Annotated in this window: 206 protein-coding genes, 2 tRNA genes, 1 other RNA gene, 17 pseudogenes and 1 other annotated feature (2 of these 227 running past the window's edge); of the genes and pseudogenes, 94 read left to right on the plus strand and 132 right to left on the minus strand. The window is 65.9% G+C overall.

The features are described 5' to 3' along the window. The 7 genes from ccoP to aceA all read right to left on the minus strand — a co-directional run. Positions 1 to 549 carry the 5' portion of a cytochrome-c oxidase, cbb3-type subunit III gene (gene ccoP, locus ACTPOE_RS06065; protein ID WP_458871303.1) on the minus strand. It extends 354 nt beyond the left edge of the window, so the window shows 549 of its 903 coding nt (coding positions 1-549); its start codon is at positions 547 to 549; its stop codon lies off the left edge, out of view. Further along, positions 542 to 718, minus strand: a complete 177-nt coding sequence (locus ACTPOE_RS06070; RefSeq protein WP_458871304.1) for a cbb3-type cytochrome oxidase subunit 3 — start codon at positions 716 to 718, stop codon at positions 542 to 544. The genes ccoP and ACTPOE_RS06070 overlap by 8 nt, the downstream gene beginning before the upstream one ends. Before the next feature lies 1 nt (position 719). Continuing rightward, positions 720 to 1376 (minus strand): cytochrome-c oxidase, cbb3-type subunit II, encoded by a 657-nt coding sequence (gene ccoO, locus ACTPOE_RS06075; protein ID WP_458871305.1) that lies wholly within the window; start codon positions 1374 to 1376, stop codon positions 720 to 722. A 10-nt stretch (positions 1377 to 1386) separates the two neighbouring features. After that, positions 1387 to 2868 carry a cytochrome-c oxidase, cbb3-type subunit I gene (ccoN, locus tag ACTPOE_RS06080; protein WP_458871306.1) on the minus strand — a complete coding sequence of 494 codons (1482 nt, stop codon included), beginning with the start codon at positions 2866 to 2868 and terminating at the stop codon, positions 1387 to 1389. 86 nt (positions 2869 to 2954) lie between these two features. After that, positions 2955 to 3116: a cbb3-type cytochrome oxidase assembly protein CcoS gene (ccoS, locus tag ACTPOE_RS06085; RefSeq protein WP_458871307.1), complete on the minus strand. Its 162-nt coding sequence runs from the start codon at positions 3114 to 3116 to the stop codon at positions 2955 to 2957. A 5-nt stretch (positions 3117 to 3121) separates the two neighbouring features. Then, positions 3122 to 4087, minus strand: coding sequence for a P-type ATPase (locus ACTPOE_RS06090; protein ID WP_458871308.1), 966 nt, complete (start codon positions 4085 to 4087; stop codon positions 3122 to 3124). A gap of 265 nt (positions 4088 to 4352) precedes the next feature. Next, the gene (aceA, locus tag ACTPOE_RS06095; RefSeq protein ID WP_458871309.1) at positions 4353 to 5672 is read right to left on the minus strand and encodes an isocitrate lyase; all 1320 of its coding nucleotides are present in this window, start codon (positions 5670 to 5672) and stop codon (positions 4353 to 4355) included. A gap of 349 nt (positions 5673 to 6021) precedes the next feature. Between aceA and queF the strand changes: the two genes are divergently transcribed. Continuing rightward, positions 6022 to 6852 (plus strand): NADPH-dependent 7-cyano-7-deazaguanine reductase QueF, encoded by an 831-nt coding sequence (gene queF, locus ACTPOE_RS06100; RefSeq protein ID WP_458871310.1) that lies wholly within the window; start codon positions 6022 to 6024, stop codon positions 6850 to 6852. A 16-nt stretch (positions 6853 to 6868) separates the two neighbouring features. Here queF and pgsA read toward each other — a convergent pair whose 3' ends face one another. The 5 genes from pgsA to orn form a co-directional block, all read right to left on the minus strand. Next, positions 6869 to 7438, minus strand: coding sequence for a CDP-diacylglycerol--glycerol-3-phosphate 3-phosphatidyltransferase (gene pgsA / locus ACTPOE_RS06105; protein ID WP_458871311.1), 570 nt, complete (start codon positions 7436 to 7438; stop codon positions 6869 to 6871). A gap of 105 nt (positions 7439 to 7543) precedes the next feature. Continuing rightward, positions 7544 to 9367 (minus strand): excinuclease ABC subunit UvrC, encoded by a 1824-nt coding sequence (gene uvrC, locus ACTPOE_RS06110; RefSeq protein WP_458871312.1) that lies wholly within the window; start codon positions 9365 to 9367, stop codon positions 7544 to 7546. Then, positions 9330 to 10406 carry a beta-N-acetylhexosaminidase gene (gene nagZ / locus ACTPOE_RS06115; protein WP_458871313.1) on the minus strand — a complete coding sequence of 359 codons (1077 nt, stop codon included), beginning with the start codon at positions 10404 to 10406 and terminating at the stop codon, positions 9330 to 9332. Before nagZ ends, uvrC begins: the two co-directional genes overlap by 38 nt. Continuing rightward, positions 10403 to 10840: a holo-ACP synthase gene (gene acpS / locus ACTPOE_RS06120; protein WP_458871314.1), complete on the minus strand. Its 438-nt coding sequence runs from the start codon at positions 10838 to 10840 to the stop codon at positions 10403 to 10405. Before acpS ends, nagZ begins: the two co-directional genes overlap by 4 nt. A gap of 64 nt (positions 10841 to 10904) precedes the next feature. Next, positions 10905 to 11450 (minus strand): oligoribonuclease, encoded by a 546-nt coding sequence (gene orn, locus ACTPOE_RS06125; RefSeq protein WP_458871315.1) that lies wholly within the window; start codon positions 11448 to 11450, stop codon positions 10905 to 10907. Positions 11451 to 11505: 55 nt separating this feature from the next. Between orn and ACTPOE_RS06130 the strand changes: the two genes are divergently transcribed. Next, on the plus strand, positions 11506 to 12750 hold the full coding sequence (locus ACTPOE_RS06130; protein WP_458871316.1) for a M48 family metallopeptidase: 1245 nt from the start codon (positions 11506 to 11508) through the stop codon (positions 12748 to 12750). After that, positions 12743 to 13642 carry a ribosome small subunit-dependent GTPase A gene (gene rsgA / locus ACTPOE_RS06135; protein ID WP_458871317.1) on the plus strand — a complete coding sequence of 300 codons (900 nt, stop codon included), beginning with the start codon at positions 12743 to 12745 and terminating at the stop codon, positions 13640 to 13642. The genes ACTPOE_RS06130 and rsgA overlap by 8 nt, the downstream gene beginning before the upstream one ends. An 88-nt stretch (positions 13643 to 13730) precedes the next feature. On the opposite strand, the gene ACTPOE_RS06140 is transcribed toward rsgA, so the two are convergent. From ACTPOE_RS06140 to ACTPOE_RS06180, 9 genes are all read right to left on the minus strand, one after another. Beyond that, positions 13731 to 14954: an IS110 family RNA-guided transposase gene (locus ACTPOE_RS06140; RefSeq protein ID WP_458870713.1), complete on the minus strand. Its 1224-nt coding sequence runs from the start codon at positions 14952 to 14954 to the stop codon at positions 13731 to 13733. A 314-nt stretch (positions 14955 to 15268) separates the two neighbouring features. Continuing rightward, complete coding sequence (locus ACTPOE_RS06145; RefSeq protein WP_458871319.1) at positions 15269 to 16078, minus strand: CoA pyrophosphatase; 810 nt, start codon at positions 16076 to 16078, stop codon at positions 15269 to 15271. Positions 16079 to 16173: 95 nt separating this feature from the next. Continuing rightward, positions 16174 to 16545: a 50S ribosomal protein L19 gene (rplS, locus tag ACTPOE_RS06150; RefSeq protein ID WP_458871320.1), complete on the minus strand. Its 372-nt coding sequence runs from the start codon at positions 16543 to 16545 to the stop codon at positions 16174 to 16176. A 93-nt stretch (positions 16546 to 16638) separates the two neighbouring features. Continuing rightward, a complete protein-coding gene (locus ACTPOE_RS06155) occupies positions 16639 to 16971 on the minus strand; it encodes a hypothetical protein (RefSeq protein ID WP_458871321.1) in 333 nt (110 codons plus the stop codon). Between the two features lie 306 nt (positions 16972 to 17277). Further along, the gene (locus tag ACTPOE_RS06160; RefSeq protein ID WP_458871322.1) at positions 17278 to 17919 is read right to left on the minus strand and encodes a peroxiredoxin; all 642 of its coding nucleotides are present in this window, start codon (positions 17917 to 17919) and stop codon (positions 17278 to 17280) included. Between the two features lie 130 nt (positions 17920 to 18049). Beyond that, complete coding sequence (locus ACTPOE_RS06165; protein WP_458871323.1) at positions 18050 to 19864, minus strand: acyl-CoA dehydrogenase; 1815 nt, start codon at positions 19862 to 19864, stop codon at positions 18050 to 18052. Positions 19865 to 20183: 319 nt separating this feature from the next. After that, positions 20184 to 21113, minus strand: coding sequence for an electron transfer flavoprotein subunit alpha/FixB family protein (locus tag ACTPOE_RS06170; RefSeq protein WP_458871324.1), 930 nt, complete (start codon positions 21111 to 21113; stop codon positions 20184 to 20186). Further along, positions 21114 to 21863 carry an electron transfer flavoprotein subunit beta/FixA family protein gene (locus tag ACTPOE_RS06175; RefSeq protein ID WP_458871325.1) on the minus strand — a complete coding sequence of 250 codons (750 nt, stop codon included), beginning with the start codon at positions 21861 to 21863 and terminating at the stop codon, positions 21114 to 21116. A gap of 72 nt (positions 21864 to 21935) precedes the next feature. After that, complete coding sequence (locus ACTPOE_RS06180) at positions 21936 to 22859, minus strand: histone deacetylase family protein (protein ID WP_458871326.1); 924 nt, start codon at positions 22857 to 22859, stop codon at positions 21936 to 21938. A gap of 10 nt (positions 22860 to 22869) precedes the next feature. Here ACTPOE_RS06180 and mltB point away from each other — a divergent pair, with 10 nt between their 5' ends. Then, a complete protein-coding gene (gene mltB / locus ACTPOE_RS06185) occupies positions 22870 to 24054 on the plus strand; it encodes a lytic murein transglycosylase B (protein ID WP_458871327.1) in 1185 nt (394 codons plus the stop codon). A 111-nt stretch (positions 24055 to 24165) separates the two neighbouring features. On the opposite strand, the gene cysM is transcribed toward mltB, so the two are convergent. The 15 genes from cysM to gyrA form a co-directional block, all read right to left on the minus strand. Then, the gene (cysM, locus tag ACTPOE_RS06190; RefSeq protein WP_458871328.1) at positions 24166 to 25071 is read right to left on the minus strand and encodes a cysteine synthase CysM; all 906 of its coding nucleotides are present in this window, start codon (positions 25069 to 25071) and stop codon (positions 24166 to 24168) included. A gap of 113 nt (positions 25072 to 25184) precedes the next feature. Continuing rightward, entirely contained in the window at positions 25185 to 25724 is a 540-nt protein-coding gene (locus tag ACTPOE_RS06195) for a ComEA family DNA-binding protein (protein WP_458871329.1), read from the minus strand. A gap of 160 nt (positions 25725 to 25884) precedes the next feature. After that, positions 25885 to 26886 (minus strand): ADP-glyceromanno-heptose 6-epimerase, encoded by a 1002-nt coding sequence (rfaD, locus tag ACTPOE_RS06200; RefSeq protein ID WP_458871330.1) that lies wholly within the window; start codon positions 26884 to 26886, stop codon positions 25885 to 25887. Beyond that, a complete protein-coding gene (rfaE1, locus tag ACTPOE_RS06205) occupies positions 26883 to 27941 on the minus strand; it encodes a D-glycero-beta-D-manno-heptose-7-phosphate kinase (protein ID WP_458871332.1) in 1059 nt (352 codons plus the stop codon). Before rfaE1 ends, rfaD begins: the two co-directional genes overlap by 4 nt. Continuing rightward, positions 27938 to 29176, minus strand: a complete 1239-nt coding sequence (gene lapB, locus ACTPOE_RS06210) for a lipopolysaccharide assembly protein LapB (RefSeq protein ID WP_458871333.1) — start codon at positions 29174 to 29176, stop codon at positions 27938 to 27940. Before lapB ends, rfaE1 begins: the two co-directional genes overlap by 4 nt. Positions 29177 to 29193: 17 nt before the next feature. After that, positions 29194 to 29517, minus strand: a complete 324-nt coding sequence (locus ACTPOE_RS06215) for a LapA family protein (RefSeq protein WP_458871334.1) — start codon at positions 29515 to 29517, stop codon at positions 29194 to 29196. Between the two features lie 267 nt (positions 29518 to 29784). After that, a complete protein-coding gene (locus ACTPOE_RS06220) occupies positions 29785 to 30129 on the minus strand; it encodes an integration host factor subunit beta (protein WP_458872769.1) in 345 nt (114 codons plus the stop codon). An 8-nt stretch (positions 30130 to 30137) separates the two neighbouring features. Further along, the gene (gene rpsA, locus ACTPOE_RS06225) at positions 30138 to 31850 is read right to left on the minus strand and encodes a 30S ribosomal protein S1 (protein ID WP_458871335.1); all 1713 of its coding nucleotides are present in this window, start codon (positions 31848 to 31850) and stop codon (positions 30138 to 30140) included. A 115-nt stretch (positions 31851 to 31965) separates the two neighbouring features. Further along, the gene (cmk, locus tag ACTPOE_RS06230; RefSeq protein ID WP_458871336.1) at positions 31966 to 32664 is read right to left on the minus strand and encodes a (d)CMP kinase; all 699 of its coding nucleotides are present in this window, start codon (positions 32662 to 32664) and stop codon (positions 31966 to 31968) included. A gap of 77 nt (positions 32665 to 32741) precedes the next feature. Continuing rightward, positions 32742 to 34085, minus strand: a complete 1344-nt coding sequence (gene aroA, locus ACTPOE_RS06235) for a 3-phosphoshikimate 1-carboxyvinyltransferase (protein ID WP_458871337.1) — start codon at positions 34083 to 34085, stop codon at positions 32742 to 32744. After that, positions 34085 to 35059 carry a prephenate dehydrogenase gene (locus ACTPOE_RS06240; protein ID WP_458871338.1) on the minus strand — a complete coding sequence of 325 codons (975 nt, stop codon included), beginning with the start codon at positions 35057 to 35059 and terminating at the stop codon, positions 34085 to 34087. Before ACTPOE_RS06240 ends, aroA begins: the two co-directional genes overlap by 1 nt. Continuing rightward, the gene (gene hisC, locus ACTPOE_RS06245; protein ID WP_458871339.1) at positions 35056 to 36168 is read right to left on the minus strand and encodes a histidinol-phosphate transaminase; all 1113 of its coding nucleotides are present in this window, start codon (positions 36166 to 36168) and stop codon (positions 35056 to 35058) included. The genes ACTPOE_RS06240 and hisC overlap by 4 nt, the downstream gene beginning before the upstream one ends. 10 nt (positions 36169 to 36178) lie before the next feature. Then, positions 36179 to 37267, minus strand: coding sequence for a prephenate dehydratase (gene pheA / locus ACTPOE_RS06250; protein WP_458871340.1), 1089 nt, complete (start codon positions 37265 to 37267; stop codon positions 36179 to 36181). After that, positions 37257 to 38390 carry a 3-phosphoserine/phosphohydroxythreonine transaminase gene (gene serC, locus ACTPOE_RS06255; RefSeq protein ID WP_458871341.1) on the minus strand — a complete coding sequence of 378 codons (1134 nt, stop codon included), beginning with the start codon at positions 38388 to 38390 and terminating at the stop codon, positions 37257 to 37259. Before serC ends, pheA begins: the two co-directional genes overlap by 11 nt. Then, positions 38387 to 41077 (minus strand): DNA gyrase subunit A, encoded by a 2691-nt coding sequence (gene gyrA, locus ACTPOE_RS06260; RefSeq protein WP_458871342.1) that lies wholly within the window; start codon positions 41075 to 41077, stop codon positions 38387 to 38389. The genes serC and gyrA overlap by 4 nt, the downstream gene beginning before the upstream one ends. 481 nt (positions 41078 to 41558) lie before the next feature. Here gyrA and ompA point away from each other — a divergent pair, with 481 nt between their 5' ends. The 3 genes from ompA (at position 41559) to ACTPOE_RS06275 (ending at position 43644) form a co-directional block, all read left to right on the plus strand. Further along, complete coding sequence (gene ompA / locus ACTPOE_RS06265) at positions 41559 to 42128, plus strand: outer membrane protein OmpA (protein WP_458871343.1); 570 nt, start codon at positions 41559 to 41561, stop codon at positions 42126 to 42128. Between the two features lie 104 nt (positions 42129 to 42232). Then, on the plus strand, positions 42233 to 42940 hold the full coding sequence (gene ubiG / locus ACTPOE_RS06270) for a bifunctional 2-polyprenyl-6-hydroxyphenol methylase/3-demethylubiquinol 3-O-methyltransferase UbiG (protein ID WP_458871344.1): 708 nt from the start codon (positions 42233 to 42235) through the stop codon (positions 42938 to 42940). A 2-nt stretch (positions 42941 to 42942) separates the two neighbouring features. Next, complete coding sequence (locus tag ACTPOE_RS06275; RefSeq protein ID WP_458871345.1) at positions 42943 to 43644, plus strand: HAD-IA family hydrolase; 702 nt, start codon at positions 42943 to 42945, stop codon at positions 43642 to 43644. 14 nt (positions 43645 to 43658) lie between these two features. Here the strand turns inward: ACTPOE_RS06275 and sstT are convergent. Continuing rightward, positions 43659 to 44858 (minus strand): annotated as a pseudogene (gene sstT / locus ACTPOE_RS06280) (serine/threonine transporter SstT); the annotation flags it as partial. A 260-nt stretch (positions 44859 to 45118) separates the two neighbouring features. On the opposite strand from sstT, the gene ACTPOE_RS06285 reads away from it, so the two are divergent. The 4 genes from ACTPOE_RS06285 (at position 45119) to ACTPOE_RS06300 (ending at position 50084) form a co-directional block, all read left to right on the plus strand. Beyond that, positions 45119 to 46108 (plus strand): diaminopimelate dehydrogenase, encoded by a 990-nt coding sequence (locus ACTPOE_RS06285; RefSeq protein WP_458871346.1) that lies wholly within the window; start codon positions 45119 to 45121, stop codon positions 46106 to 46108. Between the two features lie 154 nt (positions 46109 to 46262). Beyond that, positions 46263 to 47279 carry an ABC transporter substrate-binding protein gene (locus ACTPOE_RS06290; protein ID WP_458871347.1) on the plus strand — a complete coding sequence of 339 codons (1017 nt, stop codon included), beginning with the start codon at positions 46263 to 46265 and terminating at the stop codon, positions 47277 to 47279. 14 nt (positions 47280 to 47293) lie between these two features. Next, a complete protein-coding gene (locus tag ACTPOE_RS06295; protein WP_458871348.1) occupies positions 47294 to 48379 on the plus strand; it encodes an ABC transporter ATP-binding protein in 1086 nt (361 codons plus the stop codon). Positions 48380 to 48395: 16 nt separating this feature from the next. Further along, the gene (locus ACTPOE_RS06300; protein WP_458871349.1) at positions 48396 to 50084 is read left to right on the plus strand and encodes an ABC transporter permease; all 1689 of its coding nucleotides are present in this window, start codon (positions 48396 to 48398) and stop codon (positions 50082 to 50084) included. Between the two features lie 19 nt (positions 50085 to 50103). On the opposite strand, the gene ypfH is transcribed toward ACTPOE_RS06300, so the two are convergent. Together ypfH and ACTPOE_RS06310 are read right to left on the minus strand one after the other, a co-directional pair. After that, positions 50104 to 50850, minus strand: a complete 747-nt coding sequence (ypfH, locus tag ACTPOE_RS06305) for an esterase (protein ID WP_458871350.1) — start codon at positions 50848 to 50850, stop codon at positions 50104 to 50106. Between the two features lie 45 nt (positions 50851 to 50895). Next, positions 50896 to 51462: a DUF924 family protein gene (locus ACTPOE_RS06310; RefSeq protein WP_458871351.1), complete on the minus strand. Its 567-nt coding sequence runs from the start codon at positions 51460 to 51462 to the stop codon at positions 50896 to 50898. An 82-nt stretch (positions 51463 to 51544) separates the two neighbouring features. On the opposite strand from ACTPOE_RS06310, the gene ACTPOE_RS06315 reads away from it, so the two are divergent. Further along, complete coding sequence (locus ACTPOE_RS06315) at positions 51545 to 52261, plus strand: ABC transporter substrate-binding protein (protein ID WP_458871352.1); 717 nt, start codon at positions 51545 to 51547, stop codon at positions 52259 to 52261. Between the two features lie 11 nt (positions 52262 to 52272). Here the strand turns inward: ACTPOE_RS06315 and ACTPOE_RS06320 are convergent, their stop codons facing one another. Then, positions 52273 to 53196, minus strand: a complete 924-nt coding sequence (locus ACTPOE_RS06320; protein WP_458871353.1) for a DMT family transporter — start codon at positions 53194 to 53196, stop codon at positions 52273 to 52275. A gap of 201 nt (positions 53197 to 53397) precedes the next feature. Here ACTPOE_RS06320 and ACTPOE_RS06325 point away from each other — a divergent pair, with 201 nt between their 5' ends. Further along, entirely contained in the window at positions 53398 to 53745 is a 348-nt protein-coding gene (locus ACTPOE_RS06325) for a carboxymuconolactone decarboxylase family protein (protein ID WP_458871354.1), read from the plus strand. 113 nt (positions 53746 to 53858) lie between these two features. Then, a complete protein-coding gene (locus ACTPOE_RS06330; RefSeq protein WP_458871355.1) occupies positions 53859 to 54557 on the plus strand; it encodes an RNA polymerase sigma factor in 699 nt (232 codons plus the stop codon). A gap of 78 nt (positions 54558 to 54635) precedes the next feature. Here the strand turns inward: ACTPOE_RS06330 and ACTPOE_RS06335 are convergent, their stop codons facing one another. Both ACTPOE_RS06335 and ACTPOE_RS06340 read right to left on the minus strand, forming a co-directional pair. Continuing rightward, positions 54636 to 55157 carry a plastocyanin/azurin family copper-binding protein gene (locus ACTPOE_RS06335; protein WP_458871356.1) on the minus strand — a complete coding sequence of 174 codons (522 nt, stop codon included), beginning with the start codon at positions 55155 to 55157 and terminating at the stop codon, positions 54636 to 54638. Then, positions 55154 to 55588 carry a DUF5602 domain-containing protein gene (locus ACTPOE_RS06340; protein WP_458871357.1) on the minus strand — a complete coding sequence of 145 codons (435 nt, stop codon included), beginning with the start codon at positions 55586 to 55588 and terminating at the stop codon, positions 55154 to 55156. Before ACTPOE_RS06340 ends, ACTPOE_RS06335 begins: the two co-directional genes overlap by 4 nt. 231 nt (positions 55589 to 55819) lie before the next feature. Here ACTPOE_RS06340 and ACTPOE_RS06345 point away from each other — a divergent pair, with 231 nt between their 5' ends. Then, positions 55820 to 56890, plus strand: a complete 1071-nt coding sequence (locus ACTPOE_RS06345; RefSeq protein ID WP_458871358.1) for an alkene reductase — start codon at positions 55820 to 55822, stop codon at positions 56888 to 56890. Positions 56891 to 56909: 19 nt separating this feature from the next. Here the strand turns inward: ACTPOE_RS06345 and ACTPOE_RS06350 are convergent, their stop codons facing one another. After that, positions 56910 to 57533: a TetR/AcrR family transcriptional regulator gene (locus ACTPOE_RS06350; protein WP_458871359.1), complete on the minus strand. Its 624-nt coding sequence runs from the start codon at positions 57531 to 57533 to the stop codon at positions 56910 to 56912. A gap of 72 nt (positions 57534 to 57605) precedes the next feature. On the opposite strand from ACTPOE_RS06350, the gene ACTPOE_RS06355 reads away from it, so the two are divergent. Beyond that, the gene (locus ACTPOE_RS06355) at positions 57606 to 58904 is read left to right on the plus strand and encodes an MFS transporter (RefSeq protein WP_458871360.1); all 1299 of its coding nucleotides are present in this window, start codon (positions 57606 to 57608) and stop codon (positions 58902 to 58904) included. 19 nt (positions 58905 to 58923) lie between these two features. On the opposite strand, the gene aqpZ is transcribed toward ACTPOE_RS06355, so the two are convergent. Continuing rightward, entirely contained in the window at positions 58924 to 59526 is a 603-nt protein-coding gene (gene aqpZ, locus ACTPOE_RS06360; protein WP_458872770.1) for an aquaporin Z, read from the minus strand. Between the two features lie 32 nt (positions 59527 to 59558). Here aqpZ and ACTPOE_RS06365 point away from each other — a divergent pair. Continuing rightward, positions 59559 to 61117: pseudogene (locus ACTPOE_RS06365) on the plus strand (IS3 family transposase). Positions 61118 to 61155: 38 nt separating this feature from the next. Here the strand turns inward: ACTPOE_RS06365 and ACTPOE_RS06370 are convergent. From ACTPOE_RS06370 to ACTPOE_RS06380, 3 genes and pseudogenes are all read right to left on the minus strand, one after another. Then, a pseudogene (locus ACTPOE_RS06370) lies at positions 61156 to 61269 on the minus strand (aquaporin); the annotation flags it as partial. Between the two features lie 496 nt (positions 61270 to 61765). Next, positions 61766 to 62004 (minus strand): annotated as a pseudogene (locus ACTPOE_RS06375) (IS110 family transposase); the annotation flags it as partial. 348 nt (positions 62005 to 62352) lie between these two features. Further along, positions 62353 to 62443 (minus strand) — tRNA-Ser (locus tag ACTPOE_RS06380). Positions 62444 to 62644: 201 nt separating this feature from the next. On the opposite strand from ACTPOE_RS06380, the gene ACTPOE_RS06385 reads away from it, so the two are divergent. Next, entirely contained in the window at positions 62645 to 63007 is a 363-nt protein-coding gene (locus ACTPOE_RS06385; RefSeq protein WP_458871361.1) for a hypothetical protein, read from the plus strand. 261 nt (positions 63008 to 63268) lie between these two features. On the opposite strand, the gene ACTPOE_RS06390 is transcribed toward ACTPOE_RS06385, so the two are convergent. Beyond that, positions 63269 to 64306: an IS630 family transposase gene (locus tag ACTPOE_RS06390; RefSeq protein WP_458870376.1), complete on the minus strand. Its 1038-nt coding sequence runs from the start codon at positions 64304 to 64306 to the stop codon at positions 63269 to 63271. Positions 64307 to 64420: 114 nt separating this feature from the next. Continuing rightward, the gene (serS, locus tag ACTPOE_RS06395; RefSeq protein WP_458871362.1) at positions 64421 to 65758 is read right to left on the minus strand and encodes a serine--tRNA ligase; all 1338 of its coding nucleotides are present in this window, start codon (positions 65756 to 65758) and stop codon (positions 64421 to 64423) included. Between the two features lie 118 nt (positions 65759 to 65876). Between serS and wrbA the strand changes: the two genes are divergently transcribed. Further along, positions 65877 to 66476, plus strand: coding sequence for an NAD(P)H:quinone oxidoreductase (gene wrbA / locus ACTPOE_RS06400; protein ID WP_458871363.1), 600 nt, complete (start codon positions 65877 to 65879; stop codon positions 66474 to 66476). Between the two features lie 4 nt (positions 66477 to 66480). Here the strand turns inward: wrbA and ACTPOE_RS06405 are convergent, their stop codons facing one another. The 6 genes and pseudogenes from ACTPOE_RS06405 to ACTPOE_RS06430 all read right to left on the minus strand — a co-directional run bounded on the left by ACTPOE_RS06405 (position 66481) and on the right by ACTPOE_RS06430 (position 74746). Further along, positions 66481 to 67761 carry an aromatic amino acid transporter gene (locus ACTPOE_RS06405; RefSeq protein ID WP_458871365.1) on the minus strand — a complete coding sequence of 427 codons (1281 nt, stop codon included), beginning with the start codon at positions 67759 to 67761 and terminating at the stop codon, positions 66481 to 66483. Between the two features lie 68 nt (positions 67762 to 67829). Continuing rightward, positions 67830 to 69209, minus strand: coding sequence for a tyrosine phenol-lyase (locus tag ACTPOE_RS06410; RefSeq protein ID WP_458871366.1), 1380 nt, complete (start codon positions 69207 to 69209; stop codon positions 67830 to 67832). Between the two features lie 41 nt (positions 69210 to 69250). After that, entirely contained in the window at positions 69251 to 69895 is a 645-nt protein-coding gene (locus tag ACTPOE_RS06415) for a Crp/Fnr family transcriptional regulator (protein ID WP_458871368.1), read from the minus strand. A 387-nt stretch (positions 69896 to 70282) separates the two neighbouring features. Next, positions 70283 to 71620 carry a replication-associated recombination protein A gene (locus ACTPOE_RS06420; RefSeq protein WP_458871370.1) on the minus strand — a complete coding sequence of 446 codons (1338 nt, stop codon included), beginning with the start codon at positions 71618 to 71620 and terminating at the stop codon, positions 70283 to 70285. After that, positions 71620 to 72231 (minus strand): annotated as a pseudogene (gene lolA, locus ACTPOE_RS06425) (outer membrane lipoprotein chaperone LolA); the annotation flags it as partial. The gene ACTPOE_RS06420 and the pseudogene lolA, both read right to left, overlap by 1 nt. 157 nt (positions 72232 to 72388) lie before the next feature. Beyond that, positions 72389 to 74746, minus strand: a complete 2358-nt coding sequence (locus ACTPOE_RS06430; RefSeq protein ID WP_458871371.1) for a DNA translocase FtsK — start codon at positions 74744 to 74746, stop codon at positions 72389 to 72391. A gap of 45 nt (positions 74747 to 74791) precedes the next feature. On the opposite strand from ACTPOE_RS06430, the gene trxB reads away from it, so the two are divergent. The 3 genes from trxB to ACTPOE_RS06445 all read left to right on the plus strand — a co-directional run bounded on the left by trxB (position 74792) and on the right by ACTPOE_RS06445 (position 76964). After that, positions 74792 to 75751, plus strand: a complete 960-nt coding sequence (gene trxB / locus ACTPOE_RS06435; protein ID WP_458871372.1) for a thioredoxin-disulfide reductase — start codon at positions 74792 to 74794, stop codon at positions 75749 to 75751. Continuing rightward, the gene (locus ACTPOE_RS06440) at positions 75738 to 76511 is read left to right on the plus strand and encodes a Smr/MutS family protein (RefSeq protein WP_458871373.1); all 774 of its coding nucleotides are present in this window, start codon (positions 75738 to 75740) and stop codon (positions 76509 to 76511) included. The genes trxB and ACTPOE_RS06440 overlap by 14 nt, the downstream gene beginning before the upstream one ends. A 117-nt stretch (positions 76512 to 76628) precedes the next feature. Continuing rightward, entirely contained in the window at positions 76629 to 76964 is a 336-nt protein-coding gene (locus ACTPOE_RS06445; protein WP_458871375.1) for a DMT family transporter, read from the plus strand. Here the strand turns inward: ACTPOE_RS06445 and speE are convergent. Together speE and ACTPOE_RS06455 are read right to left on the minus strand one after the other, a co-directional pair. Beyond that, complete coding sequence (gene speE / locus ACTPOE_RS06450) at positions 76950 to 78206, minus strand: polyamine aminopropyltransferase (RefSeq protein ID WP_458871376.1); 1257 nt, start codon at positions 78204 to 78206, stop codon at positions 76950 to 76952. The two genes, ACTPOE_RS06445 and speE, sit on opposite strands and share 15 nt — an antisense overlap. Positions 78207 to 78896: 690 nt before the next feature. Continuing rightward, complete coding sequence (locus ACTPOE_RS06455; protein ID WP_458871378.1) at positions 78897 to 79175, minus strand: hypothetical protein; 279 nt, start codon at positions 79173 to 79175, stop codon at positions 78897 to 78899. Between the two features lie 656 nt (positions 79176 to 79831). Between ACTPOE_RS06455 and ACTPOE_RS06460 the strand changes: the two genes are divergently transcribed. After that, positions 79832 to 80251, plus strand: a complete 420-nt coding sequence (locus tag ACTPOE_RS06460) for a type II toxin-antitoxin system death-on-curing family toxin (RefSeq protein WP_458871379.1) — start codon at positions 79832 to 79834, stop codon at positions 80249 to 80251. On the opposite strand, the gene ACTPOE_RS06465 is transcribed toward ACTPOE_RS06460, so the two are convergent. Beyond that, entirely contained in the window at positions 80248 to 81525 is a 1278-nt protein-coding gene (locus ACTPOE_RS06465; protein ID WP_458871381.1) for an IS256 family transposase, read from the minus strand. The genes ACTPOE_RS06460 and ACTPOE_RS06465 overlap by 4 nt on opposite strands. A 294-nt stretch (positions 81526 to 81819) precedes the next feature. Here ACTPOE_RS06465 and ACTPOE_RS06470 point away from each other — a divergent pair. Beyond that, a protein-coding gene (locus ACTPOE_RS06470; RefSeq protein ID WP_458871239.1) for an IS3 family transposase occupies positions 81820 to 82961 on the plus strand; the annotation gives its coding sequence in 2 pieces (ribosomal slippage) (positions 81820 to 82087 and positions 82087 to 82961; 1143 coding nt in all). 263 nt (positions 82962 to 83224) lie between these two features. Here the strand turns inward: ACTPOE_RS06470 and icd are convergent. Beyond that, positions 83225 to 84481 carry an NADP-dependent isocitrate dehydrogenase gene (icd, locus tag ACTPOE_RS06475; protein ID WP_458871382.1) on the minus strand — a complete coding sequence of 419 codons (1257 nt, stop codon included), beginning with the start codon at positions 84479 to 84481 and terminating at the stop codon, positions 83225 to 83227. Positions 84482 to 84665: 184 nt separating this feature from the next. Between icd and ACTPOE_RS06480 the strand changes: the two genes are divergently transcribed. After that, positions 84666 to 85097, plus strand: a complete 432-nt coding sequence (locus tag ACTPOE_RS06480) for a DUF1841 family protein (protein ID WP_458871383.1) — start codon at positions 84666 to 84668, stop codon at positions 85095 to 85097. A gap of 127 nt (positions 85098 to 85224) precedes the next feature. Here ACTPOE_RS06480 and ACTPOE_RS06485 read toward each other — a convergent pair whose 3' ends face one another. Continuing rightward, positions 85225 to 85581: a c-type cytochrome gene (locus ACTPOE_RS06485; protein ID WP_458871384.1), complete on the minus strand. Its 357-nt coding sequence runs from the start codon at positions 85579 to 85581 to the stop codon at positions 85225 to 85227. A 17-nt stretch (positions 85582 to 85598) separates the two neighbouring features. After that, positions 85599 to 85955 (minus strand): c-type cytochrome, encoded by a 357-nt coding sequence (locus ACTPOE_RS06490; RefSeq protein WP_458871385.1) that lies wholly within the window; start codon positions 85953 to 85955, stop codon positions 85599 to 85601. Between the two features lie 169 nt (positions 85956 to 86124). Here ACTPOE_RS06490 and ACTPOE_RS06495 point away from each other — a divergent pair, with 169 nt between their 5' ends. The 3 genes from ACTPOE_RS06495 (at position 86125) to ACTPOE_RS06505 (ending at position 88866) form a co-directional block, all read left to right on the plus strand. Then, a complete protein-coding gene (locus ACTPOE_RS06495; RefSeq protein WP_458871386.1) occupies positions 86125 to 86988 on the plus strand; it encodes an AAA family ATPase in 864 nt (287 codons plus the stop codon). Between the two features lie 69 nt (positions 86989 to 87057). Continuing rightward, on the plus strand, positions 87058 to 87672 hold the full coding sequence (locus ACTPOE_RS06500) for a GNAT family N-acetyltransferase (RefSeq protein WP_458871387.1): 615 nt from the start codon (positions 87058 to 87060) through the stop codon (positions 87670 to 87672). Between the two features lie 24 nt (positions 87673 to 87696). After that, a complete protein-coding gene (locus tag ACTPOE_RS06505; RefSeq protein ID WP_458871388.1) occupies positions 87697 to 88866 on the plus strand; it encodes a vWA domain-containing protein in 1170 nt (389 codons plus the stop codon). A gap of 17 nt (positions 88867 to 88883) precedes the next feature. Here ACTPOE_RS06505 and ACTPOE_RS06510 read toward each other — a convergent pair whose 3' ends face one another. Beyond that, positions 88884 to 89744 (minus strand): MurR/RpiR family transcriptional regulator, encoded by an 861-nt coding sequence (locus ACTPOE_RS06510; RefSeq protein WP_458871389.1) that lies wholly within the window; start codon positions 89742 to 89744, stop codon positions 88884 to 88886. Positions 89745 to 89984: 240 nt separating this feature from the next. Between ACTPOE_RS06510 and ACTPOE_RS06515 the strand changes: the two genes are divergently transcribed. Genes ACTPOE_RS06515 through iolB form a run of 6 tightly spaced genes read left to right on the plus strand, consistent with a single transcriptional unit; the run spans position 89985 to position 95662 of the window. Then, positions 89985 to 90665 carry an amino acid ABC transporter permease gene (locus ACTPOE_RS06515; protein ID WP_458871390.1) on the plus strand — a complete coding sequence of 227 codons (681 nt, stop codon included), beginning with the start codon at positions 89985 to 89987 and terminating at the stop codon, positions 90663 to 90665. A gap of 9 nt (positions 90666 to 90674) precedes the next feature. After that, entirely contained in the window at positions 90675 to 91325 is a 651-nt protein-coding gene (locus ACTPOE_RS06520) for an amino acid ABC transporter permease (RefSeq protein WP_458871391.1), read from the plus strand. Next, the gene (locus ACTPOE_RS06525) at positions 91309 to 92037 is read left to right on the plus strand and encodes an amino acid ABC transporter ATP-binding protein (RefSeq protein WP_458871392.1); all 729 of its coding nucleotides are present in this window, start codon (positions 91309 to 91311) and stop codon (positions 92035 to 92037) included. Before ACTPOE_RS06520 ends, ACTPOE_RS06525 begins: the two co-directional genes overlap by 17 nt. Before the next feature lie 17 nt (positions 92038 to 92054). Further along, a complete protein-coding gene (locus tag ACTPOE_RS06530; RefSeq protein WP_458871393.1) occupies positions 92055 to 92858 on the plus strand; it encodes a transporter substrate-binding domain-containing protein in 804 nt (267 codons plus the stop codon). Between the two features lie 49 nt (positions 92859 to 92907). Next, a complete protein-coding gene (locus ACTPOE_RS06535; protein ID WP_458871394.1) occupies positions 92908 to 94848 on the plus strand; it encodes a bifunctional 5-dehydro-2-deoxygluconokinase/5-dehydro-2-deoxyphosphogluconate aldolase in 1941 nt (646 codons plus the stop codon). Next, positions 94844 to 95662 carry a 5-deoxy-glucuronate isomerase gene (gene iolB / locus ACTPOE_RS06540; RefSeq protein WP_458872771.1) on the plus strand — a complete coding sequence of 273 codons (819 nt, stop codon included), beginning with the start codon at positions 94844 to 94846 and terminating at the stop codon, positions 95660 to 95662. The genes ACTPOE_RS06535 and iolB overlap by 5 nt, the downstream gene beginning before the upstream one ends. A 23-nt stretch (positions 95663 to 95685) precedes the next feature. Here the strand turns inward: iolB and ACTPOE_RS06545 are convergent, their stop codons facing one another. Continuing rightward, a complete protein-coding gene (locus ACTPOE_RS06545; RefSeq protein WP_458871395.1) occupies positions 95686 to 95973 on the minus strand; it encodes an MlrC C-terminal domain-containing protein in 288 nt (95 codons plus the stop codon). Beyond that, a complete protein-coding gene (gene aptA, locus ACTPOE_RS06550; RefSeq protein WP_458871396.1) occupies positions 95885 to 97216 on the minus strand; it encodes an omega-aminotransferase AptA in 1332 nt (443 codons plus the stop codon). Before aptA ends, ACTPOE_RS06545 begins: the two co-directional genes overlap by 89 nt. Positions 97217 to 97368: 152 nt before the next feature. Between aptA and ACTPOE_RS06555 the strand changes: the two genes are divergently transcribed. Continuing rightward, complete coding sequence (locus tag ACTPOE_RS06555; protein WP_458871397.1) at positions 97369 to 98835, plus strand: aminotransferase-like domain-containing protein; 1467 nt, start codon at positions 97369 to 97371, stop codon at positions 98833 to 98835. Here ACTPOE_RS06555 and ACTPOE_RS06560 read toward each other — a convergent pair. Next, entirely contained in the window at positions 98766 to 99749 is a 984-nt protein-coding gene (locus tag ACTPOE_RS06560) for a LysR family transcriptional regulator (protein WP_458871398.1), read from the minus strand. The genes ACTPOE_RS06555 and ACTPOE_RS06560 overlap by 70 nt on opposite strands. Positions 99750 to 99857: 108 nt before the next feature. On the opposite strand from ACTPOE_RS06560, the gene ACTPOE_RS06565 reads away from it, so the two are divergent. From ACTPOE_RS06565 to modB, 4 genes are all read left to right on the plus strand, one after another. Beyond that, positions 99858 to 101369, plus strand: coding sequence for a CoA-acylating methylmalonate-semialdehyde dehydrogenase (locus ACTPOE_RS06565; protein WP_458871399.1), 1512 nt, complete (start codon positions 99858 to 99860; stop codon positions 101367 to 101369). A gap of 147 nt (positions 101370 to 101516) precedes the next feature. Then, on the plus strand, positions 101517 to 104279 hold the full coding sequence (locus tag ACTPOE_RS06570; protein ID WP_458871400.1) for a M16 family metallopeptidase: 2763 nt from the start codon (positions 101517 to 101519) through the stop codon (positions 104277 to 104279). Positions 104280 to 104427: 148 nt separating this feature from the next. Further along, positions 104428 to 105159: a molybdate ABC transporter substrate-binding protein gene (gene modA, locus ACTPOE_RS06575; protein ID WP_458871401.1), complete on the plus strand. Its 732-nt coding sequence runs from the start codon at positions 104428 to 104430 to the stop codon at positions 105157 to 105159. 25 nt (positions 105160 to 105184) lie between these two features. Then, the gene (gene modB, locus ACTPOE_RS06580; protein ID WP_458871402.1) at positions 105185 to 105847 is read left to right on the plus strand and encodes a molybdate ABC transporter permease subunit; all 663 of its coding nucleotides are present in this window, start codon (positions 105185 to 105187) and stop codon (positions 105845 to 105847) included. Positions 105848 to 106089: 242 nt separating this feature from the next. Here modB and dnaJ read toward each other — a convergent pair whose 3' ends face one another. The 5 genes from dnaJ to hrcA all read right to left on the minus strand — a co-directional run bounded on the left by dnaJ (position 106090) and on the right by hrcA (position 112182). Next, the gene (gene dnaJ / locus ACTPOE_RS06585; protein WP_458871403.1) at positions 106090 to 107223 is read right to left on the minus strand and encodes a molecular chaperone DnaJ; all 1134 of its coding nucleotides are present in this window, start codon (positions 107221 to 107223) and stop codon (positions 106090 to 106092) included. Between the two features lie 156 nt (positions 107224 to 107379). Beyond that, positions 107380 to 109302 carry a molecular chaperone DnaK gene (dnaK, locus tag ACTPOE_RS06590; RefSeq protein ID WP_458871404.1) on the minus strand — a complete coding sequence of 641 codons (1923 nt, stop codon included), beginning with the start codon at positions 109300 to 109302 and terminating at the stop codon, positions 107380 to 107382. Positions 109303 to 109402: 100 nt separating this feature from the next. After that, complete coding sequence (gene grpE / locus ACTPOE_RS06595) at positions 109403 to 109978, minus strand: nucleotide exchange factor GrpE (RefSeq protein WP_458871405.1); 576 nt, start codon at positions 109976 to 109978, stop codon at positions 109403 to 109405. A 118-nt stretch (positions 109979 to 110096) separates the two neighbouring features. Then, positions 110097 to 111143, minus strand: coding sequence for a ferrochelatase (hemH, locus tag ACTPOE_RS06600; protein WP_458871406.1), 1047 nt, complete (start codon positions 111141 to 111143; stop codon positions 110097 to 110099). A gap of 25 nt (positions 111144 to 111168) precedes the next feature. Beyond that, positions 111169 to 112182 (minus strand): heat-inducible transcriptional repressor HrcA, encoded by a 1014-nt coding sequence (hrcA, locus tag ACTPOE_RS06605; protein ID WP_458871408.1) that lies wholly within the window; start codon positions 112180 to 112182, stop codon positions 111169 to 111171. Positions 112183 to 112378: 196 nt separating this feature from the next. Between hrcA and ACTPOE_RS06610 the strand changes: the two genes are divergently transcribed. Continuing rightward, the gene (locus ACTPOE_RS06610; protein ID WP_458871409.1) at positions 112379 to 113281 is read left to right on the plus strand and encodes an NAD kinase; all 903 of its coding nucleotides are present in this window, start codon (positions 112379 to 112381) and stop codon (positions 113279 to 113281) included. A 14-nt stretch (positions 113282 to 113295) separates the two neighbouring features. Then, entirely contained in the window at positions 113296 to 114948 is a 1653-nt protein-coding gene (gene recN / locus ACTPOE_RS06615) for a DNA repair protein RecN (RefSeq protein WP_458871410.1), read from the plus strand. Positions 114949 to 115011: 63 nt separating this feature from the next. Here recN and fur read toward each other — a convergent pair whose 3' ends face one another. Then, complete coding sequence (gene fur, locus ACTPOE_RS06620) at positions 115012 to 115437, minus strand: ferric iron uptake transcriptional regulator (protein ID WP_458871411.1); 426 nt, start codon at positions 115435 to 115437, stop codon at positions 115012 to 115014. A 150-nt stretch (positions 115438 to 115587) separates the two neighbouring features. On the opposite strand from fur, the gene ACTPOE_RS06625 reads away from it, so the two are divergent. Then, on the plus strand, positions 115588 to 116139 hold the full coding sequence (locus ACTPOE_RS06625; protein WP_458871412.1) for an outer membrane protein assembly factor BamE: 552 nt from the start codon (positions 115588 to 115590) through the stop codon (positions 116137 to 116139). Next, positions 116139 to 116930 carry a 4-hydroxy-tetrahydrodipicolinate reductase gene (gene dapB / locus ACTPOE_RS06630; RefSeq protein ID WP_458871413.1) on the plus strand — a complete coding sequence of 264 codons (792 nt, stop codon included), beginning with the start codon at positions 116139 to 116141 and terminating at the stop codon, positions 116928 to 116930. The genes ACTPOE_RS06625 and dapB overlap by 1 nt, the downstream gene beginning before the upstream one ends. Before the next feature lie 111 nt (positions 116931 to 117041). On the opposite strand, the gene murB is transcribed toward dapB, so the two are convergent. Next, a complete protein-coding gene (murB, locus tag ACTPOE_RS06635; protein WP_458871414.1) occupies positions 117042 to 118139 on the minus strand; it encodes a UDP-N-acetylmuramate dehydrogenase in 1098 nt (365 codons plus the stop codon). A 315-nt stretch (positions 118140 to 118454) separates the two neighbouring features. Here murB and ACTPOE_RS06640 point away from each other — a divergent pair. Next, positions 118455 to 118530 (plus strand) — tRNA-Gly (locus ACTPOE_RS06640). Positions 118531 to 118767: 237 nt separating this feature from the next. After that, positions 118768 to 119661 (plus strand): tyrosine-type recombinase/integrase, encoded by an 894-nt coding sequence (locus ACTPOE_RS06645; RefSeq protein WP_458871415.1) that lies wholly within the window; start codon positions 118768 to 118770, stop codon positions 119659 to 119661. Here the strand turns inward: ACTPOE_RS06645 and ACTPOE_RS06650 are convergent. After that, positions 119601 to 120218 (minus strand): annotated as a pseudogene (locus tag ACTPOE_RS06650) (nucleotidyl transferase AbiEii/AbiGii toxin family protein); the annotation flags it as partial. The gene ACTPOE_RS06645 and the pseudogene ACTPOE_RS06650 overlap by 61 nt on opposite strands. Continuing rightward, positions 120211 to 120969 carry a type IV toxin-antitoxin system AbiEi family antitoxin domain-containing protein gene (locus ACTPOE_RS06655; protein WP_458871416.1) on the minus strand — a complete coding sequence of 253 codons (759 nt, stop codon included), beginning with the start codon at positions 120967 to 120969 and terminating at the stop codon, positions 120211 to 120213. The pseudogene ACTPOE_RS06650 and the gene ACTPOE_RS06655, both read right to left, overlap by 8 nt. 176 nt (positions 120970 to 121145) lie before the next feature. Between ACTPOE_RS06655 and ACTPOE_RS06660 the strand changes: the two are divergent. From ACTPOE_RS06660 to ACTPOE_RS06690, 7 genes and pseudogenes are all read left to right on the plus strand, one after another. Next, positions 121146 to 121253: pseudogene (locus ACTPOE_RS06660) on the plus strand (hypothetical protein); the annotation flags it as partial. Between the two features lie 412 nt (positions 121254 to 121665). Then, on the plus strand, positions 121666 to 122394 hold the full coding sequence (locus tag ACTPOE_RS06665) for a tyrosine-type recombinase/integrase (protein WP_458871417.1): 729 nt from the start codon (positions 121666 to 121668) through the stop codon (positions 122392 to 122394). A gap of 51 nt (positions 122395 to 122445) precedes the next feature. Further along, positions 122446 to 123057 carry a DUF6088 family protein gene (locus ACTPOE_RS06670; RefSeq protein WP_458871418.1) on the plus strand — a complete coding sequence of 204 codons (612 nt, stop codon included), beginning with the start codon at positions 122446 to 122448 and terminating at the stop codon, positions 123055 to 123057. Continuing rightward, on the plus strand, positions 123050 to 123490 hold the full coding sequence (locus tag ACTPOE_RS06675) for a nucleotidyl transferase AbiEii/AbiGii toxin family protein (RefSeq protein WP_458871419.1): 441 nt from the start codon (positions 123050 to 123052) through the stop codon (positions 123488 to 123490). The genes ACTPOE_RS06670 and ACTPOE_RS06675 overlap by 8 nt, the downstream gene beginning before the upstream one ends. A 71-nt stretch (positions 123491 to 123561) precedes the next feature. Then, positions 123562 to 125019, plus strand: coding sequence for a phospholipase D-like domain-containing protein (locus ACTPOE_RS06680; protein ID WP_458871420.1), 1458 nt, complete (start codon positions 123562 to 123564; stop codon positions 125017 to 125019). Between the two features lie 142 nt (positions 125020 to 125161). Then, entirely contained in the window at positions 125162 to 127567 is a 2406-nt protein-coding gene (locus tag ACTPOE_RS06685) for a glucose/quinate/shikimate family membrane-bound PQQ-dependent dehydrogenase (protein WP_458871421.1), read from the plus strand. 63 nt (positions 127568 to 127630) lie between these two features. Then, entirely contained in the window at positions 127631 to 128242 is a 612-nt protein-coding gene (locus ACTPOE_RS06690; protein ID WP_458871422.1) for a hypothetical protein, read from the plus strand. Here ACTPOE_RS06690 and ACTPOE_RS06695 read toward each other — a convergent pair. Beyond that, positions 128212 to 128853: an ABC transporter ATP-binding protein gene (locus tag ACTPOE_RS06695; protein ID WP_458872772.1), complete on the minus strand. Its 642-nt coding sequence runs from the start codon at positions 128851 to 128853 to the stop codon at positions 128212 to 128214. The genes ACTPOE_RS06690 and ACTPOE_RS06695 overlap by 31 nt on opposite strands. A 382-nt stretch (positions 128854 to 129235) precedes the next feature. Between ACTPOE_RS06695 and ACTPOE_RS06700 the strand changes: the two genes are divergently transcribed. The 3 genes from ACTPOE_RS06700 (at position 129236) to ACTPOE_RS06710 (ending at position 130996) form a co-directional block, all read left to right on the plus strand. Next, positions 129236 to 130447 carry an IS4 family transposase gene (locus tag ACTPOE_RS06700; protein ID WP_458870980.1) on the plus strand — a complete coding sequence of 404 codons (1212 nt, stop codon included), beginning with the start codon at positions 129236 to 129238 and terminating at the stop codon, positions 130445 to 130447. After that, entirely contained in the window at positions 130440 to 130610 is a 171-nt protein-coding gene (locus ACTPOE_RS06705; protein WP_458871423.1) for a hypothetical protein, read from the plus strand. Before ACTPOE_RS06700 ends, ACTPOE_RS06705 begins: the two co-directional genes overlap by 8 nt. A 164-nt stretch (positions 130611 to 130774) precedes the next feature. Beyond that, positions 130775 to 130996, plus strand: coding sequence for a YgdI/YgdR family lipoprotein (locus ACTPOE_RS06710; RefSeq protein WP_458871424.1), 222 nt, complete (start codon positions 130775 to 130777; stop codon positions 130994 to 130996). A gap of 123 nt (positions 130997 to 131119) precedes the next feature. Here the strand turns inward: ACTPOE_RS06710 and ACTPOE_RS06715 are convergent, their stop codons facing one another. The 4 genes from ACTPOE_RS06715 to ACTPOE_RS06730 all read right to left on the minus strand — a co-directional run bounded on the left by ACTPOE_RS06715 (position 131120) and on the right by ACTPOE_RS06730 (position 134237). Continuing rightward, complete coding sequence (locus tag ACTPOE_RS06715; protein ID WP_458871425.1) at positions 131120 to 131395, minus strand: chaperone modulator CbpM; 276 nt, start codon at positions 131393 to 131395, stop codon at positions 131120 to 131122. After that, complete coding sequence (locus ACTPOE_RS06720; protein ID WP_458871427.1) at positions 131392 to 132297, minus strand: DnaJ C-terminal domain-containing protein; 906 nt, start codon at positions 132295 to 132297, stop codon at positions 131392 to 131394. Before ACTPOE_RS06720 ends, ACTPOE_RS06715 begins: the two co-directional genes overlap by 4 nt. 121 nt (positions 132298 to 132418) lie before the next feature. Next, complete coding sequence (locus tag ACTPOE_RS06725; RefSeq protein ID WP_458871428.1) at positions 132419 to 133225, minus strand: family 1 encapsulin nanocompartment shell protein; 807 nt, start codon at positions 133223 to 133225, stop codon at positions 132419 to 132421. Beyond that, positions 133218 to 134237: a Dyp-type peroxidase gene (locus ACTPOE_RS06730; RefSeq protein WP_458871430.1), complete on the minus strand. Its 1020-nt coding sequence runs from the start codon at positions 134235 to 134237 to the stop codon at positions 133218 to 133220. Before ACTPOE_RS06730 ends, ACTPOE_RS06725 begins: the two co-directional genes overlap by 8 nt. A 188-nt stretch (positions 134238 to 134425) precedes the next feature. Here ACTPOE_RS06730 and ACTPOE_RS06735 point away from each other — a divergent pair, with 188 nt between their 5' ends. Together ACTPOE_RS06735 and queC are read left to right on the plus strand one after the other, a co-directional pair. Continuing rightward, positions 134426 to 135094 (plus strand): 7-cyano-7-deazaguanine/7-aminomethyl-7-deazaguanine transporter, encoded by a 669-nt coding sequence (locus tag ACTPOE_RS06735; protein WP_458871431.1) that lies wholly within the window; start codon positions 134426 to 134428, stop codon positions 135092 to 135094. Between the two features lie 145 nt (positions 135095 to 135239). Beyond that, positions 135240 to 135965 (plus strand): 7-cyano-7-deazaguanine synthase QueC, encoded by a 726-nt coding sequence (gene queC, locus ACTPOE_RS06740; protein ID WP_458871433.1) that lies wholly within the window; start codon positions 135240 to 135242, stop codon positions 135963 to 135965. 151 nt (positions 135966 to 136116) lie between these two features. Here the strand turns inward: queC and ACTPOE_RS06745 are convergent, their stop codons facing one another. Then, complete coding sequence (locus tag ACTPOE_RS06745; protein WP_458871435.1) at positions 136117 to 136959, minus strand: PhzF family phenazine biosynthesis protein; 843 nt, start codon at positions 136957 to 136959, stop codon at positions 136117 to 136119. A gap of 77 nt (positions 136960 to 137036) precedes the next feature. Between ACTPOE_RS06745 and ACTPOE_RS06750 the strand changes: the two genes are divergently transcribed. Next, positions 137037 to 137507 (plus strand): Y-family DNA polymerase, encoded by a 471-nt coding sequence (locus tag ACTPOE_RS06750; RefSeq protein WP_458872773.1) that lies wholly within the window; start codon positions 137037 to 137039, stop codon positions 137505 to 137507. On the opposite strand, the gene ACTPOE_RS06755 is transcribed toward ACTPOE_RS06750, so the two are convergent. Further along, a complete protein-coding gene (locus ACTPOE_RS06755) occupies positions 137504 to 137653 on the minus strand; it encodes a hypothetical protein (RefSeq protein WP_458872840.1) in 150 nt (49 codons plus the stop codon). The genes ACTPOE_RS06750 and ACTPOE_RS06755 overlap by 4 nt on opposite strands. Between ACTPOE_RS06755 and ACTPOE_RS06760 the strand changes: the two genes are divergently transcribed. After that, on the plus strand, positions 137594 to 137731 hold the full coding sequence (locus tag ACTPOE_RS06760) for a DUF4113 domain-containing protein (RefSeq protein WP_458871437.1): 138 nt from the start codon (positions 137594 to 137596) through the stop codon (positions 137729 to 137731). The genes ACTPOE_RS06755 and ACTPOE_RS06760 overlap by 60 nt on opposite strands. Before the next feature lie 18 nt (positions 137732 to 137749). Here ACTPOE_RS06760 and ACTPOE_RS06765 read toward each other — a convergent pair whose 3' ends face one another. After that, the gene (locus ACTPOE_RS06765; protein ID WP_458871439.1) at positions 137750 to 138229 is read right to left on the minus strand and encodes a VOC family protein; all 480 of its coding nucleotides are present in this window, start codon (positions 138227 to 138229) and stop codon (positions 137750 to 137752) included. 200 nt (positions 138230 to 138429) lie between these two features. Between ACTPOE_RS06765 and ACTPOE_RS06770 the strand changes: the two genes are divergently transcribed. Then, on the plus strand, positions 138430 to 138726 hold the full coding sequence (locus ACTPOE_RS06770) for a YciI family protein (RefSeq protein WP_458871441.1): 297 nt from the start codon (positions 138430 to 138432) through the stop codon (positions 138724 to 138726). 71 nt (positions 138727 to 138797) lie between these two features. On the opposite strand, the gene ACTPOE_RS06775 is transcribed toward ACTPOE_RS06770, so the two are convergent. Further along, a complete protein-coding gene (locus tag ACTPOE_RS06775) occupies positions 138798 to 140453 on the minus strand; it encodes a S10 family peptidase (RefSeq protein WP_458872774.1) in 1656 nt (551 codons plus the stop codon). A gap of 82 nt (positions 140454 to 140535) precedes the next feature. On the opposite strand from ACTPOE_RS06775, the gene ACTPOE_RS06780 reads away from it, so the two are divergent. Continuing rightward, positions 140536 to 140823, plus strand: coding sequence for a hypothetical protein (locus tag ACTPOE_RS06780; protein WP_458871443.1), 288 nt, complete (start codon positions 140536 to 140538; stop codon positions 140821 to 140823). A 16-nt stretch (positions 140824 to 140839) separates the two neighbouring features. After that, positions 140840 to 141034: pseudogene (locus ACTPOE_RS06785) on the plus strand (arsenic resistance protein); the annotation flags it as partial. 348 nt (positions 141035 to 141382) lie between these two features. Here ACTPOE_RS06785 and ACTPOE_RS06790 read toward each other — a convergent pair. Continuing rightward, positions 141383 to 142552: a helix-turn-helix domain-containing protein gene (locus tag ACTPOE_RS06790; RefSeq protein WP_458871444.1), complete on the minus strand. Its 1170-nt coding sequence runs from the start codon at positions 142550 to 142552 to the stop codon at positions 141383 to 141385. Between the two features lie 10 nt (positions 142553 to 142562). Further along, positions 142563 to 143204, minus strand: coding sequence for a hypothetical protein (locus ACTPOE_RS06795; RefSeq protein ID WP_458871445.1), 642 nt, complete (start codon positions 143202 to 143204; stop codon positions 142563 to 142565). Positions 143205 to 143453: 249 nt separating this feature from the next. On the opposite strand from ACTPOE_RS06795, the gene ACTPOE_RS06800 reads away from it, so the two are divergent. From ACTPOE_RS06800 to ACTPOE_RS06820, 5 genes and pseudogenes are all read left to right on the plus strand, one after another. Continuing rightward, positions 143454 to 144640 (plus strand): IS3 family transposase gene (locus ACTPOE_RS06800; protein WP_458869997.1). Its coding sequence is split into 2 segments (ribosomal slippage): positions 143454 to 143718 and positions 143718 to 144640, totalling 1188 coding nucleotides; the frame shifts between segments, so codons are not numbered across the junction. A gap of 33 nt (positions 144641 to 144673) precedes the next feature. Then, positions 144674 to 145194, plus strand: a pseudogene (locus tag ACTPOE_RS06805) (transposase); the annotation flags it as partial. Further along, positions 144955 to 145071 (plus strand) — a sequence feature (AL1L pseudoknot). (Overlaps the previous pseudogene by 117 nt.) A 44-nt stretch (positions 145195 to 145238) precedes the next feature. Continuing rightward, positions 145239 to 146797 (plus strand): annotated as a pseudogene (locus tag ACTPOE_RS06810) (IS3 family transposase). A gap of 38 nt (positions 146798 to 146835) precedes the next feature. After that, a pseudogene (locus ACTPOE_RS06815) lies at positions 146836 to 147267 on the plus strand (DDE-type integrase/transposase/recombinase); the annotation flags it as partial. 59 nt (positions 147268 to 147326) lie between these two features. Continuing rightward, positions 147327 to 148430, plus strand: coding sequence for a TniQ family protein (locus ACTPOE_RS06820; protein ID WP_458871447.1), 1104 nt, complete (start codon positions 147327 to 147329; stop codon positions 148428 to 148430). A gap of 225 nt (positions 148431 to 148655) precedes the next feature. Here ACTPOE_RS06820 and ssrA read toward each other — a convergent pair. Further along, positions 148656 to 149020: a transfer-messenger RNA gene (gene ssrA, locus ACTPOE_RS06825) on the minus strand. Between the two features lie 113 nt (positions 149021 to 149133). Between ssrA and ACTPOE_RS06830 the strand changes: the two genes are divergently transcribed. The 3 genes from ACTPOE_RS06830 (at position 149134) to ACTPOE_RS06840 (ending at position 151265) form a co-directional block, all read left to right on the plus strand. Next, positions 149134 to 150000, plus strand: a complete 867-nt coding sequence (locus ACTPOE_RS06830; protein ID WP_458871449.1) for a M90 family metallopeptidase — start codon at positions 149134 to 149136, stop codon at positions 149998 to 150000. A 69-nt stretch (positions 150001 to 150069) separates the two neighbouring features. Next, positions 150070 to 150741 carry a dienelactone hydrolase family protein gene (locus tag ACTPOE_RS06835; RefSeq protein ID WP_458871451.1) on the plus strand — a complete coding sequence of 224 codons (672 nt, stop codon included), beginning with the start codon at positions 150070 to 150072 and terminating at the stop codon, positions 150739 to 150741. Between the two features lie 200 nt (positions 150742 to 150941). Further along, positions 150942 to 151265: a hypothetical protein gene (locus ACTPOE_RS06840; protein WP_458871453.1), complete on the plus strand. Its 324-nt coding sequence runs from the start codon at positions 150942 to 150944 to the stop codon at positions 151263 to 151265. 29 nt (positions 151266 to 151294) lie between these two features. On the opposite strand, the gene ACTPOE_RS06845 is transcribed toward ACTPOE_RS06840, so the two are convergent. Together ACTPOE_RS06845 and lipA are read right to left on the minus strand one after the other, a co-directional pair. Then, entirely contained in the window at positions 151295 to 152158 is an 864-nt protein-coding gene (locus tag ACTPOE_RS06845) for a pirin family protein (protein ID WP_458871455.1), read from the minus strand. Between the two features lie 64 nt (positions 152159 to 152222). Then, a complete protein-coding gene (gene lipA / locus ACTPOE_RS06850; RefSeq protein ID WP_458871457.1) occupies positions 152223 to 153209 on the minus strand; it encodes a lipoyl synthase in 987 nt (328 codons plus the stop codon). A 183-nt stretch (positions 153210 to 153392) separates the two neighbouring features. Between lipA and ACTPOE_RS06855 the strand changes: the two genes are divergently transcribed. Beyond that, on the plus strand, positions 153393 to 154973 hold the full coding sequence (locus ACTPOE_RS06855) for a glycosyltransferase family 39 protein (RefSeq protein WP_458871459.1): 1581 nt from the start codon (positions 153393 to 153395) through the stop codon (positions 154971 to 154973). A gap of 12 nt (positions 154974 to 154985) precedes the next feature. On the opposite strand, the gene ACTPOE_RS06860 is transcribed toward ACTPOE_RS06855, so the two are convergent. The 3 genes from ACTPOE_RS06860 to ACTPOE_RS06870 all read right to left on the minus strand — a co-directional run bounded on the left by ACTPOE_RS06860 (position 154986) and on the right by ACTPOE_RS06870 (position 158276). Then, the gene (locus ACTPOE_RS06860; protein ID WP_458871460.1) at positions 154986 to 157136 is read right to left on the minus strand and encodes a putative bifunctional diguanylate cyclase/phosphodiesterase; all 2151 of its coding nucleotides are present in this window, start codon (positions 157134 to 157136) and stop codon (positions 154986 to 154988) included. A gap of 206 nt (positions 157137 to 157342) precedes the next feature. Beyond that, positions 157343 to 157990, minus strand: a complete 648-nt coding sequence (ribA, locus tag ACTPOE_RS06865; protein WP_458871461.1) for a GTP cyclohydrolase II — start codon at positions 157988 to 157990, stop codon at positions 157343 to 157345. 31 nt (positions 157991 to 158021) lie between these two features. Further along, on the minus strand, positions 158022 to 158276 hold the full coding sequence (locus ACTPOE_RS06870) for a helix-turn-helix domain-containing protein (RefSeq protein ID WP_458871463.1): 255 nt from the start codon (positions 158274 to 158276) through the stop codon (positions 158022 to 158024). 72 nt (positions 158277 to 158348) lie between these two features. On the opposite strand from ACTPOE_RS06870, the pseudogene ACTPOE_RS06875 reads away from it, so the two are divergent. Continuing rightward, a pseudogene (locus ACTPOE_RS06875) lies at positions 158349 to 159143 on the plus strand (IS630 family transposase); the annotation flags it as partial. A gap of 40 nt (positions 159144 to 159183) precedes the next feature. Here ACTPOE_RS06875 and ACTPOE_RS06880 read toward each other — a convergent pair. Then, positions 159184 to 160742: pseudogene (locus ACTPOE_RS06880) on the minus strand (IS3 family transposase). A 45-nt stretch (positions 160743 to 160787) separates the two neighbouring features. On the opposite strand from ACTPOE_RS06880, the pseudogene ACTPOE_RS06885 reads away from it, so the two are divergent. Continuing rightward, positions 160788 to 161033: pseudogene (locus ACTPOE_RS06885) on the plus strand (transposase); the annotation flags it as partial. 348 nt (positions 161034 to 161381) lie between these two features. Here ACTPOE_RS06885 and ACTPOE_RS06890 read toward each other — a convergent pair. The 11 genes from ACTPOE_RS06890 to ACTPOE_RS06940 all read right to left on the minus strand — a co-directional run bounded on the left by ACTPOE_RS06890 (position 161382) and on the right by ACTPOE_RS06940 (position 176132). Further along, a complete protein-coding gene (locus ACTPOE_RS06890; RefSeq protein WP_458871464.1) occupies positions 161382 to 162086 on the minus strand; it encodes an ABC transporter ATP-binding protein in 705 nt (234 codons plus the stop codon). Further along, positions 162073 to 163956: a branched-chain amino acid ABC transporter ATP-binding protein/permease gene (locus ACTPOE_RS06895; protein ID WP_458871466.1), complete on the minus strand. Its 1884-nt coding sequence runs from the start codon at positions 163954 to 163956 to the stop codon at positions 162073 to 162075. Before ACTPOE_RS06895 ends, ACTPOE_RS06890 begins: the two co-directional genes overlap by 14 nt. Continuing rightward, positions 163953 to 164819: a branched-chain amino acid ABC transporter permease gene (locus ACTPOE_RS06900; RefSeq protein WP_458871467.1), complete on the minus strand. Its 867-nt coding sequence runs from the start codon at positions 164817 to 164819 to the stop codon at positions 163953 to 163955. The genes ACTPOE_RS06895 and ACTPOE_RS06900 overlap by 4 nt, the downstream gene beginning before the upstream one ends. Before the next feature lie 73 nt (positions 164820 to 164892). Further along, the gene (locus ACTPOE_RS06905) at positions 164893 to 166254 is read right to left on the minus strand and encodes a substrate-binding protein (RefSeq protein WP_458871469.1); all 1362 of its coding nucleotides are present in this window, start codon (positions 166252 to 166254) and stop codon (positions 164893 to 164895) included. Between the two features lie 459 nt (positions 166255 to 166713). Further along, entirely contained in the window at positions 166714 to 167118 is a 405-nt protein-coding gene (locus ACTPOE_RS06910) for an HIT family protein (protein WP_458871471.1), read from the minus strand. A gap of 74 nt (positions 167119 to 167192) precedes the next feature. Continuing rightward, positions 167193 to 168209 (minus strand): peptide ABC transporter ATP-binding protein, encoded by a 1017-nt coding sequence (locus ACTPOE_RS06915; RefSeq protein WP_458871472.1) that lies wholly within the window; start codon positions 168207 to 168209, stop codon positions 167193 to 167195. After that, on the minus strand, positions 168184 to 169281 hold the full coding sequence (gene dppD / locus ACTPOE_RS06920; protein WP_458871473.1) for a dipeptide ABC transporter ATP-binding protein: 1098 nt from the start codon (positions 169279 to 169281) through the stop codon (positions 168184 to 168186). Before dppD ends, ACTPOE_RS06915 begins: the two co-directional genes overlap by 26 nt. Before the next feature lie 3 nt (positions 169282 to 169284). Beyond that, the gene (gene dppC, locus ACTPOE_RS06925; RefSeq protein ID WP_458871474.1) at positions 169285 to 170184 is read right to left on the minus strand and encodes a dipeptide ABC transporter permease DppC; all 900 of its coding nucleotides are present in this window, start codon (positions 170182 to 170184) and stop codon (positions 169285 to 169287) included. Position 170185: 1 nt separating this feature from the next. Beyond that, positions 170186 to 171214 (minus strand): dipeptide ABC transporter permease DppB, encoded by a 1029-nt coding sequence (dppB, locus tag ACTPOE_RS06930; RefSeq protein ID WP_458871475.1) that lies wholly within the window; start codon positions 171212 to 171214, stop codon positions 170186 to 170188. A gap of 107 nt (positions 171215 to 171321) precedes the next feature. Further along, positions 171322 to 172911: an ABC transporter substrate-binding protein gene (locus tag ACTPOE_RS06935; RefSeq protein WP_458871476.1), complete on the minus strand. Its 1590-nt coding sequence runs from the start codon at positions 172909 to 172911 to the stop codon at positions 171322 to 171324. Positions 172912 to 173354: 443 nt separating this feature from the next. Further along, on the minus strand, positions 173355 to 176132 hold the full coding sequence (locus ACTPOE_RS06940; protein ID WP_458871477.1) for an AarF/UbiB family protein: 2778 nt from the start codon (positions 176130 to 176132) through the stop codon (positions 173355 to 173357). A gap of 426 nt (positions 176133 to 176558) precedes the next feature. Here ACTPOE_RS06940 and ACTPOE_RS06945 point away from each other — a divergent pair. The 3 pseudogenes from ACTPOE_RS06945 (at position 176559) to istB (ending at position 179262) form a co-directional block, all read left to right on the plus strand. Continuing rightward, positions 176559 to 178117: pseudogene (locus tag ACTPOE_RS06945) on the plus strand (IS3 family transposase). Positions 178118 to 178237: 120 nt separating this feature from the next. Further along, positions 178238 to 178525, plus strand: a pseudogene (locus ACTPOE_RS06950) (IS21 family transposase); the annotation flags it as partial. Next, positions 178522 to 179262 (plus strand): annotated as a pseudogene (istB, locus tag ACTPOE_RS06955) (IS21-like element helper ATPase IstB). The pseudogenes ACTPOE_RS06950 and istB, both read left to right, overlap by 4 nt. Positions 179263 to 179362: 100 nt before the next feature. Here the strand turns inward: istB and ACTPOE_RS06960 are convergent. Genes ACTPOE_RS06960 through ACTPOE_RS06975 form a run of 4 tightly spaced genes read right to left on the minus strand, consistent with a single transcriptional unit; the run spans position 179363 to position 183148 of the window. Further along, positions 179363 to 180796 (minus strand): YdgA family protein, encoded by a 1434-nt coding sequence (locus ACTPOE_RS06960; protein WP_458871478.1) that lies wholly within the window; start codon positions 180794 to 180796, stop codon positions 179363 to 179365. Next, positions 180793 to 181686 (minus strand): NAD(P)-dependent oxidoreductase, encoded by an 894-nt coding sequence (locus ACTPOE_RS06965; RefSeq protein WP_458872775.1) that lies wholly within the window; start codon positions 181684 to 181686, stop codon positions 180793 to 180795. Before ACTPOE_RS06965 ends, ACTPOE_RS06960 begins: the two co-directional genes overlap by 4 nt. A gap of 23 nt (positions 181687 to 181709) precedes the next feature. Further along, positions 181710 to 182681: a 4-hydroxy-3-methylbut-2-enyl diphosphate reductase gene (gene ispH, locus ACTPOE_RS06970; RefSeq protein WP_458871479.1), complete on the minus strand. Its 972-nt coding sequence runs from the start codon at positions 182679 to 182681 to the stop codon at positions 181710 to 181712. After that, the gene (locus ACTPOE_RS06975; RefSeq protein WP_458871480.1) at positions 182678 to 183148 is read right to left on the minus strand and encodes an FKBP-type peptidyl-prolyl cis-trans isomerase; all 471 of its coding nucleotides are present in this window, start codon (positions 183146 to 183148) and stop codon (positions 182678 to 182680) included. Before ACTPOE_RS06975 ends, ispH begins: the two co-directional genes overlap by 4 nt. A gap of 50 nt (positions 183149 to 183198) precedes the next feature. Here ACTPOE_RS06975 and radC point away from each other — a divergent pair, with 50 nt between their 5' ends. Further along, positions 183199 to 183876 carry a RadC family protein gene (radC, locus tag ACTPOE_RS06980; RefSeq protein WP_458871481.1) on the plus strand — a complete coding sequence of 226 codons (678 nt, stop codon included), beginning with the start codon at positions 183199 to 183201 and terminating at the stop codon, positions 183874 to 183876. 298 nt (positions 183877 to 184174) lie between these two features. On the opposite strand, the gene ACTPOE_RS06985 is transcribed toward radC, so the two are convergent. Beyond that, positions 184175 to 184297: a hypothetical protein gene (locus tag ACTPOE_RS06985; RefSeq protein ID WP_458871483.1), complete on the minus strand. Its 123-nt coding sequence runs from the start codon at positions 184295 to 184297 to the stop codon at positions 184175 to 184177. A 251-nt stretch (positions 184298 to 184548) separates the two neighbouring features. On the opposite strand from ACTPOE_RS06985, the gene ACTPOE_RS06990 reads away from it, so the two are divergent. From ACTPOE_RS06990 to ACTPOE_RS07000, 3 genes are all read left to right on the plus strand, one after another. Further along, on the plus strand, positions 184549 to 184809 hold the full coding sequence (locus ACTPOE_RS06990; RefSeq protein WP_458871484.1) for a type B 50S ribosomal protein L31: 261 nt from the start codon (positions 184549 to 184551) through the stop codon (positions 184807 to 184809). Between the two features lie 202 nt (positions 184810 to 185011). Then, positions 185012 to 186757: an ArnT family glycosyltransferase gene (locus ACTPOE_RS06995; RefSeq protein ID WP_458872776.1), complete on the plus strand. Its 1746-nt coding sequence runs from the start codon at positions 185012 to 185014 to the stop codon at positions 186755 to 186757. Between the two features lie 269 nt (positions 186758 to 187026). Further along, positions 187027 to 188430, plus strand: coding sequence for an MATE family efflux transporter (locus ACTPOE_RS07000; protein ID WP_458871485.1), 1404 nt, complete (start codon positions 187027 to 187029; stop codon positions 188428 to 188430). Positions 188431 to 188433: 3 nt separating this feature from the next. On the opposite strand, the gene ACTPOE_RS07005 is transcribed toward ACTPOE_RS07000, so the two are convergent. The 4 genes from ACTPOE_RS07005 to ACTPOE_RS07020 all read right to left on the minus strand — a co-directional run bounded on the left by ACTPOE_RS07005 (position 188434) and on the right by ACTPOE_RS07020 (position 193112). Then, the gene (locus ACTPOE_RS07005; protein WP_458871486.1) at positions 188434 to 189669 is read right to left on the minus strand and encodes a quaternary amine ABC transporter ATP-binding protein; all 1236 of its coding nucleotides are present in this window, start codon (positions 189667 to 189669) and stop codon (positions 188434 to 188436) included. Between the two features lies 1 nt (position 189670). Beyond that, the gene (locus tag ACTPOE_RS07010) at positions 189671 to 190525 is read right to left on the minus strand and encodes an ABC transporter permease (protein WP_458871487.1); all 855 of its coding nucleotides are present in this window, start codon (positions 190523 to 190525) and stop codon (positions 189671 to 189673) included. Positions 190526 to 190534: 9 nt separating this feature from the next. Continuing rightward, the gene (locus ACTPOE_RS07015) at positions 190535 to 191596 is read right to left on the minus strand and encodes an ABC transporter substrate-binding protein (RefSeq protein WP_458871488.1); all 1062 of its coding nucleotides are present in this window, start codon (positions 191594 to 191596) and stop codon (positions 190535 to 190537) included. A 304-nt stretch (positions 191597 to 191900) separates the two neighbouring features. Further along, complete coding sequence (locus ACTPOE_RS07020) at positions 191901 to 193112, minus strand: class I SAM-dependent methyltransferase (RefSeq protein WP_458871489.1); 1212 nt, start codon at positions 193110 to 193112, stop codon at positions 191901 to 191903. A 152-nt stretch (positions 193113 to 193264) separates the two neighbouring features. Between ACTPOE_RS07020 and ACTPOE_RS07025 the strand changes: the two genes are divergently transcribed. The 13 genes from ACTPOE_RS07025 to ACTPOE_RS07085 all read left to right on the plus strand — a co-directional run bounded on the left by ACTPOE_RS07025 (position 193265) and on the right by ACTPOE_RS07085 (position 206101). Next, a complete protein-coding gene (locus ACTPOE_RS07025) occupies positions 193265 to 194470 on the plus strand; it encodes a Bcr/CflA family multidrug efflux MFS transporter (protein WP_458871490.1) in 1206 nt (401 codons plus the stop codon). A gap of 65 nt (positions 194471 to 194535) precedes the next feature. Further along, positions 194536 to 194772, plus strand: coding sequence for a 50S ribosomal protein L28 (gene rpmB / locus ACTPOE_RS07030; protein ID WP_043681023.1), 237 nt, complete (start codon positions 194536 to 194538; stop codon positions 194770 to 194772). A 23-nt stretch (positions 194773 to 194795) separates the two neighbouring features. After that, the gene (gene rpmG, locus ACTPOE_RS07035; protein ID WP_003810296.1) at positions 194796 to 194963 is read left to right on the plus strand and encodes a 50S ribosomal protein L33; all 168 of its coding nucleotides are present in this window, start codon (positions 194796 to 194798) and stop codon (positions 194961 to 194963) included. Between the two features lie 171 nt (positions 194964 to 195134). Next, complete coding sequence (gene leuS / locus ACTPOE_RS07040) at positions 195135 to 197786, plus strand: leucine--tRNA ligase (protein ID WP_458871491.1); 2652 nt, start codon at positions 195135 to 195137, stop codon at positions 197784 to 197786. Positions 197787 to 197792: 6 nt separating this feature from the next. Further along, a complete protein-coding gene (locus ACTPOE_RS07045; protein ID WP_458871492.1) occupies positions 197793 to 198416 on the plus strand; it encodes an LPS-assembly lipoprotein LptE in 624 nt (207 codons plus the stop codon). A gap of 19 nt (positions 198417 to 198435) precedes the next feature. Beyond that, positions 198436 to 199485, plus strand: coding sequence for a DNA polymerase III subunit delta (gene holA / locus ACTPOE_RS07050; protein WP_458871493.1), 1050 nt, complete (start codon positions 198436 to 198438; stop codon positions 199483 to 199485). A gap of 64 nt (positions 199486 to 199549) precedes the next feature. Next, entirely contained in the window at positions 199550 to 200815 is a 1266-nt protein-coding gene (locus ACTPOE_RS07055) for a glutamate-5-semialdehyde dehydrogenase (RefSeq protein WP_458871495.1), read from the plus strand. Between the two features lie 154 nt (positions 200816 to 200969). Then, a complete protein-coding gene (locus tag ACTPOE_RS07060; protein ID WP_458871496.1) occupies positions 200970 to 201386 on the plus strand; it encodes a CopD family protein in 417 nt (138 codons plus the stop codon). Positions 201387 to 201391: 5 nt separating this feature from the next. Continuing rightward, entirely contained in the window at positions 201392 to 202996 is a 1605-nt protein-coding gene (locus ACTPOE_RS07065) for a THUMP domain-containing class I SAM-dependent RNA methyltransferase (RefSeq protein ID WP_458871497.1), read from the plus strand. Positions 202997 to 203120: 124 nt separating this feature from the next. Further along, on the plus strand, positions 203121 to 203309 hold the full coding sequence (locus ACTPOE_RS07070; protein ID WP_458871498.1) for a hypothetical protein: 189 nt from the start codon (positions 203121 to 203123) through the stop codon (positions 203307 to 203309). 126 nt (positions 203310 to 203435) lie between these two features. Further along, positions 203436 to 203954, plus strand: a complete 519-nt coding sequence (locus ACTPOE_RS07075; RefSeq protein ID WP_458871499.1) for an RDD family protein — start codon at positions 203436 to 203438, stop codon at positions 203952 to 203954. A 34-nt stretch (positions 203955 to 203988) separates the two neighbouring features. Beyond that, positions 203989 to 204921 (plus strand): Hsp33 family molecular chaperone HslO, encoded by a 933-nt coding sequence (gene hslO, locus ACTPOE_RS07080; RefSeq protein ID WP_458871500.1) that lies wholly within the window; start codon positions 203989 to 203991, stop codon positions 204919 to 204921. Positions 204922 to 205177: 256 nt separating this feature from the next. Next, positions 205178 to 206101, plus strand: coding sequence for a TadE/TadG family type IV pilus assembly protein (locus tag ACTPOE_RS07085; RefSeq protein ID WP_458871501.1), 924 nt, complete (start codon positions 205178 to 205180; stop codon positions 206099 to 206101). Between the two features lie 76 nt (positions 206102 to 206177). On the opposite strand, the gene ftsB is transcribed toward ACTPOE_RS07085, so the two are convergent. The 4 genes from ftsB to ACTPOE_RS07105 all read right to left on the minus strand — a co-directional run bounded on the left by ftsB (position 206178) and on the right by ACTPOE_RS07105 (position 210453). After that, positions 206178 to 206453 (minus strand): cell division protein FtsB, encoded by a 276-nt coding sequence (gene ftsB / locus ACTPOE_RS07090; protein WP_458871502.1) that lies wholly within the window; start codon positions 206451 to 206453, stop codon positions 206178 to 206180. A 9-nt stretch (positions 206454 to 206462) separates the two neighbouring features. Beyond that, positions 206463 to 207749 carry a phosphopyruvate hydratase gene (gene eno / locus ACTPOE_RS07095; protein ID WP_458871503.1) on the minus strand — a complete coding sequence of 429 codons (1287 nt, stop codon included), beginning with the start codon at positions 207747 to 207749 and terminating at the stop codon, positions 206463 to 206465. Positions 207750 to 207887: 138 nt separating this feature from the next. After that, positions 207888 to 208742 (minus strand): 3-deoxy-8-phosphooctulonate synthase, encoded by an 855-nt coding sequence (kdsA, locus tag ACTPOE_RS07100; protein WP_458871504.1) that lies wholly within the window; start codon positions 208740 to 208742, stop codon positions 207888 to 207890. Positions 208743 to 208770: 28 nt separating this feature from the next. Further along, complete coding sequence (locus tag ACTPOE_RS07105) at positions 208771 to 210453, minus strand: CTP synthase (protein WP_458871505.1); 1683 nt, start codon at positions 210451 to 210453, stop codon at positions 208771 to 208773. A 144-nt stretch (positions 210454 to 210597) separates the two neighbouring features. On the opposite strand from ACTPOE_RS07105, the gene ACTPOE_RS07110 reads away from it, so the two are divergent. Next, a complete protein-coding gene (locus ACTPOE_RS07110) occupies positions 210598 to 210975 on the plus strand; it encodes a dienelactone hydrolase family protein (protein ID WP_458871506.1) in 378 nt (125 codons plus the stop codon). A gap of 57 nt (positions 210976 to 211032) precedes the next feature. On the opposite strand, the gene ACTPOE_RS07115 is transcribed toward ACTPOE_RS07110, so the two are convergent. From ACTPOE_RS07115 to ACTPOE_RS07190, 16 genes are all read right to left on the minus strand, one after another. Continuing rightward, positions 211033 to 212841 (minus strand): aminopeptidase P family protein, encoded by a 1809-nt coding sequence (locus tag ACTPOE_RS07115; RefSeq protein WP_458871507.1) that lies wholly within the window; start codon positions 212839 to 212841, stop codon positions 211033 to 211035. 10 nt (positions 212842 to 212851) lie between these two features. Continuing rightward, a complete protein-coding gene (locus tag ACTPOE_RS07120) occupies positions 212852 to 213505 on the minus strand; it encodes a CoA transferase subunit B (RefSeq protein ID WP_458871509.1) in 654 nt (217 codons plus the stop codon). An 11-nt stretch (positions 213506 to 213516) separates the two neighbouring features. After that, positions 213517 to 214212 (minus strand): CoA transferase subunit A, encoded by a 696-nt coding sequence (locus ACTPOE_RS07125; RefSeq protein WP_458871510.1) that lies wholly within the window; start codon positions 214210 to 214212, stop codon positions 213517 to 213519. 40 nt (positions 214213 to 214252) lie between these two features. Further along, entirely contained in the window at positions 214253 to 214690 is a 438-nt protein-coding gene (locus ACTPOE_RS07130) for an acyl-CoA thioesterase (RefSeq protein ID WP_458871511.1), read from the minus strand. Between the two features lie 89 nt (positions 214691 to 214779). Further along, positions 214780 to 215859 (minus strand): ABC transporter ATP-binding protein, encoded by a 1080-nt coding sequence (locus ACTPOE_RS07135; protein WP_458871512.1) that lies wholly within the window; start codon positions 215857 to 215859, stop codon positions 214780 to 214782. Further along, complete coding sequence (locus ACTPOE_RS07140; protein ID WP_458871513.1) at positions 215852 to 216655, minus strand: ABC transporter permease; 804 nt, start codon at positions 216653 to 216655, stop codon at positions 215852 to 215854. Before ACTPOE_RS07140 ends, ACTPOE_RS07135 begins: the two co-directional genes overlap by 8 nt. Before the next feature lie 2 nt (positions 216656 to 216657). Next, positions 216658 to 217398, minus strand: a complete 741-nt coding sequence (locus ACTPOE_RS07145; RefSeq protein WP_458872777.1) for an ABC transporter permease — start codon at positions 217396 to 217398, stop codon at positions 216658 to 216660. Positions 217399 to 217597: 199 nt separating this feature from the next. After that, on the minus strand, positions 217598 to 218626 hold the full coding sequence (locus tag ACTPOE_RS07150) for an ABC transporter substrate-binding protein (protein ID WP_458872778.1): 1029 nt from the start codon (positions 218624 to 218626) through the stop codon (positions 217598 to 217600). 67 nt (positions 218627 to 218693) lie between these two features. Further along, positions 218694 to 219701 (minus strand): zinc-binding dehydrogenase, encoded by a 1008-nt coding sequence (locus ACTPOE_RS07155; RefSeq protein ID WP_458871515.1) that lies wholly within the window; start codon positions 219699 to 219701, stop codon positions 218694 to 218696. Positions 219702 to 219775: 74 nt separating this feature from the next. Next, positions 219776 to 220540: an enoyl-CoA hydratase/isomerase family protein gene (locus ACTPOE_RS07160; RefSeq protein ID WP_458871516.1), complete on the minus strand. Its 765-nt coding sequence runs from the start codon at positions 220538 to 220540 to the stop codon at positions 219776 to 219778. A 17-nt stretch (positions 220541 to 220557) separates the two neighbouring features. After that, positions 220558 to 221925, minus strand: coding sequence for an amidase (locus tag ACTPOE_RS07165; protein WP_458871517.1), 1368 nt, complete (start codon positions 221923 to 221925; stop codon positions 220558 to 220560). Then, positions 221918 to 222676, minus strand: coding sequence for an SDR family NAD(P)-dependent oxidoreductase (locus tag ACTPOE_RS07170; protein ID WP_458871518.1), 759 nt, complete (start codon positions 222674 to 222676; stop codon positions 221918 to 221920). The genes ACTPOE_RS07165 and ACTPOE_RS07170 overlap by 8 nt, the downstream gene beginning before the upstream one ends. A gap of 103 nt (positions 222677 to 222779) precedes the next feature. After that, positions 222780 to 223574, minus strand: a complete 795-nt coding sequence (locus ACTPOE_RS07175) for an alpha/beta fold hydrolase (RefSeq protein WP_458871519.1) — start codon at positions 223572 to 223574, stop codon at positions 222780 to 222782. A 9-nt stretch (positions 223575 to 223583) separates the two neighbouring features. Continuing rightward, on the minus strand, positions 223584 to 224384 hold the full coding sequence (locus ACTPOE_RS07180) for a MaoC/PaaZ C-terminal domain-containing protein (protein WP_458871520.1): 801 nt from the start codon (positions 224382 to 224384) through the stop codon (positions 223584 to 223586). A gap of 44 nt (positions 224385 to 224428) precedes the next feature. Continuing rightward, complete coding sequence (locus ACTPOE_RS07185) at positions 224429 to 224875, minus strand: VOC family protein (RefSeq protein WP_458871521.1); 447 nt, start codon at positions 224873 to 224875, stop codon at positions 224429 to 224431. 44 nt (positions 224876 to 224919) lie between these two features. After that, positions 224920 to 226214: the 3' portion of a class I adenylate-forming enzyme family protein gene (locus ACTPOE_RS07190; protein WP_458871522.1), read on the minus strand. It continues 379 nt past the right edge of the window; only the last 1295 of its 1674 coding nucleotides appear in the window; its start codon lies beyond the right edge, outside the window; the stop codon is at positions 224920 to 224922.

Below are 226214 nucleotides of genomic sequence, written 5' to 3' on the forward strand. Positions count from 1 at the left end.
GCGGCCTTCCGTGATGGTCTGCAGGATCTGCTCCGGCGCCCCGCCGTACAGCCAGTCGCCATCGGTCAGATTGGGGAAGCCGCGGCCGCCCTTGGCGTCCGACCCGTGGCACTGGGCACAGTTGTTCAGGAACAGGCGCTGGCCGATGTCCCGGGCCTGGTCGTCGCGGGCGATATCCTCGACCGGCATGTCGCGGAAACGCTCGTACACGGGCTGGATGCGCGCGTTGAACGCCTCCTGCTCCTGCAGGACTTGCTGGCCCGCCGTGAAGCCGAGCGTGCCCTTCCAGCTGCCCAACCCCGGATACAGCACCAAGTAGCCCAGCGCGAAGATGCACAGCCCCAGGTACATCACCGTCCACCAGCGCGGCACCGGGTTGTTCAGCTCGGTCAGGTCGCCGTCCCAGACATGGCCGGTGTTCTCGACCTGCTCGACATTGCGCTTGAGCCAGGCGCGCTGGGAAAACAGCAGGTACACGCACCAGGCGATCCCGCCCAGGGCGATGGCCGCGATGTAATAGCTCCAGAAACTGCTGACGAAATCACTCATTTGATTCCCCGGTGTTCTTGTCGTTCTGATATTCCTCGGGCAAGGCGAAGGGCAGCATCGCCGCCTGCCGGTTGGCTTCGGCCCGATGCGCCGACCAGGCCCACCACACGATGCCGGCGAACGTCGCGATCGCCAGCGCCGTCACGATCCCGTTGATGACGCCGAGCATGTCAATGCCCCCCCTTGGCCATGGATTCCTGGGCTGCGGCGCGCCCGCCCACGCCCAGGCCCTGCAGAAAGGCCACGACCGCGTCTTCCTCGGTCTTGCCCTTGAGCTGCTCGGGCGCGGCGGCGATTTCCTCGTCCGTGTAGGGCACGCCCAGGGTGCGCAGGACCCGCATGCGTTCCTGGACGTCGGCGCCCTCGACTGTGTTCTTCTGCAGCCAGGGGTAGGCCGGCATGTTGGATTCCTTCACCACGTCGCGCGGATTGCGCAGGTGGATGCGATGCCATTCGTCGGAATAACGCTGGCCGACGCGGGCCAGGTCCGGCCCCGTGCGCTTGGAGCCCCACAGGAAGGGGTGGTCGTAGACGGATTCCGCGGCGATCGAATAGGGGCCGTAGCGCTGGACCTCCGACTGCAGCTTGCGGACCTGCTGGGAATGGCAGCCCACACAGCCCTCGCGGATGTAGACGTCGCGGCCCACCAGCCGCAGGGCCTCGTAGGGCTTGACGCCCTCGACCGCCGTGGTGGTGGAATGCTGGAAGAACAGCGGGATGATCTGCACCAGGCCGGAGAACGACACCACCAGGATGCTGAAGACGATCAGCAGGCCGACGTTGCGCTCCAGCATTTCATGGGAGAAGCGTTTCTTGGTACCAGACATGGTCAACTCCTTAGGCCGACGCCGGCACGGCGGATTGAGGGGCGGCATGGGCATCCGGACTTTCCAGGGGCACCACCGGATTGACCCGGGGCTGGCCGCGCACCGTCAGCCAGGTGTTCCAGGCCATCAGGCCCATGCCCGACAGGAAGAACAGGCCGCCGATCAAGCGGATGGTGTAGAACGGATAGGTGGACTTCACGACCTCGACGAAACTGTAGGTGAGCATGCCGTCCTCGCCGGTGGCGCGCCACATCAGGCCCTGCATCACGCCCGCGATCCACATCGAGGCGATGTACAGCACCACGCCCAGCGTCGCCAGCCAGAAGTGCAGGTTGATGAAGTCCGGACGGGCCATGCTTTCGCGGCCATACAGGCGCGGGATCAGGTAGTACAGCGAGCCGAAAGTGATCATCGCCACCCAACCCAAGGCGCCCGAGTGCACGTGGCCGATCGTCCAGTCGGTGTAGTGCGACAGCGCGTTGACCGTGCGGATCGACATCATCGAGCCTTCGAAGGTGGACATGCCGTAGAAGGACAGCGCCACCACCAGGAATTTCAGGATCGGATCGGTGCGCAGTTTGTGCCAGGCGCCCGAGACCGTCATGATGCCGTTGATCATCCCGCCCCAGGACGGCGCCAGCAGGATCAGGGAGAACGCCATGCCCAGCGACTGGGTCCAGTCGGGCAGCGAGGTGTACAGCAGGTGGTGCGGACCGGCCCACATGTAAGTGAAGGCCAGCGCCCAGAAGTGCACGATCGACAGGCGGTAGGAATAGATCGGACGGCCGGCCTGCTTGGGCACGAAGTAGTACATCATGCCCAGGAAGCTGGTGGTCAGGAAGAAGCCCACGGCGTTATGGCCGTACCACCACTGCACCATGGCGTCCTGCACCCCGGCGTAGGCGGAATAGGACTTCCACATCGACACCGGCAGTTCCAGGTTGTTGAAGATGTGCAGGATGGCGATCGTCAGGATGTAGGACCCGAAAAACCAGTTCGCCACATAGATGTGCCGGACACGGCGCTTGGCGATGGTGCCGAAGAACACGATGGCGTAGGCCACCCAGACCAGAGTGATCAGAATGTCCAGCGGCCATTCGAGTTCGGCGTATTCCTTGGTCGAGGTGAAACCCATGGGCAGGGTGATCACCGCGCCGACCAGCACGGCCTGCCAGCCCCAGAAGGTGAAGGCGGCGAGCTTGTCGGAGAACAGGCGGACCTGACAGGTGCGCTGCACGACATAGTAGGACGTGGCGAACAGGGCGCTGCCGCCGAAGGCGAAGATCACCCCGTTGGTGTGCAGCGGCCGCAGGCGCCCGTAGCTGAGCCAGGGCGTGTTGAAGTTCAGTTCCGGCCAGATCAGTTGCGACGCGATCAATACTCCGACAGCCATCCCCACCACGCCCCAGAAGATCGTGGCGATGGTGAACTGCCTGACGACGCCGTAATTGAAGGTTTCGGCCGGTGTCCCGGCTGTACCGGTCGTGCCCATAAACGTTCCCCTCAGAACAAGTTAAGACGTGAATTTTTGAAAAGCTGAATAATCCCTTACCCGCCCCGAAACATCCTTGACCTAGATCAAGGAGCCCCGGGGTGGACACGATCGTCATCGTCCAGGATGGCGGTGGCCGCGTCCCGTGTGTCGTCGAACTGGCCGGCGAAGATCGCCCACCAGAACGCCGCGCCGATACCCAGGACAAACAGCAGGGAGATCGGCAAAAGCAGGAATAACGCGTCCATGACCGTCAGCCCGGCATGGCGCCGGCGCGGCGGACGGCCGTCCGCCGCCCGGCCGCGTCGTCGTTCGCCGGGCGCGCCAGGCGCCAGGCGTTGGCCGCGACGGCCAGGGACGACAGCAGCATGGTGATGGCGGCCACCCAGGGCTGCACCCAGCCGCAGGCCGCCAAGGGCGCCATCAGCAGGTGCCAGGCCAGGGAGCCATGGAGATTCTGGCGCGCGACGCGCCGCATGGCGCGATCCAGCGCGGCGGGATCGCGCACCCCGTCCGCGCCCGCGCGCAGCCGCGCGGCATGGCGGGCCGCCAGGGCGGCCGGCACCGACATGGACAGGGCGCAGGGGCAGCTCATGACCAGCAGAGCGACCGTCACGGCGACCGCATGGTCGGGCCGGACGTTCCACCAGTACAGGCCGACCAGGACGGCCAGCAGGATCTGGGCGCAGACGAACCGGAAGGCCAGGCGATCGGCCGCGCGCAGCAGCTCGGCGTCGCTCCCGTCGCGGGCCTGGCCGCTGACGGCCTGGCGGGCGCAGGTCTCCAGGAAGCGTGCCGTCAGCAGGAAGGCCACGAACATGGAGACCGAATCGAAATAGACTTCCCCCGCGTCGCGCCAGGTGGCGACAACGCTGGGCACGAAGGCGGCGAGGATGCCCAGCGCCACCGGCACGTCCATGCCGACGCGCCGTCGCGCCAGGGCGCGCCAGGCGCCGCGCCACACGGGCCAGGCGCAATACAGGACCAGGGGAACGCACAGAACCAGGCTGAGCCAGTTCATCAGCACGATGGCCTGCTCCAGGGACTGCTGGGCGTCGGGCGCGCGCGCGCCGTGCCGCAGATAACCCGGGAAAGCCAGCATCATGACCTGCATCATCACCAGCCAGGCCAGCCCGGTGCGGGCCAGCATGTGCCGCCGCGCGCTGCGCATGGCATCGGTCATGTGGGGTGGAGGCGTAAAGAGAGAAGGCGCGCGCATGCAAGAACTATAGCCAGCACCCCATGACGAAACCTTGACACAGATCAATACCAGCCACAAGATCCTGTTGTTGTCGGAGAAAGGCGCGCAAAAAAAAACGGGAAGGCGCGAGCCTTCCCGAAAGCACACCGCAGGGAAGCCCCTCGCTCCACCTCGCCGCTTGCAAGCCGCTCGGATTCGCCAGGCGCGGATCAGTCCGCAGGGGACTCATCCGCGTCCGGGCTCATCCCTGCCCTCTCTCAAACCCTCTCTCAAATCATCGCGGTCAGGCCACCTGCGTTTCGTGCGCCTGGTCGAACTGCGCTTCTTCGGTCGAGCCGGTCAGCGCCGTGGTGGACGACTGGCCACCTTCGATGGCCTGGGTCACGGCGTCGAAATAGCCCACCCCGACCTCGCGCTGATGCTTGACGGCGGTGAAGCCCTTGTCCGCCGCGGCGAATTCCTTCTGCTGCAATTCCACGAAGGCGCTCATCTGCGTGCGGGCGTAGCCGTGCGCCAGCTCGAACATGCCGTAATTCAGGGCGTGGAAGCCGGCCAGCGTGATGAACTGGAACTTGTAGCCCATGGCGCCCAGTTCGCGCTGGAACTTGGCGACCGTGGCGTCGTCCAGGTTTTTCTTCCAGTTGAACGAGGGCGAGCAGTTGTAGGCCAGCATCTTGCCCGGAAACTGGCGGTGGATGGCCTCGGCGAACTTGCGCGCGTATTCCAGGTTGGGGGTGGAGGTCTCGCACCAGATCAAGTCGGCGTAGGGCGCATAGGCCAGGCCGCGGGAGATCGCCTGGTCCAGGCCGGCGCGGGTGCGGTAGAAACCTTCCACGGTGCGCTCGCCAGTGACGAAGGGCGCGTCGTTCTCGTCGATGTTGCTGGTCAGCAGGTCGGCGGCCTCGGCGTCGGTGCGCGCCACCAGCAGGGTCGGCACGTTCAGCACGTCGGCCGCCAGGCGGGCCGACACCAGCTTGGCCACGGCCTCGCGGGTGGGCACCAGCACCTTGCCGCCCATGTGGCCGCACTTCTTCACGGAAGCCAGCTGATCCTCGAAGTGCACGCCGGCGGCGCCCGCCTCGATCATGGACTTCATCAGTTCGAAGGCATTGAGCACGCCGCCGAAGCCGGCCTCGGCGTCGGCCACGATCGGGGCGAAATAATCGATATAGCCCTCGTCGCCCGGATTCTTTCCTTCCATCCACTGGATCTGGTCGCAGCGCGTCAACGAGTTGTTGATGCGCTTGACCACGCTGGGCACGGAATTGGCCGGGTACAGCGACTGGTCCGGGTACATTTCACCGGCGATGTTGGCATCGCCCGCCACCTGCCAGCCCGACAGGTAGATGGCCTTCAGGCCGGCCTTGACCTGCTGCATGGCCTGGTTGCCGGTCAACGCGCCCAGCGCGTTCACGAAGTCTTCGGTGTGCAGCAGTTCCCACAACCGTTCGGCGCCGCGACGCGCCAGGGTGTGCTCCACCACCATCGAGCCGCGCAGCCGCACCACTTCGTCGGCGCCGTAGCCCCGCTTGATACCTTGCCAGCGGGCGTCTTCGGCCCAGCTGCGTTGCAGGTTGCGCACTTCGGTTTCGCGAGAGGTCATGATGATGCTCCTGAAAAAGAAGAAAAAACGGATCGTCGATGAAACACAGTCTACGCCGATGGTGCGCCGCACACATCACTTATATCTTATATAAGACATAAAATTTTTATCTTTTAAATCATATATATATAATATGCATTACATGTTATGAAATTATATTTCTGACAATGAAAAGACAGAATATGCAGCGCAGCATTGTATTTTCATATACTGAAATGAAAATGCCATCATGTGAAAATCCGGCCTGGATAGGGAAGCGTCGGCGGTAGAATGAGGGCACCGTCCCCCCCGAGGGACATGAGACGGCCTCCTTCGCGAGGCACCCGAACGTTCCCCTTTCCGCCACGCCATGAACCCCGATTCCCTTTCCGCCAGCCCGCTGGGACGCGCCACCCCGGGTTCGACGCGCTACGATCCGACTCTGCTGTTCCCGATCGTCCGCGCCGACACGCGCGCCGGGATGGACCTGCCCCGGGCGGCCCACGGCGCCGACATCTGGAACGCCTACGAACTGTCCTGGCTGAACGCCAAGGGCAAGCCGGTGGTGGCGATCGGCCGCTTCACAGTCCCCATGGACAGCCCCAGCCTGATCGAATCCAAGTCGCTCAAGCTCTACCTGAACAGCTACAACGAGGAACGCTTCGAATACGCGGACATCGTCCGCCAGCGCCTGCATACGGACCTGTCCCGGGCTTGCGGCAAGCCCGTGCACGTGGAGATCCTGTCGGTGCGGCCGGCCTTCGAGCTCAGTTGCGCGCCGCTGCGCGGCACCTCCATCGACGACCAGGACCTGGATTTCGAGACCGGGCAGACGCCCCGCCCCGACAGCCTAGTCCTGTCGGAGCCCGCCCCCTTCGTGCGCGAGATCCTGGTGTCCGAGCTGCTGAAGTCCAACTGCCCGGTGACCGGGCAACCCGACTGGGCCAGCCTGCAGATCCGCTACGCCGGCCCGCGCATCGACCATGCCGGGCTGCTGCGCTACATCGTGTCGCTGCGCCGACATCAGGAATTCCACGAGCTGTGCGTGGAAAAGATCTATGGGGAAATCATGCGGCGCTGCGCGCCGGAGGAACTGCTGGTCTACGCGCGCTACACCCGGCGCGGCGGGCTGGACATCAACCCCTGGCGGGCCAGCCACCAGCCCACCGACATCGGCCAGACACGGACGCTGCGACAATAGGCGGACGGGGGCGGCTTCAGGCCCGGTCGCGGATCTCCGGCCAGGCCTTCTTCAGGTAGTAGCACATCGACCAGACCGTAAGGATGGCGGCGATCACGATCAGGACTCCGCCGACGACGCGGGTGGAAACGCCCCGCAGGGGCTGCCAGTACAACAGGCAGGGAATGGCGACCATCTGCGCGGCGGTCTTGAACTTGCCCAGCCAGTGGACGGCCACGCTGCTGCTGGCGCCGATCTTGGCCATCCATTCGCGCAGGGCCGAAATGGTGATCTCCCGGCCGATGATCACCAGGGCGATCAGGGAATCGACGCGATCCAGGTTCAGCAGGATCAGCAGCGCCGCGCAGACCATCAGCTTGTCGGCCACCGGGTCCAGGAACGCGCCGAAGGCCGAGGTCTGGTTCCAGCGCCGCGCCAGCCAGCCGTCGAGCCAGTCCGTGGCGGCGGCCACGATGAAGGCCAGGGCGGCGGCCGTGTCGCGCCAGCCGGACCCGGTCCAGGCGTCGGGAAGGTAGTAGAGCCCCACGATCAGGGGGATCATGGCGATGCGCAGCCAGGTCAAGGCGATGGGGATGTTGAGCGGCATGATAGGCGTAATACTACCCTAAGGAACCGTCCGCCGCCCGGGCGTCCGGCCCGCCCCGCGGACACGCGCCGGGGCCCCGGAGGACGGCCGGCGCACCGGCGATCCCTACCTCAGGGCATGATAGATGCGCTCGGCCAGGGCTTCGGAAATCCCCTCGACGCCGCGCAGTTCGTCGATGCTGGCATCCACCACGCCGCTGAAGCCGCCGAAGCGCGCCAGCAGGTTCTGGCGCCGCTGCTTGCCCACGCCTTCGATGTCCTCCAGGCGCGAGACGTTGCGGGCCTTGGCCCGCCGGGCGCGCATGCCGGTGATGGCGAAGCGGTGGGCCTCGTCGCGGATCTGCGCCACCAGCATCAGGGCGGCGGATTCCACCCCCAGCGCCACCGGGGGCCGGCCGTCGACGAAGACCAGGGTCTCCAGGCCGACCTTGCGATGGTCGCCCTTCTTCACCCCGACGATGCGGCTGACGTCCAGGCCCAGCTCGACGAAGACCTGGCGCGCGACCCCGACCTGGCCCTCGCCGCCGTCGATCAGCACCACGTCGGGCATCTCGACCTCGCCGTCGGCCACCCGCGTGTAGCGCCGCGTCAACGCCTGGCGCATGGCGGCATAGTCGTCGCCCGGCTCGATGCCGGCGATATTGAAGCGCCGATATAGCGACGGCTGCATGGCGTGATGGCGATACACCACGCAGGACGCCTGCGTGGCCTCGCCCGCCGTGTGGCTGATGTCGAAGCACTCGATGCGCAGGGCGTCGAGCGCTTCGTCGTCCGTGTCCAGGTCCAGTTCCACGGCCAGCGCCCGCGTGCGCGCCTCGCGCGCGCTGGATTCGGACAGGCGCTGCGCCAGCGCCATCCGGGCGTTGCGCTGCGCCTGCTCCAGCCAGGCGCGGCGCGCGCCCTGGGGACGGGTCAACACGCGGATACGGTGTCCATGCTGCTCGGACAGCAGCGCCGCCAGATCGGGGTCGGACGGAGCGTGCGAGCACACCAGCACAGGCGGTGCCGGGTTGTCGGCATAGTGCTGGGCCACGAAGGCGCTCAGTACCTCCTCGGCGGACTCGTCCTGGGCCTGGGTCGGGAACAGGTGCTTGTCGCCCAGGTGCCGTCCGGCCCTCACCATCGCCAGGTTGACGCATACGCGCCCGCCCGCGAGCTCCACCGCGATGATGTCGGCGCTGTCGTCGCCCACCTGCTCCATGGTCTGCTGCTGCAGGACTTTCGCCAACGCGCGCATCTGGTCGCGCAGCGCGGCGGCCTGCTCGAAATCCTGGCGCTCGGAAGCGGCGGTCATGCGCCGCTCGATGTCCTCCAGGACCTCCCCGGCCCGGCCTTCCAGGAAACGGATGGCGCGCTCGACATCGGCCCGGTAGTCCTCGGGCGAGATCAGATCGACGCAAGGTGCGGAGCAGCGGCCAATCTGGTACAGCAGGCACGGGCGCGTGCGGTGAGCGTAGACGCTGTCCTCGCAGGTGCGCAGGCGGAAGACCTTCTGCAGGATCTGGATGGTCTCGCGCACCGCCCAGGAATTGGGATACGGTCCGAAGAAGCGGCCCGGGCCGTGGGTGCTGCCCCGGTAGTACACGATGCGCGGGGCCTCGTGCGCGGTGATGTGCAGGTAGGGGTAGGACTTGTCGTCCCGGAAGAGGATGTTGTAGCGGGGCTTGAGGCGCTTGATCAGGTTATTTTCCAGGATCAGGGCCTCGGCCTCGGTGCGCGTGACCGTGATCTCGGTGCGCGCCACGCGCGCCAGCATGTGCTCGATGCGCGGACCGTGGCCGGACTTCTGGAAATACGAACTGACGCGGCGTTTCAGGTCGCGCGCCTTGCCGACGTACAGGACCTCGCCCTGGGCGTCGATATGGCGGTAGACTCCCGGCAGATGCGGCAGGTCAGATAGAAAGGTTTTCAGATCGAAGGCTTCGGGCACGGAGATACCTCGGATCGGACAGCAGCCCCGTCCAGTCGGGCGCGGGCCGGGACGGCGCCAGCCGCCGGACGCGGCGAACGGCCTGGGAGTCCAGAGGACGGTCCGCCAGCGCCGCCAGCAGCTCGTCGGCCAGGTCGGGGCGGTTGCAGACCAGCACCATGTCGCAACCTGCGTCCAGCGCGGCCCGGGCCCGGGCACTGATGTCGCCGGCTACGCTCGCGCCCTCCATGGTGAGATCGTCCGAGAACACCACACCATCGTATTCCATCTGGCCACGCAGGATGTCGGTCACCCAGCGGCGCGAGAACCCGGCCGGTTCGGGCGCCACTTGCGGATAAATGACGTGGGCCGGCATCACGGCCGGCAGCGCCAGGTCGCCCAGCCAGCGATACGGCGCCGCGTCCGCGTCCAGGATCTCGTCCAGCGACCGATCGTCCACGGGAACCGCCAGGTGGGAATCGGCCGCCACGGCGCCATGGCCGGGGAAATGCTTGCCGCAGGCCGCCATGCCGGCCTGGGACAGGCCCTGGATCAGCGCGCGTGCCAGCAGGGCCACGACGGCCGGCTCTTCGTGCAGCGCCCGGTTGCCGATCACCTCGCTGACCCCGTAATCCAGATCCAGCACGGGCGTGAAGCTGAAATCCACGCCGCAGGCCCGCAATTCGCTGGCCAGCACGAAGCCAGTCTCGGTGGCTGCGCGCAGGGCGGTCTGGGGGTCGCGGTCGTACCACTGGCCGAAGGCCCGCATCGCCGGCAGCGGGGTGAAGCCGTCCGTGCGGAAACGCTGCACCCGGCCGCCCTCGTGATCCACGGCGATCAGCAGAGGCTCGTCGCGAACGTCGTGGATCGCGGCGCACAGCGCGGCGAGCTGGGCCCGGTCGGAGAAATTGCGCGCGAACAGGATCACGCCGCCGACCTGCGGGTGGCGCAGGCGGGCACGCTCGGCGTCCGTCAGTTCCAGCCCGGCCACGTCGACCATGACGGGGCCCGGGGCCATGACGGCGAGGCCGCCCGAATGCGCGTTCTGTTGCGGGGTCATGCGATGCTTTCCTTGGAATGGGGTCCGACGGACAAAGCTTCGATCACGACGAAGGCCGCCACCATGTCGGCCTCGTCGGTCACGGATACGTGCGCCCGGCCGAAGCGAATGGCGTACCAGTCGGCCAGAGGGCCCGACAGACGGATTTCGGGCGCGCCGCCGGGCCGGTTCAGGATCTGCGCCCGGGACCAGGTCATGGGCATGTGGATGCCCAGCCCAATGGCCTTGGAAAAGGCCTCCTTGGCCGCGAAGCGGGTTGCCAGGTAGAGGATGCCCCGGCGCGGGTCGCGCGCCCGACGGCGATGGTGCACGAGCTGCTCGTCCGCCCCCAGGACGCGGCGGACGAAACGGTCGCCGTGCCGCGCGTAGATGCGCTCGATGCGCTCGACCCGCAACAGATCGGTGCCGATGCCGGCGATGGCTCCAGTGGACACGAAGGACTCCGAAGTAACAGCGATGGAGGAGCGCCCGGGACCGCCCCGGGCGGCCCGGCGCGGGTCACAGCCGGATGAAATGTTCCCGGTAGTGCTTGAGCTCGTCGATCGATTCCTGGATGTCGGCCAGCGCCTCGTGCTTGCTGGCCTTGACGAAGCTGCGGTAGACCTCGGGCTTCCAGCGCAAGGACAGTTCCTTCAGCGTGCTGACGTCCAGGTTGCGGTAATGGAAGTAGGCCTCCAGCCGAGGCATGTACTTGACCATGAAGCGGCGATCCTGGCCGATGGTGTTGCCGCACATCGGCGACTTGCCGGCCGGCACCAGCGGTGCCAGGAATTCCAGCAGGATGTCCTCGGCCTGCGGCTCGGTCAGAGTCGAGGCCTTGACCTTGTCGATCAGGCCGCTCTTGCCGTGGGTGGACTGGTTCCACTTGTCCATGCCGTCCAGCACGGCGCCGTCCTGGTGGATCACCAGCACCGGCGCCTGCGCCACCGGGGTCAGGTCGGGCTCGGTAACGACCATGGCGACTTCCAGGATGCGCTCCTTTTCGGGATCCAGACCCGACATTTCCATGTCCAGCCAGATCAGACGCTGATCATTCGCGGCCATATCCTATAATCCTCTGCTAGCAAAGAACCGATTTTCGCACATTGGCCGGACGGACATGCTGACCCTCCTGTTTCTCGCCTGCCTGGTGGGCGACCTGCTCCTGCGCTACTGGCTGGCTCGCCGCCAGATCCACCATGTGCTCGCGCACCGCAACGCAGTCCCCGCCGCCTTCGCCGACCGCATCGGCCTGCACAGCCACCAGCGCGCCGCCGACTACACCGTGGCCCGCTGCCAGCTGTCCATGGTCGAACGCATCGTCGAGGCCGCCGTGCTGCTGGGCCTGACCCTGCTGGGCGGCCTGCAGGCCCTGGACCTGGTCCTGGGCCGCCTGATCGAATCCGAACTCTGGCGCCAGATGGCTCTGGTGGGCGTCGTGCTGGCCCTGCTGGGCGCCGTCGGGCTGGCCTTTTCCGCCTGGCGCACCTTTCGCCTGGAGGCCCGCTTCGGCTTCAACCGCATGACGCCCCGCCTGTTCATTACCGACGCCCTGAAGATGCTGGCCGTCACCCTGGCGCTGGGCGCCCCGCTGCTGGCCGTCATCCTGTGGATCATGGAATCGGCCGGCACCGCCTGGGCCTGGTGGGCCTGGGGCGTGTGGGTGGGCTTCAACCTGCTGGTCCTGTGGCTGTACCCCAGCTTCATCGCCCCGCTGTTCAACCGCTTCACGCCGCTGGACGATCCCGAACTCACCCAGCGCATCCACGCCCTGGCCAAGCGCTGCCGCTTTGGCCTGTCGGGCCTGTTCGTGATGGACGGATCACGGCGCTCCGCCCACGGCAACGCATATTTCACCGGCTTCGGCCGCCACCGCCGCATCGTGTTCTTCGACACCCTGCTGGCGCGCCTGAACACCAACGAGGTCGAGGCCGTCCTGGCCCACGAACTGGGCCACTTCGCCCACCACCACATCCTGCGGCGCCTCATCGTCAGCTTCGCCGCGGCCGGCGTGCTGCTGCACCTGCTGGCCTGGTTGTCCACCCGGCTCTGGTTCTACACCGGCCTGGGCGTCATCCCCCAACTGGGCAGACCCAACGACGGCCTGGCCCTGGTGCTGTTCATGCTGGCCCTGCCGGTGCTGACGTTCTGGTCCACACCCATCGCCAGCCTGCTGTCGCGCCGCGACGAGTTCCAGGCCGATCGCTACGCGGTGCGGCAATGCGGCGCGGCGCCTCTGTCCAGCGCACTGGTGAAGCTCTACGACGACAACGCCGCCACACTGACGCCGGATCCGATCCATTCCGCCTGGTACGACAGCCACCCGCCGGCCCCCGTGCGCATCGAGCACCTGCGCGATGGCTGAATCCGCCGGGCTGCAGGGCCGCGTCGTCGCCGGCCACGGACGCCACTACGACGTCGAAATCGATGGCGGCGGCCCGCGCCGGTGCTACACGCGGGGCAAGAAGGCCGGCCCGGCCGTGGGCGATCGGGTACGCGTGCGTCCCGAAGGCCGCCGGGAAGGCGTCATCCTCGACATCCTGCCGCGCAGCAATCTGTTCTATCGCTCCGACGCCCAACGCAGCAAGCAATTCGCCGCCAACATCGACCAGTTGCTGCTGGTGCTGGCCCCCGAACCCGAGTTCTCCGACGACCTGATGGGCCGCGCCCTGGTGGCGGCTGCCAGTGCAGGGGTGCCTGCACTCATCGTACTGAACAAGGCCGACCTGCCCGGCGCCTCGGCCGCCCGCTCACGGCTGGCGACCATCGAATCCCTCGGCACACAGGTCATCATGCTCAGCGCCCTGGACACGGACCAGGCCCGCGCCCTTCTGAATCCCCGACTGCGGGGCCACCTCACACTGCTGCTGGGCCAGAGCGGCATGGGCAAGTCCACCCTGCTCAACGCACTGGTGCCCGAGGCCCTGGCGGCGACCCGGGCGCATTCCGAAGCCCTGGGCACCGGCCGCCACACCACGACCCGCACGCAGCTCTACTCCCTGCCCGAAGGCGGCGGCCTGATCGACTCGCCCGGTTTCCAGGCCTTCGGCCTGCAGCACCTCAGCGCCCACGACATCGAGCAGGGTTTTCCGGAATTCGCCCAGCCGATCGCCGAATGCCGCTTCTACAACTGCACCCACCGCCACGAGCCGGGCTGCGGGGTGCTGGCGGCCATCGAGCGCGGCGACGTCCGCGCCGAGCGCCATGCGCTGTACATGCGCATCCTGGCGGAAAACGAGGCGGCCCGGCGGTATTAGTGTTCCGTTCGATTAGCGTGAAAGACAGGCATTTCTGACCGAGCGCCCCCCCAGCCATCGAAGGCTGTAAGGGCTAGGGCGGTGCGGCTCAGGCGCTGGCAGGTTGGATAAATCCGAACTTGGTCAGAGCCTTGATCCAGCGTGGAGCGTTGCGTTGAACGGATAGGGCCTCATAGTCGGTGGCGCTGTCCCGGTAGTGTTCGCCACGCTGGAGTATGAAGAAGATCGTTCGCAGTATTTTGTGGCCGATGGCGATGATGGCCCGTTTATAGCCACGGCGCACCATCAAGGCCTGGAATTTCGATTTGAAGACGGATTGAGTACGGCTAGCGGCGTGAGCGAACTCGCACAACAGGCGCCGGACATACAGATTGCCCTTGCGAACACGACCGGATTTACGCTTGCCGGCTGATTCGTTGTTGCCGGGGCAGATGCCGACCCAGGAGGCAAGACGATCGGCACTACCAAAGACATCCATGTCGGAGCCGATTTCGACCAACAGCATGGCAGCCCCGATCTGATCGACGCCGGGAATGGTTTGCAGCAGGGCCAAGGCGTTGTGTTCGGATTTCAGTTCGGCGAGCAGCCGGGTATCGAAGCGAACGATACGGGCCTCGATTTCCTCGACATGCTGCATCAGTTCATCCAGGACGAAGTGATGGCTGGCCGTCAGGTCGCCTTGCAGGGCGTCGAAGATTTCCTCGCGGCTGGCCTTCAGGCGGCGACTGGCAAGCTTGAGCACCTCCTGCGGCGCTTGTCCGGCGATGATCGCCTTGACCATGGCGCGTGCCGACTGGCCGTGCAGATCACTGACCACCACCCCCAGGCGCACGCCGCTATCGGTGAGCACCTTGTGCAGACGGTTCTTCTCGCTGGCCAGTTGCCCGACAAGTTTCTGTCGTTGGCGGGCGATCAGGCGCAGTTCCCGCAGCTTGGCCGGCGGTACAAACGAGCCGCGCAGTAATCCCGCTCGCGCCAGCGTCGCTAACCAGTGGGCATCACCCACATCGGTCTTGCGGCCCGGCACGTTCTTCACATGTCGCGCATTGACCACCTTGGCGCAGATGCCACGCGCTTCCAGTGCCGCATACGGGCTCTTCCAGTAAATGCCGGTGCTCTCCATCACGACTTCGTCGGGGCGTAGTGACGCCACCCAGTCGGCCAGTTCCCGACGGTCTCGCTTGAACGCGCCGAATTGACGTTGCTCGATGCGTGCGCAGCCGTCTGCTTCCTCGATCAGCGCACAGGCCGTGATCTGCGCCTGATGAATGTCCAGACCGATCACCCGTTTGTATAACGCTCCCAGTTCCATACCACCTCCTGTCGATTAGACTTAAGGGTGGAAGGTGGCGGGTGCCGGGACTGAACGTGCCTGAAGGCGACATGTCGCCAACGGCCTGTTTAGCGTGCGCTCTCTAGGGAAGCAATCCGGGGTGCGAGTCAGTCCGGCCGGTCACGTTAGCCGCGGGGTCGAGCCGCCAAAAACTTTTACGACCTTCACCCAACACCTTCCACCCCAAAGTCTCTTTCATCTTCAGGGGTGGTGCCTACCACCATGATCGTTAGTCAAACGGAACACTAATACCGCAATCCTGACCGCGGCACCCGCCGCGCCCGCTTGCGTGACTAAAGTCCGACGGAGGGATGGCCGGACCCGATGCCCGGCCCGCGCTCCGGCGGCGTCCCGGCCCCGTCGGGAGCACCGGCGTCCAGAGCGGCAATACCCCGCGAGGCCGACAGAAAACGGTAGAAGTTGCGGATCAGGATCGCCGTGGCACCCCAGATGAAATGAGATTCCCAGCGGATCGCGAAATAGCATCGGCCATGACCCAGCGAGGTTTCCAGCCGGTGCAGCACGTGCTGGCCCGGGTCCATCAGGATCGCCAGGGGCACCTCGAAAACCTCGGCAACCTCGGATTCGTCGGGCCGGATATGGAAGCCGGGCAGCAGTTCGCCGATCACCGGCGTCATCAGGAACCGCGTCGTGGTCAGCAGCGTCGGCTGCGTGCCGATCACCTGGACGAAACGCCGCTCGACGCCGATTTCCTCCCGGGTCTCGCGCAGGGCCGCCGCGACCGGATCGCTATCGAAGGATTCGATGCGTCCACCCGGAAAGCTGACCTGGCCCGCATGATGGTGCAAGTGCGCGGCACGGCGCGTGAACAGGACATGCAGGCCGGCATCGCGCTGGACCAGTGGCATCAGGACAGCCGCCTGACGCGCCTGTGCATGAAAAGCTCCGCCAGGCTCGAAAGCCTGCGCGAACAAGGGTTCGACCCGCCAATCGACCGGGCGCCGGAACGCCTGGCGAATATAGTCCAGCCGCAGGCACTCCGGCGGCAACGCCGGCAGAGGAGCGCTGGGCAGGACGGGCTGGATCCGGGGATCGAAGCTGGTGGCGCGATCTCCGTCCGAGCCCGGCATCCGATACGACATGGAATCCCGATGATGAAATCCCGGCGCGGCTCGATCACGCCGAAAAAAACAAGGCACCCGAAACGGGTGCCTTGGGTTGATCCGCGATGCCGTGATCAGACGGCCTTGCGAACCAGCTTTTCCTTGATGCGAGCGGCCTTGCCCGTCAGGTTGCGCAGATAATACAGTTTAGCACGGCGGACGTCGCCACGGCGCTTGACCTCGATCGAGGCAATCTGCGGCGAATACAGCTGGAAGGTCCGCTCGACGGCTTCACCCGACGAAATCTTGCGCACGGTGAAGGCGGAATTCAGACCGCGGTTGCGACGGGCGATGACCACGCCTTCGTAGGCCTGGGCGCGCTTGCGCGAGCCTTCGACCACGTTGACGCTCACGACGACCGTATCGCCAGGGGCGAATTCGGGAATGACGCGGCCTTCGGTCAGGCGCGCGATTTCTTCTTTTTCAAGGGTTTCGATCAGGTTCAAGATAGGCTCCAGGGCATCATGGGTACCGGGTTTTGGGCACGGACGTGGATATATTGGAAATACCGGACCAGAGGATGCAAACGAATGATTATATCAGAATCCGGCTGCCGCACCCAGCCACATCATGCCCGGGATCATGGCGGCCCAGCTCAGGACCATGAGGACGTCGCCCGCCAGCGCCGCCAGGCGGCGCCAGCCGATCCTCAGGCCCGCGCGAGGCCGGTGAGCCCGGACCGGCATCTCGCGTGTGCGCCAAGACGCACGCCCGGCGGGACGGCCCCCCCACGATCCGCCCGACACCCAGGGCCCTTGCAGCACACCCCGGGTATTCGCGCGCACGACCCGCGCCGCGCCGCGCCCCGACCTGTCGCGCACGGCGACGCCCGCGCCGGCCCAAGCCCCATTCCAAGCCATCGATCCAGCCATGCCAATCTCCCGGTGCGCCCGGCGTGAAAGCCGCCGGGACTGTTGTTTTATCCAGTATTCATGAATACTGTACAAAGAAACAGTATCCGGCGCAAGTGGGAGAATCGTGGAGGGAGGATCATGGCCCGAAGACGGTAACGAAAAGGGAAGCAACGGGAAGGCGGAGCAACGGCGGCCATGCGCCGCGGCGGGCGGCGCATGATGCCCAGAAACAGAAACCCCGGCGCCGGGCGAAGTCCGGCCGGCGGGGTATCCCGCCGGCCCGCGCTTGCGGAGCCGGCATACCCTGGATCCGATACCGAAGGATCAGAGGTTCGGTTGCGGCGTGGTGCGCAGATAAGGACGGATTTCGGTGTAGCCCTTGGGGAATTTTTCCTTCAGGACGGCCGGATCCTTGATCGACGGAGCGATGATGACGTCCTCGCCCTGCTTCCAGTTCACCGGAGTCGCAACGCTATAGTTGTCCGTCAGCTGGAGGGAATCCAGGGCGCGCAGGATCTCGTCGAAGTTGCGGCCCGTGCTGGCCGGGTAGGTCAGGATCAGGCGGATCTTCTTGTTCGGGTCGATGACGAACACCGAGCGCACCGTGGCGGTGGTGCTGGCGTTCGGGTGGATCATGTCGTAGAGGGTCGCGACCTTGCGGTCCTCGTCGGCCAGGATCGGATACCGGACGTCGGTCTTCTGGGTGTCGTTGATATCCTTGATCCAGTCCAGGTGCGACTGCTTGCCGTCGACCGACACGGCGATCACCTTGGCGCCGCGCTTGGCGAATTCACCCGACAGGATGGCGGTATAGCCCAGTTCGGTGGTGCAGACCGGCGTGAAGTCGGCCGGATGGGAGAACAAGACCCCCCAGCTGTCGCCCAGGAATTCATGGAACTTGATTTTCCCCAGGGAGGATTCCTGTTCGAAATCGGGGGCGGTGTCGCCCAGACGCAGAGTGGCCATCGATAGCTCCTGTTGTTTCAAGTGTCTGCCGCCCGGACGATCCGGGCGGCGAATTAGTTTAAACACTTAAGATTTTTACAGAATATAGGAGACTATTGAAATGCCCTGTCGTTATTTCTATATCCGCATCCTAGACCTGTGCCTGACGCACATAGCGGTCGACCAGTCCGCCGTCCCGGATGGCGGACTGCAGCGCCAGCGCGCGCGGCAGCACATGGGCGGCATACTGCACGGCCGTGGCGATCTTGTTCGGATGGAAGGCATCGGTCGAGCCCTCGCCGATGGCAGCCGCCGCGGCCAGGGCGGAACGCCCCAGTTGCCAGCCCGCGTGCACCGTCCCGGCCAGCATCAGGCACGGCACGCTGCCGGTGAACACACCCCGGATATCCTCGCGGATGTGCTCCAGCACGAAGGCCAGCGCCGACTCGTAGGCCCCGGCCGCCGTCTCCAGGCGCTCGCCGATCATGTCCAGGGCCTCGGCGTGTACGCCGCCGGCCGCCCGCAGGGCCGCCGCCGTCTCGCGCATCCCGGCGATCTGTTCGCGCGCGACGGCGCCGCCGTCGCGCGCCAGCTTGCGGCCGATGAAGTCATTCGCCTGGATCGCCGTGGTGCCTTCATAGATGGGAAGGATGCGAGCGTCGCGGTAGTACTGGGCGGCGCCGGTTTCCTCGATGAAGCCCATGCCGCCATGCACCTGCACGCCCAGCGAGGCGACCTCGACGGAAGATTCGGTGGAGAACGCCTTGACAATGGGCACGAAGTATTCATACGCAGCCTTGCAACGGGCGCGCTCCGTCTCGTCCGTCAGATGAACCGCCTTGTCCCGGTAGCCGGCCGCCACGTAGGCCACGGCACGCGCGCCCTCGGTCAGGCCGCGCATGATCCCCAGCATACGCGCCACGTCGGGGTGGCGGATGATGGGCACCGGACCGTCGGAACCTTCCAGGGCGTTGCCCTGGATGCGCTCGGCCGCGTAAGCCGCCGCATGCTGCAGCGCGCGCTCGGACACCGCCACGCCCTGCAGGCCGACCGCGTAGCGCGCCGCGTTCATCATGATGAACATGTATTCCAGGCCGCGGTTTTCCTCGCCGATCAGGTACCCGACGGCGCCGCCCTCGCCCGCCTCGCCCTGGCCTGAGCCGTACAGCAACACCGCCGTCGGACTGCCATGGATGCCGAGCTTGTGCTCCAGGGATGCGCATACCACATCGTTGCGGGCGCCCAGGCCGCCGTCTTCCTTGACCAGGAACTTGGGCACGATGAACAGGGAGATGCCCTTGACACCCTTGGGCGCGTCCAGCGTGCGCGCCAACACCAGATGGATGATGTTTTCCGCCATGTCGTGATCCCCATACGTGATGAAGATCTTCTGGCCGGTGACGCGGTAGCTGCCGTCGTCCTGGCGCACGGCCCGGCTCTTGAGCAAGGCCAGGTCGGAGCCCGCCTGCGGCTCGGTCAGGTTCATGGTCCCGGTCCAGCGGCCTTCCAGCAGGGGCGGGATGAAGCGGGCCTTCTGTTCGTCCGAACCCACCATGGACAGAGCCTCGATCACGCCGTCGGTCAGCAGCGGACACAGGGAAAAGGCCAGGTTGCCGGCGTTGATGCTTTCAGTGACCGGCGCCGCGACGAGCTTGGGCAGGCCCTGGCCGCCCAGTTCGGCCTCGTGCGGCAGGCCCTGCCAGCCGCCTTGCGCGAAGGCCTGGAACGCCGCCTTGAAGCCGGGCGTGGTATGTACGCCGTCCTCGCTCCAGCGGGCCGGCTCTGTATCACCCGCGCGGTTCAGCGGCGCGATTTCCTGTTCGACGAAACGCGCGTTTTCCTCCAGCACGGCATCGACGAGGTCCTCGGAGACCTCCTCGAAGCCCGGCAACGCCAGCACGCCCCGCAGGTCGGCCAGCTCGCGCAGAATGAAACGGATATCCTGGGTAGGAACCTGGTATGTCATCGCAATTCCTGTGATGCGCGGGGGACGGCCCCCGCATGAAGCGGCGCGGGCCCTAAGAAGGGCCCCCACGCCGCGCCTTCGGCTCGCTGCCACCCGAGGGGGCGCTTTTCGCCTTGGGGCGGCCCGGCGGCGAAAAGAGGCCCCCACGCCGCGCCTTCGGCTCGCTGCCCCCCGAGGGGGCGCTTTTCGCCTTGGGGCGGCCCGGCGGCGAAAAGAGGCCCCCACGCCGCGCCTTCGGCTCGCTGCCACCCGAGGGGGCGCTTTTCGCCTTGGGGCGGCCCGGCGGCGAAAAGGCCCCGCGAGGTCGGTCGGATCAGGCTCAAAGCGCCTGGACGAGTTCGGGCACGGCCTGGAACAGGTCGGCCACCAGGCCGTAGTCGGCCACCCCGAAGATCGGCGCCTCGGCGTCCTTGTTGATCGCCACGATCACCTTCGAGTCCTTCATCCCCGCCAGATGCTGGATCGCCCCCGAGATCCCGACGGCCACGTACAGCTGCGGCGCCACGATCTTGCCCGTCTGACCCACCTGCCAGTCGTTGGGCGCATAGCCCGCGTCCACCGCCGCGCGCGAAGCCCCCAGCGCCGCGCCCAGCTTGTCGGCCAGCGGATCCAGGATCTTGAAATTCTCCGCGCTGCCCAGCCCCCGTCCGCCCGACACCACCACCTTCGCGGCGGTCAGCTCCGGACGGTCGCTCTTGGCCAGCTCGCGGCCCACGAACCGCGACTTGCCCGCATCGCCCACCGCGTCAACCGTCTCGACCGCCGCCGAGCCGCCCGTCTCGGCCACCGGATCGAAGGCCGTCGTGCGCACCGTGATGACCCGGGTCGCGTCGGCCGACTGCACCGTCGCCAGCGCGTTGCCGGCGTAGATCGGACGCACGAACGTGTCGGCCGATTCCACCGCCACGATGTCCGAGATCTGCGCCACGTCCAGCCTGGCCGCCACCCGCGGGGCCACATTCTTGCCCGAGGCCGTGGCCGCGAACAGAATATGACCGTAGCCGCCGGCCAACGCCAGCACCTGCGCGGCCAGATTCTCCGCCAGCCCCTCGGCCAGCGCCGCGCCGTCGGCCAGCAGCACCTTGCTCACCGAGGCCACCCGCGCGGCCTGGTCGGCCACGGCGCGCGCCCCCGAACCCGCCACCAGCACGTGCACTTCGCCCCCGATGGCCGCGGCCGCCGCCACCACGTTGCGAGTCGCCGCGCCCAGCCGGGCGTTGTCATGTTCAGCAATGACCAGAATGCTCATTTACACCACCTTCGCTTCGTTCTTGAGTTTGTCCACCAGCGCGGCCACGTCGGGCACGATCACGCCGGCCGAGCGGCTGGGCGGCTCGGCGACCTTCAGCGTCTTCAGGCGCGGCGCCACGTCCACGCCCAGGTCCCCGGGGGCGACGCTGTCCAGGGGCTTTTTCTTCGCCTTCATGATGTTGGGCAGCGTCACATAGCGCGGCTCGTTCAGGCGCAGGTCGGTCGTGATCACGGCCGGCAGCGCCAGGCTCAGCGTCTCCAGCCCGCCGTCGACCTCGCGCGTGACCTGGACGCGCTCACCCTGGACCTCGACCCGGCTGGCGTTGGTCGCCTGCGGCCAGTCCAGCAGCGCGGCCAGCATCTGGCCGGTCTGGTTCGCGTCGTCGTCGATCGCCTGCTTGCCCAGAATCACCAGGCCGGGCTGCTCCTTGTCCACCAGCGCCTTGAGCAGCTTGGCCACCGCCAGCGGCTGCAGCTCGGCGTCGGTCTGCGCCAGAATGCCCCGGTCCGCGCCAATCGCCAGGGCCGTGCGCAGCGTCTCCTGACACTGCGACACCCCGCACGACACGGCCACGATCTCCGTGGCCGCGCCCTGTTCCTTCAGCCGCACCGCCTCTTCGACCGCGATCTCGTCGAACGGGTTCATCGACATCTTGACGTTGGCGATGTCCACGCCAGTGTGATCGGATTTCACGCGCACCTTGACGTTGTAGTCAACCACGCGCTTGACCGGTACAAGGACCTTCATCGAGCATACTCCAGAATGGAAAGAAAACAGGATGGCCACGCCCGACGACGAATCGCGTCGTGCGCGGCCCCATCAGTAACCGCCCAGCGCCCGCACATGCGCCACCGCGCTGCGCCCCAGGGCGGACAAGTCGTAACCGCCTTCGAGAAAACTGACGATCCGCCCCTGGGCGGATTCGGCCGCGATCTCGACCAGACGTTCGGTGATCCAGGCGTAGTCCGCCTCGACCAGTTTCAGGCTGCCCATGTCGTCCTCGCGATGGGCGTCGAACCCCGCCGACACCAGGATCAGCTCGGGCCGGAAACCGCGCAGCGCCGGCAGCCAGTATTCCGACACGAGGGGGCGGATCACATCGCCGCCGGAATACGCATCGACCGGGATGTTGATCATGTTCGGCCCCAGATTTTCATGGCGAGTGTCCGGGAACAAGGGATATTGATAGAAACTGCACATCATGATCCGGGGTTCGTTCAGGAAAACTTCTTCCGTCCCGTTGCCGTGGTGGACGTCGAAATCCACGATGGCGACGCGCGACAGGCCATAGTGGTCCAGAGCATAGCGCGCCGCGATGGCGATGTTGTTGAAGAAGCAGAATCCCATGGCCTTTTCGGGGCACGCGTGGTGCCCCGGCGGACGGATGGCGCAAAAAGCGGTCCGCGCATGACCGTCCATGATCTCGTCCAGGGCCGTCAGGCCGGCGCCGGCCGCCGCCCAGGCCGCCTGCAGGGTATCCGGATTCATGATCGTGTCCGGATCCACCGGGAAATAGCCGTGCGCCGGCGCGTGCTGACGCAGGAACGCCAGGTATTCCGGTGTGTGCACCCGCAGCACGTCTTCGGGCCTGGCAAGCCGCCCCGTGCGGTGGGACAGGAAATCCATCAGGCCATTGGCGGCCAGCTGATCGGCCACCGCATCCAGGCGCTGGGGGGATTCGGGGTGCCAGACCCCCATCTCATGCAGGCGGCAGGCCGGATGGGTAATATAGAGTGTCTCCATAAGGGCGATTATGTTCAGACCAACCCGTATTTTGCAAGTTGCCGTAGCGTCGCTTTTTATATCGGGCTGCGCAAGCAGCCACAGCGATTCCGGACCGTCCGCCGCCGCCCTCGCGGGGACAACGAATCAAACAATTGTTTCAAACGATCGTATTAATTCTAGCAGAACACGATCCGTCGGGAAACCGGCACCGGTCCGAGGAGATTTCCTCGATACGGACGGCCATCTGCTGCCCGAAGTGCAGGCCTTCGCCCGGGAAACCGCCCAGGCCCATGCCCTGCCCCTTGACGATGTCGAAGCCCTGCTGGCCGAGGCGCGCTACAACGCCACGGCGGTCCGGCTGATGACGCCTCCCGCGCGCTCGGGCCGCATCCGCCGCGCCTGGACCAGCTATCGCCAGCGCCACGTCGACGCGGTGCGCATCCGCGAGGGCGTTTCCTTCTGGCAGAAGCACCGGGCCGCGCTCGACCGGGCCAGCGCCCGCACGGGCGTGCCGCCCTCGATCATCGTCGCCATCATCGGCATCGAAACCGTCTACGGCCGCCACACTGGCGACCACCGGGTCCTGGACACCCTCGCCACCCTGGGATTCCGCTACCCCGATCCGAACCGGCCGGAACGCCAGGCGATGTTCCGCGAACAGCTGGCCGACCTGATCGTGCTGGATCACCGGGGGGAACTGGATGCGCGAGTCGTGGAAGGATCGTTCGCGGGGGCCATGGGGTTGCCGCAATTCATGCCGGGCAGCCTGATGCGCTACGCCGTGGATGGCGACGGCGATGGCCGCGTGGACCTGATCAACAATACGGACGACGCCATCGCCTCGGTGGCGGCATTCCTGCAGGCCCACGGCTGGGTGCGCGGCGTGCCGGTCTTCGCTCCCGCGGCCCTGCCCGCCGATGCCGCGCGACGAGCCCAGGATGGCCTCAAACCCGAAACCGACTGGGCCGCGCTGCGGGCCTCGGGCGCCCGGGCGCTGCCGGGCGGCGGTTCGGCCTGGCAGGCCCAGCCGCTGGGGGTGATCGACCTGCGCGACGAAATCCGCGGCACCCACGACGTGCGCTGCGCCACGCCCAATTTCTTCGCCCTCACCCACTACAACCGCAGCTATTTCTACGCGGCGTCGGTGGCGGACCTGGCGCACGAGATCGCCGACCGCATCGGCTACGGCGATCCGAACCGGCTGGATCCCTGATTCTGCAGGCACGACCGCCTTCAACCGCGGCAGCTCTCCACCCCGCGGGCTGCAAGCCGCTCGGATTCGGCAGGCGCAAAATAGTTCAATCGGGACTATTTTGTGCCTGCCTCATCCAAATACGCCGGTGGACAGGTAGCGATCGCCTCGGTCGCAAACGATGAAGACGATGGTGGCGTCCCGCGCCGTAGCGGCCACGCGCAGCGCGGCCACGGCCGCGCCGGCCGAGGAAATCCCGCCGAAGATGCCTTCCTCGGCGGCCAGGCGCCGAGCCATGGTTTCGGCCTGCTCCTGGGTGATGGGCTCGAAGGCGTCGACGCCGGCCGGATCGTAGATGCTGGGCTGGTAGGCCTCGGGCCATTTGCGGATGCCGGGGATATGCGCGCCTTCGGCCGGCTGGGCGCCAATGATGCGCACGGCCGGATTGCGCTCGCGCAGATACGAGCCCACTCCCATGATGGTGCCGGTCGTGCCCATGGCACTGACGAAGTGCGTGACCTCGCCGCCGGTCTGTTCCCAGATTTCCGGGCCTGTGGCTTCGTAATGAGCGCGGGGATTGTCGGCGTTGGAGAACTGGTCAAGGACCTTGCCCTTGCCTTCGGCCTGCATCCGCAGCGCCAGGTCGCGGGCATATTCCATGCCCCCGCCCTGTGAAGGCGTCAGGATGAGTTCGGCTCCATAGGCCGTCATCGCGGCGCAGCGTTCCTGGGACGAGTTGTCGGGCATGATCAGGATCATGCGGTAGCCGCGCACGGCGGCCGTCATGGCCAGGGCGATCCCGGTGTTGCCGCTGGTCGCTTCGATCAGTGTGTCGCCGGGACGGATGTCGCCGCGCGATTCCGCCCGGCCGATCATGCCGAGGGCAGCGCGATCCTTGACCGAGCCGGCCGGATTGTTGCCTTCCAGCTTGGCCAGGATCACGTTACCGCGCGGTTCTCCGGTATCGCCCGGCAGCCGCTGCAGGCGCACCAGAGGCGTGGAACCGATAATGTCTTCGATAGTGGGGTAGGTCTTCATGGACGAAATCATACACCCGCCCATCCGCCGCGCCGGGCTTGCCCCCAGGCCGGAATATGCTTATGAAAAGACGGCATATCGCCGGTCCGGGAACGAGGACGGACGATGCCGGCTCAGCGCTTGCCCGCCGCGGGCTTGGCCGGACCCGCAGACCCGCCGGACCCGGCCGGGCCGGCAGCGGCCCGGGCGTCGGTTCCCTGCCCCGACAGGCGCGTGCCGCCGCCATCGATAGTCAGGCCCGCCGATTGCAGGGCCTGAGCCCGGCGCGGGCCGATGCCGCGGACCCGGTCCGACAGGTCGGCGAACGACAGATAGCGTCCGCCGCGCTCGCGCTCGTCGAGAATGACCTGGGCGGTCCTGGGACCGATGCCGCGAATGCCCCGCAACTGGTCCTGCGTGGCGGTGTTCAGATCCACGGCTCCCGCCGTGCCGGCCCAGGCCAGAGCGGCGATGCCGGCCGTCGCCAGCAGCCGCGACAGGCCGCGCGCGGAGCGATGGACCGCGCGCCGGACGCGCGGCCGTCGGTCCGGGACACGGGCTCGACCGACGCCCGAACCCGGGACCGACGCTCCGTCCGAGGAAGCATGGGTACGGACGGCATCGGCAGGCCCGCCGGCCGGTCGACCGGCCGTATCGTGCAGAAAAGGATTCATGACCGACTCCTGAAGTGTGAAGGTCCGGTCATGATGCCCTGGACGGATGGCGAATGGAGGGGATCTTGATCCGGAATGTCCGTCCGGGAAAACGCGCGCGACCAGCGCGAGCGAGGGGAGACGCCGGGAATTCCGGACCGCCCGGACTGGAACCAGCCGATCAGATCACCAGCCGCCCCGATTCCAGCAGCCGGCCGACATAGGCGTTCACGCCCGTCTGCACGTCGCTGAAAGCGCCCGTGTAGCCGGCGGCGCGCAGCCGGGTCAGATCGGCCTGGGTATGGCTCTGGTAGCGGCCCTTCAGGTCATCCGGGAACGGGATGTAGCGCAGTTGTCCGCCCGCCACCAGTTCCGGCAGCGGCAGGGCGAGCTGGCCCTGGTGCACGCGCAGGCTGTTGACCACGGTCTGGGCGACGTCGTTGAAAGGCTGGGCGCACCCGGTGCCGCAATTGAAAATGCCGGAGACCTCAGGGTGATCGAGGAAGTGCAGATTCACCTTGACCACGTCATCGACGAAGACGAAGTCGCGCTGCTGGCCGCCGTCCGAATAGCCGTCCCAGCCGCCGAACAGCCGCACGTGGCCCTCGTTCGCATACTGGTTCATGTTGTGGAAGGCCACCGACGCCATGCGGCCCTTGTGCTGCTCGCGCGGGCCGTAGACGTTGAAATAGCGCAGACCCACCACCTGGGCCGTGAGGCGGTCCATGCGCCGGCGCAGGACCTGGTCGAAGAGCAGCTTGGAATAACCGTAGACGTTCAGCGGCGCCTCGCAGGCCGGGTCCTCGATGTAGCGCGGACCGGCCCCGTACACGGCGGCCGACGATGCGTACAGGAAGGGGACTTCACGAGCCTGGCAGTATTCGAACAGTTCCAGCGTGACGCGGAAATTGTTGTCCATCATGAAACGGCCATCGCGCTCCGTCGTGTCGGAGCAGGCGCCCTGGTGGAACACGGCGTCGGGGCGCGGCAGTTCGCCCGCCAGGACCCGGCGGCGGAACTCGTCCTTGTGCTGGTAGTCGGCGATTCCCAGGTCGGCCAGGTTGCGGAACTTGTCGCCGTCGGTCAGATCGTCGACCGCCAGGATGTCGGTGACGCCGCGCGCATTCAGGCCGCGGACCAGGTTGCTGCCGATGAAGCCGGCCGCGCCGGTGACCACGATCATGATGTCAATTCCCCTGTTGTGACAATGGAAGTGCCCAGCTTGCCGACGACGATGCCGCCGGCGCGGTTGGCCCACGTCATGGCCTCGAACCAGTCCAGGCCGGCGGCCCGGGCGACAGCCAGAGTGGCCAGCACGGTGTCCCCCGCGCCGGACACGTCGAAAACCTCGTGCGCCTGGGCATCCGCGTGCTGGCGGCCCTGGGCGGTGTACAGGGTCATGCCCTGCTCGGAACGGGTGATCAGCAGAGCCTCCAGTTCCAGTTCCTGACGCAGCGCCTGGGCGCGGCGCGTCAGGTCGTCCTCCGAGTCCCAGCGGCCGACGGCGTCCTGCATTTCGCTGCGGTTGGGCGTGACCAGGGTGGCCCCCCGGTAGCGCGGATAGCGGTGACCCTTGGGATCGACCAGCACCGGGATGCCACGCTCGCGGGCCGCCCGGATCATGGACTCGACCCGGGACAGGGCGCCCTTGGCGTAATCCGACAGCACCAGCATATCGTAGCCCGCCAGGACATCCGCCAGGCCGGCGTCCAGGGCGTCCAGCGCGCGCGCGCCCGGCCCCTGTTCGAAATCCACCCGCAGCAGTTGCTGCTGGCGCCCCAGCACCCGCATCTTCAGCGTGGTGTCCATGCCCTCGGCGTCCTCGACCAGATGGTCCCGGACACCGGCCTCGTGCGCCAGGGCGCGCACGCGGGCGCCGGCCTCGTCGGCGCCGACCACGCCCAGCAGTCCCACACTGGCGCCCAGGGCGACGATGTTGCGAGCCACGTTGGCCGCCCCGCCCAGGCGATCTTCCCGGCGGGCGACCCGCACCACGGGCACGGGGGCCTCGGGCGAAATGCGGTCGACTTCGCCGAACCAGTAGCGGTCCAGCATGATGTCTCCGGCGACGAGGATCCGGGCGGCAGCGGCCGCCCGGGCCGGGAATGCGCTGACGGACTCCGGCCCGCGGGCCGGAGTTCCGCCGCCACTATTCGGGGGAGCCTTCGGCTCCGAATGGGAACCGCCTCGCTCAGCCTCGCCGTGGCCGGCGAGGCCTGTGCTCTGGCGCGTGGTCATCGAATTTCCTCCAGACGGCGGGGCCGATAGGTTTCCCAGGTGTTGCAGCCCGGGCACTGCCAGTAATAGCGCCGCGCCTCGAAGCCGCAGTGCCCGCAGGCGTAGCGGTCCAGGCGCTGAGTGTGCTTGTGGATCATGCTGCGCAGCAGGCCCAGGTCGGCTCCCGGTACCAAGGGCCCGCCGGGAATGGCCTCGCCGCCTTGAGGAGCCTCCGAACCGGTGGCTCCCTGGGCCAGCTCGACCTCGAGCAGGCGGTCCAGCCCCAGCAGCGAGGGATGGGCGCGCAGGGCCTGGCGGGCGAAGGCCCAGGCGGGAACGGCGCCATCCGCGGCCCGCAAGGCGCGGAAGATCACGTTGAACAAGTCGAGCGTCGGCAGACGCTCGTACTGGTCGCGCAGCAGCGACAGGCCTTCGGCGGCGCGCCCCAGGGCCGCGTGGCAATCCAGCAGCGGCTGGGCGACCAGGCCGGAAAATTCGGGTGCCGTGGACAGGACATCCTGAAGCTGCGCGCGCTGGGATTCCAGATCGCCGCGCAAAGCCGCCCAGCGGGCGCGCAGCATGCGCACGCGGGTCTCGGAAGCCGGAGTGGCGCCATTCTGGCGCGCGGCGTTCTCGGCCGCGTCCAGGGCCTGGGCAGCGGCATCGAAATCGGGCGTCCTTGACTCCATCAGCGCCTGAGCCCGCTCGCAGTGGTAGTGCGCCAGTTGCGGGACAGGTTCGTCGGTGCGGCCGCGCAGCTGCTGGACGGTGTCGATGGCCTTGTCCCAGTCATGCTCGGATTCGTGGATGCGGACCAGTGCGCGTAAGGCTTCCAGGACATGGCGCGTCTGCAGCACCGCCTGGAAGCCCTGTTCGGCACGGTCCAGCATGCCGGCCTTGAGAAAGTCCTGGGCCAGGGCCAACTGGGCGTTTTCACGATCGGGCAAGGGCAGATCCTCGCGCGAGAGCAGGCTCTGGTGCACGCGGATGGCGCGCTCGATCTCGCCCCGGCGGCGGAACAGGCTGCCCAGGGCGAAATGCAGTTCGGTGGTTTCCGGATCGAGCTTGGCGACCTCGACGAAGGCGTCGATGGCGCGGTCGGGCTGCTCGTTGAGCAGGAAGTTCAGACCCTTGAAGTAGGAATCAGGCAGCGCCCGGGTTTCCGACAGCATCTGGCGGAAGTCGAAGCGCGCCGCCAGCCAGCCCAGGCCGAACAACACCGGAACGATGATCAGCCACCAGGGCTCGAAATCCACGACCAGCCCCCGGAAACTTACAGGGGCGCCAGCGGCGCGACCGTTTCGGGAATCACCGGAGCGGAGGCGGCCTGAGGATGATCCAGGGCGTCCTGGGCGCGGGCGAGTTCACGGCGCAGACGGTTGATCTCGCGACGGCGGCGCAGCATGGACGTGGCCGCCATGAGCAGCCCGAAGGCCACCCCCAGGACGAACGCGGACAGCATCACGACGATCAGCGGAACCTGGCTGAGGACGTGGCCGGCGAACAGGCCGACGTCCACAGGCGCTGTGTTCTTCAGGGCGAAAAGCAGCACGATGACAAAAATCACCAGCCGCAGAATCCAGACCAGGTAGCGCATGCGACAAGCTCCTCGGGACAATCCGAACATTGTAAACGGAAAGAGCCCCCACGCTGCGCAGCCTGCGGCTGCTTGCGTCCACCTCGCGGCCCGCATGCCGCTTGGATGCGCCGGACACAGGCCAGTCCGCAAGGACTGTCCTGTGTCCAGGCTCATCCTCCCAGGGGGCGTTTTTTCCTTGGGGCGGCCCGGCGGCACAAAGAAAACGGACGGAACCTCTTGCGAAGTACCGTCCGTCGTATCGGCCGCGATGGCGTTGTCAGTCCATCACATCATCCGGGCTTGATACAGATCGGCCACGGTGGCGGGCTCGTCGGCATCGCCGCCGCCGGGCCCCTGATCCACGCGTTCGCGCAGTTCCTTGCCCGGCTTGAAGTGCGGGACCAGCTTGGCCGGCACATGCACTTTTTCACCGGACTTGGGATTGCGCCCCACGCGCGGCTGACGCCGCGAGAGGGAAAAGCTGCCGAAGCCGCGGATCTCGATGCGTTGGCCCTGGGCCAGCGCATCGGCCATCGCGTCCAGGACCGTCTTGACCGCAAAGTCCATGTCGCGGGCCGCCAGCTGCGGATAGCGGCCCGCCAGCATGGCGATGAGTTCGGACTTGGTCAGGCCAGGCATCACTCGTCGCGCTGCTGGTCGAGCTTGGCCTTCAGCAGGGCGCCCAGGTTGGTGGTGCCCGAGGAGGCGCTGGCTTCGGTCATGCGCTGGATGGTCTCGGCCGTTTCGGCGTTGTCGCGGGCCTTGATCGACAGCTGGATCGAACGCGCCTTGCGGTCGATGTTGATGATCATGGCCTCGACCTGATCGCCGGCGTGCAGGACCGTGGTGGCATCCTCGACGCGGCCGGCGGAGATTTCCGAGGCGCGCAGATAGCCTTCGACGTCCACGGACAGCGTCACGACGGCGCCCTTGGGTTCGACGGACTTCACGGTACCCGACATGACGGCGCCCTTGTCGTAGGTGGCCACGAAGTTGTTGAACGGATCGCCTTCGAGCTGCTTGACGCCCAGGGAGATGCGTTCCTTGTCGGTGTCGATGCCCAGCACCACGGCGTCGATCTCGTCGCCCTTCTTGAAGTTGCGCACGGCTTCTTCGCCGGATTCGGACCAGGAGATGTCGGACAGATGAACCAGACCGTCGATGCCGCCAGGCAGACCGACGAACACACCGAAGTCGGTGATCGACTTGATGGCGCCGTGGACCTTGTCGCCGCGTTTGAAGTTGGCGGCGAAATCTTCCCAGGGATTCGGGCGGCACTGCTTCATGCCCAGCGAGATGCGGCGGCGGTCCTCGTCGATTTCCAGGACCATGACTTCGACTTCCTCGCCCAGGGTCACGACCTTGCGCGGATCGACGTTCTTGTTGGTCCAGTCCATTTCGGAAACGTGCACCAGGCCTTCGATGCCGGCCTCGACCTCGACGAACGAGCCGTAGTCGGTCAGGTTGGTGACCTTGCCGAACAGGCGGGTGCCTTGCGGGTAGCGGCGGCCCAGGCCGATCCAGGGATCTTCGCCCAGTTGCTTGACGCCCAGCGAGACACGGGATTTTTCCTGATCGAACTTGAGGACCTTGGCTTCGATTTCCTGGCCCACCTGCAGGACTTCGGACGGGTGACGGACACGGCGCCAGGCCATGTCGGTGATGTGCAGCAGGCCGTCGATGCCGCCCAGGTCCACGAACGCACCGTAGTCGGTGATGTTCTTGACAATGCCCTTGACGATGGCGCCTTCGTGCAGGGTTTCGAGCAGCTTTTCGCGTTCCTCGCCCATGCTGGCCTCGAGCACGGCGCGACGCGACAGCACGACGTTGTTGCGCTTGCGGTCGAGCTTGATGACCTTGAATTCGAGGGTCTTGCCTTCGTAGGGGGTGGTGTCCTTGACGGGACGCAGGTCGACCAGCGAGCCCGGCAGGAAGGCACGGATGCCATTGGTCATGACCGTCAGGCCGCCCTTGACCTTGCCCGTGATGGTGCCGTTGACCAGTTCGCCCGATTCCAGAGCCTGTTCGAGCTGCAGCCAGGCCGACAGGCGCTTGGCGCGGTCGCGCGACAGGATGGTGTCGCCGTAGCCGTTTTCCAGGGAATCAATGGCGACGGAGACGAAGTCGCCGCCCTCCACTTCCAGGTCGCCCTGGTCGTTCAGGAATTCTTCGAGGGGAATGTAGGCTTCGGACTTGAGGCCCGCGTTGACCACGACGAAATTATGGTCGATGCGCACGACTTCGGCGGAGATGACCTCGCCGGAACGCATGTTTTGATCCTTGATGCTGGCGGCAAACAGATCGGCGAAGCTTTCGCCGCCCAGGGCGGCTGCAGTGTTGAGGGTGGACATGAACGATAGATCCATACGCCCCGAGGGGCAATCATGACACGCCAGGCAAAACGCCCGGCGGAGTGAAAAAACATCCCGCCCGGAACAGAAGCGCCGAAAAAACGACGGCGCCCCGTCAGGCAAGCCCACGTGCGGACCAGAGATCCAGCACTTGACGCACCACATCATCGATCCCCTGATGGGACGAATCCACGGTGACCGCATCCGCCGCCGCGACGAGCGGCGCATGCGCCCGACCCCGGTCTCGCGCATCGCGCGCCCGCAGGTCTTGCAAAAGGTCGTCTAGATTAGCAGAAAAACCCTTGTCCTTCAACTGCTTATGGCGCCGCTGCGCCCGGACCTCGACGCCCGCGTCGAGAAAGATTTTCAGGGGGGCGTCTGGAAAGACGATGGTGCCCATATCGCGCCCGTCCGCCACCAGGCCCGGCGCCCGGCGGAAGTCCCGCTGGCGCGCCAGCAGCGCCTCGCGCACCGCAGGCCAGGCGGCCACGCGCGAAGCCAGGTTGCCGACCTCTTCCCGGCGGATCAAGCCGCCGACATCCTCACCGCCCATGAGAATGGCGTCCGGCTCGAAACGCACGTCCAGGCGCCGCGCCAGCCGGGCCGCCTGGGCCTCGTCGGTGCCGTCGCCGCCCTCGCGCAGCACCGCCAGGGCGGTCAGGCGGTAAAGCGCGCCGCTGTCCAGCACGTGCCAGCCCAGGGTCCGGGCCACCCGCTGGGCGATCGTGCCCTTGCCCGAGGCCGTCGGACCGTCGATGGTGATGACCGGCGCGGTCCGCGCAAGGGTGCCGTTGCCAGGATGATCGGCGGCCATGGAAGATTCCTTTTCTGTGGATGGAATTCGCCGCCCGGGGCGCTCTGGCGAGGGGCGCCCCGCAGGCGGGACAGCGTTCAGTCCGCCCCGAGCAGGCGGCGGAATTCCGTGAAATAGTCCGGATAGGTCTTGCTGACACAGCCCGGGTCCAGGATGGTCACCGGCACGGGACCGAATACCGCCAGCGAGAAGCACATCGCCATGCGATGGTCGTCGTAGGTGCGGATCTCGGCGGCGCGCCAGCCGTCGGCCGGCAGGGGATGCACGGTCAGGCTGTCGGCGTCGGATTCCACGCGCGCCCCCAGGCGGGCCAGTTCGGCGTGCATGGCGGCGATGCGGTCGGTTTCCTTGACGCGCCAGCTGGCGATATTGCGCAGCCGGCAGGGGCCGTCGGCATACAGGGCCAGCACGGCGGCGGTCATGGCGGCGTCGGGGATCAGGTTGAAGTCCCGGTCGAAGGCCCTGAGCCGCTCGCCCTCGGCCACCGCGCGGCCCCGCACCACCAGGGCATCGGCCTCGCGCTCGACCCGGGCGCCCATGGCCTCGACCACGTCGGCGAAGGCCACATCGCCCTGGATGCTGTCGCCGCCGACTCCTTCGATGCGGACCGGGCCGCCCGCGATGGCGCCCAACCCCAGGAAATACGAGGCGGACGAGGCGTCGCCCTCGATCCGGTAGCGGCCCGGGGAGCAATAGCGGGCGTCGGCCGGGACGACGAAGCGCTCCCAGCCCTCGCGCCGCACGCGCACGCCGAAGCGTTCCATCAGGTTCAGGGTGATCAGGATATACGGTTTCGAGATCAGTGGACCGTCCAGTTCGATGACCACGTCATGGCCGGCCCGACGGGCCGCGATCGGCGCGGCCATCAGCAGCGCCGTCAGGAACTGGCTGGACACGGAGCCGCGCACCCGGACAGGCCGGCGCGCGTCCGGGCGCCCCCGGCCGATGCGCAAGGGAGGATAACCGTCCTGGCCCTCGTACTCGATCTCGCAGCCCAGGCCGCGCAGCGCCTGGACCAGGTCGCCGATGGGCCGCTCGTGCATGCGCGGAACACCGGACAGGCGATAGTCGCCGCCCATCACCGCCAAGGCGGCCGTCAGCGGCCGGAAAGCCGTGCCCGCGTTGCCCAGGAACAGGTCGGCTCGCTTCTGCGGCCAGTCGGCGGCGCCGGCCAGGGCCACCCGCCCCGCTCCGTCCTCGCGCAGGTCCAGGCCCAGGGTCCGCAAGGCATCCCGCATGACCCGCGTATCGTCGGAGTCCAGCAGGCCGTCGAGTCCGGTTTCGCCTTCGGCGAGCGCCGCCAGCAGCAGCGCCCGGTTGGAAATGCTCTTCGAGCCCGGCAGCGTCACCGTGCCGCGCGCATGCGCGGCCGGCTCCAGACGCAGGGAAGGTTCGCGCCCGGCGGCGCCCGTCGTGTGCATCACATCTGACTCCTGCCGCCCCAGAACCGGCGAGCGATCGCCGCCTGTTCGAGCAGGGCTTCGAGCGCGGCGGGATCGGGATCGCCTTCGAGGGTCGCCCGCAGCAGCCGCAGCGCCTGGTCGAAATCGTCCAGTTCGCGCAGCACCGCCGCCCGGTTGGAAAGAAAGATATCGCGCCAGACCTCGGCGGAGCCCGCCGCGATCCGGGTGAAGTCCCGGAACCCCGTGCCGGCCAGGTTCAGGCGCGTATCGGCGTCGTCGGCCCGGACGATCTGGGCCATATAGGCGGCCGCCAGGAAATGCGGCACGTGGCTGACGGCCGCCAGCGCCCGGTCGTGGGCCTCGGGCGTCATCAGCGAGATGCGCGCTCCGCAGGCTTCCCAGATCCGGATCAGGCGATGCTGCAGCAGGCCCGGCGTATCCTCGAACGGAGTCAGCACGACTTTGCGGCCGTGGTACAGCATGGGATCGGCCGCCTCGGGACCGGTCATTTCGGATCCGGCGATGGGATGGCCGGGGATGAACTGCGCGTGGCGCTCGCCCAGGATGTCCAGAGCGAGGCGCGCCACGTCGGCCTTGGTGCTGCCGGCGTCGGTGACCAGAGTGCCGGGCCGCAGCACGGGCGCCAGGTCCCGCAGGATCGGCGCCATGGCACCCACCGGAGTGGCGAGGAAGATCAGGTCGGCCTCGGCCGCCGCCCGGGACAACTCGGCGATCTCGTCGATCAGGCCCAGGTCGCGCGCGCGCTGGAGCGAGGCCGGATTGCGCCCGACCCCGAGCACCCGGCCCGCCTGCCCCACCCGGCGCAGGGCCGCCGCGAACGAGCCGCCGATCAGCCCCGTGCCGACGATGGCCAGCACAGGAATCAGGGGGGATCCCCACGCCGCGCCTTCGGCTTGCCGCCCTCCGCTGGGGCCGCTTTCGCCCTGGGGGCGGCCCGGCGGCGAAAGAGCAGAACCGGGATCGCCGTTCATGCCTGCAATACGGCCTTCAAGGCATCGAGGAGGCGGGCGTTTTCCTCGGGCAGGCCGACGCTGACCCGCAGGTGTTCGGGCAGGCCGTCGCCGGCCACGGGCCGCACGATGACGCCCCGGCGCAGGAGCTCGCCGTTCACGCCCGCGGCATCGCCCACCCGCACCAGCACGAAGTTCGTGTGGCTGGGCACGAAATCGAGCCCCAGGGCGGCGAAGCCTTCCTGCAGCTGCGCCCGGCCCGCCCTGTTCAGGGCGTAGGTCCGCGCCAGGAAATCGGTGTCGTCCAGGGCGACGCGCGCGGCGAGCTGGGCCAGGACGTTGACGTTGAAGGGCTGGCGCACCCGGTTGAGCAGATCGGTGAGCGCCGGCTGCGCCAGGGCGTAGCCGACCCGCAGCCCGGCCAGGCCGTAGGCCTTGGAGAAGGTGCGGGTGACGATCAGGTTGGGGAATTCTCGCACCCACTGCGTGCTGTCCGCCCGTTCCTCGGGATCGAGGTATTCGTCGTAGGCCTCGTCCAGCAGCACGGCGACGCGGTCCCCGTGCCGTTCCCGGACGGATTCCAGGAAGGCCCGCACGCGGGGGCCGGGCAGATGGGTGCCGGTGGGATTGTTCGGATTGGCGATGAACACCAGCCGCGTGTCATCGGCGATCGCCGCCAGCATGGCGTCCAGGTCGTGGCCGTAGTCGCGCGCCGGCACCATCAGGTGGCGGGCGCCCCGGGCCTGGGTACTCAGGCGGTAGACCACGAAGGCGTGCTGCGCATAGACGGCCGACGTGCCCTCGTCCAGCAGCGCCAGGGAGGCGAGTTCCAGCAGATCGTTGGAACCGTTGCCCAGGGTGATCCAGTCCGCGGGCACGCCGTGGCGCGCCGCCAGGATCGCCTTCAGGTCGAAGCCGTTGGCGTCCGGATAGCGGCCGTGCAGCGCGCCGGCGGCCTCGGCGAGCGCCGCGCGCACGCGGTCCGAGCAGCCCAGCGGGTTTTCGTTGGAGGCCAGCTTGATGATGCCGTCCGGGTCCAGTCCGTATTCACGGGCGAGTTCCTCGATCGGCTTGCCGGCCTGATAGGGAGCGATGGCCCGGATGTGGGCGGGCGCCAGGGTGTCTGTCATGAAGCGGGCCTCATTGCCGGGGATAGGATCCCAGCACCTTGAAAAAGGCGACCTGCTGGCGCAGTTCGGCCAGGGCCTGGGCGACGGGCTCGTCGTCCCGGTGGCCCAGCAGATCGACGTAGAAATAGTATTCCCACTGCCCCGTGCGGGCGGGGCGCGATTCGAGGCGCGTCATGGACACGCCGTGCCGGGACAGCGGCGCCAGCATGTCGTAGACCGCGCCGGCGCGGTTCGGCACCGCCAGGACCAGGCTGGTCTTGTCGCGGCCGGTTGGGCCGGCGTCGCGCGGCCCGACGGCCAAGAAGCGGGTCTGGTTCTGAGGATCGTCCTGGATCCCGCTGGCCACGGCGCTCAACCCCCAGGCGGCGGCGGCCGCGTCCCCGGCGATCGCCGCGCAGGCGGGGTCTTCCGAGGCCATGCGCGCCGCCTGGGCGTTGCTGGCAACGGGCAGGCGTTCCAGTCCGGGATGGTTGCGGCTGAGCCAGGCCTGGCACTGGGCCAGGGCCTGAGGATGCCCCAGCACCCGGGTGACGCCTTCCAGCCCGCCGGTCAGGGTGAGCAAGTTGTGATGGATGCGGATGGTGCGCTCGCCCAGAACCTTCAGCGAAGAATTCAGCAGCAGGTCCAGGCTGCGGTTGACGGCGCCTTCGGTGGAATTTTCCACCGGCACGATGCCGACGTCCGCCTGCCCGGCCTCGACGGCGCGGAAGACCTCGTCGAAGGACTCGCAGCGCAGGCCGGTAATGGCGTGGCCGAAATGTTCATAGGCCGCCTGTTCGGAGAACGAACCCTGCGGTCCCAGGAAAGCGGCGGTCAGCACGCTTTCCAGGCCCCTACAGGTGGAGATGATCTGGCGCCAGATGGCGGCGACGGATTCCTCGGGGATGGGCCCGGGATTGTCCGACTGCAGGCGCCGGATGATCAGGGCCTCGCGCTCGGGCTTGAGGATCGGCCCGGCGGCATCGAAGGCCTTCTTGACCTCGCCGACTTCCAGGGCCGCGCGGGCGCGCTGGTTGAGCAGCTCCAGGATCCGCGTGTCCAGCGCGTCGATGCGCTCGCGCAGGGGTTCCAGCCGGGCCTGGAGGGTGTCATCCGCCATGGCGGGCCTCGAAGTCCTTGAGGAAGTCGATCAGGGCCCGCACGCCCTCCATGGGCATGGCGTTGTACAGCGAGGCCCGCATGCCGCCCACGGCCTTGTGGCCCTTCAGGGCCAGCAGCCCGGCGGCCTCGGACTCGGCCAGGAAGGCGGCGTTCAGCGATTCGTCGCGCAGGAAGAACGGCACGTTCATGCGCGAACGACAGGCCGGCGCGATGCGGTTTTCATACAGGGCCGAGCCGTCCAGGTAGTCATACAGGGCGCGCGACTTGGCCTCGCTGGCCGCGTCCATCGCCGCCACCCCGCCCTGACGCAGCAGCCACTTGAAGACCAGGCCCGCCACGTAGATGGCATAGGTCGGCGGCGTGTTGAACATGGACTGGGCGCCGGCCACGTTGGCGTAGTCGAACACCGAGGGGCAGTGCGGCAGCGCATGGCCGATCAGGTCCTTGCGCACGAAAGTCAGCGTCACCCCGGCCGGTCCGGCGTTCTTCTGCGCCCCGGCGTAGACCATGCCCACCCGCGAGAAATCGATGGGACGGGACAGGATGTTGGAGGACATGTCGGCCACCAGCGGCACGTCGGGCGCCCCCAGGGCGGCCATGTCGGGCATGACGGCCTGTTCGACCCCGCCGATGGTCTCGTTGGCGCACAGGTGCAGGTAGGCCGCGTCGCGGCGGACCCGCCATTGGTCGTGGTCCGGCAGCCAGCACCAGGGGCCGTGGCGGCGGCCGTCGATCTCGGTATCCGTTTCGGCGGAGGCCGCCACGGCGATGTCGCCGTAGCGCGCGGCCTCGTTGAAGGACTTGCGCGCCCAGTGCCCGCTCAGCACGTAGTCCGCCCGGCCCAGGCCGGCGCGGCCGATCAGGTTCAGCGGCACGATGGCGTTCTGCGCCGAGGCGCCGCCCTGCATGAACAGCACCTCGAAATCGTCCGGCACCGACAGCAGGGCGCGCAGGTCGGCCTCGGCCTCGTCGCGGATACGGCTGTAGTGCTTGCCCCGGTGGCTCATTTCCATGACCGAGGTGCCGCTGCCGTTCCAGTCGCACATTTCGGCGGCGGCCTGCCGCAGGACTTCGAGCGGCAGGGTGGAGGGGCCCGCGGCGAAATTCCAGGGGCGGCTCATGCCTGATCCTCGTCGGTTTGCGATTCATCCCCGCCGCCGGCCGCGGGTCCGCCGTCGGCCGTGCCTTCGGACGATTCCGGAGCGGCCTCGGCAGTCTCGGCGGCCTCGTCCTCGTCGGCATCGCTTTCGACCACGCGGCGCACCCCGGACAACTGGCTGTCCTCGTCCACGTTGATCAGCGTGACCCCCTGGGTGGCGCGGCCCATCTCGCGGATCTCGGAAACCCGCGTGCGCACCAGCACCCCGCCGGTCGTGATCAGCATGATCTCGTCCTCGGGCTGCACCAGCACGGCGCTGACGACCTTGCCGTTGCGCGCCGAGGTCTGGATGGCGATCATGCCCTTGGTGCCGCGCCCGTGGCGCGTGTATTCGACGATGGACGTGCGCTTGCCGTAGCCGTTTTCAGTGGCCGTCAGCACGCTCTGGGTCTCGTCTTCCGCCACCAGCAGGGCGATCACGGCCTGGCCGTCCTCCAGCGACATGCCGCGCACGCCGCGCGCCGTGCGGCCCATCGGGCGCACGTCGTTCTCGTCGAAGCGCACGGCCTTGCCGGCGTCCGAGAACAGCATCACGTCGTGCTGGCCGTCGGTGAGTTCGGCGCCGATCAGGAAGTCGCCGTCATCCAGGCCGACGGCGATGATGCCGGCCTTGCGGGGATTGGAGAAGTCCGACAGCGGGGTCTTCTTGACCGTCCCGCGCGAGGTGGCCATGAAGACGTAGTGGTCGTCGCTGAAGGCCTTGACCGACAGCACCACCGTGATGGTCTCGCCGTCGACCAGCGGGAACATGTTGACGATGGGCCGGCCGCGCGAATTGCGCGAGCCCTGGGGCACTTCCCAGACCTTGAGCCAGTAGACGCGGCCCCGGTCCGAGAAACACAGCAGGTAGTCGTGTGTGTTGGCGATGAAAAGCTGGTCGATCCAGTCGTCTTCCTTGGTGGCGGTGGCCTGCTTGCCTCGCCCGCCGCGCTTCTGCGACCGGTATTCGGACAGCGGCTGGCTCTTGATGTAGCCGCTGCGCGACAGCGTCACCACCATGTCCATGGGGGTGATGAGGTCTTCCGTTTCCAGTTCCGTGGCGTTGTATTCGATTTCCGAACGGCGCCGGTCGTTGTTGGCGTTGGAAAATTCGGCGCGGACCGCCTGCAATTCGTCGCCGATGATCGCGGTGACCCGTTCCGGACGCGCCAGGATGTCCAGCAGATCGGCGATGGTGTCCATGATCTCGCGGTATTCACCGACGATCTTGTCCTGCTCCAGGCCGGTCAGGCGCTGCAGGCGCATGTTCAGGATTTCCTGGGCCTGGACTTCGGACAGGCGGTACTGGCCGTCGGCCTGCAGACCGAAATGCGCGTCCAGTCCTTCAGGACGGAAGGCCGCGCGCCCGCCCGAGGCGAGGTTGGCATCGGCGCGCTCGAGCATTTCGCGCACCAGGGACGAATCCCAGCTGCGGTCCATCAGGGCCTGACGCGCCACCGGCGGCGTGGGCGCGGCCTTGATGATGGCGATGAAATCATCGATGTTGGCCAGGGCCACCGCCAGGCCTTCCAGCACGTGGCCGCGCTCGCGGGCCTTGCGCAACTGGAAGATGGTGCGGCGGGTGACGACCTCGCGGCGGTGCTGGAGGAAGTACTGCACCATCTGCTTCAGGTTCAGCAGGCGCGGCTGGCCGTCGACCAGGGCCACCATGTTCATGCCGAAGGTTTCCTGCAGCTGGGTGTTCTTGTAGAGGTTGTTCAGGACGACCTCGGGGACCTCGCCGCGCTTGAGCTCGATGACCAGGCGCATGCCGTCCTTGTCCGATTCGTCGCGGATGTCGGAGATGCCCTCGATCTTCTTTTCATTGACCAGTTCGGCGATGCGCTCCTGCAGGGACTTCTTGTTCACCTGATAGGGGATGGCGTCGACGATGATGGCCTGGCGGTTGCCGCGCTCCATGTCCTCGAAGTGGACCTTGGCGCGCATGATCACCCGCCCGCGTCCGGTGCGGTAGCCCTCGCGCACGCCGGCCATGCCGTAGATGATGCCGCCGGTGGGGAAATCCGGCGCGGGGATGCGCTCGATCAGTTCGTCGACGGTGCAGTCGGGATTGCGCAGGCAGTACAGGCAGCCCTCGACGACCTCGGACAGGTTGTGCGGAGGAATGTTGGTCGCCATGCCCACCGCGATCCCGGCGCTGCCGTTGACCAGCAGGTTCGGCAGGCGCGACGGCAGCAGCAGGGGCTCCTGCTCGCTGCCGTCGTAGTTGGGGCCGAAATCCACGGTTTCCTGGTCGATGTCGGCCAGCAGTTCGTGGGCGATCTTCGACAGGCGGACTTCGGTATAACGCATGGCCGCCGCGTTGTCGCCGTCGATCGAGCCGAAGTTGCCCTGGCCATCGACCAGCATGTAGCGCAGCGAGAAATCCTGGGCCATGCGCACGATGGTGTCGTAAACCGCGGAATCGCCGTGGGGGTGATATTTACCGATCACGTCCCCGACGATGCGCGCGGATTTCTTGTAGGCGCGGTTCCAGTCGTTGTTCAGTTCGTGCATGGCGAACAGTACCCGCCGGTGCACGGGCTTGAGCCCGTCGCGCACGTCCGGCAGGGCGCGCCCCACGATCACGCTCATCGCGTAATCCAGGTAGCTGCGCCGCATTTCGTCTTCGAGCGAAATGGGCAGCGTCTCTTTGGCGAAAGAATCCATGGCGTATCCGAAAAACCTTTCAGGCTTGAATGACTGGACCGGATGGCGCCCGGCACGACGGATCGCGAACCGCGCCCCGGACAAGCCGCGCACGCCCGGCTCGCCTGGAGGATCACCCGTCTGCCCGGCACCCGGGCCAATCGGTGATTCTATCATTCGCCTCGAGGCTCCAGGCGGACGGCCACGGCGGACCATGCCGACGCCCGAATGACGGCATCCGGACCGCGGCGCAGCCCCGGATGTTGCAAAAAGCCTACACCCGACCACGTCGATCCGTGTAAAACACGTCCAGAGAGCGCATGAAGGGATTTGTGCTTAACCCGGCGGGGGAAAATGCCTTAAGATTTCGGCTAACACGCATGAAACCCAGCGCAACTCTGAGCATTCCAACTCGACATTGCTATACTGGAAGCGTTATTTCGATATGCGGCGGGGGTTCGCTGCGGTCACTTTCAAGCATCATGCTCAAACGAGGAGAAACATGAACAAACCCTCCAAAATCGCTATTGGACTCGCCATTGCTGCCATGGCCGCCGTCGGTACCGCCTCGGCTTCCGACAACTGGACCAATGTGGACGGCCATGTCTGGAAGGACGCGAGCGGCCAGAACTGCTGGCGTGATGCGTTCTGGACGCCGGCCACCGCCGCCGAAGGCTGCGGCAAGCCCGTCGCCGAAGCGCCCGTCGTCGCCCCGACCGCCAGCAAGGTCGTCCTGAACGCCGACACCTTCTTCGACTTCGACAAGGCCACCCTGAAGCCCGAAGGCAAGCAGGTCCTGGACCAAGTCGCCCAGCAAGCCGGCTCGATCAACCTGGAAACGGTCATCGCCACCGGCCATACCGACTCCATCGGCACCGAAGCCTACAACCAGAAGCTGTCCGAACGCCGCGCCAACACGGTCAAGCAATACCTGATCAGCAAGGGCGTGCCGGCCGACCGCATCTACGCCGAAGGCAAGGGCGAACTGCAACCCGTCGCGTCCAACAAGACCCGCGAAGGCCGCGCCCAGAACCGCCGCGTGGAAATCGAAATCGTCGGTACCCGCAAGTAATTCCGCTGGCCGCACGAAGCCGCCGCGCCCCGCGCGCGGCGGATACAATAGGGCTCCGTTCGACGGAGCCCTATTCTTTTCTGGAGCCTTCTGGAGCCCACCCCATGCACGCAGCCAACGCCGACCCGGCGGAACTCGACAAATTCAGCGCATTCGCCTCAAGCTGGTGGGACCCGCAGGGCGAACTGAAGACCCTGCACGACATCAACCCCCTGCGCCTGGACTGGATCCGCGCCCAGGCCGGTCCGCTGGACGGCCTTCAGGCACTGGACGTCGGCTGCGGCGGCGGCCTGTTGGCCGAGGCCATGGCGGCCGAGGGCGCCCGGGTGACCGGGATCGACCTGGCCAAGCAGTCTCTGCAGATCGCACGCCTGCACGGCCACGAGTCGGGCGTCCAGGTACAGTACGAATGCGCCAGCGCGGAAGACTACGCGCAGCGGCAGGCTGGCCGGTTCGACCTCGTCACCTGCATGGAACTGCTGGAACACGTACCCGATCCGGCATCGGTCGTCGACGCCTGCGCCCGGCTGGTCCGCCCAGGCGGTCTGGTGTGCTTTTCCACCCTGAACCGCAATCCGAAATCCTTCCTGCTGGCCATCGTGGCGGCCGAATACGTGATGCGCATGCTGCCCCGGGGCACCCACAGCTATGAGCACTTCATCACCCCCAGCGAACTCGCCGCCGCCGCGCGCGCGGCGGGCCTGGAAGTCGTCGGCCTGTCCGGCATGGGCTACCAGCCCCTGACCCGGCGCTACGGCCTGACGCCGGACACCGGCGTCAACTACCTGATGGCCGCGCGGCGCCCCGAATGATCATGCCGCACCGCCTCGTCCTGTTCGATTTCGACGGCACCCTGGCCGACACGGCGCCGGATCTGGCCGCCGCCGCCAATCGCCAGCGCCACTACCGGGGCCTGCCCCCCCTGCCCTACGAGGCCCTGCGGCCGCACGCCTCGCATGGCGCGCGCGGCCTGCTCAAGGCCGCCCTGGACCTGGACGCCCGTTCCGGGGAATACGAAGCCGCCCGACAACGGTTCCTGCGCGACTACGCCGAGGCCATGCTGGTGCGCACCCGGCTGTTCCCGGGCATCCCCGAACTGCTCGACCTGCTGGGAGGGCAGGCCTACGGCTGGGGCATCGTGACCAACAAGATCGAATCGCTGGCCCTGCCCATCGTGCGCCACCTGGGCCTGCAGGACCGCTGCCTGGTGACGGTGGGCGGCGACACCACCCCGCACGCCAAGCCGCATCCCGAGCCACTGCTGCATGCCGCCCGCCAGGCCGGCGTCACGCCCGAGCACTGCATCTACATCGGCGACGACGAGCGCGACATCGTGGCCGGCCAGGCGGCCGGCATGGCGACCGTGGCCGCCGCCTACGGCTATTGCTCGCTGGACGACCCGGCCCGCTGGGGCGCCGACGCCATCGCCGACTCTCCGGCGGACCTCTGGCCCCTCATCGAGCACTGGGCGGGGAGGGGCCTGGGGCCCGCCCGCGCGACTCGGGACACCGTCTGAACGAATCCCGAACCGGCGGCCGTGAACAGCACATCGGTCGAGGAATTCAGCGCCGTCTCGGCAGAGTCCTGCAGCACGCCGATGATGAAGCCCACCCCGACGACCTGCATCGCCAGGTCGTTGGAAATACCGAACAGGCTGCAGGCGACCGGAATCAGCAGCAGCGACCCTCCCGCCACGCCGGAAGCCCCGCAGGCGCAGACCGCTGCCACGACGCTGAGCAGCAGCGCCGTAGGCAGGTCCACGACGATTCCCAGGGTATGGACCGCCGCCAGCGTCAGCACCGTGATGGTGATCGCGGCCCCGGCCATGTTGATGGTGGCCCCCAGGGGGATGGACACGGAATAGGTGCCCTCCTCCAGGCCCAGCTTGCGGCACAGGGCCATGTTGACCGGGATGTTCGCCGCCGAACTGCGCGTGAAGAAGGCTGTGATGCCGGATTCGCGCAGGCAGGTGAGCACCAACGGGTAGGGATTGGTCCGCAGCCGCAGGAATACGATGAGCGGATTGACCGCCAGCGCCACGAACAGCATGCAGCCCAACAGCACCGCCAGCAGGCGGGCATAGTCCAGCAGCGCGCCGAAGCCGGTCTCGGCCATGGTCGAGGCGACCAGCCCGAAGATCCCGACCGGGGCCGTGCGTATGACCGCCTTGACGATGTACGACAGCCCCGCCGCCAGGTCCGCCATGACGCGCCTGGTGGATTCCCCGGCATGACGCAGCGCGACGCCCAGACCGATCGCCCAGGCCAGGATACCGATGTAGTTGGCCTGGACCAGGGCGCGCACCGGGTTGTCCACCACGTTCAGCAGCAGATTGCGCAGGACTTCGGCCACACCGCTGGGCGGGCTGAGCGCAGCCTCGCCCAACTGCAGGCGGATGGTCAGGGGAAACATGAAGCTGGCCGCCACCGCGACCACCGCCGCCGCGAAAGTACCGACCAGGTACAGGACCAGGATCGGCCCCAGCCGTGCCTGCGAGCCCCGCTGGTGATTGGCGATCGAGGCGGCCACCAGCACGAAGACCAGGCTCGGAGCGATGGACTTCAGCGCCGTGACGAACAGGCCGCCCAGCAGGCCGACAGCCTGGGCCGCGCCGGGCGACGCCAGCGCCAGGACCACGCCGGCGGCCAGGCCGATCAGGATCTGCGTCACCAGACTGCCGTCGCGGACGAACCGCAGCAAGGGATTGGATTTCGGGACGTTGGACGTCATCAGGGCACTCCGCGAAAATTTTCCGGGACTCGCGTCCGGCGGGGGCCTATGAACAAGCCGGGCGGAAAGATCGGACGCCACGGGATGCACGCGGCGTGACGGCTTGCTCAGGGACCCCTGAAAATGGGCGCCATTCTAGCACCGCGAGATCGACCGGCCGGCGAGCCGATACAATGAACCTCTGCCGCGCGGCAAGGCCCCGCCCCGTCCGCGGGAAGGCCGGCGCGGCAGGTCGTCTTCACGCTATCCGAAGGAATTCCATGGCTACACACACGATCCGCGTCGGTATCGCCGGCTACGGCAATCTGGGGCGCGGCGCCCTGGCGGCCCTGTCCCGCTGCCCCGACATGCGCCTGGCCGGAGTGTTCACGCGCCGCGACCCAACCTCGCTGCGCCTGCCCGACCCCGCGACGCCGGTCCTGCCCCTGGACGAGGCCGCGGCGCACCGCGACGACATCGACGTCATGATCCTGTGCGGCGGCTCCAAGGACGACCTGCCCGTCCAGGGCCCCGAGCTGGCGCGGTGGTTCACGACAGTGGACAGCTACGACACCCACGCCCGGATTCCCTGGTACTTCGAAGCCGTCGACACCGCCGCCCGCGCACATGGCAACCTGTCGATCATCGCGGTGGGCTGGGATCCGGGCCTGTTCTCGATCAACCGCCTGATGGGCGAGGCCATCCTGCCGGCCGGCGCCACCTATACGTTCTGGGGCAAGGGCCTGAGCCAGGGGCACTCGGACGCCATCCGGCGCGTACCCGGCGTGCAGGCCGGGGTGCAGTACACGATCCCGGTCCCCGAGGCGGTCGCGCGCGTGCGCGCGGGCGAACAGCCTGCGCTCTCGACCCGAGAGAAGCACCGGCGCGAATGCCACGTAGTGCTGGAGCCAGGCGCCGATCCCCGCCAGGTCGAACAGGCCATCGTCGCCATGCCCGACTATTTCGCCGATTACGACACCACGGTGCATTTCATCGACGAGGCCTCCCTGGCCCGCGAGCACGCCGGCATGCCGCACGGCGGCTTCGTGATCCGCAGCGGCCAGACGGGTGCCACAGAGCGCCAGGCGATGGAATTTTCCCTGAAGCTCGACAGCAACCCGGCGTTCACGTCCAGCGTGCTGGTAGCCTACGCGCGCGCCGCCTGGCGGATGAAGTCCGCCGGGGAAACCGGCGCCCGCACCGTGTTCGACGTGGCCCCCGGCCTGCTGTCGCCCCGGTCTCCCGAGGCCCTGCGCAAGGCGCTGCTATAGAAAATCGGCCGGGGGCCACGCCCTGCTTACCAACCAGCCCGGCGCCCCGTGGCGCCGAACACGCGCATTGCCATATCGTCTCCTGAATTCCGGCCTGCTTGCCTATGGCCGTCCCTCACACTACCATGCCGGAAACATCATTCAGGAGTCAACCATGAAGCAGTCTTCCTTCGACCGCAGGGATTTCCTGAAACTGGCTGGCGCCGCCGCCCTGCCCGGCCTGCCGGCCTGGGCCCGCGCCGCCGGCGCCACCGCCGTCGCCGAAGGCAAGGCCACGTTCTTCGCCAACATCACCTCCGTACAGCCCATCATGGACGCTTTCCACACGGCGACCGGCATCCGGGGGGAATACTCGCGAATCTCCAGTTCCAAGTTCATTCCCACCCTGCTGACCGAGGCCGCCGCCGGCAAGCTGACGGCGGACGTGGTGCAGGCTCCCCTGCCCATGCTGGAACTCCTGAAGGAACAGGGCATCCTGGCGCCTTACCGGTCCCCGGCCGCCCGGGGCTACCCCGACTGGGCCACGAAAGACGAGCACATCACCCTGTTCGGGGTGGAATACGTTTCCTACCTGTACAACACCCAGCACGTTCAGGCCGCCGACGCGCCCAGGACCTACCAGGACCTGGGCGACCCGAAATGGCACGGCCAGATCGTCATGGCCAATCCGTCCAATCACGCCTCGACGATCTCCTGGCTGGTCGGACTCAAGGAACAGGTCTTCACTTCCGAGGACGAGTGGATGCAGTTCGTCAAGGCGCTGGCGGCCAACGAACCCATGTTCGTGGCCTCGTTCGGCCCGACTCCGGCGCCCATCGAAAGCGGCGAAAAGCGCATCGCCATTTCCATGCCCAAGTACATTGTCACCAAGGCCCCCGCGCCGCTGGCCTGGGGCCCGATGTCCGGTCCCCTGCTGGGCTCGGCCCGTGCCATCGCCGTCACGGCCAAGGCGCCCCGCCCGGCCGCCGCGCGCGCCTTCGTGGATTACTGGCTGGGCCATGAAGCCATGTCGCTGCTCGCCAGGGACGTGGGCGAATACGTGCTGGCCCCGGGCGTGCATCCCCCGATCCCCGGCATCGACCAGGTCCAGGTCAAGCCCGTGCGCGACCTGTCCGACCAGGAGCTGCAGCGCTGGGGGCGCGAGTTCGGCAAGCTGTTCGGCGCCCGCTGATCCCGGCCGCCGCCATGGAAATCCGCATCGAGGGCCTGTGCAAGACCTACCGGTCCGAAGGGCGCACCGTCACCGCCCTGGACCACGTGGACCTGACCATCCCGGCCAACGAGATCTTCACCCTGCTGGGCCCCAGCGGATGCGGCAAGACGACGCTGCTGCGCTGCATCGTGGGCCTCGAGACCCCGGACGCCGGCGAAATCCGCATCGGCGGCGACATCGTCTGGTCGTCCGGGCGCCGCATCGCCGTACCCACCGAGAAGCGCGGTCTGGGCATGGTGTTCCAGACCTACGCCATCTGGCCGCACATGTCGGTTTTCGACAATATCGCCTACCCGCTGCAAGTGCGCGGCGCCCCCCGGGCGCTGATCCGCGAGAAAGTCGCCCAGGCGCTGGAATTCGTCCAGTTGCGCGACGTCGAGCGACAGCCCGCCACGCGCCTGTCCGGCGGCCAGCAGCAGCGCGTGGCCCTGGCCCGCGCCCTGGTGGCCGAACCGCGCGTGATCCTGTTCGACGAACCGCTCAGCAACCTGGACGCCAAGCTGCGCGAAGAAACCCGCAAGCTGCTGCGCCACTTCCTGGGCGAGCTGGGCATCACCGCCCTGTACGTCACCCACGACCGGGTCGAGGCCCTGGCCCTGTCGCACACCATCGCCGTGATGCGGGCCGGACGTGTGATCGAGACCGGTACGCCGCAGCACATGTACTTCGACGCGCGACACCGCTATGTGGCGGATTTCATCGGCCGGGCCAACCAGTTCCCGGCCATCGTCCGCAACCGGGAGAACGACTATACGCTGGCGCGCTGCGGCCTGGGCACGATCCACTGCCAGGCCCGCGACCTGCCGGAAGGTGCCGAGGCCACGCTGTGCATCCGCCCGGAATTCATCCGGATCACGCGCCACGAGGTCGGACCGGGCTTCAATGTCATCGAGGGCACGATCGAATCCATGGAATTCGTCGGCGAGGTCTACGAGGCCGAGATCCGCGTCAACGACGAACGGCTGCTGGCGCGTATCGACCCCGGCATCCAGGCGGCGCCGGGCGAGCATGTCGAAATCCGCCTGGACCCGGCCCACTGCCTGCTGCTGAGCGCCTGAGACAGGGCCTGTTCACATGTCCTCCCTCCCCCGGTCACGCCTCCTGAGCTGGACCCTGATCATCCTGGTCGGCTTCCTGACCCTGTGTCCGGTCCTGATGCTGCTGCTGGGCAGCCTGTCCCAGGGCCTGACCGCCTTCGGCCAGTTCACCCTGTCAAAATACGTCCGCGCCTACACGGACCCATATCTGTGGGACGTGACCTTCAACACAGCGGTGTTCGTGCTCGGATCGTCCCTGCTGTCCACGCTGCTGGCTCTGTTCCTGGCCTACCTGAACACCCGCACCGACATCCCGGCCAAGCCGCTGTTCACAGTGCTGTCCATCGTCCCGATGATGATCCCGCACCTGCTGTTCTCGGCCAGTTGGGCGCTGCTGCTGAACCCCAGCAACGGCCTGCTCAACCAGGCGCTGCAGGGGCTGCTCGGCCTGGAATCGGCGCCGTTCGACATCTATTCGCTGTGGGGCATGACCCTGGTCGAGGGGCTGCTGAACATGCCCATCGCCTACCTGATCATCGCCCCGGCCATGGCCGCCTTCGACCCTTCGCTGGAAGAGGCCGCGCGCGTGTCCGGATCCGGCTGGTCGCGCACCCTGCTGCGGGTCACCCTGCCGGTCCTGCGGCCCGCCATCCTGGCGGCCCTGGTCCTGGGCGTCGTGCGCAGCCTGGCGTCCTACGCCGTGCCCCGGGTCCTGGGCACACCCGGCCGCGTGGACGTGCTGGCCACCTACCTGTACGACATGATCTCCACCGGCTTCGCCCCGGACTACGGCCAGGCCGCCGCCGTCGGCATGAGCGTGCTGTCGGCCTCCATCGCCCTGATCGTGCTCTACCGCGCCCTGACGGCCGAGGGCGAAAAGTACGTCACGGTCTCGGCGCGCGGCTTCCGGCCCGGCATGATCGAACTCGGCCCGATGCGGCGCCCGCTGGGCCTGGCCGTCGGACTGCTGTGCCTGCTGATGGTCGTACTGCCGGTACTGGTGCTGCTGTACACCTCGCTGGTGCCCTACGTCATGCCGCCCGGCGCGCAGGCCTTCGCCGCCATGGATCTGCGGCACTGGATCGCCGTCTTCCACGAGCCCGGCGCCCTGCTGGCGCTGCGCAACAGCCTGTTCCTGGCGGTGGCGGGGGCCACGCTGGGCGTGGCGCTGTCCCTGGGCGTGGCCTATGTCGTCGTCAAGACGCGCGGCCCGCTCGCGACCCTGCTGGAAACGCTCAGCTTCCTGTCGTTCTCCTTTCCCGGCATCGTCATCGGCATCGGCTTCATGTGGTTCTTCGTGCAGACCCCGCTGTACTCTACGCTGACCGCCCTGCTGCTGGCCTACATCGCGGCCTACCTGCCCTACGGCGTACGACCCCTGGCCAGCGCCTTCGTGCAGATCCACGGCCACCTGGAGGAATCCTCGCTGGTCTGCGGGGCCGGCCGCCTGACCACCCTGCGACGCATCGTGATCCCGTTGCTGATCCCGGGCATCGTCTCGGCCTGGATCCTGATGGCGACCATGTTCCTGCGCGAACTGACCGTGTCCGTGGTACTGTCGCGCCCCGGCACGGAAGTCCTGGCGATCCAGATCCTGGGCTACGCCGACGACGGCCTCTGGGGCAAGCTCTCGGCCCTGGGCCTGTTCATGATCGTGCTGTCCACGATCCTGGTGCTGTGCGCCCAGGCCGCGGGCCACGCCTTCCGGCGGCGCCAGGGGCTGTAGGCGCGGAGGCGACCGCCCCTCAGTGCAAAGTCCCGCCGTCCCCGGCATCCTCGCCGGACGGCGCACCCCCATCGGCGTCGTATTCATCGACCCGGATGTCCGGCGCGCCCATCACCGCCTCCCAGGTGCGCTGCGGCAGATAGGTCTGCAGACGCGCGACGGCCTGGCGGATCAGCGCATCATGCAGCACATGCCCCACGCTCGAGGCCATGTCCAGCGTCGCATCGCCCCCCAGCCCGGTCAGGTGCCCATGGACCTGGCGCGCCTGATCCAGCGGGGCGACGCGGTCCGCCGCGCCGTGCAGCAGATGCAGAGTGGTCAGCATGGGCACGGCCCGCGGCAGCGTGGCGAAGCGGGTAGAGAACAGCAGCGCCCGGCCGGCCAGCCCCGCATCGGTGCAGACGGCTTCCAGTGCCACGGCGGCGCCTTCGGAGAATCCCGCCAGGGCCGTCTGCTCGCCGCTCAGGCCGCGCCCGCGCTGCAAGGCCCGGACCTCGCCCGCCAAGGCGGCCCCCGCCTCGGCCACCAGGCCGACATAGGCCTCCGGATCCGGGTCGGACCGTGAGATCCAGCGCCGGGCCGAGCCCGCGCCGAACGGCCCGTGCGGCTGGACGATCAGCGCCTGGGGGAAGGCCTGACGGAGCGCCGCCACCAGGTCCAGCATCTGCACCGGCGCGGCGGATTCTCCATGCAACACGACGAAGAGCTGCGCGGGCGCGCCGACGGACGGTTCGATGATCAGGGGTTCGGGACGAGGATCGGACATGGGATTCGGAATTACACGGTGGCGGAATCGCGCCAGGATAACGGATTATCCCGCGAAACCTCCTTCGTCCAGGAACCGTCGCTCCTCGGGTGTGGTGTCGCGCCCGAGCGGGCCGTTGCGATGCGGAAACCGCCCGAACCGCCGGACGACGTCGCGATGTTCCTCCGCCCAATGCAGCGAACCCGGGACTTCGCGCGCGTACAGGGTCACGGATTCCTCCTGGACGGCCGGGTCTTCGGCATGCATGAAGGGCAGGCAGACGAAACCGCGCAAGGCGGGATCGATCCGGTCCAGGAAGACGAGCGCCCGGCGCGCACAGGCCAGAGCCAGACCATCCGTGGCGAACATGTGACCGGTGCCCCGGAAGGCGTTGCGAGGATACTGGTCCAGCAGCAGGATCAGGGCCAGGGCCGATTCAGGATGCGCCAGCCAGTCCTCCAGCTCGCCGCGCGCGGCGGCGAAATGGGCGTCCAGGAAGCGCTCGCGGAACTCGGCGTCGAAGGCGGCATTCTTGGAAAACCATCGACCAGGGCCGGCCTCGCACCAAAATGCGACGATGGCACGGGCCGTGTCGGGCGCGGCGAAAGGCATGGAAGAGACGGCATGCGCCATGGAGACCCCCAGGAAACAGAATACCCTGCTACGGTACACCGATCCTTCTACAATCGCAGCATCGCCTCCCTCGCCAAACGCCATGTCCCTGTCCGAAGACCTCGCCCCCGACGGCGCCCTGCGCGCCTCCATCAACCTGGGCAATCCCCTGCTGGCCCGACACGACGCCAACACCGGCGAGGTGTCGGGCGTGTCCGTGGACCTGGCCGGGGAACTGGCGCGGGAACTCGGCGTATCCCTGGAGCTGGTCGTGTTCGACAAGGCCATCCAGTCGGTCGGGGCCGTCACCGGCCAGGCCGCCGACATCGGTTTTTTCGCCATCGATCCCAAGCGCGGCGAAGGCATCGCCTTCACCGCGCCCTATGTGCTCATCGAGGGCGCCTACCTGGTGCGCGAGGATTCCCCGCTGCGCGACAACACCGAGGTCGACCGGCCCGGCCACCGCGTCGTGGTGGGCCAGGGCAGCGCCTACGACCTGTTCCTCAGTCGCCATCTGGCACAGGCCGGCATCGTGCGGGCGGAAAATTCCCAACGCGTGGTGGACGATTTCCTGACCGGCGGCCAGGAGGTCGCCGCCGGGGTGCGCCAGCAGCTCCTGGCCGATGCGGAGCGGGTCGGCGGCGTGCGCCTGCTGCCCGGCCGGTTCATGGTGATCGAGCAGGCCATGGGCCTGCCGAAATCGCGGCCGGCGCGGGCAGCCGCCGCGCTGGCCGACTTCGTCGAACGTTGCAAGACGTCCGGCTTCGTGGCCCGGTCGCTGACGCGCCACGGCATCCGGGGCGCCTCGGTCGCTCCCTGAGCCGCGCCGGCTCAGACCCGCCGCCTCCGCCACTGGCGATACCAGCCGTAGCCGCTCAACAGCACAACGCCCGACACCACCAGCAGCGTCCCCCCCAGGAAACCCGCCCCAAGCGGCTCGCCCAGCAGCCAGGCGCCCAGGACCACACCGAACAGCGGCGTCAGGAAGGAAAATACGCCCAGGCGGGACGCCAGGTATTTGCGCAGCAGCCAGAACCAGGCCAGGTAGCTGAAGAACGCGACGAACACCGTCTGGAAGGCCAGGCTGGCCCAGACCACCGGCGTCATGCGGACATCCGTCTGCCCCATCAGGAACGAGACCGCCAGCAGCCACGCCGCACCCACCACCAACTGGTACATCAAGGTCTGGCTGGCCGGCAGCGCGGCCATCCGCGTCACCCGCACCACCACGGTGGTGGCGCCCCAGGCGGCCCCGCCCAGCAAGGCCAGCAGGTCGCCCCAGAGCATGGCGGCGCCCGCCGCCCGGGCGCCGTCGTCGCGCCACAGGAACGCCAGCGCCACCCCGCCGAACGCGAGCGCCACGCCCAGCCACTGCACGGCGGCCAGGCGCTCGTCGGGCAGTTTCCAGTGCAGCCCCAGTGCCGCGAAGATCGGCGCCGTGTAGAGCAGCACCACGACGTGGCCGGCCGAGGTGTGGCGCAGGCTCTCGCCCACCAGGACGAATTCCAGGGCATACAGGGTGCCGGCCAGCAACCCCGGGCGCCATAGGCCCAGGATCCCGTCCAGTCGCTCGCCGCGCCAGGCCATGAACAGGCCCAACAGCACTCCTGCGACGGCGCTGCGCACGGCGATCTGGAACATGGGCGCGAAGTCCAGGGCGGTGGCCTTGAGCACGATCTGCTGCATGGCCCAGATCATGCACAGCACCAGCATCAGGCCGGAAGACAGACCGTCCATGGGCCGGCGGGATTCCATACGATTCACCTGGAAAAGGAAAGCCGCCATTGTAGGCCTCTCACTGTCCTGGACCGGAGGACGCACCGCCCGCCCGGCTCGCGGGATCCGTATCCCGCCGGAGCGGCGGGGCCGATCCCCTGCCTCGACCGGGGCTTTCCCGGCCGCGCCCGCGGCACGGGTCTATGATGGACTTCATCACAGCCTCTGGAGCCTCGCATCATGGATTCCCCGATGTATCCCCACCCCACCCCCGAACTGGCCAGGCGGCGCGCCGAACTCGCGCCCGAGGCCCTGTCCGCGTTCAAGGCCTTCAGCAAAGCCGTGTTCGCCCCCGGCGCACTGGATGCGAAGACCAAGCAACTGATCGCCGTGGCCGTGGCTCACGTCACCCAGTGCCCCTATTGCATCAAGGGCCATACCGAGGGTGCGGCCCGCGCGGGCGCGTCCGACGCGGAAATCATGGAAGCCATCTGGGTGGCGGCCGAAATGCGGGCGGGCGGCGCCTACGCCCATTCCGCCCTGGCCCTGCAGACCCTGGAGGACCTGCCCGGGCACAAGCAGGCCTGAGGCGCCGGACGCGCCCGCGCGGTTCCGGCCGGCCGGCGCATCCCCGGATGCGGCATGAAACGTTTTCCGATCCGGCATCATCCAATGGCTACGGTATTCTTTCAGGAGTTCACGTGGACATCCAGATTCAGCACGATCCGGCGGCCTTGGACGACCTCGCCCTGATCGGGCGCGCGGCTGACGACCTGACGGCTTTCGAAACCCTGATGCGCCGGCACAACCAGCAGCTCTACCGGGCGGCGCGCAGCATCCTGCGCGACGAGGCCGAGGCCGAGGACGCCGTCCAGGAAGCCTGGTGGAAGGCCTACGGCCATCTGCGGGATTTCCGCTCGGAGGCCCGGCCCGCCACCTGGCTGACGCGCATCGCCATCAACGAGGCCCTGATGCGACGGCGGCGAAACAGATCGCGCGAGGCCCTCATCCAATCCGCATACCAGGCCCCGCACGAACAGGACACCATGCCGACGCCCGACCCCGATACCGCCGCTCCAGAATCCGCCGGCCCCGACCAGATGGCCTGGCGCGCCGAACTGCGGCGCCGGCTGGAACGACGCATCGACGAACTGCCCGATCTCTACCGCACGGTCTTCGTGCTGCGCGCCGTGGACGACATGCCGGCCGCGGAGGTCGCGGTCGTCCTGGGGCTGCCCGAAACCACCGTGCGCGTGCGCTTCATGCGCGCCCGCCGCCTGCTGCAGGCGGCCATGCGGCCGGATTTCGATCCGCGCGCGGCGGGCGCGTTCTCGTTCGCCGGCGACCGCTGCGACCGTATCGTGGCCGGCGTCCTGGCGAGGGTCCGGGCGGCCGGCTGACACGGCCCGCCGATCAGACACGGCGGCCCGGACTGCGGGTGGTCTCCGCCGCCTCCGAGGGCGGAGACCGGCGTCCGGTCAATCGACCCGCCCTTGTTTCAGGATGGCGGCCACATCGGGAAAGCCGGCCGCGGCGGCCGGGGGCAGTCGCGCATCCGTATCGGCATAGGGCGGCGCGGCATCCGCATCCCCCACCACGATCCGCCCGACCATCCCCGCATGCTCGTGCGGCAGGCAGAAATAGTCGTAGACGCCGGACGTGTCGAACACCACAGTGAAGGACTGTCCGGGCAGCAGATAATCCGAGTTCCACGGCTTCGCGCCTTCGGGCATGCGCAGCGGCTTGCCATTGTCCGGATGATAGGCTGTCGAAGTATGGACATTGCCGGCATCGCGGTTGACCCAGCGGACGGCCTGGCCCGGCCGGATCAGCAAGCCCCGGGGACGGAACCAGACGTCCGACCCGGACGGCGTGCCGGACATGCCGATCTCGATCGCCTCGCCGGCGTCCGCGGGCCATGGCAGGACGGCCGCCAGCAGCAGGCCGCCGCCGGCGCTCAGCAAAAGCCGGCGGCGCGGGTCATGCGCGGGCACGCTCATTTCGCCACGCGACTTTCCTGCGCGACGGGCACGTTCCACAGCACGATGTGAATATGCGGCTCCGCCACGCCAGGATGTCCCGCGTTGTACATGATGTCGACGTGGTCCACCTTCACCCCGGCAGGCACCTTCAGGTCGTTCAGGTGCATGTCGGGCTTCATCAGCGACAGCGGAATCATGTAGGTGGTGTTCACCAGGCGGCCCTCATGGTCGTAGCCCAGGAACGGCCCGGCCGGAAGCGTGGCGGGATCGGCGAACAACTGGCCCATGCCGGGGATGAAGTCGGGCAACTTCACCAGCGAGCTGACCGCCTTGTAGGGGGCGGCTGGCGGCGCCTTCAGCACAGACGCACCGGCCGCCTGGACCGCGGGCGCGCCCAAGCCGAGCGCCGCGGCGGCCGCGGCCGCCATCAGGAAGGAACGTGTGATCATGAGAATCTCCCGGTCTGCGCGGCGGGAATCGCCGCGTTTCGTGCCATTGGATGCGCGGTCCGGAAGATCCGTTTCGGCGGCTCAGGCCGCCTCGTCCTCGCACATCAGTTCGGGCAGACCCCGCCGGCCGGCACGCGCGTCCAGCGATCGCAGCGGCACGCCGGCCCGTCCGGTCTTGGAAACCGCCGCGCCATCCCCATCTACCCTTCGTTCAACCGACGGATATCCCTCATGCCCACCCTGTTCGACCCGCTCCGGCTCGGCGACCTGTCGCTGCCCAACCGCATCATCATGGCGCCCCTGACCCGCTGCCGGGCCGAGCCCGGGCGAATCCCCGGCGACCTGATGGTCGAATACTATCGCCAGCGCGCCAGCGCCGGCCTGATCATCAGCGAGGCCACGGCCGTCACCCCGATGGGCGTCGGTTACCCTGACACCCCGGGCATCTGGTCCGACGCCCAGATCGAAGGCTGGAAGAAGGTCACCGCCGCCGTGCACGAAGCGGGCGGACGCATCGTCCTGCAGCTCTGGCATGTGGGCCGCATTTCCGACCCTCTGTACCTGGACGGCGCGGCGCCGGTCGCCCCCAGCGCCATCCAGCCCGCGGGCACCGTCAGCCTGGTGCGCCCGAAAAAGGCCTACGTCACACCCCGCGCCCTGGACGCCGGGGAAATCCCCGGCATCGTCGAAGCCTACCGGCGCGGCGCGGAAAACGCCCGGGCGGCGGGCTTCGACGGCGTGGAGATCCACGCCGCCAACGGCTACCTGATCGACCAGTTCCTGCAAAGCAGCACCAACCAGCGCACCGACGCCTACGGCGGTCCGGTCGGGCACCGCGCCCGCCTGCTGCTGGAGATCACGGACGCGATCCTGGAAACCTGGGCGCCCGGGCGTGTCGGCGTCCACCTCTCCCCCCGGGGCGATGCCCACGACATGGGCGACGACCGGCCGGCCGAGACCTTCGGCCACGTGGCCGAGGCCCTGGGCCGGCGCGGCATCGCCTTCCTGTGTCTGCGCGAATATGAGGGTCCGGACAGCCTCGCGCCGATGATGCGCGAGAAATTCCCGGGCCAGCTCATCGCCAACGAAGCGCTCGACCGGGAAAAGGCGTCCGACTGGCTGGCGCGGGGACGCGCCGACGCGGCCGCCTTCGGCCGGCTGTTCATCGCCAACCCCGACCTGCCCGCCCGCTTCGCGCAGAGGGCGCCGCTGAATGCGCCCCGGCCCGAGACCTTCTATGCCTCGGGCCCCGAGGGCTACACCGACTATCCAGCGCTGGAAGGCTGCGGGACCGCCGCCTGAGGCCCGCGCGCGATCCGCCCTATTCCAGGCTGGCGTCGATCAGGCGCGCCGCCACGGCCGCCAGATGCCGCACCGGCCCGGCCGCACCGAGCATCTGGCTGGACACGTATGCCCCTTCCAGCAACAGTTGCAGGCCATCTCCCAGGACCTCGGGGTCGCGCGCACCCATCCTGCGCGCCAGATCGACCAGGCGCTCGCGCACCTTCCGCTTGTTGGCCACCGCCACCTGCCGGGCCGGATGATCGGGCTCGGGGTATTCGACGCAGGCGTTGGTCAGGCCGCAGCCCCGATACCCCGGCAGACCGGTTCGTTCGGCCAGTCCCGTGAAATAGGCCAGGACCTGCGCGCGCGGATCGCCCGGGTTGGCCTCGACCGCGGCGTCGAAGCGGTGCCAGAATTCCAGTTCGTAGTCCCGCAGGTAGGCCGCCGCCAGGTCATCCTTCGAAGCGAAGCTGCGGTAGAGGCTGGGCTTGGTCACGCCCGCCTCGGCCACGATGGCGTCCACCCCCACCGCCCGGATCCCCTGGTGGTAGAACAGATCCCGCGCGCTGCTGCGGATGCGGTCGGCCGCGCGCGGCGGCTCGGCCCGCGGCGCGGGTTCCCGGCCATCCGGCCGGCGCTCGGCTTGCGGTGTCTTTTTCATGATTTCGCTTGACGATGTTACTGACCGGTACGTATTATAGGCCGTCCTGAACGTACCGGTCAGTAACATACCATGCCCTCTCCCGCACGTCCCGTCGACACCGCCCTCGTTGCCCGCCTGGGCCAGCGCTACGCCTTCGTCGTGGTCGGCGTCATCTTCTTCTGCCTGCTGTTCTCGGCCGGGCTGCGTGCCACGCCCAGCGTGCTGCTGGACCCGCTGCAGCTGGCCTTCGGCTGGAGCCGGGCGACCATCTCGCTGGCGGCCGCCATCGGCATCTTCTTCTACGGCATGGTGGGCCCCTTCGCCGCCGCCGCCATGGACCACTTCGGCCTGCGCCGCGTGCTGCTGACGGCGCTGGCCGTCATGGCGGCCTCCTCCGCCGCCAGCGCCTACATGACCCAGACCTGGCATCTCATCGCGCTATGGGGCGTGTTCTCGGGGATCGGTTCGGGCGCCGTGGCCACGGTGCTGGGCGCCACCATCGCCAGCCGCTGGTTCTTCAGGCACCGCGGCCTGGCCATGGGGATCCTCACCGCCAGCACCGCCACCGGCAACCTGATCTTCCTGCCCCTGCTGGCCGGACTGGCCTCGTCCGACGACTGGACGCGCGCGGTCTGGGCCGTGGCCATCGCCATGGTGGCGATGGTGCCGCTGGTCTGGCGGCTGGTGCCCGACAGTCCCGCCAGCGTGGGCCTGCTGCCCTATGGTGGCGACCCGGCCGATCCGCCCGCGCCCCCCGCGCCGCGCACCGGCCTGCTCGCCGCCACCTTCGGCGCGCTCGGGCGCGCCAGCCGCACCCGCGCCTTCTGGTTCCTGTTCGCCACCTTCTGGGTCTGCGGCTTTACCACCAACGGTCTGGTGGGCACGCATCTGATCGCGATGTGCGGCGACCACGGCATCGCCGCGGTCCAGGCGGCGGGCCTGCTGGCGCTGATGGGGGTGTTCGACCTGGTCGGCACCACGGCCTCGGGCTGGCTCACCGACCGCTACGATCCGCGCAAGCTGCTCTTCATCTACTACGGTCTGCGCGGTGTGTCGCTGATGATGCTGCCCTACACCGATTTCTCGTTCTACAGCCTGTCCATCTTCGCCGTGTTCTACGGCCTGGACTGGATCGCCACCGTGCCGCCCACGCTGCGCCTGGCCACCGACATCTTCGGCGACCGCGACGCCCCGGTGGTGTTCGGCTGGATCGTCGCCGGTCACCAGATCGGCGCCGCCACTGCGGCCTGGATGGGCGGTTTCGTGCGCGAGGTGTCCGGCAGCTACCTGATGGCCTTCGTGCTCTCGGGCGCCACCGGCATCGCCGCCGCCGTACTCGCGCTGATGATCAAGCGCCAGCGCGTGGCGATGGGGCTGGCGGCGGCTTGAGAGGCAAGCCTACTTTTGCTCAGTCATCCTGAGCGAGCAGGGTGCGATAGATCAATGCGCCGATCACGCCTCCCACAATGGGCGCCAGCCAGAACAGCCAAAGCTGATCCACCGCCCAACTGCCTTGAAACAGAGCGACGCCGGTCGATCGAGCGGGATTGACGGACGTGTTGGTCACCGGAATGCCGACCAAGTGGATCAGCGTCAAGGACAGACCGATCGCCACGCCGGCCAGGCCCGACGGTGCCCGATTGTGCGTGGCACCCATGATGATGAACAGGAAGAAGCCGGTCAACACGACCTCGGCCACCAGCGCCGCCGTCAGCGAATAGCCGCCGGGCGAATGCTCGCCATAGCCATTCGACGCGAAACCCGCGGACACATCAAAGCCGGCCCGGCCGCTGGCGATCAGATACAGTACCGCGGCGGCGGCGATGGCGCCCAGCACCTGGGAGACAACGTAAGGGATCAATTCGCGCGCCGGGAAACGCCCGCCCGCCACCAGGCCGAATGTCACGGCCGGGTTGATATGGCAGCCTGAAATATGCCCGATCGCGTAGCACATGGTCAGCAGCGTCAGGCCGAAGGCCAGCGCAACACCCGCGAACCCCCCCTGTGTCAGACTAGTTGTCGCATCGGATTTGGAACGATTAGATGAATTTGACGACCTACAGCACGGCCTTCAAAGAGGAGGCGATCCGCAAGACCCTGCAGCGCGGCACGCGCACGGTGGCTGACATGGCCCAGGAGTTGAACATGTCGGTCCATACGCTGAAGAACTGGATTCGCAATCCGAAGATGGCTCATTTGCGCAGGCAATCCTCAGAAGAGGCCCCCGCCAGTCGGTGGACATCCGCACAGCGGCTGCAGGCCCTGCTTGAGACCCATTCTCTGGCCGAAGAGGCGCGCAACGCCTGGTGCCGGGAACGGGGCATCTTCGCCCATCAGCTCACGGCCTGGAAGCATGAGCTCGAACAGTCGGGGAACAAGCCCGCAGCCGATATCCAGGAGCTGCGTCGGCTCAAAGAGGAACTGGTTGGCGTGCGCCGTGATTTGGCCCGCAAGGACAAGGCGTTATCGGAGGCGGCAGCCCTGCTGGTACTGCAAAAAAAATACCAGGCGCTGTGGGAGGACGAGGACAAATGACCTCACTGACACAGCGCCGACAGATCATGGCATTGATTACTGAGGCGGTCACGGCTGGTGCTCGACAGGCACGCGCCTGTGAAGCAATCAATCTGAGCGCACGCACACTGCAACGTTGGCGGCGGGCCCCGGAGCAAGGCGATGGGCGCCCCACGCGGGTACAGCGGCCCTGCAACCGCCTGAGCGATGCCGAGCGTGATCGCATCCTGCGGGTGGTCAACAGCAGCGAGTACGGCCACCTGCCCGCTTCTCAGATCGTGCCACGCCTGGCGGATACGGGGGTCTATCTGGCCAGTGAATCGACGATCTACAGGCTGATGCGTACCGCCGGGCAACTGGTGCATCGCACGCCTGATCGCACGCCTGGCCCGGTGCATCGGCCTCGGGCGCTGACGGCTACTGCGCCAGGGCAGCTCTTCAGCTGGGACATCACCTATCTGCCCGCCACCGTGCGGGGCCAGTACTACTACCTGTACCTGTTTCTTGACCTGTTCAGCCGTCACATCGTGGGCTGGCAGGTCTATGACACCGAGGACAGCGCCCGTGCCAGTGAGCTGATGCGCGATATCTGCCGCCGCGAGGGCATCCTCCCAGGGCAGGTGGTGTTACACAGCGACAATGGCTCCCCGATGAAGGGCGCCACCATGCTGGCGACACTACGGGAGCTGGGTGTGGCGCCATCGTTCAGCAGGCCAGCGGTGAGCAATGACAACCCGTACTCAGAGTCCTTGTTCAGGACTCTGAAGTACCGCCCCCGCTACCCTCGCAAGCCCTTCACCGGTCTGCTGGCTGCCCGGGCCTGGGTCGGTGAGTTCGTGCGCTGGTACAACACCGAGCACCGGCACAGCGCTATCGGCTTCGTGACGCCTGAGCAGCGTCACTGTGGGCGCGATCGCGGCCTGCTCGAACGGCGCCATGCCCTCTATCGGGCGGCCCGCGAAAAGCACCCGGAGCGCTGGAGCGGCAGGACCCGCAACTGGACAAGAGTCGACGAGGTCTTCCTCAACCCGCAGAAGGGTCACGCGTCCTGTGCCAAGCGAAATTCAGACCTCAAGCGGGCGGCTTGAGTCACTCAGAAAATGCGACAGATAGGTTGACAATCACCGAACCCGATGCCCAGCCCGGGAAACGCCGCCGCCAGCACTGCGCTGCCGCAGCCGCCGAACACCAACCAGAACGTGCCGAACAGTTCGGCGGCGCATCGCTTTGTCAAGGTCATATCCATGGACTCGATCGAAGTTTGAACGAAATCGAGTCTATCAACGCAAGACGACGCGCACCACGCCACGAAGGCAAACAATCGTCAATTCCCGACCGGGAATTTGCATAAATTGTCATTTCGCCGCCTGCGGCTCATGGAATGGCGCCCCGTCGGCCTCAGGCCGGACAAGGCGGCATCGAGTAGGGTGAGGGGTTACCCCCTCAGCCCTCTCACATACATGGACGCCCCCAGTTTGCAAGGTTTTCAGTTCGTGCTGGCGCGAAGAGGTAGAGATTGCAGCCATACATCCGGACTATTGCCGAAGTTAAAACCTCTGTCCCTGATGGAATTTGCTGGTCGAACTCTGATCACCACCGCGTGCTCGAAGCACCTGTGACAGGACAGATTTATCCGACCCCGGTCTTGACCTATTCTGCCATCACTGCGTGATTGCCTGTGCAACCCTTGGAGAGCCTTCCGTACTCCTTGATGTTCGTTTGATCAACCGGTTCGGTTATGCGCCGGTGCCAGCGGGCGAATAACCGAACCGGAACTGACGATCATGGGCGAGCAACGCCCACGCGATCCTGGCATTTTTGTTCGCCTGGGCTACCGCCGCCACGTTAGCGTTACGCCGAACCGAACCAGAAGCCCTTGCAGCCAACCACCTGTCGATTCGACCTTCGCCTGAGCGTATCTGACTAGCGACCACGCTCCGTGTATCAATAGGGTGCGAAGGTACGCGTCACCTCGCCCCGCAGTGTCGGTAGCCACTACGGCACACCATCAGATCTCCCCGGGTATTGCACACCCACTTTCACGCTTATGCCTGTCGGATGTACGCCGCATCGTTCCGGACAAGTTTCGGGCTTCGACGAATTTTGCCGCCTTACCCCAATGCAACGCCTCATCCGCTTCCTGTGCGTCAGGCCAGCGCTTTGCCTTCCGGCTTCCTTCAGACTCGCAGTCACCCGCGAAACCCTTGCCGTAGGCTCACTCTTCCCCTTGTCGGGCGAGTAAGAGACTTGCACCCTCTAGTGGGTGCGCCCTGCCGGGCGCACAAAGAAAATCCCCTGAAATCAATGATTTGCAGGGGAATTCTGGCGGAGAGGGTGGGATTCGAACCCACGGTACGGGGTTACCGTACGCCTGATTTCGAGTCAGGTACATTCGACCACTCTGCCACCTCTCCGGGTACGACGCATTGTCAGTCGAGTCGCGCATCATAGCATGAATCCAGGTGCCCCGCCCCGGCCCCACGGCCTGGCACCCGGAGTATTTGCGTCCGGACAAGCCGTGCCGCCCGGGGCGCGCCGCCTCGTGTCGCCTCGTTGCCCGCACCCGCCTTCTGGCCTATAGTGGACTCAGGCATAAACGCAGTCGGAGGTCCGCCATGAACATCCAAGCCCTGCATTTCGTGCTCGACATCGACGGCAACGGTTCGGTTGCCGGATGGGAGATCATCGAAGCCCTGAAATGGGCCTTTTCCCTGCCCGGCCGCCTGATGGTCGAAGGCCTGGGCAACATTCCGTTCGTCGCCGACACCTTCCACATCCAGGCCTCGGCCGCGACCGGCTACGCCAGCTTCCACAGTCTGCCGGCCACGGTTCTGACCCTGCTGTTCTGGGTCGGCTGCCTGGTCCTGATCACGCGCATCGGCGCCGACCGGAAGGTCGACGCGGCAGACACGAATGCGGCGTCGGCCGGCTCCGACGGCACGCCGCACTATCGCGGCCCGAAGGCGCGCAAGACCTAGTGTCCTGTCTGGTGAGTTTGGTCACTTGAATTCGGATGCATGGGCTTGCCAGGCGAGGCGCAAACCGCAGCGATAGCCGGTGCTATCGCGAGGATGAGTCTGGACACGGAGCAGTCCCTGCGGACTGCTCCGTGCCTGACGAATCCGAACCGCTTGCAAGCGGTGAGGTGGACAAGCAACGCAGCATGGCCAGCCCAGGCGCCGAAGGTAAGAATCGGAATTAGCCAGACAGGACACTATTGATCCGGCCCTCAAACAGTTTTACGCAGCGTATTTGACGTGGAAGTCTTGGAAGTAGGCTTTGACACGTGCCGGCTCGCTGGCGACGACTTGCATGTGCTCTTCTGCAGCGGCGCGTAGTTTGGCCTTCGTGCGTATCGGAACCTTGCGCCCGATGACGTGTTTGAGATCGGCATTCAAGCGTTCTTCGGGATTGAGTTCGGGGCTGTAACTGGGCAGATAGAACACTTCCATCTGATCGGAGTGTGCGGCCAACCACGCCTTCACCGGCTTGCAGTGATGCACGCCCAGGTTGTCCAGGATCAGAAACACCTTGCGCCCGGCATCCTGGACCAGCGACTCGAAGAACTCGATCAACTTTTCGTGATTGAACGCGCCATCAATGATCATCCAGCGTGCCTTGCCCTGGTTGGTGACGCTGGCGATCATCGACAGCTTCTGCCGCGTCCCGCCAATGGCCATCGCCACCGGAGTCTTGCCCTTGGGCGCATAGCTGCGACCGCGCACGTCGGTGTTCACCAGCGCCGTCTCGTCACCCCAGTGGACCTCGCCGCCCTCGGCCTTGGCACGTTCGGCGATGGCCGGATACGTGTCCTCCAACCAGGTTTGCACCGCGGCGGGCGATTGCTCGTAAGCACGCTTGATCGGCTTCTGCGGGGTGAAGCCCCAGCGGGCCAGATACTTGCCCACCGAGCGCACATGCAGCGTCACACCACACTCGCGCTCGATCAGCTGCATAACCGCCGCACGGCTCCACAGCGCAAAGTCCATCTTCAGCTGCTCGGGGCGTTTGTCGCAGATGATGCGGCACACCGTCTGTTCCTGCTCGGCGGTCAGTGCGCGATCCTCGCCACGGCGACGGCCACGCCGACGGGGTGCCAGCGACAGCATCCCCCCCGCCTCATAGCGTGCGATCACCTTGCTCACCGCCGTGTGACTCAGCCCAACGTCAACGGCGATCTGAGGTTTGCTTCGTCCGCGTTTGTACGCACGAATCACCTGCCGACGCCTCTCATGCTGCTCGGCCGGACTGAGCTTTCTTGCATCATCTTTTTCCATCCGCAAAGCATCGCATCAGATCGACAGAATTTCAATCTATTTATGGGCCTGATCTATAGGACCCGGCATCGTCCGGCGGGCGCCGCCCGAAGACGCCCTCCGGGGCCGGGCCGCTCAGGCCCGGATGGCCTCCAGCCCGCCCATATGGGGACGCAGCGCAGGCGGGATCACGATGCTGCCGTCGGCCTGCTGGTAGTTTTCCAGCACGGCCACCAGGGCGCGGCCCACGGCCAGCCCGGACCCGTTCAGGGTATGCAGGTATTCGGGCTTGGCCTTGGTGCCTTCGGAGCGGAAACGCCCCTGCAGACGCCGCGCCTGGAAATCCAGGCAGTTCGACACCGACGAGATTTCCCGCCAGGTGTTCTGCGCCGGCAGCCAGACCTCCAGGTCGTAGGTCTTGGCCGAGCCGAAGCCCATGTCGCCTGCGCACAGCAGCACCACGCGATACGGTAGCCCCAGGGCCTGCAGCACGTGCTCGGCATGGCCGACCATCTCGTCCAGCGCCTGCCAGGACTGGTCGGGATGCACGATCTGCACCATCTCGACCTTGTCGAACTGGTGCTGGCGGATCAGGCCGCGCAGATCGCGACCGCCGCTGCCGGCCTCCGACCGGAAGCACGGCGTATGCGCGGTCAGCCGGACGGGCAGGTCCCGCGCGTCCAGGATGCGGTCGCGCACCGTGCCGGTCAGCGGGATTTCGGCGGTGGAAATCAGGTACAGGTCTTCGGCCGGGCCGTCTTCGTCCGGCGTGCTGCCCTGGCCGCCCTTGGTCACCCAGAACATGTCGTCCTTGAACTTGGGCAACTGGCCGGTACCGTACAGCGTGGAGCCGTTGACGATGTACGGGGTATAGCATTCCTGATAGCCGTGCTCGCCGGTCTGCAGGTCCAGCATGAACTGCGCCAGCGCGCGGTGCAGGCGGGCGATGGGGCCGCGCAGCATCATGAAGCGGGCGCCCACCAGGGACCGCGCCGCCTCGAAGTCCAGGCCGAAGGGCTCGGCCAGGGCGACGTGGTCGCGCGGCTCGAAGCCCAGGCCGGCGGGATTGCCGTCGGCGCCGGCGGCGCCCGGCAGCCAGCGGCGGACCTCGACGTTGTCGGCCTCGGATTCGCCGTCCGGCACGCTGTCGTCGGGCAGGTTGGGAAGGGTCATCAGCCAGGCGGACAACTCCTGCTGCACCACGCCCAGGTCCTGTTCCAGGGTCTTCAACTGGTCGGGGATGGCCTGGGATTCCGCCAGCGCGACCGAGGCGTCCTCGCCGCGCGACTTCATCTGGCCGATCTGCTTGGCGAGCGCGTTGCGCCGCGCCTGCAGCTCCTCGGTCCGGACCTGCACGGTCTTGCGGCGGGCCTCCAGGGCATGGTAGCGGTCGGTGTCGAAGGCCAGGCCGCGCCGGGCGAGTGCCCGTACGACGCGATCCAGGTCCTTGCGCAGCAGATTGGTGTCGAGCATGGCGAGGTGACGGAGATTCCTGAAAGGAGCTATTGTATTCAATCCCGCCCCCGCCCTGTCGCGGGTGTGCCGCGCGGCGGCCCGGATGGCGGGCATCCCTCAGGAAAGGAGTCTTTTCATGTCGAAAGTACTGGTCCTCTACCATTCGACCTACGGCCACATCGAAACCATGGCCCAGGCCGTCGCCGAAGGCGCCCGATCGACGGGCGCCACCGTCGACGTCAAGCGCGTGCCCGAACTGGTCCCCGAGGAAATCGCCCGCAAGTCCGGCTACAAGCTCGATCAGGCCGCGCCCGTGGCCCAGATCAAGGACCTGGCCGACTACGACGCCATCCTGATCGGCTGCGGCACCCGCTTCGGGCGCATGTGCTCGCAGATGGCGAATTTCCTGGACCAGGCGGGCGGCCTGTGGGCCAGCGGCCAGTTGAACGGCAAGGTCGGCGCCGCCTTCACCAGCACCGCCACGCAGCACGGCGGCCAGGAAATGACGCTGTTCTCCATCATCGCGAACCTGCTGCACTTCGGCTTTGTGGTGGTGGGCCTGCCCTACAGCTTCCAGGGCCAGATGCGCCTGGACGAAGTCACTGGTGGCGCGCCCTACGGGGCGTCCACCATCGCCGGAGGCGACGGCTCGCGCAAGCCCTCCGCCAACGAACTGGATGGCGCGCGCTTCCAGGGCAGGCACGCGGCGGAAGTGGCGAACAAGCTGTTCGGGTAAGACTTCAGCGATAGACGGGCAGAACGTCCAGCACGTCGGGCGACAGCAGATGGAACATCGCCGTCACCACGCCGTATAGCCAGACGATCCGGACCAGCCCCAGCCCGGCCCCCGCCGGGCGGGACGGGTTCGGTTGCCCGGCTGCGCCGCGCAAGGATTTCCATTCCATGGCGGCGGGGATGACCACCGACCAGACGGCGGCGGCGAAGCCCGCAAAACCGATGGCGATGATGAATCCATCCGGGAACATCACACCCCCGAGCACGGGTGGCAAGAACGTGATGATCGCGGTCTTGATCCGGCCCTGCGGGGTGTCGTCGAAGCCGAACACGTCGGCGATGTAATCGAACAGCCCCAGGCCCGCGCCCAGAAACGATGTCACCACGGCAAGGAAGGCGAAGATCGATACGAAACGCCCGACCCAGGCGCCCGGCATGATCTTGTCCACCTCTGCCAGAAAATGGCTGATATTGCCGCCCTGGGCATACACATCGCGCAGTGCTTCCCGACCCAGCACGCCGAACCCCGCCAGGATCCAGAGCGCATAGAAGGCCGCCGCGATCAGCAGCCCGTAGAGGATGCAGGCTTTGATGCGGCGCACGTCCGTGCCATAGTATTTGACCAGACTCGGCACGCTGGCGTGAAAGCAGAACGAGGTCAGGAAATAAGGCAGCGCGGCCAGAATGAACCAGGCGCTGGCCGTCCCAGCCGTCCCGGCTGAAGCCGCCGGGACCGGCAGCCACAGGTTCTCGAACTGGAATGCCGGCAGCATGCCCGCGACCGCCACGACGAAGGTCGCGACCATTCCCACGACCAGGATCACGGACAGGCGGTCCACCGCCCGGGTGCTCCAGAAGATGCAGAACGCCAGGGTCAGAGCGAAGCACAGGCTGATGATTCCCTGCGGCAGAGGCAGGCCCAGACTATGTTTCAGCGTAGCGCCGCCGCCACTGGTGTAAGCGTACATCAGCATGTACAGCACGAATCCCACGGACACGCCATTGACGACGTTCCACACTGGCCCCAGCGTGCCCCGTACCAGTGTGTCGAAGCTCGCCCCTGGACCGAACCGCACATTGGTCCTGAGGATCATCAGGGCGCTGGACAGCATCAGGAAAAAGGACGCCGCCAGAACCATCAGGGTCCAGCCGGTCCACATGCCCGCCGAAACGATGGGCAGGGCCAGCATACCAGCGCCGATCACGGTGCCGGCCACGATCATCACGCCACCGATCACCGACGGCGCCTTCCCGCCCGGAGCGGGGCTCGCACGATTCTTCTCCACCAGAGTCTCCATTGATTATTGATCTTGCGTGTGCGGCGCCGCTCCCGGAGATGCGCCGCCGTGCACGCTCAAGCCAGCGGTTCGAAGCGGCTGGTGAAGAAGCGCAGCAGCTTGGGCTCGTAGACCATCTTCATGCCCTTGATGTCGCGGCGACGGCGATACAGCGCCTCACAGGCCCGGGCCACGATGTCCAGATGCGCATAGGTGTACACGCGGCGGGGAATCGTCAGCCGCACCAGTTCCAGCCTGGGCCGGTGGTGATCACCCGTTTCCTGGTTGCGACCGGCGGACACGATACCCCGCTCCATGCTGCGCACACCGCTTTCCAGGTAGAGCTGGGCCGCCAGCGTCTGCGCCGGGAATTCTTCCTGGGGCAGGTGATCGAGAAACGCCCGGGCATCCAGGAACACGGCATGCCCCCCCACTGGCTTGACGATGGGAATGCCGGCCGCGACCAGTTGATCGGCCAGATAGCGGCACTGCCCGACCCGATGGTGGATGTAATGGTAGTCCACCGACTCCTCGATTCCCCGGGCCATCGCCTCCATGTCGCGCCCCGCCAGCCCGCCGTAGCTGGGCATGCCCTCGAACAGGACGACGAGCTCGGTCGCCCGCTGATAGAGCTGGTCATCGTTCATGCACAGGAAACCACCGATGTTGACGAGGCAATCCTTCTTGCCGCTCATGGTGCAGCCGTCGGCGTAGCTCATCATTTCCTTGAGGATTTCCGCGATCGTGTGCCCCGCGTATTCGGGCTCGCGCTCCTTGATGAAGTAGGCGTTTTCGACGCAACGGGTAGCGTCGAACATCACCTGGATGCCATGGCTCTCGCACAAGCGCTTGACGGCGCGCAGATTGTCCATGCAGACCGGCTGCCCGCCCGCCAGGTTCACCGTCACGGCCACGCAAACGTAGGGGATCCGATCCGCGCCGACCTCGTCGATCAGGCGCTTGAGCTTCGCCAGATCGACATTGCCCTTGAACGGCAGGTCGATCCGGGAATCGTGCGCTTCGTCGACGATGATGTCCACGAATTGCGCGCCATTCAGTTCCTGATGCGCGCGCGTGGTGGTGAAGTACATATTCCCCGGCACGTAGTCGCCCGGCTTGATGCGCAGGCGCGACAGCAAGTTCTCAGCGCCCCGGCCCTGGTGGGTCGGTACGATGTGCTTGAAACCATAATAGCGGCGAACCACCTCCTGCAGATGGATGAAATTCCGGCTGCCGGCATAGGCCTCGTCGCCCAGCATCATGCCGGCCCACTGGTTGTCGCTCATGGCGGTCGTGCCGCTGTCGGTCAGCAAGTCGATGTAGCACTGGTCCGAGCGCAGCAGAAAGGTGTTGTAGCCCGCTTCGGCGATGAAACGCGCCCGCTGCTCACGCGTCGTGACGGCGATCGGCTCCACCACCTTGATCTTGTAGGGTTCGGCCGCGTAGATCGTGTCCATTCTCATTTCCTCCTTTGAAAGGGCGAATGCCCATGAAAAATTCAACGGCCGCCTGATGAATCCTGCGCGTAGGCCGCCAACCCGTCGGGATCGACCACCCGGACTCCATGTGTCGTTTCATCCAGAAAACCCGCCCGCCTGAACAGACTGACGGCATTGCTGACGGTGACCCGGTGCAGCCCCAGCATCTCCGCCATCGCCGTATGCGAGACGGACAGGCCGGAGGACCGATGCACCTGGCCCAAGCCATACAGCAGCCGGGCCACCCGCTGAGGCCCGTTCAGGAAGACAGCATCCTCGATCTGGGACGAACCGATATAGGATTTGGCCGCGATGTTGATCAGGAGCTGCCGGCTCAGGGCGGGGTGTTTTTCGAGCAGTTCCCGCATCAGCACCTGTTCGGAGAATTCGCAGGCCTCGCCCGACTCCAGAACGCTGATTTCATGCCGATAGGGCTTGCCGCTCAGCAGGGCGGCTTCGCCCAGCACACTGCCGGCCCCCATGAGCCACAGGGTGCGCTGCACGCCTTCCCTGCTGACGGCGGAAACCTTGATGAGCCCGGAGCGGATCAGGAAGATGCCGTGCGCGGGGTCCCCAGCCTTCCGGATTCGCTCACCGCGCGTCCAGACGACCCGCCGCCCCAGATGCAGCACATCATCCCAGATGGAAAGGTTGTCGAACACCACCCAAGGCGTATCAATAGATGCCTAAAATTCTTTTGTTTTTGAAACCACGTCTCTCTCCATCCTTTAATTGACGAATTATGTTTCCGTCATTGAATGAAGATTAGCATTTACAACCTGACAAATCAGTAGCATGAGCTACATGCCGCGAGCTTCCGTGGCAGGCACGCGGCGGCCGGCGACGAGGCGCGCAAGACCGGCCGCCATGTGCCGCCCGAAAGGATGCTGAATCAGTTGGACGCCCGCCTGCGGGCTGCCCGGCGAAAACACAGCCGTGCATGAGCCCGCCCGCCTGGCCGAAGAGGCTCGGGCCGGTCTGCTGCGGCTCTGCGACTTTCTACTGGCACTGAACCCTGAACGCCGGGCAAGGAGAGGGGGGCCGCCAGCGCCCTATTCCTTCTCCGCTTCCTCGTCCCACGCCCGCAACTGCACCAGCTTTTCGCCGATCTTCAGTTCCAGGCCCCGAGACACGGGCCGATACCAGCCAGGTTCAGCCATGCCGTCGGGCAGGTAGGTTTCCCCCGCCGCGTAGGCGTTGGGTTCGTCGTGGGCGTAGCGGTACTCGTGCCCGTAGCCGAGTTCCTTCATGAGCTTCGTGGGCGCATTCCTCAAATGCACCGGCACCTCGCGGCTCTTGTCCTGCCTGACGAAGGCGCGCGCCTGGTTGTAAGCCATGTAGCCGGCGTTGCTCTTGGCGGCGACCGCCAGGTAGATCACGGCCTGGCCCAGGGCCAGTTCGCCTTCCGGCGAGCCCAGGCGTTCGTAGGTGGCGGCCGCGTCGTTGGCGATCTGCAGCGCCCTGGGATCGGCCAGGCCGATGTCCTCCCACGCCATGCGCACGATGCGGCGCGACAGGTAGCGCGGGTCGGCGCCGCCGTCCAGCATGCGCGTCAGCCAGTACAGGGCGGCGTCCGGGTGCGAGCCGCGCACCGATTTGTGCAGCGCCGAGATCTGGTCGTAGAAGTTGTCCCCGCCCTTGTCGAAGCGGCGGCTGTTCAGGGTCAGGGCGTTTTCGATGAAGCCCGCGTCGATCCGCGCGACGCCACTGGCGCCCGCCGCGGTCTGGCACTGTTCCAGCAGATTCAGCAGGCGCCGGGCATCGCCGTCGGCATAGCCCACCAGGGTATCGATGGCCAGGTCGTCGAATGCCAGGTCGTCCATGGCGCGGGACTGCGCCCGCCGCGCCAGCTGTCGCAATTCGTCCTCGTCCAGCGATTTCAGCACATAGACCTGGGCGCGCGACAGCAGGGCGGAATTGACTTCGAACGACGGGTTTTCCGTCGTGGCTCCGATGAAGGTCACCAGGCCGCTTTCGACGAAGGGCAGCAGGGCGTCCTGCTGGGATTTGTTGAAGCGGTGGATCTCGTCCACGAACAGGATGGTGGACTGGCCCCTGGCCTGGTTCTGTTCGGCCTGCGCCATGGCGGCGCGAATGTCCTTGACACCGGAAAACACGGCGGACAAAGCGATGAAGGCGCAATCGAACGCCGTGGCGGTCAGCCGCGCCAGGGTGGTCTTGCCTACCCCAGGCGGCCCCCAGAAGATCATGGAGTGCGGTTTGCCCGACTGGAAGGCCAGCCTCAGGGGCTTGCCCTCGCCCAGCAGGTGCGCCTGCCCGATGACCTCGTCCAGGCTGCGCGGGCGCAGAACCTCGGCCAGAGGAGCGTGCGCCGGTCTGGATCCGGACGGCGGGGGCGCATCCCCCAGCAGATCCCCCTGGATCGTCATCAGTCCATCTTCACGAGATCGGCGCCCTGGGGCACCGTGAACCGGAACTGCCCGACGGGAATATCGGGATTGGCCTTCAGTCCGGTGAAGACAATGCGCGAAACCTGACCGAAGGCGTCCAGCAGTTCCAGCCGCCGGGGCAGGCCGTCGGAAAAGGCGATGTCCGCGTGGACGAAACCGGCGTCCGGTGTCTTGGGCACAGCGCGCAGCCACTGCAATCCGTCGCGGTCGGGCCTGGACTGGAGGTCGAAGGCATCGCCCAGCGAGCCCGAGCCGAACAGCAGCGCGGCCGGCGAAGCGCCAACGGCCTGATTGGCGTTGCGTTCAGTGACCTGCTCCAGGTCCGGATCGTACTGGTAGACGTGCCGGCCGTCGGACACGATCAGTTGCTCGTAGGGCGCGCGGACTTCCCAGCGGAATTTCCCGGGCCTCTGAAAGGCGAAGGCACCGCTTTGCGGCTTCCGGGCGGCCCCTTGAGTGTCGGTGCGTTCCTGGCTGAACTGCCCGGTGGCCGACTGGACACGGTCCACGAAGGACTGAAGCTGGGCCCGGGCGTCGGCCGCAGCCAGGGCCAGGCCTGGCAGGCAGGCCAACAGCGCGACGGCGCAGACAGTCCGCCAGCCGGAAGGGTGCCGCGCAGGGCGGCCGGGCCGCGACGCGCCGCGGACGGACCGGAGACCGCGCCGGACCGGATCACATTGCATGGCAAATCTCTTCATATCCATCCGCTTCGAAAGTTCAGGCCGCCAGCCCGCATCGGCCGGAGATTCAATCCTCGTCCACGCCCTTGGCGGCCGGCACCAGGATGTCGCGGTTGCCGTTGGGCTGCTGGGGGCTGACCAGCCCCGCATGCTCCATTTGTTCCAGGATCCGCGCCGACCGGTTGTAGCCGATCCGCAGGTTGCGCTGCACGAAGGAGATCGAGGCGCGGCGGCTGCGCATCACGACCTCGACGGCCTGGTCGTACAACGGATCGCTTTCCGGATCGGAGAACCCCATGACGGAACTGACGCCGTCGCCGGTCTCGCCCTCGCCGGCGCCTTCCAGGAGGCCCTCGACATAGTTCGGCTCGCCCTCGGCCTTCAGGGCCTCGACCACGCGGTGTACCTCGTCGTCATGCACGAAGGCGCCATGGACCCGCGTGGGCACGCTGGTGCCCGGAGGCTGGTAGAGCATGTCGCCCTGCCCCAGCAGGGTTTCCGCGCCCATCTGGTCCAGGATGGTGCGGGAATCGACCTTGGACGAGACCTGGAAGGCGATGCGCGTGGGGATGTTGGCCTTGATGAGGCCGGTGATGACGTCCACGCTGGGGCGCTGGGTGGCCAGGATCAGGTGGATGCCGGCCGCGCGAGCCTTCTGGGCCAGCCGGGCGATGAGTTCCTCGACCTTCTTGCCCACCACCATCATCAGGTCGGCCAATTCGTCGATCACCACCACGATCATGGGCAACGTGCCCAGTGGCTCGGGCGCGTCGGGCGTCAGCGAGAAGGGGTTGGGAATGGGTTCCTCGCGCTTCTGCGCCTCGCGGATCTTGGTGTTGTAGCCCGCCAGGTTGCGCACCCCGAGCTTGCTCATGAGCTTGTAGCGCTTTTCCATTTCGGCCACGCACCAGTTCAGGGCGTTGGCCGCATGTCGCATGTCGGTGACCACGGGCGCCAGCAGGTGTGGAATGCCCTCGTAGACGGACATTTCCAGCATTTTCGGATCGATCAGGATCAGGCGTACCTGGGTTGCGTCGGCCTTGTAGAGCAGCGACAGGATCATGGCGTTGATCCCGACCGACTTGCCCGAGCCGGTGGTGCCCGCCACCAGCAGGTGCGGCATCTTCGCCAGGTCGGCCACCACCGGGTTGCCGGCGATGTCCTTGCCCAGCGCCATCGTCAGCATGGACGCGCTGGTGTGGTAGACCTGGGATCCCAGGATTTCCGACAGGCGCACCGTCTGGCGGCGGGGATTGGGCAGTTCCAGCCCCATCAGGTTCTTGCCCGGGATGGTTTCCACCACCCGGATGCGCACCAGACTGAGCGCGCGAGCGAGATCCTTGGCCAGGTTGACGATCTGGCTGCCCTTGACGCCGGTGGCCGGCTCGATCTCGTAGCGCGTGATGACCGGCCCGGCCTGGGCGGCCACGACGGTGACGCTGACGCCGAAATCGGACAGCTTCTTCTCGATCAGGCGCGAGGTGTATTCGATGGTTTCCGGCGAGACGGTTTCCTGGGATTGCTCCACCGGATCCAGCAGCGACAGGGCCGGCAGACTGCCCGCCATCGCCGGATCGTCGCGCGCGGTGAACAGGGCCTGCTGCTTTTCCTGCTGGACGCGCGGGGATTTCGGCACCGTGGTGACGGTGGGCTCGATGCGCACCGGCTGCTCGTGCACCAGCTGGGTCTGGCGGGTCTCGACGATTTCCTGGCGCTCGGCCTGGGCCGTGACGCCCACGCGGCGGTCCTGCCAGGCGTTTTTCAGATCCCACAGGCGCCGCCAGGCGAGCTCGATGGCGTAGCCGACGCGTTCGGAGACGTTCAGCCACGAAAAGCCGAAGAACAGGCTCGACCCCATCACGATGAAGGCCAGCAGCAGCAAGGTGCTGCCCGCCCCGCCCATCAGACTGGCCAGGCCGCCCGCCAGCAACTGGCCCAGCTGGCCGCCCGCCCCGGCGGGCAGCGCGGCGCCCCAGCCCCGCAGCCGCAGGGCCTCGACGCCCATGCAGCCCAGGAACAGCAGGGTGTAGCCGATGCCGACTTCCCAGCGCACCCTCGGCAGCAGTTCCGGAACCCGGCTGGGCAGCACCGCCCGGGACAGGCGATAGAACCCCGCCGCCACCCGGCGCAGCAACAGCAACACCCACAGCCAGGCGGACGCGCCGCAAAGGTACAGGAGCAGGTCGGCGACGTAAGCGCCGAAGGTGCCGCCCCAATTGCGGACCGTGCCGCCATGGACGGAATGAGACCAGCCCGGATCGGCGCGGTTCCAGGTGGCCAGCACCAGGATCAGCCAGCAGGCCAGGGCCGCCAGCAGCACCCAGCGGGCCTCGCGGAACAGGCCCGACAGGCGTGTCTGCAGGGGCGAGGGGCCATTGCGCACGTTGCGGGAGGAGCGTGTGGGGGTCGCCGGAATTCTTGCCATCGCATCATTATAATTGCGAGGTCAATATCGAACGGATTTTCAGCGATGTCCAGCGCAAAACACGCCAAACTGATGATTCTCGGGTCCGGCCCCGCAGGCTACACGGCCGCCGTCTACGCCGCGCGCGCCAATCTGGCCCCGGTCCTGATCACCGGCCTGGAACAGGGCGGCCAACTGATGACCACCACCGAGGTCGACAACTGGCCGGCCGACGTCGCCGGCGTCCAGGGGCCCGACCTGATGCAGCGCTTCATGGAGCACGCCCAGCGTTTCAACACGGAAATGGTGTTCGACCACATCGCGAGCGTGGACCTGTCACGGCGCCCCTTCACGCTGACCGGCGACACGGGCGCGACCTATACCTGCGATGCCCTGATCATCGCCACGGGCGCCTCGGCCCAGTACCTGGGCCTGCCGTCCGAACAGTCCTTCATGGGGCGCGGCGTGTCGGCCTGCGCCACCTGCGACGGCTTCTTCTACAAGAACCAGGACGTGGTCGTGGTCGGTGGCGGCAACACCGCCGTCGAAGAAGCCCTGTACCTCTCCAATATCTGCCGCACGGTCACCCTGGTGCACCGCCGCGACAAGTTCCGCGCCGAGCCCATCCTGGTCGACAAATTGATGGACAAGGTCGAGCATGGCAACATGCGCCTGGCGCTGTTCCGCGAACTGGACGAAGTCCTGGGCGACGACTCCGGGGTCACCGGCGTGCGCCTGCGCGACAAGCGCAGCGGCGAGACCGAGGACCTGGCCGTCACCGGCGCCTTCATCGCCATCGGCCACAAGCCCAACACGGCGATCTTTGAAGGCCAGATCGCCATGGAAAACGGCTACATCACCACCCGCAGCGGCCTACAGGGCCTGGCCACCATGACCTCCGTGCCCGGCGTCTTCGCCGCCGGCGACGTGCAGGACCACGTCTACCGCCAAGCCATCACCAGCGCCGGCACCGGCTGCATGGCCGCCCTGGACGCCCAACGGTGGCTGGAGAATGAAGGCCTCTAAGCCGTCCCTGGCCGACCTGCGCCGCCTGCGCGCCGAAGCCGTCCCGCTCGAATCGCCCGCCGCCCCTCGCCGCGCCGCCGGCAAAAGACGCGGCGGCCGGGGCGCGTCCACGCGGCCACGGGATGCCGAGGCCGGCGCTCCGCGGGCGCACCCCGACACGGAACCGCCGGCCGACGCGCCCGAGCAGGCCGCGACCCCGCCGCTGGATCCGGCCGACCGCGCCCTGTTCCGCCAGGCCATGCGCTTCGTGCGGCCACTGCCAAACCACGGCCCCCGCGCCCGGGCGGGCGGCGCGCGGCGCGATCCCGAATCCCTGCTGCAGGCCCGCCGCCAGCATGCCCAGGGCGCCGACGCCGAATCCCGGGCGGCACCCCCCGCCCACCGGCAACGGCGCAAGACCCCGGCCTTCGATCCCGAGGCCGGCGCCTTTCTGCAGGCGGGCTGCGGCCCGGACTTGCTGCGCGGCCTGCGGCGCGGCAAATGGATTCCCCAGGCCTCCCTGGACCTGCACGGCAGCACCCTGGACCAGGCCCGCGAACGCCTGGACCGGTTCCTGGCCTCGTGTCTGGAGCATGACATCCGCTGCGTGCGCGTCATCCACGGCAAGGGCATCGGCTCGCGCCAGGGCGAACCCGTCCTGAAGGACGCGATCCGCCAGCATTTGTGCCGCCTGGAGGCCGTCCAGGCCTGGGTCCAGTGCGGCGAGCATGAGGGCGGCGAAGGTGCCCTGCACGCCCTGCTACGCCAGGGGATCCGCTGAACCGGTCACCGCATTGCATGCCGCCGGGGATCCTTCGGACCATCCCGCCCCGGAACCGACCCGGTCTCCGCTCCTATCCGGCGCCATGGCGCCCCTTTTTCCGTTCCGGAGTCCCCGATGAGCCCCAGCTGGATCTACCTGAGCATCGCCATCCTGGCCGAAGTCATCGCCACATCCACCTTGAAGATCTCGGACGGCTTCACGCGCCCCCTGCCCTCGGCGATCACCCTCATCGGCTACGGGCTGGCATTCTATCTGCTGGCCCTGGCGCTGAAGACCATCCCCGTCGGCGTCGCCTACGCCGTCTGGTCGGGCGTCGGCATCGTCGCCATCGCCCTGATCGGCTATTTCATTTTCGGCCAGACGCTGGACGGGCCCGCGGTGATCGGCATTGTCCTGATCCTGGCGGGGGTGCTGGTGCTGAACGTGTTTTCAGGGTCAGGCGGGCACTGAGACCGGCCGGGGGAGCAGACGCCGGTAGCGTGCCGGCAAGGCGAACAAGGCCCCATGGAACTCGGGGCTGTAGACCTGCAAATCGCCGACCCCCCGGGCGTCCAGGCGCGCCTCGATTTCCGCGGCGGACAGGGCGGCGGGATCGAGCGCATCCGAAGCCACCGCCAGGGCCCAGTACGAACCGTACAGGGGGATGTGCAGGCCGTAGGCATGCACTTGCGGGAAGACCTCGCCCAGCGCCGCCGCCAGGCCGGAAACCTGATCCGGCTCGTGGAACGGAGCGCCCAAGTGCAGGACCAGGGCGCCGCCCGGTGCCAGAACGGCCCGGCAATCCTCGAAGAACGCCTGCGTGTACAGCGGCCCGGCCGGCGTTTCGGGATCCGTGAGGTCCAGATAGATCAAATCGAAGGCATCGCCGCATTCGCGCACGAAAGCGGCGCCGTCCTGGATGCGGATGTCCACCCGGGGGTCGTCCAGGCTGCCCCGGTGTATGGCCCCCAGATAGTCCCGCGCCGCCGCTACCACACCGCCATCGAGTTCCACCAGGGTCGCGGATTCGATGCTCCGGTGCTTCAGCAGCTCTTCCAGGGCACCGCCGTCGCCGCCGCCGACGATCAGCGCCCGGCGCGGCGCGGGATGCGCCAGCGCTGCCGGGTGGATCAGGGCCTCGTGGTAGAACGCCTCGTCGGCCTCCGAGGTCATCAGGCGGCCGTCCAGGCGCAGGGTCGTGCCCAGCTCGCGCGATTCGAGCACTTCGAGCCACTGCAGGCCGGTGTCGCGCGCCAACACCCGCTGATCGAAGCGGAAGCCGTACACGCTGTGCCCGTTGAGCGATTCGAGCAAGGTCTCGCCGGACCGCGCGGGAGCATCGCGCTCTCCGCGCATCAGGCGCTGGCGCTGACAGTCTCTCGGGGCGAAGGCGGATTCGAGCGCGGCCATCAGGCGTTCCGCCCGTGCGGAGTTGTCCGTCTCGAAATTGCAGACGTAGACGTCCAGCGTCACGCCGCCGCGTTCCGGCCACGTATGGACCGCCAGGTGGGACTCGGCCAACAGCAGCATGCCGGTGACGCCGCCGGGCTGGCCCTGATAGTCGGGAAAACGATGCCACTTTTCCCCGACGATGGTCAGGCCGGCATCGAGGGTCGCCCGCCGGCACAAATCGGCGAGTGCCGTTTCGTCGGTCAACAGCGTGGCGTCGGACTGGCAGCGATAGAGATCTGCGGTCAGGTGCAGGCCTTGCATGATGGCATCCTCCGGATCAAGGGGTCGCGCGCCATGCGCGGATGAAACGGCCCCGCGGGCATCCCGGTGATCGGGGTCCGCCCCATCCGTTTTTTAAAGGGGAAATCCGAAGATGATAGGCGAAGACTTCTTTTGAATCAAGAAAGCAAAAGAAGACTGAAGAAACGCCAAAATTTGCCAGGCGGACAGTTGTCTGGCCGCCCAAATGGAACGGGGCCGACGATTGTGTCGTCGGCCCCGCCAGATTTCTGTTTTTTATGGGTACTGCCACAAATGAACGCGCCATCTCCGTGGCGCCAGTGCCCGGCAGGGCTGTCTCCTCACCTGCATGGGCTGCATTATGCCGTCTGTATCCACAAATGACACCTAGGGAAGTCCCGTAGCCGGCGACGGCTTGCCGGTCAGGAAACCCTGCATAGGGGCAATGCCTCATGGACAGCATTCCTGCCTGCGTTCCTGGACCCGCTGTCCAGTGGCGCCGCACGATGCCCTGATCCCTGGCTTCCCGGCCGCTCAGCATACCGGCCGACGCCAGGCCGAATAGGCGAAAAAATCGGGGAAATCCCACTCTCGGACGGGATCATCCATACTGTCCCACATCGGTGCGCTCATGCCAAAGTACGGAACGCGCCCACGCGACGCATTGCCACCCGCCGCGCCGGCTGGCTCAATAACCTCCCGAAACAAACTCTAGCCCCGTCCCAGCGGCGGGGCCGCCGGAACGGCGGAGACGCAGTCATCGGCCAAGCAGCGCGCAACAGCTTCGCTCATGCGCATGGCGCCCGCGCGAATCACCCCGTCGTAAGAAGCGAAGTATCCCTGGATGGCCTCGCGGCCCACGAAATGACTGGGGCGCCCGCCGAACAGCAGTCCGTACTCGCAGTACACGGCGGCCAGGGCCGCCGCGTCCCAGGCGGCACCCGCCCGGTTCCAGTCGGCGACGGCCCGATCCAGCGCCTCCCGGGTCATCCGGGCCTCCTTGAGACCATGAGGACGAACCACGGAAACGTCGAGACTTGTGGACGGCGGGCGGCGCGCCAAGCAATCGGATCGATGGATTCCGTACTTCGGCAGTCACGTCCGCGGCGCCGCTGCCCCGGAACGGCAAAGGCCCCATCTTCTTTGGAAGGCGGGGCCTCGCGCATCGGCACGGCCTCACGGCCGGGCCGGAACCCGCGTCCCGCGCGAGGCGGGACGATCACATGTTGTCGATCAAAACATGTAATCTTATATTATTTTCATAAAAATCATCGGCTTGTGGAATCGTACTCAACACCATGGCCCCAAACATCTACACCTTGCTATATAGAGCACACATGCATACATTAGGCGAATGCCCCTCAGATGCAGCCCTCAGCCTTCAGACCTTTTCGCAATACGGAGAAGAAAGTATGATGAAAAAAGCAGGGCAGACCTGTCACCCATCATCAACGAGTACTAGTATGACTACTCTGCAAGCCAAGCAACTTTTAGGCTACACACTGAACAAGAGGACGAAGATCGCACCGTCTCGTCCTCTCACGTCCGTACAATCCTCCACTGCTGGGACGACGCAGGTAACGACGGCCGCCAAAAAAGTCATCAAAGAGCACCGGAAGGTTCTGATCGCACTACGAGACCGGTAAGTGCTCGACATCAACTTCGTCATCACCGTCCACGACGAAATCATTGCCGAACTCGGTGGCCTGCCAGGATTCTCTGGGGGTGGCATCGGGGCCGTGGAATCTGCACTGACCAGGGTCGAGATGCATGCGCATTATGCTGCTCTTGACGATGTATTTGGGATCGCTGGTCTATATGCAGAAGCCCTTGCCAGAGGTCATGTCTTCAACGACGCAAACAAAAGAACTGCCCTGACATGCGCCCTGACGTACTTGTACCAGGAAGGTATCGTCATCCCTGAAGTACCTGAATTAGAGGAAGTCATGGTCAGACTCGCCTCTGGAGAGGTATCGGGCGATGAATTTGCTGATTTTCTGAACGCGGTTTGGGAAAAGCAGGGAGTGTCAGATTTTTTGTGGGCGGGGCGGTTTGACATCGTTTAATCCCTCGTCTCGGTGAACCGTTCACCGAACAGGATGGCGAACTGATTCATGGCTGCTTTCCACGTATGAACCGATCGTGACGGCTTGGCCAGCACGTTTCGCAGCGCCAGCCATAGGAGTTTGACGGCCGCCTCGTCGCTGGGGAATTGGCCCCGGTTCTTGATGATTTTACGCAGCTGCCGATTCATGTTCTCGATGGCGTTCGTGGTATAGATCACGCGCCGGATATCGGGTGGGAAGATGAAGAACGGCACCACATGTTCCCAGGCCCGCTCCCAGGCGGCCACGATCGTCGGATATTTCGTGCCCCAAGGGCCAGCCGCGAAGGCGGCCAGCGCCTCTCTGGCCTGTTGCTCATTGGCGGCGGCATAGATGGGCTTGAGGGCGGCGGCGACCAACTTACGGTCCTTCCAGCCGGCGTAATCCAGGCTGTTGCGCATCAGATGCACGATGCAGGTCTGCACCGTCGTTTTCGGGAAGACCACGTTGATGGCCTCGGGCAGGCCCTTTAAACCATCGACCACGGCAATCAGAATGTCCTGGCAGCCCCGGTTCTTGAGCTCGTTGAAGACCTTGAGCCAGAACTTCGAACCTTCGGTCTGCTCAATCCACAGCCCCAGCACGTCACGCTCCCCGTCAGCGTCGATCCCCAGGGCCAGGTAGACCGCCTTGTTGACCACCAGCCCGTCGGTGCGGATCTTCACGCGCAGGGCATCGAAGAACACGACCGGGTACATGCGCTCCAGGGGCCGATTCTGCCAGGCCACCGTCTCGGTCATGACCTCGTCAGTGACCTCGCTGATGAGCTCGGGCGAGACATCCGTGCCATAGGTCTCAGCCAGGAATGCCTGGATCTCGCGCACGCTCATGCCCCGGGCGTACAGGGCGATGATGCGCTCATCGAACCCGGCGAAATGGCGCTCATGCTTGGGGATCAAGACCGGCTCGAAGGTACCGTCCCGGTCGCGGGGCAACTGCACACGCATCGAGCCGTGTTTGGTCAACAGCGTCTTGGCGCTCACGCCGTTGCGTTCGTCGGCCTGTTGGGCGGGCTTGTCTTCGCCGGCGCGGTAGCCAAGGTGCGCGTTCATCTCGCCAGCCATGGCCCGCTCGATGACCGCCTTGCCAAAGGCATCAATCAGATCCTCGACCTCCATGGCCGACATCGGGCCTTCGACCAGGCCGTCCAGCAGATGCTCAGGCAGCTTCGGGAATCGGGCTGTACGGGCGGCCGCCTGGGCCGCAATAGATGGCTTCTTGTGTTTCACGGGCATATCCATGATCCTTTTCTCTCATGTTATGCCTCGCCCACAAAATTCAGGACACTTGACCACGACACTCGAAAAGCATCAACAACCAGGTGTTTAGCACCCTTCCCTGTCTCTCCCTCAAGCACAGCCCCACAGATCAGATCTCCCCGTATTGCACACCCACTTTCACGCTTATGCCTGTCGGATGTACGCCGCATCGTTCCGGACAAGTTTCGGGCTTCGACGAATTTTGTTCTGGTCTAATTCTGGTGGACACCTCGATAGGGGATAATCCTTCCCAACGAGAGCCAGCAAGATATGACCCGTATTCGTAGAAGTTTTGACGCCGCCTTCAAGCTCCAAGTGGCGCAGATGATCCGAGAGCAAGGCCTGAGCGTGGGCCAGGTTTGTCGCGATCTGGACCTGATTGACAGCGCAGTGCGCCGCTGGCTGGCCCAGTACGACGCCGAACAATCAGGCCAGGTCGGGATCGGCAAGCCGCTGACGCCCGAGCAGCAGCGCATCCGCGAGTTGGAGCGTGAGAACCTGCGACTGCGCGAGGACGTATCACTGCTAAAAAAAGCATCGGCCTTCTTCGCCCGGGAACTGAAGTGATCCAGAAACTGATCGATCAGTGGCAGAAGAAGGCCAGCACTGCCCGTCTGTGCCGGTTGTTGGGTGTCAGCCGCTCTGGCCTGTATGCTGCCCGCCACCGGCAGCAAGCGCCGCGAGCCTGTGCATTGAGTACGCCCCTGCAAGCCGCCTTCCTGGCCAGCGGTGGCAACTACGGCAGCCGTCGGCTGTCTGCGGCGTTGAAGGCTCAGGGTCTGGACGTCGGCCGTTACCGTGTCCGTGGGTTGATGAAACAGCACGGCCTGCGGGCGCGCTGGAGGCGTAAGTTCGTCCACACCACCGACAGCCGACATGATCTGCCGGTGGCCGCCAACATCCTGGATCGGCGCTTCAATCCCAGGGCGCCTGACCAAGCCTGGGTGGCTGACATCACCTACATCCGCACTGGGCGCGGCTGGCTGTATCTGGCTGCTGTGCTGGACTTGTACTCGCGCAAGGTCGTCGGCTGGGCGATGGCGCCCAGCATGCCTGCTGAGCTCGTATGTGCGGCCTTGCGCATGGCCATCGCACTGCGCCAGCCCGCGCCCGGCCTGATTGTGCATACCGACCGTGGCAGTCAGTACGCCAGCCAGGCCCACCGGGATCTGTTGGATCGTCACGGCTTGATTGCCAGCATGAGCCGCAAGGGAAACTGTTGGGATAACGCCGTGATGGAACGCTTCTTCCTGAATTTGAAGATGGAGCGAGTCTGGCAACGAAACTACGCCAACCCCGCTGAGGCAGTCACTGACATCAACCACTACATCGTCGGCTTTTACAACACCCATCGGCTGCACTCCACTCTCGGATACCGATCACCAACCGACTACGAGAAAGCCACTACCTGAAACGCCCTATCGCGGTGTCCACAAAAACTTGACCACGACACTTTGCCGCCTTACCCCAATACAGCGCCTCATCCGCTTCCTGTACGTCAGGCCAGCGCTTTGCCTTCCGGCTTCCTTCAGACTCGCAGTCACCCGCGAAACCCTTGCCGTAGGCTCACTCTTCCCCTTGTCGGGCGAGTACGGGACTTGCACCCACTAAAAAGCCCCGCTCTCCTATTGAAAGCGGGGCCTTTCCAGACCTCAATGAATCAGTTGAAAACCGATCACATATTGTCGATCATCACCTGGCCGAAACCGGAGCACGACACCTGGGTCGCGCCTTCCAGCAGGCGGGCGAAGTCGTAGGTCACCTTCTTCGACAGGATGGACTTTTCCATGCTGCTGATGATCAGGTCGGCTGCTTCGGTCCAGCCCATGTGGCGCAGCATCATCTCGGCGGACAGGATTTCCGAACCCGGGTTGACGTAGTCCTTGCCGGCGTACTTCGGCGCGGTGCCATGGGTGGCCTCGAACATGGCCACGGAATCCGACAGATTGGCACCCGGAGCGATGCCGATCCCGCCGACCTGGGCGGCCAGGGCGTCGGAAATGTAGTCGCCGTTCAGGTTCAGCGTCGCGATGACGTCGTATTCGGCCGGGCGCAGCAGGATCTGCTGCAGGAAGGCGTCGGCAATGACGTCCTTGACCACGATGTCGCGGCCGGTCTTGGGGTTCTTGAACTTGCACCACGGGCCGCCGTCCACCAGCTGGGCGCCGAATTCCTTCTGGGCCAGGGCATAGCCCCAGTCGCGGAAGCCGCCTTCGGTGAACTTCATGATGTTGCCCTTGTGCACCAGGGTGACGCTCGGGCGGTCGTTGTCGATGGCGTACTGGATGGCCTTGCGGACCAGGCGTTCCGTGCCTTCGCGCGACACGGGCTTGATGCCGATGCCGGACGTGCCCGGGAAGCGGATCTTTTTGACGCCCAGCTTGTCCTGCAGGAATTCGATGAGCTGGCGGGCCTTGTCAGATTCGGCCTCGAATTCGATGCCGGCGTAGATGTCCTCGGAGTTTTCGCGGAAGATGACCATGTCGGTCTTTTCCGGCTCGCGCACGGGCGAGGGGACGCCCTTGAAGTAACGCACCGGGCGCAGGCAGACGTACAGGTCCAGTTCCTGGCGCAGGGCCACGTTCAGTGAACGGATGCCGCCGCCCACCGGGGTGGTCAGCGGGCCCTTGATGGACACGACGTATTCGCGCACGGCTTCCAGGGTTTCCTCGGGCAGCCAGACGTCCGGACCGTAGATCTGGGTGGACTTTTCACCGGCGTAGACTTCCATCCAGTGGATCTTGCGCTTGCCGCCGTAGGCCTTGGCGACCGCGGCGTCCACGACCTTCAGCATCACCGGGGTGATGTCCTGGCCGGTGCCGTCGCCCCCGATGAAGGGAATGATGGGCTCATCGGGGATGTTCAGGGAGAAATCGGCGTTGACCGTGATCTTCTGTCCGCCGGCCGGGACCTTGATGTGCTGATAGGACATGGGTGCTCCAGTGTTGCTGGGTTTGTTGTTCAAGAGAAAGGGGAAGCAGTCTTATATAAGAGTTTAGCGTAAACTGGCCATCGGCAGACAGCCTTTTCCCTCCTATTCTACCGGCCGGCGCCCCGGAAATACCCGAATCCGCGGGTTAAAATGAGCAATTCGGCCGTCTCTCCCATCCCTCTCCATGTTCAACCCCTCCAAGGAACAGGTCCGCGCGTTCTTCACCGACGCCTGGCGCAAGCGCCGCGAAGGCGGGGTGCTGACGCCGCTGGAGACCATGGCCGCCGATCTGGTCGAGCGCCACCCCGAATACCACGACGATCTGCGGGATCCGGACGCCGCCGGGCGCGACTACCCGGTCGAGGCCGGCCGCACCAACCCCTTTCTGCACCTGTCGATGCACCTGGCGATCCAGGAACAGCTGTCGATCGACCACCCGCCCGGCATCCGGGCCGCCTGGAACACGCTGTTGCAGGGCCGCGACGAGCACGAGGCCGCCCACGTCATCATGGAAGCCCTGGGCGAGGTTGTCTGGGAAGCCCAGCGGCTGGGCAAGCCGCTGGACAATGAACGCTACCTGGATCTGATCCGGCGCCACGCCACGCGAGGCCGCTGAACGGCCGGACACGCGAGGGCCTCGCCGGAAACGGCAATGGCCGATGCGCGCAGCGCCCCCGCGCCGGACGAAGAAACACCCGCCTGGCGGGCGGGCCGGGCGGTCATCCGGCGGAGGATATCGCGCGCTACTTGCGCACGGCCAGCGACGAAGGCTGGGCCGACAGCCAGGCGGAGATATTCTCGATGTCGGCGGCCGACAGTTGCGCCGCCATGGCGCCCATGATGGCGTTCTTGCGCACGTTGGCCGAAGCCGGCGCCCCCGCCTGGCCACGCTGATAGGCGGTCAGGGCATGGGCCAGGTAGTCCTGGTGCTGTCCGGCCAGGATCGGATAGTCGGGCTGCAGAGGAGACTTGGCATCGGCACCGTGGCAGGAAACGCAGGTGTATTTCTCAAAGGCGGCTTTGCCGGCCTGCAGATCGGCCGCCCGCGCGCCGGTGGCCGTCAGTCCGAGACCCAGCAGGGCAATCCACAATGTACGCATGATGGTGTTCCCCCGGATCACTTGAGGCTGGAATAGTAGGCCGCCACGTCGGCCATGTCCTGTTCGGACAGGGACCGCGCAATGGCATCCATGGTCGGAAAGGAGCGCGCGCCGCTGGCGTACTCTTTCAGCGCCGCGACGATGTAGGGCGCGCCCTGACCAGCGATCATGGGGACGTGGTACAACTCCGGGTATGCTGCCTTGTAGCCCGGGATTCCATGGCAGCCGATGCACATGGAAACCTTCCCGGCGCCAGCCTGGACAGTGCCCTGGACAGCGGGCGGATCGGCCGCCAGGGCCGGACCGGCCAGCAGACAGGACGCCGCCACCACGACGGCGCCCAAACCACGATCAAGCATTGCTCGCGACTTCATATGGCCTCTTGTCTCTCTGATTCATATTGTGTCGGCATCGGCCAGCCTCCTGCCGGGCCGATGAGGCATGTCGATTGTACGATAATTGATTCGATACAGTCAGGCATCGAAATTTCAAACCCATAATATCCACCTTCCGGCACCCTCCCGGCACCACTTCCCCGCTTCCATGAACCGCACGACCGCCTCCGCTCCGCACGACCGTTTCGACGGCACCGACCGCTACGTCGCCACCGAATCCCTGAAGACCGCCGTCAACGCCGCCCTGGCGCTGCAGCGCCCGCTGCTGGTCAAGGGCGAGCCCGGCACCGGCAAGACCCTGCTGGCCGAGGAAGTCGCCCGCGCCCTGGACCGGCCCCTGCTGCAATGGCACATCAAGTCCACGACCAAGGCGCAGCAGGGCCTGTACGAATACGACGCCGTCTCGCGCCTGCGCGATTCCCAGCTGGGCGAGGCCGCCGTACACGACATTCGCAACTACATCGTGCAGGGCGTGCTGTGGCAGGCCTTCGAGTCGGAGCGGCCCTGCGTGGTGCTGATCGACGAGATCGACAAGGCCGACATCGAATTCCCCAACGATCTGCTGCGCGAGCTGGACCGCATGGAATTCCACGTCTACGAGACCCGCCAGACCGTCCGCGCGCGCCACAAGCCCCTGATCATCATCACCTCGAACAACGAGAAGGACCTGCCCGACGCGTTCCTGCGACGCTGTTTCTTCCACTACATTGAATTCCCCGACCGCGAGACCCTGACCGATATCGTGGCCGTCCATTTTCCGGACCTGCGCGCCGACGTCCTGGGTGCGGCCCTGGACGCGTTCTTCCGCCTGCGCGACATCCCCGGGCTGAAGAAGCGCCCCTCGACCTCGGAATTCCTGGACTGGCTGCATCTGCTGCTGGCCGAATCCGTGCCGCCCGACAGCCTGGCGCGCGGCGACGTGCCGCCGCTGGCCGGCGCCCTGCTGAAGAACGAGCAGGACCTGAACCTGCTGCGGCGGCTGGCCGCCCTGACGCAGCGCGGTGGACGCTGACCGTCTCCGCGCCAAGACGGCCAGGCCCGACGCGACGCCTTCCCCGATCATCCATCAACGGACCAAACCATGAGCACCCCCGGTTTCAAACAAGCGCCCCGCCCCGTCACCCTGGAGGGCCATGGCGTGCGCCTGGTCCCCTTGTCCCTCGACCACGCCAGCGGCCTGCGCGCCGCCGCCGCCGACGGCGAGCTCTGGAATCTGCGCGTCACCTCGGTCCCCGAACCCGACCAGACCGAGTCCTACATCGCCCAGGCACTGAAGGGCCGGGACGACGGCCACATGCTGCCCTTCGCCGTCACCGACGCCGCCGGCGGCGCCATCCTGGGCACCACGCGCTACCACGACATCGTGCCGGCGGTCGCCCGTCTGGAGATCGGCTACACCTGGTACGCCCGCTCGCACCAGCGCACCCACATCAACACGGCCTGCAAGCTGCTGCTGCTCGAGCACGCCTTCGACGTCCTGGGCGCCGCCGTCGTCGGCTGGCGCACCGACAACTACAACCACGCCTCCCAGCGCGCCATCGAGCGCCTGGGCGCCCGGCGCGACGGCGTGATCCGCCACCATGCCCCGCGCCGCGACGGCACCGTGCGCGACACGGTCATGTACAGCCTGCTGGCGGGCGAATGGCCCGAGGTCCGCGCCCACCTGCTCTACCAGCTGCGGCGCCCCCGCGCCTGAACTCGCATTCCCGTTCCCCTGGCCATGCTGACCGACTTCTTCACCCAGTTGCGCGCCGCCGGCATCCCGGTCTCGATCCGGGAATACCTGAGCCTGCTGGAGCTGCTGTGCAGCCCCGCCGCGCCCGCCGACACGGAAGAGTTCTATCACCTGGCGCGCCTGGCGCTGGTCAAGGACGAGACCCGCTATGACCGCTACGACCGGGTCTTCGCCGCCTTCATCGGCCAGCTGCAGGCCCGCGCGGGCGGCCCGGACATCCCGCCGGACTGGCTCGTCCAGACCTTCCGCAAGCAGCTCAGCGACGAGGAAAAGGCGGCCCTGGAACGGCACGGCTGGGACCGGCTGATGGAAATGTTCCGCGAACGCCTGGCCGAACAGAAGGGACGCCACGCGGGCGGCAGCAAGTGGATCGGCACCGGGGGCTCCTCGCCCTTCGGCCACGGCGGTTACCACCCCGAGGGCATCCGCGTCGGCGGCCCCTCGGCCGGCAACCGCACCGCCGTCAAGGTCTGGGAACGGCGCGACTACCGCGACTACGACGACCAGCAGACCCTGGGCACGCGCAACTTCAAGATGGCGCTGCGGCGCCTGCGGCGCTTCGCCCGCCAGGGCGCGGCGCTGGAGCTGGACATGCCAGGCACCATCCGCGGCACCGCCGAACAGGCCGGGATGCTGGATCTGCACTGGGTGCCCGAGCGCCACAACGCGGTCAAGGTCCTGATGCTGCTGGACGTGGGCGGCAGCATGGACGACCACATCGCCCGCATCGAATCCCTGTTTTCCGCCGCGCGCAGCGAATTCCGGCACCTGGAGGTCTATTACTTCCACAACTGCCCCTACGAGTCCGTCTGGCGCCACAACAGCCGCCGCCACGGCGAGCGCATCGAGACCTGGGACCTGCTGCGCACCTACGGCGAGGACTGGCGCCTGATCCTGGTGGGCGATGCTTCCATGAGCCCCTATGAACTGCTGTATCCGGGCGGCTCCATCGAGCACAACAACGAGGAAACCGGCGCCGCCTGGCTGCAGCGCATCCTGGGCCGCTGGCCGCGCGCCGTCTGGCTGAACCCGGAACCCTCCGGCTCCTGGCAGTACCGCCAGTCCATCGCCCTGATCAAGGAACTGATGCACGACCGCATGTTCGGCATGACGATGGACGGGCTGGAACAGGCCATGCGGCTGCTGTCGAAGTAGACCGCCGCCCGCCTCATCTACAGTCGACGATCGCCCGCCCGTTCCGCCTGATAGGCGAAGGTGACGAACATGGCATGGGCCAACGCCATCGAACTGACCAGGGATCGAAACCCGAAGATGGGACGCTCCTTGATCAAGAGCGTGTGATCCGCCAATTGCGCATAAGGGCTCATGTGACTGTCCGTGATGGCCACGATCGCCGTACCCTGCTCAGCGGCGAAGCGCGCGATGTCCAGCGTTTCCTCCGCATACGGTTCGTAGCTGAACAGCACCAGCACGTCATTTTTCGCCATGAGCCTGATCTGGCTCTGATACATGCCGCCGGTATTTGTGATCTGCATCGCATTGGATCGGACATGCTGCAGGGCATAGGCCAGGTAGGCTGCCACCGGATAGGTGCGCCGCATGCCCACAATCCAGATTTTCTCCGATGCGACCAACTGCGCGACAACCGCGTCGATTTCCTTGAGATTGGATTCCGCACCCAGCGAGACCAGTTCCTCGATGGAACGCTGGGTTGACTGCCGGATGATTTCATCGCTGCCGAAATCCCCCTGCCGGGTATTGAGTACCTGCCGGATCCGGTCCTGGTACGAGTTCTCGAGCGCGACCTGACGGCTGAGCTGTTCCTTGAAAACCGACTGCATGTCCGAAAAGCCGCTGAAGCCGAAGTGGTGGGCAAAGCGGATGATCGCGGACGGCTGGACCTCGCAGCGCTCGGCAATGTCCTTGATCTTGTAGAGCCCCACGTATTCATGATTCTTTTCGATGAACACGGCAATCTTGGCGAGCTGTCGGCTCAAGCTGTGAAAGTCGCGGGAGATCGCCTGCAACAGCGCCTCCACGTTTTCCAGCGGCTCATCGTTCTTTTTTACCATCGTCCCTCCATACCTGGATTGATCTGTTCCCCAGCCACGATCAGGAGCCTGACCAGGCATCGCCGGCCACGCCCTGGAACGGTTCCGATTGTATGTCCCTAGTGGAAGTTATTTTCTAAGTGATTACACTTATAGAATAAATTTTCCATTAATTTTAAAGTCTGGTTATCTCGACAAGCAGCCACACAGACGACGGCACCAGGCCCCGCAGGGAACGCACCGTTTCAGGACTCGGCTTACATGATCTACAGCTTTGATTTCACAAGTCTTCTGCCACACTGGCACGCCTTCCTGGACGGACTGTGGCTGACGACCCGGTTGTCGTTCTCGACGACGGTCCTGGGCTTCGTGTTCGGCACCCTGCTGGCCATTGGCCTGGACAGCAAGGGTTGGGTCGTCATTCCCTGCCGGATCTACGTCGAGCTGATCCGCAACACGCCCCTCCTGGTCCAGTTGTTCGTCGTGTTTTTCGTCTTCCCCGCGCTGGGATGGAAAATCTCCGCGATGACGGCCGCCGTACTTGCGCTGGGCGTGAATCTCACCGCCTATGCCAGCGAGGTGATCCGCGCCGGGATCCAGTCCGTGCATACGGGTCAGATCGAAGCCGCCCAGTGCCTGGGTCTGAACAAGACCCAAGTGTATTGGCATGTGATTCTCATGCCCGCCATCGAGAAGGTCTATCCCGCGCTGTGCGGGCAGTTCGTGCTGCTCATGCTGGCCTCGTCCCTCACATCCCAGATCTCGGTGGACGAACTGACCGGCATCGCCGCGCAGATTCAATCAGCGACCTTCCGCTCGTTCGAAACGTATGCCGTCATCGCCCTGCTCTACTTGATCCTGGCCTTCTGCATGCGATTCGGTCTCTGGCTGCTGGGGATGATGCTCTTCACCCGTCGCCGCCGGCTGGGCACCTCGATCTAGGCCGCCACCATGAGTACATTCACGCAAACCCATCTCGACATCATCCTCCAGGGAGCAGGCTGGACCGTGATGCTGTCGTGCATCGCCATGGCGGGCGGTGGAATCCTTGGCCTGCTGATCGCCCTGAGCAACATCTCCAAAAGCCGGACCTTGCGTCTGCTGTCAAGCGTTTACATACAGCTGGTGCAAGGCACGCCGCTGCTGGTGATCATGTTCCTGTCCTTTTTCGGACTGTCGATCCTGGGCTGGAATCTGCCCGCCATCGTCGCCGCCGCGCTGTCGCTGTCGCTATACAGCGGCGCACACCTGGGCGAGATCTGGCGCGGCTGCATCCAGTCCGTCCCCAAGAACCAGTGGGAAGCGGCGGAATGCCTGGCGCTGAGCCGCTTCGTGCGCATGGCCCAGGTCATCCTGCCCCAGGCCCTGCGGATCGCCACCCCGCCGACCGTCGGGTTCATCGTGCAGCTGATCAAGAACTCGTCGCTGGCGTCCGTCATCGGTTTCGTCGAACTGGTGCGGGCCGGACAACTGGTCAACAACACCATCTTCGAGCCCGGGATCGTCTATTTCCTGATCGCGGCGCTCTACTTTCTTATGTGCTATCCGCTTTCTGTCTTCAGCAGGAAGCTAGAGAGGAAACTACATGTCGGCCGTCGTTGAACTGCAGGATGTCCATAAAAAATTCGGGACGAACACAGTTCTGAATGGCGTGTCCTTCTCGGTCGAGAAAGGGCAGGTCGTCGCCATCATCGGGCAAAGCGGATCGGGCAAGAGCACAGCGCTGCGCTGCATCGACCGTCTCGAAACCATCGACCAGGGGCGCATCATTGCCTGCGGACACGAAGTCAGCGATCCCAAGGTCGATCTGCTCACGCTGCGCAAGGACATCGGGATCGTGTTCCAGGGATACAACCTGTTCCCCCACCTCACAGTGCAACGCAACATCACATTGGCACTGACGAGTGTGAAGAAAATGCACCGTTCGCAGGCCAATGCGGTCGCCGAGGAAGTCCTGGACCAGGTGGGGCTGCTGGGCAAGATCCATGCCTATCCAGAGGAACTGTCCGGCGGACAGCAGCAGCGCGTCGCCATCGCCCGGTCGCTGGCGATGCATCCCAGCCTGATGCTCTTCGACGAAGTGACCTCGGCGCTGGATCCGCAACTGACAGGAGAAGTGCTCAGGGTCATGGAAGGGCTGGCCAAGAACGGCATGACCATGATCATGGTGACGCACGAAATGGGATTCGCGCAAAAGATCGCGGACATCATCATCTACATGCACCACGGCAAGGTGTGGGAAATCGGTGGGCGAACGCTTTTGCAATCGCCTCAAACAAAAGAGCTGCAGGACTTTATCAGCAACGGGCTCTAAATTCTGGAGAATGGGACATGAACCTGAAGAAATTCGCAAGCATCGCTTTCATCGCCACCAGCTGCGCCGTCGCGCTGCAGCCGGCCAGCGCCGACACGCTGGATGACATCCGCTCGGCCGGCACGCTGCGCGTCGCCATCGACCTGGGCCTGCCCCCATTCGGCATGCTGGATCAGAACCAGCAGCCCACGGGCTCCGACATCGACGCCGCCAAGCTGCTCGCCCAGGATCTGGGCGTCAAGCTCGAAGTCGTGCGCACCACCACCCCGAACCGGATCCCCTTCCTGCTGACCAACAAGGCCGATGTGATCATCTCCACCTTGTCCATCACGGAAGAACGCATGAAGGTCATCGACTTCTCCAAGCCCTATTCCGTACTCGCCCAGGCGGTGGCCGCCCCTGAAAGCATGCCGATCAAGGGATACGCCGACCTGAAGGACCAGAAGGTCGCCAGCGTGCGGGGGTCCCAGGGCGACACGATGCTTTCGGCCAACACCAGGGACGCCAAGATCATGCGCTTCGACGATGACGCCACCGCCGTGACGGCGGTCCTCAGCGGGCAGGCGGACATCCTGGCCAACTCCACCGCCGTCATCCAGACCCTGAAGGACAAGGCGCCAGACCGCCAGTTCGAGACCAAGTTCCTGATGAAGAACTACGCCCTGGGCGTCGGCCTGCGCAAGGGCAGCCCCAAATTCAAGGCGTTCCTCGACGAGTGGGCACAAAAGAATTTCCAGAACGGCAAGCTCAACGCCATCTACAAGGGCTACCTCAACGTGGATCTGCCGGCCGACCTGATGGAGATGGAACCGGCCAAGTAAGGCCCGCCGCCCGGCAGGGCAAAGGTTGACGTATTTTTCGGAAGTTCAGATGACAATTTTCAATATCGCGGAAGGCAGGAAATTCGACCTGACCTGCCTGGGCAGACTTGCCGTCGATCTGTATGCCAGGCAGATCGGCGCGCGCCTCGAGGACGTGACGAGTTTTTCGAAATACCTGGGCGGCAGTTCGGCCAACATCGCTTTTGGCGGCGCGCGGCTGGGCCTGAGGACCGCCATGCTGTCTCGCGTCGGGGACGAGCAAATGGGCCGCTTTCTAGTGGAAACACTGGAAAAAGAGGGATGCGACACGTCCATGATACAGACGGACCCGGATCGCCTGACTGGCCTGGTGCTGCTAGGCATCAAGGACCGCGACACCTTTCCGCTTCTGTTCTACCGGGAAAACTGCGCCGACATGGCCATCGATCCGGACCTGATCCCGGAATCCGCCATCGCGAGCAGCCGAGCCCTGCTGATCACCGGTACTCATTTGTCCCAGCCCCTGGTCCGAGAAGCATCGACACGGGCGCTGGACTATGCGCAACGACATCAGGTCTTCAAAATCCTGGACATCGACTACCGCCCGGTGCTCTGGGGACTGACCAAGCGCGGCGAGGGCGAGAACCGCTACGTGCCTGATGAGGGCGTTTCCCGCAGCCTGCAGCGAATCATTCCCCAGTTCGACCTGCTGATCGGGACGGAGGAAGAATTCCTGATCGCCGGCGGCGTCCCCCATGACCTGATCGGTTCCCTCAAAGCGCTGCGGGCGGTCACCCCGGCGCATTTCGTGGTGAAGCTGGGCGCGCGGGGGTGCTGCCTGATCTCCGGCGAGGTTCCCGCGCGCCTCGAAGACGCCACGCTCTACCGGGGCGAGAAAATCCAGGTCCTGAACGTGCTGGGAGCGGGGGACGCCTTCGCGGCGGGACTGCTGACCGGGATTCTCCAAGGAAAGACCTTTGCCGACGCGGCGCGCATCGCGAATGCATGCGGCGCCATCGTCGTCAGCCGGCACGCGTGCGCGCCCGCCATGCCGACCCGGCACGAACTGGAATACTGGCTCTCCCGCGATGGCCGGGACATCGACCGCCAGCATCTGGATCATCTGCATCGCACCACCGCCAGCCGCAAGGCATGGGATGAACTGAACGTCCTGGCCTTCGATCACCGGCAACAGTTCATGGACTTGGCAAAGGCCCATGGCGCCGGCCTCGCCGAGGTCCGGCGCATCAAGGAAATGCTGGTCACCGCCGTTGAACGCATTGAAGCGAAACATCGGTTGCAAGGGCGAGTCGGCGTCCTGATCGATGGCGGGGAACAAGGCTCGGATACCCTGTATTCAGTGACCGGGCGCGGATGGTGGCTCGGCCGGCCAGTCGAAAAGCAAATGTCCCGGCCCCTGAAGTTCGATCATTCCGCCTCCGTCGCCTCCATGCTGGCGGACTGGCCGCTCGAACACACCGTCAAATGCCTGGTCAGCTATCATCCCCGCGATGCGGCGGACATCCTGCAAGCTCAGGAAGACAAGCTGCTGGAGCTCTGGGAGGCCACTCGCCAGAGTGGCCATGAACTCCTGCTCGAAATCATTCCGCCGGCGGACAAGATCACCGCGCAAGTCCATGACGGCGTCGTGCTGGACAGCCTGGCCCGCATCTATTCCCTGGGGATCAAGCCGGATTGGTGGAAACTGACTCCCATGGCCGAAGCCGCCTGGTCCGAAGTCGCCGCGCTCATCGAAGCCCAGGACCCCTATTGTCGCGGCGTGGTGCTGCTGGGCTTGAACCAGCCTCTGGAAACATTGAGCCTGTCGTTCAGGCAGGCCCGCCACCCCATAGTCAAGGGCTTCATGGTCGGACGCTCGATCTGGCAATCCCCGGGCGCCGACTGGCTGGACCGCCGGATCACCGACCACGATTTCATAGAAGCCGCCAGCGCGAATTTCGCGCAGCTGGTCGAAGCCTGGCAAAACAGGCATGCGCCTGAGGAGAATTGAAATGCAATCCTTGCTATCCAAGGCCCGCAAAACCGGGAAGGACATCGTGGAAACCAGCCCCGAAGACGCGGGATGGACCTATGTCGGATTCAAGGCGCAGCGCCTCGCCGCAGGCGAATCGGCCCAAGCCCGAACGGAAGCGGGGGAACTCTGCATCGTCGTCCTGACCGGTACGGTCAATGTCCGGATAAACGATCAACAGTTCCCGAACCTCGGGCAGCGGAATTCCGTCTTCGAGGACAAGGCACCCGCCGCCCTGTACGCGGCTTCGAATTCGACGGTTGAAATCGTCGCTGTCTCCCCGGCCGAAATCGCCTTGTGCCACTCCACCCTGGGAAGCAGCTCGAAACAGAGCAAGGTGCTGGATTCCGCCGCCATGCGCCGCAGCGTCCGGGGAACCGGTTCGAACCAGCGCTTCGTGCGCGATATTCTGCCGCAGGACGATCCCAGCGCGGAAAGCCTGCTGGTGGTCGAAGTGGTCACGCCCGCGGGCCACTCTTCGAGCTACCCGCCCCACAAGCACGACACCGACGACGCGCCCCGCGAAACACAGCTCGAAGAGGTGTATTACCACCGCATCAACCCTCCCCAGGGATTCGCATTCCAGCGGGTCTACACGGACGACCGATCCCTCGATGAAACCATGTCGGTTGAAGACCACGATCTGGTGTCGGTCCCCCGCGGATACCATCCCTGCGTCGCGCCCCACGGCTACGATCTGTACTATCTGAACGTGATGGCGGGCCCCCGGCGGCACTGGATTTTCAAGAACGACCCGGCCCACGAATGGATGATCGCCGCCAGCCAGGGGTGATCCGCAGGCCCCGGGCGGAGGCATCATCGGAATTCCGCATCCCGATCCGGCGGGAACGCCGGCCGGCAATATATGCGGGACTTCAGCACGACGCAGCGCCCGTCGAGGACATCGAGCCCGACGCAAGTGAACACGCCCGGGCCCCAGGGCTCCCGGGTCAGTTCCGTGACGACGATCTCGGCGCCCTCGATGGCGAGCGGCGCCGCAGCCCCATGGATGAACTCAATCCACCGTTTCCAGCACCTTGGCCAGCGTCCCGAAAATCCGCCCGATCTGATCCTCGTCGATGATGAGCGGGGGCGAGATCGCAATGATGTCGCCGGTATAGCGGACCAGAACGCCCTGATCGAAGCACTTGGCGAACACCTCGGCGGCCCGGGCTCCGGGCGCGCCTTCGCGCAGTGTCAGCTCGACCCCCGCCACCAAGCCGAGATTGCGGATGTCGATCACATGGCGTCGGCCCTTGAGCGCATGGGCGGCTTCTTCGAAGGGCGCCGACAGCGTCTTCGCCCGATCGAACAACTCCTCGTCGCGATAGATGCCTAGAGTGGCGCGGATGGCCGCCATCGCCAGCGGGTGCGCCGAATAGGTATAGCCGTGGAAAAACTCGATGCCCCCCGCGCTGGCGTCCATGATGGTGTCATGCACGGACCGGCGCACGGCGACCGCACCGGCGGGCGCGGCGGCGTTGCTGATCCCCTTGGCCATGGTGATCAGGTCGGGCGTCACGCCGAAGAATTCGCTGCCGGTGGCCGCGCCCAGGCGGCCGAAGCCGGTGATGACCTCGTCGAAGATCAGCAGGATGCCGTGCTTTTCCGTGATGGCCCGCAGCCGTTCCAAATAACCCTTGGGCGGCAGCAGCACACCGGTGGACCCGGCCAGCGGCTCGACGATGACGGCCGCGATCGTCGAGGCGTCATGCAGCGCGATGATGCTTTCGAGGGCGTCGGCGAACCGTTCTCCCCCCCAGGCCGGCTGGCCCCGCGAAAAGGCATTGTGTTCCAGATCATGCGTGTGCGGCAGATGGTCCACCCCCGGCAGCAGCACCCCTGAAAACGCCTTTCGGTTGGGCGAGATGCCGCCCACCGAGATGCCGCCGAAACCGACGCCGTGATAGCCGCGCTCGCGGCCGATCAGGCGGGTCCGCTGGCCCTCGCCGCGCGCCCGGTGATACGCCAGCGCGATCTTGAGCGCCGTATCGACCGATTCGGAACCCGAGTTGGTGAAGAACACCCGGTCCAGGCCGTCGGGCATCATGGCCGCCACCTCGGACGCCGCCTGAAAGGCGTCTTCGTGACCGATCTGGAAGCTGGGCGCGTAGTCCAGATGCGCGGCCTGCCGGCTGATCGCGTCGATGATGGGCTGTCGGCCATGGCCTGCGTTGACGCACCAAAGGCCGGAGGTGCCGTCCAGCACCCGATGGCCGTCCGCCGCGGTGTAGTACATGCCCTGGGCGGCGGCGAGCATGCGGGGATGCGCCTTGAACTGCCGGTTGGCGGTAAAGGGCATCCACAAATTGGACATGTCGGGGGAACGTGTGGCTTCGGTTTGCATGGCAGCCTCTCAATCCAAGGTTTCGGAGACCAAAAAAATGAACAGTTTCATTCTGGTCCGGACCCTGCATGAAGGCCATAGACGGTGACAGATCAGTCGGATAACTGTATTGTGCCGATTGAGACGACTGTATTGAAAACACGAGCGCCCCCATGATCCTGTTCGAGCCGGACCGCCGGCGGAACGTGGCCCCGACCCTGGTGGACCAGGCCGTCACAGCGCTGGAAAACGCCATCCAGGCGCGCACGCTGCGCCCGGGCATGACCCTGCCCTCGGTGCGACAGTTCGCCCGCACCCACGGATTGAGCACGTTCACCGTCATGGCGGCCTACAACCGCCTGGTCGCCCGTGGCCTGCTGCAGTCGCGTCCGGGCGCCAACTTCCGCGTCGGGCGCCAGAAACAGGCCGCGCCCGCGCCGGTGCCCGAATGGGTGACGCCGCGCATCGGCGCCTCCTGGCTTCTGGCCGACGTGTTCGCCGACCATTCGATCTCGATCAAGGCGGGCTGCGGCTGGCTGCCTCCGGACTGGCACGACCAGGCCGGGTTGCCGCACGCCATGCGCCAGATCAGCCGTGTCCCGATCAGCCAGATCTCATCCTACGGCCACCCGCTGGGCTACCATCCCCTGCGCGAGCACATCGCGCACGGCCTGCTGGAACATGGGCTCGACATCGCACCCGACCAGGTGCTGCTGACCCACGGGGCCACGCAGGCGCTGGACATCGTCGTGCGCACCCTGCTGCGCCCCGGGGACCACGTGGCCGTCGAATCGCCCTGCTATGCCAACCTGCTGCAGATCCTGGCCCTGAACCGCATCACGGTCCACGCGGTCCCCAGGACGGCCGAAGGCATCCGCGAGGAAACGCTCGAAGCGCTGGCGCGCCGGCATCCGATCCGCGCCCTGTTCGTCACGACGGTGCTGCAGAATCCGACCGGCGCCAGCTTCACGATGGCCGGGGCATTCCGCCTGCTGCAACTAGCCGAGCGCCATGACTTCCTGGTCGTGGAGGACGACACCTCCCGCGATCTCCTGCCCGGACCCGCCCCCATGCTTGCCGCGCTGGCGGGCCTCAGCCGGGTGATCTACGTATCCGGCTTCTCGAAGAGCGTGATGCCCTCGACCCGCGTAGGCTACCTGGCCTGCGCCAAGCCGCTGGTGGATCAATGCGCCCGCATCAAGATGTCGCTGGGCCTGACCTCGACCGAGGTGATGGAGCGCGCCGTCTACCACGTCCTGCGGGATGGGCGCCATGGCACCTACCTGCGCGGCATCCGCGAACGCCTGCGCCAGGCGCACGACCGGGTCACCGCCGCCATGCGCACGCACGGATTCGAGGTCTGGGAGGAACCTGGCGCCGGGCTGTTCCTGTGGGCCCGGCCACCCGCCCCATGCCCGACGGGAGACGGCATGATCCGGCTGGCCGCGCAGGCGCTGAAAGCCGGCATCTGGCTGGCCCCGGGCAGCTACTTCGATCCGGAAGGCCGGGAGGAAGGCTGGATGCGCTTCAACGTGGCGTACTCCGGCAACCCGCGCCTGTGGCGCTTTTTTCAGGGTGCGCTGGGCGGCCCGGACGCGGGGCCGGAGTCGAAGCCGCCGGCAAACACCTCCAGCAGGTAATCCAGCAGGACCCGCACGTTCCTGGGCGTCCGGTGCGTATACGGGCGCAGGGCGAAGATGGTCCGTCCGAAGGTGCCGATCGGGCGCCACTGGGGCAGGATTTCCACGAGTTCACCGTTGCGAACCGCATGCTGCGCGGAAAAATCCGGCAGCAGCGCGATGCCCAGCCCCGCGCAGGCCATGTCGCGCAGCACTTCGCTGTTGTTGACCACGAAGCGGGGCTGGACGGGGACCGTCGTCTGCCTGTCCGTCCGCCGGGCGTCCGCACGCTCGAACACCCAGTGGGCGGCCCCCTGCTGGCGCGGATAGTGCAAGTGCCAGTGGTCCACGAGTTGCGAGGGATCCCGGGGCGTGCCCCGCGCCGCCAGGTAGGCGGGGCTGGCGACCAGCAGGGTACGCGTGCGGCACAAGACCCGGGCCACATCGGTGTCCGGCGGCGCCTCGACGTGGCGCAAGGCCATGTCGAAGCCCTCCGAGGTCAGGGACACCAGGCTGTCCCGCATATCCAGTTCCACCCGGATCTTCGGGTAGCGCCGCAGAAATTCCGGCAGGCGGGCGACCAGTTGCTGGCGCGCGAAGGCCACGGGCGCCGTAATGCGCAGCAGCCCGGCAGGCACATCGGACAGGTCCCGCACTTCCGCAAAGCTGTGCGCGATGCGCGCGTAGGCGTCGCGCGTGTCCTCGACCAGGCGCTGCCCGGCGTCCGTCAGGCGCACCGAGCGCGTCGTGCGCAGGATCAGGGGCACCCCGGCCGCCCGCTCCAGTTCGGCCATCCGCTGGCTCATGGCCGCCTTGCTGACGGCAAGCCGCCGCGCAGCCGAGGTGAAACTGCCCTGCTGCGCCAGCACGATCAGCCAGTGGATATGCGGCCAGAGCCTGTCAATGTTCTTTGCATCCATCGCATCATTGTTCATTAAAACAAACAATGATTCCAGTCTTCGAGTCTATGCAGCCGCCGGCACCGTTCCTACACTGGGTCCACCTTGCCTATGCGCAATGATCGAAATCATCGGGAGACCTCCATGCAAGCCTACGCAGACACTGCTGATGTCGGCCATTTCATTCACGGACGACGCACCCTGGGCCAGGGCGACCGCACCCAGGCCATCTACAACCCGGCCACCGGGCAGGCCGCGCGCCAATTGCACCTGGCCGGCCCTGAAGACGTCGAAGCCGTCGTCGCCGCCGCCGCTGCCGCCTTTCCCGCCTGGGCGAACACCCCGGCACCGCGCCGCGCCCGGGTCATGTTCAAATTCCTGGCGTTGATGAACGCCCACCTGGACGAACTGGCGGCCATCATCACGGCCGAACACGGCAAGGTCTTCAGCGATGCGCAGGGCGAACTGGCCCGGGGCATCGACATCATCGAATTCGCCTGCGGCATTCCGCAGTTGCTGAAGGGCGACTACACCGAGCAGGTCGCGACCGGCCTGGACAACTGGACCATGCGCCAGCCCCTGGGCGTCGTCGCCGGGATCACGCCCTTCAACTTCCCGGCCATGGTGCCGTGCTGGATGTTCCCGCTGGCGATCGCCTCGGGGAACTGTTTCATCCTCAAGCCCAGCGAGCGCGACCCCTCCGTGTCCCTGCGCATCGCCGAGCTGCTGCGCGAGGCCGGTCTGCCCGATGGCGTGTTCAACGTCCTGCAGGGAGACAGGCAGGCGGTGGACGCCCTGCTGACCCACCCCGAAGTCCAGGCCATCAGCTTCGTCGGCTCCACGCCTATCGCCCGTTCGATCTACGAACGCGGCGCGCAGCATGGCAAGCGGGTACAGGCCCTGGGAGGCGCCAAGAACCACATGGTCGTCATGCCCGATGCGGACCTGAACCAGGCCGTCGACGCCCTGATCGGCTCGGCCTACGGCGCCGCCGGCGAGCGTTGCATGGCTGTTTCGGTGGCGGTGCTGGTCGGCGACGCGGCGGATCGCATCGTGCCGATCCTCGCGGAACGCGCCCGCACGCTCAAGGTCTCCCACGGCATGGATCCCCAGGCCGAAATGGGCCCGGTCATCACCCAGGAGGCCCTGGAGCGCATCCGCGGCTACCTGGACATCGGCCTCGCCGAAGGCGCCCAACTGGTGCACGACGGCCGCGATCTGTGCGTCCCCGGCCACGAGGACGGCTTCTTCATCGGCGGCAGCCTGTTCGACCACGTCACGCCCGACATGCGCATCTACCAGGAAGAAATCTTCGGCCCGGTCCTGGCCTGCGTCCGCGCGCCGGACATCGATGCCGCCATCCGCATCATCAACGAGCACAGCTTCGGCAACGGCGTCGCCTGCTTCACGCGGGACGGCCACGCCGCGCGCGAATTCGCGCGGCGCATCCAGGTCGGCATGGTGGGCATCAACGTGCCCATCCCCGTGCCCATGGCCTGGCACGGCTTCGGCGGCTGGAAGAACAGCCTGTTCGGCGACATGCACGTCTACGGCGAAGAAGGCGTGCGCTTCTACACGCGCCAGAAGTCCGTCATGCAGCGCTGGCCGGACAGCGAGGCCAAGGGCGCGGAATTCGCGTTCCCGACGCACAGCTAGGCGCTTGCCCTCCAGGCGGGCGGAGCCGGCCCGCCACCTTCAGAGAATCGCCCGCCGGGCGATTCTTTTTTCGCCGCGCGCCGATGCCGACCGCATTTGCTGTAACGTGATGGGCATCCAATGCCCATAGCCCATGCGACTGAGACGATGATCCGGCTGAAAACCCTCCTGTCCCTGCTGGCGCTGCCCCTGTCGCTGGCCACATTCCTGCCCGGCCCCGCACAGGCTGCCCCTACTCCACCCGCCCTGCCCGCCGGCGTCCATCAGGTCGTCCTGATCGAGGGCGTGACCGAATATCGCCTGGACAACGGCCTGCAGGTGCTGCTGGCCCCGGACGATTCCCGCGCCCAGACCACGGTGAACATGAGCTACCGTGTCGGCTCGCGCAACGAGGGGCCGGGCGAGACCGGCATGGCGCACCTGCTGGAACACCTGTTGTTCCGCGGCAGCCCCAAGCACCCGGACGCCCTGGCGGAATTCGCGCGCCGCGGGCTGGCGGCCAACGGCTCGACCACCGTCGACTTGACGAACTACTATGCGACCTTCGCCAGCGACCCCGACACGCTGCGCTGGTACCTGTCCTGGCAGGCCGACGCCATGCTGAACGCGCGCATCGCCCGCGCGGACCTGGACGCGGAAATGCCTGTGGTGCGCAACGAGATGGAGCGCGGCGAGAACAGCCCGTTCAGCATGCTGATGCAGCAGGTCGCCTCGGCCGCCTATGTCTGGCATCCCTACGGCCGCAGTGTCATCGGCGCGCGTTCCGACGTGGAACACGTCGGCATCGGACCGCTGCGCGCGTTCTACCATCGCTACTACCAGCCGGACAATGCCACGCTGATCGTCACTGGCCGTTTCAACGCAACGCAGACGCTGCAATGGATCGCGCAGGTGTTCGGCCCCATCGCCCGGCCTGACCGCACGCTGCCGCCCGAATATACGGTCGAGCCCGTCCAGCAGGGCGCGCGCGGCGTCACCCTGCGGCGCATCGGCGGCAGCCCCATCGTCCTGGCGCAGTACCACCTGCCGGAAGCCGCCAGCGACACCTATACGGCCCTGGCGATCGGCGGCGCCATGCTGGCCGACACCCCGGCCGGTCCGCTCTACCAGGCCCTGGTCGCCAAGGGCCTGGCCAGCAGCGTATTCGGCTTCGCGCGGCCCATGAAACAGCCCGGCTACGCGGTGTTCGGCGCTCAGGTCCAGCCCGGCGCGGATCCGCAAACGGCGTTGTCCGCCCTGGAGCACATCCTGGAAGACGGGGGGATCGGCCAGCTGGACCAGGCCGCCCTGGACCGCATCCGCACCGCCTGGCTGAACGACTGGAAGCAGACCTTCAACCAGTCCGGCGCGCTGGCACAGGCCCTGTCCGACGCCGTCGCCAGGGGAGACTGGCGCCTGTTCTTCATCGAACGTCTGCGGGTCCGGGCGCTGACGCTGGACACGGTCCGCACGCAGCTGGGCGCCTGGCTGCTGCCCAGCAACCGCACCAGCGGACTGTATCTGCCGACGCCGGATCCGAAGGACGCGCCCACGCCTGCTCCGGCCGACCTCGAGCCCTGGATCGGGAAACTCGAGACCGGCACCGGGCGTCCCGCCGTGGCCGCCTTCGACACCCGCCCCGAGGCCATCGACGCCGCCACCCGGCGCAGCATCCTGACCCTGCCCAACGGGCCGGTCGCCCTGGCCCTGCTGCCCAAGGCAACCGCGGGGGAACAGGTCCACGCCGTGCTGCGCATGGGTTTCGGCAACGCCGATGAATTGCGCGGCCAGGGCCTGGCGCCCCTGGCCACCGGCGCCATGCTGCTGCGCGGCGCCGACGGCATGAGCCGCCAGCAAATCGAGGATCGCCTGAACGCGCTGGATTCCGATCTGTCGTTCGGCACCGACGGCAACGTCCTGAGCGTGTCCATGCGCAGTTCCCGCGAACACCTGCCCGACGTGCTCGACCTGGCCTTCCACCTGCTGCGGTCGCCCACGTTCCCGGAGGACGAACTGGAACGGCTGAAGCGCAGCCTGCGCACCGACGTGGAGGACGACGCCTCAAGCCCGGGCTTCCTGGTGCGCAACACGCTGCAGCGCCACGACCAGCCCTGGAGCCCAGACGATATCCGCTACACCCCCACGAACGGCGAGATCCTGGCCCAGGCCGAAGACCTGAGCCGCGACCGGCTGCAACGCTTCCACGAGCGATTCTACGGCGCGGGCCACCTGTCCCTGGCGGTGGTCGGCGACTTCGATCCCGCCGACGTGGAACGGCATCTGCGCACCGGTCTGGACGGCTGGCAGGCGGCGCCGGCCTACGCACGCCTGGCGGATCCCTGGTACGCGATGAAGCCCGAGACTTTCCGCATTCCCGCGCCCGGCAAGGCCAATGCCGAATACCGGGCCGCCCTGCCCCTGAAACTGCGGGACACCGACCCCCGCTGGCCCGCGCTGATGCTGGCCAACTACCTGATCGGCGGCTCCGAGGATTCCCGGCTGTGGCAGGGCATCCGGGTGCGCGGCGGCCTGTCTTACGGCGTGGGCAGCGCCGTGAGCGCCTCGCCCTTCGAGGATTCCGGCGCCTGGACGCTGTTCGCCAGCATGGCCGCGCAGAACGCCGAGGCGCTGCGGAACTCGATGCGTGCCGTCCTGGACGAGACCCTGAAGACCGGCTTCACCCAGGCCGAGGTCGACCAGGGAGTCCAGTCGCTGCTGAACTACCTGGAACTGGGGCGTTCCGACGACGCCTACCTGGCCGGCCGCTGGATCGACTACCTGGATACCGACCGCAGCTTCGCCTGGCAGCAGCGCATCATCGACCAATTGCGCGGCCTGAAGGCCGGGCAGGTCAACGCCACGATGCGCGACCTGCTCGACCCCGACCAGCTCAGCATCGCCGTGGCCGCCGATCCCGATCCGAAGCCCTGAGGACCGAACGGCCCGGGATGCCAGCGCCGCCTATCCCCGGCGGCTCTCCAGGCGGCCCTTCATTCGATATATAGTCTGGTATATTTCGAATACCCGTGGCGCCCGCCGAACACCACGTTCCTCCATACACCCACAGATTGATACCGCCATGAAAGCCAGACTGCTGGGCCTCTGCCTCTGCCTCATCCTGTCCGCCGCCCAGGCCACCGCCGCCTTCGCCGACACGCTGCTGATCGCGGCGGCAGGCGGCTACCGCAAACCCCTGATGGAACTGATCCGGCAGTTGCCCACGTCTTCCGGCCTCAAGGTGGAAGCCAGTTTCGGCCACATCCGCGGCATCGTTACCCAGGCCCGGCAGAATGCCGACGTGGCACTGCTGATCGGCGACCGTGCGCTGCTCGAGCCCGAAGGCCTGGCCGCCCGCTACGAGCGCCTGGGCGCCGGCCGCTTGGCGATCATCTACCGCCAAGGCCTGACGCTGGATTCGATCCGGGACCTGGCCGGCGATCCAGTGCAGCGCTATGCCATACCGCACCACCAGCGCACCATCTATGGCCGGGCCGCGGCGCAATGCCTGCAACGCACCGGTCTGGACGTCGCCACGCAAGCCAAGCGCACCGAAAGCGACGGAGTACCCCAGGTCGGCGCCTACGTCGCCCTGGGCGACATGGACGCGGGCTTCGTGAACCTCACGGAAGCCCTGGGCAGAGGCGATTCGATCGGCGGCCATTTCCTCGTGCCGGACACCTGCTACGACCCGATCGAGATCACCATGGCCGTGACGAAGGCGCACGAGCACGACACCGCCGTGCGGATATGGACCGATTACGTCGCCACGCCCGCCGCGCGCGCTATCCTGCGTCGCCACGGCCTGGATTGAAACTCATTCACCTCCATGCGTCGCCATGAACGGTCTGTGCGCAGGGCCCTCGATCAGCCTGACCGCCCAGGTCATCCTGTGGGCCACAGCCCTGCAACTCGTCCTGGGCACCCTGCTGGGCTGGCTGCTGGCGCGCAAGCACTTCCCGGGCAAAGGCCCGCTGGATGTCCTGATCATGCTGCCCCTGGTGTTTCCGCCCATGGTGCTGGGCTACGGCCTGCTCATGGCGCTCGGGCAGCAGGGTTGGCTGCTGGCCTGGCTGCCTCCCGGCCTGCGCCCGGAGATCATCTTCCGGACACCCGGGCTGGTGATCGCCGCCTTCATCGCCGGACTGCCACTGATGGTCAAGCCGGTGCAAAATGCATTCCAGGCCATCAATCGCGACATGCGGGAAGCCGGCGCCACCCTGGGCGGACGGCCATGGGCCGTGTTCACCCAGATCGAATGGCCGCTGGCGCGCCACGGCGTAACCACCGGGCTCATTCTCTCGTGCGGCCGGGCGCTGGGGGAAGTCGGCATCTCGCTCATGCTCGGCGGCAATATCGCCGGGCGCACCGAAACGCTCTCCCTGGCCATCTACAACCACGTCATGGACGGGCAGTTCGACTGCGCAAACCAGCTCTCCCTGCTCCTGTGCAGCCTCTCGGCCCTCATCTTCTTTCTGCTCAAACGCTATAGCTCTCTCTGACCCCCATCCGTCCATCCCGCCGCCCCGAATCCGGACCGGCAAGACCCTGCGGGCGGCTCCCCGCCATTTTTCAGCACCTCGGCGCTGGACGACCGGCTGCAGGAAGGCATCGGCCTTTTCGACCCGACCAGCACGCCGCTGGGCAGCGGATCGCAACTCGCGCACATTTGCCCGGATGGCCCGACACCCCATGATCGCCGCCCGCACCGAGGAGGTCTCCCGATGAGACGCGACCGGCGGACTCAGGAGAAGAAATTCTTCACCTTGTCCGTCCAGGACTCGCTCTTGGGCGAATGGCGGTCGCCGCCGCTGTTCAGCGACGCCTCGAACTGGCGCAGGAGCGCCTTCTGCTCGTCGTTCAGGCGCACCGGGGTTTCCACCACGATGTGGCAGTAGAGGTCGCCGGGATAGCTGGAGCGCACGCCCTTGATGCCCTTGCCGCGCAGGCGGAAGGTCTTGCCGGTCTGAGTGCCTTCGGGAATGGTGATTTCCCCGCGCCCCGACAGCGTCGGGACTTCCTGCACGCCGCCCAGCGCCGCCTTGGTGAAGGGGATGGTCAGCTCGCAGTGCAGATCCTCGCCCTGGCGCTCGAAGATGCCGTGCGGCTTGATGCGGATCTCGACGTACAGGTCGCCCGAAGGGCCGCCGTTCAAACCCGGTTCGCCATTGCCGGTGGAACGGATGCGCATGCCGTCGTCGATCCCGGCCGGGATCTTGACCTGCAAAGTCTTGTTCTTGCGGACGCGGCCCACGCCATCGCAATCGCCACAGGGATCGGTGATTTCCCGGCCAGTGCCGTGGCAGGTCGGGCAGGTCTGCTGGACGCTGAAGAAGCCCTGCTGCATGCGCACGGCGCCGCTGCCGCCGCAGGTGTGGCAGGTGCGTGGCGAAGTCCCGGGCTTGGCGCCCGAGCCGTGGCAGGTCTCGCAGGATTCCCAGCTGGGGATGCGGATCTCGGTGTCGAAACCGTTGGCCGCCTGCTCCAGGCTGATCTCCAGGGAATATTTCAGGTCGGCGCCACGATAGACCTGCGGGCCTCCGCCGCCCCGGCGGCCGGCGGCGCCGCCGAAGATTTCCCCGAAGATATCGCCGAAGGCGTCGGCGAAGCCGCCCGCCCCGCCGCCCATGCCCGCGCCGGCCGCCGCGTTCGGGTCCACGCCGGCGTGGCCGAAGCGGTCATAGGCCGCGCGCTTCTCCGCGTCGGACAGGATCTCGTAGGCCTCCTTGGCCTCCTTGAACTTGTCCTCGGCCTCCTTGCTGTCCGGATTCCGGTCCGGATGGTATTTCATGGCCAGCTTGCGGTAGGCCTTGCGGATGTCGTCGTCCGAGGCGTTCTTGGCCACGCCCAGGACGTCGTAAAAATCTCGTTTTGCCATGGATTCGGGTTGCCTGTGCTATGCGCTGCTGATTGAAGGACAGATAAGGACAGATGCCCGGTCCGGCGTGAGCGCCGGTTCCGGGCAGGGGCATGCGGCCACCGGCCGCGCGCCGGAGGGTCCCGTGGGACCGCCGGACGCGCGGCCGGCAAAGGCTCAGTCGCGCTTCACTTCCTTGAAATCGGCATCGACGACGTCGTCTTCCGCCGGCTTGGCGTCATCGGCCGCGGCCGCGCCTTCCGCCGCCTGCTTGGCCTGCATGTCGGCGTACATCTTCTCGCCGAGCTTCTGCGAAGCGGTGGACAGGGCCTCGACCTTGGCGTCGATGGCGGCCTTGTCGTCGCCCTTGATGGCTTCTTCAAGATCCTTGATGGCCGACTCGATAGCTTCCTTCTCGGAAGCTTCGAGCTTGTCGCCGTATTCCGTCAGAGACTTGCGCGTGGCGTGGACCAGGCCATCGGCCTGGTTGCGCGCCTGCGCCAGTTCGGCGATGCGGTGGTCTTCCTCGGCGTTGGCCTCGGCGTCCTTCACCATGCGCTCGATCTCTTCCTCGGTCAGGCCGGAACTGGCCTTGATCGTGATCTTGTTTTCCTTGCCGGTGCCCTTGTCCTTGGCCGACACGTGCAGGATGCCGTTGGCGTCGATGTCGAAAGTGACCTCGATCTGCGGCAGGCCGCGCGGGGACGGCGGGATGCCTTCCAGGTTGAACTCGCCCAGCGCCTTGTTGCCCGCGGCGACCTCGCGCTCGCCCTGGTAGACCTTGATGGTCACGGCCGGCTGGTTGTCGTCGGCCGTCGAGAACACCTGCGAGAAGCGCGTCGGGATGGTGGTGTTCTTCTTGATCATCTTGGTCATGACGCCGCCCAGGGTCTCGATCCCCAGCGACAGCGGCGTCACGTCCAGCAGCAGCACGTCCTTGCGGTCGCCCGACAGCACGGAGCCCTGGATCGCGGCGCCGGCGGCGACGGCCTCGTCGGGGTTCACGTCCTTGCGCGGCTCGCGGCCGAAGAATTCCTTGACCTTTTCCTGGACCTTGGGCATGCGGGTCATGCCGCCGACCAGGATCACGTCGTCGATGTCGGAGACCTTGACGCCGGCGTCCTTGATCGCCACGCGGCAGGGCTCGATCGTGCGCTCGATCAGTTCCTCGACCAGGGCTTCCAGCTTGGAGCGGGTGATCTTCAGGTTCAGGTGCTTGGGACCGGAGGCGTCGGCCGTGATGTACGGCAGGTTGATCTCGGTCTGCTGCGTGGAGGACAGCTCGATCTTGGCCTTTTCGGCGGCTTCCTTCAGGCGCTGCAGGGCCAGCACGTCCTTGGACAGGTCGACGCCCGATTCCTTCTTGAACTCGGTGATGATGTATTCGATGATGCGCTGGTCGAAGTCCTCGCCGCCCAGGAAGGTGTCGCCGTTGGTCGACAGCACTTCGAACTGCTTTTCGCCGTCCACGTCCGCGATTTCGATGATGGACACGTCGAAGGTCCCGCCGCCCAGGTCATAGACGACGATCTTGCGGTCGCCGCGTTCGGACTTGTCCAGGCCGAAGGCCAGGGCCGCCGCGGTCGGCTCGTTGATGATGCGCTTGACTTCCAGGCCGGCGATGCGTCCGGCGTCCTTGGTCGCCTGGCGCTGGCTGTCGTTGAAGTAGGCCGGCACCGTGATCACGGCCTCGGTGACTTCCTCGCCCAGATAATCCTCGGCGGTCTTCTTCATCTTGCGCAGAATGTCGGCCGACACCTGCGGCGGGGCCAGTTTCTTGTCCTGAGCCTCGACCCAGGCATCGCCATTGTCCGCCTTGATGATCTGATAGGGCATCAGGTCGATGTCCTTCTGCACGGCCTTTTCCTCGAACTTGCGGCCGATCAGACGCTTGACCGCGAAGATGGTGTTCTTCGGGTTGGTGACGGCCTGGCGCTTGGCCGGGGCGCCCACCAGGATTTCGCCGTCCTGCATGTAGGCGACGATGGAAGGCGTGGTGCGCGCGCCTTCGGAGTTTTCGATGATTTTGACCTTGGAGCCGTCCAGCACTGCGACGCAGCTGTTGGTCGTGCCCAGATCGATGCCGATGATCTTGCTCATGTTGGATCCTGTCGATGTTTGAATGAGGGGGCGGGCCCCGGCCCGCCGATGATTCGAATATGGGGGTTCCGGACCCGGTTTCAAGGCCCGGACAGGCGTCTCAGGCGGGGCCGGCCGACACCATGACCAACGCCGGGCGCAACACGCGGTCGGCGATCAGGTAGCCCTTCTGCAGCGTCTGGGCGACGGCGCCCCGGGGATGTTCGGAGGGCACGGTGGAGATCGCCTGGTGGCGGTGCGGGTCGAAGGTGTCGCCGGGCACCGGCGCGATCTCGTGCATCTGGTTGCGCTCGAAGGCGGCGTTCAGCTGCCGCAGGGTGGCCTCGACGCCCTGGCGCCAGTCATCCGCGGTCTGGTTTTCCTGGGCGAGGGCGGCCTCCAGGCTGTCGCGCACGGGAATCAGGCTCTCGGCGAACGACTCGGTGCCGAACTTGCGGGCCTTGGCCACGTCTTCCTGGGCACGACGGCGGACGTTCTCGACCTCGGCATGCGCGCGCAGCAACTGGTCGTGGTAATCGGCGACCTGCTTCTGGGCCTCGTCCAGCAGCGCGGCGAGATCCTCGCCCGGCTGCGCGGGGGCGGGCTCGGCGGCGGCATCGGCTGGATTCTGGCTCGGGGGCGGGGTCTCGGCGCTCGGCGCGGCTTGCGGGTCCAAGTCTTCCTGGGGTGCCGGCATATTGAAATCTCCAATGCTGAAAAAGGGGGAACGAAAAAATAGGTGGGGATGGGGCGGACGTTCTTCAAGCCCGGGGAAGGCGGCGGCCCGGTGCCCGGCGAGGGTATCCGGAAAACCGCTACGCCCATCCGGCCAGATTGTCGGCGATCAGCCCGGCGAAATCCCGCGCCCAGTCGGGATCGGCGTTCAGGCAGGGAATGTAGCGGAAGGCGCCCCCGCCCGCCGCCAGGAACGCCTCGCGACAGCCCATGTCGATCTCTTCCAGCGTCTCCAGGCAGTCCGCCAGGAATCCCGGGCACATCAGGTCCACCGTGCCGACGCCCTGCCGCCCCCAGGCCTCCAGCGTGGGCTGGGTATAGGGTTGCAGCCAGGGCGCCGCCCCGAAGCGGCTCTGGAATGCCACGTGCAGACGCTCGCCGTCGGCGCCCAGACGTTCGCGCAAGGCCCGGGCGGTCTGCTGACAGTCGCGGAAATAAGGATCGCCCCGGCGCACCGACTGCTGAGGCAGGCCGTGGAAGCTGAGCAGCAGCCGGTCGGGCTTGCCGACCCGGTCCCAGTGCGCGCGTACCGACCGGCACAGCGCGTCCACATAGGCGCCGGACGTATGGAAGCGGTCCAGGAAGCGCAGCGTGGGCTGGTGACGCAGCCGGGCCAGATACGCGGCCACCGCATCGACGGCCGTGGCGGTGGTGCTGGCGGCATACTGGGGATACATCGGCACCGCCAGGATACGGCCGCAGCCGGCCGCGCGCAGGGCGTCCAGGGCGCCGGCCAGGGCCGGCCGGCCGTAGCGCATGCCCAGTTCGACCCGAACGTCCAGGCCCCGGCCACGCAGGGACGCCGCCACGGCATCGGCCAGGTCCCGGCTGTGCACCAGCAAGGGCGATCCCCGGTCGAGCCAGATCTGAGCGTATTTCGGAGCGATGGCGGCCGGCCGCCGCGTCAGCACGAACAGGCGCAGGACGAACTGCCACAACGCGGCGGGCAGTTCCACCACGCGGGGATCGGACAGGAACTCGCCCAGGTAGCGACGCACCGCCGCGGGAGTCGGTTCATCGGGCGTGCCGAGATTGATCAGCAGGACGCCCAGCGGTCCGCGGCCGGGGCCGGGCGCCGCCGGGTCGAGCGCCCGGGGATCGGGCGCCTCGGTGAGGAAACGGCTCATGATCGGAAAACAGGGAAAGACGGCATCAGGAAGAAGCCTGGCCGAGGGCGTTGGACAGCATGCGGGCGGTGATGTCGACGATGGGGATGACCCGGTCGTAGGCCATGCGGCTGGGGCCGATGACGCCCAGCGTGCCGATCACTTGGCCGTCGACCCCGTAGGGGGCGGTGATGACCGACACGTCCTCCAGCGGCACGAGGCGGGAATCGCCGCCAATGTAGATCTGCACGCCCTGGGCGCGGCTGGAAACGTCCAGCAGATGCAGCAGGTCGGTCTTCTGCTCGAACAGATGGAACAGGCGGCGCAGCCGGTCCATGTCGGCCGTCATCTCGGTCACGTCCAGCAGCTTGCCTTCGCCGGAGATGACCACGGCCTCGTCGTCCGTGTCCGGCGAATCCAGGCCGGCGTCCACGGCCTGCTGCATCAGGCGGGAGATGTCGGTCCGCAGCGAAGCGAGCTCGTCGGCCAGGGCCAGGCGGACCGCGTGGAAGGACTTGCCGGAGAAATGCCGGTTGAAGAAGTTGGAGGCTTCCAGCAGTTCGGTCTCCGAATACTCACGCGAGACGAAAAGGATGCGGTTCTGCACGTCGCCGTTGGGGGTGACGATGATCAGCAGCACGCGCCGGTCCGACAGGCGGATGAATTCGATGTGGCGGAACACCTGAGTGCGCTTGGGCGTGAGCACCACGCCCGCGAACTGCGACAGGTTCGACAGCAGCGAGGCGGCGGCAGTCACGGCGCGACCGGGTTCGGCCGCCGGCAGGCAGTCCTCGATCCGCAGGTCGGGGCTGAGCTCGTAGGGCCGTGCGGTCAGCAGGCTGTCGACGAACATGCGGTAGCCGCGCGGCGTGGGCACGCGGCCCGCCGAGGTGTGCGGGCTGTGAATCAGGCCCAGGTCCTCCAGGTCTGCCATGACGTTGCGGATCGTGGCCGGCGACAGGTCGAAGACCTTAGACAGCGTACGCGACCCCACGGGCTGTCCGTCCGCGATGTAGCGTTCGACCAGCGCCTTCAGCAATGTCTTGGCTCGATCATCCATGTCCAGTTCTCTGTTTGGCTCATATTCGTCAGGCTGGGGCCATGTTCAAAATGCGGCATCTCTCCACCTCGCGCCTTGCAAGGCGCTCGGATTCATCTGGCACGGGGCAGTCCGCAGGGACTGCCCCGTGTCCGGACTCATCCCCCTATAATCGGATACGCCTATTATTCCATTAATTCCGGGAGACCCCCCGCCCATGCATTTCAAGACCGTCGCCCTGATCGGCCGCCACCAGGACAGCGGCATGGACACGCCCCTGCGCCGATTGGGCCAGGTCCTGTCCGCGGCGGGGTGCGACGTCCTGATCGAGGCCGAAACGGGCCGCAACACCGGGGTCGCCGATTTCCCGCTGGCCTCGTACGAGGATATCGGCGCGCGCGCCGACCTGGCCATCATCATGGGCGGCGACGGCACCATGCTGGCGGCGGCGCGGCAGTTGGCCACGTCCGGCGTGGCCATGATCGGCATCAACCACGGCCGCCTGGGCTTCATCACCGACATCCCCCTGGGCAGCGCCGACGAGGCCATCACCCGCATCCTGAACGGGGCCTTCGTCCAGGACGAGCGCATCCTCCTGGAAGGCCGCGTGATGCGCGGCGACGAGACCATTTTTTCCGGCCTGGCCCTGAACGACGTGATCATCAACCGCGCCGGGCGCGGCGGCATGATCGAACTGCGCGTCGAATGCAATGGCGCCTTCATGCACAGCCAGCGCGCCGACGGCCTGATCATCGCCACGCCCACGGGCTCGACGGCCTACGCCCTGTCGGCCGGCGGACCGATCCTGCATCCCCAGGTCAACGCCCTGGTGCTGGTGCCCGTCGCGCCGCAAACCCTGTCGAACCGCCCCATCACCCTGCCCGACGACAGCGTGCTGAACATCACCATCAGCGCCCTGGGCCGGGTGGAATCGGGCGCCAGCGTCCACTTCGACATGCAGGCCCTGTCCAACTGCCAGGAAGGCGATCGTATCGACGTGCGCCGCAGCCCGCACCGCGTCCGCTTCCTGCACCCCCAGGGCTACAGCTATTTCTCCACCCTGCGCAGCAAGCTGAACTGGAACCGCATGCTGCATCCCTGGGACGAACCCGACCAATAGCCTCCGCCACCACCATGCTGCGCGCGCTGCACATCCGTGACTTCGTCATCGTCGATCAGGCCGACATCGTCTTCGATGCCGGATTCACCGTGTTCTCCGGCGAGACCGGGGCCGGCAAGTCGATCCTGATCGACGCCCTGACACTGGCCCTGGGCGGCCGGGGCGACGCCGCGCAGATCCGCCAGGAAGCCTCCCGCGCCGACATCAGCGCCGTCTTCGACGCGCCCGAGGCGGCCGCAGGCTGGCTGACCGAACAGGCGCTGGAAGGCCCGGATCTGATCCTGCGCCGCGTCATCGACGCCCAGGGCCGCGGCAAGGCCTGGATCAACGGCGTGCCGGCCACCCTGGGCCAGCTGCGCGACCTGGGCGCCCTGCTGGTGGACATCCACGGCCAGCACGCCCACCAGAGCCTGCTGCAATCCGCCAGCCAGCGCGAGCTGCTGGATACCCACGGGGGGCATGCCGACCAGTCGCGCGCCCTGCTGCAGGCCTGGACCGGCTGGCGTCAGACGCAAGCCGCGCTGGACGCCGCCCGCAGCGACGCGGCCGGACAGGCGGCCCGGCTGGAACAACTGGCCGCGGACATGGCCTGGTTGGACGACCTGGCGCCCGAACCCGGCGAATGGCCGGACCTGTGCGCCCGCCAATCCCGCCTCGCGCACGCGCAATCTCTGCTGGCCGGCGCCGGCCAAGCCGTCGAGGCGCTGGATGGCGAATCCGGCTCGGCGGCCCAGACCCTGCATGCCGCGATCCAGTCGCTGCAATCCCTGGTGCGCCACGATCCCTCTCTGGAAGAACACTGCCAGGCGCTGGAATCGGCTCGCATCCTGTGCGCGGAAACCGTATCCGGTCTGAACGCCTACGCCGACCGCCTGGAGCCCGACCCCGACGCCTTGGCGCAAGCCGATGCCCGCATGAGCCGCATGTTCGAGGCCGCCCGACGCTTCCGCGTCGAACCCGACACCCTGGCCGAATACCATGAAACGCTGCGCGCCCAGTTGCGCCAGACCGAGGCCGGCCAGGACCTGGAAGCGCTGGAACAGGCCTGCCGCCAGGCCGAATCGCACTATATGGACCTGGCTCGCGCCCTGGGCGCCGCGCGGCGCGCCACAGCCATCCAGCTCGCGGCGCAGGTCACGGCCGCCATGCGGACTCTGTCCATGGACGGCGGCGTCTTCGATATCGCCCTGGCGGACTGCGGACCCTCCGCGCACGGCCTGGAAACCGTCGAATTCCTGGTGGCCGGCCATGCCGGCGTACCGCCCCGGCCGCTGTCGCGCGTGGCTTCCGGCGGCGAACTGGCGCGCATTTCCCTCGCTCTTTCGGTGATCGCCAGCCAGGCGGCCCGGGTTCCGACCCTGATCTTCGACGAAGTGGACGCCGGCATCGGCGGCGCCGTGGCCGAAGTCGTCGGCCGCCTGCTGCGCGAACTGGGCGCGCGCCACCAGGTTCTGTGCGTCACCCACCTGCCCCAGGTCGCGGCCTGCGCCGCCCGGCATTTCCTGGTCAGCAAGGCCACCCGCGCGGGCCGCACGCTGTCGGCCATCCGGCCGCTGGACGCGAAATCCCGCACGGAGGAAATCGCCCGCATGCTGGGCGGACTGAAGATGACCGACGCCACGCGCACACACGCCCGCGAGATGCTGGCGTCGGGACAGACGGGCTAAAATTCGCGCCGACGCGACGCGCGACCATTCACGCGCCTGACGTGAACAGCGGCAAGGCCTCGATCAGGCCTTTTTACCGGCCGAGCACTTCGGGCAGATGCCGTAGAGCATCATGTTGTGGCTTTCGAGGGTGAAGCCGTTGTCCTTGGCCACCCGATGCTGGCGCTTTTCGATTTCCGCATCGGAGAATTCCACCACCCGGCCGCAATTGGTGCAGATCAGGTGATCGTGGTGATCGCCGTCGTTCAGTTCGAACACCGCCTTGCCGCCGTCGAACTGGCTGCGCAGCAGGATGCCCGCCTGCTCGAACTGGGTCAGCACGCGATACACGGTGGCCAGGCCGATGTCCACGTCCTCGGCGATCAGGGCGCGATAGACGTCTTCGGCACTGTGGTGACGGGTTTCCGCCTTGCGGAATACATCGAGGATCTTCAGGCGCGGAAACGTCGCCTTCAGGCCCATGGTCTTGAGTTCGATCTGGTCGTTCATGATTCAAGTATCCCGGGGAATGCGGCGAAAGGCAAGCAGGCCGGAACCCCCCGCATTCAACCGCGCGCATGCGCAAATCCGAATTCCCTTTATGATAGCGGTTTTAGCGGCCGTCGATGCGCGGCCATCGAATCCACCACGGGGGCTTTCGTGCACATCCGATCCAGCGCTCATTCCCACAGGCTGACCCTATGCCTGGCCGCCAGCGTCATGGCGCTGGGCCTTGCCGGCTGCGGCTCGACCAACTGGGGCTTCCCCTACCGGGCCACTATCCAGCAAGGCAACTGGATCACTTCCGAGCAGGTCGCCAGGCTCGAAACCGGCATGACCCGCGACCAGGTGCGCTTCATCCTGGGCACGCCCACGCTGCAGGACATCTTCCACGCCGAGCGCTGGGACTATCCCTATTACAACCAGCCCGGCTACGGCAAGGACGAACTGCGCAAATTCACCGTCTGGTTCGAGAACGATCGGCTGATGCGCTGGACGGGCGACGAGCAGCCCGACCGCCAGCCCTTCCAGAAGGCCGACAGCGGCAAGGAAGCCATCCAGTCGGCCGACGAAGAGCGCGCTGCCCGGCAGGCGACGTCCCCGGGCCTGGACCATTCCGCATCCCCCAGCGGCCAGGCCGCCGGCGGCGCGCCGCAAGCCACCATCGAGACCGCCCCCATCGGCACGCCCCGCCAGGAAGGACAGAAATAATGCGCATCGCCATCGCGGGCGCCTCGGGCCGCATGGGGCGCATGCTGATCCAGGCCGTCCTGGAATCCCAGGATCTCACCCTGGCCGCAGCGCTGGGCCAGCCCGGCAACGATGCCATCGGCCAGGACGCCGGCGCCTTCCTGGGCATCGACACCGGCGTGCGCATCACCGACGACCTGGAGGCGCTGGCCGGGGCCGACTGCCTGATCGACTTCACCCGCCCCGAAGGCACACTGGCCCACCTGGACGCCTGCGTCGCGCACGGCGTCAAGTGCGTCATCGGCACCACCGGTTTCGACGCTGAAGGCAAGCAGGCCATTCGCGCCGCCGCCCAAAAGACCGCCATCGTCTTCGCCCCCAACATGAGCGTGGGCGTCAACGCGACGCTCAAGCTGCTGGACATGGCCGCCCGGCTGTTGAACAACGGCTACGACGTCGAGGTCTTCGAGGCCCATCACCGCAACAAGGTCGACGCGCCCTCCGGCACCGCACTGGCCATGGGCGAGGCCGTGGCGCGCGCCTGGGGCAAGCCGCTGGACGAGATCGCCGACTGGGCGCGCCACGGCGACACCGGCCCGCGCGAAACCGGCCATATCGGCTTTTCCGTGCTGCGCGGCGGCGACATCGTCGGCGACCACACCGTATATTTCTGCGGCACCGGCGAGCGCATCGAGATCAGCCATCGATCCAGCAGCCGCGCCACCTACGCCCAGGGCAGCCTGCGCGCCGCGCGCTATCTGGCACGCCGCGAATTCGGCCTGTTCGACATGCAGGACGTGCTGGCGACCTGAACGCCGATTGCCTGAAGGACGAAGGGCCTCCGATCCGAACGGAGGCCCTTCGTCTTTGATGCCGAGCCCCGGGCCTTATGCCATGCCCAGGGCCGAGCGGCCCGGCCGGACTCAGTCCAGGATCACGGGCTCCTGCTCCAGGTCCACCCCGAATCTTTCCCGCACGTCGGCGCGTACGGCCCGGGCCAGCGCCAGGACATCCGCCGCCCGCGCGCCGCCGTGGTTCACCAGCACCAGCGCCTGGCGCTCGTGCATGCCCACCGGGCCCAGGCGCCGCCCCTTCCAGCCCGCCTGCTCGATCAGCCAGCCCGCCGCCAGCTTGACCCGGCCGTCGGCCTGGGGATAGGTGCGCAGGTCCGGAAATCGCCGCTTGAGTTCAGCCGCCTGGCTGGCGCCGACCACCGGATTCTTGAAGAAGCTGCCCGCGTTGCCCAGCACCGCCGGATCGGGCAGCTTGCGGCGGCGGATGTCGCACACGGCGTCGAAGATCTGGCGTGGGGACGGCGCCACCGATGTCGCATGCGCCGGCTTTCCGGCACCAGACGCCCCGCCCTCGCCTCGCAGCCCGGGATGGTCGCGCAGGTCCGGATAGTCCAGGCGCGGCGTCCAGGCCTTGGGCAGCGCGAAACGCACCCGCACGATCAGCCAGCGCCCCGCCCCGTCGCGCTTGAACAGGCTGTCGCGGTAAGAGAAGCCGCACTCGTCCGGGCGCAGCGTGCGCTCCCGGCCCGCCCGCAGGTCCCAGGCCACCACCGAATGCAGGCGCTGGTCCAGTTCCAGCCCGTAGGCGCCGATGTTCTGCACCGGCGCCGCTCCCACCGTCCCCGGGATCAGGGCCAGGTTCTCCAGCCCCGGCCAGCCCTGCGACAGGCAGTGCTCCACGAAGCCGTGCCAGGACTCTCCCGCCGCGGCCTCGATGATCCAGTGACCGGCGGTTTCGTCCCGCAAACGGATACCGCGCAGCGCCACGCGCAGGATGCGATGATGGGGCTGGGCCTCGATGACGACATTGCTGCCGCCGCCCAAAATGAACAGCGGCGCATCGGCTCCCCGGCCTTCCGGACCGTTCCGGCTGGCAGCCAGGACCTCGCACAGGGCCGGGATGGCGGATTCGTCGTCCAGCACCGCCACGGCCGCCCACGCCGGCAGGCCCAGGGTGTTGCGGGCTTGCAGGTCCTGATTGGAGAAGACGGGGGGCTGGGCGGACATGGGTAAGGACGGTCACATGGGAAGGCGTAAGCATACCGCGAGGGGTGCGGAGAGGCCGGGCTTGGAGACGTGCCCGCGCACCATTAAACCGGACATTTCTACTTTGCACAGATGGACATTCTCACGTTGCGCCAACGGGACATTGGGTCGATTTGACAGTCCTGGATATCGTGCTTTATAGTTCTGCCTCTTGCTTGATTGCGCATCGGCAGCAGCGCCTCCCAGGGGGTTGCAGCCCGGTCTGAAAGATCACACGATTTGACAGACTGAAAAACTTGCCTTATAATGCAAGGCTTAGCTGAATAGCTAAACAACGCGGGAATAGCTCAGTTGGTAGAGCGCAACCTTGCCAAGGTTGAGGTCGCGAGTTCGAGACTCGTTTCCCGCTCCAAGTATTTTGTTCCATGGATGTTGATAGCATTCCATGGAACACAGAAAAGGAGCTTCGGCTCCTTTTTTCGTTTCTGGGGCGTCCATCAACATCCAGGGACGTCTACCTACAGCCAGCGTTTTTTAGGCTCCATTTAAGGCCATAATTGGTCCTGCACCAAGGCAGTACTTACATAGGCGACGCTGGCTGAGAGGGCTACGATTCAAGTTCCTGCACTGCAAGAGGAGCATGAACGCCATGCCACTCACAGATATCGCAGTCCGGCAGGCCCGCGCCGCGGACAAGGCCTACACCCTTAGTGATGGTCGCGGACTGGGTTTGTGCGTGACGCCCAGCGGGGGCAAACACTGGCATTTCCGCTACTCCTGGTCAGGCAAGCAGCATCGCATGACGTTGGGAGCCTACCCCGAGATCAGCCTGAAAGAAGCTCGCGAGTTGCGAGAAGCAGCCCGGGCTCAGGTCGCGCGAGGCATCCACCCTCAGAAGCACCGAAAGCAAGAACAGCTGGTGAAACGCTTGGCCGAAGATCGGCGCTTCCAAGGGGTCTTCGAGCAATGGCTCTCACACCGCAGCCGCACGCTGCAACCTGGCCGACAAAGTACGCTCGGTCAAATTGAACGAATTTTCAACAGAGATATTCTCCCTGCCCTGGCCAAACGCTCAGTCTACGAAATCACCCAGACCGATCTACTGCAAGTACTGGGAAAAATCGAGGCACGCGAGGCACTCACCACTGCTGAAAAATGCCGATCCTGGCTCAGGCAGCTCTTCCGGTTTGCGATAGTCAAAGTCCCTGGGCTAGAGAAAAACCCGGCGCAGGATTTGGCTGTAGCGGCGCTACCCAAGCCGCCGGTCTCGCACAACCCCTTCCTTCAGATCGCGGATCTGCCAGACTTGCTTCAAGCATTACGCAGCTATCAAGGTAGCCAGGAAGTACAAATGGCACTGCGCCTGCTGCTCATGACTGGCGTCCGAACCGGCGAACTGAGGCGCGCAACGCGGGACCAGTTCGATCTTGATCAAGGGTTGTGGACCATTCCAGCGGTACACGTCAAACAGCTGCACGCCAAGATGTCCTTGTCGTTGCCGAATAGCACTTCATGGGCGGGCCGATTGTGCCCTGCCAGATAGACCACGAAGCACTCGACCATGGCATCGGTCAGACCTCCGGTCTGGAACAACTGCCAGACATCGAACAGGTCCCGCGGATGCTGGCGATCCAGGGCGGCGACCAGTTTGCCTGCATAGAGTTCGTCCGGGGCGAGAACCGGCACCGAAAACTCGACCCCGAACAGATCGCCAGTGCGGGCACTCAACGACCTGCGCTCGATGGACAGCACCGTGCCACGGAACACGACATTGACCTCGACCTTGACCTGGCTGGCCTCGTGCTCGGCGATCAGCTTGGTGTCGCCAAGGTCTTTGCTTCGGATCAGCCGTGCCTGTACGCCAAGGCGTTCGACGCGCTGCGCGATGGCGGCCAGTTCTTGGTTGATTGCCTGTAATGCCTGGTCGCGTGGTGTCTGCCAAGGGCGGTACACCACATCTATATCCACCGATAGACGGGGCATGTCCCGCAGGAACAGATTGATGGCCGTGCCACCCTTCATGGCGAAGATGTCGTTGTCAAACACGTCGGGCGCGATGTTCAGCAACAGGCGGACGGTATCAGCGTAGTGTTTATCCATGGGGGTTCAGGCTCAACAGGGTTCCGTCATCCAGCCGGCTCATCCAGCGCCTGGCGCTGCCGGAGCGTACCGAGTATTGCGCCAGCAACTCATCCACATCGATGACGCCGGTTTCCCGCGCCCAGGTCAGGAACAGACGCACGGTCTTGACACTAGTGCAGCAGGCCAGCAGCCGTCCAAGCACGTCCTTGCGCGGTGAGCGCAGGCCGTCGAACAGGTTGCGGGATTCTTCGAGGCTTTCCCGCGTGCCGGTGTCGTAGAGCAGTTCCAAAACGGCACGCTCGGGCACTGCCACCCGCAGCCCAGCAGGCTGTCCGGGTGGTGTGTGCAGGGTCTTGCTGGCGAGGTCATCGTCTGGCCAGTCGAACAGCCTGGCGTTGACGTAACGCGATGGAAAGCGCGTGGTGAACCAGACAGGCAACGCAAAACGGGCCTCGCCCCAGAGCACCAGGGTTTCTCTGGGAGCCAGGTTGTGCCGAACTCCTTGCAGCGCCAGAGCGCTTTTGCCGCCGATGTGCAGCCCGGCAACCCGCTCTTGCAGGAGCCGCAGCGCACCGCTAGCATCAAAGTTGTCGTTGGGATAGGCATAGACGCCGTGTCCCAGACGCACCAGCCAGCCGCTCTCGGCGTAGCGGGCGGCCAGTTTGGGGGACACACCGAAGGTTTCAAGCATGGCGAGATCGAACGGTGCTCCCCGAGGAAGCTCCGCCTGCAGGCGCTTGATTATCTGATGTCGCAAATGTTCACTCATATGAGAAATATACGTCAAAATCTAATCAACCGCCACTGGAATTGATAGATTTTTCTCTAAAATTCACCCCATAGTGGAATTTCACGACAAAATCCAATCATAACCGGCCAGGTTGAAAACCACGGCCAAGATAGGCCCACCGCCGCTAACGGCGGTAAACAACTGAAAGGCGGTTCCGGCTATTCTTCCGGCAAGACTCGAAGGCAAAGATCATCGCCTATGCTTGGATCAACGATGAATCATCGGACAGCATGCAAGACATCTGCCTCAGCAATGATGACTGATGCGGCTTGGCGGGATACATCATGGATGCCAGCGGAAGCCACTGGATGCCGGTGGACAGCCGACGTTGACGTTGCGAAAAAGCTAGTCCACAATCTAGTCCATCCAGTCATTCTGGATGAAGTTGATTTGTTTTCAATCAATGAGTTATGGCTTCATCCTGGAGCCCGTTTCCCGCTCCAAGATTTTCGTCCATGGACATCCACAAAGATCCATGGAGTGCAGAGAAAAGGAGCTTCGGCTCCTTTTTTCGTTTCTGGACCGTCCACTGAGCTCCAGTGACGTCCATCTGCAGCCAGCCTTTTTAAGGCACGTTTTGAGGCCATCGTCCGCCTCGCATCGGGGTGGTACTTACAGAGGCCGCGCTGGCCACCGGGCCAAGAACCGAGCTTTCGTCCCGAGAGGAGGAATGCCATGCCACTCACGGACATCGCAGTCCGGCAAGCCCGGCCCAAGGACAAGATCTACACCCTCACCGATGGTCGCGGACTAGGCTTATGTATTAAGCCGGGTGGCGGCAAGAGCTGGCATTTCCGCTACTACTGGTCAGGTAAACAAAAACGCATCGCGCTGGACAAGTACCCGGAGATCAGCCTGAAAGAGGCGCGCGGTCGATGCGAAGCCGGCCGGACCTTGGTTGCACAAGGAATCAACCCGCTCAAGCGCCGGCAGCAGGAGGTTCTGGTCAAGCGCTTGGCTGCAGATCGGTTATTCCAGAGCGTCTTCGATCAATGGCTCGCGCACCGCAGCCTCGTCCTGCAACCGGGGCGCCAAAGCACGCTCGAGCAGATTCAGCGGATCTTCCGCAAGGACATCTTGCCTACCCTTGCGACACGGTCGATCTATGAGATCACGCAGACTGACCTGCTGCAGGTGCTGTCCAGGATCGAGGAACGCGAGGCACTCACTACCGCCGAAAAATGCCGCTCATGGCTTCGGCAGCTCTTCCAGTTTGCCATGGTCAAGGTTCCCGGGTTGGACAAGAACCCGGCACGGGATCTGGTCGTGGCTGCCATTCCCAAACCGCCGGTTGCTCACAACCCCTTCTTGCAGATCGGGGATCTGCCGGCTGTGATCGCGCGGCCCTGCTGGAGAACTCGGCAAGAACCAGGTGCCCGTATTGCCTCTGAACGAGGTGGGTGACAGATGTTAGATTTTTCATTAAAATATCTAACAATCAAGATCAATTCAGCCATGAGCACGTCCCAAGCCATCCGTGAACGCATCGCCTCGCAACCCGCGGGCGAGCCCTTCACCCCCGCATTGTTCGCGGGGCTGGGTTCGCGCGCGGCCATCGATCAGGCCTTGATGCGGCTGGCGAAGGCGGGCAGCGTCGAGCGCATCGGCCATGGCCTGTATCTCGTGCCCAAGGCCGGGCGGTTCGGCATCAAGGCGATGCCCGCGCCCGAACTGGTGGCGCGGACCGTGGCCGAGGCGGAAGGGGCGACGATCGAGGTTCACGGGGCAGAAGCCGCACGGCGCCTGGGGCTGTCCACGCAGATGCCGGCACAGGCAGTTTTTCAGACCACGGGCTCCTCGCACCAGATCCGGCTGGGGAAGCTGATCGTCCGGCTGCAGCATGTGGCACCGCGCAAACTGGCGCTGGCGGGCCGGCCTGCAGGCCAAGCGCTGTCGGCCCTCTGGTACCTGGGGCGAAGCCAGGTCACGCCACACACGTTCAAACAGATCGCGAAGAAGCTGCCGGCGGGCGAGTTCGCGGCGCTGAGTGGAGCCAAGGCATCGATGCCGGCCTGGATGGTGGAAGCCCTGACCCGCTACGAGCGAAGCGAACCGGCCCATGCCTGAATCCATGGCGCACTACTTCGATTTGTCCCTGACCGAACAGGCCGAGTTGTTGCATGGCCTGGCACCGGTGCTGGGTCGTCGTGCTGAGATCCTGGAAAAAGACATCTGGCTGTGCCAGGTGCTGGGAGTCTTGTTCGCGCTGCCGATTCGCAAGCCGATGGCGTTCAAGGGCGGCACGTCGCTGTCCAAGGTCTATCAGGCCATCGAACGTTTTTCCGAGAACATCGATGTCACTATTGACTACCGGAGTCTGGCGACCGATGTACCCGATCTCGTGGGCCTTTCCAACACCCAGCGCAAAAAAACTGTCCGATGCGCTCAAAGAGGCTTTGGTGGAGCACTGCCGTCCTCCGCTGCCCAAGACAGGCCAGGCCGCCGGCCGCCCCGCCGTATAAAATCCTGTTCCATCGGGTACAAGGACATGCAATGCTGAAACATGGGATCCTGATCGCCACCATTGGGCTCCTGTCTGCGTGCAGCCTGCCCTCTCAGGAAGGAAAAAGCGTGACGCACACCCTCACGCCGCAAGAAAGCGCGCAGACGCGATTGGGGCAAAGCCTGGCGCCGCTGCTGGACGTACATCCGGGCCTGTCGGGCGTCGTGCCGCTGGCCGATTCGCTGGATGCCTTCGCGGCGCGCATGCGCCTGATCTCGACCGCCCAGCGCACGATCGACATCCAGTACTACATCTGGCGGGACGACATCACCGGCAACCTGCTGCTCCAGGCATTACACGAGGCCGCGCGGCGCCATGTGCGCATCAGACTGCTGGTCGACGACAACGGCACCACCGGACTCGACGGCAAGCTGGCGCTGCTGAATGCGGAACCGAACGCCGAGGTCCGCCTGTTCAACCCGTTCCCGTTCCGCGCCTTCAAGCAACTGGGTTTCCTGACGGATTTCAGCCGGCTGAACCGGCGCATGCACAACAAGTCGCTGACCGTCGATGGCCTGGTGACGATCGTCGGCGGACGCAACATCGGCGATGAATACTTCGGCGCCACCCAGGATGTCGCCTTCACCGACCTCGACGTCCTGGCGGCCGGCCGCGTCGTCGACGAGGTCTCGCGGGACTTCGACCGCTACTGGAACAGCGCGCCGGCCTATCCGCTGGAACGACTGGTATCGGCGCCCGACAAGCGCAAAGCCCGATCGCCGCTGCGGAACGAAGTCCTCGACACGCGGATGCCCAAGGCTCATGCCTACGTCGAGGCCGCAAAACGCTCGGCCTTCATCGAAGACCTGATGGCGGGCACGCTGGCGTTGCATTGGGGGCCCGTCCGCATGGTCAGCGACGACCCGGGCAAGGTGCTGGGCCAGGCTCGGCCTGAAACCCTGCTGGCGGCGCGGCTGATGGATATTCTGGGCAAGCCCGTGCATTCGGTGGATCTGATTTCCCCGTATTTCATCCCGACACGACAAGGAGTGGAGGCGTTCCGCGCCTTGGCGGAACAAGGCGTTCGCCTGCGCATCCTGACGAATGCCCTGGAGGCCACGGATGTGGCCGCCGTGCACGCGGGATACGCGAAATATCGCCGGCCGCTCCTGAAACTGGGCGTCACGCTGTTCGAGATGCGGCGCGAGGCCGATCCCGACAGGCCCAAGGAAAAAGCGGGGCCGTTCGGCAGTTCCGGATCGAGCCTGCATGCCAAGACGTTCGCCGTGGACGGCAAGCGGGTTTTCGTGGGCTCCTTCAATTTCGATCCCCGCTCCGCCCTGCTGAATACGGAACTCGGGTTCGTCATCGACAGTGAAGCGATGGCACAGGCCATGTCGGACACGTTCGACCACAAGATCCCGGACCGGGCCTATCGGCTCGAACTGGATGGCCGGGACCGCATCGCCTGGCTGGCACAGGGCCCGGACGGAACCAGGCGCTTGACCACCGAACCGTCCACCTCCTTCTGGAAGCGTTGGTACGTCGGCGCCCTGTCCCTGCTGCCCATCGAGCCCCTGCTGTGACATCCAGGACAGGCCGCCGAGCCTGGACGCGTCGTATCCGACGACACCGACCCGGCATATCCCCATCCCCACACTGACAAAAGGCAAAGGGCGCCGCTATCATGGAACCGTTGCCATGCTTTCACGCGCAAGGATGACGCCCATGAACAAGAACAGTCCGCACAGGACCATGACCCAGACCATCGGCCGGGTGGTGCTGCTCCTGATCGCACTCTACTCGCTGCTCGGCGGCATCTGGCTGGCGATGCTGGGGGGCTCGTGGTACTACGCCGTGCTGGGCGTGGCGCTGCTGTCGAACGCCTGGCTGCTGAGGCGGCAGCGGACGGCGGGATTATGGCTGTATGCGCTGATCCTGGCGGCCACCCTGGTCTGGGGCCTGTGGGAAACCGGCCCCGATTTCTGGGCGCTGGCGCCACGCTACGACCTGCTGTTCCTGCTGGGCCTGTGGCTGCTGCTGCCGCCGGCCACGCGCGGCTTCGCCGCTCCGCGTCCCGCAAAAACCGCCGTGGGGGTGGCGATGCTGGGCATGCTGGCGGTGCTGGGCTACGGTTTGCTCAACGATCCGCAGGAAATCGACGGCACGCTCGCGCGCGCCCAGCCGGCCCAGGCGCGGCCTGTGCCCGGCGTGGCGGACGAGGACTGGCCCGCCTATGGGCGCACGCAAGGCGGCGCGCGCTATTCGCCGCTGGCGCAGATCGACGACGGCAACGTCAAGGACCTGCGCGTGGCCTGGACCTACCGCACCGGCGACTTCCGCACCGGGAACGATTCGGGTGAGACCACCAACGAGGTCACACCGATCAAGGTCGGCGACAAGCTATTCCTGTGCACGCCGCACCAGTTCCTGGACGCGCTCGACGCCGCCACCGGCCGGCGCCTGTGGCGCTACGATCCGCGGCTGAAGGCCGACAAGACCTTCCAGCACCTGACCTGCCGCGGCGTGGCCTATCACGACGCGGGCAATGCCGAACGGTTTCCGGCCAGCCGGGCCAAGGCCGGCGACCCGGCCCCGGGTCTCTGCCCGCGCAAGGTGCTGCTGCCCACCAACGACGGGCGCCTGATCGCGGTGAACGCCGACGATGGCCGGAAGTGCGGCGATTTCGGCAAGGACGGCGAGATCGACCTGCAGCAAAGCATGCCCCACGCCTATCCGGGCGGCTACAACCCGACGTCGCCGCCGGTGGTCACCGCATCGACCATCGTCATCGGCGGCTCGGTGACGGACAACTTCTCCAATAAAGAGCCGTCCGGCGTGATCCGCGGCTACGATGTGCGCTCGGGCGCGCTGAAATGGGTCTTCGACACCGGCGCGGAAGACCCCAACGCCATGCCGGGCGAGCAGACGCAGTTCGTGCACAATTCGCCCAATGCCTGGGCGCCGCTGGCCTACGACGCCCAGACCGACGTGGTCTACGTGCCCACCGGCGTGGGCACGCCCGACATATGGGGCGGCGACCGCGACCCCCTGAAAGAGCGCTACGCCAATTCCATCCTGGCGCTGGATGCCTCGACCGGCCGCCTGGTCTGGCACTTCCAGACCACGCACCACGATCTGTGGGACATGGACGTGCCGGCACAGCCCTCGCTGATGGACGTGACGACGGGCGACGGCCGGACCGTGCCGGCCATCTACGTGCTCACCAAGACCGGCAACGTGTTCGTGCTGGACCGCCGCGACGGCCGGCCCATCGTGCCGGTGACGGAAAAAGCCGTGCCGCAAAGCGTAGCGCGCGGCCCGCAGGCCCGGGGCGAGCACTACGCGCCGACCCAGCCGTTCTCGGCGCTGGACCTGGCTCCCCGGGACAGGCTCACCGACAAGGACATGTGGGGCGCCACGATGCTGGACCAGCTGATGTGCCGCGTGATGTTCAAGCGCCTCAACTACGACGGCATCTACACGCCGCCGTCCGAGAACGGCACGCTGGTGTTCCCGGGCAACCTGGGCGTGTTCGAATGGGGCGGCATGTCGGTGAATCAGGATCGCCAGGTGGCGCTGGCGAATCCGATCGGCCTGCCGTTCGTTTCCCGGCTCATCCCCGAAGATCCGGACCGCGCCATCGGCGTGAAAGGCGCCGGCACGGAAAGCGGCGTGCAGCCGATGTACGGCACGCCGTACGGCGTGGAGATCAATCCATTCCTGTCGCCGCTGGGCCTGCCGTGCAAGGCGCCGGCCTGGGGCTATGTGGCCGGGGTGGACCTGCAGAGCAACCAGGTGGTGTGGAAGAAACGCATCGGCACCATCCGCGACAGTCTGCCCCAGCTGTTCCAGCTGCCGCCGCTGAAGATCGGCGTGCCGGGCCTGGGCGGTCCCATCTCGACCGCCGGCAACGTGATGTTCGTGGCCGCCACCCAGGACGACTATCTGCGCGCGTTCGACGTGAGCGACGGCAGTCTGCTATGGGAGGCGCGCCTGCCCGCCGGCGGGCAGGCCACGCCGATGACCTATGCGGCCGGCGGCAAGCAGTACGTGGTGATCATGGCCGGTGGCCACGGCTCGTTCGGCACCCGGATGGGAGACTATCTGGTGGCCTACGCTCTGCCGGATTGAACACCGCGCCCAGGGAAGCAAGCCGCGGACCTGGGCGGGCATTCCTCACATAGAATGCCCGGTATGGACATCGCATCTTCCTTATTGATCGCCATCGCGGCATGGCTGATCCTGCGCATGCGCTATCAGCGCACGCGCATCGCCCTGCTCGGGCGCCACCTGGCCGGCTTGCAGCTCAAGCGCGGCATGGAGACCCTGACGCAGGGCTACACCCGCGCCATCCACGAGGCGTCCGAAGCGCGCCAGATTCAGGTGCTGGAGAGCTTCGCCCAGGTCGAACGCACGGTGGCGGCGCAGGCGCAATCGCTGGCCGACGCCATGCGACGGGAAAGCGCGCAGGCTACCCGCATGAACATGCTGCCATTCTGCGTGCCCTACGCCGAGCGTTTCCCGCCCGTGCCGACGCGGGACTTCCGCGCGCTGCTGCGGATCCACGCGACCGGCCTGCGCCACGTCGTGGACAACGAAAGCCACTGGAATCCGAAAGACCGCGCCTACCACCTGTCGGCGGAACTCTATCTGCTGCAGCACAGCTGCCACTGGTATTGCAAGTCGCGGTCCGTGGCCGATGCGCGCCTGGCGCTGCGGCATCAGGTGAGGCACCGGCAAGCGCTGGACGCGGTGTCCGACGCAACCCGTTCGGCCTATCTGGAGTGGCTGCGGGGCACCGACTGACACAGCGCCGCCACGTCGGCCACCCTCGCCCCGCACGCCCGCACCAGTTCGGCGTCATGGCTGGCGAACAGCACGACGCGGTCCCGGGCCCAGGCCCTGAACTGCTCGGCCAGCACGGCACGGGCCTGGGCGTCCAGCCCGTTGCTCGGGCCGTCCGCGACGACGACGGCCGGATCGCCCAGGGCGGCGGCGGTCAGGAAGACCTTGCGGCGCGTGCCCGTCGACATCTGCTCGAAGCGTTTGTCCAGATGCGGTTCCAGCCCCAGCCGGCAGGCCAGGTCGAGCACATCCTCGTCGAGGACCACATGCTTCTCCACGGCGATCTGTTCGAGCAACCCCCGTCCCGTCAGGGAAGGAAACGCCAGACAGTCGTCGGGCACGCAGGCCAGGCGGGCCTTGGCCCGCAAGGGTTCACGAACCATCGAATGCCCGTCGATCCAGACGTCGCCCGCGTCCGGCGCGATCACGCCCGCGATGAGGCTCAGCAGGCTGGTCTTGCCGGTGCTTTCTTCTTCGCACAGCGCCACGCATCCGGGGCTGAACGTCCGGTTCAGCCCCTGGAAGACGAGATGGTCGCCGTAGCGCTTGGTGAGATTGTCGATGCGCAGCATGCCGGGGAGTGTACGCAGGAATGCGGCGCGCGGCCAGGGGTTCCCGGGCGTTTGCCGCCGCGCGGTCCGAGCGTTGTAGAAACCGCGGCCCCGGCCATCCGCTTTGCCCAGGTTCTTGACCCGGACGCCTTCGGCATGTCCGGAGTCGATCCAGAGAGCCGCAGCGCTGTCGGTGAAGAAGTACCGGGGAGTGCCCTTGTCGTCCATGATGCCTCGTCCGGACACATGTCCGAACCTCCGTTACATGACGCCTGCAAGCGTAGCCGCTTCCGTGTGATTTTGTCAGCAGCGCCTACAGCCGCGGCCTAGACCCAATACTGTTCAGATAGTATTTTTTGAGGGATAATCTCTATCTTTATCACCCCAAGGTGAGGTAGAGCGGATGTCCCGAACGCGCAAGGTCCTTGCGGCCAAGGTAGACGTGGCGCATCTGATCAGCGCGGGAGTGCTGGCCAGCGTGTGTCCGAGGTCGTTGATCGAGGAAGTGTTGAGCGCGACGGGGCGAGCGAGCCAGCGCGAACGGCAGTTGCCGGCCCCGGCGGTGGTGTACTACGTGATGGCGCTGGCCTTATGGCGTGAAGCGCCGCTGGAGGAAGTGCTGCGGGTGGTGTGCGAGGGCCTGCAGTGGCTTGGGGACGGGCGAGCCCAGGCGGTGCAGGCGAGCAAGTCAGCCATTTCGCAGGCGCGCAGCCGCCTGGGCCCGCAGGTGATGCGCGAACTGGCCAGACGGGTCTTACGACCCTTGGCGGGGAACGATGCGCCTGGATGCTGGTACCGAGGACTACGGGTAATGGCCTTGGACGGCAGTTGCCTGGATGTTGCCGACGAGCAGGCCAACGCTCTGCATTTCGGCTATCCGGCCAGCGGACGCGGGCAAAGCGCGTTCCCGCAGACGCGAGTGCTTGGGCTGGTGGAGTGTGGCACGCATGCGGTGGTGGCGGCCGAACTGGCGCCCTGCGCGAGCAGCGAGCAGGCCATGGCGGCACAGATGCTGCCCCAGGCACTCAAGCCGGACATGCTGGTGCTGGCCGACCGCAATTTCTTCGGCTTCCCGCTGTGGCGCAGCGCGTGCGCCAGTCAAGCCAAGTTATTGTGGCGTGCCAAGACCGGACGGCCTCTGCCCGTCGAGCAGAGGCTCGATGATGGCTCCTACCTGAGCACGATCTTCGAGAGCGGGGACCGGCAACGCCGCAACGGCCAGCGCGTGCGTGTCATCGACTACACCTTGCAGGCAGCCGCCACACCGACCGAGCACAGCTACCGGCTGGTCACCAACCTGCTCGATCCCGAGCAGGCGCCTGCCCTGGAACTGGCGGCTCTCTACCATGAGCGCTGGGAGATCGAAGGCGTCTTCGATGAGCTCAAGACTCATCTGAAGGCCAACAGCACCGTGCTGCGCAGCAAGACTCCGGACCTGGTGCAGCAGGAGTTCTGGGGGCTACTGCTGGCGCACTTTGCCATCCGCCAATTGATGACCCAGGCCGCCTGGCCACGCGGGTTGGACACCGATCGGCTCAGCTTCATACATGCCGTGCGCGTGATCAAGCGCAAGTTGCCGCAAGCTGCGGCCATTCCCCCCTCAGCGCTTGGCTGACTGGCTGCGCAACCTGCTCGCTGAGATTGCCCAGGGCCGCTGCGTCAGCAGTCGCGGGCGATCCAATCCGCGCGGCGTCAAGCGCAAGATGAGTAACTACCACATCCGCCGACGACGCACTCCACTGAACCTGATCCATCAACCTGTTCCCGTCATTATCTGAACAGTATTGGGCCTAGACCGCAACCCGCTCGGCCCGGCCCGCGACAGGGACGCGCGGGGCCGATCATGCCGGGCACACGCCCTTCCCCGCTGTCGGACCCGCTTACAGTGCCGCAGGGGAGAGCTTGATAAGGTGCCCATGAGACCGTTTTTCAGGAGGTGCTCATGTCAAAGACGATACTTGCATTCCTCGCCATCTTCGCGGGCGGTTGCGTCCTGGCCGCGTGCTCGACGCCCTCGACCGTCACCACGCGCGACGGCCGGACCGACTACACCGCCGACGCGCCGGTCACCGATACCGACGACGGCTTCGTCACCTACGAGAAGGGCGGCCGCGACGTCAAGGTCAACAAGTCCGAGGTCGAGCGGATCGAGGAAGTGGAATAACACCCGGAGAAAGTCGCCGGCCCGCTTCCCCTTTTCCTTCTATCGAGGCGTAAACCGTCCGGGGAGGTGGTTCATGTCTCGACGAAACAAGGCACCTGGGGCCGGGCCCTATGACGGCCGGCGTCACTTGAAACGCGGCGACTCGCGCAACAGGCTCAGCGCCTGCCGCGTGCCATGGAGCTGGTCCATCAGGTGCAGGATGAGCTCGATGCCCGCGTCGTTGACGCCGAAATCCCGCTGCAGATCCTGGATCAGGACCGCCCGCGCGATATCGCATTCGGAAAAGCGGACCTCGGGCGCGGTTTCATCCGGAATGAGCCATCGCCGCTCCAGCCAGAACTCCAGGGTCTGTTCCCGTAGGTTCGCGCTGACTAGGAATTCCTGCTTGGTCATGATCATGATGATTCACCTCCGCGCGGATCGTGGGCCTTGCCCTTTTCCCACCGGGCCACGAACGCGTCGAGTTCGGGATCGGGCGACTTCGGCAGCACGATCCTCAGCTTGACGAGTTCGTCGCCGAATCCCCCTTCGCGGCGCGGCGCGCCCTTGCCCTTCAGGCGCAGCGTGGTGCCGCTGTTGGAGTGCCCCGGAATCGTCAGCATCACGTCGCCCGTCGGGGTCGGCACCCGCGCCTCTCCGCCCAGGACCGCCTCGGACAGCGAGACCGGCAATTCCACGATGACGTTGGCGCCGTCCAGCCTGAAGCGCGGATCGGGCAGCACCTCGATCTGGATGAGCGCATCGCCCGGCCCGCCGGTGCCCCATCCGGGCGCGCCCTTGCCCTTCAGGCGCAGCATCTGCCCATCGAGCATACCGGGCGGAATCGTGACATCCAGCGTACCGCCATCGGGCAGCGTGATCCGCTTTTCCGCCCCCGTCACGGATTCGACGAAGCGGATGGACAGGCCGTAGCGCAGGTCCTCGCCGCGCTGGTTGGCGCGGGCCTCGCGGCCGCGGCGCAGGATCTCGGCGAACATGTCGTCGTCCGCGAAGTCCGCGTAGGCCGCGTCGCTGGTGTAGGGGTTGCGGCCGTGATCGGCCGCGGCGAAGTCGCGATAGAACTGGCGCTTGGGTTGTTCCGCGCCGCTGGCGTCGATCTCGCCCGCATCGAAGCGCCTGCGCTTTTCCGGGTCGCCAAGCAGGCCGTAGGCCACGGAGACGTCCTTGAATTTTTCCTCGGCCGCCTTGTCGCCCGGATTCAGATCCGGATGCAGTCTCTTGGCCAGGCCGCGATAGGCCTTCTTGATCTCGTCGAGCGACGCGGTTCGCGCCACGCCGAGTACCTGGTACGGGTCCTGCATGATCAGCCTCGCAAGCGCATCACGACGAAGATCAGATTACCACAGCGCGGGAGGCCGCCGGCCTCCTGTTTCCGGGGCGAACCGGCCGCGCCGGGGTATCCGGCGCGCCGGCTGGAAGCCCTTATTTCGCCAGCGGCGTCAGAGCCACGGCGGCCTCGGGCGACAGCAGCCGGAAGGTGAAGCTTCCCTGCAGATACAGGCGCACGGCGCTGTCCGTGTGCGACTGGTAGCCGATCGAGATGTCCTGGCCGAGATGCAGGGAAAAGTCCCCGCCGCGAGTGCTGAGCAGCACACCGCCTTCGATGCCGGGGGCCCAGACGATGTCGCCGTCCAGCATCGGCCGGATGTGCTTGAGCAGCGGATAGCCTTCGTCGCTGGCGCCGCTGACGGCGGCGTAGGCCTTCTCGCCCAGGACCAGGACGTATGGACCGTTGACGCCCGCCAGGCGCAGCTGGCTCAGGGCCTGCGCCACGACGGCGGGGTAGCGCTTGATGTCGGCCGGCAGCTTCGCCGCCGGGTTGCCGGCGCCCGGTCGGATGCCCTGGATGCCCGCCGCCGCATAGCCGTCGAACACGGCCCGGTCTTCCGCGTAGGCGATCTTGCGCGCGGCATCCTTGAGCGGCTGCAGGTCGGGATCGTCGGAGCCACGCTCGACCTCGTCGAGCGTCTGGCGCGACAGTTCGAACGGCACGCGCAGTTCCACCAGGGACTGGACCTGGTGCCGCCCGGCCAGGACGCCGGCGTCCGGCGCCTTGATGGCCTCGAGGTGGCCGGTGCCGACGGCGGCAAGCGCGGCCCCTTGCGGATCGGCGACGTCCACGACGCGCCGCGCGGCAAGGTAGCGCTTGAGCGTCCGGGAGGCCTCGTCCTCGATCTGGGCCCACGCCGCATCCGAGATCGGCGCCAGTTCACGATGCAGGTTATTCATGCTGAGATTCTCCTTTGAGTGAGCCGATGCCGAGCGAGCCGTCGGGCGCACCGGCGCCCGGCGAGGATGCGTCGGAAGTTTGCGGCGCCCCGAAAGCGGGCGCGTCTCCGAGAAAACCAGCCGAGGGCACGAAAAACAGCGAGCCCGTGACGGCACGGCTGTAATCCAGCAACCGGTCGTAGTTGCCCGGCGGGCGTCCGATGAACATGTTTTCCAGCATCCGCTCGATGCGGCTCGGAGACTTGGCGTAGCCGATGAAATAGGTTCCGAATTCGCCCTTGCCCACGTCGCCGAAGGGCATATTGCCGCGCACGATGTCCAGCTCCTCGCCGTCCTCTTCGATCACGGTCAGCGCGTTGTGCGCCCAACTGGGCTTGACGTCGTCGGCCAGTTCGATGTTGGTCTGCTTGGTGCGGCCGATGATCCGTTCCTGCATTTCCACCGGCAGCGCGTTCCAGCCGGCCAGGTCATGCAGGTACTTCTGCACGATCACGTAGCTGCCGCCGGCGAAATCGCCGTCCTCGCCGCCGATGACCGTGGCGGCGACCGCGTCGGGGCCTTCGGGATTCTCCGTGCCGTCCACGAAGCCGACCAGGTCGCGGGCATCGAAATACCGGAAGCCATGGACCTCGTCCACGACGGTGGCCGCCCGGCCCAGCCGTGCCGTCACCTGCGTGGCCAGCTCGAAACACAGGTCCATGCGCGTGGCGCGGATATGCAGCAGGATGTCGCCCGGCGTGGAAACCGCATGGTGCACGCCCCTGATTTCCTTGAAGGGGTGCAATTCCCGCGGCCGGGGCGAACAGAACAGGCGGTCCCAGGCGCCGGAGCCGAAGCCCATGATGCAGGACAGGCGCCCGTCGAGGTCGCGGAATCCGACCGAGCGCAGCAGCCCGGACAGGTCCGCGCACAGCGCGCGCACGGCGTCGAGGGGCTCGGGTCCGGGATTGATGGTCAGGACCAGGTACATGGCCGCCTGCGTGAGCGGCGCGTCGACGGGCTGGTGCGTCACGGAAGACAAATCTTTCTCCTTGCGGACTTGGGGAACCCAGGCAAGTATTTTACCCCGCGATCAGGGCCTGTTTCAGGGCCCCGCCCGCCCGCCGGCCGCCGGACGGGCGGGGCCGGACCGGCGTATAATGCGCCCCTGCATTGCCTTCATCCATGGGTTCCCTCACCCCATCCATCAAAAAGGTCCACATGAAATCCGCATCCGTTCCGCAATCGCGGGCATCGTCCTGGCTCGCCCTGCTGGTCGCGTTCCACATCCTGGTCATCATCGCCAGCAACTACCTGGTGCAGCTGCCCATCGAGCTGTTCGGCTTTCACAGCACCTGGGGCGCCTTCAGCTTTCCCTTCATCTTCCTGGCCACCGACCTGACCGTGCGCCTGATCGGCAAGGCCTCCGCGCGCCGGGTGATCCTGCGCGCCATGGTCCCGGCGCTGGTCGCTTCCTACGTCGTGTCGGTGCTGTTCCACGAAGGCGGCTTCAGCGGCTTCGGCGCGCTGGGCGAATTCAACACCTTCGTGTTCCGCATCGCCTTCGCCAGTTTCGCGGCCTACGTCCTGGGCCAACTCCTGGACGTGCTCGTGTTCGACCGCATGCGCCGCGGCTACGTGCAATGGTGGGTCGCGCCGGCGGCCTCCGCCGTGCTCGGCCAGGCGCTGGACACGGTGGCCTTCTTCGGCATCGCCTTCTGGCGCAGCGACAACCCCTTCATGGCCGCACACTGGGGAGAAATCGCCGCCGTGGACTATGCCATCAAACTGAGCGTCAGCCTGCTGCTGTTCGTGCCGATGTACGGCGTCGCCCTGAACGCGATCGTCCGCGCCATGCGGCGGCGCGAAGCCCTGCCGGCCGCGGCATGAGCGCGCCGGGCCGCCCCAAGCGCGAATTCCCCCTTGGGGGGATGAGACCGGACACAAGGCAGTCCCTGCGGACTGACTTGTGCCTGGCGAATCCGAGCGGCATGCAGGCCGCGAGGTGGATAGCGCGCAGCGCCAAGGAGGCACCATGAACGTATCTCAGCCCTCCCGCCGCCGCGCCCTGGTCCTGTTTTCCGGCGGACAGGACTCCACCACCTGCCTGGCCTGGGCGCTGACGCGCCACGACCTCGTCGAAACCATCGGCTTCGACTACGGCCAGCGCCACCGCGCCGAACTGGACTGTCGCGTCGCGCTGCGCCGCCGCCTGGCCGGACTGCGGCCCGACTGGGCCCCGCGCCTGGGCGAGGATCACCTGCTGAACGTGGACGTGCTGGGGCAACTGGGCGCCACGGCCATGACCGAAGACATCGCGATCGCCACGCAGGCCGACGGCCTGCCCAACACCTTCGTGCCCGGCCGCAACCTGCTGTTCTTCACTCTGGCTGCCGCGCTGGCCTACCGGCGCGGGCTGGACGTGCTGGTGGGCGGCATGTCGCAGACGGACTATTCCGGCTACCCGGACTGCCGCGACAACACGCTCAAGGCGCTGCAAGTGGCCCTGAGCCTGGGTGTCGACCGTCCCCTGACGCTGGAAACCCCGCTGATGTGGCTGGACAAGGCCGACACCTGGGCACTCGCGCAGGAACTGGGCGGCGACGCGCTGGTCGAGCTGGTGCGCACGGACACCCACACCTGCTACCTGAACCGCCGCGACACCCTGCACGCCTGGGGTTATGGCTGCGGCGAATGCCCCGCCTGCCTGCTGCGCGCGCGGGGACATCAGGAATGGGTGGCACGGCGGCGGGCCGGCTGAAACGGAGTCCCCACGCAAGCCCGCTCCCGGCCAACGCGGTTCCCGCTCGCCCGCTGAAGTCGAAGCATCCGGAATCGCTATAAAGTAATATATATTCCGATAGCCGCCGCTCGAACGGACACCTGACGAGCACGCCGCCCGGCCCGCCCCGCTACAACGTCACCGTTCCCTCGATACAGGTGACGACCTCGCCCCCCACCCAGATATCTGGCCCGGATTTCCGGATATGCACGCGGCCCGCCCGGCCCAGCGCCGTCCCCTGGGACGCCACATAGGATTCGGGCGCGAGGCCGGCGCCGATCAGCCATTGCGCCACGCCGGCGTTCAGACTGCCCGTGACCGGATCTTCCGGGATCCCGAGGCCGGGCACGAAGGCCCGCACCTCGAACTGTGCCTGCGTGCCGTCGACGGCCGGATCCCAGGGGGCGACCACACCTACCTTGAGATCGCCGAGGATGGCCGCATCGGGGCGCAGATCCAGCACCCGCCGGCGCGTGTCCAGCAGCACCGCCAGCCAGCCCGGGCCGTTGTCCACCCACCGCGCCTCGCGGATCTCGCCGATGGCCAGGCCCAGCCCGGCGACGATGCGCGGCAGCAATTCGACCTCGACAGGCCCGGAGCGTGCCAGAGGCGGTGCGGCGAACGCCACCCGTGAACCATCGCGGCGCAGCGTGATCAGGCCCACCGGGCATTCCTGGACGATCGTGTCGCCATGCGGCCGGCCCCCGCCGGCCAGCCAGACCGCGCAGGCGCCCAGCGTGGGATGCCCGGCGAACGGCAGTTCGCCGCCCGGCGTGAAGATGCGCACGCGATAGTCCGCCCGAGGCGTCGTCGGTCGCAGCAGGAAGATCGTCTCGCTCAGGTTCGTCCAGCGGGCGAACGCGGTCATCCGGTCATCCGCCAGCCCGTCGGCGGCGATTACCACCGCCAGCGGATTGCCTTTCAGGGGCTCGCTGGCGAAAACGTCCACTTGCTTGAAATCGAAGGTCGGCATGATGAGCGGTGCTATGAGGCGATGAGGGAGAAGGTTTCCAATTCTCGCATCAAGGCGGGCTTGGGCGCATCCAGCACATCGGCCAGTTCTCCCCCGCCCAGGAAATCTATTCCATCGACGAATGCTTCCCGGACCTGACCGGCCTGCCTGGCGCGGGCCCCGGCATCGGCACCCGGATCCGCCAGCGCGTGCCGCGCTGGATCGGCATCCCCACCTGTGCCGGCATCGGCGCCACCAAGACCCTGGCCAGGCTCGCCAGCCACCTGACCAAGTCTCTGCCGCGCCTGCTGGGCGTCTGCGACCCGTCCAGCCTGGACCGGGAGGACACGCCCGCCCCCAGGCAGCAGATCATGTCCACCCGCAGCTTCGGCCTGCCCGTGCGCGAACTGGCCGAACTGGAACAGGCCGCGGGTCTGTTCACCAGCCGCGCCGCCGAGAAACCGCGGCAGCGGCATTCCCATGTGGCCGCCGTGCAGGTGTTCATTCGGACCAGCCATTTCAGTACTGGCCCCTGGCATGCCGACAGCGCCGTCATGCCGCTGAGCTAGCCCACGGACAGCACATCCGTGCTGCTGCGGGCCGCGCTGAGCGGGTTGCGGTCCGCCCGGGCGATGGTGGTGGTGGGGGGGTTGTGGTGGATCAGTTGAATCTGCGGTTCGACAGCCGGAGGGTCCAGGCGGCGAGCGCCCCGCATGAACCGGATGCGCGGCGGTTGATGCGTCAGGCGCGCAGGTCGCCGAGTGATACGACGGAATGGGGGGAGGTGGAGTGATGAAAAAACAGCCCCTCCTCACCCCCTCAACGCCCTCTCCACCCCCGCCACATCGATCTTCCCCATCTCCATCATCGCCTCGAACGCGCGCCGGGCCGCCGCGCGGTCCGGGTCCTTCAGCGCATCCGTCAGCACCCGAGGCGTGATCTGCCAGGAAATCCCCCACTTGTCCTTGCACCAGCCGCAGGCGCTTTCCCGGCCGCCGTTGCCGACGATGGCGTTCCACAGGCGGTCGGTCTCGGCCTGATCGTCGGTCGCGACCTGGAACGAAAACGATTCGTTGTGGCTGAATTCCGGGCCGCCGTTCAGGCCCAGGCAGGGGATGCCCATGACGGTGAACTCGACCGTCAGGACGTCGCCCTCTTTGCCCGAGGGATAGTCGCCAGGGGCGCGCACGACGTCGCCCACAGCGCTGTCCGGGAAGGTGTCGGCGTAGAACCGGGCCACCTCCAGGGCGGCGCCGTCGTACCAGAGGCAGATCGTGTTCTTGCTGATCATGTCATTTCTCCTGTCGGGACGGAAAACGCCACGGTGACATATCGCGGCAACGGAGGTCCACCCCACAAACGAAAAACCCGTCACCTGGCCAGACGGCCGCATGACGAACGCCCGGGCCGATCGCGCAAAGGCTTGAGTTTCGCCCCGGCATGCCCGAACATCCCGCAAAGGCCCTCTCCACCCTCTCATCGGAAAGCACGATGTTCATCGTTTCAATCACCTATATCGCCCCGCTCGAAGCCATCGACGCCGCCCTGCCGGAGCACGTCGCATTCCTGGACCGGCACTATGCGGCGGGCGTTTTCATGGCCTCCGGCAGAAAGATCCCCAGGACGGGCGGCATCATCCTGGCCGCCGCGGACAGCAAGGCCGCGCTGTCCGCGATCCTGACCGAAGACCCGTTCGCCCGGAAGGGTCTCGCCACGTACCAGATCGAGGAATTTCTGCCGTCCCGGTCGCACCCGGAACTGCAAAAGTTCGTCGATTCCGGCAAGTAGGCCGGAATCGAGCCCTCGTGCCCGGCAGTGCCGACGGCAAGCCTCTCATCAGAACGCGCCGCCCGGCCCCTTCACCCGCCGGACGCATGCCGCGCCTGCAGCGTCCGGATCCTGGCCACCGCCGCGCGGTCGGCGACCGCGGCATCCATCATGGCCGCCACATCGGCCTTCAACGCCGTGCGCGATCCGCCATCCAGATAGATCATGTGTCCGGAGGGGTGGCAGCGCGTCGTCAGGTTCCTGCGCAGGACCGCATCGACCAGCGGCATGTCTTGCAGATCCTTTTCGGTCTGGAAAAAGGGCGTGACGAAGTCGTAGTAGCCGTTGGCGGACAGCACCTTCAGGTCCACGTTCAGGCTCATCGTCGCCGCCAGATCCCCGGCCGTGTACAGCACGACGTTCCCCTGGGGATCCAGGCCCTTCTGCGTCCCGGTGGGGTCCACGTGATGAAAGTCCCAGTATTGGAACGCCTGATCGTTGAGATCCGTGAAGGACGACACGGAGGTGAACTTCAATTCATGATTCAGGTAGTGGTGCCACATGGCCGTGTACACGCCCGACACAGCCGTCATCGCCGGATCGTTGCCGCCCGAGTTGGGCGAGATGTGCCGGGCGATCCCCGTGTCGATGCCGGTCACGCGGCCGTCGTACGCGCCGATCGCGCGGCCCTGGTCATGCAACAGCCGGAGCAGGAACAGGGTGCGGCCCTCGCCGTCCCCGGCGGCGATGTCCAGGTGCCAGGACATCAGCGTCGGCTCGTCGATCCCGGTGTACTGGCTCAGCCGTTCCAGCGTACCCGCCGCCACGTCGGGATAGGCCCTCAAGGCCTCGCCAAAGTCGCCCTGCGCAAAGGCGCGGACCGCGTCCATCAACTCGGACAGTCCGTTCGGCGCGGGGCGCAGGCCCAGCTTGCGGTGATACCAGGCGTCCGCCGCCGCGGTCGGCAGCGCCCCGACGGGGTCGCCGGCGCGCGCATAGTCCAGGATCGAGGACTGCAGGGTCACGCCGTTGAGGTCCACGCCATCCTCGTGCAGGACATAGGACAGCACGGCGCTGCGGGCCGTGCCGTAGGATTCGCCGAACAGGAACTTGGGAGAGTTCCAGCGGTCGTACTCGGTCAGGTAGCGCTTGATGAACTGCTTCAGCGAGACGGCGTCCTGGTCCACGCCCCAAAAATCTCGGTTCTTCCACGGTGCGATGGCCGCCGAATACCCCGTTCCGACCGGATTGATGAACACCAGGTCGCTGCGATCAAGCAGGCTGTCCGTGTTGTCTTCCAGCATGTAGGGCGCGGGCGGCGTGAAGTCGGGCATGGACGTCCGGATGCGCCGGGGCGCGAACGAGCCCAGCAGGACGAAGACCGACGACGAGCCGGGCCCGCCGTTATAGAAGAAGGTGACCGGCCGCTCGTGCGCCGTGTCGCCGTCCAGGGTGAAGGCGACGTAGAAAATCTTCGCGCAGGGGCGCGAACTGCCGGGGTCCACGGCGACCAGGTGGCCGGCCCGGGCCGTGTAGGCCAGCGTCCGGCCGTCCAGGCGCAACTCGTGATGGGTCACCGCGGCGCGCTCCGTCGCATCCGCCACGGCATCGTCCGGACCGTTGCCGTAGGCCGTCGGATCGGAATAGGGTTGGTCTTTCATGTCGCACCCCCTGAAAATGCCCGGGCCGTTCCCCCTTCCACCGGCTTCATTTAACCGCCCGCCCCGGACCGGGGCAAGCGCGGCAATGGGTTCTTACACGCATTCATGATCGGACATGAAAGCTCGTACACTGGCCGCACCAAAGCCCCTTCCCCGCTCAAGGATTTCCATGCCATCCTGCCGCATGCTGCTTCCGGTCCTGGTTCTGTCGGCCTGCGTTCCCGTATCCGGCCTCGCCGGGGAGCCCGGCTTTTTCTCCGGCCTGGATACCTCCGCCGGCATGGCGCAAGGATTCTCCGGCACCAGGGACGGCGGCGCAAGCTTCGCGGGAGGCGGCATCGTCGACGACATGAAATTCGGGAATACGACCGGGATCGGCGGGCACGCCGGCTATCGCCTCGATCCGTCCTGGCCGCTGTTTCTCAGCTATCAGTACATCCGCGGCGACGTCCGGTGACATGCGGCGTTCCCGGCCGTCGGCCCTGATCGGCGCCTCGAACTTCTTCGAGTTGGCCGCGGCCACGGCCAGCAGCCTGTTCGGCTTCCAGTCCGGCGCGGCGCTGGCCACCGTGGTGGGCGTGCAGATCGAGGTGCCGACGATGCTGCTGGTCGTGCGGATCGTCAACCGAAGCAGAGGCTGGTACGAGGCCGGCGCCCGCGCAAGCTGAGCCGGATGGACGAAAAAAATCCCCAAGGCATTGATTTCCCTGGGGATCATGGATGCCTGTGGCGTTAAGCAAAAGGTGGCACGAAAAAAAGCATAAGTTGGCACCCTGCCCCTGCAGCACGAGCGACGGTAACGAACCGTTGATAAAGCATAAGGTGGCAGTTCGTGATGGAATCAACCAAAAGATAGCACACCAGCTATCCTGTTGATTAAAAACATAAAATTTTGCTACACACTATGCGTTCGTACGGATTGCGCTACAGCCAGTGTTGAAGCACCCTCTGCTGGATGCCTCAGGGGCAAAAGGACCAGGCTCGTCCGCTTCTTGTACTCAACCTACGACCTGAATCTAGTCTTTGACCAACCGAAGGTTGGCCTTTTTCGACTTCGATTCCACATCAGCCCTTCGCCCACCCTTGAGGGCGTTAAGCATCAAGCCAAACGTGAGTTCATTAATTTCCTCTGGTTGGATGGCGAGTTGGCGCGCCACGTCGGCTTTGCTCATCCCGTCATCTCGAAGCGCCATGAACACCTTCCCCAAAACCAACGACTTCTCGTGGTTGATGCTCTCCGGTTCATGCGTTCGGTAGCCCGCTTGAGCGATCTGGATGCACAGGGTGCGATAGGTCCAATCAGTAGTTAGTCCCAGCGCGTGCAACCGATAGTTCAGCGCTGCCGTCGAGACCAACCAGTACTTCTTATGACGAATAAGACTCGGGAGCGCAGCGGCTCTCGGAGCATTCGCCAGCACACTGGCCTTCGGCATCAGGAAGGCAGAGGCGAAAGCGTTTGCCTCCCGCTCCAGATCAGGCCCCTGCGGCTGGGCGTGTTGGTGCATCACGAGGTGCCCAAGTTCGTGAGCGGCGTCGAAACGGCAGTGCTCGGCAGACTTAAAAGTGTTCAAGAAAACAAAGGGGCGCCCGCCCTTCCACATGGAAAAGGCATCCACTTCCTTGGCATCAATGGCTAGCGAGTAGACACGCACACCCTTGGACTCGAGCAACGCAATCATGTTCTTGACCGGTTGTTCCCCTATCCCCCAATGCGCCCGCAGCATCTCTGCAGCACTCTCCGGATCCTGGGCAGATACGCGTGACGGGTACTCTTCTGACTCTTGGGAATCCTGATCACTCTTGCTCCCTTGGGCCGCTCCACCCTCACGGCCGAGGTCGGGTACATCCGGATCAGGCAATTGGAAGCGGGATTCGATCCAATCATTGAGCAGCAAGGCCACCGCTCCCGCCCCCAACGCTGAGTCGCGTTGCGGAGCAGTCATTTTCGATAGCGAACGGAAGCTAGCCACATCTGGCGAGGGGACCTCTAGGTCGTCACCAAAGAAGAACGCTTCGGGAAACCGAAGCGCCTCCGATAACCTGCCAAGCGTGGTGATCTCAGGCTCTTGGAGCCCAGCTTCATAATTCGAAACAGACTTCTCCGTCAATCCGATTCGTTCGGCCAGCTCACGCTTTTTCATCCCCCGGCGCTTGCGCGCCAGAGTCAATCGCAAAGGATTGAACATGGCAGCCTCGTTATGATGCCTTACGCTGGATATCTATATCGATGTCCGGGCCGCTGGGAGGATCGATCTCCACCAACTGGTCGTCGAACGGAATGCTTCTGAGAATTATGCGCTCAGCCCAAGCGGTAATCTTGCCATCCTTGCCAATACTCAGAGGGCGTGACAACTCCACACGAATCTCGCCGCGCGCATAGTCCGTGTGGTGCATCAACACCCACGTTTGATTTCCTTCATCTTTTGCACTCTCTGGCGGCAACAGTTCGAACAACTCCAATTGTCGATTGGCCTCAATCGCATCCACCGTATTCTTCCCCTTCGGGGAGCGATTGGTGGGATGCACCTGTGGATTGCCCGTACCTTCATCTCCAGACGCTACGGCGACGGCCAGCTTGCGCTCTTCGTTGACCGTCAAAGCGTAGCTGCCAATGTCGTCCCGCACCCACTGCAGCGGACGCAACTGATCGCGGAGCGCCGCCACCACCTCTCCCCACATGTTCAGACCGTGATAGATGACGGGGTGATTCGCTGTCAGTCTGGTTCGCTGCAGGTGGCCCTGATAGACCGCTTCCAGGAGCAGCGCTTCATCCAGGCCCAATTGCTGGAGCCGATCACTGACTTCCTTTGGATTATCGAACAGAACGTTAGTGCTCATCGGGTTTCTCAACCGTAAGTTGACTTCCGTTTATTCTCCCTCATTCGAGGTGAAAAAACAAGAACCAAGTCATCCTAGGCCGTGATTGTTGCCATCCTCAGCGTCAGAGACTTGTTGGCGCTGCGCAAGCGGCACATATCGCTCGATAGGCGTCTTCCACCCAAGGAAGAAGTCCAACGGGTTCTGTGAGCTTGCCCCTGAATGACGAAGTCCTTAGTTCCAGTTAAATTGGAACTCAAGGAGTAAGAAATGACAGATTTGAGAAGGCGTGCGAAGTACACGCAGGAGTTCAAGCAAGAGAGTGTGCGTCAGGTGCTGGCGGGATCGTCAATCCGTGCCGTGGCCGATTCGCTGGGGATTCCGAAGGCAAGTTTAGGCAACTGGGTACGTCAACACGAGCTCGGGGATCTAGGCCCAGGGCCCACGAAAGCGACAGCGCCAGTCTCGGTGGAACAGATGGAGATTGCCCGTCTGAAAGCTGAGAATGCCCAGCTTCGGATGGAGCGTGACATTGCAAAAAAAGCCGCGGCGTACTTTGCGCTGGACACGCTGCAAAGTACGCCTGGATTCAAAAAATGAAAGGTCGCTGGCCGATTCGTGCGATGTGCAGGGTGTTGTGTGTCAGCGAAAGCGGCTACTACGGCTGGCAGCGTTCTGGACGTGTCTCGGCAGGTACTCGCTTGCCCGATGAACGGGTACTGGCTCACATTTGCGTCATCCACCGTGAGGTGAAGGCAGAGTACGGCTGGCCGAGGATCTATCGGGAGCTTCGGCGACGTGGGCTGAAGGTAGGAAAGGAGCGGGTTCGGTTGCTGATGAAAGCCCACGGAATACGCGCTCGCGTCAAACGCAAATATGTTGTGACGACCGACAGCAGGCATGCCTTGCCAGTAGCCCCAAATCTGGTGAAGCGGCAATTCAATCCGCCGCAACCGGACCGGATCTGGTGCGGCGACATCACGTATTTGCGTACGGACCAAGGGTGGTTGTACTTGGCGGCCGTGATCGACCTGTTCAGCCGTAAGATCGTTGGCTGGAGCCTGAAGCCGCACATGCAGACCAGCTTGGTCAAGGATGCCCTGGAGATGGCCTATTTGCGCCGCCGACCGGCACCGGGACTGATCTTCCACAGCGACAGGGGCGCCCAGTATTGCAGCCATGACTTCCAGCAGGCGCTGCGCACCTGGAAGATCCATCCGTCGATGAGCAGGAAGGGAGACTGTTGGGATAATGCGCCAACAGAGAGCCTCTGGGCGCGTTTGAAGGCCGCTTGCTTTGATGGCCGAAAGTTTGCTTCCCACCGCGCAGCCAGAGTTGCCGTGATGGACTGGATTACGTTCTACAACCACCGGCGACTGCATTCGGCACTGGGCTACACCAGTCCAATGGAATACGAAAAAATCTGGCACGCGAATCACTATAAAATCGCTGCCTGAACCCCGAACTAAGGACTACGAAAAACGGGGGCAATATCAAACAATCAAACCAAATTTTCACCTGAGATCCGTGAACGGGCCGTGCGCCTGCTCCTGGAACACCGCGACGAGTACGCGTCGCAGTGGGCTGCCGTCACATCGATTGCACCCAAGATTGGCTGCTCGCCGCATTCGCTGCTCAAATGGGTTCGGGCCCAGGAGGTGGAGACGGGTGTACGTGCCGGTATCCCGCAGGCCGAGCAGGAACGCATCAAGGCGCTGGAGCGCGAGGTCAAGGAGCTGCGCCGAGCCAACGAGATTCTAAAGACGGCCAGCGCTTTTTTCGCCCAGGCGGAGCTCGACCGCGTCCTGAAGAAATAAACGCCTACATCGATCAGCACCGAGACTTGTACGGGGTCGAGCCGATCTGCAAGGTATTGCAGGTCGCCCCGTCAGCCTACAGGCGCCATGCCGCCCGGTGTCGCAATCCAGATCTACGCAGCCACCGGGCCAAACGGGACGAGCAGCGCATGGTCGACATCTACCGCGTCTGGGATCAGAACTTCCAAGTCTACCCCCTGTGTCAGACTAGTTGTCGCATCGGATTTGGAACGATTAGATGAATTTGACGACCTACAGCACGGCCTTCAAAGAGGAGGCGATCCGCAAGACCCTGCAGCGCGGCACGCGCACGGTGGCTGACATGGCCCAGGAGTTGAACATGTCGGTCCATACGCTGAAGAACTGGATTCGCAATCCGAAGATGGCTCATTTGCGCAGGCAATCCTCAGAAGAGGCCCCCGCCAGTCGGTGGACATCCGCACAGCGGCTGCAGGCCCTGCTTGAGACCCATTCTCTGGCCGAAGAGGCGCGCAACGCCTGGTGCCGGGAACGGGGCATCTTCGCCCATCAGCTCACGGCCTGGAAGCATGAGCTCGAACAGTCGGGGAACAAGCCCGCAGCCGATATCCAGGAGCTGCGTCGGCTCAAAGAGGAACTGGTTGGCGTGCGCCGTGATTTGGCCCGCAAGGACAAGGCGTTATCGGAGGCGGCAGCCCTGCTGGTACTGCAAAAAAAATACCAGGCGCTGTGGGAGGACGAGGACAAATGACCTCACTGACACAGCGCCGACAGATCATGGCATTGATTACTGAGGCGGTCACGGCTGGTGCTCGACAGGCACGCGCCTGTGAAGCAATCAATCTGAGCGCACGCACACTGCAACGTTGGCGGCGGGCCCCGGAGCAAGGCGATGGGCGCCCCACGCGGGTACAGCGGCCCTGCAACCGCCTGAGCGATGCCGAGCGTGATCGCATCCTGCGGGTGGTCAACAGCAGCGAGTACGGCCACCTGCCCGCTTCTCAGATCGTGCCACGCCTGGCGGATACGGGGGTCTATCTGGCCAGTGAATCGACGATCTACAGGCTGATGCGTACCGCCGGGCAACTGGTGCATCGCACGCCTGATCGCACGCCTGGCCCGGTGCATCGGCCTCGGGCGCTGACGGCTACTGCGCCAGGGCAGCTCTTCAGCTGGGACATCACCTATCTGCCCGCCACCGTGCGGGGCCAGTACTACTACCTGTACCTGTTTCTTGACCTGTTCAGCCGTCACATCGTGGGCTGGCAGGTCTATGACACCGAGGACAGCGCCCGTGCCAGTGAGCTGATGCGCGATATCTGCCGCCGCGAGGGCATCCTCCCAGGGCAGGTGGTGTTACACAGCGACAATGGCTCCCCGATGAAGGGCGCCACCATGCTGGCGACACTACGGGAGCTGGGTGTGGCGCCATCGTTCAGCAGGCCAGCGGTGAGCAATGACAACCCGTACTCAGAGTCCTTGTTCAGGACTCTGAAGTACCGCCCCCGCTACCCTCGCAAGCCCTTCACCGGTCTGCTGGCTGCCCGGGCCTGGGTCGGTGAGTTCGTGCGCTGGTACAACACCGAGCACCGGCACAGCGCTATCGGCTTCGTGACGCCTGAGCAGCGTCACTGTGGGCGCGATCGCGGCCTGCTCGAACGGCGCCATGCCCTCTATCGGGCGGCCCGCGAAAAGCACCCGGAGCGCTGGAGCGGCAGGACCCGCAACTGGACAAGAGTCGACGAGGTCTTCCTCAACCCGCAGAAGGGTCACGCGTCCTGTGCCAAGCGAAATTCAGACCTCAAGCGGGCGGCTTGAGTCACTCAGAAAATGCGACAGATAGGTTGACAATCACCGTGGGCTGGCGCACGAGCTCGCGGATGACCACAGACTTCGTGCTCGATGCCCTGGAGCAGGCGCTCTACGACCGGCACCCCGATCCGGCCGCAGGCCTTGTCCATCATTCGGATCGCGGTTCGCAGTACGTGTCGATCCGTTATTCCGAACGGCTGGGCGAGGCGGGTATCAGCCCTTCGGTGGGGGCCACGGGCGACGCCTATGACAACGCCCTGGCCGAGACCATCAACGGCCTGTACAAGGCAGAACTGATTCATCAGCGTGGCCCCTGGAAGACCAAGGCTGCCGTGGAATTAGCCACCTTGGAATGGGTGGCCTGGTTCAATCATCAGCGGCTGCTGGAATCGATTGGCGACATCCCCCCCGCCGAGGCCGAACAACGGTACTATCAAGTGCTTGCAACACCCGCTGCTGAGGCGGTTTTACTTTAACCAAACAGCCTCCGCGATTCCCGGGGTGATTCAGCATTGGCGAGAGCGCACTCGACTGGGTGGGGGCACTTGCGGCACTCACGGGCGTTGCCACGCTGAGTCAACTCACGCTACTGCCACTCCACGGTTGCATCGCCCCCAAAGGACTCATGGCCACCCAGGCGCGCTGGTGCCCACACTGCCTTGCCGAGGACCTAGCCGAAGGCAGACAACCATACTTCCGGCTCGCCTGGGACATCGGCTCGAACAAGGTCTGCGCCCGACACGCCACAGGCCTTATTGCCTGCTGCCCACACTGCCATGCGTCCAATGTGCGGCACAGTGCGACCTTCGTGGTTCCAGGCTGGTGCACTGCCTGCGGGCACTTTTTAGGTGCCTCTGAATTAGACAAATCGGATGCATCACCAGATGAGAAGCACGCTCTGGAAACGGAACAGGCGATGCGCATCGGCCAACTCCTCGCCTGCACGTCACAACCACCGGAAGCCGAGGATGTATTCATCGCGGACAGCAACAAGATTCACCAGGCGATTGAGCAACTCATCAGGGAGATGGATGGCGGTGTGGCCGCCCACTTCGCCAAGCGCCTAGGCGTACCCAAATCCACTGTGCACTATTGGCGCACCAAACACACACCCCTCACCATGGATGCCCTGGTGCGAATTTCACTGCACTGCAACGTTTCCATGCCTGCGCTGATAGACGGTGAATTGGAAAACTGGAACCCGCCTCCCATCGCTCGGCAACTGGCATTTCGCCTGCAATATCCGCCTACCACCCGGTGCCGTCCCCAGAGACAGCATGATTGGCCGACCATCCGCCAGCAGTTGCAAGCCGAACTCATGTGTCCCGAGCCACGAAGCGTTGCAGAAACTGCCAAAGCGCTGGATATCGACGTGCGGCATCTTTACATCCAGGCGACCGATCAAGCCCGCCGTCTCGGTGAGCGTTATGTGCAGCACCTTCGAATGCGCGCTTTATCGGCTCAGGCGGCACTGCACGAACTACGAGGCGCCTGCCACGCGCTACACACCAATGGCCAAGGGATAACTCCCGAAGAGGTCGAACGCATGGTCGGGGCCAGGACCATCAACTCAACCCGCAATCTGTACTCGGTGCTATCTGATCTTGCCGGGCAGGCAGCAAACGACGAATCCATGTAGCCGCGTTCGCCCCGGCTGACGACCAGCCGCCCACCACATTTACACCCAAAAAAAGAGGGTGCCTCCGATTGGAAGGCGCCCTCTTTGCATGAAATACCCTGCATTCCATACCACATTTTTTGAATAAACCAAAATGTGGCACTTCGTGAAATAAAGCATAAGCTGGCAATAGTGCCAACTTATGCCTAACTCCACAATGCCAGTGGACTGTCCTGGCCGGTGTTCTGGTGGAGCCGGGGGGAATTGAACCCCCGTCCGCAAGCCCTCCGCAAGTAGCTCTACATACTTAGTCGGCCTATTTTGAGTTTTAACCTTGGATCATGCCGGACGACAGGCCCTTCCTCGGCGATTCGCACTGATTTAAGATCCGACCCAGCGACCTGATCGAACCCGATTCCCTGTAGATGACGCTGCTGTGGGTTTGACCCCACCCGACCCAGGGACCAGTCGGTGCAGCGGCTCACCGCTTAAGCGGCCAGAGCGAAACGCTCGTCGTTGGCGTTTGTAGTTTTCCAGTGGATTTACGAGCGTACTGGTGCTCGGTATGCACTATCCTGTTTTGCGACCCACGTCGAAGCCAAATCGGCCCCAGGACTTCCTATTGTACCGGCATTTTTCGGATAATGAAATTACAATCGGGGGCCATGAGGACGTTTTGCGACACTTCCCCCGCCCCGCCGGCCCCCCCATCCAGGACCCCGCCATGCTGCGCTGGCTGATGGGGCGCGATGCCCGCGAGCGGGAACTGGACCAGACCATGGAATCGCTGGACGCGCGCGTCTGGCCGCCTCTGCTGGCGCGGCATGCGTTCCTGCTCGGCCTGGACGCGCAAGAAACCGAGACGCTGCGCCGGCACACGGCCTGGATCCTGGCGAACAAGTCCTTCCATGGCGCCCACGGCCTTCGGGTGACACCGGACATGCGCCGCTCGATCGCGGTCCAGGCCGCTCTGCCGGTCCTGGGACTGGATACCTCGCTATACCGCGGCTGGACACAGATCGTGGTCTATCCGGGCGGCTTCCTGGTGCGGCGCGCCGAGACCGACGAGGCGGGCGTGGTCCACGAATACGAGCAGGAAACAGCCGGGGAATCCTGGGAAGGCGGCCCGGTGATCCTGTCCTGGGAAGACGCGCGCGCCGGGACGGACACACAGACGAACGTGGTGATTCACGAGTTTGCCCACAAACTCGATCAGCGTGGTGGAGGCGCGGACGGCATGCCGGGATTGCGCGCGCACAGTGACCTGGACCCGCGACGCTGGCGCGAGGTGCTGGATCGGACCTTCGACGATTTCAACGACTGGCTGGACGAGGTTGAATCGCTCATCCCGCCCGACGTGGATCCGGAATCCGACGAGGCCGCCGGCTGGTACGCGGAGCTGCCGCTGGACCCCTACGCGGCGCAGGATCCGGCGGAATTCTTCGCGGTCAGCTCGGAAAGCTTCTTCATCGAACCCTGGGCCATGGCGGCGGCCTGGCCGGACTGGTACGAACTGCTGGTGCGGTATTATCGGCAGGATCCCCTGCGGCGTCTGGAAGGCGCCGGCATGCGGCGCCCCGCCCGCCCCTGAAGCCGGTCCGGCGGACCCGGGACGGAACGAGCCCCCGCCGGGGCGCTCCCTCATCGGAAGGAACCGAACATGGACATCACCCTCACGGCCGCCGACGGCCATTCGCTCACCGCCCATCTGTGCGGACCTGAAGACGCCCGGACGGGCATCGTCGTGCTGCCGGAAATCTTCGGCATCAACGCGCACATCCGCCAAATGGCGGACCGTTTCGCGGCGCAGGGCTACCGGGCGATCTGCCCGTCCCTGTTCGACCGGGCGACGGGCAGCGAAACCGGCCTGCAGCTGGACTACGACGATGCGGGCCGGGACCGCGGCCTGGCCCTGCGCAAGACGATACGCGACGAGGACGCCCTGCTGGACATCGAGGCGGCGGCCGCCGCGCTGCGGGGCCAGGCGGTGCGCCTGGTGACCGGTTACTGCTGGGGCGGCTATCTGTCCTGGCGCGCCGCCTGCCTGAGCGACGCCTTCGCCGCCGCGTCCTGCTGGTACGGCGGGGGAATCGTGCGCCACGCCCACGACACGCCCCGCATTCCGGTGCAGATGCACTTCGGGGGAAAGGACGGCTCGATTCCGATGCCGGACGTGGAGACGATCCGGGCGGCTCAGCCCGGCCTGCCGATCCACGTCTATCCGGAAGCCGGCCACGCGTTCGGGCGCGAAGGCACGGCGGCCCACCACCCGGCCTCGGCGGCGCTGGCCTGGGAACGGACGCTGGCGTTCTTCGCCGGCCATGCTGCGTAGTCCGGCGGCATGGAACGGGCCGGGCGCCCTCGCCCCGAACCCCGGGCCGGGCGCCCTTGCGCAACAAACGTGAACAGTTGTTCCCGACGCGCGGCAAAGCCGCGCGTCCGTAGCCTTTTGAATCGACTGTCCGCGATGCGTTCACAATCCCGCCGCCCGGACGGGCCACAATGGGGCCACCCGATCCGCAGGACAATCACATGAAGAAAAGCATCGTTGCGGCAGTTCTGATCACCGGCGCGCTGATGGCGGGCCCGGCCGCCCACGCGGGCGACGTGGACGTCGGCATCTCCATCGGCATCCCCGGCTTCATCTGGGGCGGCCCGGCGTACTATCCGCCTCCGCCACCGCGCTACTACCATCGCCCGCGCGTGGTCGTGGTGCCCGAACGCGTCTACGTACCCGGCCCCGGCTACCGCCAGGGCTGGATGGATCGCGGCCATTACGATCGCCATCAGCGCAAGTACTGGAAGGAAGGCTGGAGGCATGACCGGGGCCACCGAGGCCGCGGCTGGGACGACTGAATCCCTCCCGGGCGCCGCCCCGGGGCGGATCACCGCGCCAGCACGCCGCCCCGGTAATCGCGCAGGGCCTGCTCGATCTCTTCGGGCGTATTCATGACGAAAGGGCCGTACTGGACGACGGGTTCGTTCAGTGGCTTGCCGGCCAGCAGCAGGATCCGCACGCCATCGATGCAGCCCGGCGCCGCGGCGATGCGCAGGGTGTCGCCCTGCGCGCCGAACCAGACGGTGTTCCCCGGCTCGACCGGATGGCCATCGGCGTCCAGCCGGCCTTCGAACACGTAAGCCAGGGCCTGGTGGGTCGCCGGGACGGGGATGTCCACGGACTGGTCCGTCATGACACGGACGTCGGCGATCAGCGGCTGAGTGGCGGGATTCGCCTGGCCCGGCCCCCGCAGCGGGCAGGTCGCCCAGGGGATGGTGCCGGCGATCAGCTTGATGAAGCCGCCCTCGGGCAGTTCGGCCACCGCGAGTGAATCGGCCGGAATATCGCGATAGTGCGCGGGCTGCATCTTGTCCGCGGCCGGCAGGTTCAGCCAGATCTGGAAGCCGCGCAGCAGACCGTTTTCCTGCTGGGGCATTTCCTCATGGATGATGCCGCGCCCGGCGGTCATCCATTGCACGCCACCGGCCTTCAGGTCGCCCTCGTTGCCCAGATGATCGCGATGACGCATGTGGCCGTCGACGATGTAGGTCACGGTCTCGAAACCGCGATGCGGATGCGGCGGAAAACCGGCGGCGTAGTCGTCCGGATCATCGGACGAAAATGCATCCAGCATCAAGAAGGGATCCATGCGGAACTGCTGCTGGTGTCCCAGAGCGCGCAGCAGGCGCACGCCGGCGCCGTCCTCGGCGGGGTGGGCGGGCAGGATGCGGATGACGGTTCGATGTGTCACGATCGGCTCCTTCGGAGGAACGGCCGGGGCCGGGGGCCGATGGCCCCCGCCGCGAACCTGCGGATCAGAGCCCGACGTTGTCCTTTTCCAGGACCTGCTCGGCGCGGTAGCTGGACCGCACCAGGGCGCCGGACACGACCTCGCGGAAGCCCTTGGACAGGCCCAGGTCGCGGTAGGCGCGGAATTCATCGGGCGTGACGAAGCGGCGCACCGGCAAGTGGTTGGCCGTGGGCCGCATGTACTGTCCGAAGGTCAGGATGTCGACGTTGGCGGCGCGAATGTCGTCCATCGCCTGCTCGATTTCCTCGTCGGTCTCGCCCAGGCCCAGCATGATGCTGGTCTTGGTCAGGGTGTGCGGCGCGTAGGCCTTGGCGTGAGCCAGCACGTCCAGGGTCTGGTGGTAGCCGGCGCGCGCGTCGCGCACGACGTGGGTCAGGCGTTCCACGGTTTCGACGTTCTGGGCGAAGGTGGTCAGTCCGGCGTCCAGGATCTTTTCCACGCAGCCGTGGTCGCCCTGGAAGTCGGGGGTCAGGGCTTCGATCGCGGTTTTCGGCGAACGTTCGTGGATGGCGCGGATACAGGCGGCGTAGTGCCCCGCCCCGCCATCGATCAGGTCATCCCGGTCGACCGAGGTGAGCACCACGTATTTCAACCGCATCAACGCCACCGCGTCGGCGACGCTCTCCGGCTCGCCATGATCCAGCCAGCCGTGGGGGTTGCCGGTGCTGACGGCGCAGAACTTGCAGGCCCGCGTACAGACCGAGCCCATCAGCATCAGGGTCGCCGTGCCCCGCCCCCAGCATTCGGCGATGTTGGGGCACTTGGATTCGGCGCAGACGGTGTTCAGCTTGTGCGTCTCGACGATCTCCCGGACTTCCTGGTAGTGCGCCCCCGACGGGACGCGCACCCGCAGCCAGGACGGTTTGGGCGCGGAATCTGGGATTTCGGCGAGCTCGCTGGGCCGCATGCCGTCCTTGACGGCCTTGGTGCCCTGAGGACTGATGAATTTGGACCCCGAACGGGCGCGGATGATGGGGACTTCGGTCGTCATGGGAAACCTGCGGGAAATAGTCGGAATCAGGCGGCCGTCACCCCTGGCGGGCACCTGTGCGGATAGTACCATGCGCCCCTCCGCGCGGACTGCCGCGTCCGACCCGGCGATGCGGCTATAGGGCTCATTTCAGGCCGTTTCGAACTGTTTCGCAACACTCCCCGGCCCGGTATACTCCCCGCCATGCCGACAGCCTCCCCCCCGAAGATCCCCCTGCTCGCCCGCCCGCCAGGCACCGCCCTGGTGCTGCTGTGCCTGCTGGGCATGGTCGCGCTATGGACAGTGCTGTGCGCCCTCAGCCACTCGGCACCCGACCTGGACGGCATGGAGGAACTCGTCTGGGCGGCCAGCCTGGAACTGGGCTACATCAAGCATCCGCCCCTGCCCTCATGGTTCATGTATTTGGCCACGGAACTGCTGGGCCGGCCCGTATGGCTGCCCTTCCTGATGGGTCAGATCTTCTCGGCACTGGGGCTATGGTTCGTGTGGAAACTGGGCCGCGACATCACCACACCCCACCGGGCGTTGATCGCTACCCTGCTGGTCTCGGCGACCGCCTATTTCTCGCTGCGCGGCACGATCTACAATCACAACACGGCGCAGCTCTGGTCGATCACCGCCTCGATCTGGCTGTTCCACCGGGCGCTGCGCGGCGGCCGGGCGCGCGACTGGGCGCTTCTGGGCGCGGTCTGCGGTCTGGCCATGCTGACCAAGTACAGTGCCCTCATCCAGTTCGCGGCCTTTTCCCTGTACATGCTGCGCGGCGGCGCCCTGGGCCGCCCGGACACCTGGCGCGGCATCGCCATCGCCACGCTGACCTTCCTGATCGTGCTGAGCCCGCACCTGTGGTGGCTGGACCAGCACCAGTTCGAACCACTGCGCTACGCCGATGCCTCGTTGCAGGCGGGCGGGAGGCTGGTCGCCCTGAAGGAACTGCTGGATTTCACCCTGGATCAGGCGGGACGGCTGGCGCCCATGGCGCTGGTGCTGGCCGCCTGGGCGCTATGGCGCAAGCGCCGGGGCGACCGCGCCCCGGGCCATGCGGCCAACGACGAATGCTTCGTGGGGGCGGACTCCGCTCCACGCTATTGGCACGACCTGGCCGCCGAAGACCGGCAGTTTCTGCTGTGGGTCGGCCTGGCGCCCTTTTTCAGCACGATGCTGGTCTCGGTGGCGCTGGGCTCTCGGCTGGAGGCCTCCTGGGCCAGCACGTTCTTCGTACTGTTCGGCTTCTACGGGCTGGGCTGGCTGCGCGGCCCCGAGACGGTACAGCTGCGCCGCATCCTGATCCTGACGGCGGCGCTGCACGTGCTGATGGCCGCCGGCTACGCCGCCGCCCGGGGGCCGATCGCCCAGTGGACGGGCCACGCCGCCCGCTCCACCTATCCCGGGCCGGAACTGGCGGCGCACGCGCTGCGGCACTGGCGCGATCACCAGCCGGGACGGCCCCTGCGCGTGGTGGTCTCGAACACCTGGCTGGGCGGCAACATCGCCGTGCACGTCGGCCCCGAGACCCGGGTCTGGATCGACGCCAGCGACGAACAATCCCCCTGGTTCGCCCCGGGGACAGCCCTGCGCTGCGGCGCGCTGGTCGCCTACAGCGAACGAGGGCGTGCCGCGCCGGCTCCCGCCGTGCGGACACTGGTCGACGCGGCGCCCTGGAAAGGCGTGGACGAGGTGCGCTGGTCCGGCCCCAGGGGACCGGTGATCGACCTGCACTGGGCCGTGCTGCCCGCCACCCCCGACTGCCTGAAAGGCGATTGAAGCCCGGAAAGTCTAAAGAACGGAGCACCCGCCCGGGCGCAGATCCGTGCCGTTGGCCAGCAGCGGCTCGAAATCGATGGGCGCCAGCGGCCGGGCGAACAGATAGCCCTGGCCGTAATCGCAGCCGGCCGCGGCCAGCAGTTCGTACTGTTCGCGCGATTCGATGCCTTCGGCCACCACGCGCAGGCCCAGCTTGTGCGCCAGCAGGATGACCGCCTCGCACAGGGCCAGATCGGGGCCGTCCGGGCTGAGATTGGCCACGAAGGACTGGTCGATCTTGAGGAAATCGATGTTGAACTTGCGCAGGTAGGACAGCGAGGAATAGCCGGTGCCGAAATCATCGAGCGCGACCTGCATGCCGGCGTCGCGGAAGGCATCCAGCTGGCGCTGGATGCGCTCGTCGCCGGAATCGATCAGCAGTCCTTCGGTGATCTCGACGATGACCTGGCGCGGCGACAGGCCCAGCGTATCCAGATGGCTGCGCCAGAACATGTGGTCCAGCCCCTCGTGGCGCAACTGGGCCGGGGAGATGTTGACGCTGACCTGCATGTCCAGCCCGTACTGGCGGCGCCATTCGGCGACCTGGCGGGTGGCCTCGCAGAACACCCAATCGCCGATGGAGCGGATGATGCCGGTTTCCTCGGCCAGGGGGATGAATTCGTTGGGCGACACCAGTCCCCGCACCGGATGGTGCCAGCGCAGCAAGGTCTCGGCCTTGGCGATGCGGCCGCTGGCCAGGTCGACGATGGGCTGGAAATCCAGCGAGAACTGGCTCTGGTCCAGCGCCAGGTGCAGGTCGTTGACCAGTCGCATCCGGGTCTGGGCCTGTTCCTGCATCGACAGCGTGAAATAGCAACTGCGGTTGCGGCCTTCGGCCTTGGCGGCGTACATGGCCTGGTCCGCGTTGTTCAGCAGAGATTCGGCGTCAGCGGCGTCGTCCGGATAGAAGGTGATGCCGATACTGGTGGAGATGAAGACAGTCTCGACCCCCAGGCGGAAGGGCTCGGCCAGCCGGCGCAGGATGTTGCGGGTCAGACGCTCGACGTCGCGCGGTTCGCGGATATCGTCCAGCAGGACTGTGAATTCGTCGCCGCCCAGCCGGGCCACGGTGTCGCTCTGGCGCACGCAGCCGCTGAGCCGCCGGGCGGCTTCCTTCAGCAGTTCGTCACCCATGGCGTGACCCAGGGTGTCGTTGATTTCCTTGAAGCGGTCCAGGTCCAGGAACAGCAGCCCGGTGCGGCTGCCGGTGCGCCGGGACTTGCGGATGCTCTGTTCCAGGCGGTCGTGGAACATCTGCCGGTTGGGCAGATCGGTCAAGCGGTCGAAATTGGCCTGCTTCCAGATGATGGCCTCGGCCTGCTTGATCTCGGCGATGTTGGAGAAGATCATCACCCGGCGATGGACCTCGCCGTCCGCGCCATAGGACGTATTGATGCTGAGCCACTCGGGATAGAGCTCGCCGTTGGCGTGCTGGCCCCAGTGTTCGCCCTGCCAACTGCCGGTCTCCATCACAGTGCGCCACATGGTCCGATAGAACTCGCGGTCGTGGCAGGGAGAATTCAGGCAACGGACGTGCCGGCCGATGACTTCGGATTCGGGCCTCCCCCGCAGTTTCACGAACGCCGGGTTGACGTCCAGGATGAAGCCTTTTGGATCCAGCACCAGCATGCCTTCGCTGGTGCTGCGATAGACCAGCGAGGCCAGTTCGGCCTGGCGGTCCGAGTCGGGCAGGCCCGCCCGGCGCGGGCGCATGACGTACAGATGGCTGTGGCCGGTGGGCGCCGGAATGTGCGTGGCGGCGCCCGCCAGCATCAATGGCTGGCGCTGGCGGTCCAGGCCCTGACCGCGCCACGGCAGAGTGTTGCGCGTGCCGGGCTGGCGCAGCCGCAGGTTGATTTCACCGACGTCGGGCAGCAGGGCCTCGATGCCCAGCCCGATGGCCGCACCCTTGCGGTAGCCGAACAGGCGCTCGGCGCTGCGGTTCATGTAGACGATGACGCCGTATGTGTCGGTCGCCAGGAAGGCGTCCTGGGAATAGTCCCCCAGCCGGATCAGGGCCAGGATATGGGAGCGGTCGGCGTGTTCGGACGGTAGCAATGCGGCGACGTCAGGACCGGGTTCCTGGATATAGAGGGGGACGGGTGGCTTGAGCAGGGGGAACATCACACGAGCGGGAGTGGATGTAGATCAGTCGTCACGATGAAGTCCGCTGAAAGAAACCTGCAACTTTTCGAATTTTAACACATCGGTAATCTTGGTCACCATCGGTATTATCCATGAGACCTGCCGCGCGCACGATCCGCTCCCTCCGCCCGATACGGTTTTACACGCAAGGGAGGCCGCCCCGGGTCAGGCCCGGCCGGCGGCGATCAGGGGGCTTCGCCGAAGTATTCCTTGAACCGGTGGCCCAGCTTGCGGGCCTTGGTGCGCAGGTATTGCTCATTGTAGGGATTGCGGTTGACCTGCAGCGGAATGCGCTCGGCGACCGTGATGCCCAGATCCGCCAGCACGCGCTCCTTGCGTGGATTGTTGGTCATCAGGCGCACGCCGCTGATGCCGAAATGATCCAGCATGGGCCGACACAGGTCGTAGCGGCGCATGTCGGCCGGGAAGCCCAGGCGCTCGTTGGCCTCGACCGTGTCGGCGCCCTCGTCCTGCAGCTGGTAGGCGCGGATCTTGTTCAGCAGCCCGATGCCGCGGCCTTCCTGGCGCAGGTACATGATCAATCCCCGCCCCTCTTCGGCGATGCGCTGCATCGCCGCCTCCAGCTGGGCGCCGCAATCGCAGCGCTGGCTGAACAGCGCGTCGCCCGTCAGGCATTCGGAATGGATGCGCGCCAGCACCGGCGCGTCCCCGAACGGCTCGCCCAGCGTCAGGGCCACGTGCTCCTTGCCCGTGGCGGGCTCGGCGAAGGCGTGGATCCGGAAGACGGCCCAGGGCGTGGGCAGCCGGCTGGAAGCGACATACTGCAGGCTGCCGCCGTCGGCGGCGGGCGCGGCACCGGAAGGGGTGGACATGGGGAAGACGTCGTGGAAGGAATGGAACGGGCTATAGAGTAACACCCCGGCCGCGCGCGGCGGCCCGGTACTGGCCCGGTGTGACGCCGGTGGCTCGCAGGAACGCGCGGCTGAGATGGCTGGCATTGCCGAAGCCGCAGGCCCATGCCACCCCGGACGGGTCTTCCCGGGAACGGGCCAGCAGCACGCGCGCATGCGCCAGCCGGCGCCCCAGCATCCAGGCATGGGGCGGCTCGCCAAACGAGACGCGGAACATGCGCACGAAATGGCGGGTGGACAGGGCCACGCCCGCTCCGGGTCTATAGATCAGGCCCATAAATAGATTGAAATTCTGTCGATCTGATGCGATGCTTTGCGGATGGAAAAAGATGATGCAAGAAAGCTCAGTCCGGCCGAGCAGCATGAGAGGCGTCGGCAGGTGATTCGTGCGTACAAACGCGGACGAAGCAAACCTCAGATCGCCGTTGACGTTGGGCTGAGTCACACGGCGGTGAGCAAGGTGATCGCACGCTATGAGGCGGGGGGGATGCTGTCGCTGGCACCCCGTCGGCGTGGCCGTCGCCGTGGCGAGGATCGCGCACTGACCGCCGAGCAGGAACAGACGGTGTGCCGCATCATCTGCGACAAACGCCCCGAGCAGCTGAAGATGGACTTTGCGCTGTGGAGCCGTGCGGCGGTTATGCAGCTGATCGAGCGCGAGTGTGGTGTGACGCTGCATGTGCGCTCGGTGGGCAAGTATCTGGCCCGCTGGGGCTTCACCCCGCAGAAGCCGATCAAGCGTGCTTACGAGCAATCGCCCGCCGCGGTGCAAACCTGGTTGGAGGACACGTATCCGGCCATCGCCGAACGTGCCAAGGCCGAGGGCGGCGAGGTCCACTGGGGTGACGAGACGGCGCTGGTGAACACCGACGTGCGCGGTCGCAGCTATGCGCCCAAGGGCAAGACTCCGGTGGCGATGGCCATTGGCGGGACGCGGCAGAAGCTGTCGATGATCGCCAGCGTCACCAACCAGGGCAAGGCACGCTGGATGATCATTGATGGCGCGTTCAATCACGAAAAGTTGATCGAGTTCTTCGAGTCGCTGGTCCAGGATGCCGGGCGCAAGGTGTTTCTGATCCTGGACAACCTGGGCGTGCATCACTGCAAGCCGGTGACGGTGATTGTCAACCTATCTGTCGCATTTTCTGAGTGACTCAAGCCGCCCGCTTGAGGTCTGAATTTCGCTTGGCACAGGACGCGTGACCCTTCTGCGGGTTGAGGAAGACCTCGTCGACTCTTGTCCAGTTGCGGGTCCTGCCGCTCCAGCGCTCCGGGTGCTTTTCGCGGGCCGCCCGATAGAGGGCATGGCGCCGTTCGAGCAGGCCGCGATCGCGCCCACAGTGACGCTGCTCAGGCGTCACGAAGCCGATAGCGCTGTGCCGGTGCTCGGTGTTGTACCAGCGCACGAACTCACCGACCCAGGCCCGGGCAGCCAGCAGACCGGTGAAGGGCTTGCGAGGGTAGCGGGGGCGGTACTTCAGAGTCCTGAACAAGGACTCTGAGTACGGGTTGTCATTGCTCACCGCTGGCCTGCTGAACGATGGCGCCACACCCAGCTCCCGTAGTGTCGCCAGCATGGTGGCGCCCTTCATCGGGGAGCCATTGTCGCTGTGTAACACCACCTGCCCTGGGAGGATGCCCTCGCGGCGGCAGATATCGCGCATCAGCTCACTGGCACGGGCGCTGTCCTCGGTGTCATAGACCTGCCAGCCCACGATGTGACGGCTGAACAGGTCAAGAAACAGGTACAGGTAGTAGTACTGGCCCCGCACGGTGGCGGGCAGATAGGTGATGTCCCAGCTGAAGAGCTGCCCTGGCGCAGTAGCCGTCAGCGCCCGAGGCCGATGCACCGGGCCAGGCGTGCGATCAGGCGTGCGATGCACCAGTTGCCCGGCGGTACGCATCAGCCTGTAGATCGTCGATTCACTGGCCAGATAGACCCCCGTATCCGCCAGGCGTGGCACGATCTGAGAAGCGGGCAGGTGGCCGTACTCGCTGCTGTTGACCACCCGCAGGATGCGATCACGCTCGGCATCGCTCAGGCGGTTGCAGGGCCGCTGTACCCGCGTGGGGCGCCCATCGCCTTGCTCCGGGGCCCGCCGCCAACGTTGCAGTGTGCGTGCGCTCAGATTGATTGCTTCACAGGCGCGTGCCTGTCGAGCACCAGCCGTGACCGCCTCAGTAATCAATGCCATGATCTGTCGGCGCTGTGTCAGTGAGGTCATTTGTCCTCGTCCTCCCACAGCGCCTGGTATTTTTTTTGCAGTACCAGCAGGGCTGCCGCCTCCGATAACGCCTTGTCCTTGCGGGCCAAATCACGGCGCACGCCAACCAGTTCCTCTTTGAGCCGACGCAGCTCCTGGATATCGGCTGCGGGCTTGTTCCCCGACTGTTCGAGCTCATGCTTCCAGGCCGTGAGCTGATGGGCGAAGATGCCCCGTTCCCGGCACCAGGCGTTGCGCGCCTCTTCGGCCAGAGAATGGGTCTCAAGCAGGGCCTGCAGCCGCTGTGCGGATGTCCACCGACTGGCGGGGGCCTCTTCTGAGGATTGCCTGCGCAAATGAGCCATCTTCGGATTGCGAATCCAGTTCTTCAGCGTATGGACCGACATGTTCAACTCCTGGGCCATGTCAGCCACCGTGCGCGTGCCGCGCTGCAGGGTCTTGCGGATCGCCTCCTCTTTGAAGGCCGTGCTGTAGGTCGTCAAATTCATCTAATCGTTCCAAATCCGATGCGACAACTAGTCTGACACAGGGGGGTGAAGGCGTGGTTGGCCGCACACTCCGATCAGATGGAAGTGTTCTATCTGCCCAGTTACAGCCCCGAACTCAATCCCGAAGAACGCTTGAATGCCGATCTCAAACACGTCATCGGGCGCAAGGTTCCGATACGCACGAAGGCCAAACTACGCGCCGCTGCAGAAGAGCACATGCAAGTCGTCGCCAGCGAGCCGGCACGTGTCAAAGCCTACTTCCAAGACTTCCACGTCAAATACGCTGCGTAAAACTGTTTGAGGGCCGGATCAATAGTGTCCTGTCTGGCTAATTCCGATCCTTGCCTTCGGCGCCCGGGCTGGCCATGCTGCGTTGCTTGTCCACCTCACCGCTTGCAAGCGGTTCGGATTCGTCAGGCACGGAGCAGTCCGCAGGGATTGCTCCGTGTCCAGACTCATCCTCGCGATAGCACCGGCCATCGATGCGGTTTGCGCCTTGCCTGACAAGCCCATGCATCCGAATTCAAGTGACCAAACTAACCAGACAGGACGCGCCCTGCCGGGCGCACCATGAAAAAACCCGGGGTCCGCGCAAGCGTGGAACCCGGGAATCGCCCGGCGGACCGGACACGGAACCGGTCAGGCCTTGACGCCGAGATAGCGTTCGATGATCTCCCCGTTTTCGTGCAGGTCCTTGGGCGTACCCTCGTACACCACATGGCCGTTGTTGACGATATAGGCGCGGTCGGCCAGCGACAGCGCGGCGCGCACGTTCTGTTCCACGATCACGATGGTCTGACCGGCGTCGGCCAGCTGGCGGCACACGGTGATCAGATCGCGCACGATCAGCGGGGCCAGGCCCTCGAAGGGCTCGTCCAGCAGGATGATGTCGGCGTTGCGGATCATGGCCCGCGCGATCGCCAGCATCTGCTGCTCGCCCCCGGAGAGCTGCTTGCCCCGGTTGCGCTTGCGCTCGGCCAGACGCGGGAAAGTCGCGTAGATCTCGTCCAGGGTCCGGGGCTTGGCCGCCGTCATGGCCGCCAACTGCAGGTTTTCCTGAACCGAGATCGAACCGAACACACGGCGCTCCTCGGGCACCAGCTGGATGCCCAGCGCCGCGCGGCCATAGGGCGGCAGATGCTGGATCTCCACGCCTCGGTGGCGGATCGCCCCGGACTTGACCTCGACCATGCCCATCAGGGACTTCATCGTGGTGCTCTTGCCGGCCCCGTTGCGCCCCAGCAGGGCCACGACCTCGTGCTCCTCGATCCGCATCGAGACGTCGAAGAGGATGTGCGAATCGCCGTAATAGCTGTTGATCCTGTCGACTTCAAGCAGACTCATCGTCCATCCCTCCAAGGTAGGCGGCCTGGACCGACGGGTCCTTGCGGATCTCGTCGGGCGTGCCTTCGGTCAGTTTGCGGCCTTCGTACAGGACCGTGATGCGTTCGGCCAGCTCGAACATGGCGTCCATGTCGTGTTCGACGATCACCATGCTGCGGCCCTGGCGGATCGACTTGAGCAGCCCCACCACCAGGACGCGCTCCTCGGGTCCGAGGCCGGCCAGCGGTTCGTCGAACAGCAGCACGTTGGCGCCCGTGGCCAGCGCCAGGCCGATCTCCAGGCGGCGCTTTTCGCCATAGGACATTTCCGAGACCCGCGTATCGGCATGGTGGCTGAGGTCCACCAGGGCGATGGCCGCATTGACCTGGGAATCCAGATGCTCGGAATGCAGGCTGCTCAGCAGATCGCTGCGATAGCGCCCGCGCAACCGCGCCAGCACCGGAATCATCATGTTCTGGCGCACGGTCAGGTGCTCGAAGAGCTGATTGATCTGATAGCTCTTGCTCATGCCCAACTGACAGACCGAGGTCACGCCGATACCGGTGATTTCCTGACCACGGAAGAAGACCTGGCCCGTGGTCGTCGGCAATTCACCCGCCAGCATCGCGAAGAAGGTGGATTTGCCGGCGCCGTTGGGGCCGATCACGCCATGCAGTTCGCCTTCGCGCAGGGTGAAGTCGATGTCGGAATTGGCCTTCAGGCCGCCGTAGTGCTTGCTGACGCCGCGCGCTTCCAGCACCGGTGCGCCGGACCGGGTCGTCGTCAGAGGCGGCACGATATCCAGCGCACTGGCCACTTTGCTGCTGGCGGCGGTATCGATGCCGGCGGGCAGCTTGCGCGTCCGTTGCCAGAGCTGGATGATGGCGCCCGCCACTCCATGGCGGAACACCGTCACCAGCACGACGAAGACCACCCCCAGGATCAGCTTCCAGTAGGGTCCCAGGCTGCCCACCTGCTGCAGGCCGTCGTACAGGTAGAGCCAGATGGTCGCGCCCAGCAGCGGCCCCAGCAGCGTGCCGGCCCCGCCCATCACGGTCTGGATCACCAGTTGCGCCGAGGTATCCAGCGAGAAGGCATCGGGTGGCATGTAGGACTGGAACAAGCCCAGCAAGCCGCCCGCCAGACCGCCGTATGCGGCCGCCACGACGAAGACCATGAGCTTGTACGACTGGATCGAATGGCCCAGCGCGGTCGCGCGCTTGGGATTGCCCTGGATGGCTTTGAGCACGGCGCCGAACGGCGAGCGCACGATGCGACGGGCGATGAGATAGCCGACGAAGAACACCAGCGCCACGAACCAGTACATGGGCCAGCCGCTGCCGATCTTGATATTGATGAAGCCCAACGCGATTTCAGGCGACGGCACACCCGCGATCCCGTTTTCGCCCCCGGTGTACTCCTTGAAGACCGAGTTTTCCATGAAGAAGAACATCTCGCCGAAGGCCAGCGTGCTCATGGCGAAGTAAATGCCTGTGCGCCGCAAGGTGAGATAACCGATGAGCAAGCCCATGACGGCGGCCGCGATCGTGCCGATGACCAGCGCCAGCAGCATATTGGGCACGACCCCGTCGGTCAGCAGATACGCCGTGACGAAGCCGCCCGTGCCAAAAAAAGCCGCCTGGCCGAAGGACAGCAGCCCGGTGTAGCCGAACAACAGATCGAAACCCAGGCCGAACAGGCCGAGGATCAGGATCCGGGTCAGCAAATCGGGGCTCATGCCGATGGCCGGCAAGATGAAGGGCGCCAGGATCAGGCCAAGTCCCACCCACATTTCGGGCAGTCGTCCACGCATGATCATGCCTCCCCCTCCCTGTTTGACGGACCGGGCCGAACCAGCGGTTTCGGCCGTCGTCGATTGCGATGAACTCATTCCCGACCCTCCTGACCCATGAGACCTTGCGGACGGAACACCAGCACCAGTGCCATGGCGACGAACAGCATCACATCGGAATACTGAGGATTCACCATGGCCGTGAGGCTGAGGATTTCTCCGGCGATGATGCCGCCCACGATGGCGCCCGGGAAAGATCCCACGCCGCCGATCACCACCACCACGAAGGATTCGACCAGGTAGCGAAAGCCCATATCAGGCGTCAGCGCCACGATGGGCGAATTGACCACCCCGGCAAACCCGGCCGCCATGGCGCCCAGGCCGAATACCACCAGAAAGGCCCGCTTGATGTTGATGCCCAGGGCATCGACCATCTGCGCGTCCTCGATGCCCGCGCGCACCACCAGACCCAGGCTGGTGCGGTACAGGATGAAATACAGCACCAGCAGGGTCACTGCCGCAATGGCGAGCGTTTCCAGCCGGTACATCGGATAAATGAGCGAACCGATTTTGGCGATCCCCATGCCCCATTCAGGCGGCGAGACCGACAAGCTGACGCCGCCGTAAATGCCGCGAACGATTTCGATCAGGATGATGCTCAGGCCGAACGTGACCAGGATCTGGTCTTCGGGCGGACGGCTGTAGAACTTGCGCATCAGGCCGCGTTCCATGACCAGACCGCAGGCCAGCGCCACGACGGCCCCGCCGGCCAGGGCCAGCGCGAACGACCCCGTCAGGCCGTAGACCGTATAGCCCGCATACCCCCCTACGACGAACAGAGCGCCGTGTGCGAAATTGATGACACCGAGCGTGCCGTAGATGATGGTCAGGCCGGTACTGATCAACGCCAACAACAAACCGGTCGTCAGCCCATTGAATAATTGTGAGAGAAACAATGACATGCTCGGGTGCCTCCTTCAAGTCCCGGACAGTGGCCGATCCCGGGGCCGCAAAACCCCGGGAGCAACGGATTGCTCAGATGTAATCACCCAATTTGCAACCCAGCACACCCAGATCCGGCACGACGTCCTTGCCCTCGACGATCTGGACGATTTCGTAGTAATCGTCCGGGTTTTTCATGTCGGCCTTTTTCTTGCCGCGCATGACCGGGAAGTTGACGATGCCCTGGTGATCCTCGGGACGAATCGAGAACGGCCCGGTGGCGAGATTCAGGACCGCGCCCGATTCCAGAGACTTGACGACGTCGGGCGGATACAGCCCCCCGGCGCGCTCGACGGCCGCCGCCCAGACCATCACGGCCAGATAGGCATAGAAAGACGAGTCGCGCGGCTTGCCCTTGAACTTCTTCTCATAGGCATCGACGAAGTGTTTGGCCTGGGGGTATTTGTCCTGCAGTGTCCACCAGAACCCCTGGGCCACGATGACGCCTTCCATCAGATCGGCGCCGACTTCTTCTTCGATGTAGGCCGAGCTGTAAGGCACGACGACTTTCATCTTGTCGAGCAGGCCGAACTGTTTGGCCTGCTTGATGGCATTGGCGGCATCCGCGCCATAGGCCACGCACACCAGCACGTCGGCATCGGTATTGGCGATGTTGATCAGATAGGAACTGTAGTCCTTGGCACCCAGCGGGTGGACCTGGTTGGTAACCGTCGTCCAGCCTTCTTTTTCGGTGAATTCCTTCATCGACTGCGTGGTGGTGTGGCCGTAGGTATAGTCGGGCGTCAGATAGGCGGCCTTGCGGTTCTTGCCGAGTTCCTTGGCGGCCACGGGGGCAACCGCCTTGCAGGCCATATAGGCGAAATAGCAGGGGCGGAAGCCATAGCGCTGGCAATCGACGCCGGTAGTTTCATTGGAACCGGAAATGGCCGTGAAATACGGCGTATGTTCGCGGTTGCAGACCTTTTCCAGAGCGATGGCCACCGCGCTGCTGGTGCTGCCGGAGATCATCATCGCCTTGTTATCGTGGATGAAACGCGTGGCCGACTGCACGCCGGTGTTGGGTTTCGTTTCGGCATCGGCCGATACGATTTTCAGCGGCTTGCCCAGCACCCCCTTCTTGAGGTCGGGAGAAATTTCCTTGAGGACGGGATCGCCATTGTTGATGTGCTCGACGGCCAGTTCGTAGCCGCGTTGCTGCGCGGCGCCTTGCGCCGAATACGGGCCGGTCAGGTCGACAGTCAGGCCCAGAACGATGGCATCGCCCTCCGAACCTGCGGGCCAGGCCCCCAGGGGCTTCTTGTCGTCGGCCAGCGCGACCCGGGCGGCGCCGGACATCAGCATGCCACCGGCAACCCCGGCGGCACCGGCCTTCAGCACCGAACGGCGCTTGACCCGCGTCTGCATGGCTTGTCCCAAAGTCTTGTTGTCTTTCATTGTCTCGTCTCCTGGTAAGTGGCCCCGGGCACCGGATGCGCCCGGCTGAAACACAATAATTCCAGCAAAAACCCCGCGATTTATTTTTATGTAAAACAGCTTTGTTTTTATCCTTGCAGGAAATCGCGGACTGGATTTTCCGAGGGCCGGATTTCTGCGCGATGCTATTAGTAAAATTTGAAACTTACGCAAAACTTACGCTGCCATGGAGCATGCGATTCCGGCTCGCAGCGGGCAAAATCAGGCCACGCCGGAGCGTGATCCGGCCGAGCCGCATCTCATTGATTCGACTGGAAAATTCATTTTAATGTTGAATGATGCAATGCAATATAATCAGGGTTATTGCTTAAGGGAAAACCGCAGTTATGGCTTACCCTTAATATTGCGCCACACAATGAAAAACGGGACCCGAAGGTCCCGTTCATTCAAGCTCAAAACATCTGGCCCGGCATGCTGGATTCAAGTCAGCCGGATGCACGCCGCATATTCCCGCAGGATCTCGATACCCGGGTCTTTGCGCGGCCAGACCAGGCCGACGCCATCGCCCTCGTGGCGCGGCAGCACGTGAATGTGGGCGTGCGGCACGGTCTGCCAGCCGGCCGGGCGGTTGGCCTGCAGCAGCGTCAGGCCCTCGGGCCGAAAGGCGTCCTGGACGGCGCGCGCCACGCGGTGGGCCAGGCGCATGAGATCGGCCGCCAGGTCCTCGTCCATGTCGAGCAGGGTGGCATGGGGCTCGCACGGCGCCACCAGCACGTGGCCCGGGTTCAATTGCCCCGCGTCCATGAAGGCGAAGAGGCGGGCGTCGCGGTGAACGATGGCAGCCGGGATCTCGCCGGTCAGGATGCGGGTGAAGACGGTTTCCATAGGATGCGCGCTCCGGAAAGGCCCGTGGCCGGGCCGGGATGGGGTCCGGCCACGGTAGCACATCCCGGCCCGGCCTATCCGGGCGGAACGCCCCGATCCTGTTCGACGGCGAAGCAGGCCACCTGCCGCCCGCCCTGCGGCAGCAGGGCGGGCAGGCGCTCGCGGCACACCGGCATGACCCTGTGGCAGCGGGAGCTGAACGGACAGCCGGGCGGCGGATTCAGCGGACTGGGCAGTTCGCCCGAGAGCTTGATGCGCTCGCGCCGGGTCGCATCGTTCAGGCGCGGCGTGGCCGACAGCAGCGCCTGGGTGTAGGGATGCAGGGGCTGGCCGAAGATTGCTTCCTTGGTGCCCTGCTCCACCACCCGACCCAGGTACATGACCATGACTTCGTCGGCCAGGTGCTCGATCACCGACAGGTCGTGGGAAATGAACACGTAGGACAGACCCAGGTCGCGCTGCAGATCCTGCATCAGGTTCAGCACCTGGGCGCGCACCGACACGTCCAGCGCGGAGACGGCCTCGTCGGCGACGAGGATCTCGGGATCCAGCATCAGGCCCCGGGCGATGGCGATGCGCTGGCGCTGGCCGCCGGAGAACATGTGCGGATAGCGGCTGTAGTGCTCCGGCCGCAGGCCGACCCGCTCCATCATGGCCTGGCCGCGCGCCCGGCGCTCGCGCGCGTCCAGCCGGGTGTTGATCAGCAGGGGCTCCTCCAGGATGTCGCCGATGCGCTTGCGCGGATTGAGCGAGGCATAGGGGTTCTGGAAGATGATCTGGATCTTGCGACGGCGCAGTTTCGCCAGGGCCGGATCGGCGCGGGACACGTCCTGGCCCCGGTACAGCAGTTGCCCGGCGGTTGGCGGCTCGATCATGGTCAGCACCCGGGCCAGCGTGGACTTGCCGCAGCCCGATTCGCCGACGACCGCCAGAGTGCGACCGGCCTGCAGGCTGAAGGACACGCCGTCCAGGGCCTTGACGGTCTTCCCCGGCTTGAGGAAGCCGCCGTCCACGGCATAGTGGCGCTTGAGGTCGATGGCCTGCAGCACGGAAGCTCCGTTGGTGTCAGTAGGCAGCACTGGGGTCTCCATCGGTGTGAGTAGGCTGTTTTGCCGCCGGGCCGCCCCAAGGCAAAACGCGCCCCCCAGGGGGGCAGCAAGCGGCCGCAGGCTGCGCAGCGTGGGGGCCCTGTTTCGCCGGCTGTCCGGCGTCGTCCAGCGGGGTATGGCATTTGACCTGCCGGCCCTCCGGTCCAGTCAGCTCCGGCTCGCGGGCGCGGCACGCATCGGTGGCGTAGGGGCAACGCGGACTGAGCAGGCAGCCCTGGGGCCGGTCGTAGCGCCCCGGGACCACACCCGGCAGCGACACCAGGCGCTCGGCGCCATGGGAGAATTCCGGCAGCGCCCGCAGCAGCGCCTGGGTGTAGGGATGGCGCGGATGGCGGAAGATGTCCGACGCGGGGCCGGATTCCACCAGCTGGCCGGCGTACATGACCAGGATGCGATCCGCGGCCTCGGCGACCAGGGCCAGATCGTGGGTGATCAGCACCAGCCCCAGACCCTCGCTGCGCTGCAGCGACAGCAACAGGTCCATGATCTGGGCCTGGATGGTCACGTCCAGGGCCGTGGTCGGTTCGTCGGCGATCAGCAGGCGCGGTTTGCAAGCGATCGCCATGGCGATCATGACGCGCTGGCTCATGCCGCCCGAGAGTTGGTGCGGATAGGCCCGCAGGCGCGATTCCGGGTCGGGGATGCCAACCTGCTCCAGCAGTTCGATCACCCGGGTCCGCAGCGCGCGCCGCGAACCGCCGCCATGGGCGCGCAAGGCCTCGGCAATCTGGTATTCCACCGTGTAACAGGGGTTCAGGCTGGTCATCGGATCCTGGAAGATCATCGAGACTTCGGATCCGATCAGCGAACGGCGCCGCTTTTCCGGCATGCGCAGCAGGTCCTGGCCGTCGAAGCGCAGGGCGTCGGCATGCACCCGGCCGGGAAAGTCGATCAGTCCCATCAGGGCCAGGGAACTGACGGATTTCCCCGAACCGGACTCACCGACCAGGCCGACCACCTCGCCCGCCTCGACGCGGTAGCTGATGCGGTCCACGGCCTTGAAGGGCGCGGCTGCGTCGCCGAAATGGACGGACAGATTCTGGATTTCGAGCATGGTCTACACCTTCAGACGCGGATCGAGGGCATCGCGCAGGCCGTCGCCCATCAGGTTGAAGGCCAGCACCGCCAGCAGGATGGCCAAGCCCGGGAAGGTCACGACCCACCAGGCGCTCTGCGCGAACTGCAGCACATTGGCCAGCATGGTGCCCCATTCGGGGGTGGGCGGCTGCGCACCCATGCCCAGGAAGCCCAGCGCGGCCATGTCCAGGATGGCGTTGGAAAAGCCCAGGGACGCCTGCACGATGAGCGGCGCCAGGCAGTTGGGCAGGATGTTGACGAACATCTGTCGCCAGGCACCCGCCCCGACCACGCGCGAGGCGATCACGTAGTCGCAGGTCATCTCGCGCAGCACCGCCGCGCGTGTCAGGCGCACGTAGTGCGGCAGCGCCACGAAGCTGAGCGCCAGGGACGCGTTGACGATCGACGGCCCGAAGATGGCCACCAGCACCAGCGCCATCAGCAGGCTGGGCAGGGCCAGCATGATGTCCACCAGGCGCATGATGGCGATGTCGACGATCCCGCCCGCATAGCCGGCGATGACGCCGAAGAAGATTCCCAGGACCAGCGATACGCTGACCACCAGGAACCCGACCAGCAGCGACAGGCGCGCGCCATGGATCAGACGCGACAGAATGTCGCGACCCACGTCGTCGGTGCCCAGGACGAAGCGCCAGGAACCGCCGTCGAGCCAGGCGGGAGGCTGCAGCAGGGCGTCACGGTATTGCGCGGACGGATCGTGCGGCGCGATCAGCCCCGCGAAGACCGCCACGAGCAGCATGACGGCAATGTAGTACAGGCCGATCAGCGCTCCGCGGTTACAGCTGAAGTCCTGCCAGAAGGATTTGAACGGTCCCGGCGGCGCCGGGACGGTCGCGATTGTGGTTGCGGTCGTGGACATGTCAGTTCCTCCCCCGACGATGGTGGATGCGCGGATCGACCAGCCCGTACAGGATATCGACGCACATGTTGACGAGGATGATGAGGATGGCGATCATCAGCACGCCGCCCTGGACGACCGGGTAGTCTCGCTGCCCCAGGCCGGTGATCAGCCAGCGTCCGACCCCCGGCCAGGAAAAGATGGTTTCGGTCAGGATCGCTCCGACCAGCAGCACACCGACCTGCAGCCCGATCACCGTCAGGACCGGCAGCAGGGCGTTGCGCAGGGCGTGCACCACCACCACCCGCAGGCGCGACAGGCCCTTGGCCCGCGCGGTGCGGATGTAGTCCTCGTTCAGGACCTCGAGCATTGAGGAGCGCGTCATGCGGACGATCACCGCCAACGGGATTGTCGCCAGCACGAAAGCCGGGAGCAGAATGTGATGCAGGGCGTCCAGAAAATTGCCCTCTTCACCGAACAGCAGCGTGTCGATCAGCATGAAACCGGTGAGCGGATTGTCCGGATCCAGGAACACCGCATCGCTGACGCGCCCGGATACCGGCATCAGACCCAGTTGCACGGAAATCAACATGATCAGCATCAGCCCCCACCAGAACACCGGCATGGAATAGCCCGTCAGGGCGGCGGTGATGGCGGCGTGGTCGAAGAACGAACCGCGCTTGACGGCGGCCAGCACCCCTACGGGGATGCCAATCGACAACGCGATCAGCATGGCGACACAGCTGAGTTCCAATGTCGCCTGGAAACGCGGTACGAACTCGGATCCGATCGGCTCGCGGGTGGTCAGCGAGGTTCCCAAGTCGCCGTGCAGCACGCCCCAGACGTAATGGCCGTACTGTGTCCACAGCGGCTGGTCCAGGCCCAGCTGGGCCATCATGGCCGCGTGGCGTTCGGGGGACAGGCCGCGTTCGCCCGCCATGATCATCACCGGGTCTCCGGGAATCAGGTGGATGAACACAAAGGTCAGCAGCGTGATGCCGACGAACGTCGGGATGGCCAGGCCGACGCGTTTGAGTATGAAGGAAAACATGGGGCGAAAGCGTCCCTCGGGCAGGAAGGATGGCGGGAGGAGAGAGCCACGCCCGCCTCCCGGCCTGCCGCGCAGGCGCCGGGACGCGGGTCGAAGGAGGCTTTTACTCAGCCAAGATCGTTGTGGTCGAAAATATGGCGACCCATGGGTGAAATGACATAGCCACGGACGTTTTTGCGCAGGGGTTCAAACACCGTGGAGTGCGCGATCATGACAGCCGGGGCCTGTTCATGCAGTATGACCTGGGCCTGCTCATAGAAATCCACTCGTTTGGCGCGGTCGAACGTGGCACGAGCCTGTTGAATCAGATTTTCAAAAGTCTGATCGCACCAGAAAGAATAATTATTGCTGCCCCTGGCCACGCAACTGAACTGCGTCGCCAGGAAGTTGTCCGGGTCGCCATTGTCACCCGTCCAGCCCGTCAGCATGACCTGGTGCTCGCCAGCCTTGGTGCGCTTCAGGTATTCACCCCATTCGTACGTGACGATCTTGGCCTTGACGCCGATCTTGGCCCAATCGGACTGGATCATCTCGGCCATGCGCCGTGCGTTCGGATTGTAAGGGCGCGACACCGGCATGGCCCACAGGTCAGTCTCGAAGCCATCCGGGTAGCCGGCCTCGGCCAGCAGGGCCTTGGCCTTGTCCAGATCATATGGCCAGTCCTGGACCGCATCGTTATAACCCCACACCGTCGGCGGCATTGGATTCTTGGCTGGCCGGGCCGCACCCTGGAAGATAGCCGCGATAATGGCGGGCTTGTCGATAGCCATGGATAGAGCCTGGCGTACGCGCACGTCGGTATAGGGTTTCTTTTCGGTATTGAAGGACAGGAACCCCACGTTCATGCCGACCTGCTCCAGTAGCTGAATGTTCCGGTTCTCGCGCATCGAGCTCAGGTCGGCCGGGTTTGGAAACAGCATGGACTGGCACTCGTTTTTCTGCAGTTTGGCGTAGCGTACCGAAGCGTCGGGCGTGATAGCGAACACCAGACGACCGATCTTGGGTTGATCGCCCCAATAGTCCTTGAACGCCTTGTACAGGATGCGCGAGTCTTTCTGGTAAGCGACGAATTCGAAGGGGCCCGTGCCGATGGGGTCGGTATCGACCTTGGTCGGCGTGCCAGCCTTCATCATGACATCCGCGTATTCGGCGGACAGGATGGAGGCGAAGTCCATACCCAAGTCGGCGATGAACGGGGCCTCGGGGCGGTTCAGGACGAAGCGGACAGTATGATCGTCGCCCTTCTCGACACGGTCGATGAGCGCGCCCATGCCCATGCCGCTGAAGAACGCATAGGAGCCGTTCGAGACCTTGTGGAAGGGATGGTCTTCATCCTTCTGGCGCAAGAACGAGAACAGCACGTCGTCGGCATTAAAGTCGCGAGTCGGCTTAAAGAGTTTGCTTTGGTGGAATTTCACGCCCTGGCGCAGGTGGAAGGTGTAGACCTTGCCATCCTCGCTGACGTCCCAGGATTCGGCCAAGCCAGGCACGATTTCAGTGGTGCCTGCCTTGAATTCGACCAGGCGATTGAAGATGGGATGGGTCGCGTCGTTGGTCGTGCCCGACGTGAAGAACGCGGCGTTGAAGCCTTCGGGCGAGCCTTCGGAACAGTAAACGTACGTGGTGGCGGCCTGCGCGCTCGACATGGCCATGGACGCCAGGGCCAAGCCCAGCGTCCGCTTGAAGATCTTGTTCATTGTTACCTCTTTGAGTGTGACCACGAGTGGCGGAAAGACTCGGCGGCGTAGGGTTGTCGGCGCTGCCGCAAATTTTTCGAAATATAGCACGAAACACCACATACACTCCAGCATCCAGGCATCCAGGATTACCCGGGTGTCGATTTGCGCAACTTTTTAGGATGCCCGCCTCATGACCCGCATGCCGCTTGCTACCCCTGAGGAAACGCTTTCGGCCATGGATCCCTGGAACAATACCGATTGGGGGCACCAGTTGACTTCATTAAACGTATTTCTTAGAAAACGCCTGTCTAATGAATACCGGCGCCCCCTCAATGATGGAGCACCCCTATTTCCAACTCATCAAGCGAGCGAATCGCACAGCCATCTTGTTCAAACAAAAAAATTGCCCAAGAGTGCTGTTTTACCAGGATTCTGCAGAAAGAGAAGAAAGAAACGCCCATTCAGGCATACTGAGTTCCTTCAGGCGGATTGTCGAGAGCGGGCGCCGGAAGAGAATTGCGTTGGAATGAGCTCACTCCCAGGCTAAAAATATCACCGTGGGCCAGCCGAAAACTTGCAGTTATATGGCTCATAACCACGCTCATAATTATATCTTCAAAAATAATCGGTCTATTAAGTCGCCTGCCCAAGTCTATTTCATGTTTGCTCAAGCGCAGAGACTGGGCATTCTTTAAATCGACGTGCAAATTATAATACAATTTAAAGTTTTTAAGAATTACATTCAATTTATTGACTGAATTTTGCAACATCATTTGAGAGCGCGAAAAGTTTGAAACTGTTGCAGGGATTTCCAGTCCGAGCACATTGGCGGCGTCAAGTATTTTAACAATGATTTCACTGGGATCTTTGGTATTATTCATGATCTCTTGTATTTTCTGCAGAAGGTCAGCACGCTTTTCCTTGATCCGCGCCTTTCCATCCTCGGATAAGATCGCCTCGTAATTCCTGACAAATACGCCTGCATTCCTCGCACCAGCCGCCAGGACCATCTTGAATACAGCCCGGCGCTGGTCAAAAGAAAGGACGCAAGCATTACCCATGTCAATGGCAGTGATCATGCCCTGCTTGTCGTTGGAAAACATTATGTTTCCCGCGTGCAGGTCACCATGATAAAAGCCGGAGCCGAACAGGGCTTCTTCCACCCATCTTCGGGTCAACGATTCGAAACCGGCTGCAAGATTTGTGCCCATTTCCACAGATTCAATGATTGCTTGCAAATTCATACCCCCATTCGACAGGGCCTGCAGGTCGTTCAAGGCTTGGTTGGCCGTGATTCCCGGTGCCTTTTCCAGCACCATACAAGAATGGGTGGCGGGTATAGCTTCAATAAGTTTCATGGATTGAAGGTTCTGTGCATCAGTCCCGTATACTTGAGCCAGACGGACATTCGCGGCTTCTTTTTCTAGATCCAGTTCCACTTGAACCTGTTCGGAAATACCATTGAATGTCATCGACATTCCGCCGATTTTTCCGGCCTCTTCCTCGAAGAACTTCCGTTCTCGTTCTGCGCGCAACCTGATGCCCGGGCGCAGAAGTTTGATTACGGCTTCCTGTGGTTCTGGCTTGCCCTTCCAATATATATTCACGAGAAATGCCTGCCCAACAGATGCGGCGCCAAGACTGCGCCTGACTTCAATTCGCTCAATTTTGCCTTCAGATCGCCCCACCATGCCGAAAAGGGCAGCATCCACGAAAGTTTTGTTGATAGGGCCCAGGTCTGTTTTCAGATCATTCAGAGCTTCTTTCAGTTCACCAGTGGCATTGTCCCCCAGCAATTGAAGCAGTTTTTGCAAGTAGGGCCCCCCCCCCTTGAGAAGGGCAACCAGCTTGACTTCATTGGAATCTTTGGCACCTGATTCGCGCATATAGGACGCCAGCATGGCGCGCTTGTCGATTACGAATTGTTGATTGAAATAATTTTTCAATATCTTTTGCAAGAATTCCTGGAGATTGCCTTTACCGCCTCCGGTGTCTATAGTTGCAAGCAGATCGGCACCTTGCAGCGAGTTGAATTCCATGCTTTCCAACTCGTTGTCAATAATTCCCACAAAATCTTGGTACTTCTCATCGGGGAGACGTTCCAGGACAAATTTCATGGTTTCCCCGGTAATCATATCTTTGGCCGGGAACAGTCCATCAAAAAGGCCAACCATAGCATTCTTCGCTGTGGCGCTCAGACTTTCCGGCAGACCAGCTGCATCAATAATAGCAGGGTCGGTATAGATTCTTGCCAGAAGATCCGAGTTGTTCAGCAGAACCGCCTTCAGGATTTTCTCTGGCTCCTTTCTATCCGATTCCCACGTTTTTATTGGGAGAAAAATATCCGCAAACATGTTACGGACGTCTTTTTCATTTTTATCCTGGAAAGCTCTGCTTTTCTTGATACCGGTATCGACAGTCGCATTTTGATAGACAATTTCTCCCCGGCTTTCATCTCGCCGCTTGCCCTCATTCGATTGCTTCACCCACGCGGCGATCAGATCGTGACTTTCCTCGTCGACGATCTGGGTGCTTGGGTTCTCTTTGCAGCTAAATCTTTCTTCTATGCCGTTCTTGGTTGTCTCGCCATCGATCAGTGCTTCGCACATCTCGATTATTTTTTTAGTATCAATGGAATCAAGATTTTTTTGATCTATGGCTATACCACGCAGTTTCAGGAAACTCACCGCCTGGGAACGTTGGTGAGGTGTTTCGTCCCGCAATGCCTTTTTTGCAAGCTCCACCCCAAAGCGGTTGACGTCTGAAAGAATATTCCGCTTGAGGTTTTCCCTGACCTCCGCCATGGTTTTTCCGCACAGGACTTTTCCTTCGGTGCCAAAAGAGATGTAGACGCCACCGTCTACGGGAGCGAGGCCCATTCTTGAATTCTGATAATCGGTGCTGAAACCACTTTCTGAATCCGGCATCCCCTGCATTCCTTCCAATAGCGCACCGGCCATGCTTGAGAATTCTTCTGCCCCCTGCCTTTTATTGAATTGATGATAGATTTCAATTCCAATGGCTCCAATGCCTCCCGTCAACAAGCCGACAGCCACCTGCAGAACGATGCTGGCGGTGGATCGCTTTTGTACCGCTTCGATCATTTTGCTTCTGGCCTGCATATTCAGGCTGGATTCTGCTGACAGACCTTTGTGCAGAGTACTAAAGCTCACTTCGATCTCCTCTTTTGCTAGCTCAAATCGGTGCAGGGCGTTGGTTTGTAGCGGGTCGAGGCCCATGGGAAGCCCACAGCAAGACCGCTATTACCCTGACTGAGGAACAGGCCAAGTACCAAAGTTCCTTTCAGGGTCCCCGGTGCCAGCTATTTATCGATATCCGTCCGGCACCCTCGAACCGGCCGGCCTCAGGAAAGGCGTCATCGGATCGTCAGGCTGGCCGGGCGCCGGGGACAATCGCGCCCAGAAAATCGGCTATAGCGCAAGAAAAAGGCGTTGACGGAAAAAGGCGCTGATCGGGGCAATAGCCCTACTTACACTCAACTGTCCTTAAAGTGAACTGCAACCCGGAAGTTGGACGCTGATCCAACCTTTAGAATGTTCTTCATGATGAAGTACAAGTGAAGAGTTCAAGTTATCCGTGGTGCAAAGCTACGCACCCGACCCCCTGTGTCAGACTAGTTGTCGCATCGGATTTGGAACGATTAGATGAATTTGACGACCTACAGCACGGCCTTCAAAGAGGAGGCGATCCGCAAGACCCTGCAGCGCGGCACGCGCACGGTGGCTGACATGGCCCAGGAGTTGAACATGTCGGTCCATACGCTGAAGAACTGGATTCGCAATCCGAAGATGGCTCATTTGCGCAGGCAATCCTCAGAAGAGGCCCCCGCCAGTCGGTGGACATCCGCACAGCGGCTGCAGGCCCTGCTTGAGACCCATTCTCTGGCCGAAGAGGCGCGCAACGCCTGGTGCCGGGAACGGGGCATCTTCGCCCATCAGCTCACGGCCTGGAAGCATGAGCTCGAACAGTCGGGGAACAAGCCCGCAGCCGATATCCAGGAGCTGCGTCGGCTCAAAGAGGAACTGGTTGGCGTGCGCCGTGATTTGGCCCGCAAGGACAAGGCGTTATCGGAGGCGGCAGCCCTGCTGGTACTGCAAAAAAAATACCAGGCGCTGTGGGAGGACGAGGACAAATGACCTCACTGACACAGCGCCGACAGATCATGGCATTGATTACTGAGGCGGTCACGGCTGGTGCTCGACAGGCACGCGCCTGTGAAGCAATCAATCTGAGCGCACGCACACTGCAACGTTGGCGGCGGGCCCCGGAGCAAGGCGATGGGCGCCCCACGCGGGTACAGCGGCCCTGCAACCGCCTGAGCGATGCCGAGCGTGATCGCATCCTGCGGGTGGTCAACAGCAGCGAGTACGGCCACCTGCCCGCTTCTCAGATCGTGCCACGCCTGGCGGATACGGGGGTCTATCTGGCCAGTGAATCGACGATCTACAGGCTGATGCGTACCGCCGGGCAACTGGTGCATCGCACGCCTGATCGCACGCCTGGCCCGGTGCATCGGCCTCGGGCGCTGACGGCTACTGCGCCAGGGCAGCTCTTCAGCTGGGACATCACCTATCTGCCCGCCACCGTGCGGGGCCAGTACTACTACCTGTACCTGTTTCTTGACCTGTTCAGCCGTCACATCGTGGGCTGGCAGGTCTATGACACCGAGGACAGCGCCCGTGCCAGTGAGCTGATGCGCGATATCTGCCGCCGCGAGGGCATCCTCCCAGGGCAGGTGGTGTTACACAGCGACAATGGCTCCCCGATGAAGGGCGCCACCATGCTGGCGACACTACGGGAGCTGGGTGTGGCGCCATCGTTCAGCAGGCCAGCGGTGAGCAATGACAACCCGTACTCAGAGTCCTTGTTCAGGACTCTGAAGTACCGCCCCCGCTACCCTCGCAAGCCCTTCACCGGTCTGCTGGCTGCCCGGGCCTGGGTCGGTGAGTTCGTGCGCTGGTACAACACCGAGCACCGGCACAGCGCTATCGGCTTCGTGACGCCTGAGCAGCGTCACTGTGGGCGCGATCGCGGCCTGCTCGAACGGCGCCATGCCCTCTATCGGGCGGCCCGCGAAAAGCACCCGGAGCGCTGGAGCGGCAGGACCCGCAACTGGACAAGAGTCGACGAGGTCTTCCTCAACCCGCAGAAGGGTCACGCGTCCTGTGCCAAGCGAAATTCAGACCTCAAGCGGGCGGCTTGAGTCACTCAGAAAATGCGACAGATAGGTTGACAATCACCGCCGACGGGTCAGGACTGAAGGCCATCGCTCGGCGGTATGATCTTGACCCGGCGACGGTGAGCCGCTGGGTCAAGGTCTATCTTCTGCGTCCCGTTGGCCGCAACCCTCAAGCAGGCCCGACTTCGGTTCGATGTGACGGCGGCCAACGCCCGCATTGGTCGGTGGTTGACGGGGATGGCCAACCAGCGGCTGCACGGCACCACTCGGGAACAACCCGTCAAGCGGCTGCAGGAGGAACGCCTGGCGCTGCTGCCGCTGCCTCAGCAGCATGGCATTCTGGTGCCGTGCGCTTCTCACCGGCCTGTGCCGCAGGAGAGCTTCCAGCACCCGCTGTCGGTCTATAACGCGTTGCTGGAGGGGCATGCATGAACCTTCAACGCCCACCGAATCGAACAGCTCAGCGATGTCCTGAAGCTGGAGCGGATCGACAGCGAGTGGCCGGCCATCGCGCGGCAGTGCGCCCGCGAGGACGCCAGCCATGGGGACTTCCTGGGACGCCTCCTGGGCCTCGAGAACGACGCCCGCATCAAGCGCCAGCGGGCCGCCTTGATGAAGATCGCCACGTTGCCGTCGATCAAGACTATCGAGGACTATGACTTCGCCTTCGCCAGTGGCGCACCGCGTGCCCGGATCCAAGAGCTCGCCGCCTTGAGATTCATCGAACGCGCCGAGAATGTCGTGTTCCTGGGACCCAGCGGCGTGGCAAGAGTCACCTGGCACAGGCGTTGGCCTATGGTGCGGTAATGGCAGGCATCAAGACCCGTTTCCTGACCGCTGCCGATCCGATGATGCAACTGGCCACCGCCCATAAACAGGATCGGCTGCAGCAGTACTTCAACCGCGCCATCGTCGGGTCACGCCTGCTGGTGATCGACGAGATGGGTTATCTGCCCTTCGGGCGCGAGGAGGCCAACCTGTTCTTCAACGTGGTAGCCCAACGTTATGAACGCACCAGCATCATCGTCACCAGCAATCTGCCCTTCAGCCAGTGGTCTTCATGCTTCTCAGAGGACCAAACGCTGACCGCCGCCTTGCTCGATCGTCTGCTGCATCACGCCCATATCGTGCAGATCGCCGGGGAAAGCCACCAACTCAAGGACAAGTGAAAAGCTGGGAATATCAAGATCAGGAACTAGGTTTTTAGACGCCGGGGTAGGTCAGTTTTACTCCGACAATCCCGACGGTCAGTTCAAAGGGGGAACTTTTTCACTCGCCCATCCCCAACAGATCGCCAAATTGCGCGATGAACTCGGCCGGCGACATCGTCCGGCCATTGGCCGTGACCTGGCCGTCGGCATAGCGGTAGCCGGCCGTGACGGCGTCCCCCTGGCGTTGCACCAGACCCTGTCGTTCCAGCCGGCCGGCATACTGGTCGAACAGCATGCTGACCAGCGCCACGGCCATGTCGGGACCGCCATCGCCCCGCTGCGTCTGACGCACAACCTGCAACAGCATGGGTTTGGACAGGCTCAGGTGCGCCGACAACTGGCGGATGGCGCTTTCGATCAACCCACCCAGATCCCGGGGCGCATCCTCGGCCGCCGGTCGGAATTCGGCCTGGGCCTTGAGCTCACTGGCTCCCTGGGGGGTTTCCCAGCGCAGGCCGTCGAGCGACAGGCGCGGGCTGGCCGCCAGCACGGGTACGGCCAGGGCGCGCAAGCGCTCCTGGTCCTGCTCGGACAGGCCCTCGTCCGGATCATCGCCTTCGTTCAACCGTTCCAGCGCGCCGGCCAAGGCCTGCAAGGCCGGCACGTCCAGGTGCTCGGCCGACAAGGCCAACGTGATCCGGCCCAGATCCTGACGATCGACCTGCAGCCGGCCCAGGTCGTAGGCCAGCCGGCTGTCCAGCAGACTGCCCGTGCGGGCCGTGTCCGAGCGCAGCGACGGCTCGATGAGCGCCACGGGAGGCGAGTCGGGCACGTCGACCTGGATCTGTCCGAACCGCGCCTGCTGGCGCGATTGCAGGTCGGTCTCGCCGCTGCGGGTGGTGGTGCCGTCGAAATCCAGGCCCTCGACGCGCACCCGGACGCCGGAATCCGCATCGAACGCGGCCAGCCGGTCAACATGCCCGGACACGGCCGTCTGGCGCGTTCCGGGGTCGTAGTCGATCCGCACCAGGCCACCGCTGAAGTCCAGCCGATCGTCGGCCAGCCGGACCGGCTCCAGGCGCCAGCGCGCGGCGACACGCCCGTCGAAACCGATCCTGGACTGCAGCGTCCAGGGTGCCGCGCCGGCCGGCAGCGCATCGAACCAAGGCTGCCACGGGCCGCCCGGCAGGGGTTCGATCAAGCTCCAGGCCGCCGCGGGTCGCCACTCGCCCTGACGCACGGCTACCCAGGGCCAGGGACCGTGCCGCAGCGCGTCATGCAGGCCCAGCGTCTGGTCGTGGCCTTCATCGTCATGGAATTCGAAGCCGTAGCGGATGTCCGAATCGAAAATCCCGCGCCGGTAGTCCTCGATCTTCAGGACGGGGCGCGGATCGGCGGACGTCCATTGGGCGGCGATTTCCCCGTTGGCCTGTTCCACCCAGGCTTCGATGCGATCCTGGGCCAGGCGTCCGGCATACCAGGAGGCGCCCGTGTAGGCGAGGGCCAAGGCGGCCACCAGGCCGGCTGCGGTCTTCAGGGAGCGTCGGCTCATCGGGAATCTTCTCCATCGGGGCGCCCGGAGGCGCGGTCGTATAGTCGAATCAATTGCGCGGCGTCTTCCGCCCCCAGGCCCCGGAGGCTGGCCAGACGGTAGCTTTGCCCGGTGGCCGCGGCCACCGGCATGGCGGTGCCCTGGGCGCGCGCCAGCGCCGCCACGGTGTCCAGGTCCTTGAGCATGGTGTCCAGGGTGGCCTGGGCGGGTCCGGGCGCCTGGATCATGCGCGGCACGAAAATCCGCAGCAGCGTGGAATCGGCCCAGCCGCCGGCCAGGGCCTCGGCCAGACGGGCCGCGTCGACACCGGCGTCCCGCGCCAGGGCGATGGATTCGGCGATGGCGGCGATCGTGGTGGTCACGATAGTCTGGTTGCAGAGCTTGGTCACCTGGCCACAGCCCGTCGGACCCATGTGAGTCACCCGGCTGGCATAGGCCATCAGCAGCGGCGTCGCCCGGGCGCAGGCGTCGGCCGGGCCGCCCGCCATGATGGCCAGGGTGCCGGCCGCCGCCCCGCCGGTGCCGCCGGATACCGGGGCGTCCAGCCAGACGGCGCCGTTGGCCCGGGCCAGCCGTTCGGAAAATTCGCGTGTCTCGGCTGGCGGAATGGAGGAATGATCGATCAGCAGTTCCAACGACCCGGCCTGCGCCAGCCCGCCCCCTCCGAATACCACCTCGCGCACCGCCGCCGCGTCGAACAGGCACAGGGCGACCCAGGCGCACCGCTCGCCCAGTTCGCGCGGCGTCGCGCAGGCCCGGGCGCCGACCGCCTGGACGTCCCGCAGGGGACCGGGCGAGCGGTTCCAGACATGGACCTCGTGCCCGGCCCGCAGCAGGCGGTTCACCATGGGCACGCCCATGCGGCCCAGCCCACAGAACCCGATCCTCATGGTCATCCGGTCCGTTCGAGGGGTCATTCGGGCTGTTTGCGGGACAGTTCGCGCGGCAGGGGAAAGGCGATCTGTTCGCGCACCCCTTCCAGGGGGCGAACGGAGCGCGCGCCCAGTTCCTTCAGCCGACCGATCACCTGCCGCACCAGGACTTCGGGCGCGGAGGCTCCGGCGGTCACGCCGATGCGCCGGGCATCGCGCAACCATTCCGGATCGACCATGTCGGGATGATCCAGCAGGTAGGCGGTCACGCCCTTGCGCTCGGCGACCTCGCGCAGGCGGTTGGAATTGGAACTGTTCGGGCTGCCGACCACCAGCACCAGATCGCATTGCGGTGCCATGACACGCACCGCGTCCTGGCGGTTCTGCGTGGCATAGCAGATGTCGCTTTTCTTGGGCTCGGCAATGCCGGGAAAACGCGTGCGCAGAGCGGCGGCCACCTGGGCGGCATCGTCGATGGACAGCGTGGTCTGGGTGACGAAGGCGAGGCGGTCCGGATGGCGCACCTGGAGTGCATGGACGTCTTCCACCGATTCGACCAGGTACATGCCGTCGTCGGCCTGGCCCAGCGTGCCCTCGACTTCGGGGTGGCCCCGGTGGCCGATCATGACGACCTCGCGGCCCTCCTTGCGCATGCGGGCGACCTCGACGTGGACCTTGGTCACCAGCGGGCAGGTGGCGTCGAAGATGCGCTGGCCGCGCTGGGCGGCTTCGTCGCGCACGGCGCGCGAGACGCCGTGCGCCGAGAAGATCACGATCGCGCCCGAGGGGGCGTCCTCCAGTTCGTCGATGAAGACGGCGCCCTTGGCGCGCAGATCCTCGACCACGTAACGGTTGTGCACGATCTCATGGCGCACGTAGATCGGTGCCCCGTGGATCTCCAGGGCGCGCTCGACGATCTCGATGGCCCGGTCCACGCCGGCGCAGAAGCCGCGCGGCTGGGCCAGGACGATCTCGGCGCCCGTGTCGCCGGCCGGTGGACATTCATCGATCACAGCACCCCCAGGATCTTGACCTCGACCTGCAGGTCGATCCCCGCGAGGGGGTGGTTGAAGTCGAACAGGGCGGCGTCGTCCCGCAGGGTCTTGAGCACGCCGGAATAGCGGCCGCCGTTGGGGGCCACGAACTCGACCATGTCGCCCGCCTCGAACTCGGTGTCGGGGGGGGCGTTGCGCGCCATCTCGTCGCGTCCGACCCACCGCAGCAGGTCCGGGTTGCGCTCGCCATAGGCCTGGGCGGCCGGCAGGTCCACCGTGAAATGCTCGCCCTCCGGGCGGTCGAGCAGCAGGGCCTCGATGCCCGGCGCCCATTGGCCGATGCCCATCTGCAGGGTGGCGGGCCGATCCAGGAAGGTATCGACGAAGGCGGTGCCGGCGCCGGGGCCGGTCAGCAGTTCGATGCGGTAGTGCAGCGTGACATAAGAGTCCGGCCGGACGTACTGCTCAGCTTGAGTTGAGGTCAAAATGCCCCCGAGAAGGATTCAATGCAAACCTGTACATTTTAGGGCCTATCATGCCACAAGACACTCGATCTCCCTGTTCCGAACGTCCCCGGGAACGCCTGCTGCGGCACGGCGCCCAGGCGCTGACGTCGGCCGAACTGCTGGCGGTCCTGCTGCGCACCGGCACACGCGGCATCGGCGCCGTGGACATGGGGCGCCGGATGATCGAGCATTTCGGCGGGCTGCGCCGTCTGCTGGCGGCGGAAGCCTCGGCCTTGCTGGCCTTTCCGGGCATGGGCGCGGCCAAGACCTGCGAGCTGCTGGCGGTCCAGGAACTCAGCCGCCGCGCAATCGAGGAGCCGCTGCGCAACGGCCGCGCCCTGAGCCAGCCCGACCGGGTCAAGCAGTTCTGCGCCCTGCGCCTGGCGCACCTGCGGGTGGAGCACTGCATCGCCCTGTTCCTGGACAACCAGTTGCAACTGATCGAATGCGCCGAAGTCGCGCGCGGCACGCTGTCGCACGCCTCGATCTATCCGCGCGAGGTCGTGAAGGCCGCCCTGAGCCACCACGCCGCCGCCCTGATCCTGGCCCACAACCACCCCTCGGGCCTGGCCGAGCCCAGCCCGGCCGATGTCACCCTGACGCGCCAACTGAAGCAGGCCCTGGCCCTGGTCGATGTCCGGCTGCTGGATCACCTGATCGTCGGCGCCACCGAGGTCACTTCGCTGGCGGAGCGGGGGCAGGTGTGAAATCCTGCACAGCGATGACGCCGAAAATTTCCATAAATAATCATTGACTTTATATCGTTATAGATCAGGCCCACAAATAGATTGAAATTCTGTGATTGAAATTCTGTCGATCTGATGCAATGCTTTGCGGATGGAAAAAGACGATGCAAGAAAGCTCAGTCCGGCCGAGCAGAAACAGACGGTGTGCCGCATCTCTCCCGCCCCGGACTGATCAGCGCCGCACAGCTTCTGGGTATCAAAATGCGGTTGAAAATGGAGGAAGCGGGTTTACCGCCCGAGCGCGGCGTCTATGCGCAACTCATGTTGGATGGCCGCGCCCTTGCCCCTGGAACTCGCAAACCGCCGGATCCAGGCCGGCGGTACCGGCCAGAAACTGTTCCAGCCTCTCCAGGCTGGTAAGCCGTTCGTCGTGCAAGGTCAAGATCATCTCCCGATGATCGACGACCCGCGGCCAAAGCTCCAGACTCATCTGATGTTGGAATCACCAGGCCCCCTTCAGACTCATCTGATATTGGACAGGGCTGGCCCTGGATCTTCTCCCGCCTTCATAGTAGAATGGTGGGCTTATCTCGGATACGTTGCCAGGATTCTGATGCGGATCGCCCTTCTTGCAGGGGTTCTTTCGCATCCATCCGGCTGGCGACCCCTAATCACCCACCCACGGATTCCATCATGAAAGAAGGCATTCATCCCGAATACCGCGAGGTCGTGTTCCTCGACCTGCAGACCGGCAACAAGTTCATCTCGCGTTCCTCGCTGAATTCGCGCGAAACGACCGAGATCGACGGCAAGTCCTACCCGCTGTTCAAGTGCGACGTGACTTCGGAATCGCATCCCTTCTACACCGGCGCCCAGACCCGCATCGTCGAAACCGGCCGCGTGGAAAAATTCCGCGCCCGCTTCGCCCGCACTGCCGGCACCGTCAAGAAGTAAGACCCCCACGCTGCGCAAGCTGACGCTTGCTTGCTGCCCCGAAAAAGGGGCGTTTTTGCCTTGGGGCGGCCCGGCGGCGAAAAACATGCTAAGCGACGCCCTCTTCCCGCAGCGCGCAGTTTCAAAAGGCAGCCGTCCGGCTGCCTTTTTCATTTAACATGGGCGCATTCATCCGCCCCTCCTTTCCTGGTGCTTTCCGGTGCTGTCCCAAGACCTGCGATCGACGCCCGCCCGCCTGACGGCCACGGCCGCCGCCAAACTGCCCCGACCGTTCCTGCTGTGCGTCGGCCTGGTCTACATCCTGGCCGGCCTGTTCTATCGCGATCCCTGGAAGACCGACGACGTCACTGGCCTGGCGACCATGCTCACCGCCCTGTCGGGCCAGGACCACACCTGGCTGCTGCCCCAGGTCGGCCACCTGGCCCAGGCCCAGGACGGGCCGCTCGTCACCTGGGTTGGCGCCTTCTCGATCTGGGCGCTGCGCCCCCTGTTCGAACTTTTCTTCAGCCCCCTGGACGCGGCCATCATCGCCTCGCGCGCGCCCAATCTGCTATGGTTCGCCCTGCTTACCGGCTCGATCTGGTACGGCACCTACCTGCTGGGCCGACGCCCGGAATCCCAGCCGCTGGCCCTGCCCTTCGGCGGAGAACCCACCCCCCCCGACTACGGCCGGATGCTGGCCGATGCCGCCCTGCTGCTGATCGTCGCCACGGTCGGCATCGTCTGGCGCATGCACGAGACCTCCGAAGTCCCGGCCCTGATCGCCTGCCAGGCCCTGGCCTTCTACGCCGTGGCCCGCATGCTCGACCACCCGGTGTCGGGCGCCGCCACCCTGGGCGTGGCCGTGGGCCTGGCCTTCCTGGCGCGCGGCTGGCTGGGTTGCCTGCCGCTGATCCTGGCGGTGCCCGTCGCCTTCCTGCCCGGCCGCGCCCTGGCGGCCGAACGCAAATGGCTGGCCGCCAGCGCCCTGATCGCAGCCACGCTGATCCTGCTCTGGTGGATCCCCGCCCGGACTTTCGGCCCGTACTGGACCGAGAGCTGGCTGCTCTGGACGCGCAACGCCTTCGACTGGCCCGGCGCCCGGGCCTGGGGCAGCATCCTGCGTGACCTTCCCTGGTTCCTCTGGCCGACCTGGCCGCTGGCCCTGCTGGCGCTGTGGCGCTGGCGCGGCTGGTTCGGCGCACCCCACATCGGCATTCCGCTGGGCTTCGCCGCCGGGGCGCTGCTGACGCTGCTGGCCAGCGCCGACCCCTTCGAGCCCGAATACGCCACCCTGGCCGTGCCCTGCGCCGTCCTGGCGGCCTTCGCCCTGCCGACCCTGCGGCGCGGCGTGGTCAACACCCTGGACTGGTTCGCGGTGATGTGCTTTTCGCTGACGGCCGCCACCGTGTGGCTGGGCTGGGTGGCCCTGCAGGCCGGCTGGCCCGCCCAGATCGCCGCCAACATCACCCGCCAGACTCGCGGCTTCGATCCCCACATCGCCTGGCCCGCCACGACCTTCGCCATCCTCGGCACCCTCGCCTGGATCGCCCTGGTGCGCTGGCGCCTGCGCAGCCATCCAGCCGGCCTCTGGCGCGGCACGGCGCTATCGGCCGGGGGCCTGATCACTACCTGGCTGCTGCTGGCCACACTGTGGATGCCCGCGCTCGACTACGTGCGCAGCTACCGCGACGTCTCGGCCTCCCTGGCAGCCGCCCTGGCGCAATACCGCCAGCCCGGCGAATGCATCCGCACCCAGGGCCTGGGCAGCGGCCAGCGGGCCTCCTTCCTGGTCTTCGACGATATCGAGTTCAGCTTCGACGGCAATTGCCCGCTGCTGCTGCAGCAGATCAGCCCCCGCAGCCTGGCATCGGGCGAAGCCTGGCTGGCCGGCCATCCCGCCCTCTGGGAAGGCCGCCGCGAGCCCGACCGCCATGAGATGTTCCGCCTGCTGCGCCTGAAACCCTAGTGTCCTGCCTGGTTGGTTCGTGTATTCGGATCCGGATGCATGGGCTTGCCAGACAAGGCGCGAACCGCAGCGATGGCCGGTGCTATCGCGAGGATGAGTCTGGACACGGAGCAGTCCCTTGCGGACTGCTCCGTGCCTGACGAATCCGAACCGCTTGCAAGCGGTGAGGTGGACAAGCAACGCAGCATGGCCAGCCCAGGCACCGAAGACGAGTATTTGAATTAGCCAAACAGAACGCTAGCATCCCGTTGAACCGATCCGTGCATTCCATGACCGACGCCCCCCTCGCCGGCCGGCCCGCCGCCCCCTGGCGCACCATCCTGCGGCAGGCCTGGCCGATCCTGGTCAGTTCCTGGGCCGGAATCGTCTTCGCCGTCCTCGACACGGCCATGGTGGGCCACGCCAGCGCCGCCGACCTCCAGGCGATGTCGCTGGGCGCCTCGATCTACATCACGATCTTCGTCGGCCTGATGGGCGTGGTGCACGCCCTGATCCCGATCATCGCCCAGCACTTCGGCGCCGGACGCCTGCGCGAAGCCGGCCGGGCCTGGGGCCAGGGCGTCTGGCTGGCCCTGATCCTGTCGGTCCTGGGCGGCGCCTGCCTGCTGTTTCCCGACGCCTGGCTCAGCCTGTCCGGCGACGTCGAGCCCGAAGTGCGCCGGCGAGTGGCGGGCTACCTGATCGCCCTGGCCCTGGCCTTGCCTTCGGCCCTGCTGTTCCGCACGATCTACGCCACTTCGACGGCCATCTCCCAGACCCGCGAGGTCATGGCGATCAACGTCGGCAGCATCGCCTTCAAGCTGCTGTTCAACGTCTGGTTCATCTTCGGCGGCCTGGGCCTGCCCGCGATGGGTGCGGTCGGCGCGGGCATCGCGACCCTGGTGGTGGACTGGATGATGCTCGCGGCCGGGCTGTGGATGATCCGCCATCGGCGGGCCTTTCGCGCCCTGTCCCTGAAACTGGAACGGCCGCGCTGGGCCGACCAGAAGGAACTGCTGCGCCTGGGGCTGCCCATGGGCGGGTCCTATCTGATCGAAGTCTGCGCCTTCAGCTTCATGGCGCTGCTGGTCGCGCGCGACGGCCTGTATGTCAGCGGCGCCCAGCAGATCCTGGCCAACCTGATCGCCCTGGCCTACATGCTGCCCATGTCCCTGAGCCTGGCCACCGCCTCGCTCACGGCGCAGGCCGTGGGCGCGCTCGACCCGGCTCTGGCCCGGCGCACGGGGCTGACCGGCATCGGACTGGCGGCCCTGGGCGCCCTGGTCACCGGCGTGATCCTGGTCACGGGCCGTGAAGCCATTGTACGCGTCTACACCGACGAGATTCAGGTGGCCGCGATCGCCCTGGCGCTGTTGCAGATCGCGCCCTGGTTCCACTTCTGGGACGCCATGCACTGCATCGGCGCCTACATCCTGCGCGCCTACAAGATCGCCCTGATGCCGCTGATCCTGCAGGTCACCGCGCTGACCGGGCTGGGCCTGGTGGGCGGCTGGTGGCTGGGCTACGGCCCGGCGGCGGGATCGCTCGCCTCCGTGACGCGCCAGCTGATGCCGGGCGCGCCCGTCGGCGCCGCCACCATGTGGATCATGGCGATGCTCGGGCTGCTGTTGTCGGCCCTGCTGCTGTTCGCCTGGTATGGCCGCGTCCTGCGGCAACAGGCGCGCGACGCCTGACGATCAGACCAGCTGGCCGGATTCGGCGGCCTCTCCAGCCGCCGGCTCCGGCTCGTTCGACCCGGTGGTGGCGGTGGTCACCAGTTCCACCACCTTGCTGCGCGACAACACGCCGATGAACTCGCCCTGCTCGCCCGTCACCGCCAGCGGCTCGGGCGTACGCAGCAGCCGCGCCAGCACTTCGTCCAGTCCGGCCGAGGCCGGTACGGACGCCATGTCGCTGAGATGCCTGGAAATGTCGCGCGCGCCCGCCTGCGCGGCGTTCTGGGCGTCGGCCCGCATCAGCACCCCTGCCAGGCGCTTGCCGTCCAGGACCGCCGCGTAGTCATAGTCCCGTGCCGCCAGACGTTCCAGCGCGCGCGCCGGATTCGTGCGCATGGTCAGCGTCAACGGGCGCTCGTTGCAGGCATGGGACGCATTCAGGACCTTGCCCCGGTTCACGTCCTGCAGGAAAGATTCGATATAGTCGTTGGCCGGCGACAGCAGGATGTCCTCCGGCGTGCCTTCCTGGATCAGCTCGCCGTCCTTCAGGATGGCGATCCGATTGCCCAGGCGCAGTGCCTCGTCCAGGTCGTGGGTGATGAAGACGATGGTCTTGTTCAGCTTCGCCTGCAGGGCCAGCAGCTGGTCCTGCATCTCGTGACGGATGAGTGGATCCAGGGCGGAGAACGCCTCGTCCATCAGCAGGATCTCGGCGTCCGTGGCCAGTGCCCGGGCCAGGCCCACGCGCTGCTGCATGCCGCCGGAAAGCTGGTGGGGATACTGGGCCTCGAAGCCGGACAGACCGACCTGCTCCAGCCAATGACGCGCGCGTTCTTCGCGCTCGGCCCGGCGCACGCCCTGCACCGCCAGCCCATAGGCGGCGTTGTCCAGCACCGTGCGGTGCGGCAGCAAGCCGAAGCGCTGGAACACCATGCTCATCTTGCTCTGGCGGAAGCGTTCCAGTTCGCGCGGCTTGAGACTGACCACGTCCACTCCGTCGACCAGGATCTGTCCGGCGCTGGGCTCGATCAGCCGGTTGAAATGCCGGATCAGCGTCGATTTCCCGGACCCCGACAGGCCCATGATCACGTGGATGTGGCCTTCCTCGATGGACAGGCTGATGTCGCGCAGGCCCAGGGTGTGGCCGCTGCGCTCCAGCAGGGTTTCCTTGGACAGACCCCCGCGGGCGGCGGCCAGCCAGCGGTCCGGGTGCGGGCCGAAGATCTTGTAGATGTTGCGGACTTCGATCTTGCTCATGTCAATGCCCCCTGACCTGCCAGCGGCGGCCGAAGCGCTGCGTGATGCGGTCGAAGATGATGGCCAGGATCACGATCCCCAGGCCGGCCAGCAGGCCGCGCCCGACCTGCAGGCGGTTGATGCCCTGCAGGACCTCGTAGCCCAGACCGCGCACGCCGATCATGGAGGCGATCACCACCATGGCCAGCGCCATCATGGTGGTCTGATTGATGCCCGCCATGATGTTGGGCAGCGCCAGCGGCAGTTGCACGCCAAAGAGCTGACGGCCGCGGCTGGCGCCAAAGGCGCGCGAGGCCTCCAGCACTTCCGCATCGACCAGGCGGATGCCCAGGTCGGTCAGCCGGATGACGGGCGGCACGGCATAGATCACCGTGGCGAACAGCGCCGCCAGCTTGCCCAGGTTGAACAGCATGACCACCGGAATCAGGTAGACGAAACTGGGCATGGTCTGCATGACGTCCAGCACCGGCAACATGACGGTGCGCACCCAGCGGAAGCTGGCCATGGCGATCCCCAGGGGGATGCCGATGATCACAGAAAACGCCACCGCCACGATCATCAGCGACAGCGTCTGCATGGCGGCTTCCCAGAGGCCGATGGCCCCTATCAGGCAGACCAGTGCCCCCATGGCCACGCTGAAGCGCCAGGCGCGGCTGCTCAGCCAGGCCAGCCCCATGATGACGGCCACGACCGCCCACCACGGCGAATGCCGCAGCAGGTTGTCGGACCAGACCAGCAGATCCAGCAAGGGCTGGGTCAGCGCCCGCAGCACGTCGGAATACTGCGTCACCAGCCCATTGACGAAGGCGTCGATGGGCCGTTGCAGATCCCGGGCCGCAATCAGTTCAGGAAACATAGGGCCTCCTTACAGGGCGGCCTTGACACGCTCCGTCACGTCGGCCGGCAGCCATCCGGTCCAGACGGCCTGCTGGTTCTTCAGGAACCACATCGCCGTCGGCTGGGGTTCGGCCTCGTTCTTTTCCATGTAGGCCATGGTCTGGTTCATGATGTCCAGGGGCATCTGGACCTTGGAGAGGAATTCGGTCAGTTTCGGGGCGTCCTGGGTGAATTTGGCGGTGACCGCCGTGAACACCGGGTTTTCCGGATAGTCGGAGGCCTGGGGATTTTCGCAGTTCGGGTCGGTCAGGCATTTCTGCTTGGCCGCGTCGTACGGCGGCAGTTCCAGCTTGACCAGGTCCATGGAGCCCACCAGCGGGGTCGGATACCAATAGTAGAAGACCACATTTTCCTTGCGCTGATAGGCCGCCGTCAGGGCCGCCTTCTGGGTCGCGCCGGTGCCGGGAGAGAACAGGGTGAAGGTATCGCCCAGGTTCAGCGCCTTGAACAGATTGGTGCTGACGACCTCGCAGCCCCAGCCCGCCGGGCAGCCGTAGAAGCGGCCCTTGGACGGTTCTTCCGGATCCTTGAAGGCGTCCTTGAATTTCGGCAGGTCGGCGACCTTCTTCAGTTCGGGCAGGCGCTCGGCCGTGTATTTGGGGATGAACCAGGCTTCGCCGCCCATGTAGATGTCGCCGATGCGCTTGACGCGGCCGGAGGCCTCGGCCTTGGTCCAGGGTTCCAGGGTGCTGTTCAGCCAGATCTCGCTGTTGATGTCCAGGTCGCCGCGCTCGAGCGCAGCCAGGGCCGGCAGAGTTTCCGTCGGCAGGACTTCGGATTCGCAGCCGTAGCCGTGCTGGGCGATGAAGCGTTCGACTTCGACCAGGACCAGGTTGGATTCCCAGTTCATGCCGCCAAAACGCACGGCGCGATCGAGTTCGCATTGCGGCGCGTCAGCCGCCCGGGAGACGGACGGGGCCAGCGACAGGCCCGCCAGCGCCGCCGACAGGGCGAGGCCCAGCACGGTACAGGACAGACGGGGGGAACGGGTCGCGACGGGCGACGGAAAAACGGAAACGGAGATAGACATGGATGCCTCCTTTGGGTTACGGAGACGCCGGATACGCCATGCGAGGCCGACGCCATAGCTTAGGGGAGGGTGTGCGGAAGACGGCCGCGGGCCGCCAATACATACCAGCACTGCAGGCGCAATAGCGCCCTGGACAGACAGGGCCGTGAAAAACCAGTGACGGGCGCTGTCAGGATTGATAAAAAGAACTACAGAAGAAGCGCTATTTTACACACCGGATCGCCGAAAATAAACCCGGTTGATGAAAACGGCCCCTGACCGGGGCCGGAAAAGCGAAGATCGCGGCACCGCGAAGCAAGCGGGTTCAGCGATCCCGGTAGATGTAGTCGCGCCGCCAGGGGTAGGCCTGCCCCGCCGGATAGTCCAGCTCGTCGGAACGCCCCGTCGGCTGGGGCTGGGCGAGGATCTGGTGCAAGGCGATCCAGCCGTGCTCGAACCCCATCGCGCAGCCCGCCAGGTACATGCGGTAGGCCCGCAGGGAACGCTCGCCCTGGGGCGTGTCCAGGATGGCGCGGGCCTCGGCCAGGCGGGATTCCAGGGCGTCGCTCCAGGCCCAGAGCGTGCGCGCATAGTGCGGGCGCAGGTTTTCGACGTCCAGGTCCTCCAGGCCGGCCTCGGCCAGAGTCTGCTGCACGTAATGGATGTGAGACAGCTCGCCGCCGGGGAAGATGAATTTCTCGATGAAATCCCCCATGCCGGCCCCCAGTTCGCTGTTGTCCAGCCCGCCCGCCGTGATGCCGTGGTTCAGGATCAGCCCGCCGGGGCGAACTAGCCGACGCAGCTTGGAGAAATAGCCCGTCAGCCGGGCCCGCCCCACGTGCTCGAACATGCCGACCGAAGCGATCTTGTCGTAAGGCCGGGACTCATCGAGTTTGCGGTAGTCCAGCAACTCCATGCGCACGCGCCCGGACAGACCCTTTTCCAGGATCAGGCGGTTGACGTAGGCATGCTGGTTGTTCGACAGGGTGATGCCGGTGACGTCGACGTGGTAGTGTTCCGCCGCCCACAGCATCAGGCCGCCCCAGCCGCCGCCGACGTCGAGGAAGCGCTCGCCCGGCTTCAGGGCCAGCTTGCGGCAGATGTGGTCGAGCTTGGCCTCCTGGGCCTGGGCCACGGTGAACCCGGGCTCGCGGTAATAGGCGCAGGAATACACCCGGCGCGGGTCCAGCCACAGGGCGTAGAAATCGTCCGACAGGTCATAGTGGAATTCGATCTGCCGCGCATCGCGCTCGATCGAGTGGCGCCAGACCGACACCAGCCGCTTCACCAGGCTCGTCAGCCATCCGGAGCGGGCCAGGTCGATCGGCGACCCGGGCAGGATGCCCGCGGCCAGACGCATCAGATCCCGCATGGAACCGTCGAATTCGAACTTGCCCTCGACGTAATCCTCGCCCAGGACCCCGACCTCGCCCGCGGCGAAATGCGCCAGAACGGCCGCGTCGCGCACGCGCAGGCAAATCGTGGCGTCGGCGGCGCCGATCTTCTGTCCATCCGGCAGTTCCATGGAAACCGGCATGGGCAATGATCCAAGTTTGTTCTCGATGATCGATGCGATCGCAGTCAACGGAGCCTCCCTCAGTCATATGAAAGACCTTGTTATAGTAGCGCCAATCCCCGCCGCTTCAAGCGCTTCCCTCCGGCGCCTTTCCCGCCCCCGTCCGCTCTCCCATGGCTTCCCGTTCATCCTCGCCGCTGATCCCCCCCTGGCTGGTCCTGATGGGCGCCCTGGCCGCGCTCGGCCCCCTGGCCATCGACATGTACCTCCCCGCCTTCGGCGCCATGGCGACCGATCTGGGCGTCCATCCGGGACAGGTCGAGCGCACACTGGCCAGCTACCTGCTGGGCCTGGCGCTGGCCCAGCTGGCCTACGGCCCCCTGGCCGACCGCTACGGCCGCAAGCCACCGCTGCTGCTCGGCCTGACGCTGTTCTCCATCGCCTCCATCGCCTGCGCACTGAGCCGGGACATCGACCACCTGGTCCTGTGGCGCGTGATCCAGGCCTTCGGCGGCGCCGCCGGCATGGTCATCCCCCGCGCCGTGATCCGCGACCACCTGGATACCCGCGAAGCCGCCCAGGCCCTGTCCCTGCTGATGCTGGTGATGGGCGTGATGCCCATCCTGGCGCCTCTGCTGGGCGGCCAGGCCGTGGCACTGGGCTCCTGGCGCGCCATTTTCTACCTGATGGGCCTGGCCGGCGCGGGCCTGTGGCTGACTGTGGCGCTGCGCATGCGCGAGTCCCTGGACCCCGGGCGGCACTCGCCCCTGGCCATTGGCGCCATCGCCACCCATTTCCGCCTGCTGCTGACCCACCGGCGCTTCATGGGCTACACCCTGGCGGGCGGCTTCGGATCGGGCGGCCTGTTCGCTTACATTTCGGGCTCGCCCCAGGTCTTCATCACGATCTACGGCATCGACCCGCGCTGGTTCGGCCTGCTGTTCGGCCTGAACGCCGTCGCGCTGATCGTGGCCTCGCAGGTCAGCGCCCGCCTGCTGAACCGCCACCTGCCGATCCGCCTGCTGGCCCACGCCCAGGGCGTCCTGGTGCTGATGACACTGTGCGCCCTGGCGCTGACCCTGCTGGACCGGATCAACCTGCCCCTGCTGATGCTGTGTCTCATGGGCTTCATGGCCAGCCAGGGTTTCGTCGGCCCCAACGCCGCCGCCCTGGCCCTGGCCGAACAGGGTCCCCGGCTGGGCGTGGCCTCGGCGCTGATGGGATCGATGCAGATGCTCTGCGGCGCCCTGGCAGGCTTCGCCGTCAGCGCCTGGCACACCGGCACCCCGCTGCCCTTGACCGCCGTGCTGGCGGCCTGCGCGGCGCTGTCGTGGCTTTCCGGCCGCATCGCCATGCGGCCGCCCCATCAATCCACTTGATTTACCTGGCAATTTCAGTATAGAATGCAAGGCTTGTCCCGATATACATATACAGAGGTGAGACCATGGCACGCGTATGCCAAGTAACCGGCAAAGGCCCGATGGTGGGCAACAACGTCTCGCACGCGAACAATAAAACCAAGCGTCGTTTCCTGCCCAACCTGCAATCGCGTCGGTTCTGGGTCGAATCCGAAAACCGCTGGGTGCGCCTGCGCGTATCCACCAAGGCCCTGCGCACCATCGACAAGAACGGCATCGACGCCGTCCTGGCCGACCTGCGTGCCCGTGGCGAACTGGCCTGATCGGCCGCGCATAGGAGCACATCATGGCTAAAGGCATCCGCGAGAAAATCAAGCTCGAATCGACCGCCGGCACGGGTCATTTCTATACGACCACGAAAAACAAGCGCAACATGCCGGAAAAAATGCTGATCAAGAAATTCGATCCGGTCGCGCGCAAGCATGTCGACTACAAGGAAACCAAGCTGAAATAATCCGGGATCGCCTCTCCCGGACCGTCTCACCGGTTTCCAGAAAATCCCCGCCTCCGAGCGGGGATTTTGCTTTTTCACCGAGCCGGAAAGAGAGGCCCTCCGGCCTTCGAGGCCCGTGACCCTCTATAATGTCGGGCTGGCCCTTTTCATTCCCATTTCCCAGACAGATCCATGCAGGAACGCTACCTCCCGAACCAGGTCGAAACCGAAGCCCAGGCCCACTGGCGCGCGGGCGACGTCTACCGCGTCACCGAGCACGCCACCCATCCGGATGGCTCGCCCAAGCCCAAGTTCTACGCCTGCTCGATGCTGCCCTACCCCAGCGGCAAGCTCCACATGGGTCACGTGCGCAACTACACCATCAACGACATGATGACCCGCCAGTTGCGCATGCGCGGATACAACGTCCTCATGCCCATGGGCTGGGACGCCTTCGGCATGCCCGCGGAAAACGCCGCCATGAAATCCGGCGTGCCGCCCGCCAAATGGACCTACGACAACATCGCCTACATGAAGAAGCAGATGCAGGCGATGGGGCTGGCGATCGACTGGTCGCGCGAAATGTGCGCCTGCGACCCGTCCTACTACAAGTGGAACCAGTGGCTGTTCCTGAAGATGCTCGAAAAGGGCATCGCCTACCGCAAGACCCAGGTCGTCAACTGGGACCCGGTCGACCAGACCGTGCTCGCCAACGAGCAGGTCATCGACGGCCGTGGCTGGCGCTCCGGCGCGCTGGTGGAAAAGCGCGAGATCCCCGGCTACTACCTGCGCATCACCGACTATGCGGGCGAGCTGCTCGACACGCTGGAGGACGGCCTGCCCGGCTGGCCTGAGCGCGTGCGCCTGATGCAGGAAAACTGGATCGGCAAGAGCGAGGGCGTGCGCTTCGCCTTCCGCCACGACATCCGCGACGAGCAGGGCCAACTGATCCAGGATGGCTTGATGCACGTCTTCACGACGCGCGCCGACACCGTCATGGGCGTCACTTTCTGCGCCGTGGCGCCCGAGCACCCGCTGGCCGTCCACGCCGCGCGCGGCAACCCCGATCTGTCCGCCTTCATCGAAGCCTGCCGCCAGGGCGGCACGACCGAGGCCGAGCTCGCCACGCGCGAAAAAGAAGGCCTGCCCACCGGCCTGTCCGTCATCCACCCCCTCACGGGCGAGCCCGTGCCGGTCTGGGTCGGCAACTACGTTCTCATGAGCTACGGCGACGGCGCCGTCATGGGCGTGCCCGCCCACGACGAGCGCGACTTCGCCTTCGCGCGCAAATACGGCCTGCCCATCCGCCAGGTCATCGCCGCCGAAGGCAGGACCTATTCCACCGAGGCCTGGCAGGACTGGTACGGCGACAAGCAGATCGGCCGCACGATCCAGTCCGGCAAGTACGATGGCCTGACCACCGCCGAAGCGATCCAGGCCGTGGCCGCCGACCTCGAGGCCCAGAACCTGGGCGCACTGCGCACCACCTGGCGCCTGCGCGACTGGGGCATTTCCCGCCAGCGCTACTGGGGCACCCCGATCCCCATCATCCACTGCGCCGACTGCGGCCCGGTGCCGGTTCCCGAAAAGGACCTGCCCGTGGTGCTGCCCGAGGACCTCGTGCCCGACGGCACCGGCAATCCGCTGGCCAGACACGAAGGCTTCCTGTCCTGCCATTGCCCGTCCTGCGGCAAGCCGGCGCGGCGCGAAACCGACACCATGGACACCTTCATCGATTCGTCCTGGTACTTCATGCGCTACACCTCGCCGGGCAACGACCAGGCCATGGTGGACGCCCGCAACGACTACTGGATGCCGATGGACCAGTACATCGGCGGCATCGAGCACGCCGTGCTGCACCTGCTGTACGCGCGCTTCTGGACGCGGGTGATGCGCGACCTGGGCATGGTGAAGTTCTCCGAGCCCTTTACGAAGCTGCTGTGCCAGGGCATGGTGCTCAACCACATCTACTCGCGCAGGAACGCCCGCGGCGGCATCGAATACTTCTGGCCCGACCAGGTGGAAAACATCACCGACGAAAAGGGCGGCATCGTCGGCGCGCGCCTGAAGTCCGACGGCTCGGCCGTGGACTATGGCGGCATCGGCACCATGTCCAAGTCCAAGAACAACGGCGTCGATCCGCAGTCCCTGATCGACGGCCTGGGCGCCGACACCGCCCGCCTCTTCGTCATGTTCGCCAGTCCCCCGGAACAGACCCTGGAATGGTCGGATTCCGGCGTCGAGGGCGCGCACCGCTTCCTGCGCCGCCTGTGGGCCTTCTGCCACGCCCACCACGACACCATCCTCCGGGATGCCGCCTCCCCCATCGGCGGGACCGTGCTGGACGAGGCCGCCGCCAGCCTGCGCCGCCAGATCCACGGCTTGCTGCGCCAGGCGGACTATGACTACCAGCGCATCCAGTACAACACTGTGGTCTCCACGGCCATGAAAATGCTCAACACGCTGGAATCGGCCACCCAGGCGGGCGCCTCCGGTCCGGCTCTGGCCGAATCCACTTCCATCCTGCTGCGCGTCCTGTATCCCGTGGTGCCGCACGTCGCCTGGCGGCTGTGGCGCGAACTGGGTCTGGCCGACGCGCTGGGCGACCTGCTGGACGCGCCCTGGCCCCAGGTGGACGAATCCGCTCTGCGGGCGGACACAGTCGAACTGGTGCTGCAGATCAACGGCAAGGTCCGCGGACAGCTCACCGCGCCCCAGGAAGCCGACAAGCCCGCCATCGAGGCCCTGGCCCGGGCGCACGAGGCCGTCGGCCGCTTCCTCGAAGGCCGCGAGCCCAAGCGGGTCGTGGTGGTTCCGGGACGGCTGGTCAACGTCGTCGGATAAGGCCGCATGATGTCCCTGGCTCCCTTCGCATCCCTGCCGCGCCTCCTGCGCCTCGCACTGGCCGGCTTCGCCCTGCTGGCGCTGGGCGCCTGCGGCTTCCATCTGAAAGGGGCCACGCCGCTGCCCTTCCAGACGATCTATACCAACATCAACCTGGACTCCGAATTCGGCGCCCGGCTGCGCCGCACCGTCACGGCCAATTCGCCGGGCACCCGCTTCACCGACCGCCGCCGGGACGCCGACGTCTATCTGCACCAGATCACCGAATCCCAGAACCTGCGCCAGCTGTCCCTGGACGCCGACGGCAGGGTCGAGGAATACGAACTGAACCTGGATTTCCAGTTCGAACTGCTGGACCGCGAAGGCCACGTGCTGCTGCCCCCCACGACCCTGCTGAGCGTGCGCGAACTGCCCTACAACGACCGCATCGTCCAGGCCAAGGAAGGCGAAATCGACCGCACCTTCAAGGACATGCGCAACGGCCTGATCGACCAGATCCTGCGCCGCATGAGTTCGCCCGAGGTCCAGGCCGCCTATGCCAACGCCGCCGACCGCCCCATCGTACCGATCCCGGACGACGCCGTCCGCGGCACCACGCCCCCGGCCGGCCCGGCCTCGATCCGGCCCTAGCATGAGCGGGCTCTAGACCATGGCGCGCACGTCGGCCGCGGACCGCCTGACCGAGCACTACGCCGGCGCCTCGGAACTGCCGGCCTGCACGGTCCTGAGCGGCGACGAGATCCTGCTGCTGACCGAGGCGGCCGACGCCTACCGCGCCGCCGCCGTCCGGTTGGGCTGCGCCGAACGCACCCACCTGGTGATGGACGCTCGCAGCGACTGGGGCGAGGCACTGGCGGCCTCGCAGAATTCCTCCCTGTTCGGCGACCTGCGTCTGCTGGAAATCAGCCTGCCCACCGGCAAGCCGGGCAAGACCGGTGCCGATGCCCTGCAGAAACTGGCCACGATGGCCGGCGACGGGCACCTGCCGGATGTGCGGATCCTGATCCGCCTGCCGCAGCTGGACCGGGCCACCCAGCAGGCCAAGTGGGCCCAGGCCCTGAAGGCCCGCGCCGCCTGGACCGATATCCCGTCCATCCCGCGCACGGCGCTGGCGGACTGGATCGCCGCCCGCCTGGAACGCCAGGGACACGCGGCGGACGCGGAAACACTGGCCTGGCTGGCCGACAAAGTCGAAGGCAACCTGCTGGCCGCCCACCAGGAACTGCAGAAGCTCGCCCTGCTGCATCCCGCCGGGCCGCTCAGCCTGGAACAGGTCCAGGCCGCCGTGCTGAACGTGGCCCGCTACAATCTCTATGATCTGCGCGATGCCATGCTGCTGGGCCGGGCGGACCGGGCGCTGACCGTGCTGCGGGGGCTGCGGGCCGAAGGCGAGGCTCTGCCGCTGGTGCTCTGGGCCGTCGGCGAGGAAATCCGCATCCTGGCGCGCCTGGCCCCCCACGCCCGCAGCGGCCTGGACGCGGCGCTGCGGTCCCAGCGCCTGTTTGGCGCGCGCGAAAAGCTGGCACGCCAGGCTCTGGCCCGTGTGCCCGCGGCGGCCTGGCCGCCGGCCCTGCGCCACGCTCATGAAATCGACCGTATCATCAAGGGAATCCCGGTGGACGGCCTCCTGCAGGATCCCTGGTATGAACTGGAGCGGCTGGTGATGCGCGTCGCCACGGCCGGATCGCCGCGGCGATGAGCGCCGCATCCCTTTTGCAGACGGGACACCCCGGGGCAAGAAGGCCATTTTTGACAGGCATGACATGAACGACACCCCCGCCGGCTTTTCCATGCAGACTCTGGGCCGCCAGGCCCGCCAGGCCGCGCGCATCCTGCGCTCGGCCTCCGGCGCCTCCAAGGCTGCCGCCCTGCGGGCGATGGCCGACGGTCTGCGCGCCCGCCGCGCCTGGCTGCAGGAGGAAAATGAACACGACCTGCGCGCCGCCGCCGAGCGCGGGCTGGACGCTCCCATGATGGACCGCCTGCGCCTGTCCGACCGGGCGCTGGACCTGATGATCGAGGGCCTGCTCCAGATCGCCGCCATGCCCGACCCTATCGGCAGCCTCAGCGAAACCACCACCCGGCCCAACGGCATGCGCGTGGCCCGCATGCGCGTGCCACTGGGCGTGATCGGCATCATCTACGAATCCCGGCCGAACGTGACCATCGACGCCGCCGCCCTGTGCCTCAAATCCGGCAACGCCACCATCCTGCGCGGCGGCAGCGAGGCCTTCCACTCCAACCGCGCCCTGGGCGCGATCATCCGGGCCGGCCTGGAAGCCGCCGGCCTGCCCCCGCACGCGGTGCAGGTCGTGGACACCACCGACCGCGCCGCCGTGGGCGAAATGATCACCCACCCGGAATGGATCGATGTCATCATCCCGCGCGGCGGCAAGGGTCTGATCGCCCGCCTGGCCGACGAGTCCCGCGTACCCCTGATCAAGCACCTGGAAGGCAACTGCCACGTCTACATCGACAAGGCGGCCGACCCGGACCGCGCCCTGGACATCGCGATCAACGCCAAGACCTACCGGACCGGCATCTGCGGCGCCATGGAGACCCTGCTGGTGCACGTGGACGTCGCCGGCACCTGGCTGCCGCGCGCCGGCGCCCGCTTCACCGAACTGGGGGTCGAACTGCGCGCCTGCCCGCGCGCGGCGGCGCTGCTGCCCGGCTCGACCCCGGCCACGGAGGCGGACTGGGCCACGGAATTCCACGCCCCCATCCTGGCCGTGCGCGTGGTGGATTCCCTGGACGAGGCCATGGACCACATCGCCCGCTACAGCTCCGAACACACCGAGTCCATCGTCACCGAGAACCTCTCCGCCGCCCAGCGCTTCCAGCGCGAAGTCGATTCCAGCTCGGTCTACGTCAACCTGCCCACCTGCTTCGCCGACGGCTACGAATACGGCCTGGGCGCGGAGATCGGCATTTCCACCAACCGCCTGCACGCCCGCGGCCCGGTCGGGCTCGAGGGCCTGACCATCCAGAAGTGGGTGCTGACCGGCGAAGGCCAGTTGCGGGGATGAATTCGGACACGGAGCAGCCCCAGTGGACTGCTCCGTGCCTGACGAATCCAAGCGGCTCGCAAGCCGCGCGGTGGACAGGCAAGCCCGAAGATCGCAGCGCAGGGGCATTTTTTAATTACACAGCGTGCATCCCATCGTCATATCAAGGATTCTCATGCTCTGGGTCAAGGCCTTCCATATCCTGTTCGTCACGTCCTGGTTCGCCGGGCTGTTCTACCTGCCGCGCATCTACGTCAACCTGGCTCAGGCCGGCGACCCGGCCGTGCGTGCCGCGCTGCTGGGCATGGCACGGCGCCTGTACCGCTTCATGACCCCGTTGGGAGTCCTGGCGCTGGCGCTGGGCCTGTGGCTGTGGCTGGGCTACGGCATCGGCCGGGGCCAGGGCTGGATGCACGCCAAGCTGCTGGCCGTGGCCGGTCTGCTGATCTTCCACCTGGCCTGCCGCCATCACCTGCGCGCCCTGGCCGCCGGCACCAGCCGGCATTCCCACCGCTACTTCCGCTGGTTCAATGAAATCCCGGTCCTGCTGCTGCTGCTGGTCCTGATCCTGGTGGTCGTCAAACCCTTCTGATCGCGATGAACGATTCCACGACACGCAAGACCCTCAGCCTGAAGAAAAAGGCTCCCGCCGCCCGCGCCAGGACGGACGAGGAACCCCGCAAGCGATCGGGCGCCCGCGCGCGCCAGGCGGCCCTCCGGGAACACACGCAGCAAGCCCGGCCGGAGGCCGATCCCGGGACCGGGACAAGGGCCGAGGCCCGACGCCCGGCCGGCGCCGGCGCGTCCGACCGGTCCGCGCGCACGAAATCCGACGCATCGACGCAGAATCGCGCGAACAAGCACTACGCCGACCGGCCCCGTTCGGACGACCCGCGCAAGCCACGCGCCGCCCGACCGGCCTCCCGGCCACCGGCGCCGGGTACGCCATCCACCGCGCGACGCGGCACGGACGCAGCCCCCCGTCCAGACGCCCAGGGCGCGGACGGGCCGCGCATCCAGCATCTGCCGCGCGCCCCGCGCCAGCCGCGCATGACCGAAACCTTCGAGGTCTTCGCCCCCTGCCCGCACGGCCTGGAGGAAGCCCTGTCGCTGGAACTGCAGGCCCTGGGCTACGAGACCGTCCGCGCCGGACGCGCCGGCTGCCATTTCCAGGCCGACTGGTCCGGCGTGCTGCGCGCCAACCTGTATTCCCGCCTGGCCACCCGGATCCTGGTCCAGGTCGCCCAGGCCGACGTCCGCGACGAGGACGATATCCTGGCCCTGGCGCGCGACACTGAATGGGAACGCTGGTTCGGCCCGGAACAATCCCTGCGCGTGGACACCTCGGCCATCCGCAGCCCCATGCGCAGCCTGCAATACTGCAACCTGCGGGCCAAGGACGGCATCTGCGACCGCCTGCGCGAACGCGAAGGCGCCCGGCCCGATATCGACACGGTCCGGCCGGACGCCCGTGTCCACCTGTTCCTGGACGAGCGGCGCGCCACCCTGTACCTGGATGTCTCCGGTGAATCCCTGTTCAAGCGCGGCTGGCGGCTGGACAAGGGAGAGGCGCCGCTGCGGGAAAACCTGGCCGCCGGCCTGCTGGCCCTGTCCGACTGGCCGCCCGACGCGCCCCTGCTGGATCCCTTCTGCGGCAGCGGAACCCTGCTGATCGAGGCCGCCTGGATCGCCCTGGGCGTGCCGCCGGGCATCTGGCGCCCTTTCGGCTTCGAGCGGCTGCGCGTCCACGACGTCCGCCTGTGGCGCGACCTGAAGGAAGACGCCCGCGCGCGGATCGCTCCGCGCCTGGAGCAGCCCCTCGTAGGCTGCGACATCCATCCCGGCGCCATCGAGGCGGCGCGCGCCAATGCCGAGCGCGCCCACCTGAGTCCAGACACCATCCGCTTCGAGATCTGCGATGCGCGCCAGATGCCGCCTCCGGCGCCGGCCGGCTGGATCGTCACCAATCCTCCCTATGGAGAACGGCTGGCGGACGAGGACGGAGACCTGTGGCCCGAATGGGCAAGCTGGCTGAAGCGCCAATACGGCGGCTGGCGGCTCAACATCATCACCAGCGACCTCGACCTGCCGGGCCGGATGAGGTTGAAGGCCCGGCGGCGCCACCCCCTGCACAACGGCGCCCTGGACTGCCGCCTGTTCCAGTTCGAGCTGGTGGCGGCCGGCTATCGGGACAAGGCGTAGGGTTTTCGCCACGGAGGCTGCGGGATCGGCCGATCCATTTCAGGAACTTGCATAGAACCTAGGGTTTTCCCTACAATAGGGTTAACCCGAGCGAAACGCTCTTTCTCAAGCAAAGAGGCTTGCTATGAAGACCCTGCAGAACACCGACATCCGCCTGACCGACGCCCTGGAGCGCCAACTGCTGCAAGAAGCCATCGAGGCCCAGCAGGAATACGCTTTGGACCACGCCATCAAGCATCTGTTCCAGAAGGTCGCCAGCTTCTTCAAGGCTCCCGAAGGCCGCGTGCGCCACACGGTCCGCACCGCCCACTGATCCCCTCCGGCAGGATCCCCGGGCCGCCCCCATCGGGCGGCCTTCATATTTCTGTCCCGCCGCAGGACCCGGCACCGCTACGTTTTCAGCGATAATGGACGGTTTCCGAGACCCATCCACCGCACCATGTCCGATCCCGCCCCGGTCGTACCCGCCGCTCCGCCGCGCCTGCGCCGCTTCGCCTGCATGATGTACGAAGGCGTGCTGCTCTTCGGCGTGGTGTTCCTGGCGGGCTATCTGTTCGACACCCTGACCCAGAGTCGCAGCGGCCTGATGCTGCGCCATGGCCGGCAGGCGTTCCTCTTCCTTGCGATCGGCATTTATTTCCTGGCCTGCTGGCGACGCGGTGGCCAGACCCTGCCGATGAAGACCTGGAACATCCGTCTCACGGACCGGGGCGGCCGTCCCTTGCGGGGTTCGCGCATGCTGCTGCGCTACCTGCTGCTGTGGCCACTGCCGCTGCTCGCAGCCCTGGCTGTCGCCGGGCTGTCGCGCGCCACAGGCTGGACCTCGTTCGACCTGCTGATCGTCTGCGCGCCGTTCTCGATCTTCCTCTGGACCTGGATCGACCCCCAGGGCCAGTTCCTGCATGATCGGCTGCTGGGCACCGAACTGCACGACCTGCGCCCCGTTCCCGCCGCCTGACCCGGCGACCGGCCGCGCCTCCCGGAATCCCCGCATGAGCGATACCCTGAAGAAATATCTGACCGCCGACCGCGGCACCCGCATCCAGGCCCTGCGCCTGACCCAGGCCTGGCGGACCGGCCTGGCTCACCAGGACCTGCCTCCGGTACTCGTCGGCCTGCTCGGCGAACTGGCCGCCGCCAGCGCACTGCTGGCGGGCAACATCAAGTTCGACGGCTCGGTCGTCCTGCAACTCCAGGGCAACGGTCCGGTGCGCCTCATCATGGTCGAATGCACCTCGACACTGGACCTGCGGGCCACGGCGCACCTGCGCGAGGGCGCCGCGCCGCCGGCCGACGCCAGCCTGCAGGACCTGCTCAACGCCGACGGCCAGGGCCGCTTCATGGTCATGCTCGATCCCTCGGGACGCCAGGCCGGCGCCACGGCCTACCAGGGCATCGTGCCGCTGGAAGGCGACACGGTCGCCGCCGTCCTGGAACACTACATGAAGCATTCGGAACAGCTGGACACCCGGCTCTGGCTCGCCGCCGACGCCCAGGCTTGCGCCGGGCTGCTGCTGCAGCGCATGCCGGGCGAACCGGCCCCGTCCGGCGCGTCGGAACTGTCCGGGGACGCCGACACCGCCTGGGTGCACTGCGCAACCCTGGCCGATACGCTGGACCGCGAGGAACTGCGCGCGACCGACACCGACACACTCATCCGCCGCCTGTTCTGGGAGGACGATTTGCTGGTCTTTCCGGAACAGGCGGTGCGCTGGCACTGTCCCTGCACCCGCGAACGGGTCGCCAGCATGCTGCGCGCTCTGGGACACCAGGAGATCGACGGCATCCTGGCCGAACAGGGCCGCGTGCACATCACCTGCAACTTCTGCGGCCGGCCCTACGATTTCGACGCGGTGGACTGCGCCGCACTGTTCGCCGACGGCCCCGGCACGCTGCAGGCGCCCGGCTCGGACACGCTGCACTGAGCGCCTCGGCGCATTTCCGTCGCGCCGCGCCCCATCGGGGGGGAAAATCCTCTCGGCGCTTGCCACGCCGCGCCGACGCGACATCCGGATCACAGCGTAGTTGCCACCCTATCCGGATCGGCGGGCTGGCCGCATACTGCCCCGCATGCAGAAGCCATGCCATGCCGCTTCCGGACCGCCCCGCGCCGCGCCCAGCCGCCGGCCGCGCGCGCCCGCCTCTCACCCCGCATCGCGCCACCGCCAGCGGGGCGCGGGGATGGCCGGCTTCCTGCTGGCATCCCTCCCGATCCTGGCGCTGGGGCTGGGCGGCGTAGAGGCCGCCCACTGGTCGGTCCTGCGCCAGACGCTCAGCCTGGCCCTGATGGAGGCGGCCAGGGCGGGCGCTACGCGTCAGGCCCGGCCGCAGGCCATCGCCCAGGCGTTCGAGCACGGGCTGCGCATGGCCTACCCCGACTCCCGCGCCACCGGCCGGGCGCTGCGCGAACGCCGGGCCGCCCTGGGCGCGCCCTGGCGCATTCGCATCGCGCGGCCTTCCCCCGACGCGTTCCTGGACCATGCCGATCCGGATCTCCAAGGCCCGCGCGACTACCCCGGCCAGCCACTGATCCGCAACGACTACCAGGCACGGCAGCAGGCCCGCCGGCTGGCCCAGGGCTGGCCGGAAGGACGCGGCCCCCGGTCCGGCCTCACCATCCACGAGGCCAATACGCTGGTCCTGGAACTGTGGTGGCCGCACCGCCCCATGGTGCCGGGCCTGGCGGCCATCGTGCGCGCCCTGGCGCCCCTGGCCGGCGATCCCGCCCAGGCCCGCCTGATGGCGGCAGGCTACCTGCCCTTCCGCCGCCGGGCCGGCGTCGCCATGCAGTCGCACCCGGCCGCCTGGCCGGACCTGGCGGACGGACGGGTGACGCATGGCGCGGCTTCCGGCGCACCACCCGGGCGGGAAGCCGGACCGCTGGAATGGAACGGAGGACCGGACCCGGCGAGCCCGCCCGCGGCGGCCGACGACGCACCCGCGGCCGGGACATCCGCGCCCGGCTCGACACCGGGCGGGGGCGCGGCGAACGCGCGGGAGCCGTCCGATCCGGATGCGATGGAAAACCCGGAAGCGACCGCCGCGGATCCGGGCGGGGGCACGGACTCGGGGACGGCTCCCGCGGCCTGCGAACCGGCGCCCTGAAAGGCGACGGCCATGTCCCGCCGGACGCGCGTCCCGCGCACCGCGCCTCCGGAACAGCGGAGCGCGGCCTCCGGCATCACTGCCGGGGCAGGATCTGAACGAAGTATTCGCCCTCGCGGATCATGTTCAATTCGCCGCGGGCGCGCTCTTCGACCGCCGAGATCCCTGTCTTGAGATCCTGGACTTCCGCCTGCAGGGCATTGTTGCGCGCGGTGAGGGCCTCGTTTTCCTCGGTTTCCGTCTGCACCTGCGCCTGCAGGCCGCGCAGGCTGAGCCAGCCGCCCTTGCCCCACCACAAGGGATACTGTGTCGCCAGGGTCAGGGCCAACAGAACGAGGCTCAGCAGGCGCATGGGCGCGGGTCAGCGCAGGTTGTAGAAGGCCGACACGCCGGGATAAGAGGCGACTTCGGCCAGTTCTTCCTCGATACGCAGCAGCTGGTTGTATTTCGCCATGCGGTCGGAGCGCGACAGAGAGCCGGTCTTGATCTGCATGGCGTTGGTGGCCACGGCGATGTCGGCGATGGTGGAGTCTTCCGTTTCGCCGGAACGGTGCGAGATCACCGCCGTGTAGCCGGCGCGCTTGGCCATTTCGATGGCGGCGAAGGTTTCCGTCAGGGTGCCGATCTGGTTGATCTTGATGAGGATCGAATTGGCGATGCCCTGCTGGATGCCCTTCTGCAGGATCTTCGTGTTGGTGACGAACAGATCGTCGCCCACCAGCTGGACCTTGCGGCCCAGCTGCTCGGTCAGCAGCTTCCAGCCTTCCCAGTCGTCCTCGGCCATGCCGTCCTCGATGCTGACGATGGGGTACTTGTCGCACCAGGACGCCAGCAGGTTGGCGAAGTCCTGGGAGCCCAGGGCGATACCGCCTTCGCCGGCCAGGTGGTACTTGCCGTCGCGGTAGAACTCGGAACTGGCGCAGTCCAGGCCCAGCACCACCTGGGAGCCGGCCTCGTAGCCGGCCTCGCCGATGGCCTTCAGGATCAGCTCGATCGCGGCCTCGTGGTTGGCCACGTTGGGGGCGAAGCCGCCTTCGTCGCCTACCGCCGTGGACATGCCGTCGGCGCCGATGATCTTCTTCAGAGCGTGGAAAACCTCGGCCCCCATGCGCAGAGCCTCGCGGAAGCTGGAGGCGCCCACCGGCAGGATCATGAATTCCTGCAGGTCCAGGGTGTTGTTGGCGTGCGCGCCACCGTTGATGACGTTCATCATCGGCACCGGCATCTGCATCGGGCCGCTGCCGCCGAAATAGCGGTACAGCGACAGGCCGGCGTCGTCGGCGGCCGCACGGGCCACCGCCATGCTGGCCGCCAGGATCGCGTTGGCGCCCAGGCGGCTCTTGTCCTCGGTGCCGTCCAGGTCGATCAGGGTACGGTCGATGAAGGTCTGTTCCTGAGCGTCCAGACCCATCAGGGCCTCGGAGATCTCGGTGTTGACGTGCTCGACGGCGCGCAGCACGCCCTTGCCCAGGAAGCGGGACTTGTCGCCGTCGCGCAGTTCGATGGCCTCGCGCGAGCCGGTGGACGCGCCAGACGGCACCGCTGCCCGCCCCATGGCGCCCGATTCGAGCAGCACGTCGCATTCCACAGTGGGGTTGCCGCGCGAATCGAGGATTTCGCGTCCGATGATGTCTACGATTGCACTCATGATCTGACAGTCCTGCCTGTGTAGGGTGGGTGAATAAGGGGGAACCCCGCCATTTTAACGGGATGCCCGAGGGGCCAGTCTACCCCGGGACTCCGGCCGGCCGCACGCGGCGGCGTTTATAGTGGCTATTCGGCGGCTTCACAGACCACCGTCGCGCAGCGCGCCGGACCGCTTGACGCAGCGGTCCAGCTCGGCCAGGCATTCCAGCAGGCCGCGCATCCGGTCCAGCGGCACGGCGTTGGGGCCGTCGGACAAGGCCTGGTCGGGATTCGGGTGGGTTTCCATGAACACGCCCGCCACGCCGGCCGCCACGGCCGCGCGCGCCAGCACCGGCACGAATTCGCGCTGGCCACCGGAATGCGTGCCCTGTCCGCCCGGCAGCTGGACCGAGTGCGTGGCGTCGAACACCACCGGGCAGCCTGTGCCGCGCATGATCGCCAGCGAGCGCATGTCGGACACCAGGTTGTGGTAGCCGAAGGACGCGCCGCGCTCGCAGACCAGGATGTTGCCGCCGTCGCCGCCGGCCTCGATGGCCGCCGCGCGCGCCTTGGTCACGACCTGGGCCATGTCTTCCGGCGCCAGGAACTGGCCCTTCTTGATGTTGACGGGCTTCAGCGTCGCCGCGCAGGCCTGGATGAAATCCGTCTGGCGGCACAGGAAGGCCGGCGTCTGCAGCACGTCCACCACGGACGCGACCTCGCGGACCTGGCCGGTCTCGTGCACGTCGGTCAGCACCGGCACGCCCAGTTGGCGGCGCACGTCGTCCAGGATCTTCAGGCCCTCGTCCATGCCCGGACCGCGGAAGGACTTGCCGGAACTGCGGTTGGCCTTGTCGAAGGAGCTCTTGTAGATGAAGGGAATCCCCAGCGCCCGGGTCATTTCCTGCAGGACCCCGGCCGTCTCGAAAGCCAGCTCGCGCGATTCGATGACGCAGGGGCCGGCGATCAGGAACAGGGGATGTTCGATGCCGGCCTGGAAATGACACAGTTGCATGGAGGCTCCTTGGACGATGCGGACGGACTCAGGCCCTTTCCGCCTGGGGCTTTTCCGACTCGGGCTTTTCCGCCTGGCGCCGCTGGCGGGCCAGCGCGGCCTGGATGTAGCTGGTGAACAACGGATGACCGTCGCGCGGCGTGGAGGTGAATTCCGGATGGAACTGCACGCCCATGAACCACGGATGCGAGGGGATCTCCATGATTTCCGGCAGATTCTCCGTGGGCGTGCGGGCGCTGATCACCAGGCCGGCCTCTTCCAGCCGATGGACGTAGACGTTGTTGACCTCGTAGCGGTGGCGGTGGCGTTCGTTGACCTCCGCGCCGTAGATTTCAAAGGCGCGCGTGCCCGGCTTGACGGGGCAGCGCTGGGCGCCTTTGCGCATCGTGCCGCCCAGGTCGGATCCCGCGTCGCGCCGCTCGACCTTGCCTTCGCGGTCCTGCCATTCGGTGATCAGCGCCACCACCGGATGAGCCGCCGAGGGATCGAATTCGGTGCTGTTGGCCCCGCCCAGACCGGCCACGTGACGAGCGAATTCCACCACGGCCAGCTGCATGCCCAGGCAGATGCCCAGGTAGGGGATGCCGTGCTCGCGGGCGTAGCGGATGGCCTTGATCTTGCCTTCGGTGCCGCGCTTGCCGAAGCCGCCCGGCACCAGGATGGCGTCCAGCCCGGCCAGGCAGGCCGTGCCCTGAGTCTCGATTTCCTCGGAATCCAGATATTCGATATGCACCCGCGAATGCGTGTGGATGCCCGCGTGGACCAGGGCTTCGGACAGGGACTTGTAGGACTCGGTCAGATCGACGTACTTGCCCACCATGCCGATGGTGACGGACTCGCGGGGATTTTCCAGGTCGTGCACCAGGCGATCCCAGACCGTCAGGTCGGCCGGCGGCGGCGTCAGGGCCAGCGCGTCGCAGACCAGGCTGTCCAGGCCCTGCCGGTGCAGCATGGCGGGGATCTTGTAGATCGAATCCGCGTCCCAGACCGAGATCACGGCATCCAGGGGCACGTTGGAGAACAGGGAAATCTTGGCGCGCTCGTCATCGGGCACGGGGCGGTCGGCGCGGCACAGCAGCGCGTTCGGGTAGATGCCGATTTCCCGCAGCTTCTGCACCGAGTGCTGGGTCGGCTTGGTCTTGAGTTCACCCGCCGAGGCGATGAAGGGCACCAGCGTCAGGTGCACGAAAGCGCACTGGTTGCGGCCCAGGCGCAGGCTCATCTGGCGCGCGGCCTCCAGGAAGGGCAGCGATTCGATGTCGCCCACCGTGCCGCCGATTTCCACGATCGCCACATCGGCCTGGCCGTCGAAGGCCGCCTTGGCGCCCCGGGCGATGAAGTCCTGGATCTCGTTGGTGATGTGCGGGATGACCTGGACGGTCTTGCCCAGGTAGTCGCCCCGGCGCTCCTTGCGCAGCACCGATTCGTAGATCTGGCCGGTGGTGAAGTTGTTGACCTTGTGCATCCGCGCGGACACGAAGCGCTCGTAGTGGCCCAGGTCCAGATCGGTTTCCGCGCCGTCCTCGGTGACGAAGACCTCGCCGTGCTGGAAGGGACTCATGGTGCCCGGATCCACGTTGATGTAAGGATCCAGCTTGAGCATCGTGACCCGCAGCCCGCGGGATTCCAGGATCGCGGCCAGGGAGGCCGCGGCAATGCCCTTGCCCAGGGAAGAGACCACTCCCCCCGTGACGAATACGTATTTGGTCATTTCATAGGAGCCCGGTGTGGACGGGCGCAGCGGGAAATTTGGATTATAACCGCTCGGTCCGGGCCATCGGGCCCTTCCGGGCCGCCCGATTCCGGCACTTTACCTCGCCGCCGGCCTCGCCTACCATGGTTTCCGGACCCATCCATGGAAGCCCTCCGGAAGGACGTCATGTCCAGGCTGACCACAAAAGATTTCGCGCCCGAATTGCTGGAACTCTATGACTTCTACGCGCACGGATTCATCGACCGGCGTAAATTCCTGAGCCGGGCGTCCCGGTTCGCCGCCGGGGGCCTGGGCGCCGCGGCCCTGCTGCTGCACTATGCGGGGCTGGACACCCGGGTCAACGCCGGCTGGCCGGCCTACGAGGCCGCCCTGAAGGCCAACGGCAAGACCTACGAGGCCCACGTCTACCCGGGCGTGAACCACGGCTTCCACAACGATTCCACGCCGCGCTACGACCGGGCCGCCGCCGAACTGGCCTGGAGCCGCAGCATCGCCTGGTTCAGGCGCTGGCTGGCGTAACGGAGCGGGACGCCAGACCGGGCACGCGCCTGGACACGGCCCGATCCGGACTAGGGCCTAAATCGCCTCCGTCCGCGCCAGCAGCCAGTCCCGCGCCGAGCCGTCCACCAGGGGCAGCAGGCGTTCGCGCACCCGGGCGTGGTAGGTGTTCAGCCACTCGACCTCGTCGGCGGACAGCTGTTCACGTACGACACAGCGCGTGTCGATGGGGCACAGGGTGACGGTCTCGAAGGCCAGGAAATCGCCGAATGCCGTGCGCCCGTTCGCCACGGCCAGCACCAGGTTTTCGATGCGAATGCCCCATTGCCCGTCACGGTACAGGCCGGGTTCGTTGGAGGTCAGCATGCCAGCCTTCATGCCCTGGTGGGGCCGCGCGTGGCCGCGCACGGAAATCGACTGCGGGCCTTCGTGGACATTCAGGAAGTAGCCTACGCCATGACCCGTGCCGTGGCCGTAGTCCAGGCCCCGGCGCCAGAGCGGCATGCGCGCCAGGGTGTCCAGCACGGACGATGGCGTGTCTTCCGGAAAACAGGCCCGCGCCAGGGCGATGTGGGCCTGCAAGACCGTCGTGTAATCGGCGCATTGCTCGGCCGAGGGCGTGCCGACGGGCACGACCCGGGTGATGTCGGTGGTGCCGCCCAGATACTGCCCGCCGGAATCGATCAGCAGCAGGCCGTCGCCCCGGATCGTCGCATGGGAGTCCCCGGTGGCGCGGTAGTGCGGCATGGCGCCGTTGGCGTTGAAGCCCGCGATGGTGGCGAAGCTGAGGCTGACGAAGCCCGGGCGCCGGGCGCGCGCCGCCGACAGGCGGGTATCGACGTCGATCTCTGTGATGCGCTCGCCCGCCGCCAGGGCGGCCTCGAACCAGGCGAAGAATTCGCACAAGGCGGCGCCATCCTGGGCCATGGCGGCCCGGATGTTCTCGGCCTCGGCGGCGTTCTTGACGGATTTCAGCAGCTGGGACGGGTTGATGGCCTCGACGCGCCGCGCCTGAGACGCATGCGACAGCGTGCCCGCCGTGACCCGCGCCGGATCCACCAGCAGCACGGCCTCGGCCGGCAGGGCCGCCAGATCGGCGGCCAGCGCGGCGTAGTCGCGCAGTTCCACTCCATCGGCCGCCAGGCGGGCGGCCAGCCCGGTGTCGATCTTGCCGGGCGCCACGTACAGGCGCACGCGATCCGTATCCAGCAGCGCATGCGCCAGGAAGACCGGGTTGTAGTCCACGTCGGCGCCACGCAGATTCAACAGCCAGGCGATGTCGTCCAGCGAGGACAGCAGGTGCCAGGCCGCGCCGTGTTCGCGCATCGCGGCCCGCACGGCGGCCAGATTGTCGGCCCGGACGCGGCAGGCGTGCGGCGGCATGTGCTCGAAAACCTTGGCCTCGGGCAGAGCCGGCCGGCCAGTCCAGACGGCGCCGACAGGATCCTGGTCCAGTACCAGCGCCACGCCGGCCCCGTCCAGGCCGGACCGCCAGCGGCGTTCCGCCGCCAGATCCAGCACCCGGCCGTCGGCCGCGACCCGGTCGCCACGCGCCAGGTGCGCCAGAACCCAGTCCAGCATGTCCGGCACGTCAGGCGCGCCGGCCCGCATCAGGGCGATGCCCGTACCCTGCAACTGCGCCTCGGCCTGGACCCAATAGCGGCTGTCGGTCCACAGACCGGCGAAATCCGCCGTGACCAGCAGGCTGCCCGCCGAACCATCGAAGCCAGACAGCCAGGCGCGCGCGGCCCAATGATCCGGCAGGTATTCCGACAGGTGCGGATCGGCCGTCGGCACCAGGCAGGCGGCCAGGCCGGACTGCGTCAGCCGCCCGCGCAGGGCGGCGATGCGATCGGCGGGCGTCGCCGGGGGATGTTGCGAGGTCACGGCGATTTCCCTAGGCGACGGCGGACACGTCCAGTTTGGCCGACGTCTTGGCGCGGATCTCGTCCACCGTCACGCCCGGGGCCAGTTCGGTCAGGCGCAGACCGTCGCCAGTGACTTCCATCACGCCCAGGTCGGTGATGATGAGGTTCACCACCCCCACCCCGGTCAGCGGCAGCGTGCATTCGGGCAGCAGCTTCTGGGATTCGGTGCCGTCCTTGGCCTTCGCGACGTGCTCCATCAGCACCACGACCTTGCCCACGCCGGCCACCAGGTCCATGGCGCCGCCCATGCCCTTGATCATCTTGCCGGGAATCATCCAGTTGGCCAGATCGCCCTTTTCGGACACCTGCATGGCCCCCAGGATGGCCAGGTTGATCTTGCCGCCCCGGATCATGGCGAACGAATCCGCCGAGGCGAAGATCGAGGAGCCCGGCAGGGTCGTCACGGTCTGCTTGCCGGCGTTGATCAGGTCGGCGTCGACCTCGTCGTCCTTGGGGAAGGGGCCGATGCCCAGCAGGCCGTTTTCCGATTGCAGCCAGACCTCCATGCCCTGCGGCACGTAGTTGGCGACCTTGGTGGGCAGGCCGATGCCCAGGTTGACGTAGAAGCCGTCCCGCAATTCCTGCGCGGCACGCGCCGCCATCTGTTCGCGATCCCAAGCCATGATCTGCCTCCTTATTGACGGGTGGTGCGTTGTTCGATGCGCTTTTCGGGATGCGCGTTCAGGACGATACGATGCACGTAGATGCCCGGCAGATGGACCTCGTCCGGGTCGAACGTGCCGGTGGGCACGATTTCCTCGACTTCGACGATGGTGATGCGGCCCGCCATGGCGACGTTGGGATTGAAGTTGCGCGCCGTGCGGCGGAACTTCAGGTTGCCGCTGCGGTCGGCCTTCCAGGCCTTGACCAGGGACACGTCCGGCACCAGGGACCGCTCCAGGATGTAGGTGCGCCCGTCGAACTCGCGAGTGTCCTTGCCCTCGGCCACCACAGTGCCCACGCCGGTGGCGGTGAAGAACGCCGGAATGCCGGCGCCGCCCGCGCGCAGTTTTTCGGCCAGCGTGCCCTGCGGCGTGAATTCCAGCTCCAGTTCGCCCGCCAGGTACTGGCGCTCGAATTCCTTGTTCTCTCCCACGTAGGACGCAATCATCTTGGTGATCTGACGCGTGGACAGCAGTTGCCCCAGGCCGAAGCCATCGACCCCGGCGTTGTTGCTGACGCAGGTCAGATTACGCACGCCCGAATCCCGCAGGGCGGCGATCAGGGCCTCGGGGATGCCGCACAGCCCGAAACCGCCGACGGCGATCATCTGGTTGTCGGCCACGACGCCGCGCAGGGCGGCCTCGGCACTCTCGTAGACTTTATCCATACAACGGTTCCTTCGTAGATGAACAGAAATCGATGGCGCGTCAGGCGGCGAAGCAGCGATCCAGCGCCTGCCGGTCGGCGTCGGTCCAGGGCAGGGGCCGGCCGGTGGCGGCGTCGGTGCACACCAGCACGTTGCGGCCACGCGCATGCAACGTCCCCGGATCCCCGGCGTCCGCGACCCAGCAGTCCAGCTCCAGGCTGGTCCGCCCGATGCGCACGAGCTTCATGCCGACAACGACACGGGCAGGATACATCAGCGGTTTGAGAAAATCACACGAGGCGTGGGCCAGTACGCCGTAGCGGCCCGCGGCTCCGTCCAGCCCCATCGCGACGAACAGCCGGACCCGGGCTTCCTCGAAATAGGAAAAATAGACCGCGTTGTTGACGTGGCGCAGAGCGTCCATGTCGCCCCAGCGGATATCGATCGGGGTTTCAAATATCCCGGAAGCGGGTTGCGTGGCGGAGGGGTCCGAAGGCATGAAGGGGCTCGCTCGTGGCATGACCGGATGGCCGAGAGCGCTCCGGCCCGCGGCCGAGGTATGGTACCACCGAGCCCGGACGCATGGCCTCAGCCATAGAAGGCATGCAGCGACCCGGGATCGAAATTGGCCCAGACACGATCCCCGGAAGCCAGATCCGAGACGATCCGGTTTCCGAAGGGAATCCGGATCTTGACGGGCTCTTCCCGGTCCGTGACGGAACTCACCTCGACCATGTTGCCCAGGAAGGTCAGGTCCCGGATCGTCACGGGCACACCGCATTCCTGCCTCGAGCGCGAGATGGAGATCCTCTCCGGCCTGAGCAGCAGGGCCGGCCGGCCCGGATCCGCCGGCCGCCCCTGGACCGGAACGCCGTCGATGACGATGCCGTCGCAGATGGACAGCTTCGCCCTGTTCTCCGCCACGGAAAGAATGTCGGCCGCCAGGAAATTGCTGTCGCCGATGAAGCCCGCCACGAAGCGGGTCGCGGGCTCCGCATAAAGCTCCCGGCCGGTTCCGATCTGCTCGATCCGGCCCTGGCTGAAGACGGTGATGCGGTCGGACAGGCGCAGAGCTTCCTCCTGGTCATGGGTGACGTAGAGAATCGTGACGCCCGTTTCCTGATGAATCCGCCGGATCTCGAATTGCAGCTCCTCGCGCAGTTTCTTGTCCAGGGCCGAAAGCGGCTCGTCCATCAGCAGCAGCGGCGGATCGTAGACCAGTGCCCGCGCCAGGGCCACCCGCTGCTGCTGGCCGCCTGACATCAGCGCGGGCTTGCGGCCGGCGAGATCCTCGAGATGGACGAGCCTGAGCGCCGCATGGACCCGGTCCTCGATCTCCGATTTCGCGCAGCGGCGCACCCGCAGGGGAAAGGCCACGTTCTCCCCGACGCTCAGGTGCGGGAAAAGCGTATACCGCTGGAACACCATGCCGATATTGCGCTTGTGGGAAGGCATCCGGAGCAGGCTCTCGCCGTCGAGCAGGACGTCGCCCTCGGTGGGGTCCTGGAACCCGGCCAGGATGTACAGGGTGGTCGACTTTCCGGACCCCGAGGGCCCCAGGAACGTCATGAACTCGCCCCGGGCGATGTCGAGCGTCACGTCCCGGATGGCGGTGAAGTCCCCGTAGTCCTTGCGGATCCCCTGTATGCTCAAGAAAGGTCTAGTCATCTTTTTGCCTCTTGCGGAACACAAGCGGTGTGAAAATCAACACGGAAGTGAGCGCCACCAGGATGGTCGAGACGGCGGCCACCACGGGGGTCAGGTCCTGCCTCAGGGTGGTCCATATCTTGACGGGCAGCGTCTGCAGCGTCGGGCTGGACATGAAGATCGCCAGGACCACCTCGTCCCAGGAAGCCAGGAAGGAAAAGACGGCGGCCGTGAACAGGCCGTGCCGGATGGACGGGACCGTGATCTTGAGCCGCGCCTCCCAGGGCGAGGCGCCGCACAGGATGGCGGCGTCCTCGATGGACTTGTCGAACCCGTCCAGCGCACCGCTGATCGATATGATGGAAAAGGGCAAGGCGATGAGCAGGTGCGCAATGACGAAGCCGACGGTGGTCCCGGCCAGTCCCAGCTTCAGGAACAGGGCATAGAGGGCGACGGCCAATACGATCACGGGCAGGATCATGGGCGTCAGGAAGAGCGCGCGGATCTGCTCCCTGCCGGCGAACTCGCCCCGGTTCAGGCCCAGGGACGCCAGGAAACCCAGGACGACGGAAAGCGCGGTGACGATGACCGCGATCTTCAGGCTCGTCAGAGCGGTATAGAACCACCTGGGGTCCGAGAACAGCTCGACGTACCACTTCAAGGTCCACGAGGGCGGCGGAAAGATCAGCCACTGCGAAGAGCCGAACGAAAGCGCGGCGATGAAGACGATGGGCAGGATCAGGAACAGCAACACCAGCCCCGTGACGATGACCAGGAAGTAGCGCAAGGCCCCCAGGCGGTTGAAATCCAGCAGCATGGCTAGTTCCTCTTGTCGACCTTCAGGTATCGCAACTGCAGGAAATACAACCCCAGAGTCACGACCAGCAGGACGAACGCCGCGGCGCCGCCCAACCCCCACTTGACCAGCGACTGGACCAGTTGGGCGATGAGCTCGGCGAGCATCATGCTCGAGGCGCCGCCCAGCAACGCCGGAGTGACGAAGTAGCCCAGGGACATCACGAAGATCATCAGGGCGCCCGCGGCGATGCCCGGCAGCGACAGGGGCAGCAGCACGCGCGTGAAGCTCTGCCACTTGCCGGCTCCGCACAGCGAAGCGGCGCGCAGGATCGAAGCGTCGATCGAAGAGATGACTCCCATGAGCGGCAGGATGATGAACGGCAGCATGATGTAGACCATGCCGATCGTCACGCCCGTGATGTTGTTCACCAGCGCCAGCGGGCTGTCGACGATGCCGAGATTCACGAGGACCTTGTTGATGATGCCCGTGCGCTGCAGCAGCACCATCCAGGCGTATGTCCTCGCCAGCAGATTCGTCCACATCGAGAGGACGATGACCGCGAGCAGGAAGACCGCCCATCTCCTGGGCAGGATCGCCAGTGCCCAGGCGACCGGAAACCCGACGACGACGGACACGATCGTCACGAGGGAAGCCACCAGGAAGGTGTTCGAGAACACCCTGAGATAGGTCGTCGAGCCGAAGAGGATCGCGTAGTTTTCCAGCCCCGGAGCCGGCTCGAGGACGCTGCGCACCAGGAGCATCAGGACCGGGACGATGAAGAACAACGCGATCAGCACGAGGGCCGGCGCGATGCATGAAACCGGGCCGGACAGGAACGGCTTTTTCACCGCCCCCCGCCCACCGGCCCCGCCCGTCGAAATCGAAGCAACCATATGGCGTGTCTCCACCTTCGAGTCCGGGCCGCCGCGGCGGCCCGCTCCAAACATCATGCCGATCCCGTCACTGCGCCTGCCACGCGTACCAGCGCGTCCCGATCTCGTCGCGATGCATGGCCCAGTACCCCAGGTTCGCGTTGACCTGCGTGGCGGCCTGCTTGTCCGGCAATGTGTCGCGGATCTCCTTGGGCATCAGCGTGGGCGCGACCAGATTGATCGGCGCATAGCCGGTGAGCTCGTCGAATTTCGCCTGCGAAGCGGCACTGGTGGCAAAAGCGATGAACTTCATCGCCGCCGCCTTGTTCTTCGCGCCCTTCGGCACGACCAGCATGTCGGCGGCCGTGATGTTCTGATCCCAGGATGTCTCGACATTGACGCCCGTCTTCGTCAGCGCGGTCAGACGGCCATTCCAGAAGAATCCATAAGGAGTCTCGGCCGAGGCGAGCAGCTGCTGGGATTGCGCCCCGCTGCTCCACCAGACGATGCTGGACTTGATGGTGTCCAGCTTCTTGAAGGCCCGATCCAGGTCCAGCGGATAGAGCTTGTCGGCGGGCACTCCGTCGGCGAGCAGGGCGGCCTCGATGACGCCCGGGGCCGACCACTTGTAGAACGTCCGCTTGCCGGGAAATTTCGCCAAGTCGAACAGGTCGGCCCAGGTCTTCGGGCAGGCCTTGACGGCATCCTTGTTGCACCCGATGACGAAGGAATAATAAAAGCTCCCGACTGCGTGATCGGTGACGAAGCGCGGGTCCAGACGGCTCTTGTCGATGATGGAGAAGTCCAGTTTTTCCAGCATGCCCTCCATGCCGGCCCGGACCGCGTAATCGCCCTCGACGTCCACCACGTCCCACGCCACGTTGCCGGATTCGACCATGGCCTTGATCTTGCCGTAGTCGGTGGGCCCGTCCTGCAGGACGGAAATGTTCTGGGCCTTGGAAAAGCCGTCGGCCCAGACGCTCTTCTGGGCGTCCTGCGTGGTCCCGCCCCACGAGGTGAACACGAGGGATTGCTCCGCGGCGAAGCCGCCCGCGGAAAACGTCAATGCGGCAACGAGGAAAAGCGGCTTGATTTTCATGATCTGTCTCCTGTGTATTGATAGTGGAATCATGGTGCGCGCGCCGAGGCGCCGGGTCGGCGCGGTTCTTCTACAACCTTCTACATCACGAAGCCTGGACGCCGTCCGGCACGACGACGATCTTTCCGAAGCATGAGCGGCTCTCCAGTTCGCGCATGGCATCCTGTATCCCGCTCAGCGGAAACACGGCATGGATCACCGGATCGAACTCGCGGCCGGCCATGATCCGCAGCAACTGCCGCAGGTCTTCGGTCTTCCATCCATCCGATCCCCGGATGTCCATCTCGCGCGTCCACAGATACCGCAGGTCGGTGGCCGCCTCGAAACCGGTGGTCGCGCCGCAGCACATCAGCCGTCCGCCATGCTTCACGGACCTCAGGGACTGGGGCCAGGTGGCGGTTCCGGTGAAGTCGATCACCATGTCCGCCCCCTGCTTGCCGGTCAGGTTCCAGACCGGCTTGCCGAACTGCCCATCGGGAGCGACCACACATTCGTCGGCGCCGATCGTCTTCAGCCGCGCCGCCTTGTCCTCGCTGCTGGTGCAGGCGATGACGTGCGCACCGGCCCGCGCGCCCAGCTGGACACAGGCGACCCCGACCCCGCCACTGGCACCCACGACCACCAGGGACTCGCCGGCCTGCAGCCGCCCCCGGCTGTGCAGCATGCGATAGGCCGTGCCGTAGGCCGTGGGCAGGCAGGAATATCCGACGAAACGCCCGGCCTCCGGCAGCGGCAGCAGGCCTTTCGCCGACACCACGACGTATTCAGAGAATCCGCCCCAGTACGCCTCGCCCAGCATCTCGCCATTCCAGAAGGGATCGATCAGGACCGGGGCTCCTGTCTCCAGGCCGGACACCTCCGGCCCGATCGCCTCGATCCAGCCCGCCACGTCGCAGCCGCCGACGTGCGGCATCTCGATGACGCGGCCCGGCATCCCGTCGCGAATGAAGAGGTCCAGCCGGCTGAGCGAACACGCCGCGACCTTCACCAGGACCTCGCCCGCGCCCGGAACGGGCCGGGCCACGTCTTCCACCGAAAGGACCTCGGGGCCGCCGTGCCGGCGCATGACCGCCGCCTTCATGTTCTGTGCCATCTGTTCATCTCCATCCTCATTCTGGAAACCGCGCGAAGCCAGGAGCGCGCTCGACGAACGCGCCGCACGGCGACTCATCGGCGCGTTCCCGGTTTATCGGCAAAACGTTCGTGCGCCTGCCGTATGGCAATTCCTCTCTGCTCCGAATCCAGCAACTCGGCCCGCCGCTTTTCCCACCGCACCCTGTCGGCCCGCCCGGCCTCCAGGTCCGCCAGCAGCCGCTTCGTCGCCCGGATGGCGTCCGCCTGCCACCCATCGAGCCGCTCCAGGTCCCCGACCGCCGCATCGACGGATTCCCCCTTGGGTACGATCCGGGAGAACAACCCGGCGCGACGGGCCTCGTGGTCATCGAACCGCTCGCCCGTCAGCAGCAGGCGCCTGACGGTGTCCCGCGGATAGGACCGCCCGATGCGCTCGACCGCCGCCGGGTTGTACAGGATCCCCAGGCGCACGGCGGGGATCTGCACGAAACTGCCGGCGCCCGCGATCCGGTAGTCGCACGAGAGGGCGATGTCGGCCGCGGCGCCCATGCACGGCCCCTCGATCGCGGCGACGACGATCCGGTCCGAATCGAGAATCGCGGCGACGACGCCGGCAACCGCGTCGTCGTAGCCGAGGTCCCGGCTCGTGCCCGTCAATTCGCGGAAATCCGCCCCCGCGCTGAAGCACTGCGCGCCGCCTGTGAGCACGATGCCGAGGGTCTCCGCGCCGGCCTGCCCGATGGCCTCGGACAGGCCTGACAGCATGCCGCGGGACAAGGCGTTCCTGGACGCGAGGTCGTTCATCTCCAGCACCAGGACCGTGCCTGCGGTCGTTTTCTTGATGAGGTCTGCGCGCATGGGCTTGTTTTCCGGTCTCAGGTCCACATCGAATCCAGCCGGCCGCGATCGAACGCGACCGCTTCCTCGAAATCCTGCGCAACGTCCAGCAGCAGCCGTTCCTCCCCCGCCCTGGCCACGATCTGCACGCTCACCGGCAGGCCGTCGGCCAGGCCGCACGGCACCGCCGCCGCCGCGACCCCGCCCACGTTGAACGGCGCGGTGAACGGGAACGCGCCCCATAGCCGGTCCACGGCGACGCCACGGATGAACCTCGGCCGTTCCCCCAGCGGAAAGGGCGGCACGGCCGTCGCGGGGGTCAGCAGGATGTCGTAACGATCGAAGAACGCGGCGAGACGGTCGCGGAAACCCGGCAGCAGCGCGCGGGCGCGCCCGACGTCGGCCGGGTCCAGCGTCACGGCGGCCTCGAGGGCGGACCGCTCGTAGCGCGTGAGCCTGTCCGGACAAAGTGCCAGAAGATGCCCCCGCTCGCGATGCTCCTCCTCGAGGACCAACGGTCCAAAAATATCACTCCAGCCCTGGATCGGAGGATGATCTTCCTCAAGGGAATGGCCCAGGCACTCGAAAATCCCGGCGGCGCTTTCCACCAGGGCCGCCACGCCGGGATCCACCGGCCGGTTCTCGGGCGCCGGACAATAGCAGACGCGCAGGGGCCCTCTGCCCGTCCCGCGTTCGAACCGCGCATCCGCCAGCACGCCCAGAAGGATCCGCGCATCGGCCACGGACCGGGCCATCGGCCCGGCGCTGACGAAGGCCGACATCCCGCGAAACCCGTTTTCGTCCCCGCAGAGGCCGGGGGACGGCTTGAGGCCGAAAATGCCCGAGAACGCCGCGGGAATGCGGACCGACCCGCCGCCGTCGGACCCCACGGCGACCGTGGTGAGCCGGGCCGCGACCGAGGCCGCCGACCCGCCGCTCGAACCCCCGGCGGTGCGGGCCGGATCCCAGGGGGTCGCGGTATCCGGCCCCAGCAGATTGTCGGTCGTCGCGGACTGGCCGAATTCCGCCGTATTGGTCTTGCCCAGGAAGACGGCGCCGGAGGCGCGCAGCCGGCGCACCAGGCCGGAGTCGCCCTTGGAAACCTGGCCCCGGAACACGTCCGAGCCCAGGCTGGTCCGGACGCCCGCGACATGGAAGGCGTCCTTGATGGCGACCGGAATGCCGGCCAGCGCGGCGTCCGCCTTCCCCGACGCGTAGGCGCGCTCGGCCTCCCGCGCCTGCGCGAGCGCCAGGTCGCGGGTGATCTCGACGTAGGCATGCAATGCGCCGTCGTGCCGTTCGATACGCTCGAAGAACGCCTCGGCCACCTCGACCGGGCTGAGCGAACGATCCCGGTACGACCCGACGAGCTCCGCGATCGAGAGAAGGCTGACGTCCTTAGCCATGGGGGTGGACTCCCCCGCTGATGCCGTAGACCTCGCCCGTGATGTATCCGGCCCTGTCCGACAGGAGGAACGACACCAGCGCGGCCACGTCCTCGGGACGCCCGACCCGGCCCACGAGGGAGCGGTTCTCCGCATAGCCGTCGAAGAATTCGGCCGGGTAGATCTTGCGCAGGAAATCGTTGTAGATCAGGCCCGGCGTGATGGCGTTGACGCGGATGCCGTGCCGGCCGTTCTCGGCGGCGGCGACGCGCGTCAGGGCCAGCACGCCCGCCTTGGCGGCGGAATAGGCGGCCCCATGCTCGGTGGACGTTTCGTAGGCCGCGATCGAGCTGATGTTGACGATCGCCCCGCAACCCCGCTCGATCATCGCGGGCAGGATATGGCGCATCGTCAGGAACGTCCCCGTCAGGTCGATGTCCAGGCAGCGCCGCCAGTCCGCGAGGGCCAGTTCCGCCACGGGCGCGATGGTGGACCAGCCGGCGTTGTTGACCAGCGCGTCGATCCGGCCTTTCTCGTCCAGCACTTTCGCAACGCAGCGCTCGACCATGTCCGCGTCGCCGACGTCGAGGGGAACCGCCAGGAACGAACGGCCATGCCGCCCGGACAGCTGTTCCGCGAACTCGCGGCAGCGGCGCTCGTGCGCATCCGTGATCACCACATCGTAACCGTCGTCCGCGAGCTGCCGGGCGATCGCGCCGCCGATGCCCGCGCCGGACGCGGCGGTTATCAATGCCACTTTGCCTTCAACCATGTCATCATCTCCTTGGATCGAACCGTTTGCGTCGCGGACGGGCCGGGAACCATCGCCCCCCGATCGCCATGCCGCGTGGAAAGAGAAAGCGCCGGCCGCGATTTCAATCGGCCAGGGCCCACCGCAGGGCCCGCGTCACCGCGTCTGGGTTGTCCACGTTCATCAGGTGTCCGGCATCGGGTATCGCCATGAATTCGGCGCCTGGCAAAGCGTCCAGGACGATCGATGCCGCCTTTTGGGGGCAGAACCGGTCATGCTCGGCGCCGATCACCACGACGGGGGTCTCGATCCGCGACAGGCGCGGCGTCAGCGGCTCGGCGTGCAGGCCCATCATGGCCCGGGCGGCGTTGACGTAGCCCCGACCGTCCCCGACAGCCGCGAGGCGCGCGGCGACGATCCGGTCCAGGGACTCGTGCGCCCTGAAAAGCCCCGCTTCGGTATCGGCGCGCATCGCCGCCCTGAACTCGGCCGAGCCGGTGTCGGCGGCCTGGGCGATCCGGTCCTGGTAGAACTGGACGGCCGACCGGCCAACGACCGACGAGGTCCCCAGCACGACCGACTTCCGGACCAGGTCCGGACGCTCGGCGGCCGCCCAGAGGGCGATGGTGCCTCCCAGCGAGAACCCGACGACGATGGCAGGCCCGGTGACCCGCTCGATGAAGGCCAGCAGGTCGTTGCCCAGTTGCGCCAGGGTGCCGTCGCACCGGCCGGGGGATGTCCCGCCGTGCCCGCGCAAGTCGCAGGCGAAGCCGCGGAACCGGTCGCCGAGGGCCTGCTGCTGCCCGCGCCAGGTGCGGAGATCCTCGGCCAGTCCATGGATGAACACGACCGGATCCCCGGTCCCCTCCACGGTGTACGCCACATCGATATCGTTGATGATCGCCCGATTCATTTTCATGACCTCTTCTCAGCCGAACACGGCCTTGCCACCGCCCAGGACCACCTCGCCTTTCGAGAGGGTCCGGAAATGGATTCCGTCGTCCCGCCGGCCGGACGCCACCGTCAGCGAATCCCCGGGCAACACCGGCGACGTGAGCCGGGCTTCCAGGTGGCGGAGATCGGCCGGATGGACGCCATGCTGGCGGGCGACGACGCGCGCCGAGATCCCGAGGGTGCACAGGCCATGCAGGATCGGCCGGGGGAAGCCGTTGGCGCGGGCGACCTCGGGATCGATGTGAACGGGATGCAGGTCGCCCGTCAAGCGGTACAGCGCCGCCAGTTCGGGGCTCGTCCCCGTCTCGGTGGCCTGCGTGAACGCCACTTCCGCCGCCGAGGAAGCCGACGGCCCCCGGTCCCCGCCCCACCCGCCCATGCCGGGCAGGAAGATCGTGTAGGTCGCGGTGAAGAATTCCGAGTCGACCTCGATCTCGACCAGGGCCGCCTTGCCCTTGTCGAAGACATGGGCCACCCCGCCCCGCATCTCGATGCTTCCGGATGCCGGCAGCGGCCGATGGACATGGATCTTCTGGGCGACGTGCAGGGACGCCTTGGGGTCGTAGGCGCCGAGCCGGCCGGCGGACTCGACGGCCCACAGGCCCAGCGCGCAGCCGAAGGTCGGCAGGACGCGCAGGTCACGTTCGTAGACCAAGTCGAGTTCGGAGGCGGCGGCCCCCACGGCGAGCGCGTACAGGATCGCCCTGTTCGCGTCGTATGCGGACACGTGGGCGCCGAGGTCCTTTCCGGCCAATTGAGCAAGATCGTCGGGCATGGCTGTTTCCGGTGTCTGTGCGCGGGATCGTCCGGTGCCGGACGCTACTTGACCCATTCCTGGACTTCCACGAGCACGCCGTAGCAGCTCGCCGGATGGATGAACACGATCCTCACCTCGGAGAAGACTTCCCCGCGGTATTCGTAGTTCCTCAGGACATAAGGCTCGTCGCGCGTGAGCCGGACACCCTTCGCCTTGAAGTGGGCGATCGCCTCGTCCAGGTTGCGGGTCCTCACGCAGATTTCGTGGATGCCCTCGCCGCGTTTCTCGATCGCCTGGGACAGGGGGCCGGTGCCGGTCGCATCGGCGACGATGGCGATTCTTTCCTTGCCGATCCAGACTCCGCGCTGGATCAGCTCGATGCCCTCCAGGAGCTCCGAGGCCAGGCCATCGGCGGGCGCGGCGAAGATTTCGCTCAGCCGATCGGTCGCCTTGTCCAGATCCTTCACGGCGATGACGATTTCCTGCATGCTGTAGAACAACGGTTCCATCACGTTCTCCTGTCCTTTCGGGTTGGAATCAAGTCAAAATACGATCACTGATCGGCACGGCTGGATTCGATGACTTCCCAGAGCGCGATCAATTCTTTCTTCACGACCTTGCCGAACCCGCTGCGCGGCAGCCGATCGACGAAATAGACCCTGCTGGGCACCTTGTTGCGCGAGAGCCGGCCCTGGCAGAACGCCCGGACATCCGCTTCGGCGAGTATCCGTCCCCCGTCGGCCGCCACCACCATGGCCACGAGATCCTGGCCCAGGATCGGATCCGGAATCGCCAGGACCGCCGCGTCGGCCAGGCCCTCGTGGCCCAGGAGCACTTCTTCGACCTCGGCCGGATAGAATTTGAATCCACCCCGGTTGATGCGGTCGCTCTTGCGGCCGGTGATCCGCAGCAGGCCGTCTTCCTCGCCCACGAAACCGATATCCTCGGTGCGCACCCAGCCGTCCGCATCGATCCGCTTCGCCGTCTCCGCTTCGTTCAGGTAGTAGCCCACCATCTGTCCCGGAGCCCGCAGGAGCACCTCGCCGGATTCCCCCGGCGCGCACCGCCTGCCGCCCTCGTCGACGACGGCGAGTTCGGTCGGCCATACCGGCTTGCCGATGGCCGTGGGATCGAGATCCATGTCCGGGCCGAAATTCAGCGTCTGGCCGACCATGGTTTCGTTCAAGGCATACCAGTTGGCGATGGCGGCCCGCGGCCAGCGCTCCCGCATCGACCGGTAGAGCGCCGCGGTCATGGGGGCGCCGCTCGCGGTCATGACCTGGACCCTGGCGGCCCTGGAATCGTCGCTTGCCGGCCGCTGGCACATCATCGCGTAATGGGCCGGCGCGCCCGCGTAGATGGTCGTGCCGGCAAGCGCCATTTCCCTTTCCTCGGCCTCGGGGTCGAACCGGCGGCCCCGGTAGCTCAGGGTGCATCCCGCCAGCACCGCCGCATACAGCGTATTGACGATGCTGGTGGGCAGATAGGCGGGCACGGGAGACTGGATCACGTCGTCCGGACCGACGGGCCGCCCTCCCCGCGGCGCGGCGAACACGCCATTGACCATTCTTTCGGCCAGCCGGACGCAGCCGCCATGGGTGATCATCGCGGCCTTCGGCCGACCGGTCGTTCCGGACGTGAAGGCGAGCAGCGCGCAATCATCCGGCCCCGGGCGCGGCGCGTCGGCGGACCGGTCCTCTCCGCCCTCCGCGGAGGCGACGAGGCCGAAAGCGTCGCCCTCGGCGGCGAAGAGCATCAAGTCCAGGGGATCGCTCCCCGCCGGCAGGCCGTCCGGGACGAATTCGCGCACCTCTTCGTCCTTGCGTGACGACAGCAGGCCCCGACTGA

This window comes from Castellaniella sp. WN (assembly GCF_054457555.1).

Coding starts and splice junctions, on each gene's coding strand:
- icd (WP_458871382.1), bottom strand. CDS start 84,481: ATGTCCTATCAGCACATCAAGGTCCCGGCCGGCGGACAGAAGATCACG.
- dppB (WP_458871475.1), bottom strand. CDS start 171,214: ATGTTTTCCTTCATACTCAAACGCGTCGGCCTGGCCATCCCGACGTTC.
- ACTPOE_RS07160 (WP_458871516.1), bottom strand. CDS start 220,540: ATGCGCGCAGACCTCATCAAGAAAACGACCGCAGGCACGGTCCTGGTG.
- speE (WP_458871376.1), bottom strand. CDS start 78,206: ATGCAAGGCCTGCACCTGACCGCAGATCTCTATCGCTGCCAGTCCGAC.
- ACTPOE_RS07005 (WP_458871486.1), bottom strand. CDS start 189,669: ATGAGCAAGATCGAAGTCCGCAACATCTACAAGATCTTCGGCCCGCAC.
- ACTPOE_RS06480 (WP_458871383.1), top strand. CDS start 84,666: ATGTTCAACCCCTCCAAGGAACAGGTCCGCGCGTTCTTCACCGACGCC.
- ACTPOE_RS06490 (WP_458871385.1), bottom strand. CDS start 85,955: ATGAAGTCGCGAGCAATGCTTGATCGTGGTTTGGGCGCCGTCGTGGTG.
- ACTPOE_RS06430 (WP_458871371.1), bottom strand. CDS start 74,746: ATGGCAAGAATTCCGGCGACCCCCACACGCTCCTCCCGCAACGTGCGC.
- ACTPOE_RS06420 (WP_458871370.1), bottom strand. CDS start 71,620: ATGACGATCCAGGGGGATCTGCTGGGGGATGCGCCCCCGCCGTCCGGA.
- ccoO (WP_458871305.1), bottom strand. CDS start 1,376: ATGTCTGGTACCAAGAAACGCTTCTCCCATGAAATGCTGGAGCGCAAC.
- ACTPOE_RS06835 (WP_458871451.1), top strand. CDS start 150,070: ATGGACATCACCCTCACGGCCGCCGACGGCCATTCGCTCACCGCCCAT.
- hrcA (WP_458871408.1), bottom strand. CDS start 112,182: ATGGATGATCGAGCCAAGACATTGCTGAAGGCGCTGGTCGAACGCTAC.
- ACTPOE_RS07075 (WP_458871499.1), top strand. CDS start 203,436: ATGTCCGATCCCGCCCCGGTCGTACCCGCCGCTCCGCCGCGCCTGCGC.
- ACTPOE_RS06160 (WP_458871322.1), bottom strand. CDS start 17,919: ATGGCCACTCTGCGTCTGGGCGACACCGCCCCCGATTTCGAACAGGAA.
- ACTPOE_RS07180 (WP_458871520.1), bottom strand. CDS start 224,384: ATGCCCGACGATCTTGCTCAATTGGCCGGAAAGGACCTCGGCGCCCAC.
- ccoN (WP_458871306.1), bottom strand. CDS start 2,868: ATGGGCACGACCGGTACAGCCGGGACACCGGCCGAAACCTTCAATTAC.
- ACTPOE_RS07165 (WP_458871517.1), bottom strand. CDS start 221,925: ATGGCTAAGGACGTCAGCCTTCTCTCGATCGCGGAGCTCGTCGGGTCG.
- aptA (WP_458871396.1), bottom strand. CDS start 97,216: ATGCAAACCGAAGCCACACGTTCCCCCGACATGTCCAATTTGTGGATG.
- ompA (WP_458871343.1), top strand. CDS start 41,559: ATGAACAAACCCTCCAAAATCGCTATTGGACTCGCCATTGCTGCCATG.
- ACTPOE_RS07000 (WP_458871485.1), top strand. CDS start 187,027: ATGACCGACGCCCCCCTCGCCGGCCGGCCCGCCGCCCCCTGGCGCACC.
- wrbA (WP_458871363.1), top strand. CDS start 65,877: ATGTCGAAAGTACTGGTCCTCTACCATTCGACCTACGGCCACATCGAA.
- recN (WP_458871410.1), top strand. CDS start 113,296: ATGCTGCGCGCGCTGCACATCCGTGACTTCGTCATCGTCGATCAGGCC.
- ACTPOE_RS06695 (WP_458872772.1), bottom strand. CDS start 128,853: ATGCTGCGCATCGACAATCTCACCAAGCGCTACGGCGACCATCTCGTC.
- hisC (WP_458871339.1), bottom strand. CDS start 36,168: ATGACAGACACCCTGGCGCCCGCCCACATCCGGGCCATCGCTCCCTAT.
- modA (WP_458871401.1), top strand. CDS start 104,428: ATGAAAGCCAGACTGCTGGGCCTCTGCCTCTGCCTCATCCTGTCCGCC.
- ACTPOE_RS06830 (WP_458871449.1), top strand. CDS start 149,134: ATGCTGCGCTGGCTGATGGGGCGCGATGCCCGCGAGCGGGAACTGGAC.
- ACTPOE_RS06890 (WP_458871464.1), bottom strand. CDS start 162,086: ATGAGTCTGCTTGAAGTCGACAGGATCAACAGCTATTACGGCGATTCG.
- ACTPOE_RS06275 (WP_458871345.1), top strand. CDS start 42,943: ATGCCGCACCGCCTCGTCCTGTTCGATTTCGACGGCACCCTGGCCGAC.
- ACTPOE_RS06175 (WP_458871325.1), bottom strand. CDS start 21,863: ATGAAGGTCCTTGTACCGGTCAAGCGCGTGGTTGACTACAACGTCAAG.
- queC (WP_458871433.1), top strand. CDS start 135,240: ATGAACGTATCTCAGCCCTCCCGCCGCCGCGCCCTGGTCCTGTTTTCC.
- pheA (WP_458871340.1), bottom strand. CDS start 37,267: ATGGCGGATGACACCCTCCAGGCCCGGCTGGAACCCCTGCGCGAGCGC.
- ACTPOE_RS06910 (WP_458871471.1), bottom strand. CDS start 167,118: ATGGAAACCGTCTTCACCCGCATCCTGACCGGCGAGATCCCGGCTGCC.
- ACTPOE_RS06195 (WP_458871329.1), bottom strand. CDS start 25,724: ATGAATCCTTTTCTGCACGATACGGCCGGTCGACCGGCCGGCGGGCCT.
- ACTPOE_RS06505 (WP_458871388.1), top strand. CDS start 87,697: ATGCTGACCGACTTCTTCACCCAGTTGCGCGCCGCCGGCATCCCGGTC.
- ACTPOE_RS06355 (WP_458871360.1), top strand. CDS start 57,606: ATGCCCTCTCCCGCACGTCCCGTCGACACCGCCCTCGTTGCCCGCCTG.
- rpmB (WP_043681023.1), top strand. CDS start 194,536: ATGGCACGCGTATGCCAAGTAACCGGCAAAGGCCCGATGGTGGGCAAC.
- ACTPOE_RS06710 (WP_458871424.1), top strand. CDS start 130,775: ATGTCAAAGACGATACTTGCATTCCTCGCCATCTTCGCGGGCGGTTGC.
- ACTPOE_RS06655 (WP_458871416.1), bottom strand. CDS start 120,969: ATGAGTGAACATTTGCGACATCAGATAATCAAGCGCCTGCAGGCGGAG.
- ACTPOE_RS07185 (WP_458871521.1), bottom strand. CDS start 224,875: ATGGAACCGTTGTTCTACAGCATGCAGGAAATCGTCATCGCCGTGAAG.
- ACTPOE_RS06715 (WP_458871425.1), bottom strand. CDS start 131,395: ATGATCATGACCAAGCAGGAATTCCTAGTCAGCGCGAACCTACGGGAA.
- ACTPOE_RS06780 (WP_458871443.1), top strand. CDS start 140,536: ATGCCATCCTGCCGCATGCTGCTTCCGGTCCTGGTTCTGTCGGCCTGC.
- ACTPOE_RS06690 (WP_458871422.1), top strand. CDS start 127,631: ATGGACATCGCATCTTCCTTATTGATCGCCATCGCGGCATGGCTGATC.
- ACTPOE_RS06965 (WP_458872775.1), bottom strand. CDS start 181,686: ATGAGGATCGGGTTCTGTGGGCTGGGCCGCATGGGCGTGCCCATGGTG.
- hemH (WP_458871406.1), bottom strand. CDS start 111,143: ATGAGCCGTTTCCTCACCGAGGCGCCCGATCCCCGGGCGCTCGACCCG.
- ACTPOE_RS06720 (WP_458871427.1), bottom strand. CDS start 132,297: ATGCAGGACCCGTACCAGGTACTCGGCGTGGCGCGAACCGCGTCGCTC.
- ACTPOE_RS07045 (WP_458871492.1), top strand. CDS start 197,793: ATGATGTCCCTGGCTCCCTTCGCATCCCTGCCGCGCCTCCTGCGCCTC.
- ACTPOE_RS06315 (WP_458871352.1), top strand. CDS start 51,545: ATGTCCCTGTCCGAAGACCTCGCCCCCGACGGCGCCCTGCGCGCCTCC.
- ACTPOE_RS06555 (WP_458871397.1), top strand. CDS start 97,369: ATGATCCTGTTCGAGCCGGACCGCCGGCGGAACGTGGCCCCGACCCTG.
- ACTPOE_RS06455 (WP_458871378.1), bottom strand. CDS start 79,175: ATGACCCGGGAGGCGCTGGATCGGGCCGTCGCCGACTGGAACCGGGCG.
- rpmG (WP_003810296.1), top strand. CDS start 194,796: ATGGCTAAAGGCATCCGCGAGAAAATCAAGCTCGAATCGACCGCCGGC.
- ACTPOE_RS06345 (WP_458871358.1), top strand. CDS start 55,820: ATGCCCACCCTGTTCGACCCGCTCCGGCTCGGCGACCTGTCGCTGCCC.
- ACTPOE_RS06855 (WP_458871459.1), top strand. CDS start 153,393: ATGCCGACAGCCTCCCCCCCGAAGATCCCCCTGCTCGCCCGCCCGCCA.
- ACTPOE_RS06565 (WP_458871399.1), top strand. CDS start 99,858: ATGCAAGCCTACGCAGACACTGCTGATGTCGGCCATTTCATTCACGGA.
- mltB (WP_458871327.1), top strand. CDS start 22,870: ATGTTCAGACCAACCCGTATTTTGCAAGTTGCCGTAGCGTCGCTTTTT.
- grpE (WP_458871405.1), bottom strand. CDS start 109,978: ATGCCGGCACCCCAGGAAGACTTGGACCCGCAAGCCGCGCCGAGCGCC.
- murB (WP_458871414.1), bottom strand. CDS start 118,139: ATGTCCGCCCAGCCCCCCGTCTTCTCCAATCAGGACCTGCAAGCCCGC.
- dapB (WP_458871413.1), top strand. CDS start 116,139: ATGCGCATCGCCATCGCGGGCGCCTCGGGCCGCATGGGGCGCATGCTG.
- ACTPOE_RS06700 (WP_458870980.1), top strand. CDS start 129,236: ATGTCCCGAACGCGCAAGGTCCTTGCGGCCAAGGTAGACGTGGCGCAT.
- ACTPOE_RS06520 (WP_458871391.1), top strand. CDS start 90,675: ATGAGTACATTCACGCAAACCCATCTCGACATCATCCTCCAGGGAGCA.
- ACTPOE_RS06130 (WP_458871316.1), top strand. CDS start 11,506: ATGCTGACCCTCCTGTTTCTCGCCTGCCTGGTGGGCGACCTGCTCCTG.
- ACTPOE_RS06905 (WP_458871469.1), bottom strand. CDS start 166,254: ATGAAAGACAACAAGACTTTGGGACAAGCCATGCAGACGCGGGTCAAG.
- ACTPOE_RS06320 (WP_458871353.1), bottom strand. CDS start 53,196: ATGGAATCCCGCCGGCCCATGGACGGTCTGTCTTCCGGCCTGATGCTG.
- ACTPOE_RS06840 (WP_458871453.1), top strand. CDS start 150,942: ATGAAGAAAAGCATCGTTGCGGCAGTTCTGATCACCGGCGCGCTGATG.
- ACTPOE_RS06310 (WP_458871351.1), bottom strand. CDS start 51,462: ATGGCGCATGCCGTCTCTTCCATGCCTTTCGCCGCGCCCGACACGGCC.
- ACTPOE_RS06445 (WP_458871375.1), top strand. CDS start 76,629: ATGAGCCCCAGCTGGATCTACCTGAGCATCGCCATCCTGGCCGAAGTC.
- ACTPOE_RS06485 (WP_458871384.1), bottom strand. CDS start 85,581: ATGCGTACATTGTGGATTGCCCTGCTGGGTCTCGGACTGACGGCCACC.
- ribA (WP_458871461.1), bottom strand. CDS start 157,990: ATGTCCACCCCTTCCGGTGCCGCGCCCGCCGCCGACGGCGGCAGCCTG.
- ACTPOE_RS06895 (WP_458871466.1), bottom strand. CDS start 163,956: ATGAGTTCATCGCAATCGACGACGGCCGAAACCGCTGGTTCGGCCCGG.
- ACTPOE_RS06335 (WP_458871356.1), bottom strand. CDS start 55,157: ATGAGCGTGCCCGCGCATGACCCGCGCCGCCGGCTTTTGCTGAGCGCC.
- ACTPOE_RS06795 (WP_458871445.1), bottom strand. CDS start 143,204: ATGAGCACTAACGTTCTGTTCGATAATCCAAAGGAAGTCAGTGATCGG.
- ACTPOE_RS06500 (WP_458871387.1), top strand. CDS start 87,058: ATGAGCACCCCCGGTTTCAAACAAGCGCCCCGCCCCGTCACCCTGGAG.
- ACTPOE_RS06465 (WP_458871381.1), bottom strand. CDS start 81,525: ATGCCCGTGAAACACAAGAAGCCATCTATTGCGGCCCAGGCGGCCGCC.
- ACTPOE_RS07020 (WP_458871489.1), bottom strand. CDS start 193,112: ATGCCGGTTTCCATGGAACTGCCGGATGGACAGAAGATCGGCGCCGCC.
- ACTPOE_RS07025 (WP_458871490.1), top strand. CDS start 193,265: ATGGCTTCCCGTTCATCCTCGCCGCTGATCCCCCCCTGGCTGGTCCTG.
- dnaJ (WP_458871403.1), bottom strand. CDS start 107,223: ATGGCAAAACGAGATTTTTACGACGTCCTGGGCGTGGCCAAGAACGCC.
- ACTPOE_RS06140 (WP_458870713.1), bottom strand. CDS start 14,954: ATGGAACTGGGAGCGTTATACAAACGGGTGATCGGTCTGGACATTCAT.
- aroA (WP_458871337.1), bottom strand. CDS start 34,085: ATGCACACGACGGGCGCCGCCGGGCGCGAACCTTCCCTGCGTCTGGAG.
- ACTPOE_RS06755 (WP_458872840.1), bottom strand. CDS start 137,653: ATGCGGGGCGCTCGCCGCCTGGACCCTCCGGCTGTCGAACCGCAGATT.
- ACTPOE_RS07110 (WP_458871506.1), top strand. CDS start 210,598: ATGGAAGCCCTCCGGAAGGACGTCATGTCCAGGCTGACCACAAAAGAT.
- ACTPOE_RS06860 (WP_458871460.1), bottom strand. CDS start 157,136: ATGTTCCCCCTGCTCAAGCCACCCGTCCCCCTCTATATCCAGGAACCC.
- ACTPOE_RS06325 (WP_458871354.1), top strand. CDS start 53,398: ATGGATTCCCCGATGTATCCCCACCCCACCCCCGAACTGGCCAGGCGG.
- ACTPOE_RS06745 (WP_458871435.1), bottom strand. CDS start 136,959: ATGCCGACCTTCGATTTCAAGCAAGTGGACGTTTTCGCCAGCGAGCCC.
- ACTPOE_RS07070 (WP_458871498.1), top strand. CDS start 203,121: ATGAAGACCCTGCAGAACACCGACATCCGCCTGACCGACGCCCTGGAG.
- eno (WP_458871503.1), bottom strand. CDS start 207,749: ATGAGTGCAATCGTAGACATCATCGGACGCGAAATCCTCGATTCGCGC.
- cysM (WP_458871328.1), bottom strand. CDS start 25,071: ATGAAGACCTACCCCACTATCGAAGACATTATCGGTTCCACGCCTCTG.
- ACTPOE_RS06155 (WP_458871321.1), bottom strand. CDS start 16,971: ATGGCTGGATCGATGGCTTGGAATGGGGCTTGGGCCGGCGCGGGCGTC.
- gyrA (WP_458871342.1), bottom strand. CDS start 41,077: ATGGATTCTTTCGCCAAAGAGACGCTGCCCATTTCGCTCGAAGACGAA.
- ACTPOE_RS06960 (WP_458871478.1), bottom strand. CDS start 180,796: ATGAGCCGACGCTCCCTGAAGACCGCAGCCGGCCTGGTGGCCGCCTTG.
- ACTPOE_RS07175 (WP_458871519.1), bottom strand. CDS start 223,574: ATGAAAATGAATCGGGCGATCATCAACGATATCGATGTGGCGTACACC.
- orn (WP_458871315.1), bottom strand. CDS start 11,450: ATGGCCGCGAATGATCAGCGTCTGATCTGGCTGGACATGGAAATGTCG.
- ACTPOE_RS06410 (WP_458871366.1), bottom strand. CDS start 69,209: ATGGACACGATCTACGCGGCCGAACCCTACAAGATCAAGGTGGTGGAG.
- ACTPOE_RS07065 (WP_458871497.1), top strand. CDS start 201,392: ATGAACGATTCCACGACACGCAAGACCCTCAGCCTGAAGAAAAAGGCT.
- ACTPOE_RS06090 (WP_458871308.1), bottom strand. CDS start 4,087: ATGCGCGCGCCTTCTCTCTTTACGCCTCCACCCCACATGACCGATGCC.
- ACTPOE_RS06215 (WP_458871334.1), bottom strand. CDS start 29,517: ATGCGCTACCTGGTCTGGATTCTGCGGCTGGTGATTTTTGTCATCGTG.
- dnaK (WP_458871404.1), bottom strand. CDS start 109,302: ATGAGCAAGATCATCGGCATCGATCTGGGCACGACCAACAGCTGCGTC.
- holA (WP_458871493.1), top strand. CDS start 198,436: ATGGCGCGCACGTCGGCCGCGGACCGCCTGACCGAGCACTACGCCGGC.
- ubiG (WP_458871344.1), top strand. CDS start 42,233: ATGCACGCAGCCAACGCCGACCCGGCGGAACTCGACAAATTCAGCGCA.
- ACTPOE_RS07010 (WP_458871487.1), bottom strand. CDS start 190,525: ATGTTTCCTGAACTGATTGCGGCCCGGGATCTGCAACGGCCCATCGAC.
- ACTPOE_RS06240 (WP_458871338.1), bottom strand. CDS start 35,059: ATGAACGGCGATCCCGGTTCTGCTCTTTCGCCGCCGGGCCGCCCCCAG.
- ACTPOE_RS06530 (WP_458871393.1), top strand. CDS start 92,055: ATGAACCTGAAGAAATTCGCAAGCATCGCTTTCATCGCCACCAGCTGC.
- ACTPOE_RS06990 (WP_458871484.1), top strand. CDS start 184,549: ATGAAAGAAGGCATTCATCCCGAATACCGCGAGGTCGTGTTCCTCGAC.
- ACTPOE_RS07145 (WP_458872777.1), bottom strand. CDS start 217,398: ATGCTCCTGGTGCGCAGCGTCCTCGAGCCGGCTCCGGGGCTGGAAAAC.
- ACTPOE_RS06665 (WP_458871417.1), top strand. CDS start 121,666: ATGCCACTCACGGACATCGCAGTCCGGCAAGCCCGGCCCAAGGACAAG.
- ACTPOE_RS06900 (WP_458871467.1), bottom strand. CDS start 164,819: ATGTCATTGTTTCTCTCACAATTATTCAATGGGCTGACGACCGGTTTG.
- ACTPOE_RS06440 (WP_458871373.1), top strand. CDS start 75,738: ATGAAGGCCTCTAAGCCGTCCCTGGCCGACCTGCGCCGCCTGCGCGCC.
- ACTPOE_RS06070 (WP_458871304.1), bottom strand. CDS start 718: ATGCTCGGCGTCATCAACGGGATCGTGACGGCGCTGGCGATCGCGACG.
- ACTPOE_RS06285 (WP_458871346.1), top strand. CDS start 45,119: ATGGCTACACACACGATCCGCGTCGGTATCGCCGGCTACGGCAATCTG.
- ACTPOE_RS06295 (WP_458871348.1), top strand. CDS start 47,294: ATGGAAATCCGCATCGAGGGCCTGTGCAAGACCTACCGGTCCGAAGGG.
- ACTPOE_RS07125 (WP_458871510.1), bottom strand. CDS start 214,212: ATGGATAAAGTCTACGAGAGTGCCGAGGCCGCCCTGCGCGGCGTCGTG.
- ACTPOE_RS06525 (WP_458871392.1), top strand. CDS start 91,309: ATGTCGGCCGTCGTTGAACTGCAGGATGTCCATAAAAAATTCGGGACG.
- ACTPOE_RS07120 (WP_458871509.1), bottom strand. CDS start 213,505: ATGGCTTGGGATCGCGAACAGATGGCGGCGCGTGCCGCGCAGGAATTG.
- dppC (WP_458871474.1), bottom strand. CDS start 170,184: ATGTCCACGACCGCAACCACAATCGCGACCGTCCCGGCGCCGCCGGGA.
- ypfH (WP_458871350.1), bottom strand. CDS start 50,850: ATGTCCGATCCTCGTCCCGAACCCCTGATCATCGAACCGTCCGTCGGC.
- hslO (WP_458871500.1), top strand. CDS start 203,989: ATGAGCGATACCCTGAAGAAATATCTGACCGCCGACCGCGGCACCCGC.
- radC (WP_458871481.1), top strand. CDS start 183,199: ATGCCACAAGACACTCGATCTCCCTGTTCCGAACGTCCCCGGGAACGC.
- ACTPOE_RS07060 (WP_458871496.1), top strand. CDS start 200,970: ATGCTCTGGGTCAAGGCCTTCCATATCCTGTTCGTCACGTCCTGGTTC.
- ACTPOE_RS06765 (WP_458871439.1), bottom strand. CDS start 138,229: ATGATCAGCAAGAACACGATCTGCCTCTGGTACGACGGCGCCGCCCTG.
- ACTPOE_RS06935 (WP_458871476.1), bottom strand. CDS start 172,911: ATGAACAAGATCTTCAAGCGGACGCTGGGCTTGGCCCTGGCGTCCATG.
- ACTPOE_RS06560 (WP_458871398.1), bottom strand. CDS start 99,749: ATGAACAATGATGCGATGGATGCAAAGAACATTGACAGGCTCTGGCCG.
- cmk (WP_458871336.1), bottom strand. CDS start 32,664: ATGGCCGCCGATCATCCTGGCAACGGCACCCTTGCGCGGACCGCGCCG.
- ACTPOE_RS06570 (WP_458871400.1), top strand. CDS start 101,517: ATGATCCGGCTGAAAACCCTCCTGTCCCTGCTGGCGCTGCCCCTGTCG.
- ACTPOE_RS07055 (WP_458871495.1), top strand. CDS start 199,550: ATGAACGACACCCCCGCCGGCTTTTCCATGCAGACTCTGGGCCGCCAG.
- nagZ (WP_458871313.1), bottom strand. CDS start 10,406: ATGACCCCGCAACAGAACGCGCATTCGGGCGGCCTCGCCGTCATGGCC.
- ACTPOE_RS07130 (WP_458871511.1), bottom strand. CDS start 214,690: ATGCCTTCGGACCCCTCCGCCACGCAACCCGCTTCCGGGATATTTGAA.
- ACTPOE_RS06790 (WP_458871444.1), bottom strand. CDS start 142,552: ATGTTCAATCCTTTGCGATTGACTCTGGCGCGCAAGCGCCGGGGGATG.
- pgsA (WP_458871311.1), bottom strand. CDS start 7,438: ATGCCGCTCAACATCCCCATCGCCTTGACCTGGCTGCGCATCGCCATG.
- fur (WP_458871411.1), bottom strand. CDS start 115,437: ATGAACGACCAGATCGAACTCAAGACCATGGGCCTGAAGGCGACGTTT.
- rfaE1 (WP_458871332.1), bottom strand. CDS start 27,941: ATGACCACGCGCCAGAGCACAGGCCTCGCCGGCCACGGCGAGGCTGAG.
- ccoS (WP_458871307.1), bottom strand. CDS start 3,116: ATGGACGCGTTATTCCTGCTTTTGCCGATCTCCCTGCTGTTTGTCCTG.
- ACTPOE_RS06165 (WP_458871323.1), bottom strand. CDS start 19,864: ATGACATACCAGGTTCCTACCCAGGATATCCGTTTCATTCTGCGCGAG.
- rsgA (WP_458871317.1), top strand. CDS start 12,743: ATGGCTGAATCCGCCGGGCTGCAGGGCCGCGTCGTCGCCGGCCACGGA.
- ACTPOE_RS06340 (WP_458871357.1), bottom strand. CDS start 55,588: ATGATCACACGTTCCTTCCTGATGGCGGCCGCGGCCGCCGCGGCGCTC.
- ACTPOE_RS06290 (WP_458871347.1), top strand. CDS start 46,263: ATGAAGCAGTCTTCCTTCGACCGCAGGGATTTCCTGAAACTGGCTGGC.
- ACTPOE_RS06510 (WP_458871389.1), bottom strand. CDS start 89,744: ATGGTAAAAAAGAACGATGAGCCGCTGGAAAACGTGGAGGCGCTGTTG.
- ACTPOE_RS06735 (WP_458871431.1), top strand. CDS start 134,426: ATGAAATCCGCATCCGTTCCGCAATCGCGGGCATCGTCCTGGCTCGCC.
- leuS (WP_458871491.1), top strand. CDS start 195,135: ATGCAGGAACGCTACCTCCCGAACCAGGTCGAAACCGAAGCCCAGGCC.
- rpsA (WP_458871335.1), bottom strand. CDS start 31,850: ATGTCCACCCTCAACACTGCAGCCGCCCTGGGCGGCGAAAGCTTCGCC.
- ACTPOE_RS06915 (WP_458871472.1), bottom strand. CDS start 168,209: ATGGAGACCCCAGTGCTGCCTACTGACACCAACGGAGCTTCCGTGCTG.
- ACTPOE_RS07015 (WP_458871488.1), bottom strand. CDS start 191,596: ATGTCTATCTCCGTTTCCGTTTTTCCGTCGCCCGTCGCGACCCGTTCC.
- ACTPOE_RS06495 (WP_458871386.1), top strand. CDS start 86,125: ATGAACCGCACGACCGCCTCCGCTCCGCACGACCGTTTCGACGGCACC.
- ACTPOE_RS06675 (WP_458871419.1), top strand. CDS start 123,050: ATGCCTGAATCCATGGCGCACTACTTCGATTTGTCCCTGACCGAACAG.
- ACTPOE_RS06770 (WP_458871441.1), top strand. CDS start 138,430: ATGTTCATCGTTTCAATCACCTATATCGCCCCGCTCGAAGCCATCGAC.
- trxB (WP_458871372.1), top strand. CDS start 74,792: ATGTCCAGCGCAAAACACGCCAAACTGATGATTCTCGGGTCCGGCCCC.
- aceA (WP_458871309.1), bottom strand. CDS start 5,672: ATGACCTCTCGCGAAACCGAAGTGCGCAACCTGCAACGCAGCTGGGCC.
- serS (WP_458871362.1), bottom strand. CDS start 65,758: ATGCTCGACACCAATCTGCTGCGCAAGGACCTGGATCGCGTCGTACGG.
- ACTPOE_RS06610 (WP_458871409.1), top strand. CDS start 112,379: ATGCATTTCAAGACCGTCGCCCTGATCGGCCGCCACCAGGACAGCGGC.
- ACTPOE_RS06940 (WP_458871477.1), bottom strand. CDS start 176,132: ATGGGCCTCGACCCGCTACAAACCAACGCCCTGCACCGATTTGAGCTA.
- ACTPOE_RS06170 (WP_458871324.1), bottom strand. CDS start 21,113: ATGAGCATTCTGGTCATTGCTGAACATGACAACGCCCGGCTGGGCGCG.
- ACTPOE_RS06670 (WP_458871418.1), top strand. CDS start 122,446: ATGAGCACGTCCCAAGCCATCCGTGAACGCATCGCCTCGCAACCCGCG.
- ACTPOE_RS07135 (WP_458871512.1), bottom strand. CDS start 215,859: ATGACTAGACCTTTCTTGAGCATACAGGGGATCCGCAAGGACTACGGG.
- ACTPOE_RS06685 (WP_458871421.1), top strand. CDS start 125,162: ATGAACAAGAACAGTCCGCACAGGACCATGACCCAGACCATCGGCCGG.
- dppD (WP_458871473.1), bottom strand. CDS start 169,281: ATGCTCGAAATCCAGAATCTGTCCGTCCATTTCGGCGACGCAGCCGCG.
- ACTPOE_RS06535 (WP_458871394.1), top strand. CDS start 92,908: ATGACAATTTTCAATATCGCGGAAGGCAGGAAATTCGACCTGACCTGC.
- ACTPOE_RS06145 (WP_458871319.1), bottom strand. CDS start 16,078: ATGTCGTATCGGATGCCGGGCTCGGACGGAGATCGCGCCACCAGCTTC.
- kdsA (WP_458871504.1), bottom strand. CDS start 208,742: ATGCAACTGTGTCATTTCCAGGCCGGCATCGAACATCCCCTGTTCCTG.
- ACTPOE_RS07155 (WP_458871515.1), bottom strand. CDS start 219,701: ATGGCACAGAACATGAAGGCGGCGGTCATGCGCCGGCACGGCGGCCCC.
- ACTPOE_RS06725 (WP_458871428.1), bottom strand. CDS start 133,225: ATGAATAACCTGCATCGTGAACTGGCGCCGATCTCGGATGCGGCGTGG.
- ACTPOE_RS06645 (WP_458871415.1), top strand. CDS start 118,768: ATGCCACTCACAGATATCGCAGTCCGGCAGGCCCGCGCCGCGGACAAG.
- ACTPOE_RS06180 (WP_458871326.1), bottom strand. CDS start 22,859: ATGGAGACACTCTATATTACCCATCCGGCCTGCCGCCTGCATGAGATG.
- ACTPOE_RS07105 (WP_458871505.1), bottom strand. CDS start 210,453: ATGACCAAATACGTATTCGTCACGGGGGGAGTGGTCTCTTCCCTGGGC.
- modB (WP_458871402.1), top strand. CDS start 105,185: ATGAACGGTCTGTGCGCAGGGCCCTCGATCAGCCTGACCGCCCAGGTC.
- ACTPOE_RS06390 (WP_458870376.1), bottom strand. CDS start 64,306: ATGGAAAAAGATGATGCAAGAAAGCTCAGTCCGGCCGAGCAGCATGAG.
- ACTPOE_RS07085 (WP_458871501.1), top strand. CDS start 205,178: ATGGCCGGCTTCCTGCTGGCATCCCTCCCGATCCTGGCGCTGGGGCTG.
- ACTPOE_RS06385 (WP_458871361.1), top strand. CDS start 62,645: ATGAACATCCAAGCCCTGCATTTCGTGCTCGACATCGACGGCAACGGT.
- ACTPOE_RS06350 (WP_458871359.1), bottom strand. CDS start 57,533: ATGAAAAAGACACCGCAAGCCGAGCGCCGGCCGGATGGCCGGGAACCC.
- lipA (WP_458871457.1), bottom strand. CDS start 153,209: ATGACGACCGAAGTCCCCATCATCCGCGCCCGTTCGGGGTCCAAATTC.
- rfaD (WP_458871330.1), bottom strand. CDS start 26,886: ATGATCGTGGTCACCGGCGCGGCCGGCTTCATCGGCAGCAACCTGGTC.
- queF (WP_458871310.1), top strand. CDS start 6,022: ATGAACCCCGATTCCCTTTCCGCCAGCCCGCTGGGACGCGCCACCCCG.
- serC (WP_458871341.1), bottom strand. CDS start 38,390: ATGAGCCGCCCCTGGAATTTCGCCGCGGGCCCCTCCACCCTGCCGCTC.
- ACTPOE_RS07170 (WP_458871518.1), bottom strand. CDS start 222,676: ATGGTTGAAGGCAAAGTGGCATTGATAACCGCCGCGTCCGGCGCGGGC.
- ACTPOE_RS07140 (WP_458871513.1), bottom strand. CDS start 216,655: ATGCTGCTGGATTTCAACCGCCTGGGGGCCTTGCGCTACTTCCTGGTC.
- ACTPOE_RS06515 (WP_458871390.1), top strand. CDS start 89,985: ATGATCTACAGCTTTGATTTCACAAGTCTTCTGCCACACTGGCACGCC.
- ACTPOE_RS06300 (WP_458871349.1), top strand. CDS start 48,396: ATGTCCTCCCTCCCCCGGTCACGCCTCCTGAGCTGGACCCTGATCATC.
- ftsB (WP_458871502.1), bottom strand. CDS start 206,453: ATGCGCCTGCTGAGCCTCGTTCTGTTGGCCCTGACCCTGGCGACACAG.